Annotated in this window: 192 protein-coding genes, 4 tRNA genes and 1 pseudogene; 109 read left to right on the top strand and 88 right to left on the bottom strand. The window is 64.8% G+C overall.

Going from position 1 to position 208,273, the window contains the following annotated elements:
- The first annotated feature begins 379 nt into the window (after positions 1 to 379).
- The 5 genes from coxB to GGR39_RS08280 are packed head-to-tail and all read left to right on the top strand — an operon-like array spanning position 380 to position 5,838.
- Positions 380 to 1,312 carry a cytochrome c oxidase subunit II gene (gene coxB, locus GGR39_RS08260; protein WP_246388498.1) on the top strand — a complete coding sequence of 311 codons (933 nt, stop codon included), beginning with the start codon at positions 380 to 382 and terminating at the stop codon, positions 1,310 to 1,312.
- Complete coding sequence (locus tag GGR39_RS08265; protein ID WP_183616692.1) at positions 1,309 to 3,825, top strand: cbb3-type cytochrome c oxidase subunit I; 2,517 nt, start codon at positions 1,309 to 1,311, stop codon at positions 3,823 to 3,825. The genes coxB and GGR39_RS08265 overlap by 4 nt, the downstream gene beginning before the upstream one ends.
- A complete protein-coding gene (locus GGR39_RS08270) occupies positions 3,822 to 4,202 on the top strand; it encodes a hypothetical protein (protein ID WP_183616693.1) in 381 nt (126 codons plus the stop codon). Before GGR39_RS08265 ends, GGR39_RS08270 begins: the two co-directional genes overlap by 4 nt.
- A complete protein-coding gene (locus tag GGR39_RS08275; protein ID WP_343055829.1) occupies positions 4,199 to 4,795 on the top strand; it encodes a cytochrome c oxidase assembly protein in 597 nt (198 codons plus the stop codon). The genes GGR39_RS08270 and GGR39_RS08275 overlap by 4 nt, the downstream gene beginning before the upstream one ends.
- Entirely contained in the window at positions 4,789 to 5,838 is a 1,050-nt protein-coding gene (locus tag GGR39_RS08280; RefSeq protein ID WP_183616694.1) for a c-type cytochrome, read from the top strand. The genes GGR39_RS08275 and GGR39_RS08280 overlap by 7 nt, the downstream gene beginning before the upstream one ends.
- A gap of 86 nt (positions 5,839 to 5,924) precedes the next feature.
- Here GGR39_RS08280 and GGR39_RS08285 read toward each other — a convergent pair whose 3' ends face one another.
- Both GGR39_RS08285 and GGR39_RS08290 read right to left on the bottom strand, forming a co-directional pair.
- Positions 5,925 to 6,686 (bottom strand): helix-turn-helix transcriptional regulator, encoded by a 762-nt coding sequence (locus tag GGR39_RS08285; RefSeq protein ID WP_058736103.1) that lies wholly within the window; start codon positions 6,684 to 6,686, stop codon positions 5,925 to 5,927.
- Positions 6,687 to 6,937: 251 nt separating this feature from the next.
- Positions 6,938 to 7,014, bottom strand: a tRNA-Arg gene (locus GGR39_RS08290).
- A 119-nt stretch (positions 7,015 to 7,133) separates the two neighbouring features.
- Between GGR39_RS08290 and GGR39_RS08295 the strand changes: the two genes are divergently transcribed.
- Complete coding sequence (locus tag GGR39_RS08295) at positions 7,134 to 7,922, top strand: queuosine precursor transporter (protein ID WP_058736133.1); 789 nt, start codon at positions 7,134 to 7,136, stop codon at positions 7,920 to 7,922.
- A 35-nt stretch (positions 7,923 to 7,957) separates the two neighbouring features.
- On the top strand, positions 7,958 to 9,046 hold the full coding sequence (recF, locus tag GGR39_RS08300) for a DNA replication/repair protein RecF (protein WP_183616695.1): 1,089 nt from the start codon (positions 7,958 to 7,960) through the stop codon (positions 9,044 to 9,046).
- Positions 9,047 to 9,086: 40 nt separating this feature from the next.
- Here recF and GGR39_RS08305 read toward each other — a convergent pair whose 3' ends face one another.
- Both GGR39_RS08305 and GGR39_RS08310 read right to left on the bottom strand, forming a co-directional pair.
- The gene (locus tag GGR39_RS08305; protein WP_343055831.1) at positions 9,087 to 9,686 is read right to left on the bottom strand and encodes an arylesterase; all 600 of its coding nucleotides are present in this window, start codon (positions 9,684 to 9,686) and stop codon (positions 9,087 to 9,089) included.
- Between the two features lie 107 nt (positions 9,687 to 9,793).
- Positions 9,794 to 10,255 carry a DUF805 domain-containing protein gene (locus GGR39_RS08310; protein ID WP_058736100.1) on the bottom strand — a complete coding sequence of 154 codons (462 nt, stop codon included), beginning with the start codon at positions 10,253 to 10,255 and terminating at the stop codon, positions 9,794 to 9,796.
- Between the two features lie 197 nt (positions 10,256 to 10,452).
- Here GGR39_RS08310 and typA point away from each other — a divergent pair, with 197 nt between their 5' ends.
- Both typA and GGR39_RS08320 read left to right on the top strand, forming a co-directional pair.
- Entirely contained in the window at positions 10,453 to 12,285 is a 1,833-nt protein-coding gene (typA, locus tag GGR39_RS08315; RefSeq protein ID WP_058736099.1) for a translational GTPase TypA, read from the top strand.
- Positions 12,286 to 12,583: 298 nt separating this feature from the next.
- Positions 12,584 to 12,955 (top strand): hypothetical protein, encoded by a 372-nt coding sequence (locus GGR39_RS08320; protein WP_183616697.1) that lies wholly within the window; start codon positions 12,584 to 12,586, stop codon positions 12,953 to 12,955.
- A gap of 100 nt (positions 12,956 to 13,055) precedes the next feature.
- Here GGR39_RS08320 and GGR39_RS08325 read toward each other — a convergent pair whose 3' ends face one another.
- Positions 13,056 to 13,910, bottom strand: a complete 855-nt coding sequence (locus GGR39_RS08325; protein ID WP_183616698.1) for an outer membrane protein — start codon at positions 13,908 to 13,910, stop codon at positions 13,056 to 13,058.
- Positions 13,911 to 14,158: 248 nt separating this feature from the next.
- On the opposite strand from GGR39_RS08325, the gene GGR39_RS08330 reads away from it, so the two are divergent.
- Positions 14,159 to 14,692, top strand: coding sequence for a hypothetical protein (locus GGR39_RS08330; RefSeq protein WP_246388500.1), 534 nt, complete (start codon positions 14,159 to 14,161; stop codon positions 14,690 to 14,692).
- A gap of 127 nt (positions 14,693 to 14,819) precedes the next feature.
- Positions 14,820 to 15,971: a glycosyltransferase family 4 protein gene (locus tag GGR39_RS08335; RefSeq protein WP_183616700.1), complete on the top strand. Its 1,152-nt coding sequence runs from the start codon at positions 14,820 to 14,822 to the stop codon at positions 15,969 to 15,971.
- 47 nt (positions 15,972 to 16,018) lie between these two features.
- Here GGR39_RS08335 and GGR39_RS08340 read toward each other — a convergent pair whose 3' ends face one another.
- Positions 16,019 to 16,480 (bottom strand): hypothetical protein, encoded by a 462-nt coding sequence (locus GGR39_RS08340; RefSeq protein WP_343055833.1) that lies wholly within the window; start codon positions 16,478 to 16,480, stop codon positions 16,019 to 16,021.
- A 66-nt stretch (positions 16,481 to 16,546) separates the two neighbouring features.
- On the opposite strand from GGR39_RS08340, the gene GGR39_RS08345 reads away from it, so the two are divergent.
- The 7 genes from GGR39_RS08345 to GGR39_RS08370 all read left to right on the top strand — a co-directional run bounded on the left by GGR39_RS08345 (position 16,547) and on the right by GGR39_RS08370 (position 22,673).
- Positions 16,547 to 17,866: a replication-associated recombination protein A gene (locus GGR39_RS08345; RefSeq protein ID WP_183616701.1), complete on the top strand. Its 1,320-nt coding sequence runs from the start codon at positions 16,547 to 16,549 to the stop codon at positions 17,864 to 17,866.
- Positions 17,867 to 17,977: 111 nt separating this feature from the next.
- A complete protein-coding gene (locus GGR39_RS08350) occupies positions 17,978 to 18,874 on the top strand; it encodes a hypothetical protein (RefSeq protein ID WP_183616702.1) in 897 nt (298 codons plus the stop codon).
- Positions 18,875 to 18,960: 86 nt separating this feature from the next.
- Complete coding sequence (locus GGR39_RS08355) at positions 18,961 to 20,691, top strand: DUF885 domain-containing protein (RefSeq protein WP_246388502.1); 1,731 nt, start codon at positions 18,961 to 18,963, stop codon at positions 20,689 to 20,691.
- Between the two features lie 71 nt (positions 20,692 to 20,762).
- Positions 20,763 to 20,838, top strand: a tRNA-Thr gene (locus GGR39_RS08360).
- Positions 20,839 to 21,031: 193 nt separating this feature from the next.
- Positions 21,032 to 21,481, top strand: a complete 450-nt coding sequence (locus GGR39_RS17210; RefSeq protein WP_246388582.1) for a hypothetical protein — start codon at positions 21,032 to 21,034, stop codon at positions 21,479 to 21,481.
- Positions 21,475 to 22,092, top strand: coding sequence for a hypothetical protein (locus GGR39_RS17215; protein ID WP_246388584.1), 618 nt, complete (start codon positions 21,475 to 21,477; stop codon positions 22,090 to 22,092). Before GGR39_RS17210 ends, GGR39_RS17215 begins: the two co-directional genes overlap by 7 nt.
- Positions 22,093 to 22,103: 11 nt before the next feature.
- The gene (locus GGR39_RS08370; RefSeq protein ID WP_183616705.1) at positions 22,104 to 22,673 is read left to right on the top strand and encodes a fasciclin domain-containing protein; all 570 of its coding nucleotides are present in this window, start codon (positions 22,104 to 22,106) and stop codon (positions 22,671 to 22,673) included.
- Between the two features lie 42 nt (positions 22,674 to 22,715).
- Here GGR39_RS08370 and GGR39_RS08375 read toward each other — a convergent pair whose 3' ends face one another.
- Both GGR39_RS08375 and GGR39_RS08380 read right to left on the bottom strand, forming a co-directional pair.
- Positions 22,716 to 24,233: a phospholipase D family protein gene (locus GGR39_RS08375; RefSeq protein ID WP_183616706.1), complete on the bottom strand. Its 1,518-nt coding sequence runs from the start codon at positions 24,231 to 24,233 to the stop codon at positions 22,716 to 22,718.
- 52 nt (positions 24,234 to 24,285) lie between these two features.
- A complete protein-coding gene (locus tag GGR39_RS08380) occupies positions 24,286 to 24,915 on the bottom strand; it encodes a molybdenum ABC transporter ATP-binding protein (protein WP_183616707.1) in 630 nt (209 codons plus the stop codon).
- A gap of 117 nt (positions 24,916 to 25,032) precedes the next feature.
- Here GGR39_RS08380 and GGR39_RS08385 point away from each other — a divergent pair, with 117 nt between their 5' ends.
- Positions 25,033 to 26,337, top strand: coding sequence for a sugar MFS transporter (locus GGR39_RS08385; RefSeq protein ID WP_183616708.1), 1,305 nt, complete (start codon positions 25,033 to 25,035; stop codon positions 26,335 to 26,337).
- A 19-nt stretch (positions 26,338 to 26,356) separates the two neighbouring features.
- Here GGR39_RS08385 and GGR39_RS08390 read toward each other — a convergent pair whose 3' ends face one another.
- The gene (locus GGR39_RS08390) at positions 26,357 to 27,667 is read right to left on the bottom strand and encodes a glycoside hydrolase family 130 protein (protein ID WP_246388503.1); all 1,311 of its coding nucleotides are present in this window, start codon (positions 27,665 to 27,667) and stop codon (positions 26,357 to 26,359) included.
- A 10-nt stretch (positions 27,668 to 27,677) separates the two neighbouring features.
- Positions 27,678 to 29,972, bottom strand: coding sequence for a glycosyltransferase family 4 protein (locus GGR39_RS08395; RefSeq protein WP_183616709.1), 2,295 nt, complete (start codon positions 29,970 to 29,972; stop codon positions 27,678 to 27,680).
- A 233-nt stretch (positions 29,973 to 30,205) separates the two neighbouring features.
- Between GGR39_RS08395 and GGR39_RS08400 the strand changes: the two genes are divergently transcribed.
- From GGR39_RS08400 to GGR39_RS08425, 6 genes are all read left to right on the top strand, one after another.
- A complete protein-coding gene (locus GGR39_RS08400) occupies positions 30,206 to 31,204 on the top strand; it encodes a 2-oxoadipate dioxygenase/decarboxylase family protein (protein ID WP_343055842.1) in 999 nt (332 codons plus the stop codon).
- Positions 31,201 to 32,619 carry a succinylglutamate-semialdehyde dehydrogenase gene (astD, locus tag GGR39_RS08405; protein WP_183616710.1) on the top strand — a complete coding sequence of 473 codons (1,419 nt, stop codon included), beginning with the start codon at positions 31,201 to 31,203 and terminating at the stop codon, positions 32,617 to 32,619. The genes GGR39_RS08400 and astD overlap by 4 nt, the downstream gene beginning before the upstream one ends.
- The gene (locus GGR39_RS08410; RefSeq protein ID WP_183616711.1) at positions 32,616 to 33,815 is read left to right on the top strand and encodes a hydrolase; all 1,200 of its coding nucleotides are present in this window, start codon (positions 32,616 to 32,618) and stop codon (positions 33,813 to 33,815) included. Before astD ends, GGR39_RS08410 begins: the two co-directional genes overlap by 4 nt.
- Entirely contained in the window at positions 33,812 to 34,828 is a 1,017-nt protein-coding gene (locus tag GGR39_RS08415; RefSeq protein WP_183616712.1) for an arginine N-succinyltransferase, read from the top strand. The genes GGR39_RS08410 and GGR39_RS08415 overlap by 4 nt, the downstream gene beginning before the upstream one ends.
- A gap of 39 nt (positions 34,829 to 34,867) precedes the next feature.
- Positions 34,868 to 36,130 carry an N-succinylarginine dihydrolase gene (locus GGR39_RS08420; protein WP_183616713.1) on the top strand — a complete coding sequence of 421 codons (1,263 nt, stop codon included), beginning with the start codon at positions 34,868 to 34,870 and terminating at the stop codon, positions 36,128 to 36,130.
- Between the two features lie 116 nt (positions 36,131 to 36,246).
- Positions 36,247 to 36,516, top strand: coding sequence for a hypothetical protein (locus GGR39_RS08425; protein ID WP_183616714.1), 270 nt, complete (start codon positions 36,247 to 36,249; stop codon positions 36,514 to 36,516).
- Positions 36,517 to 36,519: 3 nt separating this feature from the next.
- On the opposite strand, the gene queF is transcribed toward GGR39_RS08425, so the two are convergent.
- On the bottom strand, positions 36,520 to 36,981 hold the full coding sequence (queF, locus tag GGR39_RS08430) for a preQ(1) synthase (protein ID WP_183616715.1): 462 nt from the start codon (positions 36,979 to 36,981) through the stop codon (positions 36,520 to 36,522).
- 137 nt (positions 36,982 to 37,118) lie between these two features.
- Between queF and GGR39_RS08435 the strand changes: the two genes are divergently transcribed.
- Both GGR39_RS08435 and metC read left to right on the top strand, forming a co-directional pair.
- On the top strand, positions 37,119 to 38,429 hold the full coding sequence (locus GGR39_RS08435) for a hypothetical protein (protein ID WP_183616716.1): 1,311 nt from the start codon (positions 37,119 to 37,121) through the stop codon (positions 38,427 to 38,429).
- A gap of 64 nt (positions 38,430 to 38,493) precedes the next feature.
- Positions 38,494 to 39,678 (top strand): cystathionine beta-lyase, encoded by a 1,185-nt coding sequence (metC, locus tag GGR39_RS08440; RefSeq protein ID WP_183616863.1) that lies wholly within the window; start codon positions 38,494 to 38,496, stop codon positions 39,676 to 39,678.
- A 23-nt stretch (positions 39,679 to 39,701) separates the two neighbouring features.
- Here the strand turns inward: metC and GGR39_RS08445 are convergent, their stop codons facing one another.
- The 14 genes from GGR39_RS08445 to hisB form a co-directional block, all read right to left on the bottom strand.
- Entirely contained in the window at positions 39,702 to 40,235 is a 534-nt protein-coding gene (locus GGR39_RS08445; RefSeq protein ID WP_183616717.1) for a J domain-containing protein, read from the bottom strand.
- A gap of 101 nt (positions 40,236 to 40,336) precedes the next feature.
- Entirely contained in the window at positions 40,337 to 40,882 is a 546-nt protein-coding gene (gene pal / locus GGR39_RS08450; RefSeq protein WP_246388505.1) for a peptidoglycan-associated lipoprotein Pal, read from the bottom strand.
- 111 nt (positions 40,883 to 40,993) lie between these two features.
- Positions 40,994 to 42,394: a Tol-Pal system beta propeller repeat protein TolB gene (gene tolB / locus GGR39_RS08455; RefSeq protein WP_183616718.1), complete on the bottom strand. Its 1,401-nt coding sequence runs from the start codon at positions 42,392 to 42,394 to the stop codon at positions 40,994 to 40,996.
- Positions 42,391 to 43,512 carry a hypothetical protein gene (locus tag GGR39_RS08460; RefSeq protein ID WP_183616719.1) on the bottom strand — a complete coding sequence of 374 codons (1,122 nt, stop codon included), beginning with the start codon at positions 43,510 to 43,512 and terminating at the stop codon, positions 42,391 to 42,393. The genes tolB and GGR39_RS08460 overlap by 4 nt, the downstream gene beginning before the upstream one ends.
- 17 nt (positions 43,513 to 43,529) lie before the next feature.
- On the bottom strand, positions 43,530 to 43,994 hold the full coding sequence (locus GGR39_RS08465; RefSeq protein ID WP_183616720.1) for an ExbD/TolR family protein: 465 nt from the start codon (positions 43,992 to 43,994) through the stop codon (positions 43,530 to 43,532).
- Between the two features lies 1 nt (position 43,995).
- Positions 43,996 to 44,709, bottom strand: a complete 714-nt coding sequence (gene tolQ / locus GGR39_RS08470; protein WP_058736074.1) for a protein TolQ — start codon at positions 44,707 to 44,709, stop codon at positions 43,996 to 43,998.
- Positions 44,706 to 45,182 carry a YbgC/FadM family acyl-CoA thioesterase gene (locus GGR39_RS08475; RefSeq protein ID WP_183616721.1) on the bottom strand — a complete coding sequence of 159 codons (477 nt, stop codon included), beginning with the start codon at positions 45,180 to 45,182 and terminating at the stop codon, positions 44,706 to 44,708. The genes tolQ and GGR39_RS08475 overlap by 4 nt, the downstream gene beginning before the upstream one ends.
- A gap of 136 nt (positions 45,183 to 45,318) precedes the next feature.
- Complete coding sequence (locus GGR39_RS08480) at positions 45,319 to 45,696, bottom strand: histidine triad nucleotide-binding protein (protein WP_183616722.1); 378 nt, start codon at positions 45,694 to 45,696, stop codon at positions 45,319 to 45,321.
- 10 nt (positions 45,697 to 45,706) lie between these two features.
- Positions 45,707 to 46,030, bottom strand: a complete 324-nt coding sequence (locus tag GGR39_RS08485; protein ID WP_183616723.1) for a phosphoribosyl-ATP diphosphatase — start codon at positions 46,028 to 46,030, stop codon at positions 45,707 to 45,709.
- A 58-nt stretch (positions 46,031 to 46,088) separates the two neighbouring features.
- Positions 46,089 to 46,274: a PEP-CTERM sorting domain-containing protein gene (locus GGR39_RS08490; RefSeq protein ID WP_242867082.1), complete on the bottom strand. Its 186-nt coding sequence runs from the start codon at positions 46,272 to 46,274 to the stop codon at positions 46,089 to 46,091.
- Between the two features lie 136 nt (positions 46,275 to 46,410).
- Positions 46,411 to 47,172, bottom strand: coding sequence for an imidazole glycerol phosphate synthase subunit HisF (gene hisF / locus GGR39_RS08495; protein WP_183616724.1), 762 nt, complete (start codon positions 47,170 to 47,172; stop codon positions 46,411 to 46,413).
- A 1-nt stretch (position 47,173) separates the two neighbouring features.
- Positions 47,174 to 47,902: a 1-(5-phosphoribosyl)-5-[(5-phosphoribosylamino)methylideneamino]imidazole-4-carboxamide isomerase gene (hisA, locus tag GGR39_RS08500; protein WP_183616725.1), complete on the bottom strand. Its 729-nt coding sequence runs from the start codon at positions 47,900 to 47,902 to the stop codon at positions 47,174 to 47,176.
- Entirely contained in the window at positions 47,899 to 48,528 is a 630-nt protein-coding gene (hisH, locus tag GGR39_RS08505; RefSeq protein ID WP_183616726.1) for an imidazole glycerol phosphate synthase subunit HisH, read from the bottom strand. Before hisH ends, hisA begins: the two co-directional genes overlap by 4 nt.
- Positions 48,529 to 48,536: 8 nt before the next feature.
- On the bottom strand, positions 48,537 to 49,130 hold the full coding sequence (hisB, locus tag GGR39_RS08510; RefSeq protein ID WP_058736068.1) for an imidazoleglycerol-phosphate dehydratase HisB: 594 nt from the start codon (positions 49,128 to 49,130) through the stop codon (positions 48,537 to 48,539).
- A gap of 168 nt (positions 49,131 to 49,298) precedes the next feature.
- Here hisB and GGR39_RS08515 point away from each other — a divergent pair, with 168 nt between their 5' ends.
- The 5 genes from GGR39_RS08515 to GGR39_RS08535 all read left to right on the top strand — a co-directional run bounded on the left by GGR39_RS08515 (position 49,299) and on the right by GGR39_RS08535 (position 52,367).
- Positions 49,299 to 49,799, top strand: coding sequence for an SspB family protein (locus GGR39_RS08515; protein ID WP_058736067.1), 501 nt, complete (start codon positions 49,299 to 49,301; stop codon positions 49,797 to 49,799).
- 30 nt (positions 49,800 to 49,829) lie between these two features.
- Positions 49,830 to 50,279: a hypothetical protein gene (locus tag GGR39_RS08520; protein WP_183616727.1), complete on the top strand. Its 450-nt coding sequence runs from the start codon at positions 49,830 to 49,832 to the stop codon at positions 50,277 to 50,279.
- 86 nt (positions 50,280 to 50,365) lie between these two features.
- Complete coding sequence (gmk, locus tag GGR39_RS08525; RefSeq protein WP_058736065.1) at positions 50,366 to 51,037, top strand: guanylate kinase; 672 nt, start codon at positions 50,366 to 50,368, stop codon at positions 51,035 to 51,037.
- 148 nt (positions 51,038 to 51,185) lie between these two features.
- Complete coding sequence (gene dapD / locus GGR39_RS08530; RefSeq protein ID WP_183616728.1) at positions 51,186 to 52,022, top strand: 2,3,4,5-tetrahydropyridine-2,6-dicarboxylate N-succinyltransferase; 837 nt, start codon at positions 51,186 to 51,188, stop codon at positions 52,020 to 52,022.
- Between the two features lie 126 nt (positions 52,023 to 52,148).
- Entirely contained in the window at positions 52,149 to 52,367 is a 219-nt protein-coding gene (locus GGR39_RS08535) for a hypothetical protein (protein WP_183616729.1), read from the top strand.
- A gap of 16 nt (positions 52,368 to 52,383) precedes the next feature.
- On the opposite strand, the gene GGR39_RS08540 is transcribed toward GGR39_RS08535, so the two are convergent.
- From GGR39_RS08540 to GGR39_RS08550, 3 genes are read right to left on the bottom strand one after another with little or no spacing between them, the layout of a single operon-like run.
- On the bottom strand, positions 52,384 to 52,779 hold the full coding sequence (locus GGR39_RS08540; protein WP_183616730.1) for a response regulator: 396 nt from the start codon (positions 52,777 to 52,779) through the stop codon (positions 52,384 to 52,386).
- Positions 52,776 to 54,941: an ATP-binding protein gene (locus GGR39_RS08545; RefSeq protein WP_183616731.1), complete on the bottom strand. Its 2,166-nt coding sequence runs from the start codon at positions 54,939 to 54,941 to the stop codon at positions 52,776 to 52,778. Before GGR39_RS08545 ends, GGR39_RS08540 begins: the two co-directional genes overlap by 4 nt.
- Positions 54,938 to 55,600, bottom strand: coding sequence for a response regulator transcription factor (locus tag GGR39_RS08550; protein ID WP_183616732.1), 663 nt, complete (start codon positions 55,598 to 55,600; stop codon positions 54,938 to 54,940). The genes GGR39_RS08545 and GGR39_RS08550 overlap by 4 nt, the downstream gene beginning before the upstream one ends.
- Before the next feature lie 278 nt (positions 55,601 to 55,878).
- Between GGR39_RS08550 and GGR39_RS08555 the strand changes: the two genes are divergently transcribed.
- The 7 genes from GGR39_RS08555 (at position 55,879) to GGR39_RS08585 (ending at position 63,197) form a co-directional block, all read left to right on the top strand.
- Positions 55,879 to 56,400 carry a hypothetical protein gene (locus GGR39_RS08555; RefSeq protein WP_183616733.1) on the top strand — a complete coding sequence of 174 codons (522 nt, stop codon included), beginning with the start codon at positions 55,879 to 55,881 and terminating at the stop codon, positions 56,398 to 56,400.
- Positions 56,401 to 56,530: 130 nt separating this feature from the next.
- Positions 56,531 to 57,082, top strand: a complete 552-nt coding sequence (locus tag GGR39_RS08560; RefSeq protein ID WP_183616734.1) for a Csu type fimbrial protein — start codon at positions 56,531 to 56,533, stop codon at positions 57,080 to 57,082.
- Between the two features lie 21 nt (positions 57,083 to 57,103).
- Positions 57,104 to 57,622, top strand: coding sequence for a Csu type fimbrial protein (locus tag GGR39_RS08565; RefSeq protein ID WP_183616735.1), 519 nt, complete (start codon positions 57,104 to 57,106; stop codon positions 57,620 to 57,622).
- A 27-nt stretch (positions 57,623 to 57,649) separates the two neighbouring features.
- Positions 57,650 to 58,369, top strand: coding sequence for a fimbrial biogenesis chaperone (locus tag GGR39_RS08570; RefSeq protein ID WP_183616736.1), 720 nt, complete (start codon positions 57,650 to 57,652; stop codon positions 58,367 to 58,369).
- Between the two features lie 21 nt (positions 58,370 to 58,390).
- A complete protein-coding gene (locus tag GGR39_RS08575; RefSeq protein WP_183616737.1) occupies positions 58,391 to 60,736 on the top strand; it encodes a fimbria/pilus outer membrane usher protein in 2,346 nt (781 codons plus the stop codon).
- Positions 60,733 to 61,692, top strand: a complete 960-nt coding sequence (locus GGR39_RS08580) for a Csu type fimbrial protein (RefSeq protein WP_183616738.1) — start codon at positions 60,733 to 60,735, stop codon at positions 61,690 to 61,692. Before GGR39_RS08575 ends, GGR39_RS08580 begins: the two co-directional genes overlap by 4 nt.
- A gap of 194 nt (positions 61,693 to 61,886) precedes the next feature.
- Positions 61,887 to 63,197 carry a putative bifunctional diguanylate cyclase/phosphodiesterase gene (locus tag GGR39_RS08585; RefSeq protein ID WP_183616739.1) on the top strand — a complete coding sequence of 437 codons (1,311 nt, stop codon included), beginning with the start codon at positions 61,887 to 61,889 and terminating at the stop codon, positions 63,195 to 63,197.
- Between the two features lie 649 nt (positions 63,198 to 63,846).
- On the opposite strand, the gene GGR39_RS08590 is transcribed toward GGR39_RS08585, so the two are convergent.
- Positions 63,847 to 65,220 carry a class II 3-deoxy-7-phosphoheptulonate synthase gene (locus tag GGR39_RS08590; protein WP_183616740.1) on the bottom strand — a complete coding sequence of 458 codons (1,374 nt, stop codon included), beginning with the start codon at positions 65,218 to 65,220 and terminating at the stop codon, positions 63,847 to 63,849.
- Positions 65,221 to 65,568: 348 nt separating this feature from the next.
- Here GGR39_RS08590 and GGR39_RS08595 point away from each other — a divergent pair, with 348 nt between their 5' ends.
- Positions 65,569 to 65,775, top strand: coding sequence for a hypothetical protein (locus GGR39_RS08595; RefSeq protein WP_183616741.1), 207 nt, complete (start codon positions 65,569 to 65,571; stop codon positions 65,773 to 65,775).
- 26 nt (positions 65,776 to 65,801) lie between these two features.
- On the opposite strand, the gene GGR39_RS08600 is transcribed toward GGR39_RS08595, so the two are convergent.
- On the bottom strand, positions 65,802 to 68,774 hold the full coding sequence (locus tag GGR39_RS08600) for a M16 family metallopeptidase (protein WP_183616742.1): 2,973 nt from the start codon (positions 68,772 to 68,774) through the stop codon (positions 65,802 to 65,804).
- Positions 68,775 to 68,932: 158 nt separating this feature from the next.
- Between GGR39_RS08600 and GGR39_RS08605 the strand changes: the two genes are divergently transcribed.
- From GGR39_RS08605 to GGR39_RS17075, 7 genes are all read left to right on the top strand, one after another.
- Positions 68,933 to 69,520: a NifU family protein gene (locus GGR39_RS08605; protein ID WP_183616743.1), complete on the top strand. Its 588-nt coding sequence runs from the start codon at positions 68,933 to 68,935 to the stop codon at positions 69,518 to 69,520.
- A gap of 15 nt (positions 69,521 to 69,535) precedes the next feature.
- A complete protein-coding gene (tsaB, locus tag GGR39_RS08610) occupies positions 69,536 to 70,165 on the top strand; it encodes a tRNA (adenosine(37)-N6)-threonylcarbamoyltransferase complex dimerization subunit type 1 TsaB (RefSeq protein ID WP_183616744.1) in 630 nt (209 codons plus the stop codon).
- A gap of 43 nt (positions 70,166 to 70,208) precedes the next feature.
- Positions 70,209 to 70,634 carry a GNAT family N-acetyltransferase gene (locus GGR39_RS08615; protein WP_242867080.1) on the top strand — a complete coding sequence of 142 codons (426 nt, stop codon included), beginning with the start codon at positions 70,209 to 70,211 and terminating at the stop codon, positions 70,632 to 70,634.
- Positions 70,635 to 70,803: 169 nt separating this feature from the next.
- Positions 70,804 to 71,256 (top strand): Ros/MucR family transcriptional regulator, encoded by a 453-nt coding sequence (locus GGR39_RS08620; RefSeq protein ID WP_183616745.1) that lies wholly within the window; start codon positions 70,804 to 70,806, stop codon positions 71,254 to 71,256.
- A gap of 88 nt (positions 71,257 to 71,344) precedes the next feature.
- Entirely contained in the window at positions 71,345 to 71,776 is a 432-nt protein-coding gene (locus GGR39_RS08625; protein ID WP_058736045.1) for a Fur family transcriptional regulator, read from the top strand.
- Entirely contained in the window at positions 71,777 to 72,544 is a 768-nt protein-coding gene (locus GGR39_RS08630; protein WP_183616746.1) for a lysophospholipid acyltransferase family protein, read from the top strand.
- A gap of 253 nt (positions 72,545 to 72,797) precedes the next feature.
- Positions 72,798 to 72,959 carry a hypothetical protein gene (locus tag GGR39_RS17075; RefSeq protein WP_221226024.1) on the top strand — a complete coding sequence of 54 codons (162 nt, stop codon included), beginning with the start codon at positions 72,798 to 72,800 and terminating at the stop codon, positions 72,957 to 72,959.
- Between the two features lie 201 nt (positions 72,960 to 73,160).
- Here the strand turns inward: GGR39_RS17075 and GGR39_RS08635 are convergent, their stop codons facing one another.
- A complete protein-coding gene (locus GGR39_RS08635) occupies positions 73,161 to 73,883 on the bottom strand; it encodes a hypothetical protein (protein WP_183616747.1) in 723 nt (240 codons plus the stop codon).
- 95 nt (positions 73,884 to 73,978) lie between these two features.
- On the opposite strand from GGR39_RS08635, the gene ispH reads away from it, so the two are divergent.
- From ispH to rnhA, 3 genes are read left to right on the top strand one after another with little or no spacing between them, the layout of a single operon-like run.
- Positions 73,979 to 74,953, top strand: coding sequence for a 4-hydroxy-3-methylbut-2-enyl diphosphate reductase (gene ispH, locus GGR39_RS08640; RefSeq protein WP_183616748.1), 975 nt, complete (start codon positions 73,979 to 73,981; stop codon positions 74,951 to 74,953).
- 9 nt (positions 74,954 to 74,962) lie between these two features.
- Entirely contained in the window at positions 74,963 to 75,943 is a 981-nt protein-coding gene (gene thrB / locus GGR39_RS08645) for a homoserine kinase (RefSeq protein ID WP_183616749.1), read from the top strand.
- Positions 75,944 to 75,957: 14 nt separating this feature from the next.
- Positions 75,958 to 76,398, top strand: coding sequence for a ribonuclease HI (gene rnhA / locus GGR39_RS08650; protein WP_058736040.1), 441 nt, complete (start codon positions 75,958 to 75,960; stop codon positions 76,396 to 76,398).
- A 166-nt stretch (positions 76,399 to 76,564) separates the two neighbouring features.
- On the opposite strand, the gene GGR39_RS08655 is transcribed toward rnhA, so the two are convergent.
- Together GGR39_RS08655 and GGR39_RS08660 are read right to left on the bottom strand one after the other, a co-directional pair.
- Positions 76,565 to 77,650, bottom strand: coding sequence for an NAD(P)/FAD-dependent oxidoreductase (locus tag GGR39_RS08655; protein WP_183616866.1), 1,086 nt, complete (start codon positions 77,648 to 77,650; stop codon positions 76,565 to 76,567).
- Positions 77,651 to 77,658: 8 nt separating this feature from the next.
- On the bottom strand, positions 77,659 to 78,666 hold the full coding sequence (locus tag GGR39_RS08660) for an alpha/beta hydrolase (RefSeq protein ID WP_343055834.1): 1,008 nt from the start codon (positions 78,664 to 78,666) through the stop codon (positions 77,659 to 77,661).
- A gap of 70 nt (positions 78,667 to 78,736) precedes the next feature.
- Between GGR39_RS08660 and GGR39_RS08665 the strand changes: the two genes are divergently transcribed.
- The 8 genes from GGR39_RS08665 (at position 78,737) to GGR39_RS08700 (ending at position 89,514) form a co-directional block, all read left to right on the top strand.
- Positions 78,737 to 79,465, top strand: a complete 729-nt coding sequence (locus GGR39_RS08665) for an A24 family peptidase (RefSeq protein WP_246388514.1) — start codon at positions 78,737 to 78,739, stop codon at positions 79,463 to 79,465.
- Positions 79,466 to 79,546: 81 nt separating this feature from the next.
- On the top strand, positions 79,547 to 80,569 hold the full coding sequence (gene cpaB, locus GGR39_RS08670) for a Flp pilus assembly protein CpaB (RefSeq protein ID WP_183616751.1): 1,023 nt from the start codon (positions 79,547 to 79,549) through the stop codon (positions 80,567 to 80,569).
- A gap of 67 nt (positions 80,570 to 80,636) precedes the next feature.
- Entirely contained in the window at positions 80,637 to 82,259 is a 1,623-nt protein-coding gene (locus GGR39_RS08675; protein WP_183616752.1) for a type II and III secretion system protein family protein, read from the top strand.
- An 11-nt stretch (positions 82,260 to 82,270) separates the two neighbouring features.
- The gene (locus GGR39_RS08680; protein ID WP_183616753.1) at positions 82,271 to 82,903 is read left to right on the top strand and encodes a CpaD family pilus assembly protein; all 633 of its coding nucleotides are present in this window, start codon (positions 82,271 to 82,273) and stop codon (positions 82,901 to 82,903) included.
- Between the two features lie 3 nt (positions 82,904 to 82,906).
- The gene (locus tag GGR39_RS08685; protein ID WP_183616754.1) at positions 82,907 to 84,226 is read left to right on the top strand and encodes a pilus assembly protein CpaE; all 1,320 of its coding nucleotides are present in this window, start codon (positions 82,907 to 82,909) and stop codon (positions 84,224 to 84,226) included.
- Positions 84,227 to 84,275: 49 nt separating this feature from the next.
- Positions 84,276 to 85,247: a type II secretion system F family protein gene (locus tag GGR39_RS08690; RefSeq protein WP_183616755.1), complete on the top strand. Its 972-nt coding sequence runs from the start codon at positions 84,276 to 84,278 to the stop codon at positions 85,245 to 85,247.
- 16 nt (positions 85,248 to 85,263) lie between these two features.
- Positions 85,264 to 86,274 carry a type II secretion system F family protein gene (locus GGR39_RS08695; RefSeq protein ID WP_183616756.1) on the top strand — a complete coding sequence of 337 codons (1,011 nt, stop codon included), beginning with the start codon at positions 85,264 to 85,266 and terminating at the stop codon, positions 86,272 to 86,274.
- Between the two features lie 375 nt (positions 86,275 to 86,649).
- Positions 86,650 to 89,514, top strand: a complete 2,865-nt coding sequence (locus tag GGR39_RS08700; protein ID WP_183616757.1) for a TonB-dependent receptor domain-containing protein — start codon at positions 86,650 to 86,652, stop codon at positions 89,512 to 89,514.
- 67 nt (positions 89,515 to 89,581) lie between these two features.
- Here GGR39_RS08700 and GGR39_RS08705 read toward each other — a convergent pair whose 3' ends face one another.
- Together GGR39_RS08705 and GGR39_RS08710 are read right to left on the bottom strand one after the other, a co-directional pair.
- A complete protein-coding gene (locus GGR39_RS08705) occupies positions 89,582 to 91,270 on the bottom strand; it encodes a tetratricopeptide repeat protein (RefSeq protein ID WP_183616758.1) in 1,689 nt (562 codons plus the stop codon).
- Positions 91,267 to 91,995 carry a 2OG-Fe(II) oxygenase family protein gene (locus GGR39_RS08710; protein ID WP_183616759.1) on the bottom strand — a complete coding sequence of 243 codons (729 nt, stop codon included), beginning with the start codon at positions 91,993 to 91,995 and terminating at the stop codon, positions 91,267 to 91,269. The genes GGR39_RS08705 and GGR39_RS08710 overlap by 4 nt, the downstream gene beginning before the upstream one ends.
- 89 nt (positions 91,996 to 92,084) lie before the next feature.
- On the opposite strand from GGR39_RS08710, the gene GGR39_RS08715 reads away from it, so the two are divergent.
- The 5 genes from GGR39_RS08715 to GGR39_RS08735 all read left to right on the top strand — a co-directional run bounded on the left by GGR39_RS08715 (position 92,085) and on the right by GGR39_RS08735 (position 99,038).
- On the top strand, positions 92,085 to 92,801 hold the full coding sequence (locus tag GGR39_RS08715) for a 2OG-Fe(II) oxygenase (RefSeq protein WP_183616760.1): 717 nt from the start codon (positions 92,085 to 92,087) through the stop codon (positions 92,799 to 92,801).
- The gene (locus GGR39_RS08720) at positions 92,798 to 93,802 is read left to right on the top strand and encodes a hypothetical protein (RefSeq protein WP_183616761.1); all 1,005 of its coding nucleotides are present in this window, start codon (positions 92,798 to 92,800) and stop codon (positions 93,800 to 93,802) included. Before GGR39_RS08715 ends, GGR39_RS08720 begins: the two co-directional genes overlap by 4 nt.
- Before the next feature lie 81 nt (positions 93,803 to 93,883).
- Complete coding sequence (locus tag GGR39_RS08725; protein WP_183616762.1) at positions 93,884 to 94,438, top strand: hypothetical protein; 555 nt, start codon at positions 93,884 to 93,886, stop codon at positions 94,436 to 94,438.
- A gap of 245 nt (positions 94,439 to 94,683) precedes the next feature.
- Entirely contained in the window at positions 94,684 to 97,977 is a 3,294-nt protein-coding gene (locus GGR39_RS08730) for a TonB-dependent receptor domain-containing protein (protein ID WP_242867076.1), read from the top strand.
- A gap of 158 nt (positions 97,978 to 98,135) precedes the next feature.
- Positions 98,136 to 99,038, top strand: a complete 903-nt coding sequence (locus GGR39_RS08735; RefSeq protein WP_343055835.1) for a 2OG-Fe(II) oxygenase — start codon at positions 98,136 to 98,138, stop codon at positions 99,036 to 99,038.
- 5 nt (positions 99,039 to 99,043) lie between these two features.
- Here GGR39_RS08735 and clpB read toward each other — a convergent pair whose 3' ends face one another.
- On the bottom strand, positions 99,044 to 101,623 hold the full coding sequence (clpB, locus tag GGR39_RS08740; RefSeq protein WP_183616764.1) for an ATP-dependent chaperone ClpB: 2,580 nt from the start codon (positions 101,621 to 101,623) through the stop codon (positions 99,044 to 99,046).
- Positions 101,624 to 101,841: 218 nt separating this feature from the next.
- On the opposite strand from clpB, the gene GGR39_RS08745 reads away from it, so the two are divergent.
- From GGR39_RS08745 to GGR39_RS08780, 8 genes are all read left to right on the top strand, one after another.
- Positions 101,842 to 102,594, top strand: a complete 753-nt coding sequence (locus GGR39_RS08745; protein WP_246388522.1) for an ATP-binding cassette domain-containing protein — start codon at positions 101,842 to 101,844, stop codon at positions 102,592 to 102,594.
- Positions 102,595 to 102,680: 86 nt separating this feature from the next.
- Positions 102,681 to 104,141, top strand: a complete 1,461-nt coding sequence (locus GGR39_RS08750) for a glycine betaine ABC transporter substrate-binding protein (protein ID WP_183616766.1) — start codon at positions 102,681 to 102,683, stop codon at positions 104,139 to 104,141.
- A 140-nt stretch (positions 104,142 to 104,281) separates the two neighbouring features.
- Positions 104,282 to 107,164, top strand: a complete 2,883-nt coding sequence (locus tag GGR39_RS08755) for a M16 family metallopeptidase (RefSeq protein WP_183616767.1) — start codon at positions 104,282 to 104,284, stop codon at positions 107,162 to 107,164.
- 2 nt (positions 107,165 to 107,166) lie between these two features.
- Positions 107,167 to 107,466 (top strand): hypothetical protein, encoded by a 300-nt coding sequence (locus tag GGR39_RS08760; RefSeq protein WP_058736021.1) that lies wholly within the window; start codon positions 107,167 to 107,169, stop codon positions 107,464 to 107,466.
- 88 nt (positions 107,467 to 107,554) lie between these two features.
- Positions 107,555 to 108,388, top strand: a complete 834-nt coding sequence (gene dapF, locus GGR39_RS08765) for a diaminopimelate epimerase (RefSeq protein WP_058736020.1) — start codon at positions 107,555 to 107,557, stop codon at positions 108,386 to 108,388.
- An 11-nt stretch (positions 108,389 to 108,399) separates the two neighbouring features.
- On the top strand, positions 108,400 to 109,575 hold the full coding sequence (locus GGR39_RS08770) for a radical SAM protein (protein WP_183616768.1): 1,176 nt from the start codon (positions 108,400 to 108,402) through the stop codon (positions 109,573 to 109,575).
- Complete coding sequence (gene ftsY, locus GGR39_RS08775) at positions 109,572 to 110,522, top strand: signal recognition particle-docking protein FtsY (protein ID WP_183616769.1); 951 nt, start codon at positions 109,572 to 109,574, stop codon at positions 110,520 to 110,522. The genes GGR39_RS08770 and ftsY overlap by 4 nt, the downstream gene beginning before the upstream one ends.
- 1 nt (position 110,523) lies before the next feature.
- The gene (locus GGR39_RS08780) at positions 110,524 to 111,174 is read left to right on the top strand and encodes an inner membrane-spanning protein YciB (RefSeq protein ID WP_183616770.1); all 651 of its coding nucleotides are present in this window, start codon (positions 110,524 to 110,526) and stop codon (positions 111,172 to 111,174) included.
- Between the two features lie 146 nt (positions 111,175 to 111,320).
- Here GGR39_RS08780 and GGR39_RS08785 read toward each other — a convergent pair whose 3' ends face one another.
- From GGR39_RS08785 to GGR39_RS08835, 11 genes are all read right to left on the bottom strand, one after another.
- On the bottom strand, positions 111,321 to 112,280 hold the full coding sequence (locus tag GGR39_RS08785; protein WP_183616771.1) for a TIGR03557 family F420-dependent LLM class oxidoreductase: 960 nt from the start codon (positions 112,278 to 112,280) through the stop codon (positions 111,321 to 111,323).
- 116 nt (positions 112,281 to 112,396) lie between these two features.
- Positions 112,397 to 114,376, bottom strand: coding sequence for a potassium transporter Kup (locus GGR39_RS08790; protein WP_183616772.1), 1,980 nt, complete (start codon positions 114,374 to 114,376; stop codon positions 112,397 to 112,399).
- Between the two features lie 90 nt (positions 114,377 to 114,466).
- On the bottom strand, positions 114,467 to 115,114 hold the full coding sequence (locus GGR39_RS08795; RefSeq protein WP_058736014.1) for a tetratricopeptide repeat protein: 648 nt from the start codon (positions 115,112 to 115,114) through the stop codon (positions 114,467 to 114,469).
- Positions 115,111 to 115,509 carry a cytochrome c-type biogenesis protein gene (locus GGR39_RS08800; protein WP_183616868.1) on the bottom strand — a complete coding sequence of 133 codons (399 nt, stop codon included), beginning with the start codon at positions 115,507 to 115,509 and terminating at the stop codon, positions 115,111 to 115,113. The genes GGR39_RS08795 and GGR39_RS08800 overlap by 4 nt, the downstream gene beginning before the upstream one ends.
- A gap of 32 nt (positions 115,510 to 115,541) precedes the next feature.
- On the bottom strand, positions 115,542 to 116,102 hold the full coding sequence (locus GGR39_RS08805; RefSeq protein ID WP_183616773.1) for a DsbE family thiol:disulfide interchange protein: 561 nt from the start codon (positions 116,100 to 116,102) through the stop codon (positions 115,542 to 115,544).
- Positions 116,099 to 118,045, bottom strand: coding sequence for a heme lyase CcmF/NrfE family subunit (locus tag GGR39_RS08810; RefSeq protein WP_183616774.1), 1,947 nt, complete (start codon positions 118,043 to 118,045; stop codon positions 116,099 to 116,101). Before GGR39_RS08810 ends, GGR39_RS08805 begins: the two co-directional genes overlap by 4 nt.
- A 13-nt stretch (positions 118,046 to 118,058) precedes the next feature.
- Positions 118,059 to 118,529, bottom strand: coding sequence for a cytochrome c maturation protein CcmE (gene ccmE, locus GGR39_RS08815; RefSeq protein WP_183616775.1), 471 nt, complete (start codon positions 118,527 to 118,529; stop codon positions 118,059 to 118,061).
- Positions 118,529 to 118,669, bottom strand: a complete 141-nt coding sequence (locus GGR39_RS08820; protein ID WP_183616776.1) for a hypothetical protein — start codon at positions 118,667 to 118,669, stop codon at positions 118,529 to 118,531. The genes ccmE and GGR39_RS08820 overlap by 1 nt, the downstream gene beginning before the upstream one ends.
- 1 nt (position 118,670) lies before the next feature.
- A complete protein-coding gene (gene ccmC, locus GGR39_RS08825; RefSeq protein ID WP_183616777.1) occupies positions 118,671 to 119,423 on the bottom strand; it encodes a heme ABC transporter permease CcmC in 753 nt (250 codons plus the stop codon).
- 65 nt (positions 119,424 to 119,488) lie between these two features.
- Positions 119,489 to 120,553 carry a Leu/Phe/Val dehydrogenase gene (locus GGR39_RS08830; protein ID WP_183616778.1) on the bottom strand — a complete coding sequence of 355 codons (1,065 nt, stop codon included), beginning with the start codon at positions 120,551 to 120,553 and terminating at the stop codon, positions 119,489 to 119,491.
- Between the two features lie 47 nt (positions 120,554 to 120,600).
- Positions 120,601 to 120,677, bottom strand: a tRNA-His gene (locus tag GGR39_RS08835).
- 262 nt (positions 120,678 to 120,939) lie between these two features.
- On the opposite strand from GGR39_RS08835, the gene GGR39_RS08840 reads away from it, so the two are divergent.
- Entirely contained in the window at positions 120,940 to 121,569 is a 630-nt protein-coding gene (locus GGR39_RS08840; protein WP_183616869.1) for a 2OG-Fe(II) oxygenase, read from the top strand.
- 50 nt (positions 121,570 to 121,619) lie between these two features.
- Here GGR39_RS08840 and GGR39_RS08845 read toward each other — a convergent pair whose 3' ends face one another.
- Both GGR39_RS08845 and GGR39_RS08850 read right to left on the bottom strand, forming a co-directional pair.
- Positions 121,620 to 122,219: a superoxide dismutase family protein gene (locus tag GGR39_RS08845; RefSeq protein ID WP_246388524.1), complete on the bottom strand. Its 600-nt coding sequence runs from the start codon at positions 122,217 to 122,219 to the stop codon at positions 121,620 to 121,622.
- An 84-nt stretch (positions 122,220 to 122,303) separates the two neighbouring features.
- On the bottom strand, positions 122,304 to 123,770 hold the full coding sequence (locus GGR39_RS08850; protein ID WP_183616779.1) for an MFS transporter: 1,467 nt from the start codon (positions 123,768 to 123,770) through the stop codon (positions 122,304 to 122,306).
- Between the two features lie 116 nt (positions 123,771 to 123,886).
- Here GGR39_RS08850 and GGR39_RS08855 point away from each other — a divergent pair, with 116 nt between their 5' ends.
- A complete protein-coding gene (locus GGR39_RS08855) occupies positions 123,887 to 124,204 on the top strand; it encodes a PilZ domain-containing protein (RefSeq protein WP_183616780.1) in 318 nt (105 codons plus the stop codon).
- Positions 124,205 to 124,283: 79 nt separating this feature from the next.
- Here GGR39_RS08855 and rpmE read toward each other — a convergent pair whose 3' ends face one another.
- The 10 genes from rpmE to pyrH all read right to left on the bottom strand — a co-directional run bounded on the left by rpmE (position 124,284) and on the right by pyrH (position 133,813).
- Positions 124,284 to 124,511, bottom strand: coding sequence for a 50S ribosomal protein L31 (rpmE, locus tag GGR39_RS08860; RefSeq protein WP_058736005.1), 228 nt, complete (start codon positions 124,509 to 124,511; stop codon positions 124,284 to 124,286).
- A 134-nt stretch (positions 124,512 to 124,645) separates the two neighbouring features.
- On the bottom strand, positions 124,646 to 125,095 hold the full coding sequence (gene fabZ / locus GGR39_RS08865; protein WP_183616781.1) for a 3-hydroxyacyl-ACP dehydratase FabZ: 450 nt from the start codon (positions 125,093 to 125,095) through the stop codon (positions 124,646 to 124,648).
- 19 nt (positions 125,096 to 125,114) lie between these two features.
- Positions 125,115 to 125,804 carry an OmpH family outer membrane protein gene (locus GGR39_RS08870; RefSeq protein ID WP_183616782.1) on the bottom strand — a complete coding sequence of 230 codons (690 nt, stop codon included), beginning with the start codon at positions 125,802 to 125,804 and terminating at the stop codon, positions 125,115 to 125,117.
- On the bottom strand, positions 125,804 to 128,626 hold the full coding sequence (bamA, locus tag GGR39_RS08875) for an outer membrane protein assembly factor BamA (RefSeq protein WP_246388576.1): 2,823 nt from the start codon (positions 128,624 to 128,626) through the stop codon (positions 125,804 to 125,806). Before bamA ends, GGR39_RS08870 begins: the two co-directional genes overlap by 1 nt.
- 177 nt (positions 128,627 to 128,803) lie before the next feature.
- On the bottom strand, positions 128,804 to 129,919 hold the full coding sequence (rseP, locus tag GGR39_RS08880; protein ID WP_183616783.1) for an RIP metalloprotease RseP: 1,116 nt from the start codon (positions 129,917 to 129,919) through the stop codon (positions 128,804 to 128,806).
- Entirely contained in the window at positions 129,916 to 131,073 is a 1,158-nt protein-coding gene (locus GGR39_RS08885; RefSeq protein WP_058736000.1) for a 1-deoxy-D-xylulose-5-phosphate reductoisomerase, read from the bottom strand. Before GGR39_RS08885 ends, rseP begins: the two co-directional genes overlap by 4 nt.
- A complete protein-coding gene (locus GGR39_RS08890) occupies positions 131,070 to 131,837 on the bottom strand; it encodes a phosphatidate cytidylyltransferase (RefSeq protein WP_183616784.1) in 768 nt (255 codons plus the stop codon). The genes GGR39_RS08885 and GGR39_RS08890 overlap by 4 nt, the downstream gene beginning before the upstream one ends.
- Positions 131,824 to 132,468, bottom strand: a complete 645-nt coding sequence (gene uppS / locus GGR39_RS08895; RefSeq protein ID WP_221226051.1) for a polyprenyl diphosphate synthase — start codon at positions 132,466 to 132,468, stop codon at positions 131,824 to 131,826. Before uppS ends, GGR39_RS08890 begins: the two co-directional genes overlap by 14 nt.
- A gap of 64 nt (positions 132,469 to 132,532) precedes the next feature.
- Positions 132,533 to 133,090: a ribosome recycling factor gene (gene frr, locus GGR39_RS08900; RefSeq protein ID WP_058735997.1), complete on the bottom strand. Its 558-nt coding sequence runs from the start codon at positions 133,088 to 133,090 to the stop codon at positions 132,533 to 132,535.
- 3 nt (positions 133,091 to 133,093) lie between these two features.
- Positions 133,094 to 133,813, bottom strand: coding sequence for a UMP kinase (pyrH, locus tag GGR39_RS08905; RefSeq protein WP_058735996.1), 720 nt, complete (start codon positions 133,811 to 133,813; stop codon positions 133,094 to 133,096).
- Positions 133,814 to 134,069: 256 nt separating this feature from the next.
- Between pyrH and GGR39_RS08910 the strand changes: the two genes are divergently transcribed.
- The 4 genes from GGR39_RS08910 to GGR39_RS08925 all read left to right on the top strand — a co-directional run bounded on the left by GGR39_RS08910 (position 134,070) and on the right by GGR39_RS08925 (position 137,712).
- On the top strand, positions 134,070 to 134,594 hold the full coding sequence (locus GGR39_RS08910; RefSeq protein WP_183616786.1) for a hypothetical protein: 525 nt from the start codon (positions 134,070 to 134,072) through the stop codon (positions 134,592 to 134,594).
- Positions 134,595 to 134,917: 323 nt separating this feature from the next.
- A complete protein-coding gene (gene rplO / locus GGR39_RS08915) occupies positions 134,918 to 135,457 on the top strand; it encodes a 50S ribosomal protein L15 (RefSeq protein WP_183616787.1) in 540 nt (179 codons plus the stop codon).
- 192 nt (positions 135,458 to 135,649) lie between these two features.
- Positions 135,650 to 137,017: a preprotein translocase subunit SecY gene (gene secY, locus GGR39_RS08920; RefSeq protein ID WP_183616788.1), complete on the top strand. Its 1,368-nt coding sequence runs from the start codon at positions 135,650 to 135,652 to the stop codon at positions 137,015 to 137,017.
- A 47-nt stretch (positions 137,018 to 137,064) separates the two neighbouring features.
- On the top strand, positions 137,065 to 137,712 hold the full coding sequence (locus GGR39_RS08925) for an adenylate kinase (RefSeq protein ID WP_183616789.1): 648 nt from the start codon (positions 137,065 to 137,067) through the stop codon (positions 137,710 to 137,712).
- A gap of 375 nt (positions 137,713 to 138,087) precedes the next feature.
- Here the strand turns inward: GGR39_RS08925 and GGR39_RS08930 are convergent, their stop codons facing one another.
- The 3 genes from GGR39_RS08930 to GGR39_RS08940 form a co-directional block, all read right to left on the bottom strand.
- Positions 138,088 to 140,619: a penicillin-binding protein 1A gene (locus GGR39_RS08930; protein WP_183616790.1), complete on the bottom strand. Its 2,532-nt coding sequence runs from the start codon at positions 140,617 to 140,619 to the stop codon at positions 138,088 to 138,090.
- A gap of 49 nt (positions 140,620 to 140,668) precedes the next feature.
- Positions 140,669 to 141,502: an N-acetylmuramoyl-L-alanine amidase family protein gene (locus GGR39_RS08935; protein WP_183616791.1), complete on the bottom strand. Its 834-nt coding sequence runs from the start codon at positions 141,500 to 141,502 to the stop codon at positions 140,669 to 140,671.
- A 266-nt stretch (positions 141,503 to 141,768) separates the two neighbouring features.
- Positions 141,769 to 142,014 (bottom strand): hypothetical protein, encoded by a 246-nt coding sequence (locus tag GGR39_RS08940; protein ID WP_183616792.1) that lies wholly within the window; start codon positions 142,012 to 142,014, stop codon positions 141,769 to 141,771.
- 110 nt (positions 142,015 to 142,124) lie between these two features.
- Between GGR39_RS08940 and GGR39_RS08945 the strand changes: the two genes are divergently transcribed.
- Entirely contained in the window at positions 142,125 to 144,887 is a 2,763-nt protein-coding gene (locus GGR39_RS08945; protein WP_183616793.1) for an Rne/Rng family ribonuclease, read from the top strand.
- 59 nt (positions 144,888 to 144,946) lie between these two features.
- Here GGR39_RS08945 and GGR39_RS08950 read toward each other — a convergent pair whose 3' ends face one another.
- Entirely contained in the window at positions 144,947 to 146,095 is a 1,149-nt protein-coding gene (locus GGR39_RS08950; RefSeq protein ID WP_183616794.1) for an acyltransferase family protein, read from the bottom strand.
- 89 nt (positions 146,096 to 146,184) lie between these two features.
- Positions 146,185 to 146,904, bottom strand: coding sequence for an SDR family NAD(P)-dependent oxidoreductase (locus tag GGR39_RS08955; RefSeq protein ID WP_183616795.1), 720 nt, complete (start codon positions 146,902 to 146,904; stop codon positions 146,185 to 146,187).
- Positions 146,905 to 147,097: 193 nt separating this feature from the next.
- On the opposite strand from GGR39_RS08955, the gene GGR39_RS08960 reads away from it, so the two are divergent.
- Genes GGR39_RS08960 through zapE form a run of 3 tightly spaced genes read left to right on the top strand, consistent with a single transcriptional unit; the run spans position 147,098 to position 149,497 of the window.
- A complete protein-coding gene (locus GGR39_RS08960; RefSeq protein ID WP_058735987.1) occupies positions 147,098 to 147,880 on the top strand; it encodes a succinate dehydrogenase iron-sulfur subunit in 783 nt (260 codons plus the stop codon).
- Between the two features lie 46 nt (positions 147,881 to 147,926).
- Positions 147,927 to 148,385, top strand: coding sequence for a PaaI family thioesterase (locus GGR39_RS08965; RefSeq protein ID WP_058735986.1), 459 nt, complete (start codon positions 147,927 to 147,929; stop codon positions 148,383 to 148,385).
- Complete coding sequence (gene zapE, locus GGR39_RS08970) at positions 148,382 to 149,497, top strand: cell division protein ZapE (protein ID WP_183616796.1); 1,116 nt, start codon at positions 148,382 to 148,384, stop codon at positions 149,495 to 149,497. Before GGR39_RS08965 ends, zapE begins: the two co-directional genes overlap by 4 nt.
- A 350-nt stretch (positions 149,498 to 149,847) precedes the next feature.
- Here zapE and GGR39_RS08975 read toward each other — a convergent pair whose 3' ends face one another.
- The 13 genes from GGR39_RS08975 to GGR39_RS09035 all read right to left on the bottom strand — a co-directional run bounded on the left by GGR39_RS08975 (position 149,848) and on the right by GGR39_RS09035 (position 168,945).
- Positions 149,848 to 152,145, bottom strand: a complete 2,298-nt coding sequence (locus tag GGR39_RS08975) for an EAL domain-containing protein (protein WP_183616797.1) — start codon at positions 152,143 to 152,145, stop codon at positions 149,848 to 149,850.
- A 234-nt stretch (positions 152,146 to 152,379) separates the two neighbouring features.
- Positions 152,380 to 154,290 (bottom strand): XrtA/PEP-CTERM system amidotransferase, encoded by a 1,911-nt coding sequence (locus GGR39_RS08980; RefSeq protein WP_183616798.1) that lies wholly within the window; start codon positions 154,288 to 154,290, stop codon positions 152,380 to 152,382.
- Positions 154,291 to 154,295: 5 nt separating this feature from the next.
- A complete protein-coding gene (gene xrtA, locus GGR39_RS08985; RefSeq protein WP_183616799.1) occupies positions 154,296 to 155,855 on the bottom strand; it encodes an exosortase A in 1,560 nt (519 codons plus the stop codon).
- The gene (locus tag GGR39_RS08990) at positions 155,845 to 157,086 is read right to left on the bottom strand and encodes a TIGR03087 family PEP-CTERM/XrtA system glycosyltransferase (protein ID WP_183616800.1); all 1,242 of its coding nucleotides are present in this window, start codon (positions 157,084 to 157,086) and stop codon (positions 155,845 to 155,847) included. Before GGR39_RS08990 ends, xrtA begins: the two co-directional genes overlap by 11 nt.
- A complete protein-coding gene (locus tag GGR39_RS08995; protein WP_183616801.1) occupies positions 157,087 to 158,166 on the bottom strand; it encodes a FemAB family XrtA/PEP-CTERM system-associated protein in 1,080 nt (359 codons plus the stop codon).
- The gene (locus GGR39_RS09000) at positions 158,163 to 159,059 is read right to left on the bottom strand and encodes an XrtA system polysaccharide deacetylase (RefSeq protein WP_183616802.1); all 897 of its coding nucleotides are present in this window, start codon (positions 159,057 to 159,059) and stop codon (positions 158,163 to 158,165) included. The genes GGR39_RS08995 and GGR39_RS09000 overlap by 4 nt, the downstream gene beginning before the upstream one ends.
- 19 nt (positions 159,060 to 159,078) lie before the next feature.
- Positions 159,079 to 160,266 (bottom strand): XrtA/PEP-CTERM system-associated ATPase, encoded by a 1,188-nt coding sequence (locus tag GGR39_RS09005; RefSeq protein ID WP_183616803.1) that lies wholly within the window; start codon positions 160,264 to 160,266, stop codon positions 159,079 to 159,081.
- 21 nt (positions 160,267 to 160,287) lie between these two features.
- Positions 160,288 to 162,006, bottom strand: a complete 1,719-nt coding sequence (locus GGR39_RS09010; RefSeq protein ID WP_246388526.1) for a preprotein translocase subunit YajC — start codon at positions 162,004 to 162,006, stop codon at positions 160,288 to 160,290.
- A gap of 5 nt (positions 162,007 to 162,011) precedes the next feature.
- Positions 162,012 to 163,139 (bottom strand): P-loop NTPase family protein, encoded by a 1,128-nt coding sequence (locus GGR39_RS09015; protein WP_183616805.1) that lies wholly within the window; start codon positions 163,137 to 163,139, stop codon positions 162,012 to 162,014.
- An 11-nt stretch (positions 163,140 to 163,150) separates the two neighbouring features.
- Positions 163,151 to 164,668 (bottom strand): XrtA system polysaccharide chain length determinant, encoded by a 1,518-nt coding sequence (locus tag GGR39_RS09020; protein WP_183616806.1) that lies wholly within the window; start codon positions 164,666 to 164,668, stop codon positions 163,151 to 163,153.
- A gap of 22 nt (positions 164,669 to 164,690) precedes the next feature.
- Positions 164,691 to 165,332 (bottom strand): XrtA/PEP-CTERM system exopolysaccharide export protein, encoded by a 642-nt coding sequence (locus tag GGR39_RS09025; RefSeq protein WP_058735976.1) that lies wholly within the window; start codon positions 165,330 to 165,332, stop codon positions 164,691 to 164,693.
- Between the two features lie 878 nt (positions 165,333 to 166,210).
- Entirely contained in the window at positions 166,211 to 167,437 is a 1,227-nt protein-coding gene (locus tag GGR39_RS09030; RefSeq protein ID WP_183616807.1) for a pyridoxal-dependent decarboxylase, exosortase A system-associated, read from the bottom strand.
- A complete protein-coding gene (locus tag GGR39_RS09035) occupies positions 167,434 to 168,945 on the bottom strand; it encodes an acyl-CoA ligase (AMP-forming), exosortase A system-associated (RefSeq protein WP_183616808.1) in 1,512 nt (503 codons plus the stop codon). The genes GGR39_RS09030 and GGR39_RS09035 overlap by 4 nt, the downstream gene beginning before the upstream one ends.
- A 28-nt stretch (positions 168,946 to 168,973) precedes the next feature.
- Between GGR39_RS09035 and GGR39_RS09040 the strand changes: the two genes are divergently transcribed.
- From GGR39_RS09040 to GGR39_RS09055, 4 genes are all read left to right on the top strand, one after another.
- A complete protein-coding gene (locus tag GGR39_RS09040; RefSeq protein ID WP_183616809.1) occupies positions 168,974 to 169,987 on the top strand; it encodes a GNAT family N-acetyltransferase in 1,014 nt (337 codons plus the stop codon).
- A gap of 33 nt (positions 169,988 to 170,020) precedes the next feature.
- A complete protein-coding gene (locus tag GGR39_RS09045) occupies positions 170,021 to 170,284 on the top strand; it encodes a phosphopantetheine-binding protein (protein ID WP_183616810.1) in 264 nt (87 codons plus the stop codon).
- A gap of 69 nt (positions 170,285 to 170,353) precedes the next feature.
- A complete protein-coding gene (locus GGR39_RS09050) occupies positions 170,354 to 171,025 on the top strand; it encodes a hypothetical protein (protein WP_183616811.1) in 672 nt (223 codons plus the stop codon).
- A 121-nt stretch (positions 171,026 to 171,146) separates the two neighbouring features.
- On the top strand, positions 171,147 to 171,926 hold the full coding sequence (locus GGR39_RS09055) for a hydrolase 1, exosortase A system-associated (protein ID WP_183616812.1): 780 nt from the start codon (positions 171,147 to 171,149) through the stop codon (positions 171,924 to 171,926).
- A gap of 188 nt (positions 171,927 to 172,114) precedes the next feature.
- Here the strand turns inward: GGR39_RS09055 and GGR39_RS09060 are convergent, their stop codons facing one another.
- The 5 genes from GGR39_RS09060 to trxB form a co-directional block, all read right to left on the bottom strand.
- Positions 172,115 to 172,507: a PIN-like domain-containing protein gene (locus tag GGR39_RS09060; RefSeq protein ID WP_183616813.1), complete on the bottom strand. Its 393-nt coding sequence runs from the start codon at positions 172,505 to 172,507 to the stop codon at positions 172,115 to 172,117.
- On the bottom strand, positions 172,504 to 173,187 hold the full coding sequence (locus tag GGR39_RS09065) for a MerR family transcriptional regulator (RefSeq protein WP_183616814.1): 684 nt from the start codon (positions 173,185 to 173,187) through the stop codon (positions 172,504 to 172,506). Before GGR39_RS09065 ends, GGR39_RS09060 begins: the two co-directional genes overlap by 4 nt.
- 290 nt (positions 173,188 to 173,477) lie before the next feature.
- The gene (chrA, locus tag GGR39_RS09070) at positions 173,478 to 174,806 is read right to left on the bottom strand and encodes a chromate efflux transporter (RefSeq protein WP_183616815.1); all 1,329 of its coding nucleotides are present in this window, start codon (positions 174,804 to 174,806) and stop codon (positions 173,478 to 173,480) included.
- 140 nt (positions 174,807 to 174,946) lie between these two features.
- Entirely contained in the window at positions 174,947 to 175,354 is a 408-nt protein-coding gene (locus tag GGR39_RS09075) for a VOC family protein (protein ID WP_183616816.1), read from the bottom strand.
- A 13-nt stretch (positions 175,355 to 175,367) separates the two neighbouring features.
- A complete protein-coding gene (trxB, locus tag GGR39_RS09080; protein WP_058736113.1) occupies positions 175,368 to 176,351 on the bottom strand; it encodes a thioredoxin-disulfide reductase in 984 nt (327 codons plus the stop codon).
- A gap of 138 nt (positions 176,352 to 176,489) precedes the next feature.
- On the opposite strand from trxB, the gene GGR39_RS09085 reads away from it, so the two are divergent.
- A complete protein-coding gene (locus GGR39_RS09085; protein WP_183616872.1) occupies positions 176,490 to 177,347 on the top strand; it encodes an alpha/beta fold hydrolase in 858 nt (285 codons plus the stop codon).
- 29 nt (positions 177,348 to 177,376) lie between these two features.
- Here the strand turns inward: GGR39_RS09085 and GGR39_RS09090 are convergent, their stop codons facing one another.
- Positions 177,377 to 177,562, bottom strand: coding sequence for a hypothetical protein (locus tag GGR39_RS09090; RefSeq protein WP_183616817.1), 186 nt, complete (start codon positions 177,560 to 177,562; stop codon positions 177,377 to 177,379).
- Between the two features lie 259 nt (positions 177,563 to 177,821).
- Between GGR39_RS09090 and GGR39_RS09095 the strand changes: the two genes are divergently transcribed.
- The 6 genes from GGR39_RS09095 to GGR39_RS09120 all read left to right on the top strand — a co-directional run bounded on the left by GGR39_RS09095 (position 177,822) and on the right by GGR39_RS09120 (position 183,063).
- Positions 177,822 to 178,205, top strand: a complete 384-nt coding sequence (locus GGR39_RS09095) for a winged helix-turn-helix domain-containing protein (RefSeq protein WP_183616873.1) — start codon at positions 177,822 to 177,824, stop codon at positions 178,203 to 178,205.
- Between the two features lie 187 nt (positions 178,206 to 178,392).
- Entirely contained in the window at positions 178,393 to 180,090 is a 1,698-nt protein-coding gene (locus GGR39_RS09100) for an EAL domain-containing protein (RefSeq protein ID WP_221226027.1), read from the top strand.
- A 62-nt stretch (positions 180,091 to 180,152) separates the two neighbouring features.
- On the top strand, positions 180,153 to 180,308 hold the full coding sequence (locus tag GGR39_RS09105) for a DUF2256 domain-containing protein (RefSeq protein WP_183616819.1): 156 nt from the start codon (positions 180,153 to 180,155) through the stop codon (positions 180,306 to 180,308).
- Positions 180,309 to 180,387: 79 nt separating this feature from the next.
- The gene (locus tag GGR39_RS09110; RefSeq protein WP_183616820.1) at positions 180,388 to 181,140 is read left to right on the top strand and encodes a hypothetical protein; all 753 of its coding nucleotides are present in this window, start codon (positions 180,388 to 180,390) and stop codon (positions 181,138 to 181,140) included.
- A gap of 221 nt (positions 181,141 to 181,361) precedes the next feature.
- Positions 181,362 to 182,444 (top strand): ParA family protein, encoded by a 1,083-nt coding sequence (locus GGR39_RS09115; RefSeq protein ID WP_183616821.1) that lies wholly within the window; start codon positions 181,362 to 181,364, stop codon positions 182,442 to 182,444.
- Positions 182,437 to 183,063, top strand: a complete 627-nt coding sequence (locus GGR39_RS09120; protein ID WP_183616822.1) for a hypothetical protein — start codon at positions 182,437 to 182,439, stop codon at positions 183,061 to 183,063. The genes GGR39_RS09115 and GGR39_RS09120 overlap by 8 nt, the downstream gene beginning before the upstream one ends.
- 255 nt (positions 183,064 to 183,318) lie before the next feature.
- On the opposite strand, the gene lepA is transcribed toward GGR39_RS09120, so the two are convergent.
- Positions 183,319 to 185,121 carry a translation elongation factor 4 gene (lepA, locus tag GGR39_RS09125; RefSeq protein ID WP_058735967.1) on the bottom strand — a complete coding sequence of 601 codons (1,803 nt, stop codon included), beginning with the start codon at positions 185,119 to 185,121 and terminating at the stop codon, positions 183,319 to 183,321.
- Positions 185,122 to 185,152: 31 nt separating this feature from the next.
- Positions 185,153 to 187,858: an EAL domain-containing protein gene (locus GGR39_RS09130; protein ID WP_246388535.1), complete on the bottom strand. Its 2,706-nt coding sequence runs from the start codon at positions 187,856 to 187,858 to the stop codon at positions 185,153 to 185,155.
- A 220-nt stretch (positions 187,859 to 188,078) separates the two neighbouring features.
- Between GGR39_RS09130 and GGR39_RS09135 the strand changes: the two genes are divergently transcribed.
- Positions 188,079 to 189,386 (top strand): FAD-dependent oxidoreductase, encoded by a 1,308-nt coding sequence (locus GGR39_RS09135; RefSeq protein WP_183616875.1) that lies wholly within the window; start codon positions 188,079 to 188,081, stop codon positions 189,384 to 189,386.
- Positions 189,387 to 189,473: 87 nt separating this feature from the next.
- On the opposite strand, the gene uvrC is transcribed toward GGR39_RS09135, so the two are convergent.
- Both uvrC and GGR39_RS09145 read right to left on the bottom strand, forming a co-directional pair.
- Entirely contained in the window at positions 189,474 to 191,417 is a 1,944-nt protein-coding gene (uvrC, locus tag GGR39_RS09140; protein WP_183616823.1) for an excinuclease ABC subunit UvrC, read from the bottom strand.
- A gap of 75 nt (positions 191,418 to 191,492) precedes the next feature.
- Positions 191,493 to 194,150, bottom strand: coding sequence for a TonB-dependent receptor (locus GGR39_RS09145; RefSeq protein ID WP_246388544.1), 2,658 nt, complete (start codon positions 194,148 to 194,150; stop codon positions 191,493 to 191,495).
- A gap of 208 nt (positions 194,151 to 194,358) precedes the next feature.
- Between GGR39_RS09145 and infA the strand changes: the two genes are divergently transcribed.
- The 7 genes and pseudogenes from infA to GGR39_RS17220 all read left to right on the top strand — a co-directional run.
- Positions 194,359 to 194,604 (top strand): translation initiation factor IF-1, encoded by a 246-nt coding sequence (infA, locus tag GGR39_RS09150; RefSeq protein ID WP_058735963.1) that lies wholly within the window; start codon positions 194,359 to 194,361, stop codon positions 194,602 to 194,604.
- Between the two features lie 19 nt (positions 194,605 to 194,623).
- Entirely contained in the window at positions 194,624 to 195,247 is a 624-nt protein-coding gene (locus GGR39_RS09155) for a Maf family protein (protein ID WP_183616824.1), read from the top strand.
- A complete protein-coding gene (locus tag GGR39_RS09160; RefSeq protein WP_183616825.1) occupies positions 195,240 to 196,214 on the top strand; it encodes an Rne/Rng family ribonuclease in 975 nt (324 codons plus the stop codon). Before GGR39_RS09155 ends, GGR39_RS09160 begins: the two co-directional genes overlap by 8 nt.
- Positions 196,211 to 196,378, top strand: a complete 168-nt coding sequence (yacG, locus tag GGR39_RS09165; RefSeq protein WP_082667903.1) for a DNA gyrase inhibitor YacG — start codon at positions 196,211 to 196,213, stop codon at positions 196,376 to 196,378. Before GGR39_RS09160 ends, yacG begins: the two co-directional genes overlap by 4 nt.
- 95 nt (positions 196,379 to 196,473) lie before the next feature.
- A tRNA-Phe gene (locus tag GGR39_RS09170) sits at positions 196,474 to 196,549 on the top strand.
- Positions 196,550 to 196,772: 223 nt separating this feature from the next.
- Entirely contained in the window at positions 196,773 to 196,910 is a 138-nt protein-coding gene (locus GGR39_RS09175) for an Arm DNA-binding domain-containing protein (protein WP_343055843.1), read from the top strand.
- Positions 196,864 to 197,223: pseudogene (locus GGR39_RS17220) on the top strand (tyrosine-type recombinase/integrase); the annotation flags it as partial. The gene GGR39_RS09175 and the pseudogene GGR39_RS17220, both read left to right, overlap by 47 nt.
- Before the next feature lie 484 nt (positions 197,224 to 197,707).
- Here the strand turns inward: GGR39_RS17220 and GGR39_RS09180 are convergent.
- Positions 197,708 to 198,466 (bottom strand): Crp/Fnr family transcriptional regulator, encoded by a 759-nt coding sequence (locus GGR39_RS09180; RefSeq protein ID WP_183616827.1) that lies wholly within the window; start codon positions 198,464 to 198,466, stop codon positions 197,708 to 197,710.
- Positions 198,467 to 198,588: 122 nt separating this feature from the next.
- Here GGR39_RS09180 and GGR39_RS09185 point away from each other — a divergent pair, with 122 nt between their 5' ends.
- From GGR39_RS09185 to GGR39_RS09225, 9 genes are all read left to right on the top strand, one after another.
- A complete protein-coding gene (locus GGR39_RS09185; protein WP_246388546.1) occupies positions 198,589 to 199,713 on the top strand; it encodes an alpha/beta hydrolase in 1,125 nt (374 codons plus the stop codon).
- A 57-nt stretch (positions 199,714 to 199,770) separates the two neighbouring features.
- Complete coding sequence (locus GGR39_RS09190; protein ID WP_183616829.1) at positions 199,771 to 200,853, top strand: catalase family protein; 1,083 nt, start codon at positions 199,771 to 199,773, stop codon at positions 200,851 to 200,853.
- Positions 200,854 to 201,116: 263 nt separating this feature from the next.
- On the top strand, positions 201,117 to 201,482 hold the full coding sequence (locus GGR39_RS09195) for a hypothetical protein (RefSeq protein ID WP_058735296.1): 366 nt from the start codon (positions 201,117 to 201,119) through the stop codon (positions 201,480 to 201,482).
- A 93-nt stretch (positions 201,483 to 201,575) separates the two neighbouring features.
- Positions 201,576 to 202,679, top strand: a complete 1,104-nt coding sequence (locus GGR39_RS09200; RefSeq protein ID WP_183616830.1) for an L-dopachrome tautomerase-related protein — start codon at positions 201,576 to 201,578, stop codon at positions 202,677 to 202,679.
- 29 nt (positions 202,680 to 202,708) lie between these two features.
- Positions 202,709 to 203,791: a catalase family protein gene (locus GGR39_RS09205; protein ID WP_183616831.1), complete on the top strand. Its 1,083-nt coding sequence runs from the start codon at positions 202,709 to 202,711 to the stop codon at positions 203,789 to 203,791.
- On the top strand, positions 203,788 to 204,321 hold the full coding sequence (locus GGR39_RS09210) for a (2Fe-2S)-binding protein (RefSeq protein WP_058735299.1): 534 nt from the start codon (positions 203,788 to 203,790) through the stop codon (positions 204,319 to 204,321). The genes GGR39_RS09205 and GGR39_RS09210 overlap by 4 nt, the downstream gene beginning before the upstream one ends.
- Positions 204,318 to 205,334, top strand: coding sequence for an FAD binding domain-containing protein (locus tag GGR39_RS09215; protein WP_183616832.1), 1,017 nt, complete (start codon positions 204,318 to 204,320; stop codon positions 205,332 to 205,334). The genes GGR39_RS09210 and GGR39_RS09215 overlap by 4 nt, the downstream gene beginning before the upstream one ends.
- Positions 205,335 to 205,345: 11 nt before the next feature.
- Complete coding sequence (locus tag GGR39_RS09220) at positions 205,346 to 207,598, top strand: xanthine dehydrogenase family protein molybdopterin-binding subunit (RefSeq protein ID WP_183616833.1); 2,253 nt, start codon at positions 205,346 to 205,348, stop codon at positions 207,596 to 207,598.
- 491 nt (positions 207,599 to 208,089) lie between these two features.
- Positions 208,090 to 208,273 (top strand): transposase (locus tag GGR39_RS09225; RefSeq protein ID WP_484549387.1); only part of this gene is annotated, 184 nt, incomplete at its 3' end.

Consider the following 208,273-nt stretch of genomic DNA (forward strand, 5'->3'; position numbering starts at 1 on the left):
GGTCACCGCCAAGGCGGCAAGGTCTGCGGCGAGAAGGGAGTGTGGGGGGACTCGCGCGTCCTATCCGGGAACCGGGGCGCTGTGGCGAACATTTCGTAAGCCATGCAGTCCCGGTCTTACGGGGCACATCCGCTCCTATGCCACCCATACCTCCGTCACGGCAAATCCGCCCGACGCCAAGTACTGGAAAAAACGATATTTCTTATCAATGCGACAGGGGTGGGATGAGGCGGTGGCATGTTCTCTTGCGCGGTATCCATCGATCGGCTTTGTCCGGGCGGCCGTCCGGTCAGGCTGGTTTCGCGCGGGATCGATCCCTGTGATGGGATCGCGAAACACTTTGTCACACTTGGCGAAGCCGATTGTTTCGGGGGCTGGCTTGGCTTTGCTGAGTGGCTGCAATCGCCATCAATCAGCCCTCGCCCCTTTCGGCGAGGATGCCGCCGCGATCGAACATCTCACCATCGTGATGGTGGTGGGTGCTGTCGTCATCGCGATCGCACTGGCTCTGTTGATGCGCTGGGCGGTCAAATCACCAGAGGGTTCGCTCACGCTGATCAGCGGAGAGCGCCTGATCGTCATTCTGGGAGCGATCCTGCCTGCGGTCCTGCTGCTCGGCCTGCTCGTCTACAGCCTGCCGCAGATGCGCCCCCACCCGGTCGAAGCGGCGGACCTCAAGATCGACGTGACCGGCGAACAGTTCTGGTGGCGCGTCCGCTACGCCCCGCCTGGAGGCGAGCCGGTGATTTCGGCCAATGCGATCCGCATCCCGGTTGGCCGCACCGTGCTGTTCCGCCTGACCGCCTCGGACGTGGTGCACAGCTTCTGGATACCGGGCCTGGCCGGCAAGATGGATATGATCCCTGGCCGCGTGAACGAGTTGCCCGTCAAGGCCACCAAGCCCGGGGTCTATCGCGGACAATGTACGGAGTTCTGCGGCCTTTCCCATGCCTGGATGGCCTTTGAAGTCGTCGCCATGGAGCCTGCCGCCTTTGACCGATGGCTGGCGGCGGAGCGCAGACCCGCAAAACCGATTGATGGACGCGGGCGGGCCCTTTTCGCCAGCTATGGCTGCGGCGGTTGCCATGCCATCGGCGGGACCGATCAGTCCGGCACGGTCGGCCCGGACCTGACGCATATCGCCGCGCGACGTAGCATCGGCGCGGGCGCGCTGCCCGTCACGCAGGATGCGCTGGTGCGCTTCATCCGCGCCTCGTCCGAGGTAAAGCCCGGCTCGCGCATGCCGGCCTTCCCACAGATGTCCGAGGGGGACGCCCGTGACATCGCCCGTTATCTGGGAGAGCTGCGTTGAGCCTGCACGATCAAGACGATCTGGCGCTGCGCCATGCCCAGGAGGAACGGCTGCGCGCCGCGTGGGAACCGCCCCGGGGTCTCTTTCTGCGTTGGACGGACACCAACAACAACCGGGTCGGCGTGTGGTACACGTTGACCGCGTTTGGCTTCATGCTGTTCGCAGGCGTGCTGGCGCTGATCATGCGCACGCAGTTGGCGGTGCCGGACAACGACCTGGTCTCCCCGGCGACCTTCAACCAGTTGTTCACGCTGCACGGTTCGGCGATGATGTTCCTGTTCGCGGTGCCGATGTTCGAGGCGGTATCGATCATCCTGCTTCCGCAACTTCTGGGCGCGCGCGACTTGCCCTTCCCGCGCCTTTCGGCGTTCGGGTACTGGAGCTTCCTGCTGGGCGGCGTGTTCGTGCTCGGCTCGATATTCTTCAACGTCGCGCCGGACGGTGGCTGGTTCATGTACCCGCCCTTCACCACGCGAACCGACTTGTCCGGCCTGGGCGCGGACATCTGGATGCTGGGCTTGTCCTTCATCGAAGTGTCGTCCGTGGCGGCGGCCGTCGAACTGATCGTCGGCATCCTCAAGTTTCGCCCGCCCGGGATGCGGCTGAACCTGATGCCGCTCTACGCCTGGTACATCCTGGTCGTGGCGGTGATGATCCTCTTCGCCTTTCCGCCATTGATCGCGGGTGACTTACTGTTCGAGATGGAGCGCCTGCTGGGGTGGCCGTTCTTCGATGCCAGCAAGGGCGGCGATCCGCTTCTGTGGCAGCACCTGTTCTGGATTTTCGGACACCCCGAAGTCTACATCATCTTCCTGCCCTCGATCGCGCTGTTCGCGATGCTGGTGCCCACTTTCTCGCAGCGCCACCTGTTGGGCTATCCCTACATCGTGCTGGCGGCCGTCGGCACCGCGTTCCTCAGCTTCGGCTTGTGGGTCCACCACATGTTCGCCACCGGACTGCCGAAGATCAGCCTGGCGTTCTTTTCCGCTGCCAGCCAAGCAGTGGTTATCCCGACCGGCGTGCAGATCTTCGCACTGATCGCCACCATCGCCGCAGGCCGCGTGATCTTTTCCACGCCGATGCTCTACGCAACCGGCAGCCTGGCCATCTTCGTGATCGGCGGCCTGACCGGGGTGATGGTGGCAATCGTGCCGTTCGACTGGCAGGCACATGATACGTACTTCGTGGTCGCCCACCTGCACTATGTTCTGATAGGTGGCACGCTGCTGCCGCTGATCGCCGGGCTCTATTACTATTGGCCGCTGATCACGGGGAAGAAGCTGAGCGACAAGCTGGGCCGCACCGCCTTTTGGATCATGTTCGCCGGCGCGAACCTGACGTTCTTCCCGATGCATTTCTCCGGCCTTCTGGGCATGCCGCGCCGCGTGGTGACGTATTCGGCGGAGCTGGGGATCGGTTGGCTCAACATGCTTTCCACGGCGGGCTCGTATGTTTTTGCCGCCGGTATGCTGGTGGTCGTCGTCGATCTGTGCCTCTCTCCACGCCGCGCCAAGGCCGCGCGCAATCCGTGGAACGCCGGCACGCTGGAGTGGCTGGCACTGCCCGAGGACGAGAACTGGGGCATCCGCTCCGTGCCGCTGATCGAGACGCGCTATCCGATCTGGGACCAGCCAGACTTCATGCGCAAGGTGGACGAAGGCCGCTTCTTCCTGCCTGATGCAGAGGAAGGGCGGCGCGAGACGATCAGCACAACGGTGCTCGATGCGCGCCCGCTTGCGGTGGTTCGCCTGGGCGGCCCATCATGGTTGCCGATGATGACCGCTTTCGCGCTGGGCGGTGTGTTCATCTTCACCACCTACCACCTTTACTGGGCAGCGCTTGCCTCCGGTTTCCTGACGCTGGCGGTAACGCTGCGGTGGTTGTGGACGACGGCGGAGATCCCCGAAAAACCGCTGAAACCCATCGGCCACGGGCTGGAACTGCCGCTTTACATTTCCGGCCCGCAAGCACCAGGCTGGTGGGCAATGTTCATCACCATGATCGCGGATGCCACCGCGTTCTCCGGGCTGGTCTTCGGCTATTACTTCTTTTGGACGATCCATCCCGAGTTCCCTCCGCCATGGGCCGATGGACCGGGCCTTGGCTGGCCGATGATCGCTTTGGCCATCACGCTCGCCGGCTGGGTGGCGACGATAATGGCGCGAACGATGAACAAGCGCGACGCGGCCCTGCCGACACGCCTTTTGCTGGGCGCGGCCGGGCTCTTGTCAGTTCTCGCAATCCCGGCGGGCTTGGCGGGACCATGGCTCAGCGGCCTCGACCCCACGGCGCATAGCTATCCGGCAATCGTCTGGACTCTGGCGATCTGGACCGTGGCGCATTCGGGCGTAGGTGCGATCGCGCAGTTCTATGCGCTGGCCCGCAGTCTCGCCGGCCGCATGACCGCGCAGTACGACGCCGATATCCGCAACGTCACCTTGTATCATCATTTCATGGTTTTCACCGCGATCGTGACCTGGTGCACGCTCGGCCTGTTCCCGGAGGTCGCATGATCCGGAAGCTGCATAGCCACATCGGTTCGCTCCAGGCGACTTTGTGGACGCTCATCGTCGCGCCGACGACCTGGGCGGTCCACTTCCTGTTTTCCTACCTCTGGGCTGCCGTCTATTGCGCGAAGACGGGCCAATTCGCCGAGGAACCGCTGGTCTATTGGGTGGGGACGGGGCTGGCTCTGCTCGTGATCGCGATCTCCGGTTATATCGCCGTGATCCAGTCCCGCGTACCGGGCGATCCGGCACCGCACGAACACAGCACAGAGAGCGATCGGCTACGCTTTATCGCCTACTCCACCATGCTGTTGGCGGGCCTCAGCTTCATCGGCGTCATCTTCACCGCCGCGCCGGTCTTGATCCTGGAAGACTGCCGGTGAACCCGGTGCCCCTCGTCGCCGCCGGTGCACTCATGGTGGGCAGCATCGCCGTATCTCACCTCGGCATGACTGGGCACATGATCGGCCACATGACTGCCGTCGCCATCGCGGCTCCGCTCTTGGCCATGGGCACGCGCGGCACCCGCTATGATCCGGCGCAACGCTGGCCACGGCTCGTCACGCCCTTCGTCATGAGCCTGGTTGAACTGGCGATCGTCTGGTCGTGGCATTTGCCCGCGGTTCGAGCGATAGCCGCGCATTCGGCGGCGGCAATGCTGGTGGAGCAGGCTTGCTTCCTGGGCGCCGGGTTCCTGCTGTGGTCGGCGGTGATCTCCCGCCCGGCCGACGCGCGGGCCAGCGGCGTGGGTGCGTTGCTGTTGACCTCGATGCATATGACCTTGCTGGGCGCGCTGATCGCTCTGGCCCCGCGCACGCTGTACGGCATGACTCATGGCGTACCGGAAGGCCTGACATCGCTGCAGGATCAGCAATTGTCCGGCGTGGTGATGCTGATGATCGGTGGAGTGGCCTACCTGCTGGGTGCCCTTGCCGTGCTTGGGGGGCTGCTGCGGCAGGAGAGCGTGAAATGCTGATCACCTGGAAACGCGCGATCCTAGGCCTACTTGCCGCTGCTTTCCTGGGACTTGCCGTCGCGTGGTCCGGGCTGATCAACGTCTCGGCGTCCAGCGGGCACTGGGCCATCAGCGACTGGTTCCTGCACTGGGTGATGCGCAATTCCGTGGAGACGCGCAGCGCCCTTGGCAGCCCGCGCGACGCCTCCGATCCTTCCGGCCTCGTCAGCGCAGCCGGACATTTCGCGGCCTCGTGCGCATCGTGCCACGGTGCCCCGGGGGTGAAGCCCTCCCCGGTGTTCCAGGCCGCCACGCCACCCGCGCCAAACCTGATGGAGACCGCGCCGGAGTGGTCGGACCGGCAGCTGTTCTGGATCCTCGACCACGGCGTCAAGTTCACCGGCATGCCCGCCTGGCCTGCGCGAGAGCGGCATGACGAGGTGCGCCGTATGGTGGCCTTTGTCCGCCTGCTGCCGACCATGACGCCGCGCCGCTATGAAGAACTGACTGGCGGCGTTGCCCGCCTCGCCGGTTCCAATACCTTCGAGTCCTGCGCCGGGTGCCACGGCTCCGACGGTCGCGGGCGCGGCGCGCCGGACATTCCCTATCTGGGTGGCCAGAAAGCCGAAGTGCTGATGGCAGCTTTGCGCGACTATCAAAGCGGCACCCGGCAAAGTGCCGTGATGGGTCACGCCGCAGCACGCTTGTCCGCTGACGACATGCGTGACCTGTCGACGCGGTTCGCCGCGATGCCCGGCCTGAAGGCCACAGCCGCCGCCAACGATGCACAAGCCAGGCAGATCGTCGAGATGGGCTTGCCCGCAAAGCAATTGCCCGCCTGCGCCAGCTGCCACGTCCCCGGCAAGCCGTACCCGGTGATCGCCGGTCAGAAAGCCAGCTACATCGCCGCACGCCTGCGCCAGATGCGGGGCGACGACAAGGAGATCGACGCCCGCCAGACGCAGGCGACCATGCCCGTAATCGCCCGCCGCATCCCCAGGGACATGATCGACCGCGTTGCCCGCTATCTCGCGGGTGAGGCGGTCGGCCCTACCCGCGACTGACGACTATCAAGCTTTCCGGCTTCGCGCCTTGGATCGGCAGCCAAGGCACCAGCGGTAGCCTGCTCGCAAATCGGAGTGTTATCGCGTCACTCAGCCACGCCTTCTTCCGCGGGTTTCTGCTCAGGCGTAGGGCGGAACGGGCCGGTATAGAGGTGGCCGGCCAGCACCGAGTGCAGCACGGCGGATGTGCGATCCGAAACCCCCAGCTTGCGAAAGGCGCGGCGCACGTAACTGTCGACGGTCTCGGCCGAGATGCCGAGAATCTCAGCGATGACCGAATTGCTCTTGCCCATCGCGATCCAGTACACGACGTCCAGTTCCCGCTCGGACAAGCGCACGTCGAGAGGGTCTTGCGTGTCGATCAGCTCGCAATAGCGCAGGAATGACATTTGCGCGATCGCATGCGCGGCGGCGGCGGTTTCCTCATCGGTCTGGCTATCGGGCCCGGCGGGCAATCCGACGAAGCCGGTGCGCGCCCCTGGACCATACGTGGGCAAGGCCAAGCCCTCTTCGAAACCCAGGTCGGCAAGGAAAGCATAGAAAGCCGTTTCGCCCCGCCCGGGCGGCTCGATCGCGCGCGCCTCGCTCCAACGGATCGGACCGGCTTGACGCAACGCCAGATCGGGCAACGGGTCCTCATAGCGCAAGCGCTCCGGGTAAGCGGTCGACCATTCCGGCGCCATGTTGTTGGCGCTATGGACCCGCCCGAACCGCTTGTCCGACGTGACTGGCGTTACAAAATACGCCTGCGGAAACCCGATCGCGGCGAAGGCCTGCATCGTCGCTTCACGCAGTGCAAGAACCGATTTGACGGCGCGCAGTCCTGCCAGACCCGTGCGTAGCTGCATTCAACCCTCCAGCAGCGCTCTGTTCTAGCCACTCCGCGACAAGGAAGTGGATACGCTGTGGTGCCATTCATGCAGCCCGGGTGCGGGACTTGTCATCAGCAAAATCGCAGCACGCATGCACTCCGATCCGCCAAGCGCGATTTGGGCAATTTTGCGATGACGATCGCGCCCATTACGCACGGAAATGGCGCGCCCGTTCGAACACAATTCAAACTAGTCTTTAAACTCAGGGCGACCAATTTCTCTGAAATTGGCGCGCCCGACAGGGTTCGAACCTGTGACCCCAAGCTTAGAAGGCTCGTGCTCTATCCAGCTGAGCTACGGGCGCGCGCGGTGCCGCCATAGCGCGGATCGCTCGTCACGCAAACGGCGCGTGGGTCCAAATCGTGGAGCCGGCCATTGCAAATGCCCTTTGCCGGCGCCCTATCCCGCGTTACGCACAAGGGCATGAACGAACCCACGCTCTCCCGCCTGGATGGCACGACCGGTGCGCGCCGGCATTTTCGCTATTTCGATTATGTGATGGCCGCTTTCGTCGCGATCCTGCTGCTGTCCAATCTGATCGGCGCGGCCAAGCTGGCGACCTGGCAGGGATTCACGTTCGGCGCGGGCATCCTGTTCTTCCCGGTCAGCTATGTCATCGGGGACGTGCTGACGGAGGTCTATGGCTATGCCAACGCGCGTCGCTGCGTATGGATGGGCTTTTTCGCGCTGATCTTCATGGCCTTCATGAGCTTTGTCGTAGTCGCCATGCCGCCCGCCGCAGACTGGGGCTGCGCCGCCAGCGCCGATCCGCTCTACGCCGGAATCATTGCTAAGACGAGCGCAGGCCAAGTCTGTCAGACGACATATGTATCGGTATTCGGCAGCACGTGGCGGATCGTCCTTGCCTCCTTGATGGCGTTCTGGGCGGGCGAATTCGTCAATTCGTTTGTCCTTGCGCGCATGAAGGTGTGGACGGGCGGCAGGCATTTGTGGGCCCGCACCATCGGCTCCACCGTGTTCGGCCAGGCCGTGGACAGCGCGATCTTCTATCCGGTGGCTTTTCTGGGCACCTGGACGACGCATTCCGTTCTGGTGGTGATGGTTACCAATTGGGCAATGAAAGTCCTGTGGGAAGCGGTGCTGACCCCGGTGACCTATGCCGTAGTCGGCATGCTAAAGCGCCGCGAAGGCGTGGATGTGTTCGATGAGGGCACGGATTTCTCCCCCTTCGCAAAGGCGCGCGTGGTTTGACGCGAAGCCCCGCGCACGGCTAGGCCCGCGCCACGATGGCGCTTGACCGCATCCTGCTTTCCAATTTTCGCAATCACCGCGACACGCAGGTCGAGGGGACCGCTCGCTTCAATTTGCTGGTCGGTGAAAACGGTGCCGGCAAGACCAACGTGCTGGAAGCGATCTCGCTGTTCGCCCCGGGCCGGGGAATGCGCCGCGCCGCCCTTGGCGACATGCCCCGCCATGGCGGCGGCGGCGGCTTCGCGGTCAGCGCCGACCTTGGCGGGCTCGGCGAGCCGGTGCGTCTGGGGACGGGTATCGCGCAAGACCGGCCCGGACGGCGCGTGGTTCAGATCAATGGCGCGGAGGCCCCGGCCGTGCGCTTGGGGGAATGGCTCTCCATCGGATGGCTCACCCCCGCGATGGACCGTCTCTTTTCCGAAAGCGCGGGCGGACGGCGACGGTTCCTGGACAGGCTGGTGCTGGCGCTGCGGCCCGGCCATGCCACCAATGCTAGCCGGTTGGAAAACGCGCTTCGCGAACGCAACAGCATGCTCACGGACGAGCGAGCACCCGATCCGCGATGGCTCGACGCAATCGAAGCGCAAATCGCGGAGGTAGGCGCGCAAGTAGCGCAGGCCCGGTTGGAGACGGTGGAAGGGCTGGACGCCGCCCTCGCCAGTTTGCCGGACTCGCCTTTCGCACGGCCGCAATTGCAGTACCGCGCGGGCGGCCCCCTGCCCCGCGATGCGCTGGCGGCCGCCCTGCGAGACGGTCGATCGCGCGATCGCGCGGCGCAACGCACGCTGACCGGGCCGCACCGTGACGAATTGGAGGTCGTGCTGGCGGCCAAGAACCAACCGGCGGCGGATTGCTCTACCGGCGAGCAGAAGGCCATGCTGATCGCGATCGTTATGGCTCACTCGGCGCTGCTGGAGAGTGTCGGCGAGCGTCGGCCCCGGCTGCTGCTGCTGGACGAAGTCGCGGCGCATCTCGATCCGATCCGCCGGGAAGCCTTGTTCGAGCGATTGCGAGCCGGCGCGGCGCAAGTATGGCTAACCGGCACCGAGGCGGCGCCCTTCTCGGCCATCCTGCGCGAAGCGTCCGTGTGGAGCGTAGAAGGCGGCATGGTTTCGCGCCGCTGACGACGTAGTCTTCCGCTCGATCATCGCGGAGAAGAACACTTCAACCTTTCGGCAGCGCCTCCGCCACGTCGTCAACCGTCGCCGCCACCATTTCTTCCACGCCCAGCGCAGTTGGATGAACGCGGTCAGGCTGAACCAGATCGGGCTTGTCCATCAACGGCTGCAGGAAGAACGGGACCAGCACCGCACCATATTTGTGGGCCAAAGACGGATAGATCGGATTGAAATCCCGCGCATAATCCTGGCTCAACATCGGCGCCGCCATCATCCCCAGCACCATGATCCGGATACCGCGCTGGTTCAGCACCGCCAGTATCCGGTCCAGGTTGGCACGGGTCTCCGCCGGAGGTTTGCCCTGCAGCATATCGTTGCCGCCCAGGCTAATTATCACCAAGTCGGGCTTCGCCGTCTGCGCATCCAGAACGGAGGCCAGCCGTTGCAGCCCCTGCGCCGTGGTCTCCCCCGATATTCCCGCGTTGACGACCCGGGCGTTCACACCCCGAGAACGCAGCGCGCTCTCCAGCTTCGCCGGGTAGCTGTCTCCTTGGTCCAGCCCATATCCCGCAAGCAGCGAATCTCCGAAAGCCAGGATCGGCCGGTCAGGGCCCATCACCGGGATTGCCGGCGGCGCGTCGGCCAAGTCTTCGCTAGGTTTCGGGTCTGGTGGCGCGGCGCCGTTACAGCTGGCCAATGCCGCCATCCCTATCAAGACAAAGCAAAGTGCCGGACGACGCGCCACGCCAAGGCTCAGGCGAACACCTCGGCGCTGGATGGGTCTTTCGGATCGGGGCCGAAGCGGTTTGGCCCGCGCGTACCGGGAAGCAGCGTGATCACCAGGAAGGCGATGCTGACGAGAAAGCCGACCAGCGGGATCATCGAAAGAACCACGAAGCCCAGATACCACCAGCCGCTCATGTCGCGATCGTGTAGGCGGCGCACGGTGACGGCTATGGTTGGGATGATCGTGGCCAGCCAGTATATCAGGAACAGAATGCCCATCCCGCCGAACAGGACGGTCATGGCCGCGCTGTAGCTGTCCGTTCCCACGTCGCGGAAGGATTGCCAGGACCCGGTCGTACCCAGGATCAGCGCGGTCAAAACGGCATAGACGATGACGTTGAACAGAGCGAAGGCCCAGAACTCCAGCCGGCGGGAACGGCCCCTGAAATCCGCGTAACGCCGGAACGGCAGGATCATGTATTCGAACATGGATTGGCCCCTGTTTTTATTGCACCCATCCCGATGATACCGGTAAAAACCGGGTGCGAAAGTCGAAATGATGGAACGCGAAACATGCTCGCTGGTTCTGGCAAGCTTGCCCAACGGGGCGATTTCGATTAAGGGCGCCCGGATTGTGCGGTGCAGCGAAGCATCGCGGTACCACTCCTCGAACTTACAGGCCTATCATGTCAGCCCCGCTTCCGCTGCGCAATATCGCGATCATCGCGCACGTCGACCATGGCAAGACCACGCTCGTCGATCAACTTTTCCGCCAGTCCGGCACCTTCCGCGACAACCAGCGCGTGGAAGAGCGCGCGATGGACTCCAACGATCTTGAAAAGGAGCGCGGGATCACGATTCTCGCGAAGCCGACTTCGGTGGAGTGGAACGGTTACCGCATCAACATCGTCGACACCCCCGGCCACGCCGATTTCGGCGCCGAGGTGGAGCGCATCCTCTCGATGGTGGACGGCGTGATCCTGCTGGTCGACAGCTCGGAAGGCGCGATGCCGCAGACCAAGTTCGTGACTGGCAAGGCGCTGGGCCTTGGCCTCAAGCCGATCGTGGTGGTCAACAAGATCGACCGTCCCGATGGCCGCCATGCCGAAGTGCTGGACGAGGTGTTCGACTTGTTCGTCAGCCTCGACGCGAATGACGAGCAGTTGGACTTCCCGACCCTCTACGCGTCGGGCCGCAACGGCTACGCCAGCGAGGATCCCGATGCGCGTGAAGGCACGCTGACCCCGCTGTTCGAAAAGATCGTGGAGCATGTCCCGGCGCCTGCCGCCGATGTCGATGGCCCGTTCAAGTTCCTCGTCACCCTGCTCGATCGTGACAACTTCCTGGGCCGTATCCTCACCGGCAAGGTTCAGTCCGGCACCGTGAAGGTCAACGATCCGATCCGCGCGTTGGATAACGACGGCAACATCGTTGAAGTGGGCCGCGCTTCCAAGCTGCTCGCTTTCCATGGCCTCGATCGCGTTCCGGTCGAGGAAGCCAAGGCGGGTGATATCATCTCGATCGCCGGCCTGACCACCGCGACCGTCTCGAACACGATCGCCGACATGTCGGTGACCGAACCGCTGCACGCGCAGCCGATCGATCCGCCGACACTGTCAATGCGCTTCGCCGTCAACGATTCGCCGATGGCTGGTCGTGAAGGCAGCAAGGTGACCAGCCGCATGATCCGTGACCGCCTGGCGCGCGAAGCGGAATCGAATGTCGCCATCCGCGTGACCGAGAGCGCCGACAAGGACAGCTTTGAAGTGGCCGGCCGTGGCGAACTTCAGCTGGGCGTCGTCATCGAGACGATGCGCCGCGAAGGGTTCGAACTGGGTATCAGCCGCCCGCGCGTGCTGTTCGGCACCGACGAGCAAGGCAAGCCGACCGAGCCTTACGAAACCGTCGTGATCGACGTCGACGATGAGTTCTCCGGCACGGTCGTCGAGAAGATGGCTGTCCGCAAGGGCGAGATGACCGACATGCGCCCGTCGGGCGGCGGCAAGACCCGCATCACGTTCTCCGCCCCGTCGCGTGGCCTGATCGGTTATCATGGCGAGTTCCTTTCGGACACGCGCGGCACCGGCATCATGAACCGCCTGTTCGAGAAGTATGGCCCACACCGCGGCCCGATCGCCGGTCGCAAGAACGGCGTGTTGATCTCGAACGGCGCCGGTGAAGCCGTTGCCTATGCGCTTGGCCCGCTTGAAGAGCGCGGCGTCCTGTTCGTCGGTGTCGGCGAGCCGCTGTACGAGGGCATGATCATCGGCGAAAACGCCAAGCCGGACGATCTTGAAGTGAACCCGATGAAGTCCAAGCAGCTGACGAACTTCCGTTCGACCGGCAAGGACGACGCCATCCGCCTCACGCCGCCGCGCGTGATGACGCTGGAACAGGCGATCGCGTACATCGATGACGATGAGATGGTGGAAGTGACCCCCAAGTCGATCCGCTTGCGCAAGGCTCTCCTGGATCCGAACGAGCGCAAGAAGGCCAGCCGCAAGAAGAACGCTGCCTGAGAATAATTAGGGTCGGCATCCGCTGACCCGGCAAACCACATTACGGGCGGGGCGATCGAAATCGCCTCGCCCGTTTTTGCATCTTCTGAGTTCGCGCAAATACGCGCGCGCCTCATCGATAAAATCTCGAAAAGGGCACCCGCCACACCGACCGTTCATAACGGCGTTCGGTTTCCTGAACAATAGCTGCAATAGCTGTCCGCGATTGGTTCAGCCAAGCACCGCTATACGAGTCTCAACACTTGATGCGCGAACAGCCAGGCAGTGGCGACGCCTCCGTCAAGCAAGGAGACCGATCATGGACTTCGTCAAGAAAACAGTTCTAGCTACCACGCTCGCCGCCAGCGCACTGGCGACCGCGTCACCCGCCACGGCGCGTGACTATTATCGCGATTATAATCGCCGGGGTAATGACACGGCTGCCATAGCTGTCGGTGCTGGTATCGTGGGACTGGCGATCGGCGCGATTGCTGCGTCCAATTCGAACCGCCACTACCGCGATCGGTACTATTACGACCGTCGCTATTATCGTGATGGTGGGGATTATTATCGTAACCAGTATTACTACCGCCAGAACCCGTACTACAACCAGTATCGCGGGCGGGACTATTGGGGGTACGACTACGGCCGTGGCTACGACAATGGGTATTGGGGCCGCCGCGGTTACTGATTTTGCTTAGCCTGACAGCGGCTCCCCTTGCACGCTGTCCAGGCAAACTGGCGCCCGGCTCGCAAGAGCCGGGCGCCTTTTTACATCGTGATCAATCGGCTCAGAAGTGGAAGCCGACGGTCGCACGCAGCGAATGGAAGTTGAAATCGCTGTTCGTCAGCTTGATGTTCGAACCATTGCCGCCACCCGTCAGGAAGGGATTCGTGACAGGCGCAGTTCCGCGATCAACGGCTACGTTGTACTTGTTGTCCTTGTAGCGATTGTAGAGGTACTCAACGCCCAGGCTGACGTTGTTCGTCACCATGATCTCGGCGCCGCCGCCGGCCTGCCAGCCCCACACCATCTTGCCGTCACGATTTTCCGAGAAGGAATTCGCGGCGTTGGTGGTGAAGAAAGAATGGTTGATCTTGGCCATGCCGCCACCGCCCGTGACATAGAACAGCGCACCGCCGCCCGGCGTGTAACCTGCACGCAGACGACCCGACACGTTGTACCTCAGCTCACGCTCGAACGTATAGCTGGCGGGGGTGGTGCTGAAACCGGTGGTCCGGTCAACAGCTTCGTTCTTGCTGGCTTCGACGAGGCCACCGAAAACGAAGTTGTTCATGCGGTAATCGTAACCGATACGGCCACCGTACTCGATCCCGTCCTTGTCACCACGGCAACCGCTAGCGCGGGTCGCGCCCTGAGCAGCACCGTCACAGAAGCCTGGTGCGAATGCGTTGCCGCCGTTGGCGAGCGTTACAACATCATTATAGCGACCGTCACGATTAGTGTCGAAACGCAGCGAGTCGCCAGTATCCTTGCCGCGTGAGGCAGAGCCGAAGAACCCCTGGATGTATGGGCCGCTGAAGTGGCCATCGCGATCCGGTCCGGCATCCTGCGCGAAAGCCGGCATTGCGACCGCAGCGGCTAGGCCGAGAGCGATTGCGGTCATGGTGGAACGTATCTGCATGTAAGCTTCCTGATAAATTGGCTGAACTACCCTGCCCTTGGCTGCACTAAGTCTTGCGGGGCTGAAGGGTTTCCGCACGATATTCGCTTACCGGGAACCTGTGACATCGCTGCAACATTTATCAAGCGGACGCCCGGACCTGCGGGTTAAGACCCGGTTCAGCGCCTTTTTGGTCAACCCAAAGTGCTCGACCATTCGAGCCGCCCGCCGATCCGCCGTACTTGGCTGGCACGGAAGGGAGAATGAGAATGAAGACGTTTTTCAAGACTGTAAGCGCGGTGGCGACCCTGGCGGTGGCGTCCCTGGGCCTTGTGCAAACCGCCGAAGCACGCCCTTATTGGGACCGTCGTGGTGATGACACCGCCATCGCGATCGGTGCCGGCCTGGTAGGCCTGGCGGTAGGCGCGGTGCTGGCCGATCGCGGCGATGGCCGCTACTACGACAACCGCTATTACCAAAGCCGCCGTTACGTGCGCGTCGCTGGTTACCCCGACTACTACTATTATTATGACGGTGCGCCGGGCCGCTACTACCGCGATCGGTATTTCGGACAATCTGGATACTATGGATATGGCTGGAACCGGGGTTACGGCGGTGATCGCTGGGGCCGTGGTTACGATCGGTGGGACCGCCGCGACTGGGATCGCCGGGGATGGTACGGTCGAGATTGGAATCGGCGTGACTGGGACCGGCGCGACCGGGCCTGGGATCGCGGTGACTGGCGCCGTGATCGCCGAAACTGGGAGCGACGCGATTGGGATCGCCGCGGCGGTCGCTGGTAAGCGCTTCATATAAATGCCGAAACGTGGAGAGCCCGGCCGTGCGTCGGGCTCTTTTCTCATGCGCCGTCTTGCGATTGAACGCTCGGCGCTCGCCAAGTGCGATACGCACCGCTAAGGCGCAGCCACCATGGACATCGCGGACCTGCGCATCGCCCTCTTCTCGGGCAATTATAACTATGTCAGGGACGGAGCCAATCAGGCGCTGAACCGCTTGGCCGGATATATGCTGGATCAGGGCGCGTCGGTGCGTGTCTATTCACCCACGGTACCCGAACCCGCCTTCGAGGCGACGGGCGATCTGGTGGGTGTGAGGGCGCTGCCGATCCCGGGCCGAGGCGAATATCGCTTTCCCCTGTGGTTGCCCCTCAACGTGCGCCGAGACCTGAAGCGGTTTGCGCCCAACGTGATCCACGTCTCGTCGCCCGATCTGGTGAGTCATCAAGCGGTATCCTGGGCCCGCAACCGGCAGCTTCCCGTCCTGGCGTCGGTCCATACCCGGTTCGAAACGTACTTCCGGTATTACAACATGGCTTGGGCCGAGCCGGTGATGGAGGCGATCCTGCGCCGCTTCTACCGCCGCTGCGATGCGCTTGTCGCCCCGTCGGAGAGCATGGCGCAAGTGCTGCGCGAGCAGCGCATGAACTACGATATCTCGATCTGGTCACGCGGCGTGGATCGCGACATCTTTTATCCCGGCGCGCGTTCCGACGCGTGGCGGCGCTCCTGCGGCATCGGTGATGACGAGATCGTGATCGGCTTTCTGGGCAGGCTGGTGATGGAAAAGGGGCTGGACGTCTTTTCCGATTCGATCGACGCATTGCGGCGGCGGGGCGTGCCGCACAAGGTGATGGTCATCGGCGAAGGCCCCGCGCGCGAGTGGTTCGAGAGCCGCCTGCCCGGTGCCGCCTTCGTCGGCTTTCAGGCCGGGGCGGACCTGGGCCGCGCGGTCGCCAGCATGGACTTGCTGTTCAACCCATCCGTCACCGAAACATTCGGCAATGTGACCCTGGAGGCAATGGCCTGTGGCCTGCCGGTCGTGGCGGCGGCAGCCACCGGCAGCGAGAGTCTGGTTGAGGATCAGGTCTCTGGTAGGCTGGTTCGGCCAGGCGCGGTGCATCAATTTGCCGAGGCCCTACGTGCCTATTGCGAAAGCCCGGACCTGCGGGCGCGCCATGGTCAGGCCGGCGAACGACGAGCGGCAGACTTCAGCTGGGATCGGATCAACCAGGCCGTCGCCGACACGTACCTGCGCCTCGTTCGCACCAAGTCCGGCGGCTAAGGCCCCTCGATCTCGGCACGTGAGGCTCTTGCCGAAAAATGCTCCATTCAAGTCAGGACGCGGCGGGTCCGCATGCGAATGGCATAGAGCAGCAGGCCTACCGCCACGATCCAGATCAGGCCCGTCATCCCCCAGTTGGCGGCGGTCTTCATGCTGGGCGGGGTCGGGGTGGCGAAGTCATAGACCTGCGTGGTTGCCAGACCCAGCAGCGAGAAGGCAAAGGCATACGCCGCCCACAGCGACCGGCCCAGCAGCAACAGCGCCCCGATCAGGCTGAAGCCAACGCCAGCGGCCCATCCCAGCACCACCCAGGCCGGATAGGCATCGAGGTAATCGATCATATCCGGCGGCAGCGGCGCAAGGTAACCCGCGTCACGAACGTTGGTCATCACGAAATCGTAGCAGCCATACCCGCTCCACAGGAGGCTAAGGATGCCGACGACCCAAAGGTGCAGCGGGGCTTTCACCTCCGGGTCGATCTGTTTCGCGGTGTCGGGTTCGATGGTCACGGTGGTGCATCGTAGGCGCACCGGTTTGCCGATGCAATCCGACCGGGCAATCGCTAGATGCCGGATATGGCCGACCTATTCGCCGATGACCTGCCCGCCCAGCCGCCCGAGCCGACGCGCGCCGACGCCCCCCTGGCCGACCGCCTCCGCCCCAAGGAACTGGGCGAGGTCGTGGGGCAGGAACATGTGACGGGGCCGGAAGGCGCGATCGGCCGGATGGTGGCGGCAGGACGTTTGTCATCGCTGATCCTCTGGGGGCCTCCCGGAACCGGCAAGACCAGCATCGCGCGATTGCTGGCGGATGCGGTGGGGATGCGCTTTGCCGCGGTGAGCGCGGTGTTCTCCGGCGTGGCGGACCTCAAGAAGGTGTTCGCGGAGGCTGATATCGCGACGAAGGCCGGGCAGCGCACGCTGCTTTTCGTGGATGAAATCCATCGCTTCAACCGGGCGCAGCAGGACGGCTTCCTTCCTTACGTCGAACGCGGCACCGTTACGCTTGTCGGTGCGACGACGGAGAACCCCAGCTTCGAATTGAACGCGGCTTTGCTCAGCCGTGCCCAGGTCCTGATCCTGCACAGGCTGGATGCGGCAGCGCTTGGCTCCCTGCTCGCGCGGGGAGAGGAACTGGAAGGCCCCCTGCCCCTGACGCCCGCAGCGCGGGAGGCGCTAGTGGCATCCGCAGATGGCGATGGGCGGTTCCTGTTGAACCAGGCAGAGACGCTCTATGCCGCGAAGCTGGTCGCCCCGCTCGACCCGGCGGCACTGGGCAGCTTCCTGCAACGTCGCGTGGCGGTGTACGACAAGGATCGGGAGGGGCACTACAACCTCATCTCTGCCCTGCACAAATCGCTGCGCGGATCGGACCCGCAAGCGGCGCTCTACTACATGTCGCGTATGCTGACGGCGGGAGAGGAACCGCTCTATGTCTTGCGCCGCCTGACGCGCTTCGCCAGCGAGGATATCGGCCTGGCAGACCCGCAGGCACTGATCCAGTGCCTGGCGGCGAAGGACGCTTACGACTTCCTGGGCTCGCCGGAAGGCGAACTCGCCATCGTGCAGGCGTGCCTCTATTGCGCCACCGCGCCCAAATCGAATGCTGCCTATGCGGCGCAGAAAGCGGCGTTCAAGTCGGCACGGCAGACTGGATCGCTGATGCCGCCGGCCAGCATTCTCAACGCGCCAACCAAGCTGATGAAGGACATCGGCTACGGCAAGGATTACGCGTACGATCACGACGCCGCCGATGGATTCTCAGGCGCGGACTATTGGCCCGAAGAGATGGAACCTCAGACGTACTACAAGCCGGTGCCGCGCGGTTTCGAGCGACAGGTGATTGAACGGATGGAGTGGTGGGAGAAGAAGCGCCGTGAGCGGCGCGAGGAATGACGCGTTTGTGCGCCTGAATATGCGTCAGACGATCCCACAGCATTCAGGCCTATCTCTCTGGGATGTCTCGACTTCGCTCGACGCGAACGGGACGCGGATGCTGCCCGGCCAATGACTCCACGTTTCGCGAACTTCCTGGCCATCGACTGGTCGGGCGCAGTCGGCCCGCGCCAGCCGGGTATCGCACTGGCGCAATGTACGATCGAGGAAGACGCCCCCCGCCTGCTCACGCCGCCGGATCATCGCCATTGGTCGCGCGAGATGGTTCTGCGCCATCTGCGGCACGACCTGTCTGCCGATACGCTGGTCGGCATGGACCTGGGCATATCTCTGCCCTTCGCAGACGGCGGGGCTTTCTTCCCCGGGTGGGAGCGGTCTCCCGCCGATGCCCCGGCCTTGTGGGCGTTGATCGACACGATCTGCTCCGACGATCCGAACCTGGGCGCCGGAAGCTTCGTCGATCATCCCGATCTCAGTCCTTATTTCCGGCGGCACGGTGGGCGCGAAGGGGATCGCTTTCATCTATCGGCCACCGCCCATCGGCGCGGCCGCTTCCGCGTGACCGAAACCGCGCAGGAGCGCGCCGGGTGCAAGCCGTATAGCAACTTCAACCTGGTAGGCGCGGCGCAAGTCGGAAAATCCAGCCTGACCGGGATGCGGTTGCTTCATCAACTGCGGAGCCAGGTTTTCGTTTGGCCGGTGGATGGGCGGGACATTCCCGCAAACGGCTCGGTGGTCGTGGAAATCTATACCGCCATCGCCGCGCTGGCCGCCAGCCGCCGCGCCGGCCGTTCGAAGATTCGAGACGGCGCGGACCTGGATGCAGCGCTGGTACAGCTGGGCTCCCCGCCCACCGGCTTGTCCGGCCCGCTGGATGATCACAGCACCGACGCCTTGCTGACCGCCGCGTGGCTACGCCGCCATGCCGACGACAAGGCGCTTTGGCATCCGCCCGAACTGACCGAGAAAATAGCGCTTACAGAGGGGTGGACGTTCGGCGCGGCTTAGATCAGACTTCGCGCCGGGAGGGGGTGGTCGTCAATGGCGGGCACCCCTTCGCGCGTTCATCATAGGGGCCGCCAATGAAAACAAGAATGACATTGCTGACCGGGATCGCCTGCCTGGCGCTCAGCGCATGCACAACCGCTACCGCGCCGCCGGTTGCCGAAAATTCGCCGCCACCCACCCAGCCCGCTTCCCAAGCCGCCTGGAAGGACTTCGTGCAGGCCACCATCCAGCAGTGGTTCACGCTCGATCCTTCGACCGCGGTCTATCAGGGCGATCACCGGTTCGATGGCAAATTGCCGGACTGGAGCGAGGCCGGCTTGGCCACTCGTATCGCCTTCCTGCGCTCCGTGGTGAGCGACGCTGGCGCTTACACCAACCTTTCGCCGCAGGATGCCATGGAGCGCGATAACCTCGTCTCCTACGCCCGGCGGGAATTGTTCTGGATCGTCGACGCGGATCGCCCGCACAACAACCCTGATTGGTACATCACCGGCGGGCTCGATCCCAACGTCTACGTCAGCCGCGAATATGCCGACAAGCCGACGCGGATGCGGGCGATGATCAACTTCTTCAACGCGGTCCCCACGGCCGCCGCCAACATCCGCGCCAACCTGAAGACGCCGCTTCCGGCCAGTTTCGTGAAGTACGGCGTGGCGGGCTTCGGAGGTTTCGCCGAATATTACCGCGGCGACGCGCGTACCGCTTTCGCCGATGTGGCAGACCCGGCGCTCCAGGCCGAGTTCAAGGCATCGTCCGAAAAGGCGGGCCAGGCCATGGCGGACCTCACCGCGTGGCTGAAGACGCAGCAGGCCAGCGCGACGCAGAACTTCCCAATGGGCGCGGATCGTTTCTCGAAGATGCTGAAGGAGACCGAAATGGTCGACCTTCCGCTGGATCAGATCGAGGCGATCGGTCGTGCCGATCTCAAGCGCAACCAGGAAGCGCTGAAGCTCGCCTGCGCCCGATACACGCCCGGCAAATCGATCGCGCAGTGCTTTGACAAGCTCAACGCCGATAAGCCGAAGGAAGGCCCCGTGGCCGCGGCGGCCGCGCAGATCCCGGAGCTGACCGCGTTCGTGCGCGAAAAGGATCTCGCCACCATCCCCGGCACCGAGCAGGCTCTGGTCCGCGAGAGCCCGCCCTATAACAGACAGAACAGCGCTTACATCGACCCGCCGGGACCGTTCGAAAAGGGTATCCCGTCGATCTACTACATCTCGCCACCCGATCCGGCTTGGTCGAAGCAGAAGCAGCAGGACTATATCCCCGGCAAGAACGACCTGCTGTTCACCAGCGTGCACGAAGTCATGCCGGGGCACTTCCTGCAGTTCCTGCATTCGAATCGCGCGCCTTCGTGGATCGCACGCATCTTCGTACCTTACGCCTATGCCGAAGGTTGGGCGCACTACACTGAAGAGATGATGTGGGAAGCGGGCCTCGGCAATGGCGACGCCGGGGTGCACGTCGGCCAGATCTCGAACGCCTTGCTGCGGGATTGCCGCTTCCTCTCCGCCGTGGGCATGCATGCGCGCGGCATGACGCAGGCGCAGTCGCAAGAGATGTTCGAGAAGGAGTGCTACCAGACCGAAGGCACCGCAGAGCAGCAAGCCGCGCGCGGCACTTACGATCCGGCCTACCTCAATTACACCCTAGGCAAGCTGATGATCCGTAAGCTGCGTGACGATTGGACCGCCACACGTGGCGGCAAGGCGGCGTGGAAATCGTTCCACGACACCTTCCTCGGGTTTGGCGGCGCGCCAATCCCGCTGATCCGCCAGCAGATGATGAACGAACCGGAGCCGCGCGCCGTCTTCTGACGTATGCTGCAAAGCCACTGGACCGGCGCCCCCTCCTCGCGGTATGGGGCGCCGCAACCGCTTCATCGCGGGCCGGCTTAGCTCAGTTGGTAGAGCACCTGATTTGTAATCAGGGGGCCACGGGTTCGAATCCTGTAGCCGGCACCATTTCCGCGCCACCCGATCGCTCAAAGCGTGTGGCTGGCGGGAACGACCTAGCAAAAGTTACGTTTTGAACGCGCAAGGAGATTAACCATGCGCGTTCGCCTTTTGACGACTTCCGCTGCCGCCCTGGCTTTGCTTGCCGGCGCGGCGATCGCTGATCCCGGCGGCGGTAAAGGCGGCCCCGGCGGCCCTCCCGGTGGCGGCGGCCCTGGTGCCGAAGGTCGAGGCCCGGGTGGACCCGGCGGTGGACCGGGCGGTGGTCGCGGTGGTGAAGGCCCTCGCGGTGGACCAGGGCGGGATGCTGGTGGCCCCGGACGTGATCGTGGCGGCCCGCCGCAGGCCGAGCGGGGCGGCCCCGAGCGCGGTGGTCCTGAGCGAAGAGCGGAACGCGGAGGCCCAGACCGGGATGGACCACGCGGCGGCCCCGGTCGTGCGCCCGATGATCGTCCCGGTCGCGGGCCTGATCGCGGTCCTGAGTGGGCCGATCGCGATGGGCCGGGACGGGGCCGCGGCCCAGAGCGCGGGCCGGAATTTCGGGGAGACCCTGATGGCCGAGCGCCAGGGCCTGACACATGGCGCGGCGGCCCGGGGCCCGACGGCCCTCGACGTTTCGCCGTGCCGGAAGACCGGCGCACGCGCGTGGTGACACGCGTTGGCGACTATAGCTGGGGTTCGTTCGCTCCGCCCCGCCAAGCCGACGTTTTCCGTGGCTGCCCGCCGGGGCTGGCGCGCAAATACAACGGCTGCAATCCGCCCGGTCTGTTGCGCCCGCGTGAGGAAGCCTGGTATCGCCCGGATTGGTACGGTTCCGATTGGGGCAATGACTACCGCTATTCGGACGGATACCTGCTGCGCACTAGTGGGAGCTCGGTGCTCAGCTACATCCCGCTGCTGGGCGGTGCGTTGTCGCTGGGCCAGGTATGGCCTTCCGCCTATGAGCCGGTCGCGCTGCCGCAGTACTATAACGACTATTACGATCTCGGACCGTCAAATTCGTATCGGTACTATGATGATACGATCTACGGCGTAGATCCCGGCAATTCGCAGATCAGCAACGTCATAGCATTGCTGACAGGCAGCGACATCGCGATCGGCCAAGCCATGCCGGAAGGGTATGACGCGTACAACGTGCCCTACGATTACCGCGATCGTTACTATGACACGGACGAGGCGAATTATCGTTACAGCGACGGGACGATCTATCAGATCGATCCCACGACCCAGTTGGTGCAGGCCGCCATCCAATTGCTGACGTAAGAGGAACTGCGATGCAAAAGCGTATGATCGCCCTGCAGGCGATGGTTGCCGGCACCGTGCTTCTCGCCGGTTGCTCCAAGAAAGAACCGGAGGCCGCTCCCACCGCGACCGCATCTGCGGCGGTGAAGCCATCCGACAAGTCGGTGGCCGCACTGCTGGAGGACACCGACCAGCAGCAGAACACTGCGGAGGCCCTGAAAGTCACCGGATTAAGCGGCATCTTCGCCAGCAAGGGCAGCTACACTTTGCTGGCCCCCACCGACGACGCTTTCGGTAAATTGGGCCATGCGGGCAAGCAGTTGATCGGCGCGGAAAACACGGCGGCTTTGGCGGCCTTGCTCAAAGGGCATATCCTGCCGGGCTATCTGACGCCGACCGACATCGCCAAGGCCATCGAGAAGAACAAGAGCGGGACGATCAAGATGCAGTCCATGGCGGGGCAGGAACTGACGTTCGCCAAAGATGGCAACGCGCTGACTGTCACGACGGCAGGAGGCGCCACGGCCAGACTAGGCGGTGATCCGATTGCCGGGAAAGGCAGCATCGCCCTGCCCATCGATACCGTGCTGAAAAAGATCTGATCACGTGCGGCGGGGACAGCGCCGTGCGCACTCCCCCGCCCCTTACAGATAGCTTTCCAGTGGCAGCTTTGAGAGCGCGGCGACGATTACGCGGCTGATGATCGAAGTTCCCGGCTCCGTCGTCTCACACTCCGTATCGTCGTCACGATCGTCGAACCAGCAGGTCATTCCGCTCTCCGTGAGCGAAAGCCGATAGACGTTGCCTTCGATATCCTGGTCGAATGAATGAGTCATTGCCTTTGCCAGCGGGGGCGATTCGATCAGGAATCCCATTTCGGTATTCAGGCGCACCGATCGCGGGTCGAAGTTGGCAGAGCCGATATAGACCTGCCGCCCATCCACCACGATCGCTTTGGCATGCAGGCTGCGGCCGTCCGCTCGGAACGACCGCGCCCTGGCAGAGCGTGTCCGCACGAATTTGCGCGCGGTCTTGGGCTTGTCGTCCGGCGCGGGCATTTCGAACAGGCGCACACCCCCGCGCAGCAGTGCCCGCCGCCTTGGCGCGTAGCCGGTATGGACGAAGCCTACGTCCGTTGCCGCGAACGAATTGGTCAGGACGCGGATCGCCACGCCCCCCTGCCCCAGCGTGGCCAGTTCGTGCGTGCCCTGCGCCGTCGGCACGAAATAGCCTGAGATCACATCCAGCTGTCTCTCCGGCAGATCGAGGCAGGCCGGCATGAGCGCGCGCAAATCGATCGGGCCGGTGCGCGATCCGGAGTGAATATAATCGTGATTCACGAGCTTCACGCAAGCCCACGTCATGGTGACGGTGCCGTCGATCAGCTCGCCAAACAGTTTGCGCGACTGGACCGCCTCGCGATATCGCTCGGCCCGCTCGCTGCCGGCGAGATTTGCCGCCGCCGCCTTCACCTTCTGGACGCGCGAGGGCTTGGGGTGGCGCACGATGTCGCCGACGGGCCGCACGTCCGGCCCGTTCCAGTAGCCGTCAAACGCTTTGGAGACATCGGGCACGATCGCTCCCACGGCCAGCACGTCCAGGTCGGCGAACAGACCCTTGGTGCGCGCCGCGAAGTATTCATCACCGATGTTTCGGCCGCCCAGGATGGTCGCTTGGCTGTCAACGGTGAAACTCTTGGCGTGCATCCGGCGATTCAGCCGCCGAAAGGCGAAGAGGTAATTGACCGACTTGGGCCAACGGATGGCGCAGGGATTGTAGATCCGAACCTCGATATTGGCATGGGTCGCCAGGCACGCCAGCCGATCGTCCAGCCGTGCCGTGCCGACATCATCCACGATCAATCGCACACGCACGCCGCGATCGGCCGCCGCCTCCAGTTCGTCCAGCATCAGAGAGCCGGAAAGATCATCGTGCCAGATGTAGTATTGCACATCCAAGGTGACTTCGGCGGAGCGAGCCAGCAGGACGCGCGCGGCAAAAGCGTCCTTCCCTTCGCGCAACAACTTCAGCCCGGACAGGTCATCGTCATCCGGGCTGCGCCGTTCCACCTCCTGGCCGAGGGTGGTATGGCCGGTATCGAAATCGGCGTGTGTCGCCGGAGCCGCGCGATGCGGCGGCAGCTTGAACGGCAGGCGCTTCATGATGCGATAATCCCCACGCCCGAACAATGCGGCAGCGCCCCGCTGGTTGCCGCTACCACCCAGGCATCTCGATCACCCGATCGGCCAAGCGGTTCACCTCCGCACGATCGTGGCTGACATAGAGGATAGGCAGGCGAAGATCGTCGCGCACTTGTTCGATCACGCGCATGATCTCCTCGCGCCGCGCTGCGTCCAGTGATGCCAGGGGCTCATCCATCAGCAAAGCCCGCGGCCCGGCCAGCAAAGCCCTGCCAATGGCGACCCGCTGCGCCTCCCCGCCGGACAAGTTGCGCGGCATCCGGTCCAGCAGATGGGCGATCCCCAGAAACGCGATCGCCCGCTCGGGCTGTAACCAGCGCCGATCCTCTGCCACCAAATTGAATCCGTAGAGCAGGTTCTGAGCCACCGTCCTGTGCGGAAACAGGCGGCTATCCTGAAAAACGTACCCGCAGGCGCGCCGCTCCGGCGGCAGATCGATTCCCCGATCCGTGTCGAACAAGATTTCCCCTGACACCACGATCGTTCCGCGCTCCGGCCTGATCAGCCCGGCCACCGCGTCCAGCACGCTGGTCTTGCCCGCGCCCGACGCGCCGAACAAAGCCGTCAGGCCTGAGGCGGCGTGAACGGACGTGGTGATCGTGCGATCGCCGCGCTTGAGGATAATATCAATATCGAAACTCATCATGCCCGCCATAGCAGCACCGCAATGCCCGCCAAGCACCGCCTGCCGAGCAGATGAGGGAAGCCAACCCACATTTCGCCTGCTAGTCCTGCCGATCCGAGAGGATGAGGGCCAAAGATGACGATAGCGTCCACCGTAAACAGCAGCACGGATCCCGAGGTCGAAACCGGCCAGGGGTCGAACATCGATGCGCCGGAGCTGCGCGTATTCGTGATGGCATTATTCTTCATCTTTGGCGGGATCACCTCGCTGAACGACATCATCATCCCCAAGCTCAAGGACCTGTTCACCCTCAGCTACGGGCAGGCAATGCTGGTGCAGTCAGCCTTTTTCGCGGCCTACTTCCTGATCTCGATCCCGGGCGCCATCTTGGTGAAGAAGGTGGGCTACATGCGCGGGGCGGCATTCGGCTTGTTGACGATGATGGCCGGGTGCCTGCTGTTCATCCCGGCGTCCGCCAGCGCCACCTTCAGCGTGTTTCTGATCGCGCTGTTCGTGCTCGCGGCCGGAATCACCGTGGTGCAAGTCGTCGCCAACCCGCTCATCTCTCTGCTGGGACCGGCGCAGACGACCGGTTCACGCCTGACTTTCGCACAGGCTTTCAATTCCTTGGGAACGACGGTCTTTCCCTACGTCGGTTCACTGCTGATCCTGGGCAGCCTGGCGCAAGTTGATCCCGCCACGCTGAAAGGCGCGGCGCTGGCCGCCCATCGCGTGGCCGAGACGCGCGTGGTGGTCCACACCTACATCGGCCTAGCGATCGCGCTGCTAGTCGTTGCGGGCGTGGTCTGGTGGCAGCGCAACCGTTTGAAGGGGGAGCATCACGATAACGGGTCGGCGCTTGCCGGGTTCACGTTGCTGCGCCGCCCGCGTTTTGCGCTCGGTACGATTACCCTGTTCCTCTATGTCGGTGCCGAAGTGGCGATTGGTTCGCTGATCGTGAATTATCTGGAGCAGCAACATGTTCTGAGCATGTCAGAACAGGCGGCGGGCAAGCTGATCCCGCTGTACTGGGGCGGTGCGTTGATCGGCCGCTTCATCGGATCGGCCGTGCTGCGCCTGACGTCGCCAGGTAAAGTGCTGGCCTGCAACGCGCTTGGCGCGATCGTCTTGCTGATGATTTCCGCCAACAGCACCGACGCTTTGGCCGCCTACAGCCTGCTTGCAGTCGGCCTGATGAACTCCATCATGTTTCCCACGATCTTCAGCCTGGCTTGCGAAGGCCTGGGGGACAAGGCGGCGGACGGCTCTGGCGTGATCTGCATGGCGATCGTGGGCGGCGCGATCATTCCACCGATCACGGGGCACCTGGCCGATGCCACCGCCAGCTTGTCCATCGCGCTAGGCCTGCCGGCGCTGTGCTATGCCGTGATCCTGGCCTACGGACTTTACGCCAGGCGGCCTGTGATCCAGGCCGCCTGACCTTCCGCCCCACGCAAGCTCAATCGAGCAAGGCGAGCATATCGTCGATAGTGCTGCTGGCGAAGCCGACGGCACTATCGGAGATGCCGTAGGGGATCAGCAACCGTTCACCCACGCGCAGCGCGCCGCAGGTGTAGACCACGTTCGGCACATAGCCGGACCGGTCGGCATTCTCGGCCGTCAGCACCGGCTCGCGCGATCGGGCGATCACCTTGGACGGGTCGTTCCGATCGAGCAAAGCCGCGCCCAGTGCGTACTTGCGCATCGCGCCCACGCCGTGGGTCAGCAGCAGCCAACCCTGATCGGTGAGGATGGGGCTGCCGCAATTGCCGATCTGGATGAACTCCCACGGATAGGCAGGCTCCATCAGCAGCACGCCCTCGTCATCCCACTGGTCCACCGCGTCGGATGTCAGCAGGAACAGGTTCTTGCCGTCCTGCCGCCCGACCATCATGAACTTGCCGCCGATCTTTTCGGGGAACAGCGCCATGCCCTTGTTGCGACCGGCGTTGCCCCGGATCGGCTCAAGCCCGAAGCTGCGGAAATCCCGCGTGCGCAACAATTCCGAGCGGATCGAGCTGCCCGAATACGCGGTATAGGTACCGATCCATTCGAAATCGCCGCCGCCGTGATCGAAGCGGACGAGGCGCAGGTCCTCCAATCCGCCGCGCTGCTGTTCGGTGATCGGGAAGATGACCGTGTTGGACAAGCTGGAATCGGGATTGCGCCGAACGGTGACGGGACAGTCCGCGCAAGCCAAGCCCTCATCGTCCAGCTCCACCGAGGTGGCGAAGCTGGCCTGGTGCCATAGATCGAAATTTCCGTCCGATTCGGCGATCCCCTCACGGAAAGCAACCGAGCTGATGTGCCCTTCGCCGACCGCGCGAAGAGACATCACGAACCGCACCGCGCCATCCTGCATACCCGATTGGTCGGGATGCGGCACGATCGAGGGGTTCATCAGCGCTGCCGCGGCGAAGGTATATTCATGGCAGAAATAACTGCCGATCAGCCGCTGCTTCGTTTCCGAAAACAGAGCGTCATCCAGGTGAAGATTGGCCGCCACCTCATCGAAACGAGCGGCGAAGATGCGCTCCGTCTGCCAGTGGCGCTCCTCGAAATCGCGCAGGACGCGGCTGTATTCCAGCTCCGCCCGTTCCTCACTCAGTTTTGAGATATCGCGAACTAGGCGCTGCGCGCGCCCGTCAGGATCGTTTTTACCCTGCCAACCCAAGTGAAACGGGCGCAGAACGACCCGCGAAGGGTCGGCATGTAGGCGGGTCTCGAAGATGTGCAGAGCTTCGGGACGCGATTTCTCGATCAAGTTCAAACTAGCTTCCTTAACGGGATTCGGCCGTCATCCGGTAAAGCGCTAGCATGGCATAGTGGGAAAGTTGGAACGCGAGAATACTCTCTGCACCGCAATTTCTGTTGGCACCGCGTGGCGTCACCCCGTCGCGGCAGCGGCCCGTGGCCATATCCGCCAGTTGCACACCGCGATCGTTGCCGCCGAAGAACCACGACCAAGCGGCGGACGCGTGCTCATACCAGAAGGCGGCTTCGCTTGCGTTGTGCGCCGTCAGGGCCGCCTCGATCGCCGCTTGCGCTTCCAGAGGCTGCTGGTCGAACGGAAGGAAAGTGTGTTCCTTCCCAAAGCTTTCGGAACCGATCGGGCGGAACTGACCGGTGCTGGATTGCTGGCTGCGGCAGATCCATTCCAGCGTTTCCAGCCCGGATGCCGTCCAGTCGTCACGGCCTAGAGCAAGGCCCGCTTCGATCATTGCCTGGGGGAGGCGTGGATTGTCGTATCCCAGGACAGCTTCAAACCAGGCCCAGTCCGGCCGACGCCCACCGCCCAACAGGCGTTCCAGAAGATCACCGCCACGAGCGATAACTTCCAGCGACATGGCATGTCCAGGAGCCGAGCGGAGCATCGCGGCTGCGCCCAATACCTCGAACGCCACCGCGCGGGGCGACCCGATGCCGCTCATCTGAGGCAGAACATGCTCGTAAAGATTGCGCGCCCATTCGCGCATGTTCTCATCAGGGGCGCAGAGCGCCGTCTGTCCCAGTGCCCAGATCGCACGACCATTCGAATCGTCCGATCCGATATCCTCGCACCAAGACCGATCGAAGCGCATGAAGTTGCGAAACCGCTGTGCTTCCGGGTTCCAGGCGTCTTGAATGAAGGACGCGTAAATCATGCTCCAGCGCATGCGCTCGGTGGGATGCAGGCCTTCCGCCACGTTCATCAGCATCAGCGCGCGAACGTTGTCGTCAAGGCAATAGCCGTGGCGGCGATCAGGCACGATACCGATCGCATGCTGCAGCATCCCGGTAGAATCGCACATCGCAAGGACGCCCGAAAGACCAGGCGTGGCGGTGAGAGACGCTCGGCGCGGCGCGGGTGCGACGGCGGCGGCAGCCAACTTGGCAGTGGCCTCTGCAAAGCGCGGCCAAATCGTTTCGCGGCCCCGGTCATAAGCGCGGCGCTGCATGGCCGAGAGATCGGCGGGGTTATCGAGCAGATTGCTGACCGAGCGGGCAATCTCTTCGTAAGATCCCGGCTCGATCAGGCACCCCACGTTATCGCCCAGAAGCTCGCAGGCGTGGAGATACCGCGTGGAAATCACGGCCTTACCCAGCGCCACGGCATAGCTCAGCGTGCCCGATGTGGATTGCTGTAGGTTGGGATAAGGCGTGATGTAGATATCGCACGCTTCCAGCTGATCCAGCAGTTCGTCGGTATCGAGGAAGCGGTTGTCCCACTCGATATGATCCGACACGCCTAGCCGCTCGGCCAAGTCCATCAGCCCTTCGCGATAAGCTTCACCCTGGCTGGCAACGAGGTTCGGGTGCGTCGCGCCGACGATGCGATAGATCGCCTCGGGATGATTCTTGACGATCGCGGGCAGCGCCTCGATCGCGCGCTCAAGCCCCTTGCCCGGACCCAGCAGGCCGAACGTCATCAGAACCTTACGATCGGTCAGTCCGAAGCGGCTCTTGAACTCTGTCTGTCGGCCAAATGGGCGATCCGGCGCACCGTGCTCGATCACTTCGAGGATTTCGGGGTTTGCGCCGTATTCGCGGGAAAGCAGATCGCGCGAGTGACGGGACATCACCATGATCCGCGATGCGCGCGTCACCAGATGGCGCAGGATCGCACGTTGGCGGTCCGATGGCTCGGCCAGAACGGTGTGACAGGTAAGGATCAGAGGCGCGGCAAGCCGGTCCACGAAGTCGCAAACCGCGATGCCATCGTCATCACCATAGATACCGTATTCATGCTGGAGCCAGACGGCATCCACAGCCGACTCGTTGATCGCGCGAGCGGCACGGGAGAATGTTTCCTGATCGCTGCCCAGGATCGTATCCGTGACGCCTTCGTAAGTCAGCGGCGCATCGGCGTCATCCAGCGCGTAGACCTCGACGTCCACATCGGCGCGAAACTCGCGCAGCTTTTCCGCGATATCGGTCGTGAATGTCGCAATGCCGCATTTGCGCGGCGTATATGTCCCGATCAGCGCGACTCGGATGGGGCGAAGCGGAGCGGCTGCCCGCTCATCAAAGATAGCTCTAATTTCTGTGGCTTGGGCCGGACGAGAAGCAAGCAGATCACGAGAAACATGGGTCATGCAGCATCCGTTCAGACATTCGGGGAACTAACCAACCAAATGCCGGGGAAGGCAATGCGGTTCCATGTTGCATTGCAAAAAGATGACGAAACGGTCGGTCTTTGCGCTGCTTGACCTGAAGAGCCCGCTTCTTATCGCACCATCACTGGATCGACTGACGTGGACAAGCATTGGCCCCATCAGTATGTTGCGTAACTACGAAATAATAAAACAAGAGGATCGCGGTGGCACAAGTGGCTGAAACAAGTCTGGCGCGGGTTCTGGCGCTTGCAGGCGCCCCACACGGAGTGGAGCAGGCGCTCGGCACCTTGCACATCGAACCAAGCCTGTTTGATGGTGACGCAGATGTGGTGACCCAGGCCCAGATGGCAATGGCCCTGAACGTCTGGCTGTTCGCGGATCTGCTATCCCGCGTGCCCACCGCTGCAAGAATTGCCGATGACACGACGAGTGCGATCGTATTCGATCATGGCGCTTTGCGGACGGTCGATGGCCCAACCGGGGTTTTGCCGTCCGGCCACCATGCCTTCGCCCGTCTGCTGGAGCCGCTGGGCTATGTAATGGGCGGAGTCTATCCCCTTCCCCGCCTGCGGATGACCGGGCGGGCCTATGTTCACGCAGCGATGCCGGAAGATATCCCGCAGTTCTTCGTCAGCGAGCTGCATATCGATCAGCTTGAGCCTGATGCGCAGTCTGCCGCGGAACGTGTCTTTGGCGCATCGTCCGATCCCCTGCCGGCAACGGACGCAGAACGCCTCGCCCGGCTGTCTGAACTGGGGTATCTGCCGATGGACGAGGCGGCGGCGCTGTTGCGCACGCTGGTGAGCGCATTCGATCGCCATCACGCCGAGCCGTCGCTCACCGATTACGAGATGCTGTTGACGCATTCCGGCGAGGCAGCCTGGATCGCGACTGAGGGCAACGCTTTCAACCACGCCACCACGCGGGTGCGCGATGTCGAAACCCTCGCCACCGAGCTGAAGGCGAAGGGCTACCCGTTGAAAGCCACCGTAGAGATCTCCGCCAATGGCCGAGTGCGGCAGACGGCGATCCTGGCGGACAAGGTTTCGCGGTCCTTCGCCGGGGCTGACGGTGGCACGATCGCCCGCGACGTGCCCGGATCGTTCTACGAGTTCATCACCCGGGACATCGATCCGGACACCGGCACGCTAGACCTGACTTTCGACACCGGCAACGCGACAGGCATCTTCGCCGTGACGAGAAGCGCATGACCATGCTGCGATCTATCGATCCCGCCACCGAAGAATGCGTCTGGGAAGGCCCGCAGGCCGATGCCGCCGCAGTCCACGAGGCCGTCGCCAGGGCACGGCGCGCCTTTCCGGGATGGGCGAGCCTTTCGCTAAAGAGCCGTGTTGAGCATGTGCAGGCGTTCAAGGCCGCGCTTCAGGACCGGCGCGATGCACTGGCCGTGACGATCTCCCGCGAAACCGGCAAGCCCTTGTGGGAAACGCGGGCCGAGGTGGCATCGATGATCGCCAAGGTCGATGTCTCGATCACCGCCCAGGCCGAGCGGGCGGGTGAGCGGCGCAGCGCCATGCCGTTTGGCGAAGCGGTCCTGCGCCATCGGCCCCACGGCGTCATGGCGGTGTTGGGGCCATTCAACTTTCCGGGTCATCTGCCCAATGGCCACATCGTACCGGCGCTGCTCGCTGGTAATACGGTGGTGTTCAAGCCTTCCGAACTGACCCCTGCCACGGGCGAGGCGATGGCCGAGTGCTGGGCGGAGGCCGGGTTACCCGCCGGGGTGTTCCAGATCGTCCAAGGCGGTCGGTCGACGGGCGAGGCTCTTGTGGCGGACGAGATCGACGGGCTGCTCTTTACCGGATCTGCCGGGGCGGGCGCGCATTTCCGGCGCATCTTCGCCGACCGGCCGCACGTGATCCTGGCTCTTGAGCTGGGGGGCAACAATCCGCTCATGGTCTGGGATGGCGATGTCGAAGAAGCCGCCTCGATCGTCGTCCAGTCCAGTTTCGTCACGACCGGCCAACGCTGTTCCTGCGCGCGCCGCGTGATCGTCCCCGATACGGCGTTCGGACGCCAGTTGATCGAAGCCGTCGAGGCCCTGTCCCGCCGCGTCACCATCGGCCGGTGGAACGATCCGGTCGAGCCGTACATCGGACCATTGATTTCGGCGCAGGCGGCGCAGGCCGCACAGGCCGGTGTCGATCGACTGGTCTCGCTGGGCGCTTCGGAAGTCCGCAGCTTCAAGGTGCTGGATTGCATGGGCCCGGCCTTCGTGCGTCCGGCTGTGCTGGATGTGACCGGCGTGGCTGCGCCCGATGAGGAAATCTTTGCGCCGATCGTTCAAGTGACTCGCGCCGCCAACTTCGATGAGGCGATCGCCGCCGCCAATGCGACGCGCTTCGGGTTGTCCGCCGGGCTGGTGAGCGAGGATGATGCCCTGTGGCAGCGCTTCGTGCTGGAAAGCCGCGCCGGGGTGGTCAATCGCAATCGCCCGACGACCGGGGCGGCGGGATCGATGCCATTCGGCGGACTGGGCGACAGCGGGAATCACCGGCCCAGCGCGTACTACGCCGCGGATTACTGCGCCTACCCGATGGCCAGTTTCGAAGCCGCCAGCCCTTCTGGCAACGCCGCCGCGATCACCGGGATGCTGAAGCCATGATCGGGGTGGAGGAAAGCGCGTTCCTGGAAACGGTCGAACGCCAGCCTATCCTCGATCGCACCCTGGAGTGGGCGGCCATTAACAGCGGCACCACCAATCTGAGCGGGTTGCGCACGATGGCCGAGAGGCTCGCCGATACGTTTGCGGGCCTCCCCGGAGAGATCACATTGGTCGATCCCGCTCCGGTGGAAAAGGTTGGCGCTGATGGCAAGGCGCATGCGATCGAGAGCGGCCGTCACTTCGTCTTGAGCGTCCGCCCCCAGGCCGAGCGGCGCGTGCTGCTGACCGGACATATGGACACCGTCTATGCCGCCGATCATGCGTTTCAGGCCTGCGACTGGCTGGACGATGATACGCTGCATGGCCCCGGCACCGCTGACATGAAAGGTGGCCTTTCGCTGATGCTGGCAGGCCTTGAGGCTTACGAACGCAGCGGCCCCACCTTGGGCTATGACGTGATGATCAATTCGGATGAGGAAACCGGATCACTGTCCTCCGCGCCGTTGATCGCTCGCCTGGCGCAGGGCAAGCTGGCGGCGTTAACTTACGAGCCGGCGCTGCCCGGTGGGATCATGGCGCGGGCACGGCCCGGCTCGGGCAATTTCGCCGCGATCGTCACCGGTCGCTCGGCCCATGCGGGTCGCAATCCGGAGGATGGGCGTAATGCCCTCGTCGCTGCCGCGGACCTTGCGCAGCGGCTTCATGCCGCCCGGCGCGACGGGCTGACCGTCAACCCCGCCCGGATCGAAGGCGGCGCGCCCAACAACACAGTGCCCGACCTGGCCGTGCTGCATTTCAACATGCGGCCGCGCGGGCCGGACGATCTGGCAGCGGCGCGGGTAATCCTGGACGATGCCATCGCGCAGGTCGCCGCGGCGCACGATGTCGCGATCCACCTGCACGGCGGCTTCGCCCGCCCGCCCAAGCCGATCGGCAGCGAGACACAGCGGCTGTTTGGCCTCGTCTCCCAAGCCGCCGAAGACCTGGGTTCACCGGTGAACTGGAAGGATACCGGCGGCGTATGTGACGGCAACAATATCGCGGCCTGCGGCGTGCCTGTGATCGATACGATGGGTGCCTGTGGCGGCGCGATCCACTCTCCGGACGAATTCCTGATCGCCTCCTCGCTGGACATGCGCGCCAAGCTGACCGCGCTGGTCATGCATCGCCTCGATCGCGAAGGGCTGCCCGCATGACGTTCCTGGTCCGCACCGCGCATGAGGATGATCTGGCCGCGCTGTATCGAATGGCCAAGGGCACCGGCGGCGGCTTCACCAATCTGCCCCCGGACAAGCCGACGCTGGAAGCCAAGCTGAAGCGGACGGCGGAAAGCTTCAGCCGGGACGACGATGCCCTGGCGGATGACCTATTCGTGTTCATTCTGGAGGACACTGCCAGCGGCAAGACACGCGGCACGTGCCAGATCATGTCGCAAACCGGCACGCAGCTTCCGTTCTACTCCTACCGCATCGGCCGCATCACCCAGCACTCCAAGGAGCTGGACCGCACCTTCCGCGCCGAAATGCTGACTCTTTGCACCGATCTTGATGGGTCGAGCGAAGTGGGCGGCCTCTACCTCGATCCTACCGAGCGGTCGGCCGGCGTAGGCAAGCTGCTCGCCCGCAGCCGCTATCTGTTCATCCGGGCGCACCGCCAGCGCTTTGCCGACCGGACCTTGGCCGAACTGCGCGGCGCGATCGACGATGCCGGCAACTCGCCGTTCTGGGACGGTCTTGCCGGACGCTTCTTCGACATGAGCTTTCGCGATGCCGACGAATTCAACGCGCGCAAGGGCAACCAGTTCATCGCCGATCTCATGCCCAAGCACCCGATCTACACCGCGCTGCTGCCCGAAAGCGCGCGGCAAGTGATGGGCCAGCCACACTACTCGGGCCGCCCCGCCATGCGCATGCTGGAGAACGAGGGCTTCTCTTACCAGAACTATGTCGACATCTTCGATGGCGGCCCTTCGATGATCGCGCAAACGGATCGCATCCGCACGATCGTCGAAGCAAGAGATGCGCAGATCGTCGCCATCGGCGAGGGCGAGGTGGGCGACGAACAACTTATTTCGTGCGGCCGCCTGGTACAATTCCGGGCCTGCCTGGGCCATGTCTCGCGTGTCGACGCCGGCGTCATCATCGATGGTGAAGCCGCCGACTTGCTGAGAGTCCAGGTTGGCGACACCATCAGCCACGCCCCGGCCTGACCAGCCGGCAGTTCGCTCAACGCCTTTGGATCACACCTCATGCTGACCGAAATCAACTTCGACGGGATCGTCGGCCCCAGCCACAACTATGCCGGGCTCAGCCTGGGCAACTTGGCGTCCGCGCGTAACTCGGGCCGGGTATCGCGCCCACGTGACGCCGCGCTGCAAGGGCTGGCCAAGATGCGGCTGAATTTGTCCATGGGGCTGACGCAAGGGTGGTTCATGCCTCATGATCGACCGGACGAGGCCTGGCTGTCGCGCCTGGGCTTCGGTCAGGATCGGGGCATGGAACAAGCCGATGCCGGGCTGCGATATGCCGCGATGTCGGCGTCGGCGATGTGGGCCGCGAACGCCGCAACGGTCAGCCCCGCGCCCGATACCCGGGACGGCCGTTGCCACCTGACCGCCGCCAATCTCGTCACGATGCCGCACCGCAGCCATGAGTGGCCCGGCACCCTGGCGCAGTTGCGGTTGGCCTTTGCCGACACCGCGCACTTTGCCGTGCATGAGCCGGTGCCGCCGCCTTTCGGTGACGAGGGCGCGGCCAACCACATGCGGCTTTGCGCCAGTCACGGTTCGGCAGGCATCGAGGTGTTCGTCTATGGCCGATCGGGCGGCCCCTTCCCCGCCCGCCAGCATCGCGAAGCCAGCGCGGCCGTTGCTCGGCTCCACGGTCTGGACCCGAAGCGGACGATTCTTGCAGAGCAATCCGAAGAAGCGATCGCGGCGGGCGCCTTTCACAACGATGTCGTGGCCGTCGCCAACGAGACGGTGCTGTTCACGCATGAACAGGCCTTCGCCGATCCCACCGCCCTCTATGCCCGGCTGCGTGAGAAAGTTCCGGAACTGGTCGTCGTCGAAGTGCCCGCCGCCGCTGTCAGTCTGGAACAGGCGATCGCGTCCTATCTGTTCAACGCGCAACTGGTGACGCTGCCCGACGGCGGCATGGCGCTGATCCTGCCCGGAGAAGCGCGGGAGAACGGCGCGGTGTGGGCGTGGCTGCAACAACTTATTGCCGGGAACGGACGGATCCGCACGCTACACGTGGCGGATTTGCGCGAATCCATGGCGAACGGCGGCGGCCCGGCGTGCCTCCGCCTGCGCGTCGTGGCCGATCCGGCCACCGTCGACCCGCGCTTTCTCGCCTCCGCCGATCGCATCGCCCAGGTAGAGCGCGTCGTTACACGCCATTGGCCGGAGGAAATAGCGCCCGACGATCTTGCCCGCCCTTCCCTCTGGCGGGCGGTCAAAGCCGCGCGCCTGTCCCTGCTGTCGGAACTCGATCTATCCACTCTCGCCTGAGGACGACAACGATGGGTCGCGTTAACCAAGCCCTTGTTTGTATAACTTTTTAAGCTGTGGATAACTCGGGATACTAATCGGGTCGAGCGCGTTGAGCTTATCGAAAGGGATCTTCGATGAGCGGAATGCTGTTTGCACTCGCCTTGTTTGGCTGCACCGACGATGGCTCCGCATGCCAGCGTCTGGGCTCGACAGAGCAAACTTACGAGAGCCGCGTCGAATGTCTGGCCGCCCAGCGCACGGCGCTTGATAGCGAAGCGGCGATGGAAGCCGATTACCCCAGCGTTCTGGTCCAGTGCATGACGCGTTCGCAACTGGCTCGGATCGGCCATGGTCCCGTCAACATCCGCAAAGCCGGCTTCGCCATGGCGGACGCCGCCGAGTAAGCCTCAGCCGCGTCCGCGATAGGATTGCACGCCCTGCTCCGGCACCCAAAGGCCGTGTGGCGCAGCGCTTGACTGCCAGAAAACGTCGATCGGGATACCGCCACGCGGATACCAATATCCGCCGATGCGCAGCCACACGGGCTTCATCTCGTCGAACAGCCGCTGGCCGATACCGACCGTCACATCCTCGTGAAAGCCGCTGTGATTGCGGAACGATCCCAGGAATAGCTTGAGGCTCTTGGATTCGACGATCGTCTCCCCCGGCGCATAATCGATCACCAGATGCGCGAAATCGGGTTGGCCCGTCACCGGGCACAGCGATGTGAATTCCGGCGCAGCAAACCGCACCAGATACAGCGAGCCGACACGCGGATTGGGCACATAGTCCAGCCGGGCGTCTTCAGGCGAGGACGGAAGGGCGCTTTGTTGGCCCAGATGAATGGGGGAGACTGACAGTTCACTCATCTGTATGCCAATGCCGCCAACCCGGCGTGGTGGCAACCTGCCGTGCGTGCCGGGCAAATTAAGTCGATGTTCAGTCGCCCCCATGCAGCCGCGTCGACGCGCATGGTGGGCAGCGATTTGGGATGGAGTGGATGTGCATGCGGGCCGCGATCGGCAGACCTTCGCTGAAGACGGCGCTGACGACGACGGCGCTAAAGGGATTGGCGGCGATCGCGTTCGCCTGCATCGTCGCGTTGCCTGCGATGGCGCAGGACAGCGGCGCCGTAACCTCCTACCGCCTGCCTGAAGCGGGACAGACCAGTACCCCCCGCGCCCAGGGGCCGGTCGATCCGGACAACCCTTACGCGCCGCCGTCCAACAGTTCCCCGGTGCGGCCGGTCACCCCCACGCCCTCGGCACCCCAGATCAACCTGCCGCCCGTCACGGCGAGCCCGGCCCCGTCCCGTCAGCCTGCGCGAACCGAGGATGCGCCCCGCTCGCCGCGCCAGCAGGCCAGCCCGACTCCGGAAGCTCGGCAGAGTGAGGCGGCGCCGGCAACCGGATCGGTGCTACCATCGGATACCCCTGATGCCGCCCCAGCGCCCACGATCGCCACCCCGCCGCCGGTCTTGCCAAGCAGCAATGCCGACGAAGCGCCGCTGGTCCAGGCTCCGGCGAAAAGCGACAGCGGCGGTGCGTTCCCATGGTGGGTCGCGGGCCTGGCTGGTGTCGCCGCGCTGGCCGGCGGCGCGTTCTGGATGCGGCGGCGTCGCCAACCGAACTTGGTTGAAGAGCCTTTTGCAGAGCCGATGCCGGTGCCGACGGTCGTCCCGCCCCGCCAGCCCAGGCCGGTCGTGAACCAGCCCGCAGCAGCGCCCACGCCTGCAGCCGCCCCACCCCCGGCGCCACCGCGCGCGCCCGTTGCCCAGCCGGTCACAGCTGGTGTAAACGAGGCGCTGCCACTTTCCGTGGCCTTCACACCGATCGCGGTGCGCCTCTCGCTGGTCTATGCCACGCTGCAGTATGAGGTCACGCTGACCAACACGGGCGCTGCGCCTATAACCGACGTGGACATCCGCGCCGACCTGTCATCGGCGCACGCTTCGATCCCGGTACAACAGCAGCTCGCCCCCGCGCCGGACCAGCTCGACGTGCGGCACACCATCGCGACCCTCGCTGCCGGGGAAACCCTGACGCTTGAGGGGGAGTTGCGCGTTCCGCTGCCGCAGATCCGCCCTCTGGTGAAGGGCAACGCGCAATTCTTCGTGCCGCTAGTCCGGCTCTGCCTGACCACGGCGGACGGCCACGGCATTCGCCGCGTATTCACCGCCGGGCCGCTCGATCCCGGCACCGGCGCGCTGGCGTCGATCCGGCTCGACGCCGGCCCGCGTAATTTGCGCGAACTTGCCGCGCGTGAGATCGAAGCGGCGCGCGCCTTCCCGCTCGACCGGATCAGCCTCGCCAGCTAGACGGGCCGCTCCTGCCGGGGAGCCTGCCGTGAAGAACTCTTTCGATCCCGATAACGCCGATACCATGGCGACTGCCACGCGCCTGGTGAACGCCGGTCGCCGCGCGGAATGGACCGGGCCGGTCGTCAATCCGCCGGTCTGGCGCGCCAGCACGCATCTCTATGAAAACATGGCGGCCTTGGCCCAAGGGCCTCGTTCCAACGAAGACGGCAGGTTTTTCTACGGCCGACGTGGCGCGCCCACGCAATGGGCGCTCGCCGAAGCGCTGACCCAGATGGAGCCAGGCGCGGCGGGCACAGTGCTCTACCCCTCCGGCGTCGCTGCGATCGCGGGTGTGTTGCTGACGGTGCTGCGCCCCGGCGATGTGCTGCTGATGAGCGACAACGCCTACGATCCCAGCCGATCGATGGGTACCGGGATGCTGGCGGATTTCGGCGTGGAAACGCGCTTTTTCGACCCGCGTGACCTGGACCGCTTTGTTGCCTCGTTCTGCCCCCGCACGCGCGCGGTGATGCTGGAAGCGCCCGGCAGCCTGACGATGGAGATGTGCGACATCCCGGCGCTCGCCCGCATCGCTCGCGAGCATGGCGCGGTCAGCGTGCTGGACAACACCTGGGCAGGCCCGACCGGGTTTGCCGCGCTGCCCCACGGCGTCGATGTCGTGCTGATGGCGCTGACCAAGCATGTCGGCGGCCACTCAGACTTGATGATGGGCAGCGCCAGCGCCGGGCCCGAATTGTACCAGCGCCTCCGCCTGCGTGCGCAGAACCTGGGCCACGTCGTCTCTCCGGATGACGCCGCCCTCGCCCTGCGCGGCTTGCGCACCTTGTCCCTGCGCCTGAAACAGGAAAGCGACAGCGCACTTAAGATCGCCGCCTGGCTCGCCCGGCAACCGCAAGTGGCGCAAGTGCTCTGCCCGATGCTGCCGGGAGCGCCGGGGCACGACTTGTGGCAGCGGGACTTCACCGGCGGCTGCGGCTTATTCAGCTTCGTCCTGCGCGGCGGGGACATGGCCCGCCGCAACCGCTTCATCGATGCCTTGTCCCTGTTCGGGATCGGCTACTCGTGGGGCGGGTTCGAGAGCCTGGCGGTGCCGGTCGACCCATCACCTGTGCGCGATGTGATGACTTGGCCGCCTTCAGGCTGCGAGGCGGGCGATCGCTATGGCGTGCGCCTCTCGATCGGACTGGAAGATGCAGACGATCTGATCGCGGACCTGGAACGCGCGTTTGCCGCTATCGGGGGGTAAGCAGCCCTTCCAGACCGAGAGCCTTAGCCGCGCCATTCCCGGCGTTCTTCCGCCTGCCGCAGCACTTCATAGGCCAATTGGAACGACTGGAACGCCTTCGCCGCTTCGGGATCGTTCGGGCGCACGTCGGGATGGACTTCTTTCGCCTTGGACCGCCAGGCCTTCTTCACCGCCTCGATATCGGCATCGGGATCAAGGCCCAGCACTTCAAGCGCCCGCATCTCGTCCCGGCTGCGCGTACCGTCGCCAGAGCCACCCCAGCCGTAGTGGGCTGCTTCCTTGTAGCCCGAATTGTCCGCGTTCTCCTGGCTTTCCCGCTGGGCTGCTTCTTCGGCATCCAGCCCGGCGAAGTAATCCCACCCGGCATTGTATTCCCCCGCGTGCTTCTGGCAGAAATACCACCGCTCAGGGCTGTTGGGAGATTTTGGCGCGGGACAATCACCGGCGTCGGAGCAGCCATGCCGATCGCACAACCGAACCTGTGTGGCTTCCCGGCCGGAGCCGTAGCCCCGCCATCGGGGGAAGCCCCAGTCATTGGATCGCCGCGCTTTGCTCATTCTCATCGCGATACGCCGCGACTCGTTTGCGAGGCAAGTCCTTGTTGGGGCAATGCCCGGTTGGGCCGCAGCTCCGGCCACGATGGACCGGAGCTTGAGGATCAATCAATGGTGACGGTTACCGCGCGGCGGTTCTGCGCCCAGGCCTGTTCGTCCGATCCCAGGGCGACCGGGCGCTCCTTGCCATAGCTCAGGGTGGAAAGACGGCTTGCATCCACGCCCAGGCTGACAAGGTAGTTGCGCGCCGCGCTGGCCCGGCGTTCGCCCAGGGCGATGTTATATTCACGCGTACCGCGCTCGTCCGCATGGCCTTCCACTGTGGCGCGCTTGTTGGGATAGCGCGCCAGCCATTGTGCTTGCTTGGCCAAGGCCGCCTGATCGGCGGAGTCGATGTCCGATCGGTCCGTGTCGAAGTAGATCGTGTCGGCCCCCTGCATGATCTGCACGAAATCCGCCTGGCTGCCCGGCGTGGCCACACCGTTGCCGTACTGGCCGTTGTCGGTGGACGTCGCCGCGCCGGGTTCGGGCGGCAATTCCTTGGGCGGCTTGCTCTTGCATCCAGAGATGGCGAGGGCCCCGGACAGGAGAAGCATGGTCCCCATTTTGATCCCCAACTTCACCGGTGCGGGGTGGGCGATGTCAGACATGGCGATCTCCTGTTCAGCGCCATCGAAATGGCTGTGGCTGCGCGATTGTTCCGTTCACTTGGATACAGAGACAAGCGGCGGTTTATCTCACCTTAACGATCCAAGCCAGCCTCAGGGCCGTACCGGGCCCCATGCCGGGTCGGACGCACCCACCGGCGTGGGCAAGCGACGCTCATTGCGGCCGGTCAGATCGACTTGCCAGATCGAGGCCTGGCCCGATCCCTTGGCGGTGCGGAAGAATTGCACGATGCGCCCGTTGGGGGACCAAGTCGGCGCTTCGTCCTGCCAGGAATTGGTCAGGTGACGCATCCCGCCGCCGCTGGGCGTCATCACCGCCACGCGCAAGTCACCCGCGATGTGGGTGAAGGCGATCTGATCGCCGCGCGGGCTCCACTCCGGAGTGGCGGCGCGGCCGCCGAAAAAGCTGATACGCTTCTGATTGGAGCCGTCCGCGTTCATGACATAGACCTGCTGGCTGCCCGAACGATCGCTTTCGAACACGATCTGGCTGCCATCAGGGGAATAGCTGCCGCCGATGTTGATGCCGGGCCCATTCGTCAACTGCTGCGGCGTGCCGCCCCCGGCGGACGAGATACGATAGATGTCGGTCGTGCCGCCCTTCGCCATCGAATAAAGCACCCATTTCCCATCGGGCGACCAGCGCGGTGCCAGCGTGGGATTGCCGGTACGCGCGATCAGGGTCTGCCGATCGGTGGCGAGATCATAGGAATAGATGCTGGGCTGTCCGTTCAGGTAGGACAGGTACAGGATCTTGGAATAGTCCGGCGAATAACGCGGCGTCAGCGCCATCGATTGCCCGCTGGTGAGGTAGCGATGGTTCGCGCCATCGGAATCCATGATCGCCAGACGCTTCATCCGGCGGCCTTTCGGCCCCGTCTCGGCGATGTAGGCGATCTTGGAATCGAAGAACGGGCTTTCGCCGGACAGGCGCGAATAGACAAGGTCGGAACACTTGTGCGCCGCGCGCCGCCAGTCCGTCGCCGCGAACTGCCAGCCTGCCTTCACCAGCTGACGAGTGAGCGAAATATCGTAGAGGTAGCAGCCGACCGTCAGCTGGCCATCCGCGCTGGCCTTCACGTAACCCTGCACCAGCATGTCCGCACCGCGCCCGGACCAGGTGGCGTAGCTGGGAGTCTGCACTTCGGGCAGCGTGGGTTGCGGCAGGCCATCCGGGCCGGTCGGCTTGAACAGGCCGTTGTTCTTCAGGTCCGATGCGATCACTTGCGAGATCGCCTGGCCCAGCTGCGCAGTTGAACCGGCGTTGGTCTGCGTCGGCACGTCGCGGTCGGTGGCGAAGGTGGTGATGGCGATGCCAATGTTCTGCCACTCGTTCTCGTCAGAGACGCTGCCGGTCAGGCCGCCGTCATCCGCTTCGTTCGTCGGCTGCTCCGCAACTGGCGGCGCGGGAGCGTCCTGGGCAAAAGCGGGAGCGGCGGTGAGGCCGGTCGCGGTGGCCAGCAGGAAGGCCAGGGTCGAAAAACGCAGCGTCATTGCGAGAGCCTCCTGTCAAAACGGAATTGAGAGACGCGCTTCCACGCATCGTAGTATTGGTCCGGCAGGTCGAACGGAGCGGCCAGGCGCACCGCCTTGATCGCCTGCTCGGCATGCCGCGCCGCCTGATTGCGGTTGATATCGGTGATGCCCAACTGTTTCACGACGGTGGGCGTTCCCGCCAGCGAGCCGTCGCGGTTGAGATTGAACGACAGGATCGTGACCAGATCATCCGCGTCGGGGCCCTGCGGTGCCTGCCACTTGGGCTTGAGCTGGCGCGAGATCGCGCTGGCGAGCGAGGAGCGCACCGCCGGGCCGATGCTGGGCGCGGCGGGAGCGGCGGCAGGTGTGCGATTGGGCGAGGTCGCCCCTGTTACGCCCGCCAGGAAGTCCGAGCCGATGCGGCTGCCGCCTGCCGGGGCGTTGGACTTGGAGGGCGTTTTGGACGGAGGGGATTTGGCCGCCCCCTTGGTGGCCGATCCGGTCTGCCCGGACGATGGCCGCGCGGGTGCCTTGGCGGGAGGTACCTTCGCCGCGGGGGCTTTAGGCGCAGGCGTGCGTGGCGCGGCGGCCTTTGGCGGCGGGGCTTTCGGCGCAGGTTTTGGGGCCGCAGGTTTTAGGGGTTCAGGACGGGGCGATGCCGGGCGCGGCTTCGGCGCCGGCTTCGCGACCGGCTTGGGCGCAGGCGGTTTCGGAGCCGGACGCGGAACCGGCTTGGCCACGGGCTTGGGCGAAGGCTGCGGCTTGGGTTCCGCCCTGGGTTCACGCGGGGTCGGCTTGGGCGGGGTCGGTTTAGCCGTGGGCTGCGGCGGCGCAGGTTCGGGCGACGCGGGTTCCGGCTCTGGCTGCGCCTCGGGCTCGCTCTTTGCCGGGGCAGCCTCTTCCTCGGGCTTGGGCTCACCCAGGGTGGGTGCCACCGGCGCGGCGGCCTGGCTGTTGGGTTCGGGCGAGGTGCTGGTCAGGCTCACCTGATCGCTGATCGTCACCTCGATCCGCTCAGGCGGCTTGACGACAGGGGCGGAGTGCGGACGCAGCAGCAGGATCGCCACCAGCGCAGCATGCGCGGCAATCGCGATCCCAAGGCCCAGGCCTTCATCCTTGCGCAGCGCCAAAGCCATTGTCCGTTCGGCTACCCTTACTGCCCTGAACCGGGACTGATGCCGCCACCGGTGCCGGTGACCAGCGAGATGGCGTTGAAACCGGCCCGGTTCAGCTCACCCATCACGTCCATCACCCGGCCATAGTCGAGCGCCTTGTCCGCGCGCAGCGTGACCAGCGGCTTCTTGCCGTCAGGACCATCGGGGATCGCAGCCAGGCGATCGGCCAGTTCGCCGGGCGCCAGCGCATCTTCCTCAAGATAGACGGTGCCGTCGGTCTGGATCGTGATCGTCACCTGGTTGGCTTCCTCCGCCATCGCCTTGGCGCGGCTGTCAGGCAGCTCCACCGGCACCGCCGCCTTCAGCAGCGGCGCGGTGACCATAAAGATGATCAGCAGCACCAGCATCACGTCCACCAGCGGCGTGACGTTGATTTCCGACATCGGCGCACCGGCCCGCCCGCGACCGCGCCGACGGCCGCCTCCAGACAGTCCCATCGCCATCTCAGCGCTGCTCCAGCTGCAGCGTCAGCGCGGCGTGCAGCTTGTCCGCAAAGCGCTGCAGCCGCGCCTCGAAGCCGTTCACCCGGTGTGAGAAGCGGTTGTAGGCGATGACCGCCGGGATCGCCGCGAACAGGCCGATCGCGGTGGCGAACAGCGCCTCGGAAATGCCCGGCGCCACCACCGCGAGCGAGGAATTCTGCTGCTGGCCGATCTGGAAGAAGCTGTTCATGATGCCCCACACCGTGCCGAACAGGCCGACGAACGGAGCGACCGAGCCTACCGTCGCCAGGAAGTTCAACCGGTCAGACAGCTTGTCCGCCTCTTCGCCCACCGCCGAATTCATGGCCAGGCCCACGCGCTGGCGTGCGCCTTCAGGGTCGACGCCGGCGCCCGCCGCATTGCGCTTGTATTCCGCCAGGCCCGCGCCCGCCACTTTGCCGATCGGCACTTCGGCGCGGCGGCGTTCGCGTTGGAAAGCATCGAAATTCTCCGCGTCCCAGAATTCCTTCTCGTAGGAATTGCAACGCCGCGCGATGCTGCCCATACGCAGCAGGAACGATACGATGATGGTCCACGTCCACACGCTGGCGAGGATCAGGCCGACCATCACCACCTGCACCACGATGTCGGCGTCCAGGAACAGCTTGACCGGATTGAGCCGGGTGGGCGCACCAGCCGCCGCGTCAGTCGCGGCCATGAGCAGATCGAACGTCATTCTTGTCCTTCCGGAGGTGAAGCGGGCGAGGCGTCGGTAAAAGCGGTGAAGGCCCGTTGCCAGGCTTCGGGCTGGCGGCGCGGTCGACCATCGGGGCCGACGAAGCCGACGCGCACGGTGGCTTCCGCCAGTTTCGTATCACCGCGCCATGCAATTTGCCGCATGGTACAGCTGGCGCGGCCGATCGCCTCGGCGCGCGTTTCAAGGTTCACGGTATCGCCCAGGCGCGCCGGGACCAGATAGCGTAGCGAAACCTCCGCCACCGTATAGGCCCCCTCACCCGCGATCAGCGCCGCCGCCTGGTCGATGTCGAGCAGATCCAGCAAATCGGACCGGGCCCGCTCAAACCAGCGCAAGTAATTGGCATGATAGACGATCCCGCCCGCATCCGTGTCCTCGTAATAGACGCGCAGGGCATAGCGATGGATCGTTCCGTCAAGCACGCCGCTGGCAGGAAGGGGAATGGCCGTCATTTGCACGGACCCTTAACGAGGCCCTGCCGCAGTGCAAAGTCGTGGTGCGCAGTTCATGGGGAAGAAGCGCTAATTTGCCCCGCATGAACGATGGTTAAACGGCTTGCGCGTTCAGGGCCGTGCCAGCCCCGAGGATTCACTCGCAGATCATGTGATAGAACTGACGCCCGCCGAAGATATGCACATGCAGGTGCGGCACTTCCTGATGGCCGTGACCGCCCATGTTCACCATCAGGCGATAGCCCGGCTCATCCAGCTCCAGCTGCCGCGTCACCGCGCCGACGGCACGAGTGAATCCGGCGATCTGCGCGTCGTCCGCCTTTTGCGTGAAGTCATCCCAGGATACGAAAGGCGCCTTAGGGATCACCAGCACATGCACCGGCGCTTGCGGGCGGATATCGTGAAAAGCCAGCGCGTAATCGTCTTCATAGACCTTGTTGCACGGGATTTCGCAGCGCAGGATCTTTGCGAAGATATTCTCATTGTCGTAAGGAAGCTTGGGGTCGATCGGCATCATGGCTCCTTCAGGACGGGCGTGCGGCCTTTTCGGCGAGACCCGAAACACCCTCACGGCGATCAAGTTCGGCCATGACATCGGCCAGCGGGATATCCTTGGCCGCGAGCAGCACGACGAGGTGGAAGATCAGGTCCGCCGCTTCGCCGACCAGCGCCTGGCGATCTTCGACAAGCGCGGCGATCACCGTCTCGGTCGCTTCCTCGCCCAGCTTCTGCGCGATCTTGTTCAAACCCCGCGCGTTGAGCTTGGCAACATAGCTGCTGCCCGGATCGGCCTGGCGGCGGGACTGGATGGTGGCTTCGAGCCGGGAAAGAGTTTCGGAATGGGCCATTCGCGCCATTCCATGCGGGGCCGCGAACGCCGGGTCAAGCGTCCGCGAGCATCCGATTTCAGTCGCGCGGACGCTTCGAGGAGAAACGCCGGCCGATCGCCACGCCCGAGACACCCAGCCCCAGCAACAGGAGCGCGCTCGGCTCAGGCAATGCGACCGAACCGCCCGATGCATAGGCAGGCGCGGCGCTCACCACGCAGGATACAGCGGCAATGAGGATCGTCGGCAGAGAAATGTGACGCACAACGACAGGACCTTTGAAAAGCAAGCATCAAAGTAAACGCAATATACGTGCCATTCCGAAGGACTTCAGTAAGACTGCGGATCTAGCTGGTTAACGCCACTGATGCTGCCTTGCCATTTGTAAACGGGGCCGACACTTAGCCCCGCGCGCAGAGGCCTGCCGCGCGCAGTGCGCCGTGCGCCTCGGCGATCGAATGCTTGCCGAAGTGGAAGATCGAGGCCGCCAGCACGGCGCTGGCGTGGCCTTCCACGACGCCGGCGACAAGATGTTCCAATGCCCCCACGCCGCCGCTGGCGATTACCGGGATGCCCACGGCGTCCGCGATCGTGCGAGTCAGCGCAAGGTCGTAGCCCTTCTGCGTGCCATCGCCGTCCATCGACGTGACGAGCAGCTCGCCTGCGCCCAGGCCAGCAAGTTTCACCGCGTGCTCCACCGCATCGATCCCGGTGGCGCGACGGCCGCCGTGGGTGAAGATTTCCCACCGCCCCGGCTCCACCTGCCGCGCATCCACCGACGCGACGATGCACTGGCTGCCGAACCGCTCGGCGATGTCGGACACCACCTCGGGCCGCGTCACCGCTGCAGAGTTCACCGCCACCTTGTCCGCACCCGCGAGCAGCAAGGCCCGCGCATCCTCGGCGGTGCGCACGCCGCCGCCCACGGTGAGCGGCATGAAGCAGACTTCGGCGGTGCGGCGCACGATATCCAGCAAGGTGCCGCGGCCTTCGTGGCTGGCCGAAATGTCAAGGAAGCACAGCTCGTCGGCGCCCGCCTGATCATAGGCGCGGGCCTGCTCAACCGGATCGCCCGCATCGCGCAGCTCGACGAAGTTCACGCCCTTCACCACGCGACCATCGGCCACGTCGAGACAAGGGATGACGCGGACGCGGACGGTCACGCTATTCGCGCTCCGCCATGGCGATCGCGGCGGCGAGATCCAGCCGCCCGTCGTAAAGCGCGCGGCCGGTGATCACGCCTTCGATGCCGCCCTTGGCATGCACGGTCAGCATGCGGATATCGTCCAGGCCCTTCACGCCGCCGCTGGCGATCACCGGCAAGTCGGTGCGACGCGCCAGGTCCACCGTTGCCTCGATGTTGCAGCCCTTCAGCAGGCCATCGCGGCCGATGTCTGTGAACAGCAGGCTGGCGACGCCTGCATCCTCGAACCGGCGCGCCATATCGACGATAGAGACATCGGACACTTCCGCCCAGCCTTCGGTCGCCACCATGCCGTCGCGCGCGTCCACCGCCACGACGATGCCGCCGGGATATTCGCGCGCCATGTCCTTGACGAACTGCGGGTCTTTCAACGCCGCCGTGCCCATCACCACGCGACTGACGCCCAGATCGAACCAGCCCGCCACCGCCTCTGGCGTACGAATGCCACCGCCCAGTTGGACATGGCCGGGGAACGCCGACAAGATGCCCTCCACCGCCTCGCGGTTCTGTGCGGAACCGGCGAATGAGCCATCGAGATCGACGACGTGGAGGTACTGCGAACCCGCCTCGGCAAACAGCATGGCCTGGGCGGCGGGGTCATCACCATAGACGGTGGCCCGGGCCATATCGCCCTCGGCCAGGCGAACCACTTGTCCCTGCTTCAGGTCGATGGCGGGAAATACGATCATGGCTTCCACTCCAAAAACCGCTCCAGCAGGGCCAGGCCATAGCTCTGGCTCTTCTCCGGATGGAACTGCACGCCGGCGATATTGTCCCGCGCCACAGCGGCGACCAGGCCGCCGCCGTGATCGGTCATCGCCGCAACATCGGCACCGTCATCGGGCACGAAATGATATGAGTGGAGGAAGTACGCTTCCCCCGCTTTGATCAGGCCGCTCGCCGGGTCTTTCAGCCCTAACGCAACGTCGTTCCACCCCATGTGCGGCACCTTGATAGCCGGATCGGTGCGTTCCATCAGGCGCACTTCGCCGCCGATCCAGTCTAGCCCTGGAGTCACGCCATGCTCCAGCCCGCGTGAGGCGAGAAGTTGCATCCCCACGCAAATGCCCAGGAACGGCGCGCCGCCGATGCGCACCCGCTCGGTCATGGCTTCCACCAAGTGCGGAATGGCCCGCAGCCCTTCGGCGCACGCCTTGAACGAGCCGACGCCGGGCAGCACGATCCGGTCCGCCGCGCGCACCACGTCAGGGTTGGCGGTTATCTCCACCCGCTCCGCCCCGGCAGCCTTCAGCGCGTTCGCCACGGAGTGCAGGTTGCCCGCGCCATAGTCGATCAAGGCCAGCACTTCAGACATGGCGTGTCTCAGCCACCCAGCTGGCCCTTGGTGGACGGCACCGCATCGCCCTTGCGCGCGTCCAGTTCCACCGCAGAGCGCATCGCGCGGGCGAACCCCTTGAAGATCGCTTCGCAGATGTGGTGGTTGTTGGTGCCGTAAAGCAGCTCGATATGCAGCGTGATGCCCACGGCCTGCCCGATCGAGTGGAACCAGTGCTCGACCAGCTCTGTGTCCAGCTCACCCAGCTTGGCCTGCGTGAACGCTGCCTTCCACACGAAGTAGGGCCGCCCGGAGATGTCTAGCGCCACGCGGGCCAGCGTCTCGTCCATCGGCGAATAGGCCGAACCGTAGCGCCCGATCCCCCGCTTGTCGCCCAACGCCTGCGCGATAGCCTGCCCGATCGCGATCGCGCTGTCCTCGCACGTGTGGTGCTGGTCCACGTGCAGGTCCCCCACCACGCGGCAGCTGATGTCGATCAGCGAGTGGCGGCTGAACTGCTCCACCATATGGTCCAGAAAGCCGATCCCGGTCGAGACGTCGTAGGCCCCGGTGCCATCGAGGTTCACCTCGACCGCGATGTCGGTTTCGTGCGTTTTTCGGGCTATCCGTGCGGTGCGCATAGCCGCGCCTATACGCGGTGATGGAACAGAATCAATCGCCGCTCGTCTTGCGTTTATGCTGCACCGCACCGCAAATAGCTCCTCATGGCGTCGAAAAGCGTCTTCGATTGTTGAAAAGACCTGTTCTGCCGGGTTGACCGGCTGCGACTCGATGCGCAGTGAGAACCCATGAACGACACCCCGCCCGATAGCCTCATTCCCTACGACGAAATCGTACAGGAAGCCCTGCGTGCCGTGGTCGGCCGTGTGCTGGGGCAAGTCGTCGCCGGTGGTGGTGTGCTTCCTGGCAACCATCACTTCTACGTCACTTTCAAGACAGGCGCGCCCGGCGTCTCCGTGCCGCCCGAGTTGCGCGCACGCTTCCCTGACGAGATGACGATCGTGCTGCAGAACAAGTTCTGGGATCTTGTCGTCACCGACGATTCCTTCGGCGTCGGCCTCAGCTTCAACCAGATGCCGGCCAAGCTGCACGTGCCGTTTTCCGCCATCACCGCCTTCGTCGATCCGGCGGTGGATTTCGGCCTGCAGTTCCAGGCGATGGGCGCGGATGAGCATGAGGATGAACACGATCCGGACAATGACGGTTCGGAACGGGACGATGCGCCGCGCATTACTCCGGCTGAAGATGGCTCGAACGTCGTCTCGGTGGATTTCGGCAAGAAGAAGTAACGCGGGCCCCGGCCCGGGATGGGTTTGGACATGGGCAAGATCAAACTGGGCGGCAAAGCTCCGAAGCTATCCTCGAAGGGCGAGGACGCAGCGGTTGCGGCCAAGCAGAAGCTGAAGCAGGCGTTGCCTCGCGATCCGCTGGAATTGAACGGGCCCAGCCCCAATCCCGCCACCAATCTGCTAATCGCCGATCTCGCCCTGCGCTCAACCACAATGCTGGCCAGCCGCGCGGTGCAGCGTCGTCTGCTCGGCACCAAGTACCCCACGCGCAAGGCAGCGGCGATCCTTCGAGGGCGCACTTTGCGCGAATCGATGTTCCATACCCTTGTGGCGCGGGTTGCCACGCGCTCCGTCCCCGGTGCGATCATCGTGGGCGGTGGCTTGCTGGCCAAAACGCTGTTCGATCGCGCCAAGGGCCGCCAGGCGAAGCATGAGGGTGACGAGAAGTTGCAGGAAATGGCGCGCGACGGCGAAGAGTGATCCGCTGCATGATCGTGCTCGCGACGACATCTTTTCGGAAGCAACCCCGGTCTTGATTTGATCGGCCGCCCTCGCCATCAGCGGGCATGACCACCGCCCAGCCCACCATCGCCGTTCCCGATTCCGACGCCCTGCATCGCCGTGGGCTGATGTTTATCCTCTCCTCGCCATCGGGCGCGGGGAAGACCACGGTATCCCGCATGCTGCTGGAGCGTGACGCGCGGCTTCGGATGTCCGTCTCGGTCACGACGCGGCCGCCCCGCCCCGGCGAAATCGATGGGCGCGATTATATCTTCACGAGCCAACCCGGCTTCGATCACATGGTCGAGGAAGGTGAATTCCTGGAATGGGCCCAGGTGTTCGACAACAGCTACGGCACGCCAAAGGCCGAAGTGAAAGCCGGGTTGAAGGACGGGAAGGACTATCTCTTCGACATCGACTGGCAGGGCACGCAGCAGCTCTATCAAAAGATGCAGGCGGACGTGGTGCGCGTGTTCCTGCTGCCGCCCAGCATCGACGAACTGCGCCGCCGCCTGACCTCCCGCGGCACGGACAGCGCCGAAGTCATCGCCGCCCGCATGGAGCGCGCCAAGGCCGAAATCAGCCACTGGGACGGCTATGACTACGTGATCGTCAACGACGATATCGACGTCTGCTTCGCGAAGGTGACGCAGATCCTGGCCGCCGAGCGCATGCGCCGCGCCCGCCAGACCGGCCTCATCCCCTTCGTCCGCGAACTCACCGCGCCCGACGCTTGAGAGCGCGAGCGGAGCAGCCCTGCCTCGCCAGCCCGCCACTCGCCAGCCCTCCTCGCCACCCCCTTCGCCCGCGCGCACTTGTCCTCAGGCGATGCAGCGGATAGGCGCTGGCCCGCCTGTTTCAGATAGCCAGAGAAGAGCGTCAACCATGTCCGAACTCCAGTCCGCCATCGAAGCCGCATGGGACGCGCGCGATACCGTCTCCCCCACCAGCGCCGACGTGCGCCAGGATGTGGAGCAGGTGCTCGCCATGCTGGACGCCGGTACCGCGCGCGTCGCCGAGCCGGATGGACAAGGCGGTTGGCTGGTCAACCAATGGCTCAAGAAGGCAGTACTGCTGTCGTTCCGTCTCAATGAGAACGCGCCGATGGAATATGGCGCGGGCGGCGCGCCTGCGTTCGACAAGGTGCCGCTAAAGTTCCAGGGCTGGGATGGTGACGCCTTCCGCGAAGCCGGGTTCCGCGCGGTGCCGGGCGCGATCGCGCGCCGGGGTGCGTTTATCGGCAAGGGCGTGGTGCTGATGCCAAGCTTCGTCAACATCGGCGCTTATGTGGGCGAAGGCACGATGGTCGACACTTGGGCCACTGTCGGTTCGTGCGCGCAGATCGGGCGCAATGTCCACATCTCGGGCGGCGCGGGCATCGGCGGCGTCCTGGAGCCATTGCAGGCCGGACCGGTGGTGATCGAGGATAACTGTTTTATCGGCGCGCGTTCCGAAGTGGCCGAAGGCGTGATCGTGGGCAAAGGCGCGGTACTGTCGATGGGCGTGTTCATCGGCGCATCGACCAAGATCGTCGACCGCGCCACGGGCGAGATCCACATCGGCCGCGTGCCGCCCTATTCGGTGGTCGTGCCAGGCTCGCTGCCGGGCAAGCCTCTAGCCGATGGCACTGCCGGGCCGTCGCTTTACTGCGCCGTGATCGTAAAGACGGTGGACGCGCAGACCCGTTCGAAGACCGGCATCAACGAACTGCTGCGGGACTGATCGCCCTGCCCCTAAGACCGTCTCGCGGAACGGCGGGCGGTCTTGGGCGTTGCTCTCCTAGTAATTCCTGCTGCCGGGTTCGGGCATTTCGTACCCGGCACAAGACATTGGTTGAGGAGAAGCGTCATGCAAGTCCGCAATGGTGAGGTCCACGTCGACGCAACGGAAGCCCGCGCCGGAAGCACGAACAACACGGTGCGCTATGTTCTGCTGATCAGCATCGTCTTGGCGATCCTGGCCATGACGATCATCTGGGTCACGGGCGCGCTGAACTCCGACCAGGGCAACAATGCCCAGGCGAACTCCCAGCGGGCGGTGGCGGAGGAGCAAGCCACGAAACCGTGATAAGCTTGATTTGATTTCAGTCGAGGCGCGGGCGGTTTGCGATCGCCCGCACTTCGCTTGCCAGCTTTAGCGGGTCGAACGGCTTCAAGATGACGCCGTGTGCCCCATTGGCGACGTACTCTTCGAACCCAGAGCGTGATGCTCTGGCCGTCATGAAAATTCGCGTGGTCTGCCCCAGTCCCTCTCGCGACCGAAGCGCATCGTGCAACGCGAAGCCGTTCATGCCGGGCATCATCACATCCATCAGAATAACATCAGGTCGCCACGCGTCCTGATCCAGGGCTGCCAGCGCCGCTTGCCCTGAAGACACGGCGCGCACCTCCAACCCCGGGTCCAGTTGCAGCGCCATTGTCGCCACGATGCGGATATCGTCATCGTCATCGACATAGAGAATGCGCAGATCATGCGTCATCGTGGCTCCCCTCGGCTCAGGATTTCGCGAATGCAGTCGCGCAGCATCGGCAAAGAACTGCGCGATTTTACCAGCACTGCCTTCACCGGCCCGCTGATCTCCACGCCACTGTCCTGGGCGGAAAAGATGATCGTGGGCACCGGCTGACCATCGCGACCGACCAGTGATGGCAGCAAGGTGGTGCCGGCGCCGTCAGGCAAGCCGATATCCAGCAGCACCAGCGCCGGGGCCTCCCATTCCAGCACCGCCTGGGCGGACGCGATCCCGTTCGCCCTGACCACGCGCGCCTCTCCGGCCAACGAGGCGGCGACAACCTTGAACAGGTCCTCGTCATCGTCGATCATCAGGATCGTGGGGCACGCGGAATGCTCGCACAACGGCAGGGGAGGCGTTGGTGAACCCCGAACCAGCTGGGATGTCGCGTCACTGAGTGTCGCATCGTCGTCATGACAGGCCAGCGTGAAGGCGAAGCACGCCCCGCCTCCAGGGGCGGCCTCCACCCAGATCGCCCCGCCATGCCGCAGCACGATCTCGCGCGCGATGGCGAGGCCGAGCCCGGTGCCACCGGCCTGCCCGTCCGCCGGAGCCTGCACGAAGCGATCGAAGATATGCGCGCGATAAGCTTCAGGCACGCCCGGCCCTTCGTCGCTGATACGAACCGTCGACACGCCTGTCTCGACCGTCAGCCCGATCGTGACGGTTGAGCCCTTGGGCGAATGACGCACGGCGTTAGAGAGCAGATTGGCCGCCACCTGGAGCAGTCGCTGCCGGTCGGCCAGGATCGCGCAACTCTCCTGCGCGATCTGCAGCGACAGCCGAATTCCCTTGGCGTGCGCCGGCACTTCACTTTCCAGCGCGGCTTGGCGCAAAATGCCGACCAGATCGGTGGGAGCCAGGTCGATCGCCAGTTGGCCGCTGCCAAACTTCTCCAGGTCGAGGATGTCGTTGGTCAGGCGGATCAGTCGGCGGGCGTTGTTCTCCGCGATATCGACCAGCTGGTTCGCCGTTTGCGGCAGTTCCCCGGCCGCCCCGCCGCGCAGCAGACCCAGCGAACCCACCACCGAGGTCAGCGGCGTGCGCAGTTCGTGGCTGACAGTGGCGATGAAATCGTCCTTGATCCGCTCAATCTCACGCCGGTGTGAAATGTCCCGGATGGAAGCGACGACATGGATCCCGTCCGGCACTTCCATCAGACCCAGCGCCACATCCACCGGGATCATCCGCCCGTCCTTGGTGCGGGCACTGCGATCGAGAAACAGCGTCGTCTGCAACCGCCCTTCGGACAAGCCGATGCGATTGTGGAAGCACCCGTCTCCCTCCGCGATATCCAGCACGACAGAAATATCCCGCCGGCTCAATTCCTCCGGCTCGTATCCCAACACCCGCCGCGCGGCGGCGTTGACGCTTTCGATGGTGCCGCTGGGGTTGAGGATGACGATCGCATCGCTGGTGCTGTCCAGCGTGGCCTGGTTGCGGGCCGAGGCATCCGCCTCCGCCACCATCACGCGCCACCGTTCGCGCCGCGTTATCCAGATCGCCACCGTGCCCGCCAGAGACAGACCGCCGATCAGAGTGACAAGCAGCCAGACGACCCTTCGCGAACGCTCGGTTCGGCTCCAGAACGCCTCCGTCCCGCGCGCCACCCGCGCCGCATCGGCAACGATGATTGCCTGCATCTCCGCCTCGATCCGGTCCATCAGGCGCTGCCCTTCACCGTCCGTCACCCGGGCGATTGCCGCCGCCTGGCCTTGCAGCCGCAGGCGGCGCATCGCCTCGTCCATCTCGGAAAACTTGGCCATCACCAGCTTGTCCAGCAGACGGAGATGGCCATCACGCCCCGCGCCGGACCGCGCCAGGGCAACCAGATCCTGCTCGATCTCGCGGCGGGAGGGATCGTAGCTTTTGAGAAAGCCCGCATCGCGCGTGATGATGAAGCCGCGTTGCGCAGTCTCTGCCTTGCGCAGGCTGGCCAGCAGATCCAGCGCGTGCGCTCGGCGGACGGTGATCTGTTCCACCAGCGAGCCGGTCTGCCGCATCCGGTCGTATTCCCCATCCAGCCAGCGACCCAGCGCGATCAGCACCACCGGGATGAGCAGGCCCAGCAGAAGATAACGCGCCAGGGAGGGCGGACGCGGTGCGCGAAAACCGGCAGCTACGCTCATGCCGTCACGCTGCCGAGCAGCGGCTGCAACAGGAGCATCGCCTGCATCCGGTTGGAGACCCCGATATGGCGGAATATCGCTGTGAGATGGGCTTTCACGGTGGCTTCGGTGATCGCCAGATCGTGGGCGATCTGCTTGTTCGCGCGCCCATCCGTCAGCGCGAACAGGACCCGGCGTTGCGCGGAAGACAGGGCCTTTAGTCGCTGATGCAGCGCCGCCGCGTTGTCGGCACGGGCGCGGGCAGTGGCTTCGATCGCGGGGAACACTCGCTCCCCCGCCGCGATCCGGCGCAGAGCGTGGGCGATCGCGTCAAGCGGCTCGGACTTCAGCAGGAAGCCCGCCGCCCCCATGCTGCGCGCCAAGGCGATCGTGGCGACATCATGATGCGCGGTGATCAGGACGATCGGGACTTCGGGCAGGCGGAACTGCAGGCGCAGAAAACCGGAAAAGCCCCGGACATCCGGCAGCATCAGATCTAGCAGGACGAGTTGGAAGGCCCCGCCGATCGCAGCCGGTGGTTCCGCCGCCTCGCGCTCCGCCTCGGCGATGCTGCCCGCGCAAGCGATGACGGCGTCTGGCAGGGCATGGCGTAGCGCCAGCACTATTCCTTCGCGCGCCAGCGGATGGTCATCCGCCACCAAGACGCGCCGCGCCTTCATCCACCCTGACCCGATCGGCGCCGCTGTTCTCGCTTCATAGATGCACGGTTTCGGTTTTAACGTGCGCCTGTAAACCGTTATTGCTTCCAGAGGCGTGCAGTTCCTGTTCACGATCCTGGGTTCGCGAAAAAATGAAAACGATAGATTCACCGAGTCGTGAAGCCCCCATCGCCCTGTTGGTGGGGTTGGGTGAAACCGCCGCCAAAACCTGGGGGGAGGCCCTTGAAACAACGGGTTGGGCGATCAGGCGAGCGGCGGATACGCCGGAATGTTGCACCATGGCCGATCAGGAGCCGATAGCGCTGTTGCTGCTGCAGAAGTGCGCGCAGGTAGAGGCTGCTGCCGGGCTGGTTACCGCAGTTCGAGCGCTCCATGGCCCCAGCAGGACGGCTCCCATCGTGTTATTGACCGAAGCGGAGGCAAAGACTGATCCGAAATCGAGCAGTGTCGACGCGGCCATCCCTATTCACTGCCCCGCTGACCATGCCGCGCGAGAGCTGGAGCGGTGGCGGCCTGTTTCGCTGGAGCCGACTCGCCGAATCGCCGGGATCCTGGGGCCCGGCCCCATCGCCGGGATGATCGAGCGGCTGGGCGTTCGGCTGGAGGCGGCGATGGGTATGCTGGCGCAGGAACGGATCGACCAGGGGGAGGCGCATCGCCTGGCCGGGCTATGCGGCACACTGGGCTTCGCGCAGGCGCACGCCGCGTGGCTGGACCTGTCCCTTGGCGAAGCGACGTCGCTAGCCGAAGCGCGGCGCACGACGCGGTTGACGCTGGCCGCGATTGCCCGCGGTCTGTGACCCGGCGGCGTACAAAAATCGTTTCGTTCTTATACTTTGGTCTAAATCGGGGGCATGGTTAAGTAGAGTTGTAGGAAGTCCTTAATCGGCTTGGTCGCTTCTCGTGGCGATCTTGCAGAAGGACTTTCCCATGCTCATCCCTTCGATCTGCCGCAGGCGTCAGGCGGCCTTGCCGCTGGCGGTGCTGGCCATGATGGCCGCCTCGGCCCCGGCGCGCGCCGGGCAGTCGACCGGGACCATCGATCTTGAACTGAACGTGCTGAACGCCTGCACCGTCAACGGCGCGGCCACGGTGCAGGCCGATGTCGGCTCCACCGGCAAGATCCTGTTCACCGATCAGCCCGGCACTTTCACTTCTACCGACGCGCTGCTGGCGGGCACGGCGGGCAACTTGTCGATCCTGTGCTCACCCGGCGCCAGCCCGGTGCTGACGGTGGGTGCGGGCGCCCATGACAATGCCGGATCGCGATACCTCCTCTCCGGCTCGACCACGGTGGCCTATCGCCTGTTCAGCGATTCCGCGCGCACCAACGAGATCACGATCGGCAAGCAGATCGCGCTGGGCACCGCCTCCGCCGCCGCGATCTCCGTGCCGATCTATGCGCGGGCTACGAACAGCAGCGGCGGCATCCTGCCGGCTGGCAAGTACACCGATACCGTCCAAATCGTCCTCAGCTGGTAACCGGGGAGCGGGAGAGCAGCCTTGCACTTTTCCGTAAACCTGGCCGCCGTCACGGTGGTGGTGTGGGTCGCCACCGCCGCCGTGACGTGCCAGGCCGCCACCAGCAAGGCCTTCGATGTCACCGCCACCATCGTGAACGGTTGCGCCGTGGCGCAGGCAGGCGGATCGTGGGGACAGATTAGCCTGGGCACCGTGTCCGGCCTGGCGACGGGAACGGTGGAGGCCAACCTGATCGCCTCTGGCGTGAGCGGCGTGGTGATCGAATGCACCCCGGGCACGTCCGCCTCGCTCAGCGCTGACAACGGCAACAACGCAGCGTCGGGCCAGCGCCGCCTGATGCAGGCGGGCGTGGCCACGATGGTGCCCTACGCCTTGTTCGCCAACGGCTCGACCACGGCGTGGACCACGCAATCGCTGGCGCTGTCGTTCGCGGCCGGGGCCAGCAAGCAGACCATCCCGGTCAAGGCCAGCCTCACTCTGCCCGGAGCGCTGCAGGCGGGCAAATATACCGACACCTTGCGCCTTACCCTCAGTTGGTAGCGCCCGTGGACTTGGGGAGTTCGTGACATGATCCGTCGTGCGATGCTGCTGGCGTTGGGCCTGGGAATGGGAGTGGCGATGGCGACGATGCCTCGCCCTGCCGTGGCGCAATCCTCCGTGGTGCTGTGGCCGGTCGACCCGCGTATCGCGCCCGGAGAACAGGCCAGCGCGCTGTGGTTGGAGAACCGGGGGAAGACGCCGGTGACCTTGCAGGTGCGCGCCTTCGCCTGGCGGCAACCGGCGGGTGAGGACGATTATCAGCGGCAGGACGCCGTGGTCGCCAGCCCGCCCATCGCCGAAGTGGGGCCGGGCCAGCGCCAGCTGATCCGCGTGATCCGCCGCACCGCCGATGCTGCGGGCGAACATGCCTATCGCCTGCTGATCGACGAACTGCCGCCCCCCGCTCCGCCTGCCGAGGCCGGGGTGAGCGCGCAGCTATCGGTGCAGATGCGCTATTCGATTCCGCTGTTTACCTACGGCAGCCCCCAGGCGACGGCGCGCCCCGCGCTCACCTCGCGGATCGAGATGGCGGACGGCAAGCCGTGGCTGGCGATCACCAACACCGGCACCGGCCATGCCCGGCTGACGGACCTGAAGCAGGGCGGTGCCGTGGTGCGCGGCGGCCTTGTCGGCTATGTGCTGCCCGGGGCGACGATGCGGTGGGAACTGCCGGAGCAGGCGCGGCTGAGCGCCCCGCTCATCATCACCGTCAACGGCAGCGAGCAGACCCTCGCCCGGTCCAGCTGACGGTGGACCGGCGCGCCGATCGTGCCATCTGCCCGGCCCCTACCGCGCGCCCTGCCCGTCACGCTGGCAATCGCGATGCTTTCCGCCCCGGCCGCACAAGCGCGTGACCTGCCACCGCCCGACCTTGCCACGGAGCCGGCGGCGCAAGTCTACGTGCAACTGGTGGTGAACGGCCGCGAAGGCGAAGGGCTGGTGCCTGCGCAAGTGCAAGGCGCACATATCCGCATCGCTGCCAGCGACCTGGCCGCAGCGGGGCTGACGCTGGGGACCACGGCGGATGATGCCGCGCTGATCGACGTGTCCGCCCGTACCGATATCGTCACGCGTTATGATCCCCTGCTCCAGCGCCTGTCGCTGACGGTGCCGCTGGATATGCTGCCCGGCCAGACCATCGCCCCACCGCCGCGTGAGCGAGTGCGCGCCACCGCCAGCACCGGGGCGGCCCTGAACTATAACCTCTACGTCCAGCGATCGGGCGATACCGCGATCGCCAGCTTGTTCACCGAGCAGCGGCTGTTCGGCAGCTTCGGCGCGCTCTCCAACACCGGCGTTCTGCGAGTTCGGCTGGCGGGCGACGCGCCCCGCTCCGGCTACTTGCGCTACGACACGCGCTTTCGCCATGTCGATCAGGACAGCGCGATGGCGGTGACCGTGGGGGACGTGGTGACGGCGGCACTGCCGTGGTCCGGCTCGGTGCGGCTGGGCGGCGTGCAAGTGGGCCGCAGCTTCGCCGCCCGGCCGGATCTTGTCACCACGCCGCTGCCGCGCTTCGCCGGGGAGGCCGCCGTGCCCAGCGCCGTCGACGTCTTCATCGACGGGTATCGCCAGAGCAGCAGCACGGTGCAGCCGGGCCGCTTCGTGCTGGACGGCGTGCCGGTGGTGAACGGCGCCGGGCAAGCCACGCTCGTCACCACCGATGCGGTGGGCCGCCAAGTGGCCACGACGATCCCGTTCTACGTTTCGGCCACGCTGCTGCGCGCGGGGCTGACCGACTTTTCCGCCGAGGCCGGGCTGCTACGGCGCGGCTATGGCTTGCGCAGTTTCGGCTATGGCCCCGCCGCCGCCAGCTTCGTTGTGCGTCACGGTTTGAACCGACAGCTTACCGTGTCCGGCCATGGCGAAGGGGCAAAAGGGCTGGCGCTGGGCGGGGTGGGTGCGGACTGGGCTCCCGGATTGTGGGGCACCGCCCACCTCGCCCTCTCGGCCAGCCAGAGCGATGCGGGCAGCGGCACGGCGCTGACGCTGGGCTATGACTATTCCGGCCGCCGCTTTACGTTCGCCGCAGAGCACCGCCGGGTGAGCGGCGCGTTCCGCGACCTCGGCACTTTTGACCTTGCCGCCTTCAACCGTGTCCCATTGCGCGCATCCAGCAGCAGCCGGGTGGTGCTGGGCGTGCAGGCGGGCCGCTGGGGCAGCCTGGGCTTCAGCTTCATCGATGCCCGTGCCCGTGAAGGAAGCCGGGTGCGGTTGCTCTCCGCCTCGTGGTCCTTGCCGGTTTCGGAGCGGATCTTCGCGTTCGCCAACGCCGACTATGACGTGCGCCGCCATGCCGCCAGCGGGCAAGTCCGCCTGGTGGTGCCGTTGGGCCGCGCCAGCGTGAGCGGCGGCTTGAGCGCGCAGGCGGGCGGCGCGCTTCGGGCGGACGCTAGCGTGGACCTGGCGGTGCCGACCGACGGCGGCTGGGGCGGATCGGGCGCGCTGGCGGTGGACCAGCGCGGCAGCGCCTATGCGCAGGCGACGGGCCTCTATCGCAGCCAGACTTCACAGTGGGAGGCCACCGCCGCCCTCGCCGCCGGGCGCAGCGCAGTAGGCGGCGGGGTCAGCGGCGCGGTGCTGGCAATGGACGGGGGTCTGTTCGCCGCGAACGAAGCGCCGTCCTCGTTCCTCGTCGTCGATACCGGAGAGGCCGCGGGCGTGCCGGTGACGTATGAGAACCAGATCATGGGCCGCACCGATGCCAAGGGCCGCCTGTTCGTGCGCGACGTTACGGCGTGGCATCCCAGCCGGATCGCGATAGACCCGATCTCGCTGGACGCAGGATACGTCGCCAGCCGAGTGGAGACGCGCGTGGCCGTGGCCGAAGGCGCGGGCGCCGTGCTTCGCATGGCGGTGCGCCGAACGCGGGGCGGCACCGCGCGGCTGGTGGATGCGCAAGGCCAGCCGATCGCGCCGGGCAGCACTGCCACCCTGCCCAATGGCCGGAGCCTGCCTGTGGGCTGGGACGGCATGCTGTTCCTCTCGGACATCTCGGGAGAGGCCCTGGCCGTCACGGTGCGCCAGCGCGGCGGCGGCACCTGCACCGCCCGGATCGCCGCGCCGACCACGCGCCCGGCGATGGCGGACCTGGGCGAAGTGCCGTGCCGATGAGCCGCCGCCTTGTCCTGACACTGGCCCTGATCGGCTGGGCCGCCCTGCTCCTCGCCCCCGCGCCCGCTCGCGCCGCCTGCCAGACCGCCAACAGCAGCGCCAGCTTCGCCGACAGCAGCTCGTACACGGTGCAGGCGAACGGGGTTGCGCAAGTCTCCACCAGCGCGGGCTTCTCCTGCTCCGGCTCGGTCATCACGCTGGGCGGCACCAGCTCCGCCAGGGCAACGATCACCAGCGCCAACGGCTGGAAGCTGGCCGCCGGGGCCGACCGCATTCCCTACGCGGTCAGCGCCGATCCCAACGGCACCTACAGCTTCGCGCAGTACGGCACGATCAACTACTTCGATCCCACCATGCTCTCGCTGCTGACGATCCTGACCGGCGGGTCGTTCACCCCGCGCATCTACCTGACAGTGAACGGCAATGCGAACGTGGCCGCCGGGACCTACACCGATACCCTGACCGTGCAGTGGACCTGGACGATCTGCCACGCGGTGAACCTGAGCAACGCCTGCATCCTCAGCGAATCCGGCACCGGCACTTCCACGATCCCGGTGACGATAAACGTGGGCAAGGACTGCCAGATTTCCGCTCCGCCCGTTGCATTCGGTTCGGCTTCTTTGCTTAGCCAGTTCGCCGAGGTGACGCAGTCGGTCCTGGTCGATTGCAGCAAGGGCACCAGTTTCAACGTGGCGTTCACCAGTGGCTCCGCCCCCAGCGCGCGGCCGTGGCGCACCATGAAGGACGGTGCGGGCCGGGTGCTGCAGTACAACCTCTATCGCAGCGACGGCGCGACCATCTGGGATGAGAGCAATCCGCAAGCCGCCGCCACGCCCGGCACCGGCGCGGTCAGCCCCGCCCAGCCGTTTACCTACAAGGCCCGGATCAACCCGGCCCAGGCGGCGCCGGTGGCCGGCACTTACAGCGATACCGTCAGTGTGGTGGTGACGTTCTGACGCTATTGAGGGCAATTCGTGATGGTTAACATCGAATTAGTGTGCGGACTTAGCATTGTCTTAACCCGAAATGATACCTCTTGGTACCAAGGCGGGGATATGAGGATGGCGTTATGTTCGCACGGTTCGTGTCCCGCACAGCCAGAGCCGCAGTTTGCGGCGGCGGCGGGTGAAAGAGGATGGGCGGCTTGGAAATGAGATGGTCTCCGGCTGATCCGGCGGCAGTGCCGTTCACCGCCGGGGCTGCCGAGTGGCTGGGCCCGCGCGAGTGTGAGGAACTGGTCGACGAAGCGCTGACGCGGTTGCGCGGCGATGAGCGGCTGGGCCTGCTGTTCCTGAAAGTGCGCGGCCTGAGCGAGCAGCTGGACGCCCTGGTCAGTGACTGGAACAGCCATGCCACGCAGGAAGCGCTGATCTCGTTGCAGGCCAGCCTGCCGCCCGGCACCCGCATGGCGCGGCTGGGGCGGGAGACGCTGGCGCTCGTCTTTCCGCGCTTGCCGGGTCTGGCGCGGGCGGAGGAACTGGCCGCTTTCGTCACCGCGGAACCAATGCTGATCCGCGCCGGGCCGGGGATCCCGGTGCCGCTGGATATCCGCGCCGGGCTGGCTGTCGCCCCCGATCACGGCACCAGCTACGAAACCTTGCTGGCCCGCGCCGAGATGGCCGTGATCGAATTGCGCCAGAGCGCGGCGAGCTTCGCGGTCTTCCAGTCCGACTTTCAGACCCGCGCGATCCTGCGTTCCCGGCTGCGGCAGGAACTGGAACGGGCCGAGCAGAAGGGCCAGTTCGAGCTGCACTACCAGCCGCAAGTCGATCTGGCGACCGGGCGGGTCATCGGGGCCGAAGCGCTGATGCGCTGGAACCACCCGCGCCACGGCTTGCTGCCGCCGTCGGAATTCCTGGCGGGGCTGGAGCGCATGCCGCAGGCGCGCCGGGTGGACATCTGGGTGCTGGAAACCGCCGCGATCCAGGCCGCCGCCTGGAACGGGCAGAAACCCGGGCTTCGCGTTGCCGTCAACATCATGCCCAAGCGCTTGGGACCGGAACTCGTCGCCGATGTGGAGCGGGTGCTGGGCGATCACGGCCTGGCGCCAGAGGCACTGGAGATCGAGATCCCCGAACGCCATGCGCTGGACGATCTGGAAGGCGCGGCGCGCACGGTCCACGCCTTGCGGCGGCTGGGCGTGTCCGTGGCGCTGGACGATTTCGGCACCGGCTTCGCCTCGTTCTCCGCGATCAACACGCTGGAAGTGAATCGGCTGAAGATCGATCGCAGCTTCGTCACCGGGATGCTGTCCAACGGCAAGAGCGTGGCCATCGTCTCGACCCTGGTGGACCTGGGGCGGCGCATCGACATGGCGATCCTGGCCGAAGGCATCGAGACAACCGAGCAACGCGACGTGCTGCGGGCGTTCGGTTGCACCGAAGGCCAGGGCTATCTGTTCGGCAAGGCGATGGAGGCGGACCAGCTGTGGCCTTGCCCGCCGCTGGGAGTGATGGGTTAAGGGCAAGCGCCGTCGCCCGCTGGCGAGCGCGGGATAACGCCGGGAAGAGTTCAACGGTAGGCGTTGCGACCGGCGCTGGCCTGGCGCGACAGGCTTGGCTCAGCATTCCATTGTGCGACCGGCGAGTGGGGGAACGCGAAAGCAGGACCACACGCTCGGCTTTGAAGTGCAAGACAACCGGCGGGAAAAGCTCGCAAAAGCCCGTCGGCCCCATCTCCGGCGTTAGTGCCGGCGGGTTGAAGTCCTGCATCGCGGTGCAGGCGCCCGTCTTGAGCACCGGCCGCCTGGTGCAGAACGTCTGACGCCAGCTACGCGCCATCCGCACCCGCCATGTCGGATTTCTCCGACGGATGCAGCATATAACCGATATGGTTCGAAATGTCAAGGGGGAGCCGACCCTCTCCCCTCGCTCTCAAACTCGCATGCCGACGCAGGCGGGAGTGGCGAAGCTTTCGGGGCAGACGGAATTTCGAGACACCTGGGCAGTGAAGCCACCACGCTCCGTTCGTGTCGAGCGTAGTCGAGACACGGCAGCGCTGAAGCCGGGCGTCTCGACGCCGCTCGACGCGAATAGCGATGGGCACCGTCAGGTCCCGCTAAACAGAAAACCCCGCCCCTCTCGCGCTAAGCGAGAAGGACTGAGAAACCGTCAGGCCGCCTGCTTCTGCCGCTCGCCCGCTTCCAGGTTGAGCATGTCCGCCATCATGAACGCCAGTTCGATCGACTGGGCACCGTTCAGGCGGGGATCGCAATGCGTGTGATAGCGATCGGCCAGCGTATCGTCAGTGATGGCGATGGCGCCGCCGGTGCATTCGGTCACATCCTGGCCGGTCATCTCGATATGGATGCCGCCGGCATGCGTGCCCTCGGCACGGTGGACGGCGAAGAAGCCGCGCACTTCAGCCAGAATACGCTCGAACGGGCGAGTCTTGAAGCCGCTGTCGGACTTGATGACATTGCCGTGCATCGGATCGCACGACCACACCACCGGATGCCCTTCCGCCTTTACCGCGCGCAGCAGCTTGGGCAGACCGGCTTCCACCTTGTCATGCCCGAAGCGGGTGATCAGCGTCATCCGCCCGGCTTCGCGCGACGGGTTCAGGATATCGAGCATGCGCAACAACGCGTCGGGCTCCAGGCTGGGGCCGCACTTCATGCCGATCGGGTTGTCCACGCCGCGCAGGAATTCGACATGGGCCGAATTCTCGAACCGCGTGCGATCGCCGATCCACAGCATGTGCGCCGAGCAATCGTACCAATCCCCGGTCAGCGAATCGCGCCGGGTCAGCGCCTGCTCGTACTGCAGCAGCAGCGCTTCGTGGCTGGTGTAAAAGCTGGTGCCCTGTAACTGCGGCACGGTCTTGGGATCGACCCCGCACGCCGCCATGAAGTCCAGCGCCTCGCTGATGCGATCGGCCATCTCGCTGAAACGCTGGCCCCAAGGGCTGCGGCCGATGTGCTCCATCGTCCACTGGTGGACTTGGCGCAGATTGGCATAGCCACCGCTGGCAAACGCGCGGATCAGGTTGAGCGTCGCGGCCGATTGCGTGAACGCGCGCACCATCCGCTCGGGATCGTTCTCACGCGTGCCCGGCTCGAACTCGATGCCGTTGATGATATCGCCCAGGTAGCTCGGCAGCTCGACGCCGCCGATCGTCTCGGTCGGGGCCGAGCGCGGCTTGGCGAACTGGCCCGCCATGCGGCCCACCTTCACCACCGGCTGCTTGCTGGCGAAGGTCAAGACAACCGCCATCTGCAGCAGCACGCGGAACGTGTCGCGGATATTGTCCGGATGAAACTCGGCGAAGCTTTCGGCGCAATCCCCGCCCTGCAGCAGGAAACCGCGACCGGCGGCCACTTCGGCCAGATCGTTCTTCAGTTCGCGCGCCTCACCGGCGAAGACCAGCGGCGGGAACCTGGAGAGCGTGGCCTCAACCCCGCTCAGCTTCTCCGCGTCGCCATAGGATGGCAGGTGCCGCGCCTCGTGCGACTTCCAGCTATCCACTGTCCAATTGCTCGCCACGTACCATACTCCCGGTGCCGGCTGTGCCCGGCGCAATCAAGGGAGCGCGACATAGCGACTGAACGTAAGAAATGCAAAACAGGCGTTGCCGATCAGCGCGATCGTCAGCCCCACGGCTGTGCGGGATGCGCTTTCAGTCATGCCTCCACGCTGATGGGCAAGTTCCCGTCCCCGCGGTGAACGGCAACGCCAGCAGGCCGAAGCACCAGCGATCGGCGCTGCATGGGACCTTCTGGCGATGTAATTGTATCTCAAAGAAAAAAAGGATCGGGATAATCCATGTTTATCGCATCCCCCGGCAAATTGCTGTATGCTTCGCCTTGTCAACGACTCCAAAAGGAGATCACTGTGGACAATGACACCCGCTATTGCGCGACCCAGCTTTGCGAAGAGCGACGGCTGGCACGCACGGCGCCTTCCCCGGAAGCGGCGGAGCTGCACATCCAGCTGGCATCGCTCTACAAGGCGGAATTCGAAACGCGGCGCGCTACGGCCAAGCGTCGCCGCGCCGGATCTGGCGGCCGCAGAGCCGGTCAGCCCCACCGGCTTCAATAACGCCAGCCGGCGGGCTCGATCCCCGCTTATTGCGCCTTGGCGAGCTTGCCGGCATCCTTCTGCGGCACGACCTCAAGCCGCCACGACGCACCCTTGCCCAGATACTTCGCGGCCAGCGCCTGCATCTTGGCGGGCGTGGTTTCTGTGTAATCGGTCATGATCGTGCGCAGCGAATTGATGCGCGAGGCATCGGTGGTCGCGCCTTCCAGCTGCTGCATGAAGAACTGGGTGCTGGACGCCGCGCGGGTGATCTGCTGGCGCAGCGGTTCGATCACGCGGGCCAGTTCGTCAGCCGATGGCGGATTGGTGATCAGGTCTTGCGCGATCTGATCCGCCGTCTGGAAGAACACCGGCACCTTGCCCGGCTCGATCTGCGCGATCGCGGTGATAGAGCCGCCCGCCTTCAGGTCCACCGGCCAGGTCGAATAGACGTAGGGCGCATAGGACGCACCCAGCTTTTCGCGCATCGCGTCCAGCAGGCGGTTGGTGAAAAGCTGCGTCAGGATTTCCAGTTGGCGCGATTCCGGCAAGCCGATCGAGCCGCCGCTGGTCGGCCAGGAGATCACCGCCGCCGCCTGGTCCGGATCGCCGTGATGCGCCAGGATGATCGGCCTGGTGGACGGCTTGGGAACGGTGATGTCAGCGGTTGCGGCGGCCACCGGCGCGGGATCGCGCGGCTTCAGGGCGCCGAACGTGCGCTGCAAGGCGGCCAGCGTGGTGGCGGGATCGAAGTCACCATAGATCTGCACTTCGACCGGCCCGCTGGCGAGCGCCTTTTCCCACACCTTGCGGAAACCGTCGGCCGTGGTCTTGTCGATCTCGGCCGGGGTCGCGGTTTCAAAGCGCGGATCCTGCCCGCGCTGATAGAACTGCAGATCGCGGTTGAGCACGCCCTGGGGCGAGGTGGCGAACTGCGCGTACTGAATCTTGGCCGCCGCCTTCGCCCGCTCGAACGGCTGCTTGTCCCAGCGCGGCATGTCGAGCTTGGCGGCGAACAGATAGAGCTGGTCCGCAAGATCAGCAGGCCGCGTTTCCGCAGTCATCTCGAACGCGGCATCGTCCACCTTGAAGTCAAAGCCCATCTTGCGGCCGGTGGAGATGCGATCGAGATCGTCCTGACCAAGCGTGGCAAGGCCGGAGCTGACCAGCGCCATCTGGCCCAGCCCGATGTAGGGCGCGTCCTTGGGAGACATCTCGCGATAGCCGCCGCCGAAGCGCGCCTTCACGGTGACGCGGCCCGGCTCTTCCTGAACCGGCCAAAGCAGCGCCTTCACGCCATTGGCGAAGACCACTTGCTGAATGCCCAGCAGCCCGGTGCTTTGCGACTGGGTGATCTGCCCCGGCTGACCGATCGGCGGCAGCTTGTCGAACGAAACCGGCGGGCCGGACGCCTGGCGGACCTGTTCGTCCGGCTTGACCGGCGCGGCCAGCGCCTGGCGCAAGGCGGCGTCGGTGGCATTGCCCGCCTTCTGAGTGATGAACAGGCCGCGCGTCACCGTGCCGCTGAACAGCTGTTGGGTGTGCTGCTGCACGGCGGCGGGCGTGAACAGCGGCTTTGATTCCCGGAAGATGCGCAGCACCGCCTCGGGCGAGGCCACCGTCTCGCGGATATCCAGCGCGTTGACCAGATCGTCCGCCAGCTTGCTGCCCGGCAGCAGGCGGCGCTGCTCCACCGGCACCTGGAAGGCGACGTCAAGCTCGGCCAGTTCGCGATCGATCTCCGCCTGCGTCGGCGGACGGGTCATGGCATCGGTGATGACGGCGCGCACATCGCGCACGGCGGCTTTCCAGTCATCGCCCAGCGGCGTGATCGACACGAACGTGGCGTCGGCGGAGCGCGACACGTCCTGCTGGTTGACTTGCGCGGTCAGGAAGCTGCCGCCCAGCCGCGCCTTGGATTCCAGCCGGCGGTTGATGATTGCCTGCGCCAGCGAGTCCGTCATCAGGCCCTGGTTATAGACGATGGTATCGTTCACCTGCCGCCAGGGGCGCAGCGTGGCATAGCTGATCGCGGGCGGCAGATCGGGCTCCACCAGAACCTTGGTATCGCCGATCGGCGTCTCCCCCTTGGGCGCATCCGCCGGGGCTACGGGATCGCCGAAGCTGGGCGCGGGGACCGCCTGACCGGTCGGCTTCCAGTCCGCGAACCATTTCTTTACGTAGCTTTCCAGCTGCGCGGGCTCGGCATCGCCCGCCACGATCACCACCACGTTCTGCGGGCGGTACCAGCGCTTATAGAATGCACGCACCGAATCCTGCGTGGCGGTCTGCAGCGATTTCACCGTGCCGATCGGCGAACGCTCCGCCAGCGGCTGCCCTTTGTAGAACACGTCCTGCATGGTGTCCTGCACCCGCTTGGCCGCGCCGCCGCGCTCGCGCATTTCGGCCATCACGATCGGCACGTCGAGCTTCAGGTTGTCCGCGCTCAGCGTGGGCGCGGTGACCATGCCGGACAGCAGCTTGAACGTCTCGTCCAGCGAAACGGGCGTGGCGTTGGGCAGGTCCAGCTTGAACACCGTCTGCGTCGGGCTGGTCTCGGCATTGGTGTCGGTGCCGAACGAAGCGCCCAGCCGCTGGAACGTGGCGATCGCGGTGCCTTCTGCCAGATACTTGGACTGGCGGAACACCATATGCTCCAGCAGGTGGGCATAGCCACGCTCGCTATCGGTTTCATAAAGCGATCCCGCGTCCACGCGAATGCGGATCGAAACCTGGCCCGGCGGCACGCCGTTCTTGCGCACGGCATAGCGCAGGCCGTTCGAAAGCTCGCCAAAGTTCCACTCAAGGTCTGGCGGCACATCGCTGCCCTTGTAGAGCCACGGCACCTTGCTGGCGCTGCCGGGTGCGACGGTGCCCTGGATCGGCTTGGTCGACGGCGGGTTCGCGGTCGCCGGCTTCTCCTGCACCGGGCCGGGCTGCGCCAGGACCGGAGACAACGTGGAAGTGGACAGGAGGAGCAGGCAGGCGAAAGAGCGAACGGCGCGCGAGGAAATGTGCATGGCACAAGGTATAGGGAGCGCGGCGCTTAAGGACCAGTGAATAGCCGAAGTTTACTTGCGGCACCCTCGGGTAAGGCGAACAGGCCATGGGGAAAGACACGCCGTTGCCCCGCTGTGCCCTTGACCACCCCCGCGCTTTGCCTACATCGCCAGTCATCATGTACATTGAAACCGAAGCCACGCCCAACCCCTCCACCCTGAAGTTCCTGCCGGGACGACAAGTGATGACCGCGGGCACGCGCGAATTCACCTCCCCCGAAGCGGCGGAAGCGTCTCCGTTGGCGCAGATGCTGTTCGATCTGGGTGACGTGACCGGCGTATTCTTCGGCGCTGACTTCGTTTCCGTCACTGCCGCGCCGGGCGTGGAATGGGCCTCGCTCAAGCCACAGGTCGTGGCGGTGCTGCTGGATCACTTCATTTCCGAAGCGCCGCTGTTCAACGGCGGAGATGCCACCGGCTTTTCGGTGCCGGGCGACGTGGATGATCTGCTCGATGGCCAGGCGGACGATCCCGCCCATGCCGATGTCGTCGCCCAGATCCGGGACCTGATCGACACCCGCGTGCGTCCCGCCGTAGCCAACGATGGCGGCGACATCATCTATCGCGGCTTCCGCGAAGGCGTGGTCTATCTGACCATGCAGGGCGCGTGCTCGGGCTGCCCCTCCTCTTCCGCCACGCTCAAGCACGGCATCGAAGGGTTGCTGAAGCATTACGTCCCCGAAGTCACCGAAGTGCGCGCAGCCTGATCGCCTGCTGATCCTGTGGGGTCCAGCCCGCGAACCCTGGTAATCGACACCGCGACCGAGGCTTGCTCCGTCGCGGTGATCCAGGACGACGCGTGCCTCGCCGGGGACTGGCGGATGCTGGGCCGGGGGCACGCGGAAAACCTCGTCCCGATGATCGCCGCCTTGCCCGAGCGTGGCCGGGCGGATCTGATTGCCGTGTCGCTCGGTCCCGGCAGCTTTACCGGCGTGCGCGTGGGTCTGGCAGCGGCGCGGGCGCTGGGGCTGGCCTGGGGCGTGCCCGTGGTCGGCTATCCCACGCTGGCGCTGGTCGCCGCGATGGCGCGCGATCAAGCCGGTGCGCAGGCAGTATCCGTGGCGATGACCGGCGGACATGGCGAGTGGTTCGTCGCCCGCTATGCCGACGATGGCAGCATTTTGGAAGAAACCCGCTCGCTGCGCCCCGAGGCCGCCGTGGCAGACACGCGGGGCCTCGTCGCCGGTAGCCAGGCCGCCGCGCTGGTGGGCGCCGCAGGCACCGGCCACGCGCTGGACCTGTGGCCCGATGCCCGGGCGTTCCCGGCCCTTCCCGCTTTCGAACTGCGGAGCGATATCACGCCGATCTATGGCCGCGCGCCCGATGCCAAAGTCTCGGCGTCAAAGGTCTGACATGGTGGATCGCGCCGACGATATCGATCGCCTGATGCACGTAATGGCCGGCGCGTTCGATCCGACTTACGGAGAAGCATGGTCGCGCCGCCAAGTGGAAGACGCGCTGCTGCTGGGCAATTGCCACGCCCACCTCGCCACCGCCCAGGGCCGACGCGCCGAAGATGGCGATGAGGCGGTGGGCTTTTCCCTTTCCCGCACCGGCTATCGCGAGGAAGAACTGCTGCTGTTCGGCGTGTTGCCCGAATATCGCTGTCGCGGTATCGGCCGCGCTATTCTTGATTCTCTTGTTGTGGCTGCCAAATCACGCGGGGCGGAGCGGCTTCTGTTAGAAATGCGCAAGGGCAACCCGGCAGAAAGCCTCTATCGATTGTTCGGCTTCACCGTGATTGGCGAAAGAAAAGAATACTATCGGCCAAAAATCGGCCCGCGGATCGATGCAGTCACATTCGCTTACGAAATTCCCTGAAATATGTCGCAGGCGGTATTACCTCTAACCGCCTGATCCGCATGACGGCACGTATTGCCCAAATAATCTTGTCATGCGTTTCGGATTGTATAAAGGCTTTGGGTAACAAGCATAGGCTTGCCTGAATAACCCGTATCCATTGCAGACGCGGTCGCCAAAGAGGAAAGAAATGGAAAATATTCAAACCGATATGAACGAGACGCTGATCACGCTCACCTCGGATATCGTCGCCGCTCACGTCAGCAACAACAACGTTCCGCTGGACGATCTGCCCTCGCTGATCACCAATGTCTACGGCGCTCTCGCCGGGCTTGGCGGCGTGGAGCCGGTGCAGGAAGAAAAGCCTGAGCCCGCCGTTTCGGTGCGCGCTTCGGTGAAGCCTGAATACATCGTCTGCCTGGAAGACGGCAAGAAGCTCAAGATGCTCAAGCGCCACTTGATGACGCACTATAACATGACTCCCGAAGAGTATCGCCAGCGCTGGAACTTGCCGGCGGACTATCCGATGGTCGCCCCCAACTATGCGGAAAAGCGCCGCGAACTGGCCAAGAAGATCGGCCTGGGCCGCAAGCCCAACGCGCGCCGTGGCCGTCGCCCCAAGGCTGCGCCCGTCACCGCCTGATCGGCACCCTTTTCCCTTTCAAAGAGTTGTGATTGTGGCGGCGTCGTCCTAGATGGGATGACGCCGCCGCATCGCGTTTGGAGACGACGTGCACCAGCCTATCGACATTGAAGCTCTCTGCGCCCAGCGCGGTCTTCGTATTACCGAGCAACGCCGCGTGATCGCGCGCGTCCTGTCCGAAAGCACCGACCACCCGGACGTGGAAAAGCTGCACGAGCGCGCCGCCGTGATCGATCCGGGCATCTCGATCGCCACCGTCTACCGCACCGTGCGCTTGTTCGAGGAAGCGGGCATTCTTGACCGGCATGACTTTGGCGACGGCCGCGCCCGCTACGAAGCCGCGCCCGAGGCGCACCACGATCACATGATCGACGTGGAAACGGGCAACGTGATCGAATTTGTTGATCCCGAACTGGAATCGTTGCAGCGCCAGATCGCCGAGCGGCTGGGCTTCCGCCTGGTCGACCACCGCATGGAACTGTTCGGGGTCAAGCTGGAGCGTGACGGCGGCGATCGCTGAATGACCGCGCCTGCCGCCCCTGCGCAGGTGGGCGTGGCGGGTCGGCTGCGCATCGGCCTGCGGCTGGCCACGTTGCTGGGCTGGCTGCTTACGTGCCTGCTGCTTTACGGCCTGCGCGCGCTGCTGCCCGGTCGCAACCGGGTGGCGCCGCTATTCCTGCGCGGCACGCTGCGGATCGTCGGCGGGCGGCTGCACGTTCGCGGCACCCGCGCGTCGACGCCCTGCTTCCTCATCGCCAACCATCTGAGCTGGCTGGACATTCTGGCGCTGGCCGGAGCGACCGGCACCGCCTTCGTCGCGCATGACGGGCTGGCCGGCAACGCGGGCCTGCGCTTCCTGTGCCGCCTCAACCGCACGGTCTTCATCGCCCGCAGCGAACGCGGCACCGTGGGCGAACAAGTCGGGCAATTGCAGCAGGGCCTGCACGAAAGCGGCGTCCTCACGCTGTTCCCTGAAGGCACCACCAACGATGGCCAGACGCTGCGGCCGTTCAAGTCCTCGCTGCTGGCAGCAGTGGACGGCGGCGACGATACCGTGGCGATCCAACCCGTCTGGCTGGACTACGGCCCTGACGCCCCGGACATCGCCTGGTTCGGCGCAGAAACCGGCCTCGCCAACGCACTACGCCTGATGGCACGCGCAAAGCCGGTGCCGGTGACCGTGCATTTGCTGCCCCCGCTGGCGGGCCAGGAACGAAACACCCGCAAAACCATCGCAGCCGCCGCGCGGGAAGCGATCGAGGCGGTGTCGACCGGTGCCGAAAGCTGACAACCACCTTCACTACTTCGTAGAAATTGAGCGAGATAAAAGAGTTAAGTTGCTTCTTGAACCGGGATTGGTTGTCATGGCAGATCGCTCAGCTTTGCTCACGGTAACCATGGCATTTGGGGTTGGGTTGAGTTCAGCTTCACCGCTGACCGCACAATCCCCCGAAAGTTCCGTTCGGGCGATCGCTGCGCCTGATGGAACGCGTGTCTATGCCGTTCCGGCGACGCCGGGAAAGGCTCCCCAAGCATGAACGGTGATCCTGCCGGATAATCGCATCGTCATTGTCGTGGATCAGCGACCAAAAGACGCGCGAACACCACGTGAGCGATGCGTTGACGACGAGATCGCTGCCCTTGGGGGCGCGCCATCGGCGCTGGCGATGGGGACGATCGACCTGAAATGCAGTCAGCGCTAATGAATAAGAGGGGCGTACTTGCAATAGTCGATCAAGTGCGAAACCCGACCGCGCTTCCTCACGCCATCCCGGGCTTGACCTGGGAGCCCGCTTTTCCGGGAATGTCTGAAAGGTCGCGCCCCCCGGATCAAGTCCGGGGCGACGGGTATCTCTTACGTCGGTTCAGCCTCGACGGAACCCGGCCAGTCGCGCAGCCCCACCTCACCGCGTGGCGTTGTAGGCCACCTGGTCCGCGTTCAGCTGGAAGCCGACCAGCAGTTCGAACGAGGCGCGATCCACGGCGGCGCGAACTTTGGGGTCGGAGAGCGGGTCCACGGCGGCGTCGGTGTCACCGGCCTTGCGCTTGCGGGTGATGCGTTCGCGCACGTCTTCGGGCAGGGTCGCGGCGGCGCGATCGATGTAGGCGGCGCCGGTGCCCTGGGCCTGGGCGCGCTCCTGGCCCGGCGCGAAGTTCACGGTGATGGAGCCCACGCGCTTGCTGGCCACGGTGGAGGTGCCCTGCAGCACCGAGACGAAGTAGGGGATTGTCACCTGGCGCGCGCCGGCAGTGTCGCTGCGGCGGGCCTGCACGTCGAAGGTGACGGTGGCATAGACCTTGTCCGCGCTGCCCGCTGGGGCGCCGGGCTGCTGCGCGCCGTCTTCGGCACATTGGGTGCGCACGTTGGTCATCGTGGCGACCACGTCGACGTTGCCCGCGGTCTTGTCCCCCGGGTTGCGGAACAAGGTGACATCGCCGGTATAGTCCGGAATGCCGACCGAGGGGCAGCGTGAGCGGATGGCGGTGATGCCCACGCCTTCGTCCACCACGATATCGCCCTTCTTGGCGCAGCCTCCCAGAGCCCCGGCGGACAGCGCCAGCACGGAGGCGGCGCAAAGAACGGGAACGGAGCCACGAATGGAAGGAGAAAGGCGGCGTGCGATCATCGAAGCATCCTTGGTCGGCCATGACAGGCCCCCATCGGACGCCTGTATTGCGCTTGCCCTAGCGAGACGCGCGGCAAAGCGCTAGAGGCCGCAGGATGAACGCGCCCTTTCCCGATACGCGCCCCGGTGGCGCAACCGAGCCGCTCCACTTGCTGATCGCCGCGCCGCGCGGCTTCTGTGCCGGAGTCGACCGCGCGATCGAGATCGTGGAGCGGGCGATCGAGCGCTATGGCGCGCCGGTCTATGTCCGTCACGAAATCGTGCATAACAAGTTCGTGGTCGATAGCCTGAAGGCCAAGGGCGCGGTCTTCGTCGAGGAACTGGACGAAGTGCCAGACGGTGTGCCGGTGATCTTCAGCGCGCATGGCGTGCCCAAGGCCGTGCCCGCCGCCGCCACCGCGCGCGGGCTGGACTGGCTGGACGCCACCTGCCCGCTGGTGAGCAAGGTACACCGCCAGGCCGAGCGCCAGATCGAGGCAGGCCGGCACATCCTGTTCATCGGCCACGCCGGTCACCCGGAAGTCATCGGCACGTTCGGGCAAGTGCCGGACGGCGCGATGACGCTGATCGAAACGGTGGACGATGTCGCCACCTTGTCGTTCGCGGCCGATGCCCCGCTGTCTTACCTGTCGCAGACGACGCTGTCGGTGGACGATACCGCCGCGATCATCGCCGCCCTGGAAGCGCGCTTTCCCCAGGTGGTCGCGCCCAAGGCGGAGGATATCTGCTATGCCACGTCCAACCGGCAGGCCGCCGTCAAGGAAATCGCGCCCAAGTGCGACATGGTGATCGTGATCGGCGCGCCCAACAGCTCGAACTCGCTGCGGCTGGTCGAAGTGGCGGAGCGGTGCGGATCGAAATCCCACATGATCCAGCGCGCGACGGAGATCGATCCGGCGTGGCTGGATGGCGTGAAGACGCTGGGCATCACCGCCGGAGCCTCCGCCCCCGAAGCGCTGGTGGACGAAGTGCTGGCGCGGCTGCGCGAACTGCGCACCGTGACGGCGGAGGAAATCGTGACCGCGCGTGAGCGGATCACGTTCAAGCTGCCTCGCCAGCTCGCCGACTGAGCGCACCGCATGGCAGTCTATACGCGCCTGGGCGCCGAGGAGATGGCACGGATCATCGCCGCGTTCGACGTGGGCACGCTGGTTTCGGCCAAGGGCATCGCCGAGGGCGTCTCGAACAGCAACTGGCTGGTGGAGACGCAATGCTTCGACGCCACGCGGCGTTTTATCCTGACGATGTACGAAAACCGCGTGGAGATCGGCGACCTGCCGTTCTTCCTCGACCTGCTGGACCATCTGGCCGCGCGGGACTGCCCGGTGCCGCGCACCATCCATGACCGCGACGGTGCCAGCTACCGCCTGTACGAGGGCAAGGCGCTGGCCCTGATCGAATTCCTGCCCGGCGTCTCCGTCAGCGAGCCGACCCCGGGGCAGGCGCGCGCGGTGGGTGCCGCGCTGGCGCAAGTGCATCTGGCCGGTCGGGACTTTGCGGGGCAGCGGGAAAACGGCATGGGCTGCGCGGCCTGGGCGGAGCTGCTTGGCTCTTGCGGCACGGACGGGCTTTCGGCGATCGACCCGCAGCTGGCGGCGCTGGTGGCGCGCGAGTTGCCGCTGGTTTCGGGCCGATGGCCCACCGACCTGCCTCGCTCCGTGATCCATGCCGACTTGTTTCCCGACAACGTGCTGATGCTGGACGAGCGCGTCACCGGCCTGATCGACTTCTACTTCGCCTGCGTGGATATCACTGCCTACGACGTTGCGGTGACGCATGCGGCCTGGTGCTTTTCGGCCGACGGGCGCACCTTCATGCCGGAACTGTCCGCCGCGCTGCTGGCGGGATATGACGCCGTGCGCCCCCTCTCCGATGCCGAGCGGGCCGCCCTCCCGCTGCTGGCGCGCGGCGCGTCTCTGCGGTTTCTGGCGACGCGCGCGTACGATTGGGCGAACACGCCCGCCGATGCGCTGGTTACGCCCAAGGACCCGATGGCCTTTGCCCGCAGGCTTGAATTCTACAGCCAAGACGGCCATGCCGGGATTTTCCAGCCAGCCTGACCGGTCTATTAACCTTGAAGACGATCGAGATTTTCACCGACGGCGCCTGCAAAGGCAATCCCGGCCCCGGCGGCTGGGGCGCGATCCTGCGGATGGGCCAGCACGAAAAGGAAATGTCGGGCTCTGACCCCGCCACCACCAACAACCGCATGGAAATGACGGCGGTGATCCGTGGCCTCAACGCGCTGACAGAGCCGTGCGAAGTCACCGTCTGCACTGACAGCCGCTACGTGATCGACGGCATGACCAAGTGGGTCCACGGCTGGCAGAAGAAGGGCTGGGTCAACGCCAGCAAGCAGCCGGTGCGCAATGCCGACTTGTGGCACGATCTGATCGAGGCCTGCCATCGCCACAAGATCAGCTGGAAATGGGTGCGCGGACACGACGGCCACATCGAGAACGAGCGCGCCGACAAACTGGCGAGCGACGCGGCGCTGGCGGTGAGCAAGCGATAGCGCTTTCGCGCGGTTGGCTTTCGCGTGTCTCGACTTCGCTCGACACGAACGGTGTGTGCGGTGAGGTTTATGTCCACCCCCTGGCAGGAGAGGCAAAGGACTCGAACCTGAGCACTCAACAAAAGCCCCGTCCGTTCGTGTCGAGCGAAGTCGAGACATGGCAGCGCTACCTTATGAAGCGGCCCGGCGAATAAGGCTCCGGATCGACTTCCCCCCAGCGTTCGCCCAGCACCAGGCCCGCCGCCAGCTTGGCCGCCGCGGGGGCGGTCTGGATGCCGAAGCCGCCTTGGCCGGCAAACCAGAAGAAGCCGGGAACTTGCACGTCGAAGCCATAGACCGGCAGTCGGTCTGGCGCGAAGCTGCGCAGGCCGGCCCAGCGATGTTCGACATGCGCGACCGTCCAGTCCACCACCGCGCCCAGGCGCTCCAGCGCGACGGCGATGTCGATCTCCTCAGGCGCGGCGTCGCACGGCGGGCTTGGCGTTTCGTCATGTGGGCTGAGCCAAAGCCGGCCTGACTCGGGCTTGAAGTAGAACTGCTCAGCCACATCCAGCACCAGCGGCAGGTCAGCGGGGACCGCGGGGTCGACCCGGCATTGCGCGATCGTGCGGCGATAGGGCATGATGCCCAGCGCGGCCGCACCGGCGATATCGGCCACGCCATCCGCCCAGGCCCCGGCGGCATCGACCAGCACGTCGCACCGTGCCTGCCGTCCGTCCGACAAGGTGAGCAACCAACCGCCGCCATCTCGCGCCGCCGCGATCAACCGTGCGCGACACCAAAGCTGTGCGCACCCTGCCCGCAGCTGCGCCAGGTAGTGCTGATGAAGCGCCGCCACGTCGATGTCACAGCAACTGGGCTCCAGCGCGCCGTGGGTCCAGGCTGAACGCAAGCCGGGGATGCGCGCCGCCAGCGCCGCGCGGTCCAGCCGTTGCACCTCGATGCCCAGCGCTTCGTAAGTGCGAGCGAACGCCTCCACCTCTGCGGCCTGCTGCGTGGTGCCGATCGTGAGCGCCTCACGCCGGTTCAACACGCCCAGCGCCTGGAGCAACGGCCCCGACGCACTGGTGAGCGGCTGCACGCCGGGTCCGCCATAGCTCTCGGTCCAGAACGCGGCGGAGCGGCCCGTGGTGTGATAGCCCGGCTGGTCCTCTCCCTCCAGCACAAGCACCTGCGCCCGTCCCGCCAGTTCGGCCGCAAGGGACGCGCCCGCCATTCCTGCGCCGACCACGGCGATATCGAACCGCGCCATGCTCATGCTCAGTCCCCAGCCTGCGCCTGAGCCTGAGAATGATTTTGAGGCGGGACCGCGCGATCCAGGAAGCGGGCCACGGCATCCAGCGCGCGCTGGCGCACCGTGGCCGATTCGCGCAGGATTTCATGGCGAGCCTCGGAGCCGAACGTCACCAGTTCGGCTTTCGGAATCCGAGCCGCCGCGCGCCGGATTGCGCGCCAGGACACCAGGCGATCGGCCGTGGTGCCCAGCAGCAGCACCGGCACATCCACCGACTCCAGCGCGCCGCGCCGATCAAGCCCCCGGATCGAAGCCAGCGCCGCGGCGATCCAGCCCCAGCTTGGCGGGCCCAGCGCAAGATCGGGCCGCTGTTCGTACCACCAGTCCTCATCGGCGAAGCGCACATCGTCATGCGTCAGCAATTGCATCCGCATGTTGGACAGCGGCACCAGCCCGCGCTCCCACTTCCACGCAGGCTGATGGCGTTGGCGCAGGCGCGCCACCAAGTTGCCGAGCGGATGCAGGACGGTGGACGGAACCCAGCCGGGATTGAGGCCCAGCATCGGCGCGACCAGCACCAGCGCATCCGGGCGGACCTGCCGCTCCACCACCGCGCGAAGGGCCAGGTGTCCACCCATCGAGTGCCCGACCAGCACATGCGGGCCGGGCGCATCGGCTTCCCAGCTGCGCCAGAACGCGGCCAGGTCAGCCACCCAAGGCGCGAAATCGTCGGCATGGCCGGTCGTCGCATCCAGGCCCAATCGCCCCGACATCGCCTGCCCGCGCCAATCGATCGAGCTGACATGCCAGCCCGCCGCGTGCCATTCGTACAGGACGGACAAATGCTTCTCGTAGAAGTCCGCCCGGCCCGGCGCGAACAGCAGCGCGCCACGGGCCTTGCCCGGCTGCGGCCAGTCCAGTCGCCGGATCAACTGCCCATCCGCCGCACGCCACGTGGTTTCCTGCGCACCCGGCGGGATCGAGCGGCCATCGTAGGCAGCGGCCGCCCGCGTCAGGACATCCGGATCGCTCACCGCACCCGGCCTCGCTGCAATGGCGTGGTTACTATTCGGTAAGTCATGTTCGTTAAATCGACCTCCCGACATGGGAGACCTTTCCGAGATGCTGGGCGGCTTGATTTCGTACGCATTGCTGGCGGCCTTGGCAACCGCGCTGCTGGTGGCGGCCGTGACCGACTTGCGCCGGCGTGAGATAGACAACTGGCTGAACGCCGGGATCGCTCTGGCCGCGCCGCTGTACTGGCTGGCGGCGGGGCTCGATTGGGTGGCGGTACTGTTCCAGCTGGGGTTGATGCTGATCACGTTCCTGCTCGCCTTCGCGCTCTATGCGGCCCGGCAGATGGGCGGCGGTGACGTAAAGCTGCTGACGGCGCTGGCGCTGTGGTTCCCGCCGGGCAGCTTCGTGCAACTGATCGTGATCATGGGCGTGGTGGGCGGTGCGGCCTCGGTAGCGATGGGCGTGTTCAACATGCGCCGATCGCCGCAGGAAGCGCTGCGCAACGGTTTGGCGACTTTCGCCGCGTCGGTTTGGGTGATGGGCACGTGCGCGGTGGGCTTTGCCGCCGCCACGGGACGCCCGCTGATCACCCCGGATGCGACGGCGACGATGGCGGCGGTGCTGCCGGGCGGAATGATGCTGGCGGTCCTGGCAGCGATGCTGGCTGGGGCGCTGATGGTGGGCATGGGCCACATCTTCCGCCGCCAGCGCGGGGCTATCCCGATACCGTACGGAGTCGCGATTTCCACCGCCGCCTTGTGGGTGCTGCTGCAAAACCAGGTATTTCCGGCACTTAGCGGCGCGGTCCTTGGATAAGAACCGCAGTGAACCCGATGTTTACCATTTCGCCCGTAATTGAACGGATCAATTCGGGGTTCTTGAGGGGGCTGGCAAGCCATGGATAAGAAGAAGCTGCTGCTACTGTCGGCGGCTCTACTGATAGCGGTGACCACGGCCTTTGCGGCGCGTACGGTTTTCTCCGGAGGCGCTGCCGCGCCGATGGCTGCCGCCGTCCCGGTCAAGCCCGTCGGGCCCAAGGTGCTGGTGGCCAAGCAAGCGCTGCCCACCGGCACGATCATCACCGCCGATTCCGTGTCGTTCCAGGACTGGCCTGCCGAACTGGTGCAGGACGCCTACTTCATCGACGGCCAGGCCGACATGAGCAAGCTGCTGGGCACGGTGGTGCGCTATCCGGTCACCGCCGGCCAGCCGCTGACGCAAGGCGCGCTGGTGTCTCCGGGCGATCGCGGCTTCCTGGCCGCCGCCCTGGGGCCGGGCATGCGAGCGATCACGATCCCGGTGTCCGACACCTCCGGCGTGGGCGGGTTCGTCTTCCCGGGTGACCGCGTGGATCTGGTTTTGACGCAGTCGGTAAAGACCGGCGACGGCAGCCAGGACCTGAAGGCCGCCGAGACGTTCCTGCGCAACTTGCGCGTTCTGGCCACGGACCAGGCCACGTCCAGCGAAGTGGTCGAGGGCAAGAGCGTGGTGAAATCCTCACGCACCGTCACTCTCGAAGTGACGCCGCGCATCGCCGAGAAGATCTCGGTCGCCGAATCGGTCGGCCAGCTCAGCCTCAGCCTGCGTCCGCTGGCGGACAACCAGGCGGACTTCGAGCGTGTGCTGGCCAGCGGCGAACTGAAAGTGCCCGAAGGCGCTTCGAAGGAGCAGGAAGACATGCTGCTGCGCCAGGCGATGAGCCATCCGATCGAGGGCGCCACCACGTTCGCCACCGGCGGCGATGTCTCGCGCTTCCAGCCTTCGCGCTACGTGCCGCCTTCGGCTACGCCTGCACCTGGCCCGATGATGGCCCCGCCTTCCGGCCCCGGCGCGCCGCCGGTCGCCGCTTCCGCGCCGCGTGGTCCGATCGTTCGGGTGACGCGCGGCAAGGTCACCACCGATGAAGCGGCGGGCAAGTAAGATGGCCCGCGCCCTCACCACTCGTCACCCGGCGGACCGCCGCCACCACGCCCAGAAGGGTACGCCCATGACTTTCCGTCTATTCCGGACCGCGCTGTTCGCCGCGTGCGCCGCCGCGCCCCTGGCGCTGCTGCCCGCCACGCACGCCGCCGCGCAAGCGATGATCCGCCCCGCGCAGGACATCCAGCTCTCGATCGGCGCCGGACAACTGATCAGCCTGCCCGGCACCATGGCGGACGTGTTCGTCGCGAACGAGGCCGTAGCGGACGTTCAGGTGAAATCGCAGCGCCAGCTCTACGTCTTCGGCAAGAGCGGCGGCACCACCACGGTCTATGCCAGCAACGGCAAGGGCGATGTGGTGTGGTCCGCCAACGTGCGGGTCGGCTCGAACCTGGACAGCGTGGACTCCATGCTGCGCCTCGCCATGCCGGACGCCAAGGTTGGTGTGTCGACGATGGGTACCAACACCTTCCTGCTGACCGGCACGGTCAAGGCCCCGGAAGACGCGGCCGAAGCAGAACGCCTGGTGCAGGCCTACGTCGGCAAGGAAGCCAACGTGATCAGCCGCGTACGCACCGCGACGCCGTTGCAGGTGAACTTGCAGGTGCGCTTTGCAGAAGTCAGTCGCTCGCTGGTGAAGCAGCTGAGTTCGAATCTAACTACGATCGACGGAACAGGTGGTTTCAAGTTCGGGCTTGGGCAGGGTCGCCAACCTGGTGACTATGTGACAACCGATCGTGCCCTTCCTCTAGGCGTCGGTTCAAAGGTCCAAGGCTACACAATCGATCCAACCGCCATAAAAATTCTTCCTAACGGACAAGTTGATCCAACATCGATCAAGCTGGTCCAGCAGCCAGGGACTAACATCAGCCGAATTGAGGGTCTGACCACCTTGGCGGGCATGGGAAAGCTGTTCGGCATGAACGTCTTGGGCGCGCTGGACGCAGGCGAGAACGTCGGCCTTGTCACCACGCTGGCGCAGCCTAACCTCACCGCGCTTTCGGGTGAGACGGCAGACTTCCTGGCGGGCGGCGAATATCCGATCCCAATCTCTCAGGGCCTGGGCGCGACCTCGATCGAGTTCAAGAAATACGGCGTCAGCCTCAGTTATACGCCCACGGTCCTGTCCAACGGCCGCATCTCGCTGCGCGTCCGCCCCGAAGTGTCGGAACTGACCACGCAAGGCTCGCTGGTGCTGAACGGCTACTCCGTGCCCGGCATCACCGTGCGCCGCACCGAAACGACCGTGGAACTGGGCTCGGGCCAGAGCTTCATGATCGCCGGGCTGCTCAGCAACAACTCGCAGAACACGATCCAGAAGCTGCCTGGCGCGGGTGACCTGCCGATCCTGGGATCGCTTTTCCGCTCCACCAGTTACCGCAAGGGTGAGACCGAACTGGTCATCGTGGTGACGCCGTACCTGGTGAACCCGGTGGACGGCAACCAGATCGCCCTGCCGACCGACGGCTTCAGCGCGCCGGACGATCTCCAGCGCATCCTGGGCAACATGGAAACCAACAGCCACTCCGGCAGTGGCGCGCCTGTGCCCAAGCCCTCGGTCGCGCCCAGCCCGATCCAGGCGCCCGGCCTTGGCGCGGCATCGCCCATGGGCCGCCAGCCATCCGGGAAAGCTGCCAAGCGCAGTGCGAACGCTGGCAGCGTCGCGCCCGGCTTCGCCACCAAGTTCTGAAGGGATCGACGATGACGCACCGCCTTCTTTCCATCGCTGCCCTGGCCCTTGGCATCTCGCTCGCCGGGTGCGCGGGGATGCCCACCAACCGCACGATGTATTCGCAGCATCAGCCGGTGGTGGAGCATGTGAACTACACGCTCGATTTGGCCACCGGCAACGGCGGCCTGCCTTACCCCGAACAGCAGCGGCTGGCGGGCTGGATGGAGGCGCTGACGCCTCGCTATGGTGACAAGATCAGCATCGAAGATCCGATGCAGAGCCCCGAGACCCGCGCGATGGTGGAAGCGCTGGCCGCGCGATACAGCCTGGTGCTGGACGATGCCGTGCCCGCCAGCACCGGCGTGGTGGAAGCGGGCACCACTCGCATTGTCCTCACCCGCAGCAAGGCGGTGGTTCATGGCTGCCCGGACTGGTCAGCCCACTCCGACGCGAACTTCCGCAACGGCCTTTCGCCCAACTACGGTTGCTCGGTGAACACCAACTTGGCCGCGATGGTCGCCAACCCGGAACATCTGGTGAAGGGTGACGGGTCTGACAGCGACACCACGATCATGAGCTCGAACAAGGCGATCAACACCTATCGTACCAAGATCCCTTCCGGCCAGGGCGACCTGAAGGCCACCACCAGCAAGGGGAACTGAGCCATGAACGCACCCTGGAAAGCCGGCGGCGCGAACGGACGCGAGCCCTTTGCCGCATACATGTGCGACGATGCCTCGCTCGATGTGCTGCGCCCGGTGGCCAACGAGCTTGGCTGGCAGACCGAACGCTGCATCCGCGGCGGATTGCGCAGCGCGGTGCAGTCCCTGTCGATCGCGGCCAGCCCCAATATCCTGATGGTCGACTTGTCCGAAAGCGGAGACCCGCTGAACGATATCAACGCGCTGGCCGAAGTGTGCGAGCCAGGTACCGTCGTCCTCGCGGTGGGCCAGGTGAACGACGTTCGCCTCTATCGCGATCTGTTGGCAAGCGGCATCCACGATTATCTGCTGAAGCCGCTTTCGCCCGCGACGCTGCGCGATGCGCTGTCGCAGGCGCAGACCGCTTTCTCGACCCCCAAGGTCGTGGATGCGACCGATGAGAAGCGGCATATCTCCACCGCCGTCATCGGCACGCGTGGCGGCGTCGGCGCCTCCACGCTCGCCACCTCGCTGGCGTGGATGTTCAGCGCGGAGGACAAGCTTTCCACCGCGCTGCTCGATCTCGACATCCATTTCGGCACCGGCGCGCTGACGCTGGACCTTGAGCCGGGCCGCGGCCTGACCGACGCGATCGACAACCCCAGCCGCATCGACGGCCTGTTCATCGAGCGCGCCATGATCCGCGCGAACGATAACCTGGCGATCCTTTCGGCCGAAGCATCGATGAACGCCCCGCTGCTGACCGACGGCGGCGCTTTCGTGCAGTTGCAGGAAGAGTTCCGCCAGGCCTTCGAGATGACCGTGATCGACATGCCGCGCAGCATGCTGGTGAACTTCCCGCAGTTGCTGGCAGAGGTGAACGTGGTGGTGCTGGTGACGGAGATGTCGCTCGCGTCGGCACGGGATTGCATCCGCCTGCTCTCGTGGGTGAAGTCCAACGCACCGCATGCGCAAGTCATCGTGGCGGCGAACAAGGTTCAGGCCCAGTTCGCGGAAATCACCAAGGCCGATTTCGAAGCCTCTATCGAGCGCAAGCTCACCCTGCTGGTGCCCTACGACATCAAGGGTTCCAGCAACGCCGCCAAGCTGGGCCAGACGTTCGCGCACTCCAATCGCGCCAGCAAGGCCGGGGCCGCGATCCGCGAACTGGCGCATCTGGTGATCGGCAGCGCCGATGCGGCAGAGGTCGGCACCGCCACGAAGAAAACCCTGCTGGGCAAGTTCGACTTCAAGGCGATGCTGCCCAAGCGGGACAAGTCCTCCGCACCGGCCAAGGCAAAGGTGAAGGGCAAGGTCAGCGCCGGGGGCAAGACCGGCCGTTGAGGCCCGTCTGCCCACGATCGCGTGACCCTTTGAAAGCGAGATTACCGCTATGAACATGCTCCACCTCCTGCTCGTTTCCGGCGGCCTGTTCGCCGCGCTGGCGATGGTGTGGCTGGCGTTCGCGGGCCCCTCGCCGCAAAAGGAATCGGCCCGGCGTCTGGGCCAGGTGCGCTATCGCCATTCGGAAAGCGCCGTCGATCGCGTGGAAGCGCAGATGCGCAAGGCTGTGGCGGCACGACGGCCCAAGATGCACCAGATCGCCGGCTCCAGCTCGCGCGTAGAAGCATTGGCGCTGCGGCTGCACCGCACCGGCAAGGACTGGACGCTGCAGCAGTACCTGATGGTCTCTGGTGGTCTGTTTGTGGTCGTGGCGGGGCTGGTGTTCCTCAAATCCGGCGCGCCGATCCTGGCGCTGGTGATCGGCCTGTTCGTTGGTGCCGGCGTACCCCATGTCGTGGTCGGCCATCTGGTGAAGAAGCGCACGACGCAATTCATCGTGAAGTTTCCGGATGCGATCGAACTGCTGGTGCGCGGTTTGCGCTCTGGCCTTCCCGTGTCCGAAACGCTCAGCATCGTGGCCACCGAAGTTCCCGGCCCTGTGGGCGAGGAGTTCAAGCTGATCACCGAACGTATCAAGATCGGCAAGACCATGGAGGACGCGCTCCAGGACACGGCGAACCGGCTCGATATGGCGGAGTTCAGCTTCTTTTGCATCACGCTGGCCATCCAGCGCGAGACCGGCGGCAACTTGGCCGAAACGTTGGCCAACTTGTCCGACGTGCTGCGCAAGCGCGCGCAGATGAAGCTGAAGATCAGGGCGATGAGCTCGGAATCGAAGGCATCGGCCTATATCGTCGGCTCGCTGCCGTTCATCGTCTTCGGCCTGATCTATTGGGTCAATCCGCTTTATCTGGGCAAGTTCTTCATCGACGAGCGGCTGATGGTGACGGGCTTTGGCGGCATGGTTTGGATGAGCATGGGCGCCTTCATCATGGCCAAGATGGTCAGCTTCGAAATCTGACCGGGGACTTACGCACATGCTCACCCAACCCGCCGGTCCGACCATCCTGGGCTTCGATGTCGTCTTTATCGGCACGCTGCTGATCGCCGTCGCCGCTGCCGCCGTGATCTTCGCGATCTACACCGCGATCACCGTGCGCGATCCGATGGCCAAGCGCGTTAAGGCGCTGGGCGAGCGGCGCGAACAGTTGAAGGCCGGTATCGCCGTCGCCCCGCGCAAACGCCAGAGCGTGGTGCGCCGCACCGAGGCGACCGACAAGCTGACGAACGTGCTCGGCTCGTTCAAGATGCTGCAGGACAGCCAGATCAAGGCCGTCCAGCAGAAGCTGTTCCAGGCGGGTATCCGCAAGAAGGAATATGCCGTCGCCGTCATCTTCGCGCGCCTTGTCGCGCCGATCGTGCTGGGAACGGTCGTGGGCCTGCTCGTCTATTGGGTAGAGTATTGGCCGGAGTGGAGCAGCTTCAAGCGGTTCATGGCCTTCGCCTTCGCCGTTGGCGCCGGCTACAAAGGCCCGGACATCTTCCTGCAGAACAAGATCACCAAGCGCACCGATGCCATCCGCAAGGGTCTGCCCGACGCGCTCGACCTGCTGGTGATCTGTGCCGAAGCCGGCCTCACCGTGGATGCCGCGTTTGACCGCGTGGCGCGTGAACTGGGCCGCGCCTATCCCGAGCTGGGCGATGAATTCGCGCTCACCTCGATCGAGCTGGCGTTCCTGACCGACCGCCGCATGGCATTCGAAAACCTGTCTTACCGCGTGAACCTTGATTCCGTGCGCGGCGTCGTCACCACGATGATCCAGACCGAGCGCTACGGCACGCCGCTCGCTTCGGCGCTACGCGTGCTTTCGGCCGAGTTCCGCAACGAGCGCATGATGCGCGCAGAGGAAAAAGCCGCGCGCCTGCCCGCGATCATGACGATACCGCTGATCCTATTCATCCTGCCGGTGCTGTTCATCGTGATCCTGGGGCCGGCGGCATGCTCCATCGCAGACGCATTCTCGGGCGGTGGCCCCGGCGCGAAGTAGCGCCGGGCCATCACAGGCGTTCGCCGACGAATATCGCCGCCCGCCCGTTACATCCGCCGATGCAGGCGCTGCCACGCATTTGAACGGTCAGGATTAGAACACGACCAATATGCAACAGTCCGTATACCGGCAGAAGTCACCGCGTTGTGCGCCCTTTAGCCCTTGTCCCGCGATTGCGGGACAAGCACTGTGGCGTTAAAAACACAGTTCCCGATCGATCTGTTTAGCTCCCCTAAATCTAGTTGAACGCCGGCAATGCTCAGGCAACAACTCGAATATGGCAGTTCAGCGTCACAGCGGGGCAAGCCGGCATCCGAGTAGTTCAGCGGGTCAAATCAAGCCTGGGCGCTCGAAAGCAACAAGGGACACAACACAGTGACAACCTCCTTCAAGAAGGCCGCGCTCCTCAGCGCAACCTGCCTCGGAGCCTTCGCCGGACTGGCCTCATCGCCGGTTCAAGCACAGGACGCCCCGACCAGCACGCCCGCCGGCACAGCAGCCGACGCCGCCCCGGCCGACGCCATCGTCGTCACCGGCTCGCGCATCGCCCGTCGTAATCTTGAGACCGCTGCACCTGTCGCCGTGGTTTCCAGCGAAGAATTCAAGCTTTCGGGCGCAGTCAACGTCGAGCAGGTGATCAACACTTTGCCGCAGGTAATTCCTGGCGTGAACTCGTTCTCGAACAATCCTGGCGGTGGCGTTTCCACGCTGAACCTGCGCGGCCTGGGCGACAAGCGCACGCTGGTCCTTGTAAACAGCCGTCGCTGGATGTTCTACGATACCTCGCAAGTCGTTGACGTGAACACGATCCCGTCGTTCCTGATCGACAACGTCGAAATCGTCACCGGTGGCGCTTCGGCAGTCTACGGTTCGGATGCTGTCTCGGGCGTCGTCAACTTCCGTCTGAAGAACGTGCAAGGCGTCGAAGCCGGCGCGCAGTACAACCTGACCCAGCGCGGCGATGGCCGGCGTTACGAAGCCTACGTCGCACTTGGTTCCGAATTCGCGGAAGGCCGCGGCCACGCCACTGTTTTCGCCGAGTACTACAAGCGTGCCTCGATCGGCCAGGGCGCGCGCAAGTTCTCGCGCAACATCCTGACGGACGATGGCGCGGGTGGCTATGAGTTCGGTGGTTCCTCCACCACTCCGAACGGCCGCTTCACCTCGACATACGCAGCAGCGGATTGCCCCACCGGCAACATCTTCTGCGGCGGCGGCGCATACTTCACCGCCCCCGGCGTTTCCCGTCCGCGTACCGGCGCGGATGTTTATAACTACGCCCCTGACAACTACTTGATGGTGCCGCAGGAGCGCTATCTGCTGGGTGGCTACGGTGACTATGAAATCGGCAACGGCCACACTGCTTATGTAGAGGCGACTTTCACCAATAACCGCGTGAAGAACCTGCTGGCTTCCACGCCAGTGACGGGCACGTTCCAGGTCGATATCAACAGCGTCTCGCCGTTCATCTCGGCAGCGAACGCGGCATCTCTTCGTCAGTTGGACGCGATCGCCGGCAATGGTAACCGTGTGGTGGGTGACGGCATCGTGCCGATCGCCGTGCAGCGTCGCATCAACGAAAGCGGCGGCCGCCTTCAGGAAGACGAGCGCAACTCGTTCCGCGCCCTCATCGGCATGAAGGGTCCGATCACTGACCGCTTCAATTACGACGTGTACTACATGTATGCGCGTACCCGGAACTCGCAGGTGCAGGATGGCAACATCTCGCGCTCCGCGTTCCAGGCGGGCCTGAACGGTGTCGGCACGCCGATCAACATCTTCGGCCCCGGCACGCTCTCGCCAGCGGCGCTGAATGCCATCACGATCCGCTCGCAGAACGGTGACGTTTCCGCCCTTCAAGTCGCCAGCGCATCGGTCAGCGGTTCGCTGTTCAACCTGGGCTGGGGTGGTGATGATGTCGGCATCGCGATCGGCGGTGAATACCGCAAGGTCTCCTCGCGCTTCATCCCGGACACCGCGCTTTCGTCAGGTGACGTGATCGGCTTCAACGCCGGTCAGCCGACCGACGGCAGCTACAACGTGAAGGAAGCTTTCGCCGAACTTCGCGTGCCGATTGCCGCGGACCGTCCTGGCATTTCCCGTCTCGAAGTGACCGGCGCCGTTCGTTACTCCGACTATTCGCTGGATGCTGTAGGCGGTGTGTGGACGTATTCGGGTGCGGCAGAGTACGCCCCGGTTCGGGACATCACGTTCCGTGGTCAATATCAGCGTGCCATCCGCGCGCCCAACGTGGCTGAATTGTTCGGCGGTCAGTTCGTCAACTTCCCAACCGCGGTTGATCCTTGCGCTGTTGCCAGCGCTGCCGGTAACGCCACTGTTCGTAACTTGTGTATCGCTACCGGCGTACCAGCGGCGGCTGTGGGAACTGCAGGCCTCCAGATCAACACGCAGATCCAGGGGAACTTCGGTGGCAACCCGAACTTGCAGCAGGAAACCTCGGATTCCTATACTGCTGGCGTGGTAGTGCGACCGTCCTTCATCCCGGGCCTGTCGTTCACGGCGGACTGGTTCAAGATCAAGATCGACGGTGCGATCGACGCTCTCGGCGGTGGTCTCGCAAACTCGCTATCACTGTGCTATAACGTTATCCAGAACATCAACAGCCCGTATTGCCAGGCCTTTGTCGGCACTCGCAACGCCCTGGGCCAGTTCGATGGTGAGGTGAACCCACAAGTCCTCAACGCCAATACCGGTGGCCTCAAGTCAGAGGGTGTTGACTTCGAGCTGAACTACGTTCGCCCTCTGAACTTCGGTCTGGCTGGTGAATCGTCGAAGATCTCGTTCAACACCGTCGCGACTTACACTTACAAGCAGATCATAACCCCGGTTCAGGATCTCTCAGACCAGTTCACCAATTGCGCAGGCAAGTTCGGTGCCCTCGTTTGCGGCAATCCGATCCCCAAGTGGAAGTGGACGAGCCGTCTTTCCTGGATCGATGGCCCCGTCACCACCAGCTTCCGGTGGCGTCACCTGTCTTCGGTGCGCGATGACGATCCTTCGACGGACTACACCGCCGAACGTCTCAAGGCCTACAACGTGTTTGACTTGTCGTTTAGCGTAGATGCCACGGAGAGCTTCAATCTCTCATTCGGTGTCAACAACCTGCTGGACAAGAAGCCGCTGCTGTCGGGCGATAACCAGGAGCAGGCGAATACCTATCCTGGCACCTACGATGTGCTTGGCCGCGACTTCTTCATCTCGGGTCGAGTGAAGTTCTAAGGCTGAATAACGTAGTCTAAAACGTGGGCGGGGAGCGTAAGCTCTCCGCCCTTTTTTGTTGGTTGGTTCAGGCGGGAGCGGCGTCGAAGGCGACGGTCAGGCGGTGGCCGCCGGTGAACGGGCGAGTGCCGTGATAAAGCGTGCTGGGGAACAGGGCGAGCGTGCCTTCGCGGGGCTCGAACAGGGTCGTGGGTGCAAGGTCCAGGCCCAGGTCCGGTGGCGCGCCGCCGATTTCCAGCCAGCCGTCTTTATTCACCGCGTCGATTGTCTCGGGCAACCGCATGTAGAGCGCGGAAGACAGCATTCCCTGCGGATGGATATGCACCTCATGCTGCCCGTTCGCCGCCAGGCGGACGGACCAGGAACCAGCGATCCGCCACGGCGCATCGCGATGACGCAGCAGCGGATGATGTTCGTCCGCGGGCGGCAATTGGGCGCGGTGCCTTTCCAGCGCGGCCTGGATCGCGCGTTGCAGTTGCCGCAGTTCCGGTTCGAGACGCGCGAACAACGCGCCGCGTGTCTGCGTGCCGCCGCGCACGGATTGGCCGATCGGCTGGGCCGAAGCATCGTGCAGCCGATCCAGCACGGCTACCGCACCGGCAAAGTCCGCCGCTTCCTCTTCCAGCGGCACGCGATCGATCAGGCCCGGCTGGCCGTGCAACCACGCTTCGCGCTCATCACCAACCTTGCGCCAGGCGAGGCTGCGCAGGGCCCAGCCTTCGATACTTTCCGGCTGGTCTTGCAGATGGCGCCCCAGCAGCGCCTCGGCGCGATCGGGCTCTCCCAGACGCAGGCGATGGCGCGCGGCGACGAGGCGTGCGGCGGGTGTATCCTCGCCCAGGCGCGCGATAAGGCCGCTCGCCCGATCGCAATCACCCACCCGACTGGCAGTCGCGGCGGCGAGGAGCAGGATGCGCGGATCGTTAGGGTGCGCCTGCGCGGCACGGATCGCGACTTGCGCCGCCAGATCGTGGCGAGCGACACCGGCCAGCGCCTCGCTCCAGCTAAGGTACAAGTCCGCGGCTTGGGTCGGAGCCTTGGCGATGGCAACTGCGTAATGCGCGGCAAACTCCGTCTCCGATGCGCCCGCAGCGTACGCCAGTTGCGCGCGCAGCTTTTGCGCTTCGGGCCAGCCCGGCAAGGCATCGGCCACTTGCTGGGCGATCGCGCGCGCGTCAGCCGCGGCGCCACCTGCGTCAAGCGCCATGGCGCGGCCCAGCCATAGCTCTGGGTTGCCGCTGTCGACGCCAAGCGCCTGCTCATAGCGGCCGGGCGCATCATCCTCGCCCCGTTCCAGCGCGATACGGGCGCGGCCGTGGAGCGACAGGCCATGCTGAGGCGAGAGCGCCAGGGCACGGTCATAGCTGTGCGCTGCGGCATCCAGATCGGCGGCCTGCCGCTCCAGCCCGGCCCGGACCGACCAGTACCGCACTTCGCGCGCCGCCAGGGTCTGCACTTTAGCCAGCCGGTCGAGCGCGGTCGAAACCTCACCCGCTTCTCCCAAGGCGATGGCGTGATTGATCACGAACTCGGCAGAGCGCGGGTTCAGCTTCGTGGCGCGTTCATAGAGGGCCAGAGCCCTTGCGGTCTGTCCCAGTCGCAAAGCGGAGCCCGCCGCGCTGTTGGCCAGGGCCGCGTCACCGGGCGCCGCCGCCATCGCCTGATCGAACAACGGCGCCGCACCCGCGCCGTCTCCCCGCTTCTCAGCGGCCAAGGCCTGTTCACGCAGCAGAGCTGGCGATGCGACCCGGCTCACCGATCGCGCACCCAGCCCGTGATCGCGAACCGCCCGACCGGGGCGAACGGCGGCACATAGCCGACATTGTGCGGCTGCGGCACCGCGAACAAGTTGAGTGCGTTGAAACGAGGACGCCACCCCTCGATGATGTCGCCCTGATCGTCGAAGAAGTTCAGATAGCCGCCCCAGTCCGGCTTCCACTCCCGCGCGAAGTTCAGGACATAGGCGACGCGCCAGCCATCGGCGACTTGGCTGTCGTTATGCAGGCCCAGAAAGTCTCCACCCGCGTATAACGTCGCCTGTGCATCGGCCTTGAGGAGCGTGGGGATGCCGGTCACTTCGCGAACAAGGTCGAGAAACGGCTGATCGTTCAAGTGCTCCACCAGCAGGTCCATCGGCGATCCGGGGTTCGCCTGCGCCAGATAGGCTTCCACCATGGCGAAACTGTTGAAGCGGAAGGCGTAGTCGCCCTTGCCCGCGGCCTGTTGCAGCACCTGGGCAATCTCCTGCCGCCGCGTAATCGGCATCGCAGCGAGTTGCTCCGATGTCATGCGTTGCGGAGCATGGTCGCTCGCCTGCCAGGCAAAACCCCATGGCACCTGACTTTCCAGGATATCGCGAATGACGTTGGCCGTGCGCTCGGTCAGCACATCGCGCACTTGCACCCGGCCATGTTCGCGATATCGGCGCTGCAGGTCCGCGCGATCAAGATCGGGATTGATCTCGAAAAGGGGAATGGTCACGCAGGTGGCCTCTCTTGAACAGGCGTGGCGATATACAGGCACGGCGCACGCTTTGAGAACGGCGCGGTTTGGTGCATGTCGTCGCGGCTATGAGCGTGACCTTTACCCTCAACCCCGCGATCGACGCAACGGCTCTTGCCCGCACGTATCGCGAGCAGGGCCGCGTGCGGATCGGCAATTTCCTGGCGGGAGGTGGTGCGCAGCAATTGCGCGATGCCCTCGCCGCGCGGCAGGACTGGAAGCAGGTGATGAACAGTGGCGAGCGCGTGGTGGAGCTTGATCGCCCCACGCGCGCGCAGTTGACGCCCGAGCAACTTAGCCAGCTGGACGATGCGGTCCATGCCGGTGCGCGGTCCGGCTTCCAGTATCGCTACGAGGCGGTGCGGGTGCCCGATAACGATGCGCAACGCGCCGCCAGCGACGATATCGTGGCCGCCTTTGCCCGCTTCCTTTCGGAGGGGCCAGCGCGGGAATTGCTGCGCAGCATCGTGGGCGATGAAGCGATCGCCTTCGCCGATGCCCAGGCCACCGCCTATGCTCCAGGAGACTTCCTTACGGGCCATGACGACAAGGTGGCGGGCAAGAAGCGCTTTGCCGCTTATGTTCTGGGCCTCAATCCGGTCTGGCGGATCGAGTGGGGCGGGCTGTTGCTGATGCACAAGAGCAACCATGACGTGGCGGGCGTGTCACCTGGGTTCAACACGCTCGACCTGTTTGGCATAGGCCAGATGCACAGCGTCAGCCAGGTCACGCGGGCCGCGGCTTGGCGGCGTTACGCAATCACCGGCTGGCTGCGCGCGCGATGACGAAGGCGCAAGCCGTGTGGCAGGACCCGGCCCTGCTGCCCCACGCGCTGGACGCGCAAGGCCGGATCGGCTTTGTTCACGCCGATCTCGACGCGGCGCGACGCCTCGCCTTTCTGGATGGCCGCGCGCAATTCTGGACTGCCGACGGCCCACTACTCCCGGCGCGGGACTTTGCTGCGCTTGCCGCAGATGCGCCGCCGCGCCGTGCGCTCCTTCACATGGCATTCGGGGGATCGACCTTGGCGGCGCGCCTTCTCGATGTTCCGGGCATTACCAGAGTTTGGCGAGAGCCGGCGATCGAGATCGCTTTAGCCGATGCCATCGTGCAAGGGGAAGTCAGCCCAACCACACCCCGCGTGATCGACGCCCTGCTGGCGCGGCCAGTGGCGGGCGAGACCGCGCTGAGCAAGCCGAGCAACTGGGCCAATGTGCTGACACCGCACTGGGCCGCCACCGGAGCCCAATTGGCGCTGATGACCATGGCGCCACGCCCCTACCTTGTCGCGGTGTTTCGCGGAGGGCGCGAGCGGATCAGCTACGTGTTGCGCAGCGCCGCCCACTTCGCGCGGATGGTGCGTGGTGGAGACGCCCTGCTTGCCGCCGCCGCGCAGACATCGCCGCAAGAGCCGCCGTCGCTGCTCCCCGCCGCTCGCCTCGCGCTCGTCAGCCTGGACCTACAATATCGCCTCTTCGCCGGCGCTGGCCCGCGCCCAAGCCTGGACGCCGCCATCTTCAAGCGCGATCCCGTGGCAGGCGCGATGCTGTTGGCGCAGGCGCTGGAGTTGCCTTTGAAGGAGCCGCAAGTGGCAAAGCGCTTCACCGCCCTCGCCGATCGCCATGCCAAGGGAGGCGCCCCGTTCGATCCGGCACAGGAAAGCGCTCTGGACGATGAGGTAGAGCGCCACCACGGGTCCGTCTTCGCCCACGCCTTGGACTGGGCGGCCGAAGCAGGTCTGCGGTTCAGCTTGTCCCAACCGACGCCGCCCGATCGCGAGACTTGACCTGCACGGCGGATCGGCAACACTCGCGAACCGGATCGCGCATCATCAACACAGCGCCTCGTCAATACAGGGGGATACTCCATGCACGCACGCCACGGCCTCGGCCTTGCCGCCATCATCCTCTCGCTTGCACCCATAGCGGCGGGCACTGCCGCGGCGGCTGACAAGCAGAGCCGCGCCCGCGCCGCCGCGATCGACAAGCTCGCAACCTGCAAGGCGATCCGCGAAGATGCCGCACGCCTCGCCTGCTATGATCGGGAAGCATCCTCACTCGTCGCCGCGGCCGACAAGGGGGAGATCAGCGTCGTCGATCGTGAACAGGCCAAGTCCATGCGGCGATCCCTGTTCGGCTTCAGCTTGCCCAAGCTTGGCCTGTTCGGTGGCGGAGACAATGACGTCAGCGACCAGGACGTGGCGAAACTGGACAGCACGATCACCACGCTCACCGCACTGCCGCGCGGTCGCTGGCAATTCAGCATCGCGGAAGGCGGCGCACGATGGCAAACTCTAGAAGCGCCGACGCGACTCATCGATCCGCGCGTAGGTCAAAAAGTGCAGATCGAGCGCGCCGCGCTCGGTTCCTACTGGGTACGGTTCAACGGCCAAAATGGTGTAAAAGGGCAACGGATGAACTGATCGCAACCATTTGTAGATGAACGCGTTATAGGCACCCAAAACGGGGTACCGCGTTTACGTGACACCAGTGTGTCCTTTGCGCCACATCCGCACAATCTCTTGCCGGCGATAACGGCAAACCCGTTGTATCAAAGCAATTTTGCCGCAACACCTTGAACATGGACGCGAGATGAACACTCGCGCCGGAGAGTGGACGAACAGGGTGAGGCGAACGCCTTGTGCGTCCGGGGCAAAGGACACACGACGTGAAATCATCGATAGCCAAGGCCGCCCTGCGCGGCGCCACCTGCCTGACCGTGATTGCGGCCATTGGCTCCACTGCTGCCTTCGCGCAGGATAACCAGACCACCCGCGAAGACGGCACCCCGCTTCCCACAGCCGAAACTTCCGCGGCCGATACCGGCTCGATCGTCGTGACCGGATCGCGTATCCGCTCGGCCAACCTGGAATCGACCAACCCTGTCACTGTGGTGTCGGGCGAACAGTTCTTCCAGACCGGTCAGGTCTCGGTAGGTGACGTGCTCAACGAACTGCCGCAGCTGCGCAATACCTTCAGCCAGCAGAATTCGACCCGTTTCTTGGGAACGCGCGGTCTGAACCTGGTCGACCTTCGCGGCTTGGGCAGTGTTCGCACGCTGGTTCTGGTCAATGGCCGCCGTCACGTTGCGGGTGATATCCTTTCAACGGGCGTTTCGGTCGATACTAACACCATCCCGACCGACCTGATCGAAAACGTCGAAGTTCTCACCGGTGGCGCATCCTCGATCTACGGTTCGGACGCGATCGCCGGTGTCGTCAACTTCAAGCTGAAGACCGACTATGAAGGTCTGCAGCTGCGTGGCAATGCAGGCATCTCAAAGTACAAGGACGCTGGTAACCAGTACATTTCGCTTCTTGCAGGCAAGAACTTTGCCGAAGGCCGCGGTAACATCGCGATCAACCTGGAATACGCCCACCAGTCACAATACGATGCCACAGGTCGTCCGCTTGCGCGCAACGATGGTTTCGTCACCGTCGATACCGATCCGGCCTCCGCACCCAGCGACGGCAATCCTGACCGTACATTCTTCCGCGACATCCGCTCTGGAACGATCTCGCTCGGCGGCCTGACCGCGTTCCGCTACGCTGGTGCAAACGGTCCCTGCGGTGGCTTCGGCGGCTCGGCCTATACCTGCACCTACTTGTTCCAGCCGGACGGTACGCTCGCGCGCCAGACCGGTGATCGGGTCGGCGTTGGCCCGAACGGCGCTTACATCGGCGGCAACGGCTACGTCGGTCGCGAAGGCCAACTCTTGACCTTTACGCCAGACCTGAAGCGCTACTCCGTCAACATGCTCGGACACTTCGAAGTGAGCCCGGCATTTGTACCGTTCTTCGAGGCAAAGTATGTCCGTACCGAGGCACGCGGATCGCAAAGCGGCCCGTTCTTCTCGCAAGGGACCACGCTGGGCGATGCGACCGAGATCGCCGGGTTCCAGGATCGTTCGTTTGCCAATTCCGGTGCGGCGATCAATTTCGTCAATCGTGAAGGTATCCGGCTCGACAACCCATACCTGAACGCTGGTGCCCGCGCGACGATCACCAATCAGATCGTGGCTGCGCTGAATTCAGGCCAGTACGGCGTCAACCCGAACACTGGCGCCTCGTTTAAGACTGCGACCAACACCGACGCGCAGGCTGCTGCCGCCCGCGCTGCTGCCCTCGCCCAAGTTGCGGACGGCACCTATCGTTTTGGACTTCGCCGGAACTGGCTGGACCTTGGCATTCGTGACGAGCGGATTAAGCGTGAGACTTACCGCGCGGTCCTCGGCGTCCGTGGTGACTTCAACGATGGCTGGAACTACGAAATCTCCGCCAACTATGGAGAGTTCAAGGAACGCAACCTGATCCAGGGCAACGTCAACACGCAGCGCTTTCTGCTGGCTCAGGACACGGTACGTGATGCCAACGGCGTGATCCGCTGTCGCGCGCAGGTCGATCCGCGCTATGCCGGTGCCGACGCTGGTGGCAATCCCGCCCAGTTGGCCGCGGACGTTGCCGCTTGCGTTCCGCTCAATCCGTTTGGTCAGGGCTCGGCCAGCCAGGCCGCGCGCGACTATTTGATCGTGCCATCGGTTGCGACCGGCAAGATCACGCAGTTCGTGGCCTCGGCGTTCGTGGCCGGCGACACCAGCAAGTGGTTCAGCCTGCCCGGTGGCGCCATCGGCTTCTCGGTGGGTGCAGAGTATCGCCGCGAAACCAACCGTTACGACCTGGATGACTTCACGCAGGCCGGTTATGCTTTCTACAACGCCATTCCGTCGCTGACCGCGCCCGCCTTCGAAGTTAAGGAAGTCTACGGCGAAGTGAACGTACCGATCCTGAAGGACGTGCCGTTCTTCCGGGAGCTGACGATCAAGGGTTCGGGCCGTATCGCCGATTACAAGGGCGCGACCGGTACCGTTTACACCTATGCGGGTGGTGTCGACTGGCGTCCAATCCAGGATGTTCGCTTGCGTGGTACGTACTCGCGATCGGTTCGTGCGCCGAACCTTTCGGAGCTTTACGCCGCTCAGGGCCAGAACTTCGCGCCGAACTTCGTTGATCCTTGTTCGGCACGTAACATCGGCACCGGTTCGGCCAATCGTGCCGCGAACTGCGCTGCCGCCGGTATCCCGACCAGCTACGACTTCGTTTATTCGCAGTCGTTGGAAACGCTGTCTGGCGGCAACCCCAACCTGCGTGAAGAAAAGTCCGATTCGTACACCGGCGGCGTAGTGTTCACGCCTTCGTTCCTGCCCGGGTTCTCGATCTCGGCCGATTACTATGACATCACCGTCAACAATGTGATCGCGTCGATCAATGCCCAGCAGGTCGCCAACCTGTGCTATGACTCCGCAAACCTGTCGAACCAGTTCTGCAGCCTCTTCCAGCGCGCTGGCGCCGGCGGCGGTGCGGCTGGCGAGCAGCCTTTCCAGATCCTGGAAGGCTCGCTGCTGGAAGCTTCGGCAAACTTCGCAAAGCTGAAAGCGCGCGGTGTCGATACGACGATCGACTACCGTCACTCGTTCGACTGGGGCACGCTGAACCTGCGCGCGATCTGGACCCGCGTCCTGCAGCGCGACGATTTCACCAACCCGGACGATCCCAGCTTCCGCGATCGCATTCTGGGCGAACTGGGTGACCCGAAGAACGAAGTTAACGTGAATGCTAGCGTGAAGTTGGGCCGCGTTACTCTGGGTTACCAGCTGCGTTGGATCGATAAGATGTACCTCAACACGTATGAGGACTATAATTCGCTCAATGGTCTGCCGCCGCAGAACACGGACTTTGCCGACGTGAAGTACTATCCGGACACGTTCTACCACGACGCCCGGGTCGATATCGATGTCTCCAGCCAGTTCAACCTGACGCTGGGTGTCGACAACATCGGCAACAAGCTGCCGCCGTTCGGCCTGACCGGCGTAGGCAACGGTCTGAACACTGCCGCAAACGGTGGTGCCGGCATCTACGATGTGCGCGGTCGCAACTTCTACGCGGGCTTCCGCGCCAAATTCTGATCTAGCGCGGATCGCATAAGGTTAGGGGCCGGCGGAGTGATCCGCCGGCCCTTTTCTTTTGCCGTCATCAGGTCAATGGTTTCCGTATGACTGACGATCCTCTCGACAAGGCTGATCAATTATTGGCCGCAGGGCACATCGGCGCAGCAGTGGATATCGTGGAACATGCCGCCCTATCCAGTGCTGCGGCAATGTTCCGGTTGGCGACGTGGCACCTGGTTGGCGACCCGCTTCCACGCGATCTGCCGCGCGCCCGCTTGCTGCTCAGGCAGTCGACCGATGCCGGAAATGCGGACGCGGCGATGATGGAGGTGGCGCTTACGGCCAATGGCACCGGCGCGCCGCCGGACTGGGCATCCGCGCGCCGTCTCCTTGAAGAGGCTGCTGCGCGTGACATCGAGATAGCGCAAAAGCATGTGAATTTGCTTTCGGGAATGGACATCGACGCCCAAGGCTATCCGCGGCGGCTTCCACCCCCGGAAAAGTTGAGCGATACGCCGCTGGTCCACAGCTGGCGAAATGTTTTGACTGCCGATGAGTGCGCTCATCTCGCGACCAGCGTTCTCGATCTGCTTGGCCCTTCCATGGTCGTCGATCCGCGGACCGGCCAGCAAATTGCCCACCCCGTGCGCAAGTCATCTGCGGCGGTCATCGGTCCGACGCGGGAGACGTTGCCAATCCAGGCGATCCAGCGGCGATTGTCAGCGATGACCGGCACCAGTGTGAGCGCGGGCGAGCCTCTGGCCATCCTGCACTACGCGCCGGGCCAAGAGTACTTGCCGCACGTGGATACCCTACCCCACGAGCCAAATCAGCGCGTCATGACGGCGCTGATCTACCTCAACAAAGGATACCTGGGCGGCGAAACGCACTTCCCCGGAATCGGCCTGACAATGGCCGGCAAAGCGGGAGATGTGCTCGTTTTCACCAATACGCAAGAAGACGGCTCACCTGACGCGCGAAGTCGCCATGCTGGACTTCCCGTTCGTAACGGTACTAAGTGGCTGGCCACCCGCTGGATCAGGAACCAGCCCCTCGACATCTGGGCGTCGAGGGGCTGAACCCATCACTCCACGTTGATCGCCAAGGCGCCGTCGCCTTCGTCGATGTGGACGGTGGTGCCGTCGGGGATGTCTCCGGCCAGCAGCTTTTCGGCCAGCGGGTCTTGCAGATAGCGCTGAACGGCGCGCTTTAGCGGGCGGGCGCCGTAGACCGGGTCGTAGCCGACACGGCCCAGCCAGCGCTTGGCGGCGTCGGTCAGGTCCAGCGTGATCTTGCGGTCCTTCAGCAGGTTCTGCACGCGGCCGACCTGGATTTCCACGATCGGCCCCATCTCGCCTTGGCCCAGGCGGTGGAACAGGATCACCTCGTCCAGCCGGTTGAGGAACTCAGGGCGGAAGTGCCCGCGCACGATCTCCATGACTTGCGGTTCAACGGTCGAGACTTCCTGGCCCTCGTCCAGATTGGCCAGATACTGGCTGCCCAGGTTGCTGGTCAGGATGATCAGCGTGTTGGTGAAATCCACCACGCGGCCCTGCCCGTCGGTCAGGCGGCCGTCGTCCAGCACTTGCAGCAGCACGTTGAAGACATCGGGGTGCGCCTTTTCCACCTCGTCGAACAGCACGACCTGATAGGGCCGGCGCCGCACCGCTTCGGTCAGCACGCCGCCTTCGTCATAGCCGACATAGCCCGGAGGCGCGCCGATCAGGCGGCTGACGGCGTGCTTCTCCATGAACTCGCTCATGTCGATGCGCACCATCGCGTTGTCATCGTCGAACAGGAAGCTCGCGAGCGCTTTGGTCAACTCGGTCTTGCCGACACCGGTGGGACCAAGGAACAGGAACGAGCCCATCGGGCGGTTGGGGTCCTGCAGACCGGCGCGGGCACGCCGCACCGCCTTGGACACCGCCGTGACCGCAGCGGCCTGACCGATCACGCGCGTGCCGATCGCCGCTTCCATGTTGAGCAACTTTTCGCGCTCGCCCTGAAGCATCCGGTCGACAGGCACGCCGGTCCAGCGGCTGACCACGCCGGCAATATCGTCCGCCGTCACTTCCTCGCGCAGCATGGCGTTACCGGCCTGCGCTTCGGCTTCCGCCAGCTGCTTTTCCAGCGCGGGGATCGTGCCATAGGACAGTTCGCCGGCACGACCAAGATCGCCCTGCCGCTGTGCCTGCTCCAGTTCCAGGCGCGCCGCATCCAGCTGCTCCTTCAGCTTGCCCTCGGCGGCGATCTTGTCACGCTCGTTCTGCCAGCGGGTGGTCAGTTCGCTCGACTGCTGCTCGAGATTGCCGAGCTCTGCGCGCAAGTTCGCCAGGCGATCCTTGGAGGCGGTGTCGCTCTCCTTGGATAGCGCCATCTCCTCGATCTTGAGCTGGATTATGCGGCGGTCGAGCTTCTCGATCTCCTCGGGCTTGCTCTCCACTTCCATGCGGATGCGGCTGGCGGCCTCGTCCATCAGGTCGATCGCCTTGTCCGGCAGGAAGCGGTTGGTGATATAGCGGTTCGACAGGGTCGCCGCCGCCACGATCGCGCCGTCGGTGATGCGCACGCCGTGGTGCAGCTCGTACTTCTCCTTGAGCCCGCGCAGGATCGAGATCGTGTCCTCGACCGTCGGTTCGTCAACGAAGACGGGCTGGAAGCGGCGCTGCAAGGCGGCATCCTTCTCGACGTACTTCTGGTATTCGTCGAGCGTGGTCGCGCCGATGCAGTGCAGTTCGCCGCGTGCGAGCGCGGGCTTGAGCAAGTTGCCCGCATCCATCGAACCTTCGGACGCGCCCGCGCCGATCAAGGTATGCATCTCATCAATGAACAGGATGATCTGCCCCTCGGCGCCCTTCACCTCGTCGAGCACGGCCTTCAGCCGCTCCTCGAACTCGCCGCGATATTTGGCGCCGGCGATCAGGCTGCCCATGTCGAGCGACATCAAGGTGCGATCGCGCAAGCTATCAGGCACGTCGCCGTTGGCGATGCGCAGGGCAAGGCCCTCGGCGATAGCGGTCTTGCCGACGCCGGGATCGCCGATGAGGACGGGATTGTTCTTGGTACGGCGCGCCAGGATCTGCACGGTGCGCCGGATTTCCTCGTCTCGGCCGATCACCGGATCAAGCTTGCCGTTGCGCGCCGCTTCGGTGAGATCGCGGGCGTATTTCTTCATCGCGTCGTAGGCGTTCTCCGCCCCGGCACTGTCGGCCGTGCGACCGCCGCGCAAGTCCGTGATCGCCTTTTCCAACGCGGGCGCGGTGAGATTGGCCGCGGCCAGCGCCTTGCCGGCCGCCGTGGTCGTGGCGAGGGTGAAGGCTAGCAACAGCCGCTCCACGGTAACGTAGGCATCGTTGGACTTGGCCGCCAATTGCTCCGCCTGATCGAGCACGCGCACGGCATCGTTATCCAGCCCCGGCGTGGTCTGGGCGCCCGAACCGCTGACGGCCGGAATCTTCTCCAGCGCGGCATTGACGCCGTCCAGCGCGAACTTGGGATTGCCGCCCGCGCGCTGGATCAGGCCAGCGGCCATGCCCTCGCCATCGTCGAGCAAGGCCTTGAGGATATGCTCGGGCGTGATGCGCTGGTGGTTGAGCCGGATCGCGGTGGTCTGCGCGGCCTGCAGGAAACCCTTGGCGCGGTCAGTGAACTTTTCGAGATTCATGGTGGGACGTATCCTCCTGTCTCCGGCGATGTGGTGTGACTTATTGGTCACACAAGATGGGGCGGCGGAATTTTCGTTGGCAACGCGGCATCCTCAATCCGCCGCCTACTGCTCCGTCGCCCCGGACTTGATCCGGAGCCCCAGGTCAGGCCCCGGAAGACCGAGGCTGACGGGGGGCCGACGGGTTGGGCGATTGAACCGCCTCCCATCAGTTCGCCATGTACTCACGCCCTGGCTTTGCTACGCTGCCGGCGATGTACGAACTTGACGCGGTGCGCGTATCTTATGGCGGCGTGGACGCCTTGGCCCCTACCACTCTCAGCATCGCGCAGGGGGAAACGGTGGTGCTGCTCGGCCCTTCCGGTTCCGGCAAGTCGACATTGCTGCGATGTCTGATCGGCTTATCTCCCTATGACGGCACGCTGCGGTTCGACGGGGCTGAGGTCAAGGATTGGCGACCGGTGCGGCGGCGTCTGGGCTATGTGATTCAGGAGGGCGGACTGTTCCCGCACCTGACCGCGCGCGGCAACGTGACGCTGGCCGCGCGCGAGTTCGGCTGGGACAAGGCGCGGATCGACGCGCGGGTGAGGGAACTGGCCGAATTGGTGGCGCTGGACGCGGCGCAGCTCGATCGCTTCCCCGCCGGGCTGTCGGGCGGCCAGCGCCAGCGCGTGGCGATGATGCGGGCGCTGATGCTGGGCCCGGACGTGCTGCTGCTGGACGAGCCGCTCTCCGCGCTCGACCCGGTGACGCGGCTGCGGCTGGCAGGCGAACTGCGCGACATCTTCGCGCGGCTGGGCATGACCGTGGTGATGGTGACGCATTCGCTGCGGGAGGCGCGGTTCTTCGGTGGCCGCGCCATTCTGATGCGCGATGGCCGGATCGTGCAGCAAGGAGACATCGCCGATTTGCAGACGCAGCCGGCGGATGATTTCGTGGCCGAGTTTCTGGCGGCGGAGGAGGCGTTGTGATGGCCTTGTCTTCGCCACGCTGGCTCCCCCAAGCCTTGTCCTTCCAGCGCAGAACGGGCGGTAGAAGGCGTGCGCGAGGTTGGCTGGTGCTGGCGGCCGTCATCCTCGCCCTGCTCATCCCCACGCTTGCGCAAGCCAAGCCCGTCACCGTCGGCTCGAAGAAATTCACCGAAAGCGTCATCCTTGCCGAAATGGCCCGCATCGCGCTGGAGCAGGCGGGCGTGCCCGCCACGCACCGCCGGGAACTGGGCGGCAGCCGCATCCTGTTCGATGCGGTGGCGGCGGGCGATATCGATTTCTACCCCGAATACACCGGCACCCTGCGCTTCGAGACGTTCGCCGATCGCAAGCTGAAGGACGACGCCGCGCTCGCCCCCATCCTTGCCCAACGGGGCCTGGCCCTGTCGAAGCCGCTGGGTTTCAGCGACGGTTACGCCCTGGCCATCCGGGTCGACACGGCGAAGCGCTATGGCGTGGCCACCCTGTCAGACCTGGCGCGCCACCCGCAGCTGAATGTCGCGGTATCCAACGAATTCGTCGACCGCGCCGATGGCTGGCGCGCGCTCTCCGCCGCTTACGGCTATGGCGCCATCAAAGTGCGCGGGATCGACCATGACCTGGCCTATCGCGCGCTGGCGGGCGGGCAGATCGACGTGACCGACGTCTACACCACCGACGCCGAGATCGCCGCCTACAACCTCGTCGTACTGAAGGACGATCGCGCGTTCTTTCCGCGTTACGACGGCGCCTTCCTCTACCGGCGAAGCCTGCCTGCCAAGGCCGTCGCCGCGCTCGATGCCTTGGCCGGTCGTCTCGACGAGGCGAAGATGCGCGAACTCAATCGCAAGGTTCGCATCGATGGCATGAGCGAAACCGATGTCGCGCGGGAGGCTCTGGGCCTGAAGGCCGATACCACCGCGCAGGACACGCTCTGGTCCCGCCTGCTGGCCCGCACGCGTGAGCATTTCGCGCTGGTGGCGGTGGCGCTGGGGTTGGCGCTGGTGATCGCCCTGCCGCTGGGCATCGCCGCCGCCCGTCTGCCGCGCCTGGGCACGCTGGTTCTGCCGCTGACCGGGGTGCTGCAGACGATCCCCAGCCTGGCGCTGTTCGTCATGCTGATCCCGCTGCTGGGCATCGGCGCGGCTCCCACGATCGCGGCGCTGTTCCTCTATTCGCTGCTGCCGATCGTGCGCAACACGCATGCCGGGCTGACCGGCATCTCGCCCACCTTGCTGGACAGCGCCGAAGCGCTGGGCCTTTCCCGCAAGACGCGGCTGCTGCGGATCGAGCTGCCGCTGGCACTGCCGACGATCCTGGCGGGCGTGCGCACCGCCGCCGTGATCGCGGTAGGCCTGGCGACGCTGGGGGCGATCATCGGCGCGGGCGGCTATGGCCAGCCGATCCTAACCGGCATCCGCCTGGCCAACAACGGCCTGATCCTGGAGGGCGCGGTGCCCGCCGCCGTGTTCGCGCTGGTGATCGAAGGCGCGTTCCACCTGCTGGAGCGCGCGATCACGCCACGGGGCTTGCTCAAATCCACCCAATAAGTCCCGTTCGTGTCGAGCGAAGTCGAGACACGACAACGCTTGGTCAGCCTGTCTCGACTTCGCTCGACACAAACGGAAGGACGTTGAGTAGCCCGCTTCCCCCCTAGCCCTCCCCCGCCAAGCTGCTACATCTTCGCCCCATGCGTCACTTCCAGACTGCGGCCCTGTCCGCTCTTGCCGCCGCCCTCGCCTTCAGCGCCAGCGCGCCCGCCGTTTCCAAGGGAACCGCCGCCCCGCCCGCCGCGCAGGCTCCGGTTTCCCCGGCCGAACTGGTCGGGAAGGTGGATATCCCGTTCGAGAAGTTCATGTTGGCCAACGGCCTCACCGTGATCGTCCACACCGATCGCAAGGCTCCGGTGGTCGGCGTCACTACTTATTATCGCATCGGCTCCAAGTACGAACCGCGCGGCAAGACCGGGTTCGCGCATCTTTACGAGCATCTGTTCTTCGGCGGATCGGCCAACGTTCCCAACTTCGATATTCCGCTGGAAGCGGCCGGCTCCACCCCCACCAACGGCTCCACCTGGTATGATCGCACCAACTACGTCGAGACGGTGCCCACCGGTGCGCTGGACCTGGCGTTGTTCATGGAAGCGGACCGGATGGGCCACATCCTGCCCGCCGTCACGCAGGACAAGCTCGATAAGCAGCGCGGCGTCGTCCAGAACGAGAAGCGGCAGGGCGATAACGAGCCTTACGGCCTGATGGACTATGCCATCGGCGAGGGTCTATTCCCCGTCGGCCACCCCTATCGCCACGCCACCATCGGCTCGATGGCGGACCTAGACGCGGCCACCGTGGGTGACGTGCGGCAGTGGTTCACCGATCACTACGGCCCCAACAACGTGGTCCTGGCGCTCAGCGGCGACATCGATGCCAAGACCGCGCGACCGCTGGTGGAAAAATGGTTCGGCAATATCCCGCGCGGTCCCGAAGTGCGCGCCGTGAATGCCACCCCCGTCACGCTTTCGGCACCGCAGACCCGGCAGATGACCGATCGCGTGCCCGTGATCCGCCTCACCCGCAACTGGAGCGGCCCGGGCCTCAACGATCCGGACTCCGCCGCGCTTCGGGTCGGCATGTTCATCCTGGGCGGCCTTGCCAGCTCGCGGCTCGACAATGCGCTGGTGCGTGGGCAGGAGCTCGCCGTCTCGGTCACCGCCGGGGCCCAGCAATTCGAGCAGGTGAGCTTCCTGCAAACCAGCATGGACATCAAGCCCGGCGTCGACCGCAAGGCGGCCGAGGCCGCGTTCGACAAGGTGACGGCGGACTTCGTCGCCCAGGGCCCCACCGCCGACGAAGTGCGCCGTGCGGTGACGAGCACGCTCAGCGCCGAGATCGGGGGTCTGGAAGTGGTCGGCGGCATGTCGGGCAAGGGCGCGACACTGGCCGAGGGTGAGCTGTATTCGCGCGATCCGGCCAAGTACAAGGAAGACCTGGCGCGCATGGCCGCGCTCACTCCGGCGGATGTCCGCAAGGCGCTGGCCAAGTGGCTCAACCGCCCGGCCTTCGCGCTGGATGTCGTCCCCGGAGAGCGCACCGAATCCGGAGAGAGCATGGGCGGCTGGGGCGATGAGGCTGCCAAAGCAGCAACGCCGGACCCGAAGACGGCACCGCCCCCCCTGCCCGCCGCGCCGAAGCTGACTGCGCCGCCGGTCACCCCCATTGCCGATCTGGTGTTTCCCACGGTGGAACATGCCACCTTGTCCAACGGCATCCCGGTCGCCCTGGCGCGGCGCACCGCCATCCCCAAGGTGTCACTCTCGATCAGCTTCGACGCGGGCTATGCCGCCGATTCGCTGGACAAGCCGGGCACGCAGTTCCTGATGCTCTCCTCGCTGGAGGAAGGCACCACGACGCGCAACGCCACCGCCATCGCCGAGGAGCAGGAACGGCTGGGCGCGTCGATCGGCGCGGGCGGCACGGTCGATCGCAGCAGCATCGGGCTGACCGCGCTCACCGCCAACCTCGCCCCGTCGCTCGCGCTGCTGGCGGACGTGGTGCGCAATCCCGCGTTCCGGGCGGAGGATGTCACGCGCGTGCGCAGCCAGGCGCTTGCCGGATTGCAGCAGGTCGAAGCCTCGCCCCAGGCACTGGCGCAACGCACGCTGGACGGACTGCTCTTCGGCCAGCACCCTTATGCGCTGCCGTCCGACGGCCTTGGCAATGCCACCTCGCTCGCCAGCCTGACTCCGGTGGACTTGCGCAATGCCCACGCCAAGTGGCTGCGCCCCGATCTGGCGCGCATCACCGTGGTGGGTGACATCACCATGGCGCAGCTGAAGCCGCTGCTGGAAACCGCGTTCGGCCAGTGGGTGCCACCGGCAAGCGCAGCACCGAAGAAGGCTCTGGACGCCCCCGTCCCGACCGCCCAGGCGCGGATCGTCGTGCTGGATCGTCCCGCTTCGCCGCAATCGTATATCGCCGTGGGCCGCGCCCTGCCGATCCAGGGCACGACGCAAGGCACCGAGGCGCTCAACCTCGCCAATGACGTTCTGGGCGGTGGCTTCCTCTCGCGCCTGAACGGCGATCTGCGCGAGGACAAGGGTTGGAGCTACGGCGTGTTCTCCGCCGTCACGCGCCCGGTCGGCCCGCGCACGCTGATGGTGGCGGCTCCCGTGCAGACCGATAAGACCGGCCCGTCCGTCCAGGCCATCCTGGCTGACATGAAGGCTTTCCCCGGCAAGGCCCCGGTCACCCCGGTAGAGTTGCAGCGCGTGACCGAGGGCGCGATCCGCGCGATGCCGAACCAGTTTCAGACCAACGGCAGTGTCCTCCAGGCGATCGAAACGAACGCGCGCCTGGGCCGTCCGGACAACTACTATCAGACGCTCGCCAGCACCTATCGCGCCATCCCTTCGCCCAAGATCGAGGAGGCGGCGCGCCAGTACTTGCAGCCTGATGGCATGACGATCGTTATCGTCGGAGACCGCAAGCAGATCGAGCCGCAGTTGAAGGCCGTCGGCCTGCCGGTCGAATATCGCGCCGCACCCGCCGTGGGCGCGGCCACCAAAGGAAATTGATCATGAGCGCCGCCGGAACCTGGGATATCCGCATCAAGACCCCTATCGGCGATCAGACCGCGCGCCTGGAAATCGTGCCCGATCACGCGGGCGGCTTTACCGGCACCGTCAGCGGCGATCCCGGATCGATGCCAATCTCGGGCACGATCGCCGGGGACAACGTGCGGTGGAGCATGAAGACGACCAAGCCCATGCCGCTGGACCTGGATTGCGATGCCACGATCTCCGGCGATACCTTGAGCGGCGGCGTGAAGGCCGGGATGTTCGGCACCATGGCGCTCAGCGGCACGCGCGTCGGCTGACGCGCGCGACGATAACGCACTATACGGGGACCCATCGTTCGCCACGCACTTTACGGCGGCCTCGGCAAAGCCTAGATCGCCCGGCACTATGCGGATCGAGTTCACCAAGATGCACGGCCTGGGCAACGACTTCGTCGTGCTCGACGCGCGTGAGCGGGCGATACCCGAGATTGACGCGGAATCGGCGGCCGCCATCGCCGATCGCCATACCGGGATCGGATGCGACCAGCTCGTCGTGCTCGAACCGTCCAGCCAGGCCGATTTCCGCATGCGCATCTTCAACGCCGATGGCAGCGAGGTTGAAGCCTGCGGCAACGCCACCCGCGCGATCGGGCTGCTTCATGGCGAGGCCGCGCGGATCGAGACACTGGGCGGCATAGTCTCTGCCCAGCCCTCGAAAGACGGCGTGGCGGTCGAGATGGGCAAGCCGCGCTTCGGCTGGAACGAGATTCCGCTGGCCTATGCGATGGATACCCATTCCCTGCCGGTCGGCTGGGAGGAACTGACGGACCCTATCGCGGTGAACGTCGGCAATCCGCATGTGATCTTCTTCGTGCCCGATACCGGCGCGGTGGACCTGGCGCGGCTCGGCCCGGAAATCGAGCATGATCAACTGTTTCCAGAGCGGATCAATGTCAACGTCGCCACGATCACGTCACGCGGCTCCATACGCCTGCGGGTGTGGGAGCGTGGCGCCGGGCTGACCCGCGCTTGCGGCACCGGGGCCTGCGCCACCGCGATCGGCGCGATGCGGCGCGGGTTGGTCGATCGCAAGGTGATCGTGAAGCTGCCGGGCGGTCCACTCGCGATCGAATGGCGCGAGGATGGCGAGATCATCATGACCGGCCCTGCCGCCGAAAGTTTTCGCGGTGAGTTCGATGCGACCGCCTATGGCCTGTTCGCCTTTGGCACCGCCGGTTGAGACGCAGCTGAGTGAGCCTTGAAGTCCACTCCCTAGGCTGTCGGCTGAACCTTGCGGAAAGCGAGCAGTTGCGCGCCTTGCTGGCCAGCGCGGACGATCTGGTCGTGGTGAATTCCTGCGCGGTCACGGCGGAGGCGGTGCGGCAAACGCGCCAGACCATCCGCCGCGCCCGCCGGGCCCGGCCCGATGCACGGCTGCTCGTCACCGGTTGCGCGGCGGAAGTGGAACGCGATGCCCTGTCCGCGATGCCGGAGGTCGATGGGCTGATCGCCAACACCGCGAAGCTCGATCCGCGCGCCTGGAACGTGCCCGCGCCCGCCGCTCCGCTGCGCCCCATCGGCTATACGCGCGGCTTCGTGCAAGTGCAGAACGGGTGCGACCATGCCTGCACCTTCTGTGTGATCCCCCAAGGCCGAGGAGTCAGCCGCTCGCGCCCCGTGGCGGACGTTCTTGCCGAAGTGGCGCTGCATCTGGACGCCGGAGTGCGCGAGATCGTGCTGACCGGCGTCGATCTCACGTCCTGGGGCAGCGATCTGCCCGGCACGCCCCGCCTCGGCCAGCTATGCGAGGCGATCCTGGCGCGCTTTGCTGCCTTGCCCCGCCTGCGCCTGTCGTCGGTCGATGGTGCGGAAGTGGACGACACGCTGTTCGATCTGCTCGCCGCCGAAACGCGGATGATGCCGCACCTCCACTTGTCGCTGCAATCGGGCGACGACATGATCCTGAAGCGGATGAAGCGCCGCCACAGCCGCGCCGATGCGATCGCTTTGGTCGAGCGGCTGCGCGCGCGGCGGCCCGACCTCAGCATCGGTGCCGACCTGATCGCCGGTTTCCCGACCGAGAGCGAAGCGATGCATGGCCAGAGCCTCTCGATCATTCAGACGCTGGATGTGGTGCATGGCCACGTCTTTGCCTACTCGCCGCGCCCCGCCACGCCAGCAGCGCGCATGCCGCAAGTGCCCATCGCCACGATCCGGGCGCGTGCAGCTGAGTTGCGCCGCGCCGTCGCCCACCAACGCGCCGCGTGGCTCGGCCGCTTGATCGGCACGCCCCTGGCCGTGCTGGCCGAGCGCGGGGGAACCGGCCACTCCGCCCAGTTCGCGCCGGTTGTGCTCCCCGAAAACACCGCGCCGGGCGCCTTGTTCAGCCTGACCCCGTCGCGGGTCGTGGAAGGAATGCTGCAATGAACACCCAAGTGCCGCCAGACAACACGGCGGGCGATGGCTGGTCTGAGCGGTTGTTCGGCGGCTTTCGCAAGACCTCTGAGCGCTTGTCCGGCAACTTGTCCGGCATCGTCGGCAAGACCCGGCTGGACGACGAACAGCTCGATCATCTCGAAGACGCGCTGATCATGTCGGACCTGGGCCCTCGCGCCGCGGCCCGCATCCGTGCGCGCCTAGCGGACGAGCGGTTCGAACGCGATGCTGACGAACGGGCGATCATGGAAGTGGTCGCGCGCGAGATCGCCGAAATCCTGCGCCCCGTGGCCAAGCCGCTGGACATCATCGCCTTCCCGCGCCCGCAAGTGATCCTGGTGATCGGCGTCAACGGATCGGGCAAGACCACCACGATCGCCAAGCTGGCGCATCTGTTCCAGGAACAGGACTATTCGGTGATGCTGGCGGCGGGCGATACGTTCCGCGCCGCCGCGATCGGGCAGCTGGGTGTCTGGGCCGAACGCGTCGGCGTGCCGATCGTGCGTGGCCCTGAAGGCGGCGACCCGGCCAGCATCGTGTTCGACGCAGTGAAAGCCGCGACCGATCAGGGCATCGACGCCCTGATCGTCGACACCGCCGGGCGGCTGCAGAACAAGCGCGAGCTGATGGACGAGCTGGCGAAGATCCGGCGTGTTCTGGGTCGGCTCAATCCCGCCGCCCCGCATGACGTGGTGCTGGTGCTGGATGCCACCAACGGCCAGAACGCGTTGTCGCAGATAGAAGTCTTCAAGGAAGTGGCCGGCGTGTCCGGATTGATCATGACCAAGCTGGACGGCACCGCGCGCGGCGGCGTCCTGGTGGCGGCAGCCGAGCAATACGGCCTGCCGATCCACGCGATCGGCGTGGGGGAGAGGATCGACGACTTGCGCCCCTTCAACCCCGACCTGCTCGCCCGCGTGATCGCCGGGATCGCCTGACATGACCACCGCCGCCAAGCCGAAAGAGAAATCCTCCTGGGTCAACCTGCTGGTCGACTTCGGGCCGCTGCTCGTCTTCTTTCTGACCTATCGCCACTTCTCCCCCGCCGATGACGAGAATGGCGCGGGGATCGTGCTGGCCGTCACCAAGAGCACGATCGCCTTCATGTTCGCCACGCTGGTGGCGCTGGTCGTGTCGAAGTGGCGGCTGGGCCGCGTTTCGCCGATGGTGTGGCTGTCATCGGCGCTGATCCTGGGCTTCGGCGCGCTGACCGTATTCTTCAACGATCCCTTCTGGATCCAGATCAAGCCCACCGCCGTATACGTGCTGTTCGCCGCCGTGCTGTTCGGCGGGCTGATCAAGGGCAAGGCGATGCTGCGCTACCTGTTGCAGTCCGCCTTCGAGGGACTGGACGACGCCGGGTGGCTGAAGCTGTCGCGCAACTGGGCGATCTTCTTCGTGTTCCTCGCCGGACTGAACGAGGTACTGCGCCATGTGCTGACCTTCGGCGGATGGCTGCAGGCCAAGCTGTGGCTGTTCACCGGGCTCTCGTTCCTTTTCACCTTCTCGCAGATCCCGATGGTGATGCGCCACGGGATGGGCGAGGAGGCGAAGGAGGAGTTCGTCGAGAATCCGCCGGTGGATCAATAGCCCCTTCACCTGGCACAACTGAGCCGTCTCCCTGGGCTCGACCCGGGATCCCGCTTACTTCCGCTCAATCGCGGAAACAAAGTGGGCCCCCGGATCAACTCCGGGGCGACAAGCATCATCCCTTCCCGTATTCAGCATAGCGGCGCTTACCGCAGCGCCGGCAGCAGCTCCGCTTCGACAAACCGAATGAAGCCTTCCTGGTCATCGCCCGGGCATGCCAGCACCAGGTGATCGAACCCCGCGTCCAGGTACTTGCGAATGGCCGCCAGATGCACTTGGGCGTCCGGTCCGGCGGGGATCGTGTCCTTCAGGTCCTCGGGGCGAACGTACTTGGTCGCTGCTTCGAAGCCCGCAACGTCGCGCAGCTCTGAATTTACCGACCAGTCGAAGGCGCTGAAGCGGAAGCGTTCGTGCGCAGTCTTTCGGCCCTGCTCTTCGGTTGGTGCCCACGCCAGCATGACCTCGCCGTAGATCGGACCGCCCGAACCACCAGCCGCGTCCTTGTAACTCTGCACGATTTCGGAATCGGGAGACGTCGCCATGATTCCGTCCGCCTTTTCGGCGGCAAGCGCGATGGACTTGGGACCGCTGACGCCCAGCGTCAGCACGATCGGCTTATCCGGCACGTCATAAAGCTGCGCATGGTCGACATCGAAGAACTGGCCTTCGAAGCTATGAACCTTGCCATCCCACAGCAGCCGAAGGATATCGACCGCTTCGCCCAGCATCTCGTGCCGGATCGGGGTGGACGGCCATAGCGCGCCGGTGACGTGTTCGTTTAATCGCTCCCCAGCGCCCACTGCCAGGCTGAACCGGTCATCGCTCATCACGGCGATCGTGGCGGCGGCCTGCGCGATGATGGCCGGATGATAGCGGATGATCGGGCAGGTCAGCCCGGTGGTGATACCGATCCGATCGGTAGCATGGGCGATCGCGCCCAGCACGCTCCAGGCGAAGGAGGCATGGCCTTGTGCTTCCAGCCAGGGATGGAAATGGTCTGAGATCGAAACGAAATCGAACCCCGCCGCCTCTGCCCGCACCGTGTTGGTGACGAGCGCCTTGGGCCCGTGTTCCTCGGTCATCAGCTTGTATCCGAACTTGGTCATCGCGCGCACTCCTGCAAGGTCATGCGTCAGCAATGCGCGGATCGGCGAATGGTTCTGGGATGGCGCGACGAGACTGGCAGGAGGCGGCAAGGAGACCCGTGCCGCTTGTCCCGCGCCTAGATCTCGACCTGGCTTCCCAATTCCACCACGCGGTTGGTGGGCAGGCGGAAGAACTCCATCGCGCTGGCGGCGTTGCGCATCATCCAGGCGAACAGCTTTTCACGCCAGATCGCCATGCCCGGCTTGGCCGAGGGCAGCAGCGTCTGGCGGGAGAGGAAGAAGCTGGTCTTCATCATCTCGAACGGGCCGCCGCAGATCTCGGTATGCGCCAGCGCGGCGGGCACATCGGTTTCCTCCATGAAGCCATAGCGCAGCGTCAGCCGGTAGAAGCCCTCGCCCAGGTTCTGGACGGAGAAGCGCTGATCGGGCTCGACCCAGGGCTCGTCCTGCACCTCTACTGTCAGCACGATCACGCGTTCGTGCAGCACCTTGTTGTGCTTGATGTTGTGCAGCAGCGCCGATGGAACGCCGACATTGGTGGAGGCCATGAAGATCGCCGTGCCCGGCACTCGCGCCGCACTGCCGTGCGCGCTCTTGGCGAAGACGTTGAGCGGCAGCGCCGCCTCGGTCATGCGATCGCGCATCAGGCGGCGGCCACGGTTCCACGTGGTCAGCAGGGTGAAGGCGATGAAGCCGATCAGCAGCGGGAACCAGCCACCATCCGTGATCTTGGCCGCGTTCGCCGCGAAGTAGGTGCCATCGACGATGAAGAACAGCAGCGCCACCGGCACCGTCAGCCACTTGGGCCATTGCCACAGCACCACGAACAGCACCGTCATCAGGCAAGTGTCGATCAGCATCGCCCCCGTCACCGCGATGCCATAGGCCGACGCCAGGTTGGACGAGTTGCGGAAGATCAGCACCAGCACGATCACCCCCCACATCAGCGCGAAATTGACGAAGGGGATGTAGATCTGCCCCACTTCATGCTCACTGGTGTGGCGGGTGGAGAGGCGCGGGATGAAGCCCAGCTGCATCGCCTGGTGCGTGATCGAGAATGCGCCCGATATCACCGCCTGGCTGGCGATGAAGGTGGCGCAGGTCGCCAGGATCACCAGCGGCAGGCGCAGCGATTCGGGCGCGAGGTGGAAGAACGGGTTCTCCATCGCCTGCGCGGCGGAGGCATCATCCATGCCCAGGATCAGCGCGGCCTGGCCGAAGTAGTTGAGCAGCAGGCACGGCATGACGAAGCCGAACCAGGAAATGCGCATCGGCCCACGCCCGAAATGCCCCATGTCGGAATAGAGCGCTTCCGAGCCGGTCACCGCCAGCACCACCGAGCCCAGCGCCAGGAAGGCCAGCATTTTGTCGGTCAGGAAGAACTGGATCGCATACCACGGGTTGAGCGCCAGCAGCACGTGGGGCAGCTGGACCAGGTGCCAGATGCCCAGCACCGCCAGCACCACGAAATAGATCACCATCACCGGGGCGAACAGCGCGCCCACCTTGGCAGTGCCGCTCTTCTGGATCAGGAAAAGCGCGATCAGCAACACCAACGCGATCGGCAGCACCAGCGGGCCGAGTCGGCTTTCGACGACCGTCAGCCCCTCCACCGCCGAGAGAACCGAAACCGCCGGCGTGATCATGCTGTCGCCGTAGAACAAGGCGGTGGCGAACACACCCAGCAGCACGACCAGGCCGGACTTGCGCGATTGACTCAGTTTGCCGGAGATCAGCGCCACCAGCGCCAGGCTGCCGCCCTGCCCCTTGTTATCGGCGCGCATCAGTATGCCGACGTACTGGATCGAGACGACCAGCGTCATCGACCAGAAGATCAGGCTGACGACGCCCAGAATGTGCAGTTCGTCGATCGCCAGAGGGTGTGGGCCCACGAACGTCTCGCGAAAGGCGTAAAGCGGACTGGTGCCGATATCGCCGAACACCACGCCGATCGCCCCGAAGGCGAGCTTGCCCAGGCTGTTGACGTCCTTGTGGGATTTGGGCGGAACCGCCTCCACCTGCGCCGTCGCCGGGTCGACGACAGCGCCATCGGCAGACGCGTTGGAATCAGCGGAATCCCGCGATGCATCACTCATGCGTGCGCCCCCGTGATCACGCTCAAGCACCGTCCTGCATCTGCGGCATCGGCGCGCGTTAGCAGCATGCCATCAGCCTAGCAACGCGTCTCAACGCGGGCGCTGGCCGCTTTGTTGCGCGGCGATCAGAACATCGATGCGCATCAGCTTGTCTTCCAGCTCGGCCCGCCACTTCGCATCGGGCGGTGTCGCCTTCAGCAGCCGCTGCCAAAGTTCGCGCGCTTCCTGGAATCGCCCGGATTGGGCGAGCGCCAGACCCAGGAAAAACGGCGGCCCCGGCTGCTCCGGCCCGGCCTGCGCGGCGCGGCGGTAGGCGTAGAATGCGGCCGGGGTCAGCTGGCCCTCCGCATGGGCGACCAGCGCGTTCGCCATCGCCAGCCAAGCCTCGGCGTTCTTCGGATCGTCGGCGGTGGCGGCGCGGAGCATCGCGGCGGCATCGGCGAACTGGCCGTTTCGAGCCAGGGCATCCGCCACGATCACCCAGCGGTCGGTGGGCGGTATCCCGCTTTTCGTCACGCGGCCACGCGCCCGGACGAGCGCGGCCGGATCGCCGGACACGGTTTCCTGCGCGGTCTTGGGCGCGGCGGGCATATCGGGACGGCCCTGCCAGGCATAGCCGGCAACACCCAGCAACAGGGCCGCGCCCAGCGCTTCCCAGCCTCGTCGCGGTGCCCGCAGGACGAATGCGGCAACCAGGAACGCAGCCGCCGCCAAGGCGATCACGAGAACCCAAGTCATGCGCGTCTTCCGAAAACGAAGCGGTTGCGCAGCAGGAACGCCGCCAGCGCGATCAGGGCGATGGGCAACACGAACAGCGGCCATGTCAGCGTGGAGACGCGCGGCGCATAGCTGACGTAATCGCCATAGCGCTCGATCAGCCACGACCGAATCGCCTCGGGTTGCTCACCCGCAGCGATGCGCTCCCGCACCAGCGACCGCATCGAGCCTGCAATCGGCGCATCCGAATCGGCGATCGACTGGCCTTGGCATTGCAGGCAGCGCAGCGTTTCCATCAACTTCTGCGCCTTGGCCTCCTGGCTGGCATCGTCCAGCTGGCGGTAAGCGTAGGGCGCGGTCGATTCCATTTCCTGCGCGATGACGGCTGGCGAGAGCATCGCGGCGATGGCCAGCATCAGCACCAGACCGAGTCGGAAGAGCGCGCGGCTCACTTCGCGGCTTCCAGCTTGCCCAGCAGCAACGCCACATGCTCGGGCCGGATCTCACCGATGTGCTGATAGCGGACGCGACCCTTGCCATCGATCACGTAGGTTTCGGGAACACCGGAGGAACCCAGCGCCAGCTGCACCGAGCCCGCATTGTCCGCGCCGATCCGGCTGTAGGGATTGCCGTTCTCCGCCAGAAAGGCCTGCAAGGCGTCGGGGCGATCGCGCACCGAGATGCCGTCGATCGTCACGCCGGCCTTCGCCAGCTGCGCCAGCTGCGGCGCCTCCACCCGGCACGGCACGCACCAGCTGGCAAAGATGTTGAGCAACCGCGGGCGACCGCCCGAAAGATCGGCACTTTTCAAACCGGCCCCGCCGGGCAGCGGCGACGGCAGGTTGAACGAGGGCAGCGGGCGGTCGATGAGGGTGCTGGCGACATTGCGGTCAGCCGGGCGTAGCAGGCCCACCGTCACCAGCACGACGAACACCACGAACAGTGCCAGCGGCAGCCAGATCGCCCAGGCCGAACCCTTGCGCACGGAGGAAGGCGGCGCACCGCTCATCGGCCCTGGCTTTCGCGACGGTCGGCGATGCGGGAACGGGCCACGATACGGCGCCAATCACTCAGGACATGGCCGATCACCGCCAGCACGCCGCCCAGCGCGATCAACATGCCGCCCAGCCAGATCAGCGTGACGAACGGCTTCCACCACAGCCTGACTTGCCAGCGGTTGTCGGACGCTTCCTCCCCCAGCACGGAATAAAGCTGGCCGTTCCAGCGGGTCAGCAGGGAGGACTCGCTGGTCTGCTGCGCCGGTGCCCAGAAATTTCGCGCTTGCGGGCGCGCGACTTCGACCGCGCCCCCGGCGTAACGCACCTCCAGCTTGCCCTCCAGCGCGGTCCAGTTCGGGCCGGCGACGGGATCGACACTGGCCAGGCGCACGCTCCACGGGCCGACGGCGGTGCTTTCACCCACGCGCAGCGCCACCAGCCGCTCCACCGAGTACGCGCTTTCGCTGGCCATGCCGAGCAAGGCTACGGCCACGCCGAAGTGCGCGATCACCATGCCCCAGATCGGCAGCGGGGTGCGGCGCAGGTTCCGATCCCGCAAGGGCAGGAAGCTGGCGACGGCAAGCCCGGCACCCAGCGCCAGCCCCAGGTACGGCAGCAGACCCGCGCCGCCGATCATCAGCACCGCCAGCAGCGCGACGACCACCATCGCGGCGGGCAACGCCAGGCCCTTGCCGATGCGATCCAGCTTGTCCTGACGCCAGCGCAGCAGCGGGCCGACCGCCAGCACCACCAGCATCGGCACGAAGAACAGCGCGCTCACCGGGTTGAAGTAAGGCGGGCCGACCGAGACTTTCGCGCCCATCGCCTCTGCCGCCAGAGGATAAAGCGTGCCGAACAGGACGATGCCCAGGATCGCGGACAACAGCACGTTGTTCATCACCAGCGCGCCCTCGCGGCTGACCACGGCGAAGCGCTCACCCTCGGTCACAGTCCCGGCACGCAAGCCGAACAGCGTCAGCGCACCGCCGATGTTGATCGCCAGCAGCGCCAGGATGAACGTGCCGCGCTGCGGGTCCACCGCGAAGGCGTGAACGCTGGTCAGGATGCCCGATCGCACCAAGAATGTGCCCACCATCGACATGGAGAAGGCGACCACGCCCAGCATGATCGTCCAGGCGCGCAAGGCGTTGCGCGCCGCCAGCACGCCGCACGAATGCAGCAGCGCCGTCGCCGCCAGCCAGGGCATCAGCGAAGCGTTTTCCACCGGGTCCCAGAACCACCAGCCGCCCCAGCCCAGCTCGTAATAGGCCCAGTAGGAGCCGGCGGTGATGCCCAGCGTCAGGAATATCCACGCCCCCAGCACCCAGGGCCGCATCGCACGGGCAAAGGCGGGGCCGACTTCGCGGGTCACCAGCGCGCCGATGGCAAAGCTGAACGCCACCGACAGGCCGACGTAGCCGAGGTAAAGCGTAGGCGGATGGAAGGCGAGGCCCAGATCCTGCAACAGCGGGTTCAAGCCGTTGCCCTCCGCCGGGGGCGTTGCCAGCCGCTCGAACGGGTTGGAGGCGATCAGCAGGAAGGCGTAGAAACCCAGGCTGACGAACGCCTGCCCTGCCAGCGTTGCCAGCATCGTGCGTTCCGGCAGCCGCCGCTCCACCAATGCGACGAAGCCGCCTGCCAAGCCCATCACCGTGACCCACAGCAGCATCGAGCCTTCGTGATTGCCCCAGGCGGCGGCGATCTTGAAGACCAGCGGCTTCATCGAATGCGAGTTCAGCGCCACCAGCCTCACCGACAGGTCGGTGACGGCGAATACGCGGATCAGCGCGGCGAAGGCAACAAGCGCCAGCAGCCCCTGCACCACCGCCACCGGGCGCACGAGATCGCCCAGCGCACTGCCTCTCGCGGTGAGCGCCAGCGCGCCGCCGACCAGTTGCAGCACGGCCAGGGCGGCGGCCAGCCAGAGCGCGGCAAGGCCCAGCTCGGCGATCATGATCGGCACCGCGTCATTGGGTTTCGGCCACGACTTTCCGGGCTTGCGCCTGCGTCATGTTCTGCATCTCGCGCGGCACGTAATTCTCGTCATGCTTGGCCAGCAGGTTGTCGGCCTTGAAGGTACCGCCCGGCTGCATCCTCCCTTCGGCGACCACGCCCGACCCCTCGACGAACAACGAGGGCACGATGCCCGAGAAAGAGACCGGCACGCGCGATTTCCCATCACCGACAACGAAACGGATCGTCACGCCATCCGGTGCGGTCTTGAGCGAGCCCTTTTCCACCATGCCGCCCAACCGCACGAAGCGGTCCGCCTCCGGGGGCTTGGCCACGATCTCGCTCGGCACGTAGAAATAGCTCGCCTGACTGCGCAGGGCCCATGCGGCCAGCAGCCCGGCCAGAAGCACCACCGCCAGCGCGATCACCAGCAGGACCAGGCGCTGGTGCTTGGCCTTGATCCGGGGAGAATGCACCGTCGCCATCAGCGTTTCCGGCTCTCATCACGCCGTTGCTCTGCCCGGCGCATGGTGAGCCAGGCCCAGGCGATCATCAGCGCCGTGCCGATCACGCCCACCGCATAAGCCGCGATCACGAAATTCCACTGGTCGAACGCTTCGCGCATCTCAGGCGAAGCCCCCGAACGCTTCGGCGGCTTCGTCTGCCGCGAAGGCCTTGCGGCGCAGGCGTGCTTCGGCCTGCGCTTCGGCCAAGATCGCGCGCATCCGCATCAGCACCACGCCCGCGAAGATCAGGGTAAAGCCAAAGGCGGCGGCCAGCAGCGGCCAGAGGAACGCGGCATCAATCGCGGACTTGCCCATGGTGATGCTAGGCGGCTGATGGAGCGAGTTCCACCACACCACCGAACGGTTGATGATGGGCACGTTGATCGCGCCGACAATGCCGAAAATCGCCGCGACCCGACCGTTTCCGCCGTCCCGCCGCGCGACGTCCGACAACGCGATATAACCGAAATAGAGGAACAGCAGCACCAGCATGGACGTCAGCCGGCCATCCCACACCCACCAGGTGCCCCAGGTCGGGCGGCCCCAGATCGAGCCGGTGGCAAGACACAGCGCGGTGAACACCGCCCCGGGTACGGCAGCGGCGCGCGCGGCGATGGCGGCCAGCGGGTGGCGCCACACCAGTTCGGTCACGCTGGCACCGGCGATCGTCATCCAGCCGGCCATGCCCAGCCAGGCCGCGGGCACATGCAGGAACAGGATGCGCACGGTATCGCCCATCAGCCGGTCTGCCGGGGCCCAGATCAGCCCATAGGCCAGCGCCACCGCCGCGATGGCGATGCCGGGCAACAGGCAGAGCGGCGTCAGCCAGCGCGCGAGTCGCAGAAATCGGGCCGGATTGGCGAAGCCGTGCATGACAGGCGCGCTTCTACTCGCCGCTGCCCGCCCCGCAAGGATAACTTGGTGACGGGCGCGCGATTTCAGCGGCCGATCAGGCGCTGGGCCATGGCATCGGCCACTACGTCCGGTGTGCGGCCGCTGTGCTCGGCCTCGGTCCAGATCGTCTGGAGTCGGCCGGGAATGGCCTCCACTGCGCTATGGACTTGCGCGATGTCACAGGCATGACCATCGCGGCGCGCCAGGTATTCCATCGTCACGGCGATGATGCCGCCGCCGTTGATCACATAGTCCGGCGTGTAGAGAATGCCCCGCTCAGCCAGCATCGCACCATGTTCCGGGCGCGCCAGCTGGTTGTTCGCGCCGCCCGCCACGATCGGGGCGCGCAGCCGGGCGATGCCGGTATCGTCCAGGATCGCACCGAGGGCGTTCGGGCTGAACACGTCGCATTCGACATCCATGATCGCCTCTGCCGGCACGGCCTGCCCGCCCAGTTCCTGCGCCAGAGCGGAGGCACGCGCCGTATCGACATCGGCCAGCGTCAACCGCGCGCCGTCCGCCGCGAGCAACCGCGACGCGCCGCCGCCCACGCTGCCGGTGCCCTGCACCGCGATATGCACGCCTTCCAGATCGTCGCGACCCAGCTTGTGCGCCACTGCCGCCTTGATGCCCAGGAACACACCCTTGGCGGTGAACGGGCCGGGATCGCCGCCCGCCGCAGCGCTGTCCTGCGTCGGAAGACCAGTAACGTAGGGCGTGCGGCGGGCGATGGCCACCATGTCCGCCTCACCCATGCCCACGTCTTCGGCCGTGATATAGCGCCCACCCAGCGAATCGATCGCGTCTCCGAAAGCCGCCAGCAGTTCGGGCGATTTGCGACGATCCGGTCCCGCCAGGATCACGGCCTTGCCGCCACCCATCGGCAGACCGGCCATCGCGTTCTTGTAGCTCATCCCGCGTGAGAGGCGCAGCGCATCGCGCAAGGCGGCCGCAGGGTCGGAATAGTGCCAGAAGCGGGTGCCGCCCGCGCCCGGTCCGAGATGCGTGGAATGCAGCGCGATGATCGCGGTCAGCCCGCTATGGCGATCGTGCACGAAATGCACGCCCTCATGATCATCGAAATCGGCTTCGGTCCAGAAAGCGGTCAAGGCATCGGCTCCAAGATACGGCCAGATGCGCTGGAAAACGGGAATAGTGGGGCGACTGATGGGGTTCGAACCCACGACCTCCGGTACCACAAACCGGCGCTCTAACCAACTGAGCTACAGTCGCCACAATCCCGGCGCGCATGCCGAAGCCGGCGCTTAGGATAACCCTGTCCATCGCGGCAAGCGCGATCGAAGCGGGAGCGCGCCTTCGCACAAGGCATGGCATCTTGCAAAGCAAAAGTTGGACGAGGCCGACGGTTTGCGAAACAAAATTACAAAGGCCGTCCGGTCGGTCTGGTGAGCATTCGAATCAAAGGTGAATTTTTTGCCATGCTCCATACATCGCGGCCTTATTGCTCCCCCAAACGAAACGGATAAGGACGCCGATCATGGGCCCCGGCGAATCATCGAGTGACATCCTGCTGCGCGCAGGGCTGCAGCGCGTGCCGTCTCAGCGGCTCGAACTGTTCATCAAGCGGGACTTCCTCGATCCCCTGCATTGCGAGACGCTGATCGACCTGATCGAAGCGGAGCGGCGCCCCTCCACCATCGCCAACCACAACGGCGACGACAATTTCCGCACCAGCGAAACGTGTGATCTCCACCATGATCATCCCGCCGTTGCGGAGCTGGATCGCAAGCTTGCCGAAATTTCCGGCATCGATCCGGTCTATGGTGAACGCCTGCAGGGCCAGCGGTACGAAGTGGGCCAGGAGTTCAAGGCCCACACTGATTATTTCGAGCCCGATCACGCGGACTACCAGACCTATTGCAGCGTTTCAGGCCAGCGCACCTGGACCTTCATGATCTACCTGAACACGGTGGAGGCCGGGGGCGCCACGCGCTTCAAGGTGATCGACAAGATCATCCAGCCAGAGGTCGGCAAATTGCTCGCCTGGAACAATCGCCGGCCCGATGGCTCGCTCAACGCCGCCACGCTGCACCACGCGATGAAAGTGCGCAAAGGGCTGAAATACGTGATCACTCGCTGGTATCGCGAGCGCCCCTGGGGCTGACAACGCAAAGGGAGCGCCAGGCGCTTACGGCCAGGCGCTCACCTTCGGGCTTACTTCTTGGGCGCGGCCACGACCGCGCAGGCGATCCGATCGCCCGCATCGCCCGAAGGCTGGGTCTTGTAGTCGTCAGGCTTGGCGTGGATCACCAGGGCCGACCCGTCCGCATCGGCGAGCGACTTCGGCCCCGCCGCCAGCGTGACGCCGGTGTTCAGCAGTTCAGCCTTCAGCATGCCGTCCGCGCCGACGAAGGCGTTGGGCATGTCGCCACCGTGGGGACCACCCGCGACCATCAGACCGTGCTGCATCTTCCCGGCCGCGAAATGGGCACCTGCCGTCGTGAATTTCTGCGCGGCGTCGCACATGCCTTTCTCGTGGAAATGGAAGCCATGCTCTCCGGCAGGCAAGCCCTTGAGGTCGGTCTTCACCAGCACGCCCGTGGGGGTATCCTGCAGCATCACCATGCCCATGCTCTTGCCGTCCGCGCCGATCACGTCCGCATGAACCATCGCGCCTTGCGCCATCGGCGCGCCGGGCTTGGCCATCTCATGCTTCATTGCCGAACCGTGCTTCATCGGCTTGGCCTGATCGGCCAGCGCGGGAACGGCCATGACGGCGGCGGCGGAACTTATCATCACAACGAAGCGGTTCATCGAAACATCTCCCACTAAGGCCCGGGTAAGGCAGCACTGAGCGCACAACGATGCGCCGGGCGAAGAGTTGCGCCCATTAGCCGCTCAGTTCCAGGAAAGCGGCCTCGCCACTTCCTCCAGCGGCTTGCCCTCGTTGTCGAGCCCGATCACCCATGCCACGATCGCCGCCCCGATCATCAGCGCCGCGCCGAAAGCATAGCCCAGCATCACCTGATCGCGCGATCCGCTTTCGATCAGCAGGCCGAAGAACCACGGCGCCGCCACGCCGCCTATTCCGGTACCCAGCGCGTAAAAGATCGCGATCGCCAGCGCGCGGATTTCCAAGGGAAAGCTTTCGGCCACGGTGAGGTAGGAGGCGGATGCAGCGGCCGAGGCAAAGAAGAACGTGACGCTCCAGCACAGCGTCTGCGTGGTCGCATCCAGCAGCCCTGCGTGAAACGCGAACCCCGTCAGCAACAGCAGCACGCCTGACGCTGCATAGGTCAGCACGATCATCGGCCGCCGCCCGACGGTATCGAAGAAACGGCCCAGCATCAGCGGTCCCAGCACGTTCCCGGCAGCGAACGGCAGGATATACCAACCGACCGCTGCCGAAGGCACGGCGTAGAAATCCGTCAGCATCATCGCGTAGGTAAAGAAGATCGCGTTATAGAAGAACGCCTGCGCGATCATCAGGCTCAGCCCGTAGATGGTGCGCTGCGGGTAGGTCTTCACCAAGGCCCGGAACACCTCCGACAGCGGCGTGGCGTGGCGGGTGGTCACGACAACGCGCGTATCGGGCACGGGCGTAAGCGCAAGACCCTCGGCGATGATGCGCTGCTCGAACCCGGAGACCACCTCGTCCGCCTCCGCCACGCGTCCGTGGATCGCCAACCAGCGCGGACTTTCGGGAATGAAGCGGCGCAACCAGATGATTACGCAGCCGATCACCGCGCCGGCGAAAAACGTAAGCCGCCATCCCAGGTCGACACCGAAATGGCCCGTGTCCAGCAGCACCAGTGACAATCCTGCCGCCATCGCCGCGCCCACCCAATAGCTGCCGTTGATGGCCAGGTCCGTCCAACCGCGCCGCCGCGCCGGGATCAGTTCCTGGATCGCCGAGTTGATCGCGCTGTATTCGCCGCCGATACCCGCCCCGGTCAGGAACCGCAGCACCGCGAAGCTGGGCAGGTCCCAGGCGAAGGCGCTGCCCGCCGTGGCGACAAGGTAAAGCCCCAGCGTGACGCTGAACATGCGCTTTCGCCCCATGCGGTCGGTCAACCAACCGAACACCAATGCGCCCAGCACCGCGCCCGCCAGATAAGCGGAATTCGCCAGCCCCACTTGCGAGGCACTCAGCCCCAGGCTCTGCTCGCTGCGCAAAGCCCCCGCGATCGAGCCCGCCAGCGTCACCTCAAGGCCATCGAGAATCCAGGTAATGCCCAGCGCCACCACCACGAGCCAGTGGAAGCGGCTCCACGGCAACCGGTCCAACCGCGCCGGCAGTTGCGCTGCCAGACGATCGCTACGGACATCGGGCGATGACGAGTTCGGGGTAGCCGGTCCTTCCATCACGCCAGCCTAACCGCTTACCCCCTCGGTGCAACCCTGAGGGGGAATACGGGGGCTATCGGTCACCCGCCGTTATGCACATGGTGAGACACTGCGCATGTCGAAGGGACATTGCCATGATCGCGCCACAACTCGCCGCCCAACCGCCCCGCCCTGCATTGGCCGCCCCCAAGGCGACGGCTCCGATCCGTGTTCGCGTGGAACTGGGCGGCGTCGCCCCTTCGAACCAGGCCGTGGCGGACGTGTCGCTACAGGGGTGCAGCCTGGCGGTGAGCAACGACCTGCTGCGGCCAGGCAGCTTCGTCACCGTCTCGCTTCCGGGGGGCAAGCCGTTGGGTGCGCTGGTTCGCTGGTCTCATAACCATCGCGCCGGCCTGGAATTCCTGCGTGGGCTCACACCGGACGAGCCGGAGTGGCTGGCGTTGATCGCCTGACCGGCGCGAGAAATGACCACAACGAAAAAGGGCGGCATCCTTGCGGAGCCGCCCTTTTTGTAGATCGGATCGGGGCCGATCAGTTCTTCTTGAGGCTGAGCCCACCGAAGCGCTTGTTGAACTGCGCCACGCGGCCACCGTCCTGCAACTGCGCCTTGCCGCCGGTCCATGCCGGGTGCGAGGTAGGATCGATGTCCAATACCAGTGTATCACCCTCTGCGCCCCAGGTGGAGCGGGTCTGGAAGGTGGAGCCATCGGTCATCTGAACCGTGATGGTGTGATAGTCGGGGTGGGTATCGGCCTTCATCGTGGTGAACTCTCTTCGCTGGGCCGGTTCCGACCGGCCTGAATTCGGAAAGGCGCGCCTCTAACGGCGAACCGCTGAAATTGCAAGAACAGGTTGGCATGGCGGACCGGATCGGCCCACGATGTATTGGCCGTTCAACTGTCGGCGATCATCGCGGTGAAGTTGACCTCGCAGGTCACCTTGTCCTCGATGGAGGCCTTGCCCCAGAACTTGCACACCCGTGAACGCTTCTGCACGAAGCCGGCGCGCAGGATGAGCAACACGCCAGGCTCCACCGGCGCGCGGAACTTCGCCTCCTCAATCGCCATGAAGTACACCAGCTTGCCGGTGCCGGCGAGGCCGAGGTTCTCCACCGCCAGGATACCGGCCGCCTGTGCCAGCGCCTCGATCTGGAGGACACCGGGCATGATCGGGCGGCCGGGAAAGTGGCCCTGGAAGAAGTTCTCGTTGAAGCTCACCGCCTTGACTGCGTGGATTTCCTCCTCCGTCACCGACACCACGCGATCGACGAGCAGCATCGGATAACGGTGCGGCAACGCCGACAGGATCTTGGCGTGATCGTACGTGGTTTCGGTGTCGGCCATGGCTTGCAACGCTACCCTATCAACGGCCGGAAGGCTGGCTGGCCGCGGGAGCCGGAGCGGCTGCGGCCGGAGCAGCGGCCTGCCCCTGGGCTTGGCGTTGTTCACGCACTTCGCGCGGCAACCAACCGGCCGGCGGCACCAGCTGCGCCGAAGGCAGCGCCGTGTTCAGCTCGGCCAGGATATCCTGGCTGAGGTTGTAGGCGTTGTTGTTGACCGCCAGGATCGCATCGGGGTTGAGGACGATCGAGATCTTCTTCTTGGCCATCGCGCTCTTTACGGCCTGGTCCAGCCGATCCTGGATCTGCTCTTGCACATAAGCGCGCGACAGGGCGACGGGCTGGAGGATACGCTGGATTTCGGCCTGGCCGTTCTCCTGCACCTGCTGGATCGAAGCCGCCTGCTGCTCCAGCACGGCCTGGCCGACCTTGCCGCCTTGGCGATCGGCGTTGAACTTGTCGGCCAGCGGCTTCAGCTGCGCGTTGATCGCGGTGCTGCGCGCGTTGGCCTGATCAAGCTGCGCCTTGTAGGTCGTCTGGCGCTGGGTCTCGGCGGCCTTGAATGCGTTCGAGTTGGCGATCACGGCGTCCAGGTTGGCGATGGCCAGGCCCGGGACGAGCGTACCGGCAGCCTGAGCCAGCGCAGGCTGAGCGATGCCGGCGGTCCCCAGCAACAGGCTCGCGATCACGGCGGACTTGAGAATGGTCTTCATCAGAATTGCGTTCCCACGTTGAAGTTGAAGGGTTTTGTATCGTCGCCGTCCTGCTTCACCAGAACCTTGGAGAAGTTGATGCGGAAGGGACCGAAAGGAGAATTCCAGTTCACGCCGATACCGACAGAAACACGCGGCTTCCAGGTATCGCCCAGGAAGACCTCGCGGAATGGGTTGATGGTTTGCCCAATGGGGGTCGATGAAACCGTGCAACCAGCCGCAGGTGCGGGAGCAGTCGTTCCAGTTCCGCTCACTACCGTAGAACCGGTAGGACACGTCTGCGTGAACTGCTGGTTCCCATTTTGATCGAGCGTGGGAATAGGAATTACCGAAGTGAAATCCGTGCGCTGACCTTCCAGGGGATTTCGAATACCCCATACCGAACCGGCATTGACAAAGATGGACGGCCGCAATCCCAGCTCGCGCGCGCCCGATCCCAACGGGATTTCGACCTCCGCCTTGAACAGATAATAGTACCGTCCACCAAGCGCGTCATCCGTCCATTCCCGGCGGCGTGCGGAAAGCGTGTCACCAGCCGCAAGATTGACATTGCGGGTCAGCAGGTTGCCGTCCTTGTCGACATACGGCTTGCGCAGCACACGAGGACCGACGCCGCGGATGTCGAAGCCGCCAATCTGCGGCTCGCCGAGGTAGAAGCGATCGACAAGACGAATCTGGTCGTTGTTCAAAGACTTGATCGCGCCGCCCTCACCAGAGAGCGAGAAGATGAAGCCCTTGCCCAGGTTCTGGAAGCGAGAGGCATTCGCGCGGAGGCGGACGTACTTCACGTCGCCACCCAAACCAGCGACGTCGCCATTGATGGCTGCGGTGATACCACGCGTTGGCCGGACGCGGTTGTCCAGCGTGTCGTAGATCAGCGACAAGCCGGCGATCGAACTCAGGCGCTTGCCGATCGCGTCGCACAAGTAACGTCCCGCCAGCAACGGATCGCAGGAGCGGGTCGGCGGTGTCAGGCGGTCCGAATAGAACTGGTTCTGGTCCAGCGACACGTCATCGTAGTTCAGCGTATAGCTGGCGACGGCGGTCAGATATTCGGTCAGCGGCACGCCCGCGCGGACCTGGAAGCCGGTGGTGGCCTGCTTGTAGGTCGTGTTGCGGTTGGAGTTCAAATAGTTGAAGCTGTTCAGGTCGCGGCGGTAGACGTTGACGCCCAGCGACACATTCTTGTCGAACACGTAAGGCTCGGTGAAGCTGGCTTCCACGCTCTTGGAGAAGCGCGAATAGCTGCCCGACAGGCCGACCGTCTGGCCACGTCCGCGGAAGTTGCGCTGGCGGATCGAGGCCTGGAAGATGAAGCTTTCAAGCGACGAGAAACCAGCCGAAAGCTGCAGTTCGCCGGTCGGCTTTTCCTCGACGTTGGCTTCCAGGATGATGCGATCGTCCGTGGCGCCGGGCTTCTGCTCGACCTCGAACTTTTCCTGGAAGTAGCCCAAGGATTTGATGCGGTTGGTGGAGCGCTTGACCTGCAGCGAGTTGAACGCGTCGCCTTCGGCCAGGCGGAACTCGCGGCGCACCACCTTGTCCTGCGTCAGCGTGTTGCCGTTGACATCGATCCGCTCGACATAGACGCGCGGCGCCTCGGCGATCACGAAAGTCAGACCCATGGTGAGGTCTTCCTTATTGCGATCGTACTGCGGCCGCACGTCGGCGAAGGCGTAGCCGAAGGCACCGGCGGTGTCGTTCAGCTGCTCGATCGTATCTTCGACCTGCTTCGCGTTGTACCAGTCGCCCTTCTTCATCGGCAGGCGCGCCGCCAGCTTCTCGCTGTCAAAATCGCGCAACTGGCTGTCGACCTTCACGTCGCCGAACTTGTAGCGCTGGCCTTCCTCCACCACGTAAGTGATGATGAAGTCCTTCTTGTCCGGCGTCAGCTCGGCCACGGCGGAGACGACGCGGAAATCGGCATAGCCCTGTGTCAGGTAGAACTGGCGCAGCTTCTGCTGGTCGAACGCCATGCGATCGGGGTCGTAGCTGGTGGTGGAGCTGAAGACCTTGGTGATGCCGCCGCTGGTCTTGGTCACCATCTCGCCGCGAAGCTCCTTGTCGGAGAACTTCTCGTTGCCGATGATGTTGATCTGGCGGACCTTGGACTTGTCGCCCTCGGTGATCTCGAACACGATGTCGACGCGGTTCTGGTCGAGCATGACCATCTTGGGCTCGACCGTGGCGGCGTAGCGGCCCTGGCGCTTGTAAAGCTCAATGATGCGGGCGACGTCGGCGCGCACCTTCGATCGCGTGAAGATCTGGCGCGGGGCGACCTTGATCTCCGGCAGGATCTTCTCGTCCTTGATGCGCTTGTTGCCTTCAAGGATGATACGGTTGACGACCGGGTTTTCCTTCACCTGGATCGTCACGATGCCGTTGTCCTGCGTCACCTGGACGTCGGAGAACAGCTCGGTTTCATAGAGGTCCTTGAGAGCCTGGTCCGCCGCGGCGGGCGTATAGGGCTGGCCGGCGCGCAGCTTGACGTAGGACAGAACCGTCACCGGCTCCAGGCGCTCGGCCCCCAGGACGCGGATGGTCTGGATTGCCGGGCCCTGCTCTGCGGGTGCCGCCGCTGGCGCAGCGGGCTGTGCCGCAGGGCGTGCCGCAGCACGTGAACCCGCGGGGGCGCGGCGCGGCGTGCGGGCCGGAGCAGGTGCTGGCGTCGATGCCGCGGCGGGCGCTTCAGACGCTGCCGGTGTCGCGTCCTGCGCAAAGGCATCGGTTGTCACGCCGGTCAGGCCGGTGGTTCCCAGCAATGCGACCGCCAGACGCGAGGCGCGGCGAACCTTGTCGCTGCGAACCATTTCCCATCCCATCATCAACGCAAATCCCGCAAAGCGCCCGCGCGCAAAAGGTCGATATTCAAATCCAGGCCGAGTTCCGCGCATAGGAGCGGAAACGTACCATACACATTCGCCGCCTCTGCCCGATGGACGAATGTCGATCAAGCAGCCATTCCGGCGAGAAATCCCTATCGATGGAAAAAGCCGGTCCTATCCCCGGAAAATCGGCAACGAGATGACATCATTGAAAGTGACGATCAGCATCAGCGTCAGCACCAGCGCAATACCGGTGCGCACCGCCCATTCCTGACTCCGCAAATCCAGCGGTTTGCGACGAACCGCTTCCGCCGCGTAGAAGGCCAGATGGCCCCCGTCGAGGCCCGGAATTGGCAGGATGTTGATGAATGCCAAGTTAATCGAAATCAGCGCCGCGAAGTACACGAAGGGCAGCCAGCCCAGGCTCAATTGCTCGCCCGAATACTTCGCGATCTTGATCGGGCCGCCGAGCTCCTTGACCGAGCGTTCGCCCGTAAAGATCTGGCCGATCCCTGTCACCATCATGCGCACGATGCCGTAGCTTTGCTCGAAGCCCAGCTTCACGGCCTCGATCGGGCCAACGGACACCAGCTTGCCAGCGCCGCCGGCAATGCCGATCCGGCCGACCCGCGCCTCGTTGCCGAAGCGGTCTTTCTCCACGGTGCTGCCAATCGGAACCGACAGGATCAACGTCTGCTCTCCACGCTTCACCGCGATCGGCACAATGCGGCCCGGATAGGGAACGACGTATTGCGGGATCTCGTTGAAGCTGCTGATCTTTTCGCCGCCGATGGCAACGATCCGATCGCCCACCTGCATACCGGCGGCCTGCGCCACCGAGCCGGGCGCAAAATCCTGTACCACGGGCGTGGCCTCGATCCGACCATAGGCCAGGTTGAAGGCGGCAAAGATCGCGACCGCGCAGATGAGGTTGGTCAGCGGTCCGGCCAGCACCACGAGCGCCCGCTGCCACAATGGCTTGGCGTGGAAGGTCTGGGCGCGCTCCTGCGGGGTCAGCCCGTCCTGCTCCGGCGCGGGCGCGCTGGCGGGGTTCATGTCCCCCGCGAACTGGACGTAGCCGCCCAGGGGCAGCGCCGACAGCTTCCAGCGAGTGCCGCGCTTGTCGGTGAAACCGGCCAGCTCCTTGCCGAACCCGACCGAGAACGCCTCCGCCTTGATCCCGAAGAACCGGCCGACGAGGTAGTGGCCCAGTTCATGGATCACCACGAGCGGACCCAGGACCAAGACGAAGCCTAGGACCATCGTTAGCAAAGAGGGTGACCCGATCATGCCAGGGCCTCTGTCAACTCTCGCGCGCGCAGACGCGCCTCGGTGTCGATCGCGAGGACATCCGAAAGGGATGCCGGCGCGGGCGCGGCATAAGTATCGAGAACATTGGCAACTTCTGCCGCAATCCGGGTGAACCCAATCTGACCGGCGAGGAAGGCGGCCACTGCCACCTCGTTCGCCGCGTTGAGCACAGCCGGGGCCGCGCCGCCCGCCTCCGCCGCTTCGCGCGCCAGTCTGGTCGCGGGGAAGCGCTGCTCATCAGGCGCGCGGAAGGTCAATTCGCCGATCGCCGCCAGATCCAGCGGCGGCATCGGCGTGTCCATCCGGCGTGGCCAAGCCAATGCCGAAGCGATCGGCACGCGCATGTCCGAAGGCCCTAGCTGCGCCAGCGTCGATCCATCGCGGTATTCCACCATGGAGTGGACCACCGATTGCGGGTGGACGATGATCCGCAGCTTGTCGAGGCCGACGGGAAACAGGTGATAGGCCTCGATCAGTTCGAGGCCCTTGTTGAACATCGTGGCCGAATCGACGCTGATCTTCGCACCCATCGACCAATTGGGATGCTTGACCGCTTCCGCCGGCGTGGCCGCAGCCAGGCGATCTGCCGACCAGTCGCGGAACGGGCCGCCGCTCGCCGTCAGCGTGATGGAGCGTACGTCGGCCAGGTCGTTGCCAGCCAGGCACTGAAATATCGCGTTATGCTCGGAATCGACGGGCAGCAGCACCGTGCCGCAGCGGCGGACCGCCGCCGTCATCACGGCTCCGGCAGAAACCAGCGCTTCCTTGTTGGCCAGCGCGACCACCCTGCCCTGCTCGATCGCGGCCATGGTGGGCGCAAGGCCCGCACAGCCAACGATGGCTGCCACCACGATATCGGCGGGACGAGACGCCGCCTCCACCAGGGCCTGCGCCCCGGCGGCTGCCTCGATCCCGGAGCCGGCCAGAGCGGCGCGCAGATCGGCCAGGCACGTCTCGTCCGCCACGACCGCCAGCTTCGCGCCGAACTCGCGCGCCAGCTTCGCCAGTTCGGCGGCCTGGCAATTCGCCGTCAGCGCCACGACGTCCCAGGCGGAAGGATCGCGGCGCACCAGATCGAGAGTGGATGCGCCGATCGAGCCGGTTGCGCCCAGAAGTGTGATCGTTCGAGTCATGTAAGCGTGGATAACCGCACAAGGATAAAGATCGTACCGAATACCACCGTTACCGCCAGCAAGCCATCGACCCTGTCGAACAGGCCGCCATGGCCGGGCAGCAGCTTTCCGGAGTCCTTCACGCCGGCCGCCCGCTTCATCCAGCTTTCGAAGAAATCGCCCGCCTGCGCCACGATCGCTACGGCCATGCCCATGCCCAGGATCGCCATCGGGCTGGCCGCGGTTTCCACCGCCGTGATCTGCGCACTTGGCGCGGCGGCCAGGATGCGGCCGGCATTGGCCAGCACCGCCCAGATCAACAGGCTGGCGCCGATCACGCCGCCCAGCAAGCCCGCCCAGGTCTTGGACGGGCTGATCTTCGGCGCGATCTTCGGTCCGCCCAGAGCCCGACCCAGAAAATACGCGCCCACGTCCGTACCGATCACGGCGCCCACGATCAGCATCACCAAGGCAGCGCCCGCCGCCTGTTCCCGCACCTGGATCAGGATCGCGCTGCCCATCCCGCAATAGATCGCCCCGGCGCAGCGCCAGGCATTACGCGATCGGCCCGGCGTGCGGAATTGCAGCACCAGCGTGCTCCATTCGAACCACACGCCGATGCCTATGATCAGCACGAAGACCGTCCAGGCCATGCCGCCCAGCCACAACGCCGTGCCCGACACGACCAGCATCACCAGAGCGGTGACGAGCCGCTTGGGCAAATCAGCATTGCGCAACCAGAACGGTACCGGCTCCGACGGGCCCAGTTCGTCAACGCCCGCCATAACGACGCTCCCGCTTTTCGAACGTATCTATCGCGGCCCGCAAATGCTCGGCGGTGAAGTCCGGCCAGAGCACATCGGTGAAATAGAATTCGGCATAGGCCACCTGCCACAGCAGAAAGTTGGACAGCCGCTCCTCGCCGGACGTGCGGATCAGCAGGTCGAGTGGGGGCAGGTCTGCCGTGTCCAGCTCCGCCGCGATCGTTGCGGGCGTGATCGGGCCCTTGGCGGCGGCAGCCGTCGCCGCGCGGGCGATCTCGTCGTGCGACCCGTAGTTCAGCGCCACGGCCAGCGTGGTGCCGGTATTGCCCGCCGTGCGAGACAGCGCGCCCTCGATCAGTTCGACAACATCGGGCTTGAAGGCCTTGTAATCGCCGATAATCCTCAGCTTGACGTTGGCCTGGGCGATCTCCGCCAAGTCGGACAGGATGAAGCGCTTCATCAGCGTCATCAGGTCGGACACCTCGTCCTCGGGCCGGCGCCAGTTCTCGGTGGAGAAGGCGTAGATCGTCAGCGCCTCCAGCCCGAATTCACGCGCGCCTTTGACCACGCGGCGCACCGCCTCCACCCCGCGTTGGTGCCCCATGGCGCGGGGGAGGAATCGCTTCTTCGCCCAGCGCCCGTTGCCATCCATGATGATGGCGACGTGACGGGCCTTGGGTTCGGCCTTGCTCACAACAGCCCCGCGCTGATGTGCCTCACTTGCCCAGGATATCCTTCTCCTTGCGGACGAATTCTTCCTCGACGGCCTTGATTTGCTCGTCGGTCAGCTTCTGCAGTTCACCTTCCAGGCGCTTGCGGTCGTCCTCGGAGATTTCCTTCTTGTTCTCGTCGGCCTTGAGGTTATCCATCCCGTCGCGGCGGACGTTGCGCACGGCCACGCGCGCCTTTTCGGCATATTGCCCGGCGAGCTTGGCCAGTTCCTTGCGGCGTTCCTCGGTCAGGTCGGGGATAGGCAGGCGCAACGTGGTGCCGTCGTTGATCGGGTTGAGGCCTAGCCCCGCCGAGCGGATCGCCTTTTCCACCGGGCCGACGTTCGACTTGTCCCACACCTGCACCGAGATCATGCGCGGCTCGGGCACCGACACCGAGGCCACTTGGTTCAGCGGCATCTGGCTGCCATAGACGGTGACCATAACCGGATCGAGCAGGTTGGCGCTGGCACGGCCGGTGCGCAGGCCCGCCAGGTCTCCAGCGAGCGCGTCGACGGCCCCCTTCATGCGGCGTTCGAGATCGGCCTTATCGTACTTGGCCATGGTTCAGGCTCCTTTCTGGACGATCGTCCTGGTACCCTGCCCGGCAAGCACGCGGGCCAGATTGCCCTGCTCACGGATCGAGAACACCACGATCGGAATAGCGTTGTCGCGGCAAAGCGCCACGGCGGAGGCGTCCATCACCTTCAGATTCTGGGCCAGGACGGTATCGTAATCCACAGCATCGTAACGCTGCGCATGGGGATTGGTTTTCGGGTCGCTGTCGTAGACGCCATCCACACTGGTACCTTTGAGCAGCGCATCGCACTGCATCTCGGCCGCGCGCAGCGCCGCGCCGGAGTCGGTGGTGAAATACGGCGCGCCGACACCGGCGGCGAAGATCACCACGCGGCCCTTCTCCAGATGCCGTTCTGCCCGGCGACGGATCACCGGCTCGCATACTTGGTCCATCTGTACGGCGGACTGCACCCGCGTCTCGATGCCCAGCTGCTCCAGCGCGTTCTGCATCGCCAGCGCGTTCATCACCGTGGCCAGCATGCCCATGTAATCGGCCTGCGCACGGTCCATGCCTTTGGCCGCGCCCGCCATGCCGCGAAAGATATTGCCGCCGCCGATGACCAGGCAGATCTCAAGGCCAGTTTCCTTGGCGGCCTTCACTTCCTTCGCCATCTCGGAGACGAACTCGGGGTCGATCCCGAACTGCTGGCTGCCCATGAGCACTTCGCCCGAGAGTTTCAGGAGGACGCGCTTGTAGGGAGATGCCATGGGGCCGGGGTTCTCACGTGGCTGGAGGTCGGCAGCGGCTTTAGGCAGACACGCGCGGATTGCCAAGGGGCGAGGTTACGAAGGAACAGGAGCCCCGCCTGACTGCTGGATTCAATCGTAAGCGAAAACGCCTGTCATCTCAAAGCTAATCGCCTCACTTCCGCCGCAGCGCGATTCAGGCCATGCTAGAAGCCGAGATTCCTGGGCGGCTAAGTACAATATGAAACTAGTGCGCAGAGTACTCCGGGTTTTGGGCGTGACCTATGTTGTTTGCTTCCTATTTAGCGCAGTCAACTTCCCGCAGACATTCAGTTCCGGGCTTTCGCACTTTAGCCCTGGGGTGTTGCTAATGCCAATGGCGACAATCGGCACCGGCAGAGCGTACGGGCAGTTCCTACAAAATGCTACTTGGCCGTTCGGAAATCGCAAGGACATTGTGATCTTAGACGAACTGATTGATGCTCAAGGACAAAGCTTCATTGCGTCCTTGAAGGGTGTCACCTTTGACTCTTTCCCGCAAGCTGGCCGGTACGGGAACCAGTTTGACATTACCCTTGGTAAAGAGGTCTACGGTCAAGGCGCTACGCTTGGCTTCGTGTTAAGAGTTGGCCGTTTCTTCTGCCTGATGGACACGAGCAGTAATATGGCCAAAAAACTTTTAGGCCCGTCTAGGTGCTACGAGATACTTTTACGACCCCCGCGTCACTATTACTGGCGCGCTCTCGGAGAGGATCGCGAGCAGCCGGTTCGTATTATTAGCCATAAGATCTGGTGGTACTAATCAAGGCCAATTTCAGACTCAAGTAATCAGCTGCTTTGACTGCTTACCGGTGCGGCCACGCCCTTCACTCAGGATGAGTCGCCACCCCAACTCCGACGAACGTGAACTATCGCACAATCCAGACTTTCTCGTCGCCCCGGACTTGATCCGGGGCCCCGCTGCCTTGGCGATGCTCGCAGAAAAGAGCGTCATCCCGGGTCAAGCCCGGGATGACGAGTGTAAATGTCAAACACTCAGGTTATTAGAGGGATGACATCCCCCTCGCTTTCCCCTAAGGGCCGCCGCTTCCATCAGCGCGACAAAAGCGAAAGCGAGTGCACACTATGAATCTGAACGACATTCGGGATAACGCCGGCGCCCGTCATCGCCGCATCCGCGTGGGCCGTGGTATCGGCTCGGGCAAGGGCAAGACCTCTGGCCGCGGCCAGAAGGGTGCCAAGGCGCGTTCGGGCGTTTCGGTCAACGGCTTCGAGGGCGGCCAGATGCCGCTCCACATGCGTATTCCTAAGCGCGGCTTCAGCAACAAGGCGTTCGCCAAGGATTATGCCGAGGTCAACCTCGGCCTCGTCCAGAAGGCGATCGACGCGGGCAAGCTCGACATCTCGGGCACCGTCGATCACGCCGCGCTCAAGGCCGCTGGCCTGGCTCGTGGCGGCACCGATGGCGTGCGCCTTCTCGGCAAGGGTGAGCTGACCGCCAAGGTCGCGTTCTCGGTCGCCGGCGTCAGCGCCGGTGCGCGCGAGGCGATCGAAAAGGCAGGCGGCTCGATCGCCCTGCCCGAACCCAAGGTCGTGACCGGCAAGTATGCCGACAAGCCGCGCGGCAAGAACGCCGCCAAGGCTGCCAAGGCAGCCAAGGCCTAAGATCATACCATGATCGGTGCGGTGCTTTCCGTGGGAAGGCGCCGCACCGGGATTGTCGCGGCCGGCGAGACGACTATATGCGCCGTCTCAGACCCGCTGGGTTCGACAAGCGCGCCGGCCCACGATATGGATGCCCGGCAGCCGCCTGAAGAACCTTGGGCGACCCGCATAGTTTAAGGCTCCCCCTTTCCGATGGCATCACGCGCCGACAATATCGCCAGCACGCTCAGCCTGGCCAACTTCTCCAAGGCCACCGAGCTCAAGAAGCGCATCTGGTTCACCGTCGGTGCCCTGATCATCTTCCGCTTCCTCAGCTTCGTGCCGCTTCCTGGCGTCAACCCGCTGGTCCTGCAGTCGCTCTACGAGCAGACGCGCGGCGGCATTCTCGACATGTTCAACGCCTTTTCCGGCGGCGGGCTTGAGCGCATGAGCCTGATTGCGCTTGGCGTGATGCCCTACATCACCGCGTCCATCGTGGTGCAGCTGGCCGCTTCGCTTCACCCGGCGCTGATGGCGCTGAAGAAGGAAGGCGAAGCCGGCCGCAAGAAGCTGAACCAGTATACTCGCTATGGCGCGGTACTGCTGTGCGGCATCCAGGGTTATTTCGTGGCCCAGGGGCTTGAGGCCTACGGCGCCTCCAGCGGCCTGCAGGCCGTGGTCGATCCCGGCCTCATGTTTCGCATGGGCGCGGTGATCAGCCTGATCGGCGGCACCATGTTCCTGCTGTGGCTAGGCGAACAGATCACGTCGCGCGGCATCGGAAACGGCGTTTCGCTGATCATCATGTCGGGCATCGTCGCCCAGATGCCCACGTTCGCCAGCAACGTGATGAACCAGTATTCGGCCGGAGACACCGGATCGATCACGATCATCCTGCTGGTGGTGCTGGTGGTGGCGATGATCCTGTTCATCTGCTTCATGGAGCGCGCCCAGCGCCGGCTGCTGATCCAGTATCCCAAGCGTGCCACGCAGCGCGGCATGATGCAGGCGGATCGCAGCCACCTGCCGCTGAAGATCAACACCGCTGGTGTGATCCCGCCGATCTTTGCCAGCTCGCTGCTGCTGCTGCCGCTGACGATCACCCAGTTCGCCGGCAAGTCGCTTTCACCCGAATCGACCGCGGGCCAGCTGGTCGTTTCGCTCAACCAGTATCTCGGCCACGGCAAGCCGCTCTACATGGCGCTGTATGCGGCGGGCATCATTTTCTTCTGCTTCTTCTACACCGCAGTCGTCTTCAATCCTGAGGAAACCTCTGAAAACCTGAAGAAGAACGGCGGCTTCATCCCCGGCATCCGCCCGGGCAAGAACACCGCGACCTACCTGGACTACGTGCTGACGCGCATCACCGTGATCGGTGCCGGGTACCTAACTATCGTTTGTGTGTTGCCTGAGTACTTCCTGTCGCAAACCGGCTTGCCTTTGCTGTTCATGGGCGGCACCAGCCTGCTGATCGTCGTCAACGTCACCGTCGATACGATTACGCAGATCCAGTCGCACCTGCTGGCGCACCAGTATGGCGATCTGATCAAGAAGGCGAAGCTGAAGGGCCGGTTGCGCTAAGCGCGCCGCCCGGGCCTCGCCCGTGAAGAGTTGCAAAGGGGGGATACGTGAACATCATCCTGTTGGGGCCTCCGGGCGCAGGCAAAGGTACACAAGCGCAGCGCCTGGTTGAAAGCCGGGGCATGCGCCAGCTCTCCACCGGAGACATGCTGCGCGCCGCGGTGAAGGCCGGCACGCCGATCGGCTTGCAAGCCAAGGCGGTGATGGATCGCGGTGAATTGGTCTCGGACGAAATCGTATCGGGCCTCATCGGCGAAGAGCTGGATGCGATGGGCCCGCAGACCGGCGCGATCTTCGATGGCTACCCGCGCACCGCAGCCCAGGCCGAATCGCTGGACGGCATTCTGGCGCAGCGCGGCCGCAAGCTGGATCACGTCATCGAACTGGGCGTCGACGAGGAAGCGCTGGTAGAGCGCATCACCGGGCGCTTTACCTGCGCCTCGTGCGGCAAGGGCTACCACGACAGCTTCGAGAAGCCCAAGACCGAGGGCACGTGCGACAAGTGCGGCGGCCATGAATTCAAGCGCCGTCCGGACGACAACGCCGAGACCGTGCGCACCCGCCTCGCCGAATATCGCGCCAAGACCGCGCCGATCCTGCCGATCTACGAGCAACGCGGCATCGTGACCCGCGTAGACGGCATGGCCGAGATGGATGACGTGACTGCAGCCATCGAGACGGCACTGAACGGTTGAGTGATACCGCGAATGGCTGGGCTAGGTTAAGGCTCCCAGCTGTTCGCAATCGATCATTACAAATCGATTGAACGTGAAAAGAAAAGGCCTCGTGCGGGATCGCACTGGGGCCTTTTCTTTTGCCCGGCAGCCCTTCGCTAAGACCTTGCTGTGGCACCCTGGCGCAAGTGCGCCCCTGAGCCACCCTGCGTTCGTGTCGAGCGTAGTCGAGACACCGCCGCGCTGCGTGAGAGGTGTCTCGACTTCGCTCGACACGAACGGAGGTGGGATAGACAATAACGGGGACGATAGACCGAGCGTACGCCGCCGCCTCAGCCAGGCGAATGCAACGTGCAGTACGAGTGCGCCGACCGCCCCGCGTCCCGGCTTGCGGGCTTAGTAAAGCCCGCCCTGCTCCTGCACGAAGTCTGCCGGCGCGCTGCCGGTGTCCGCGCGGGGCGGGGCGATGCGATCGGCGCGGGCCGCCCGGATCTCCGCCACCAGGGCGTCACGCTTGCGGGTGAATTCGTCCTGCGCGGTGTAGCGCTTGGGCTCGGTGTCGGGCTTGAACGCCTCCCAGATGATCGCGGCCTTGGGATCGTCCGACGGCTCCGCGCCCATCACCTGCTTGCCGCTGACGCGGTCGATCCGGACCATGCGGATGCCGGCGGGGGCGACGAACGGCTGGCGGCTCCAGCGATCCTTGGTGGCGGTCACCACCTGCTTGAAGATCGGCGCGGCGATGCGGCCGCCCTGGGCATAGCCGCCCAACGAGCGCGGGTTGTCGTACCCCAGGTAAACGCCCGCCACATATTGCTGCGATCCGCCCACGAACCACACGTCCGTCGGGCCGCTGGTGGTGCCGGTCTTGCCGAACAGTGGCAAGCCCAGGTCTCGCAGCGTCACGGCGGTGCCGCGCGTGACCACGCCTTCCAGCATGTGGACGGTCTGGTACGCAGTGTCCGGGTCCAGCACCTGCTTGCCGCGCCGCGGGATGCGCGGCATCGGCTTTCCGTCCCACTCGGCCATGTTGCAGCTCATGCAGCGGCGATCGTCGCCACGCCACACCACCTTGCCGTTGCGGTCCTGCACGTAGTCGATGACCGAGGCGGGGAACTGCACGCCGTTGTTTGCCAGGGCCGAATAGGCATTGACCATGCGGTTGACCGTGGTCTCGCCCGCGCCCAGCGCGAAGGAGAGGTAGGGCTTGTAATCACCGATGCCGACGTTGTGGAACGTCTTGACCACGCGGCTCATGCCGGTGTCATTGGCGATGCGCACGGTCATCAGGTTGCGCGATTGCTCCAGGCCCCAGCGCATGGTGTGAGTGCCGCCGCCGCCGCCGCCGAAGTTGCGGAAGCATTTGTTGCCCAGCGCCGCGCCTTGATAGACGCAGAACGTACCGTCCAGCACCTGCGTGGCCGGGGTCATCCCGTACATCAGGCCGGTGGCGTAGACGAAGGGCTTGATGGTGGAGCCCGGCTGGCGCTCTGCCTGGGTGGCGCGGTTGAAGGAGCCCAGGCCACTGTCGAACCCGCCCTGCATCGCCAGGATGCGCCCGGTAGAAGGCTCCTCGATCATCATGCCGCCCGAGACTTCGGGGATGGAGCGGACGGCGTACGTGCCGGACCGCACCGGCGCCGCGGCCAGCACGTCACCCACGCGCGCCTTGTCCGGAATGCCGGTCAGTTCCGCCACGCTGCCATCGCTGAAGCCGATCTGGCCGCTGCTGCCGCTGCGCGAGATGATGACGCCGATCCGCCAGTCGTTATAGTCGATGGACAGGTTGGCGACGATCAACTGCGTCTGCCAGGTGTCCATGTCGTCGAAATGGGCGAGCGGCCCCACCCAGCCGCGATTGCCGTGATAGCGCAGCAAACCGGCGCGCAACGCGTCACGCACCGGCCCCTGCAGCCCCGTGTCGAGCGAGGTTCGCACCCACAGACCACCGGAATAGACGCTTAGCGGGCCATCCTCGGCATTCTCGCCGAAGCGGCCGATCAGGCGGCGGCGCGTTTCCTCGATGAAGTAGCCGATCGAGGGATCGTAGCGCTCGGCACGGCGGGGCTTCAATCCCAGCGGCATCGCCTTGGCTTCCGCGGCGGCGGCGGGCGTGGCCCAGCCGTTGGCGACCATCTGATCCAGCACGTAGTTGCGGCGGGCGATCGCCATGTCCAGGAACTTGGCGCGCCCATAGCGCTCGGGCGCCTTGGGCAGGATCGCCAGGAACGCCGCCTCATGCAGGTCCAGCTGGTCCACGTCCTTGTCGAAATAGGCACGGGCCGCCGCCTGCACGCCGAAGCTCTGCCGGCCTAGCGGGATCTCGTTGAGGTAAAGCTCTAGGATCTGCTGCTTGGTCAGCACCGATTCGATACGGCGGGCGACGATCATTTCCTTCAGCTTGCGCGTGACGGAATATTCGTCGCCGATGAGGATGTTCTTGGCGACCTGCTGCGTGATCGTAGAGCCGCCCCTGGCGCGGGAGCCGGACCCGAACTTGCTGGCATAGTCCACCACCGCACCGGCCAAGCCCGTGTAGTCGACGCCGCCGTGCGTCCAGAAGGTCTTGTCCTCCGCCGCCAGATAAGCGTCGATCAGGGGGCGCGGAAAGTCCACGAAGCGCAGCTGCACCCGGCGTTCGCGGGCGTAGCTATAGACGATCTGGCCATCGATGCCGCGCACCATGGTGGGCAATGGCGGCTGGTAATCGGCCAACTTGTCCGTGGAAGGCAGGTCCTTGGTCAGGATCACCCAGAACACGCCCAGCCCCAGCAAGCCCGCCAGGCAGACATAGGCGAAGCGCCGCAGCCAGGGCCGCCGCTTCCACGCCGCGACGGCGGAACGGAACACGCCGCCGCCTTCACGGCGGATACGATAGGTGACATCCCCAGCGTCTGGGTCAGCTCCGGGTTCGACCTGATCACTCATTGCGCGGGTCCTCTAGCACGGGGCTTTCCCGCAAGGCCAGCGGTCACGATCAGGTCCCGGCCTGGCGAGCGAAATAGGTGCGGATGGCCTGGGCCGCGGCATCGGCGATCACGCGCCGCCCTTCGGCGGATTCGAGGTAGCCGGTATCCTCTGCGTTGCTGATGTAGCCGGTCTCGAACAGGAGCGAGGGCACGTCCGGCGCCTTGAGAACGGCCAGCGCGGCGGATTCGACGGTATCGTAGTGCAAGGGCACCTTGCCTTGTATCTCACGCAAGAACAGCTGCGCCGCGCCCACCGATCCCGCCTGGGCCTCGCGCTGCGACAGGTCGAGAAGGATCGCGCCCACCGCGTCGCTGGTCTGCGAAAGCGGGACGCCGTTGATCGTGTCGGCGCGGTTTTCCCGCGCGGCGAAACGGGCGGCAGCTTCGGTCGAGCCGCGATCGGAAAGGATATAGACGCTTGCCCCCCGCGCCCCGTCGGACTGCGCGCTGTCGGCATGGATGGACACGAACAGGTCCGCGCCCAGATCTCGGGCGATCGCCGGGCGGTCGGCCAAGGGAATGAAACGGTCGTCCTCGCGCGTCATCGCCACGCGGATGCCGCCGCCTTCCAGCAGGCGGTTGCGGATTTCCAGGGCGATCGCCAGGGCCACCGCCTTTTCCTTCACCGCACCCGCCCCGGCCCCGGGATCGAAGCCGCCATGCCCGGGATCGAGCACCACCAGTGGCCGGCTGGCATCTTGCGGGCCGGCTATGGTCGGCAGATCGCGCGGCTGGTTCACCGGCGGCAGCGCGATCCGGACGACGTAATCCCGCCCGCCGCGCGCCAGCAGCGGGCCGAAGACGATGGCCGCCAGTGTCGCCGAGGGCAACAGGAGGAGCATTGCGATCAGAAGCCGGCGGAACGTCACCGGGCGATGACTAGGTGCCCCGCCCCGCCCCGGCAATGCCCCCTAAGGAAGCCGGCAAGATTTTGATAACCATAGCGGCGCTAAGCTTCACCTCGGCTTTCGTCCGGACCTTGCCCCCCAAGGGCACAGATGCTAGGCCAGACCCATCCGGGGCTCTGACGGCTTCGAACCTCGCATTATCGGGAAGGAAGCCCTAGATGGCTCCCGAAGATGCGCCGGCTCTTGTCAGAACCCGGTCGTCACCACCGGAGAATTCGTTTCCGGTGTCCGCACAGGTTGACGCGAACAATGAGAATGCAACTGCCGTCCTGCCAGCCGATGCCCGAACGGGCATGGGCGGAACGGACGCCGCTTGCAGCGCCGCCAATCGCGCCGCGCATTCTCGGGTTTGCAGACACGATATCCGCATACGGAGCGTTCTGCTCCGGGATTACCCACCTTGCCGCGCCACAGCGCCACAGCCGCACCGTCGGCTGGCGCGCCATGTCCGGGCCTTTCGCCCGACGCCGCGGCACCTTCGAACAAAATCGCGCCCCCGCACACTCTGGAGCCCTTGGCCTCAGAGCATCGCCGCGGCGTGTCTGGAGAATACATAATGGCAACGCGCATGCTGATCGATGCGCGCCACCCGGAAGAAACACGGGTGGCGGTCCTCACGGGCAACAGGATTGAAGAGTTCGACTTCGAGTCGGCCGACCGGAAGCAGATAAAGGGCAATATCTATCTTGCGAAAGTCACGCGGGTAGAACCGTCGCTGCAGGCGGCGTTCGTCGATTTCGGCGGCAATCGCCATGGCTTCCTGGCCTTCAGCGAAATCCATCCCGATTATTACCAGATCCCCAAGGAAGACCGTGAGGCGCTGCTGGCCGAAGAAGCCGCGCACGCCGAGGAAGAAGCCGCGCTGCGCGCCAGCGAGTCCGACGATGAGGACGATCACGGCTCCGACGATCATGACGAGTTCGGCGATGGCGGTGTGACCGAGGTCGACACGTCCGAGAAGGACGAAGTCGCCACGATCGAGGACGGCGAGGAAGACGGCGGCGACGAGGACGATTCGGACCACGATACGGCTGAGGAAGGCTCGTCTGACGAGCGCTCGCACCGTCGCGGCCGGGGCCGTCGCCAGGGCCAGGGCCGCAACGGCGGCGGTGGCCGCTCCAAGGAAGCGGACGAGCTGCGCGCCAAGCGCATGGCGCTGCGCCGCCGCTACAAGATCCAGGACGTGATCCAGCGCCGCCAGGTGCTGTTGGTGCAGGTCGTCAAGGAAGAGCGCGGCAACAAGGGCGCGGCGCTGACCACCTACCTCAGCCTGGCCGGTCGCTACTGCGTGCTGATGCCCAATTCCAGCCACGGCGGCGGTATCAGCCGCAAGATCAGCTCGTCCAGCGATCGCAAGCGCCTGAAGTCGATCATCGCCGAGTTGGACCTGCCCCGCTCCATGGGCTGCATCGTGCGCACCGCCGGCCTGCAGCGCACCAAGACCGAGATCAAGCGTGACTTCGATTACCTCGCCCGCTTGTGGGACGAGCTTCGCGAAACGACGATGCGGTCCAGCGCCCCGGCGCTGATCCATTCGGACAGCGATCTGATCAAGCGCGCCATCCGCGACATCTACAACCGCGATATCGAAGAGATCGTGGTCGAGGGTGAGGACGGCTATCGCGCCGCCAAGGACTTCATGAAGCTGCTGATGCCCACGCACGGGCGCAAGGTGAAGCCTTACTCCGACCCGGTTCCCTTGTTCCAACGCTATGGTGCCGAGGATCAGCTGACCGCGATGTACGATCCGGTCGTACAGCTGCGCTCGGGTGGCTACATTGTCATCAACCCGACCGAGGCGCTGGTTTCGATCGACATCAACTCGGGCCGCTCCACCAAGGAGTACGGCATCGAGGCGACGGCGGTGAACACCAACCTCGAAGCCGCGCATGAGATCGCCCGCCAGTTGCGCTTGCGCGACATGGCCGGCCTGGTCGTGATCGACTTCATCGACATGGAGTATGGCTCCAACGTCCGTAAGGTCGAAAAGGCGATGAAGGACGCGCTGCGCAACGATCGCGCGCGCATTCAGGTGGGCCGCATCTCCAGCTTCGGCTTGATGGAAATGAGCCGCCAGCGCCTGCGCACCGGCGTTCTGGAAGCTACCACGCGCGGCTGCCCGCACTGCGACGGCACCGGCCTGGTCCGCACCGCCAGCTCCGCCGGTCTCTCGGCATTGCGCCTGATCGAGGACGAAGCGGCGAAGGGCCGCGGCATCGTGATCTCGCTGTTCGCCAGCAGCGAGGCGGCGATCTACCTCCTCAACGCCAAGCGCGCCGATCTGGGCGACATTGAGCATCGCTATGGCGTGTCTGTCGAAGTGATCCCCGAAGGCGAGAACGAAGGCGCGAAAATGCGCGTGATCTCGTCTGGCCCGCGCAACGAGTTTGTGCCGCGCTTCGATCCGATCGCCGAGGATGTCGAGGACGACTATCCGATCGAGGAGGAGGAAGAGGAAGAAGCCGCCGAGGAGCAGGAACGCGAGCCGCGCGGCGAAGGTGACGATGGTGGCCGCCGCAAGCGCCGCAAGCGTCGCCGTGGCCGCAATCGTGACCGGGGTGACGAAAGCGCCGAGGGTGAAGCCGAAGCCGGTTCGGATGATGCGGACGCCGAGGAAGGCGAAAGCACCGAAGCGAGCGAAAGCGCCGAAGCTGCGGATGCCGCCGTCGCCGCGACCGATGCCGAAGCGTCCGAGGACGGTGATGGTCCGCGCAAGCGCCGCCGCCGTGGTGGTCGTCGCCGTCGTGGCGGTCGCGATCGCGCCGGTGACGAAGGCGAGACGCAAGAAGCCGCCAATGGCGAGGCTTCGGCCGAGCCGGAAGCTGCCGAGGCTCCTGCCGCTGTCGAGGAAGCGCCGGTAGCGGTGGAAGCGCCTGTGGAGGCCGAGGCGGAAGCTCCCCCGGCCAAGCCCAAGCGCACCCGTCGCAAGAAGGCCGACATCGAGGCTGAGGCCGCTGCTGCGCAAGCTGCGAAGGAAGCTCCGGCCGCGCCTGCCGAGGCCGAGGCCGAAGCGCCTGCCAAGCCCAAGCGCACGCGTCGCAAGAAGGCTGACATCGAAGCTGAAGCCGCTGCTGCGCAAGCCGCGAAGGACGCCCCGGCTGCCGAAGCCGAGGTTGAAGCTCCGGCCAAGCCCAAGCGCACGCGCCGCACCAAGGCTGCTGTCGCTGCCGCCGCACCGGTGGAGGTCGCCGCCGAGGCTGCCTCGCCCAAGCCCGCCGAGCCTCAGCAGGCCGACGCCGACGACGCGGCTTCGGGTGATATCGACGGTCCGGACGGCAAGCCACGCCGCGGGTGGTGGCAGCGCACGTTCGGCGCCTGACACCGCCTTGAGCACTACGGACTGAACGCACCCCCTGGCTCACGCCGGGGGGTGTTTTTTTATGCGGGCTGCGGCTGGCCGGGCTTGAGCACGATACCGTCAAACAAAAGCGCCATGGAACGCACGCGGGCAGTGGCGAACCATACCCCATAAGACAGCCCGAACGACATCGCCGTGATTCCCAGCGCCTTCAGCAGCGCCGGCACCGGCAGCGGCTGCGCCAGCCACACCAGCACCGCGATCAGCGGCAAGTGAAACAGGTAGATCACGAAAGACGCGTCGGTCAGCCGCCTAACCGCGGGCATCGGCCGATTGAGCAGCGTCGATGCCACCGCGATCAGCGCCTGCGTGATCGCCAGCGCCGCCATCGTGCCGATGAACCGTTCGGTCATGGGCATGACGTCCTTATGGACCATCAGCCAAAGCGTCGTCGTCCCAAGCCCAGTTAGGGCGATCGGCCACGAGAACCGCTGCATTCGCTCCCGCATCATCGGCGCGCGGACTAGCAGGCACCCCAGCAAGAACCACGGCGCGAACATGATCACCTCGTCCAGCCGCAGGATCTGCTGGGGCAGCATCGTCGCCAGGCCCGCCTTGTAGAACGCCTCCACCGCCAGCGCTTCCCAGGCGCCGACCAGCACGCCCAGCAGCGTCAATGTCAGCAGGAATCGCCGAGCGCAGGCCGCGTCCCAGCGGGGTGGGACCAGGCCGTGGCGCACCCAGGGGAAGCGTCGTGCCAGCAGAGCGCTGGCGGTCGAAAAGTAGAGCAGGATCACGATGAACCACAAGTGCCGCACCCAATACCCGCCCGAGGTCAGCGAGTTTTCCCGCCATGAGCGCAGCGCCTCCGGCCACGGCAGGTTCGAAAGCTCGCACGCCAGATTCATCAGCGGAATCAGCGTGACCAGGCAGGTCAGGAACGGCACTCCGAGCCTGATATAGCGGCCCTTCAGCCATGCCGTCGGCTCTCGCCGCGCCAGCAGCAGCAAGGCGAAGTAGCCCGCGATCACGAAGAAAGCCGGCATCCGGAACAAGTGGATCACCTCGGCAAATTCGGGAAATCCGGCCACACCCTCGCCCGAGTGCACGATGAAGTCCTGACCCGGCTGGTAGGACAGCGCCACGTGATAAGGGATACCTAGCAGCATCAGGAACGCGCGCAGGCCGTCCCAGAAATGCTCACGCTGGTGGTCGTTCTGCGGTGCCATTCGCCTCCTCGTACACGGCATGGCCGGTGTATCGGTGTGCGAATGTGAACTCAGGATAGACGATCCGGCTCCCACCGGCGGCATCAGCGTCAGAAAGGAATCGGCTCACCATCCCAGGCGAACACGTCGCCGCTCTGCGCCGCCGTCAGGCCGTCGATCACCGACAGCAGGTTGGTGGCCGCCTGTTGCGGCGTGGTCAGTTGTCCCTCTGGCACGTTGCGCTGAAAAGGATGCGAGAGCGCGGTGTCCACGGTGCCGGGGTGCAGGCCGACCACGATCGCCTCCTTGTGCGTGCGCCGCAGCTCTATGGCGAAATTTCGCAGCAGCATGTTGAGCGCCGCCTTCGATGCCCGGTAGCTGTGCCACCCGCCCAGGCGGTTGTCGCCGATCGATCCGACGCGCGCCGACAGCGCCGCGAACACACCCCGGTGATCGCGCGGCAGCAACGGCAGCATGTGCTTGGCGATCACTGCGGGACCAATGGTGTTGACCGCCAACATCTGCGCCATGGCCGCAGGATCGATCGCTTTCAGGGACTTTTCCGGCCCTGCCCCGCCCTCGAACGCCAGGACGCCGGTGGCCACGATCACCAGGTCCGGCGGGTTGTCCGCCATGCCCTGCGCCGCGTCCTGTATAGAGGCCTCGTCCAGCAAGTCGAAGCGGAACGGTCGCACCTTCGCGCCGCCATCCACCTGCCGGCGCGCGCCAGCGTGGACGATCGCGATATCGTCTCGCGCCGCAAGTTGCGCCACCAGCGCCGCGCCGATCCCACCGCTGGCTCCGAACACACAGGCCGTCTTCTTGGTCATATGGATGCGCTAACCGAGCCCGCTTCGGCAGAGAAGTGCCCGTAAGCTCATGCCGGGCGGGTATCCATTACCGACGCGATGCAATTGCCCTTGCAGAACATGCACCATCTCTACCCTTGCCCCCGCCCGAACTTTCGCTAGATGGAGGGACAATCGCGGTGAATGCCGCATTGCAAGATCACAGGAAACGTCGATGGCGCAGTTCACCCTCCCGGCCAACAGCAAGATCAAGAAGCGTGGCAACGTCCACAAGGCTGAGGGTGCGACGAAGGTCAAGAAATTCACCGTCTATCGCTATGATCCCGATAGCGGCGAAAACCCCCGGTACGATACGTTCGAGATCGACCTCGATAACTGCGGCCCGATGGTTCTGGACGCGCTCATCAAGATGAAGAGCGAGCAGGACCCAACGCTCACTTTCCGTCGTTCTTGCCGTGAAGGTATCTGCGGTTCGTGCGCGATGAACATGAACGGCCGCAATGGCCTGGCCTGCACCACCGCGATCGAAGACCTCAAGGGTGAAGTGCGCATCACGCCGCTGCCGCACATGGAAGTCATCAAGGACCTTGTTCCTGATTTCACGCACTTCTACGCGCAGTACGCCTCGATCCGTCCCTGGCTGCAGACCGTTTCCACCACGCCTTCGGGCAAGGAGCGGCTGCAGAGCCCGGAACAGCGTGAGAAGCTGGACGGCCTCTATGAGTGCATCCTGTGTGCCTGCTGCTCCACATCATGCCCCAGCTACTGGTGGAATTCGGACAAGTTCCTCGGCCCGGCGATCCTGTTGCAGGCCTATCGCTGGCTGGCCGACAGCCGCGATGAAATGACGGGTGAGCGTCTGGACGAGCTGGAAGATCCCTTCCGCCTCTATCGCTGCCACACGATCATGAATTGCGCCAACGTGTGCCCCAAGGGTCTCAGCCCTGCGCGCGCCATCGCCGAGATCAAAAAGATGCAGGCGGAACGCCAGGTCTGATCTTGAGCCCGGTTCGCGACCGGCCAAGGCGAAAGACCAACGGACGATGAGCGATTACCAGGGCTTCATTTGCGATCCCGTGCCGGATCATCCAGGCTGGCTGACCTGGTCGATCACCGACCCGGAGCTATTCAACGGGGCCGTCATGGGTCAGTTGATCGCCCGGACGGAAAGCGATCGGACGGTACGCGTCCGTATGCTGGAGACGGCGCGGCATCACGGAAACGCTCATGGCAATCTCCATGGCGGGGTCACGCTCTCACTGATCGACATCAGCTTTTTCGCCGCTGTTCATTTCCTCCTGAATGCCGATGCGGCCAGTGCAGTCACCCTTGATGTGAACACGCAATTCATCGGCGCCGCGCGGATAGGCATGCCGGTCGATGCCGTGTGCGAGGTGATGAAGGAGACCGGCCGGCTGGTGTTCCTGCGTGGCACCGTGGAACAGGACGGCGCCACGACCGCCAGCTTCATGGGCACCGTGCGCAAGCTGCCTCGGAAATGACCGGGGTCCTCGATCGATACGAGGCGCTGGTCGCGACGGGTGAACTGCGGGTGGACCCGGACCAGGCCGCCGCCGCCGAGCGCCTGGAACAATTGCAGCGCGAACTGGAAAAAGGCGATGCCGCGATCGGGTTGATCGGGCGGCTGATGCGGCGCAAGGCGCACTCGCCGCGCGGCGTGTACATGTGGGGCGGCGTCGGCCGGGGCAAGTCGATGCTGATGGACTTGTTCCACCAGACGCTGGCCATCACCGAAAAACGCCGCGTCCACTTCCATGCCTTCATGCTGGAAGTACACGCGCTGCTGCGCGAAGAGCGCAAGAAGGAAGCGGGCGACCCCATCCTCCCCGTCGCCGCTACGATCGGCCGCAACCTGCGCTGCCTCGCCTTTGACGAGATGGTGGTGAACAACTCCGCCGATGCGATGATCATGAGCAGGCTGTTCACCGCCCTGATCCGCGACGAGCAGGTGACGATCGTCACCACCTCGAACCGCGCGCCATCGCAGCTCTATAAAGACGGGCTCAATCGCGAGCACTTCCTGCCGTTCATAGCGCTGATCGAGGGCGATCTCGATGTCATGACGCTGGATGGGCCGACCGACTATCGGCTGCAGCGATTGGGCGGCATGGACACCTGGCACACCCCCCTTGGCGATCCGGCGACCGAACAGACGCGCGAAGCGTTCTATCGCCTGACCGACTACCCGCCCGAAGATGCCGACCATGTGCCGTCCACCGATCTCGATCTGGGCGGTGGACGAAAGCTGCACGTTCCCAAAAGTTTGAAGGGCGTGGGCGTTTTCAGCTTCAAGCGCCTATGTGGTGAACCGCGCGGGGCCGCCGACTACCTGGCGATTGCCCGCACGTACCACACGGTGATCATCGTCGGCATTCCCAAGATGGGCCCCGACATGCGCAACGAGGCCGCGCGCTTCGTGACGCTGATCGACGCTTTGTACGAAAATAAGGTGAAGCTGATCGCCGCCGCCGATGCCGAGCCGGAAGACCTTTACCAGGCGGGCAACGGCCGCTTCGAATTTGAGCGAACGGTAAGCCGGCTTAATGAAATGCAGAGTGCCGAGTATCTGGCGCTCGGCCACGGCGAAGACTGATTCGCACCATTTGATCCACATAGCTGAGACAAATCGTGGGTAGAACCACGATGAGCTGCGTATGCCGACTATTGCGCTATCCAAAAACATTGAAGGCGCCTCGAGCTTACGCCCGCGACGCCCACCCGACACAGTTAAGTGTCAGAAATAGCTACGATCCTTTAGTTGTTGGGATCGCCGATGTTTTTCCTAGCTCTTCGACGTACAGCGCAACAACTCGCCGATATCGAAGAACTAGATCAGAAGTTCTGCCAGCCCCAGAACATGTTTCAGACCCCATGGTTTGCCACTCGCAGTTTTCTGCGATGGGCATAGGGTTACCAAAACCTTAAAGTGGCAGCAACGTTTAATTAACCAGAAGACCGGGTGCGCGTGTCCTGCAGTTGCGTGACAAAATCTCGAAATGGCACAGGTCTGCCTACGTAGTACCCCTGAACTTGATCGCATTGCAGGCTTTTCAGCACGGCCATGGCCACTGCGGTTTCAACGCCTTCAGCGACAACTTCACGACCAAGCGAGTGCGCCATCTCAATGATCGACTGCACCAGCAAATGATCGCCAGTATTCGTGTCCACATCGCGGATGAACACCTTGTCGATTTTCACCTCCGCTGCGGGCAGGTAGCGCAAGTAATCGATCGTAGCGTTGCCGGTACCAAAGTCGTCAATCGATAAGCGCAGGCCCGCAGCAACCAATTCTTCCATCATCTGCAAGGTTTTAGCCGAGCGATCGAGTCGATCGGTCTCGGTGATCTCCAGCGTCAGATGCCGTGCCGGCAGATCATGAGCGGCCAAGGTCTCGGCGATCATCCTGGGCAGACGCGGGTTACGTAGCAGCTGCGCGGAGATGTTGACCGACACCGAGAAGTCATGACCGTCGCGGACCAGGGTGGCAGCCGCTCGCACAGCCTTGTCGAGCACGAAGCGGGTGATCCGCTCGATCCGGTGATATTCCTCGGCAATGCCGATGAACTTCTCTGGGCTTATCGGTCCCCGCTCTGGATGCGACCAACGCGCCAGCGCCTCGGCTCCGATGATTCGATTCGTCGCCAGATCGAGCTTGGGCTGGAAGGCCACCCAGACCTCGCCATTATCGATTGCGCGGTCGAGCGAGGTGAGGAGGGAGATTTCCCAATGCACTTCGCCACCGGCATCGTCGTGATGGCAGACCAGCTCGTCCGAACGGACCGCTTCTTCCGCTGACTGAATTGCGTTTGCCAGGCGATTGCCCAAGCCATTGCCGCGATTTGAGTCGACGCCGCAGTTGAAGCCGACGTCGACCTCGGTTTCGCCGATGACGATGCCGTTCTGGACGATGCGATGAAGCCCCTCGAGGTTTTCGAACAGTTCGACGATGTCCGTCAGGTTCGAAAGCCAGGCAAACATGCCGCCTTCGTGATAGACGATTACATCGGGCTCACTGATCCGAATGCGGCGCTGGATTTCGCCTGCCAGATCGCCTTCGATCCGCCCCTCGAAGCTACGGACTATCCCGGCATAGTTGCGAATCTTGAGGGCGACCAGCAAGCCTGACGACGTTCCATCCTGACCGCGAAGCGCTTGAAAGCTGGGCAGGCCGGACGCGGCGTTTGTTTCGCTGACATCGCGGAACTTGTCGAGAGTCCGGGCCCGCCAAGTCGCGTAGATTGCCATGATCGCGGCTGGAACGACTTCGAGCTCCACACCGAACCTGTCCAGAACGACGGGCAGGATCAGCAGGACGATACCCAGGCCGGCCAAGCGCAACGGCGCGATCGAACGGCCGCGGCCCACCCCGGTCACGATCAGCAGCGCGACGACCAGGAACGCGGGAAGCCAACCGAGCGGGAGCGCGGCTCCTCGCTGCAACGTATGCGCGGCGATCACGTGGAAGTACACAGCGGGTACAAATCCGCCGAGCGGCAGGGGCTTGTATTCCGTTGTCGAGGCGGTCCAACCCACGACCATCTTGCGGCCGGCGACCTGACGTGGATCGAACTTGCCTTCCAGGACGTCGTAGTAGCTGATCGACGGTATCGTCTTGTAATCGATTGCGAAATCGGGTCGGAAAAAGCCCTCCCTTATCTCACCCAGCCCCGCCATCGCGGCCGCTAGCGAAGGCAATTTGCCGACCACGCTGTCCGACGAATACGGAAAGCTGTATGCCATGTTCAGCGTCTGCGCGAGAACTGCTAGGGATACCAGCCGCGACGATTGCAGGAACGCGCGATCCGGGATCATGTTGAGCGAGCTGCCGCCCTGCGATGACAGCTTCCGCGCTACACCAAAATAAACCCGCTCGGGATAGCGTTTGAGCGTACCGCTCAGGTCGGCGGAGCCACGCGTCTGCGCCGAGAATGGGTATGTCCGGTCGAAGAAGACCTCTTTCGCGCCAGCCTTCATCAGGTTTTCGACGACCTTGGCATCCAGGCCCGGGTTCACGTCGTTGTCGTGAATTTCGCCCAGTGTCTTGTCGTCGATCTTGACGATGACGATTGACCCATCGGCTTTTTCATACCGCAGCTTGGTGCGGGCCACGATGAAGATGTCTTCCAGCGGCAAGGCGCGGCCGATCGTGCCGAAGAAGACGCCCAGCAGCAACGCCGAGAGCGCGATGCGCCAGCGGCGGTTCTGCCAGATTTCCTGCATTTTCACGATGGGAGAGGTCATGCACCCCGCCTGACTGGCTGTGGCCGACAGGTGGCCCGAGTGCACACGTCCGCACCAGGAGCAGAGCTCCGGGGTCCGTTCGTTGTCGGACAAGATGTAAGGCGACCAGTTATCGTCATGACGCTCTGCGCTGAGGCTACCTCAGCCGTCCTAGGGCCAATGTCCTAAGATAGCGTTTAGTTAATGGTGCCGGTCTCAGCCGCCGGAGGTGGCGGCACACGGGCGATGCGAGGGTTAAACCTTCGTTGCCGGCGCCTGCGAAAGACGGCTCAGAGACCGGTCCAGCATCAGCAATTGCCATAATATCCGTGCGTTGTTGGCACGTCCCGCGACATGATCTTGTGCAAGCGCGCGAACCCTTCCGGCATCAAACCAGCCCGTCTGGCCTAGGGTCGTGCTATCGGCGATATCGTGCGCCGCACCCGCGAGCGGCCCGCGAAACCACGATTCGATCGGCGTGACGAAGCCCTGCTTCTGGCGGAACAGGATGTCTTCGGGCAGGTGGCCACGCATCGCGTGCTTCATCAGCCACTTGCCCTGCTGGCCTCGTATGCGCAGGTTTTCCGGCAGGGTCGCGGCGAATTCCAGCAGGCGGTGATCGAGCAGCGGCTCGCGCGCCTCCAGGCCCACGGCCATGCTGGTGCGATCGACCTTGGTCAGGATATCGCCCGGCAGCCATATCTTCAGGTCGGCATATTGCGCCTGATCCAGCCCGGAACGCGCGGGAGCGTTGCGCATCGTCTCCAGCATCAGCCATTCGGCGCGATAATCACCGCGCAACCGCTGGAAGTCGGGCGAGTAGAGCCTGGCGCGGTGCTCGGGCGGCGTCACGCCGATGGCGCGCGCGTAGCCCTCTGCGCTATCCCCCGCCAGCGAGAGCAGCGTCGTCTTGGCCCGTAACGGGCGCGGCGCCCAGTCCGCCTTGGGGTAGATCGCACCCAGGGCGCCGAACACGGGGCCGCGCAAGGCCGCCGGCAAGAACGCGCGCAGGCGGTCCTCGCCATGCTGGAACAAATGGCGGCGATATCCGGCAAACGCCTCGTCCGCGCCATCGCCGGACAGTGCCACAGTCACCGTTTCGCGCGCCAATTGGCACACGCGCCATGTCGGCAAAGCGGAGGCATCGGCGAAAGGTTCGTCGAACATGGCGGCCAGGGCATCGACCGCCTGGAAATCATCGGGCGAAACCAGCCGCGCCCGGTGATCGGTGCGGAATTGTTCGGCGATACGGCGAGCGTAGGCGCTTTCGTCCAGCGCGGCTACGTCGAAGCCGATCGAGCATGTCTTGACCGGCTGGCCGCTCGCCTCGGCCATCAGCGCGACGACGCTGGAGCTGTCCACCCCGCCCGACAGGAATGCGCCCAGCGGCACGTCCGCCACCATGCGCGAAGTCACCGCCTGGCGCAGCAGGTGCAGCAGTTCCGCCTCCAGATCCTGCTCTTTGCCCTTGCGGCGTTCGGCAAAGGAGATATCCCACCACTGGCGCGCGGCGGGCATCGGCTTGCCGCGTTCGACCAGCAGCGAATGCCCGGCGGCCAGCTTGCTCACGCCTTTCAGCATCGAGCGGGTATCGGGCACGTAGCCCCAGGCGAGGTAGTCCTCCACCGCCAGCGGATCGATGGTTCGGTCCAGCAGCGGATGGGCCAGCAGCGCCTTCAGTTCAGAAGCGAACGCCAGCGTGCCATCGCTCAGCGTCGCCAGGAACAAGGGCTTCACGCCCAGCCGATCGCGCGCGAGGAACAGGGTGCGCGCTTCCAGATCGTAGATCGCGAAGGCGAACATGCCGTGCAGCCGCGATAGGCAATCCGGCCCCCACTTCTCCCAGGCGGCCAGGATCACTTCGCTATCGCCGTCGGTGCGGAACCGCGCCCCGGACGCGCGCAGTTCTTCCCGCAGCTCGCGGAAATTGTAGATCTCGCCGTTGAAAACGAGCATCGCTCGGCCATCGGCCGAAGCCATCGGCTGCGGCGACCCTGCGACGTCGATGATCGAGAGGCGGCGATGGCCCAGCGCGACACCCGGCGCGGTCCAGACGCCCTGCCCGTCCGGACCGCGATGGGCGATGGCGTCGCACATCCGCTCCAGCCGCGCCGGGTCCATCGGGCGGGCGTCGTTCAGATGGAAAAGACCGGCAATACCGCACATGGCCGTCAGCGCCCCTGGTTCATGCCGCCGAGCCGATCCATCCATGGACCCAGCGGACCGGCAGCGGATACGAAGGCGCGGATCGCACCGGCGGCAGATTGCGCGGGGCGGTCTTCGGCGGACAGGATCAGCACCATGGTGGGCCGGGCCTGCAGCGTCATGCGATCGCGCATCGTGGCGAGCTTGAGGCGGGCGTTGCTGCCCGACAGCAGATCACCGCTGCGATACCAGGTCTGCGCCTCTCGCGCGACACGGCCCGCGCCCAGCAGACGCTCGCCATGGCCGCCGGCGATGGGCGCGGCGCTGGCCTGCCAGGACCAGTCGCTTTGCGGCATCAGCGCGCCCTGGCCATAGCCGCCCGCTTCCGCCCCGTCGCGCTGGCTGGCGTAAAGCGCGACGAACACGTCGACCCGCCGGCCCGATGCGTCGGCATAAGAGCCGAGGAGGCGGTGATCGGCCCCGCCCGCGCGCGGCTGCCACCAGATGAGGGGCTCATAATCGACCCGGGTCCAGCCCGGAACGGCGGGAAGATCGATGGCGGGCGGCAGCGGCGCGGCCAACCGGTCCGCCGCGTGAGCCCAGCCCTGCACGGCGGCCAGGATCGCCACAGCGAGGACGATCACCCAGGGGCCGGTGCGCAGCGCGCTCAGCCGGGTCAGCCACGGTGTTGCCTCAATCGCGGCGGCGTCGATCATCGGATCGTCGACTGGCCGGTCGAAGAAGCGCCACGAAACCGCAACGATCACGCCGATCACGACCGCGAAGAACACCCAGCCATAGACGATATGGTCGAACCCGGCAGCGGCGGCTGCTCCGACGAACTGGGCGGCGAAGATCGTGCCCCAGGCGCGGATGCCGTTGGCGATAATCGGCACGACCACGCAGGCCACCATCAGCGCCGCGCGCCTCCGATTGCTGACGAAGCAGACGTTCGCCATCAGCGTGCCGAACGCGATCATCGCGATCAGGAACTTCACGCCCGAGCAAGCCTCCGCCACTTCGAACAGTCCGGCAGGCGTGGTGATGAACACGCCGTCAACCTGCGCCGGAATGCCGCTCAGGTGAACCAGTGCGATGGTGATATGCGCGGTTATGGTCTGCAGCAGTGTCACCAGTTCCTCTCCGCACGGGATCAGGAACACCATGTAGAACAAAGGAAACAGCAGCCCGGCGGTGACGCGCGGCCCCATCAGCAGCGGCACCAGCGACGCGCCGAGCGCGACGACGCCCGCTTGGCGCGTCAGGTCTAAGCCGGAGATCGCACCCGACAGCCAGATCAGCGCCGCCCCCGCGAAAGGGATCAGCCCCGGCCACCATAGCGCCGGCTCCAGCTTGGCGATTTCCACACGCCGCTGCCAAACCAGCCAGCCGATGATCGCCGGCACCAGCAGGATGTGGTTGTAAGTGGAGATATCCCACCACTGCCGCACCATCGCCGCGCAATCGGCGGCGAAAAGGATCATCAGGGACAGCGTGGCCAGGGCCAAGCGCAGCACGGCGGTGCGCCACGCGGGAGACAGGGCCTGCCAGGCGCGCGGCGGGGCCGGCAAGGCTTCAGGCCGCATCGCGTGCGTTTCCCGCTGCCACGCCCAGCAACGAATCGAGCGGGGCGAGCGCAGCAGGCCAGCTGGCCTTTTCCACGACGAACCGGCGAGCGGCTTCGCCCATGGCGGCAGCGGCATTGCGGTTTTCCAGCAGCTTCAGGCAAGCCGCGACTAGCGCGTCATCATCTGCGCCTTGCAGCCATTCGGTGCCGTCTTGCGCCGGGATGCCGGTCGCAGCTTCTGGCGAAAGCACCACCGGCAGCGCCATGGCCATCGCCTCCAGCACCTTGTTCTGCACGCCGCGCGCGATCTCCAGCGGCACCAGCGCCAGGTCGCAACCGGCGAGCCACGGGCGGACATCGGGGACGCGGCCCCAGACATGGACGCCGTGCCGACCGGACAAGGCCGTCAGCGCGGGCGCGGGATTGCGGCCGACGATGTGCAAGCTTGCGTCTGGATGCACCGCCCGGATGCGCGGGAGCAGCCGCTGCGCCGCGCGCAGGCAGGCATCGATGTTGGGCGCATAGTCCATCTGCCCGGTGAAGATCAGGCGCGGGCCGGTGAACCGGGCCAGCTGCGGTTCGGCTTCGACCCGGGCGGGATCGAAAGTATCGCTATCGATGCCGTTGCCCAAGGTGCGCACGTCCACCCCGGCGGCGGGAGGATAAGGCGCAGGCAATCGAGCGCGAAACAGCGCGGCTTCCGCGTCGCTGATCAGCAGGTTGGTGTCAGCCTGGGCGGCAAAACGCCCTTCTTCCGCCTGCAACAGCCGCGCCTCGCGCTGCTGAGCCCAGCCCTTCACCCCGCCATCGCGCGCAGCGTAAGCCTGAAACTTGGCCGAATCCACATCGACGAAATCGGCGATGAGACGGCCCCGGAAATTCTCCGGCACATACTGCCCCATCTGGCCCGAGAAGACGTAGATCGTGGAGATCGGGCGCGTCGCCAATATCTTGCAGACATAACGTGCCAGCGTGCCTGAACGAAACGCCGTCAGGCTGATAGGCTGGCCGGTCACCATCGCCTCGGCGGCGGCCAGCGGCAGCGGCTTAGAGCGGCGCACCAGGCAGTGGCTTGCCGCCATCGCCGCCAGTTCCGGCTCGGCGGCGAAGTCCAGCGCATCATCGGCGAACGTGGCGACGTGGACCGGCGCGCGCGCCGCCAGATGCTTCAAGACGTGGTGCGAGCGGATCTTGTCGCCGCGATCCGGTGGAAACGGGATGCGGTGCGCGATGAACAGGATTTCGGACACTCAGCCCAATCCCCGCGCGATCCATGGCCCCAGCCGGTTGGCGACAGGCAGCGGCAGCTTTTGCCACAGCGCAATCTGTGCCCGGTGCTTGGCGCTGGTGGGATCGGCATCGCGCGTGTCACTGCCGGGCGCGGTCCACACCGCATAGCTCAGCGGCTCGGGCTCGAACCCCCAGTTGCGCTTGAAGTGATAAGCGCCGCTGTTGGTCTTGGAGCGTCCGAAGTCGAACCGGTCGCACCCGCGCCGCCGCGCGTGGAGCATCAGCTCGTAATACATCCGATCGTTGGCGCGCAGGCGTCGCGCGTCCCAGGTGCCGCCGCCCCAATAGGGCATCACCGCGCCGCGCCAGTAAAGCGAGAGCACACTGGCGACGGGCCGCCCTTCATGGCGCACGGTCAGGATGTCCACCGCATCGCCAAAGCCATCCAGCACCGCTTCGAACAGCGCGCGGGGAAACACCGGGGTGCCCAGGTTGCGCACGCTCTCGGCATAGACGGCGTAGTGCGCAGCGCGATCTTCAGGTGCCGTGCCCACTGTCACGGCGAAATCATTGGCAAGGCTCTTGCGCACTTCGGCGCGTTGCTTGCGCGGGATGGCGGTCAACTGCACATCGTCATCGGTGGCAAGCGGGCGGACGAAGCCACAGTGCGATTGCGTGCGCAGCGCCCAGCCCTGCCGCGCATCGCTGACAGGCCCACCGCGCAGCTCGATGGTGGGGCAGGAATGGCTTTGCGCCAGGCTCTCCGCCGCAGCCAGAAGCGCGGTGCCGTCCTCGCCGTCCGAAAGGAGCAGGCCGCCGTCGACGGCAAAACCGGTGGAAGCGAGTAGGCGACCGAAGATCGGCGAGTGAATTTCGTTCAAGGGGAGCAGGCCGATGATCGCGCCTGCACCTCGCTCTGCCAACAGTACCAGCGCCTTGTTGCCGGTGCCCCGCTCCACCGCCGCGATCCAGGCGGGCAGGTGAAACGGCGTGCCTTGCGGATGACCGGCCACATAGCGTTCGATCGCGCCGCGTTCGTCGGGATCGCGCAGGTCCGCCAGCCGCACTGTGGTCCGGACAGGCGCGAAGGGGGCGTTCATGCCGCCAGCGCCACCGCGTGTGACGCCTCGCGCACCGCGATCGCATCCATGCGGCCCCACGCGAAATCGCCGACCAGATGGCGCAGCTTGGCGGCCATGACATCAAGGTTGGTATAATGGCGCAGGCGCGAGCGCATCGGGGCATTCTCAACACGGGGCTGATCGGGATCGATTTCCCAAGGGTGGAAATAGAACACGGCGGGTCGCCCTTCGCCGTTCACTTGCCGGATCGCCCAGCGCGAGAACGCATAGGGCAGCACGCGGAAGAAGCCACCGCCGCCCGCCGCCAGGCGCCGCCCGGCAAGCATGGCGGTCGTCACCGGAATCTCCACGAAATCGTGCCCGGCAACCGGGTGGAAAGCGAAGCGCGGCGCTTCGCGCCAGCCGTAGTGATCGTGCGCGATCGGCGCGACGCTGGAGGAATAGGCATAGCCTTGCGCCGCCAGTTCCTCATGCGCCCAAGGGGTGCGGGCGTCGATCGAGAAGCTGGGCGCGCGATAGCCGGTCACCGCCTCGCCCGCCGCATCCTCGATCGCGCGGCGGCTGACCGCCAAGTCCTGCCCGAACGTGGCGCGGTCCATGCGGAACACGCGCTGGTGATCCCAGCCGTGGCTGGCGATCTCATGACCCTGCGCCACGATGCGGCGGATCAGCGCGGGATGGCGCTGCGCCACCCAGCCCAGCGTGAAGAACGTGCCTTTGACGCCCGCATCGTCGAACAGCGCCAGGATAGCGTCGCAATTGTGCTCGACCCGGCTCTTCAGGCCTTCCCAGTCCTCACGCTTGATCACCGTCTCGAACGCGCCGACCTGAAACCAGTCCTCGACATCGACCGACAGGCCGTTGATGACTGCACCACCCACTGGACCACCCGCTGGGGCACGCGATGACATCGGTCTAGCTCCCGGATGCTCAGGCAGCGGCGCGGCCGGCATCGCCGCTTTCGATCCACTCGATGATCATCGTCAGCGTGTGGCGGATCGTGCGGTCCTGCTCGGACAAGCGGGCGTTGAGCGCCTCGATCTGCTGGTCGATCGCGGTGAGCAGCTCGGCATGGGCGGCCTGGCGGCTTTCCTCGCGCTCCTCGACCGTGTTGGCCAGTTCGACCACGGCGTGCTGCAATTCCTGGATCTGGGCGTCACGCTCGGCAATGGCCGCCTCGAACGCGGCCGTGGCGGCGGCGATGGCGCTTTCATGCTCCTGCGCGGTGGATGCCGGGGCGAAGGCCGTACCCGTAACGCCCGCCGGCTCTATGCGCGCAGGCTGGGGTGAAACCAGCGTGATCGTGCCGTCCTCGTTCAGATCGCCCAGCACCTGGGCCAGCATGGCGACGTCGATGTGCTGGCGCTGTTCCACCGCGCCCAGCAGCAGCAGGCGATTGAGCACCTGGTTTATACGGCGGGGAATGCCGGCGGTGGCGGAATGCAGTTCCACGAACAGGCGCTCATCGAAGCTGGGCTTGCCGGTCCAGCCCGACCGCGTCATGCGATGCTCGATATAAGGCTGAACTTCGTCCGGCTGCATCGCCTCCAGATGGTGAGTGGCGATCACGCGCTGGCGCAACTGCTCCAGCTCGGGGCTGTCCAGCAGCAGGCCGCGAAACTCCGGCTGGCCCAGCAGCAGGGTCTGCAACAGCGGGTGAGAGCCCAGCTGGAAGTTGGAGAGCATCCGCAGCTCTTCCAGCGCGCCGATCTCAAGGTTCTGCGATTCGTCCACGATCAGCAGGCAGCGGCGGCCCGCGCGGGCCTCGTCCTGCAGGAACTGCTCGATCATGCCCAGCGCGCTGGCCTTGTCATGCCCTTCCACTTCCAGCCCGAAGGCGTGGGCGATGACGTGGACGATCTCCTCACCGTCCAGCGCGCTTGTGACGATGTGCGCGGCGGTCAGCCGCTCCGGGTCGATCGTCGCCATCAGGTGCGCCACCAGCGTGGACTTGCCCGCGCCCACTTCGCCGGTGATCACCACGAAGCCCTCACCCTGCGCCAGGCCATAGCCCAAGTAGGACAGCGCCTTGCGATGCGTCAGGCTCTCGAAATAGAACGCCGGATCGGGGGTGAGCTGGAACGGCCTTGAGGTCAGCCCGTAGAAATCATCGAACATCGTCTTTGTCTCCTTGGGCGATCAGAAGCTGTAACGCATGCCGACCAGCGCCGATGCCGTCCAGACATCGTCCAGCGGCGCGGGCTGCAGCGAGCCATCGATGCCCACTGCGGCGGTCGCGCGCAAGCGGGCGGTGAGCAGGCGGTAGTAGCTGGCCGATGCGCCCACGCTGGTGATGTCGGTCAACAACAGGTCATCGCTCTTCAGCCATTGCGCGTAGGCATTGGTGGCCCAGCCGGATTGCGGATCGATCCGCCCGCCAAGATAGGCCGCCAGCCAGTAATTCTCGTCCACCACGCCGTTGGCCTGCGCCAGCACGGTGCCGCGCGCGGCGATGAAGCGGCGGCGATCATACCCGGCGCCAAGGCCGGCGTTCAACGCGCCCAGCTTGATAGAGTAGCTGGCGGCGATCCCGCGTGCCCGGAACGTGGCTGACCGGATCGAACCGAGCGCACCGGCCAGGCAGCTGTTGCCGTTCAAGGAGGATACGCAGCCGCGCAGTTCGCCCGAAACCGGATCGCGCACCGCTTCGAAATCATCGGGCAACTGGTCCAGCAGGCGCGTCACCTGTCCGCCGAAGCCCGCCACGTTGTCATACACCGCCACGCTCAGCGCGCTGCGATCGTTGGGCGCATAGGTCAGCGTGCCGTTGAAGCTGGTAGAGCCATAGCGGCGGCCGATATGCGCGGTCAGCGAGGTGCGGCGGCTGGGGCGCCACATCACGCCCACGTCCCAGATCAGGCCGTCCACGTCGTAGGCGATCTGGCGCGGGGCGCTGTCATCGGTGACGTAGCGGCCATTGCGGATCACCGGGCGGCCCGCAGCATCGCGCACCGCATCCCGGCTGGAGATCTGCACGTTTTCATACCCCAACGCGCCCGTCGCCTGCAGGTTGGGGTTGATCGGCACGGTCACGATGCCGCGCACTTGCGCGTCGCGCACGCGCTGATCGAGGTTGGAGATATCCTCTTGATAAAAGCTGCCCGCCGCACCGATCCCCACCGGCAGCGCGGTGCCCGGCGCCATCATCGCCGAAACGTCGGCGATCTGGACCACGCTCTTGTCGAACACGTCGAACGCGCCCAGCGTGGCGTTGTCGAAATTGCGGTCCTGATCCACCTTGGTGAAGCCCGCGCGATAATTGGCGCTGACGCCGACATCGCCCACCTGCGTGGCGTAGGACGGCCCGGCATAGACCGAGTACAGCTTGGTCGTGCCCTGATCCACGCCGCGTCCGCCAAAGCCCAGCCCGCCGCGATCGCCGCTGGCGCGCGTTGCCAACGCACCGCCCTGCACGGTCAGGCCAGGGGCCAGCGTGGTATAGCCGTTGACGACGCCGCTGATGGTATCGCCATCGCCCGCGCGCTTGCCCCAGCCGAAGTGATGCTCATAGCGGACCGAAGCCGCCACCGCGTTGCGCCGCCCGGCGACGACCGCATCCACGCCGGCCACCACCTGGGTGTAGGTCAGCACGTCACTGCCGGGAGAAATCTCGGCATTCACGATCTGGTTCAGCTCGACATAGGGGATGACGACCACTTGCTTGCCGCCGCCACGCCCGTTGCGCCCGCTGCCGCCACGCGGCGCCTTGGCGGACGAGCCGCTGTCACCGGGCGCATCGGCTCCCGGCCCGTCACCGCCGGTGCCGCTGACATCACCATAGCCGATCGATTGCGCCTGGGCGGCAATCGGCAGCATCAGCGCGGCCATGGCGGCCGAAACCAGAAGGGGGCGGGCCATCGGGGTCATTCCCTGTATCCGTAATAAGTGCCGAAGCTGCGCCCGCTGGGGCTGAACTGCGCGGCGTTGAGCAGAAGCTGGATGTTCGGGCACGAAGAGAGGAGCGAGACGGTATCCTCCAGCGCGCCCTGCCCGGTGCTGTCGGCCCGCACGATCACCACCGCCTGGCCGACGTACTTGGCCAGCTCGGCCGCGGGGGATGCGGCCAGGACCGGGGGCGAATCGAAGATCACCATGCGGCCGGGCGCGCCTTGCGTGAGCCGCTCCAGCACCTTTTCGGTGCGCGCGGACGACAGGAACTCGCTGTCGTTGGTGGTGGTGTCCCCCGCGGGCAGCACCCACAGGCCGGGAATATCGGTGCCCAGCACGAAGTCGGCGACATCGGCCTTGTCATCCATCAGTGCGTCCATCAGGCCGGGGCCGCCGGGCAAGCCCAGCGCCGAAAGCACCGAAGGCTTGGCGAAATCGGCATCGACCAGCAGGACATCGCCCTCCTTCTCCGCCGCGATCGACAGCGCCAGGTTGGTGGCGCAATAGGTCTTGCCCTCGCCCGGATGCGGCGAGCTGATCAGGATACGCTGCGCACGCGATCCGGCCTTCTGACGGCGCAGCTCGCTCGCCTGCACCAGCAGCTGGCGCTTGACGATGCGGAACTCCTCCAGCAGCGCGGTGACCGAGCCTTCCGGCACGATCAGCCCGGTCTCCCGCAAGCGATCGCGGTCGATGGCGTGATGGTCACCGTTGAAAATGGCGGGAGACATCGCCTTCGCGACCGGCTCTCCGCTCTTCATCCCGTCCCCCTCTCCCCCGTTGGTATCGAGAGGAGTGGAGATACGGGGATCTGGCGCTGCCGTGTCTCGACCACGCTCGACACGAACGGGGGTGGGTGCAGGTTCGAAGGCAGTTTCCGGGGTGTTCACAACCGGCGCGTGCGCAGGCTCAACCGGCTTGGGCGCAGCGTTCGCCGCCTTGCGGACCGGCTCGCGCCTGGGCGGCAGGGGCTTGTCCGCGCCCGGCTTGCCGCCGGCGATGTAGCGCGCGAAATCGAACCGTTCCGCCGCGCGCTCGATCAGCGAATCGCTGTGGGGCTTGGGATCGTCGCCATGCGGCAGGGGGATCTTGCTGTGGTCCATCGTCCCGTTCCTCAAGCCACCATGCCGCGCTGGATGAATTCCACCACCAGCAGCATCACGAACAGACCGCCCAGCGCCGCCGTGCCGCCGTACCAGAGCTTCAGGCGCTTGCGGCGCAGGCGGCGGGCGGTATCGGTCAGGTTCTGCGAGATCGCGCCCAGCACCGGCAGGCCGGTCGTCCGTTCCAGCCCGGCGGTGGTCGCGAAGGTGGAGCGCAGCTTGCCCATGCCGAACGCCGCACCCGCGCCGCCGACCAGGCCGACCACCAGCACGCCCAGCAGCAGCACCGGCCGGTTGGGCGCAGTCGGCTTGCGAGGCGTCGTCGGCGGGTCGACCACTTCGAACTTCACCGCCTCGCGCTCGGTCTTGATCTCACCGCGCAGGCGCAGCTCTTCGCGGTCCTGGAGCAGCTTGTCGTACTGATCCTTCAGCACCGAGTAGTCGCGGTTGATCTTCTGCGCTTCGGCCGCGGCTTCGGGATTGTCGAACGCCTGGGCGGTCAGCTGGGAAATCTCGGCCTGCAGCCCGGCGCGGCGGGATGACAGCGCCTGCACCGTCGCCTGGCGATCGGCGCGCATCGATTCGAGCGAGCTGTACGCCGGGTTCGGCACGCCGCCGCCGCTGGCCGCTTCCTGCGCCGCCGGCCCCTTCAGCGCCGCGATCTGGTTGCGCGCCGCGATCACGTCGGGATGACTGTCCGTCAGCCCGCGCGCCCGCATCGATGACAAATCGGCCTCAGCACGCGCCAGCGACGATGCCGCCCCGCCGCCTGCCCCGGCCAGCGTGCGTGGCGTGCCCGCCAGCTGGCCGCTCATCGCCGCCGCCGCGCTCTGTGCCGCGATCAGGTCCGCCTCCACGCCGCGCAACTCGCTGCGCGCGGCATCGAGCCGTGCCGTCCCCGCCGCGCCGCCCGCAATCATCTCGGGGTGCGCCTGCTCGAAGATGCGGCGCTTGGTTTCTGCCGCTTCCAGTTCCTTCTCGCGCTGGGCAAGCTGGCCGTTCACGAAGTCGATCGTCTCGGTCACCTCGCCCCGGTTGCCGTTCAGGTTCTCCTCGCGGAAGATGTCGATCAGCTTCTGCGCCACCGCCTGAGCCACCTTGGCGTTCTCGGCGTCGGACAGGGAACTGTCGTTCGACATCGCGGTGATGTTGAACAAGTTGTCCTGCTCGCTGACGATCTTGATGTTCTCGGCCAGCTTCAGCACCGCCGCTTCCATCGCCTTGGGCGATTCGATGCGGTCGCCCAGCTGCGTGGAGCGGATCACCTTCTCCAGATTGACCGCGCTGGTCAGCGTCTGGCGGATACGCTCGATGTCACGCTTGCGATCGGCCACGCCGATGCCGACCTGCTCGGCCAGCGCGTCATCCAACTGGATGAAGATCCGCGCCTGCGATTCGTAGCTGTTGGGGATCAGCGCGACGACGAGCCAGCCCAGCAGGCAGATCGCCCAGGCCACGCCCAGCGCCAGCCATTTGCGATGCCAGACGGAATGAATTGCCGCCAGCGCCTCTTCGTAGATCGAGCCCATCGTCCCTATTCCCCCGCGCCGCTCAGAACATGCTTTCGGGGATGATGATCACGTCGCCGGGGCTGAGCATGACGTTGGCCTTGCTCTCGCCCTTCTTCAGGAGATCGCCCAGGCGCAGCGCGAATTCGGTCTGCTTGCCGGTGGTCCGGTCAAAGCGGATCAGCCGCGCCTTGTTGCCTGCCGCGTATTCGGACAAGCCGCCCACCGCGATCATGGCGTCCAGCAGCGTCATGTTGGCGCGATAGGGGATGGAGGCGGGCTTCTCGGTCGCGCCGACCACGCGGATCTGCTGGCTGAACGTGCCGGCAAACTTGTCGACGATCACCGAGACCAGCGGCTCCTGGATATACTGCGACAGCTGCAGCCGGACATCCTCGGCCAGCATCGACGGCGTCTTGCCCACGGCGGGCATGTCGGTGATCAGCGGCGTGGTGATGCGCCCGTCGGGACGGACCTGCACCTTGGCGCCCAGCTCAGGGTTGCGCCACACGAAGATCGTCAGCTCGTCCAGCGGGCCGATCACGTATTCCTCGCCCGGCCCCTCCTGCATCGAAACGAAAGCAGCGGGCGGCAATTGCGGCCCGTTCGCCGTCGAACAGCCAGTCAGCGCAAGGCTGGCCATCGCGCTTCCAGCCAGGAGACGGGCGAGGCGTTGGTTCGGCATGGACAAGTCCCGTGTTGCGCCGGCGCGCAGGAATGCCGGCAGAAAGTCACGCTCGGCTATCCGCTGAAAGGGTGAATATTAGGTTAGGGAAACCGCGGAGTTAGGCCCGGTCCCGCGATGGGACGATGCCGGACGCGGGGGTTAACTGCGCATTGGGAGTTAGGTGGGTTGAGGAGGGTTTGGGTGTCTTGGGGCGGGGAGCAGTCGGTCGCTTACCAATGGCCTCGTGCTACCCTCTCGTCCTCACGCCACGTTCCCTCGCGGTAATGGAAGGAATATGCTCCGCGCGTGCCACCCGGCTCACTGAATGTCACGAACGCGAAATTGGCACTATAAGCGGGATGGCCAATGAAGGTACGACAGTTATCGGGCGAACCGCGCCCCAAAAAAGCAGTGTTGCCATCGTTCGCTGTTTGCCATCGTATCGCTATGCGAGCGGCAGCCAACCGTGCCTCTCGGTTATTGAACGACGTCGGAAGCAGTAATGCAGGCGGCCCCGGTTCATCGCTGATTTTGAAGATCTTGGTCTGTCCAACTCGGACGCAGGATGTAAACGGCGCTACCTTTAAGATCACCCGATCGACCAGATCGTCGCCAGTGTGCGGTGCGCATCCGCCAATGACAATGAAAACTGGAAGTAACAAACACCGCATGACCGCGAGACTACACCGAGTATCGATGGCCGCAAGTTGGCGCTACCCCCTCCTTCACGTCATCCCGGGCTTGACCCGGAATCCCAATTCTTCCGTCGTGCTAAAAACGTAGCGGGGCCCCGGATCGAGTCCGGGGCGACGTGTAATTAGCGGCGCGGTTGGCGGGTGGCCATGGCGCGGGCGATTGCCCCCTTCACCAACAGTCCCCCTGCTCCAAAACTCACCTCAAACCAGCATCTCGCATGCCGGGCCCTGGCCCAGGAACGCCGAGGGGCTGGCGCTGGCGCCGTAGGCTCCGGCGCAGAATACGGCGACGAGATCGCCTACGTCGGCGGGGGGGAAGCCGGCCTTGTCGGCCAGGCGGTCCAGCGGGGTGCACAGGCAGCCGACGACGCTGGCCTCTTCCGCTACTTCCGCGCCGAAGCGGTTGGCGATGGCGACGGGGTAGTTGCGGCGCACCACGGTGCCGAAGTTGCCCGAGGCGGCCAGCTGGTGGTGCATGCCGCCGTCGGTGATCAGGAACACCTCGCCATGGCTGACCTTGCGGTCGACGATCCGCGTCAGGTACACGCCGGCTTCGCCCACCAGATAGCGGCCCAGTTCCAGGCAGAATTCGGTGTCGCGCAATTCATCGGGCAGCGCGGCGAACTGCGCGCCCAACCGCTCGCCGACATGCGCGGCATCGACCGGCGTGTCGCCCGGGAAGTAGGGGATGCCCATGCCGCCACCCAGGTTGCAATGCGGCAAGGGCAGGCCCGCCTCGCGCGTCAGTTGCGTGGCCAGTGCGATCGCCTGCGCCTGCGTATCGGCGATGGCGTCAGCGTCCAGCGCCTGGCTGCCCGCGAACAAGTGGAAGCCGCGCCACTCCGCGCCGGCCGCCACGATCTCTCGCGCCAGGGCGGGCACTCGCTCTGCATCCAGGCCGAACGGCTTGGCGCCGCCGCCCATCTTCATCCCCGAGCCCTTGAGATCGAACGACGGGTTTACGCGGATCGCCAGGCGCGGCGTCATGCCCAGAGTGTCGGCGATGGTCAGCGCGCGGTGCGCTTCGGCCTCGCTTTCGAGGTTCAGCGTCACGCCCGCGGCGATGGCGGCTTCCAGTTCTCGATCGCGCTTGCCGGGTCCGGCGAAGCTGATGCGCGCGGACGGCAGGCCCGCCTGCTGCACGATCGCCAGTTCTCCGCCTGAAGCGATATCGAACCCGTCGACCAGACCGGCGAACACCTCCAGCACCGGGCGGAACGGATTGGCCTTCACCGCATAATGCAGCGCCAGCCGCTCAGGCATGGCCGCGCGTAAGTGCGCGACGCGCGCCCGGATCAGGTCTGCGGAATAGAGGAACAGCGGCGTTTGCCCCGCTTCCTCCACCCATTCGGTCACCGGGCGACCGGCCACCGCCAGAACGCCGCCCACGGCTTCGTATCCCGCCGGGATCGGCCCGAGCGCTTTCATGCCGCCAACTCCTGAAACAAGCCGGTGCGATCGATCTTGCCGTTGGGCCCGATCGGCATCGCTTCACGCCAGTGGATCACGCGCGGTTGCATGAAATTGGGCAGGTCCTGCGCCAGGCGCTTGGGCAACGCCTCCTGAGCATCGGCCACGCCGGGAGCAGCGCGCGCCACCAGATGCACCGCGTGCCCCAGCCGCTCGTCCGGCACGCCCAGCGCCACCGCCTCCATCACCAGACCCGTCGCCAATGCGGCCTCCTCGATTTCCTGCGGACTGATGCGGTTGCCCGCGCTCTTGATCATCGCATCGCGCCGCCCGACGAAATAGAGCAACCCGTCGCCATCTCGCCGCACGCGATCGCCCGACCATACCGCCATCCCGCCATACTGCGAGGCCGCCGGGGCAGGCTTGAACCGCTCCGCCGTGCGCTGCGCATCCTGCCAGTAACCTTGCGCCACCAGCGGGCCGCAATGCACCAGTTCGCCTTCCGCGTTGTCCGCCGCCACATGGCCCGCGTCGTCGATCACCAGGATCTCGGCATGGGGAATCGCGCGCCCCATCGATGTGGGATGCGCATCGACCAGCGCCGGATCGAGGTAGGTGGAGCGAAACGCCTCCGTCAGCCCGTACATCGGGAACAGCCGCGCGGCGGGGAACAGCGCCCGCAGGCGGCGCACCAGATCGACGGTCAGCGCGCCGCCGCTGTTGGTCAGGCGGCGCAGGTCGGCGGCGCTTTGGGCGGGCCAGTCCAGCTCGGTGAGTTGCACCCAGAGCGGCGGCACGGCGGCCAGCGTGGTCACGCCGTGTTTTTCCACCGCCTTCATCACGTCACGCGGGACGAGGTAGTCCAGCGGGATCACGCAGCCGCCGGCATACCAGGTGCTGAGCAACTGGCTCTGCCCATAATCGAACGAAAGCGGCAGCACCGCCAGCGTGCGGTCATCCGCCGCCAGACCCAGGTACTGCGCCACGCTTTGCGCCCCCAGCCACATGTTCGCATGGCTGAGCATCACACCCTTGGGCCGCCCGGTGGAGCCGCTGGTGTAAAGGATCGCCGCCAGCGCCTGCGGATCGCCCGAGGACGGCGGCAGGGCCTGGCCCAGCGCTTTCGCTTCGTCCAGCGCGGCGGCTTCCTCCATCACGGCGCAGGCTGTGGGCGCGTCCCCCGGCTCCAGGGTCTTGAGCCGCGCGGACGTGCCGATCAGCAGAGTGGCACCGCTATCGGCCAGGATATGCGCCACTTGCGCGCGCTTGAGCAGCGGGTTCACCGGCACATGCACCAGCCCGGCCCGCGCGGCGGCCAGCGGCATCAGGCACGTCAGCTCGCCTTTCGCGGACCAGGTCGCGATGCGGGCGCCAGGTGCTGCCTGCCGCGCCAGCCAACCGGCCAACACAGCGACACGCGATCTTAAGGTCTCGTGGTTAAGCGTTTCCGCGCGCAGCACGAGTGCGGGCGCTGCGGCCTCTCCTCGCTCGGCGAGATGGTCGAGCGTCTGGCTCTGCGGGGGCATCAGGGAAACTCCGGAGATCGGCAGCAACGTGGTGAACGTCGAATATCACGACGATCTTAAGGAAGTGCAATCCGATGCCGCGCTGGCACGATTGCTCGGTACCGAAACGCAGGCCGCGCCGTTCGATCGGCTGGCGTGGTGGCAGCTGCTGGCCGAGCATTGCGATCTGCGGCCCAAGCTGGCGGTGGCGCGTAATGGCGCGGGGCACGCGGTGCTGGCGCTGGCCGGCTGCGGTGGACACCTGGAGCAGCTATCGAACTGGTACACCTTTCGCTTTCGCCCGATCACCTCGCCCGGCGCTGAGCCGCTGCTGGACGCGCTGGCGCAAGACCTGAAGCGCCGCGCCCGCCGCATCACGCTCACCGGCCTGCCGCAGGACGATGCGCAGGCGCTCTGTGCCGCGTTTCGCGGGGCGGGCTGGCTCACATCGCTGGAGCAGAGCGACGTGAACCACATCCTGAACCTCTCGGGCCGGGACTATGCCGCCTATATCGCCAGCCGCCCCGGCAAGCTACGCACCACGCTGAAGCGCAAGTCCGGCAAGGTCGCCACCCAAGTTTTGACACACTTCGATCCCGCCGTCTGGGCGGCCTACGAAGACATCTATGCGGAAAGCTGGAAGCCGGAGGAAGGCTCACCCGCGTTCCTGCGCGCCTTTGCCGAGGCGGAAGGAGCTGCTGGCCGCCTGCGCCTCGCCGTCGCCCACGCGGCGGACGATCGCCAAGGCCCTGCCCTCGCCGCCCAGATGTGGACGGTGGAGGGCGGCACCGCCTTCATCCACAAACTGGCCCATCGCGAAAGCGCCAGGCCGCTATCCCCCGGCTCGGTGCTGAGCGCGGCGTTGTTTCAGCACGTGATCGATACGGACAAGGTGACCCTGATCGACTTCGGCACCGGGGACGATCCCTACAAGCGTGACTGGATGGAACAGGTGCGCCCGCGATACCGGCTGGATGTGCTGCGCCCCTCCGCACCGGCGAACTGGCCGGTATTGGCGCGAAAAACCCTGCGATCTCTTGCCGCACTTGCGAAGCGCGGCTAGAGCGCGCCCGTTAAAGAATAGAGCGAGAGGCCCATGTCCGACGACACCGATCTGCTGCTCCGCCGCATCCTGACCGATGTGCTGGGGCTGAAGCAGAACCAGGCCTCCGATTTCACCGAGGATACCGGGCTGTTCGGCCATTTGCCCGAACTGGATTCCATGGCGGTGGCGGGTCTGCTGACCGAGCTGGAAGACCGGCTGGACATCGTGATCGACGATGACGAGATCGATGGTGAGATGCTGGAAACGTACGGCGGCCTTCTCGCCTTCGCCAAGGCCAAGCGCAAAACGGCGTGAGCGGCTCCAGCTTCCGCCTGGAAGTCCTGCTGCTTACGTTCGTCGCGTTGGCCTGACCGGCATGACATCATGATCCCCCTCACCTGGTCCTGCCCCTTGCCCGGCGGCGGCCTGGCGCAGGAATATGCGCTGACCTTCGATCACGGCCGCGCCCGGCGCCTGCTGGTGATCCCCGCACTGTTCGACGAGGCCAACCGCCTGCGCCGCTTCACCGTGGAAGTGATGCGCCGGCTGGACCAGGCCGGCATCGATACGCTGCTGCCCGATCTGCCCGGCACGAACGAAAGCCTGCAGCCGCTTCACCTGCTGGAACCGCAGGACTGGGCCGATGCGATGGCCGCTGCCGCGCGGTTGTTCGAGGCCACGCACGTGCTGGCGATCCGGGGCGGTTGCCTGCTGACGCCGCCCGGCGTGCCCGCCCTGCACTATGCCCCGGCGAAGGCCCCGGCGATCCTGCGCCAGATGCTGCGCGCCCGCACGCTCGCCGCGCGGGAAGCCGGGCGAGAGGAAACGCGCGAGGGCTTGATGACTCTGGCCCTCGCCGAAGGGATCGAGCTGGCCGGTTATCGCCTGGGCGCGGAATTCGTCCGCCAGTTCGAAGCGCTCACTGTGGCGAACAAGGCGATCGAAATCGCGCAAGACACGATCGGCGGTTCCGGCCTGTGGCTGCGCGCCGAACCCGGCGATAGCGCGGTGCAGGCCGATGCCCTGGCGGCGGTGGTGATGGTGGCGCTGGCATGACCTTCGTCCCATTGGCCATGAGCCCCTCTCCGGGCGTCATGTCGCCCTCTCCGGTTGCCACGTGCCCGCCTCCGTTCTGTGCGATCAGGGGAGGCTCCCTCAGCCCCCAGGGCAGCCCCGCATGAGGCGGCACTTCCTATTCCCTTGCGGCAGCGCGCAGCTTGTCGGCACGCTGGACTCCGCACCCGGCAAAGTCGGCCTGCTGATCGTCACCGGCGGCAATGAAACCCGATCCGGAGCCTGGGCCGGACAAGCCCAGTTCGCAGCGCAGATCGCGGCGGCGGGCTATCCGGTCCTGCGGTTCGATCGGCGCGGATGCGGCGATAGCGAGGGTGTGAATGAGGAGTTCCGCTCCGCCGCGCCCGATCTTGCCGCCGCGATCGAGGCGTTCCGCGCCGAAGCGCCGCACATCGCGCGCATCGTGGCGCTGGGCAATTGCGATGCCGCCAGCGCGCTGATGCTGTCAGGCGGCGCGGGATGCGACGGCCTTGTCCTAAGCAATCCCTGGACCTTCGAAGGCGATGCGGCGGAAGAAGCCCCGCCCGAAGCGGTGCGCAGCCACTATCGCAATCGCCTGAAAGACTTGGGCGCGATCAAGCGGTTGCTCAGCGGCAAGGTCGCGATCGGTCCGCTGGTAAAAAGCCTGCTCTCCGCCACAAAGCCAGCCCCCGCGCCCAGCACGCTGGCACAGGACATGGCCGCCGGGATCGCCGGTTTTGCCGGCCCGGTCCGCTTCCTGATTGCCGAGCGTGACCGCACCGGCATCGCGTTCCTGTCCGCATGGGACAAAGCCGACGATCGCATCCGCCGCTGCCCCAACGCGACTCACAGCTTCGTCGAGGCCGACGCCCGCACCTGGCTGCTGGACCAGACGCTCGCAGTGCTAGGGCAGACGACCTAAGGCGGCGTGGATGAATTCAAGGCTCGACGATAGTCTGCTATCGGCACGTTCATAGGGTAGACCGAGCGGCCGAAAGTGGTGGTGAGCAGATGTTCCAGCGACCTCCAGACGATTACTGCTTTGCGCCCGTTCTTGCCATTCGTCTGCAATTCCTCTGAGCTTGAAAGCGGAAATGCGAGCGATGAATGTCAGAAACCACGCAATCGTTCGCCCGTCGCGCTGATCTCATAACAGCCTGAACTTACCGATTCGGACAGGTTGACGAGGGACGGCCAAAGCGTCAGGAGTCGTGCTGCGAGGCGCTCCATCGGCCATTTGGCAACCGATGGTGATGGAAAGAAGCCGATCAAGCCACAGGCCAAGAACAACTGCCGAGAAGGACGCTTCTTTGCAATGTTGCGATCTGCGGTTAGCACGCACCAGTGCCCTTCCCGCCCGAGTAGCTTTATCCAATCTTCGTCAGAAAGGTTACCTCGTCCAAACTTCTCCTTGATGTGGATGACGATATGCTCTTCATCGAAAAATGCGCCGAGCCCCCGGGCAAGGCGTGGAGGCAGGTTGTTATCGACGAGAAGCTTCACGCTGCTTTGCGATTGCCGATGCTGACCTCGTAGGCAATGGCGTCACGGATCAAGCGCGGTTTAATCTCATAGATCTTCGCGGCGCGATCCACTGAACCTTCTGCCTCGACAATCTCAATAACTCGGGCAGTGGAGATACCATAGTCAGCCAAGATCGGTTGACCAAATGAGCGGGTAGGATCTGCCACGACAGTCTTCTTGCCATGCAACAACCACCACCGCTCTGCACCAGTCGGACCAAAATCCAAATCTTGCAAGCTAGGCTCGACTACCCTTTTGAAAACACCTTGGCTCTTGCGCAGATCGATGAAAACTGGCTCGTCGAGATTACGGGTAATTTCGAGAAAGATCGTCTTTCCATCGGTCTTGAACTGTTGCGTCGAAAATGGGCGCTCGTCGCCTACAATCTTTCGAGCTCGTTCAATGCACTTTCTGATCGTAGGGAGGCCGATGCGCTTCTCCCGCAGTGCGTTGACTATTCTTGCTTCAATAAGGTCACGAAATCCGAGAAGAATGCCCTCCTCGTGATGCGTGTATTGCGGGTGCCAGAGGGCTTCCTCTGAACGACCATCATGCACGTAACCTACGAGCCACCGGCGCAGCGTAGCAGGGCTCATCCCGACCATCCGGGCAGCCTCCAAGGCGGTGTATGCACCTATGCCAAATTCAGCAATTTCCATGCCCGTTGTATAGCTCCAGCATTTGCCGAGCGCCAAGCGCTTTGGTTGCAACTAGGTGTCACGCAGATTGGCGAACGTGGCACCTCAGATGTTCGCCTCGCGACGTTCGAACGTGCCAGCTATCCGCCTGCATTCGTCGTAACCAGTCATTTCGCTACCGGCCAATGGGACCCTCCGGAAGCGTTCCGTCGTATGTCCGCAACCGGGCGTGTCCGAAAATTCCGGCTTCAGCAAGAAATGGCGGATAGCCAACCATCCGCCACGGTGGAATTTGTCCACCCACCCAGGGTTCAGCCTAAGACGCTCAGGATCAATCCGCCCGCAGCCGAAATCGCCAGGACCGCGATCAGGTTCAGCCGTGCCACGAACAGCAGCGCCGCCGCCAGGATCGCCAGTACGGCGGCTCGCCAGTCCAGCGTGGACCAGACCGGATCGTAGAGCCGCGCCGGTCCCACTCGCACTTCGTTCACGCGCGCGAACAGGACGTGCAGGGTGAACCAGACGCTCAGGTTGGCGATCACGCCGACTACGGCGGACGTCAGCGCGGACAGGCCGCCGCTGAGAGTGCGGGCGTGCTCCAGCCGCTCTATCCACGGGGCGAAGGCGAAGATCCACAGAAAGCACGGCGCAAAGGTGACCCAGGTGGTCAGCCCCGCGCCCAGGATCCCCGCCACCATCGGGGTGAACGGCGCAGGCGCGCGGAATGCGGCGAGATAGCCCACGAACTGCGTCACCATGATCAGCGGGCCGGGCGTGGTTTCCGCCAGGCCCAGCCCGTCCGCCATCTCACCCGCGCTCAGCCAGTGGTGGCTCTGCACCGCCTCCTGCGCCATGTAGGCCAGCACGGAATAGGCCCCGCCGAACGTTACGACCGCCAGCTGGGAAAAGAACACGCCGACGCGCCACAGCACGTGGTCGCTGCCCAACCATACGAACACCAGCGCCAGCGGCAAGGCCCAGATGGCGCCCCAGGCCAGCACCGCTTTCGCGCTGGTGCGCCAAGGTCGGCCCTGGATGGCGGGGGCCGGTCCCTTGTCCTTCAGCGCCAGCCAATCAGGGCGGACGCGCGCCACCGCCATGCCGATCGCCCCTGCCCCCAGCACCACCAGCGGAAACGGCAGGTCGAACACGAACAGCGCCACGAATGCCACTACCGACAGCGCCTTCTTAAAACGGGTGTTCAGCGCCCGCCCGGCGATCCGCAGCAGGGCCTGCACCACCACGGCCAGCACCGCCGCCTTGATCCCCAGGAACAGCGCGGCGAACCAACCCAGCTTCGCCGCGGAGGCATACAGCATCGACAGCGCCAGGATCACCAGCGCGCCGGGCAGCACGAACAGCAGGCCCGCCACCAGCCCACCGCGCACGCCGTGCAGCTTCCAGCCGATCCACGTCGCCAGCTGCTGCGCTTCCGGTCCGGGAAGGAGGTGGCAGAAGTTCAGCGCGTGAAGATACTGCGCCTCGCTCACCCAGCGGCGTTCGTCCACCAGTTCGCGGTGCATCAGGGCGATCTGCCCGGCCGGACCGCCGAAGCTGAGAAACCCGATCCGCGCGCAAACGCGCACCAGTTCGGAAAATGGGGGGTGATAGGGAGTATCGTGTTCCAAGGAACGCCTCATGCCTTGCATCCGCGCAAAGGCGGACGACAGAAGGCAACGCTTGGGTGTTGGGCTGTACCCGCCCGACGCCTGACCGGGAGGTTGCTTGGCCCCGATCCGCTCGGTCTAGCGAGCGGGACCGTGCTTGCCAAGATGGTCGGTCAAATCGACCATGCGGCGTTTTGCAGCACGACCCGGTAGCCATCGGCATCTTCGAAGGTGCGGCCCGCTGCGTCCCAATAGGGATTGAACGCCGGCACAGCGGCAAAACCGGCCTGCTCCATCCGGTCAACCGCCGCGCGCCATGCCTGCTGGTCCGGCAGGTAGAACACCAGGAGATTGTCCTGCGTGGGCGCGCGGCCGGCGGGATGCGCCTCGGTTCGCGTGAATTCCAGATGATAGGGCGCGTCGGGATGCCCCAGCATCACGCCGTCGAAGCCGCCATGCCCATCGAAGCGATAGAGCACCTCCAGCCCCAGGCCGTCGCGATAGAACGGCAGCAGGGCATCGATATCGTCCGTCGGCCTGGCGACTCTCAACTTGGGGGGCGGCAGCTTGGGGGCCGGCATGCTCGCCCCGCCCCTACTCCGCCGCTTCCTTGGCCATTTCGTCGAACTCCTTGGCTTGCAGATAGCGCTCGGCGTCGAGGGCGGCCATGCAGCCGGTGCCGGCGGCGGTGACGGCCTGGCGATAGGTGTGGTCCATCACGTCCCCGCAGGCGAATACGCCGGGGATGCGGGTTTTCGGCGTGCCGGGGGTGACCACCAGATAGCCGCTATCGTCGGTATCGAGCTGCCCTTCGAACAGCGACGTGGCCGGGGCGTGGCCGATCGCGACAAAGGCGCCGTCGGTGGCGATCTCGCTCTTTTCGCCCGTGACGGTATCGGTGACCGCCACGGCCATCAGCTGTCCGTTCTCGGCATGGCCGACGAAGTGATCGACCGCCTTGTTCCACACCACCTTCACGTTGGGATGCGCAAACAGGCGGTCCTGCAGGATACGCTCCGCCCGCAGCGAATCGCGGCGATGGATCAGGGTGACGTCCTGCGAGTGGTTGGTGAGGTACAGCGCTTCCTCCACCGCGGTGTTGCCGCCGCCGATCACCACCACTTTCTTGCCGCGATAGAAGAACCCGTCGCACGTGGCGCAGGCGGAAACGCCCTTGCCCGAAAGCTCCATCTCTCCTGGAACGCCCAGCCATTTGGCCTGCGCGCCGGTGGCGATCACCAGCGTTTCGCCTTCGTAGATGTCACCGCCATCGCCCACGGCGCGGAACACGCCGCCGTTGGCATCGGCATCCAGATCGACCGAGACGATCGTATCCCAAAGCATCCGTGTGCCGACATGGACGGCCTGCGCCTCCATCTCCTGCATCAGCCACGGGCCCTGGATCACGTCACGAAAGCCGGGATAGTTCTCAACATCTGTGGTGATCGTCAGCTGCCCGCCGGGCTGCAGGCCCTGCACCACGATCGGCTTCATCCCCGCGCGCGCGCCATAGATCGCGGCGGACAGGCCGGCCGGGCCGGAACCGATGATGAGCATGCGGGTGGTGTGCGTCGTCATGAAATACCTCCGGCGACCCAGATAGCGATTGCCGCGCCAGATAGCGAGATCACCGCCTGGTTGCAAAGGTGGGCCATGCCTGTTCCGATGGATACCTCTCTGGTTGACCTGACGCGCCATCGCCGCCAATCGATCCGAATGGAAAATCTGTCCGGCCCCACATCGAACGCTTTCATTTCACAGCGCCTGCGGATGAATTACGTGGATTGGGGCAATCCCGATGCGCCGCCGCTGATCCTGCAGCACGGCGGGCGCGATCACTGCCGCAGCTGGGACTGGGTGGCAGAAGCGCTGCGGCACGATTGGCATGTTATCGCCCCGGACTTGCGTGGCCATGGCGATAGCCAGTGGTCCCCGGAAGGCAACTACGCGATGGACGCCTTCGTCTATGACTTCGCGCAACTGGTGGACACGCTGGGCTACGATCAGGTCACGATCGTGGGCCATTCGCTGGGCGGCAATATCTCCACGAGGTTTGCCGGGCTCTATCCGGAAAAGGTGCGCAAGCTGGTGAATATCGAAGGGTTGGGGCCGGTATCCACCAACCCCGGGCCGACGATGGAAGACCTGCACGAGTGGATCGAGGCCAAGCGCAAGTCCGCCTCACGCACGCCCAAGCGTTATGCGCGGCCCGAAGACGCCTATCTGCGCATGAAGTCCGAAAATGCGTTCTTGTCAGATAGTCAGGCGCGGCATCTCACCACGCATGGCATTCAACGAAATGAGGACGGCACGTACAGCTGGAAGTTCGACAATTACCTGAACGTCTGGGGCGCGGTGGACATATCGTTCGCGGAGAAGACGCGCCTTTGGGCGTCGGTAACGTGCCCGGTCCTGATGCTATGGGGAAATCGCAGTTTTGCTTCAAACCCTGCCGCAGACGGCCGGCTGGACCACTTCAAGGACGTAAAGCTTATCGAGTATCCGGACGCCGGGCACTGGTTGCATCATGACCAGACCGCGCGTTTCCTAAAAGATGTGTCCGCGTTTCTTTGAGAACAACGGACTGTCAAAAGAGAAGGCGATCAGATCAGAAAGGCTAAAGCCACTCCAACCCAGCAGGCCGCGCTCATCATGATGGCGAGCACGAAGCCGCGGGGATTGTGCAATTCAAGCTGCGGTTCGGCGGCACCGAACGGAGAACGGTGATGGTCACGGGCGACAACTGACTCAGCAGGGGCGGCGAGACCTCTGAATTGGTTGTATTGCATCCTCTTCCTCTTTCACGTCCTAAACGGGTCTGTCCTCTATTTGTCTTAATTCAACGCCAGGTCACTCGGCTTGTTCCACCCACAGTAATCGGAAGAAGTCAAAAATCCTTTAATTACCCGCCCATTAATCGTGGAAATCCGGGAGTTTCCGCGGTTTTCAGTCTCATCGGGTCATTTCCGACAGTCGCGTGACACGCTCGGTTGGCCGCTGGACGCCTCGGATTGTCCTTTTGCGGCCAGAGGAGTTAGAATGCCGATCATGGTTTCTGCGCCAACCCTCAAACTCAAGCTGCAGCTCCTGTGCGGAGAAGAGATCGCGATGGGGCCCGGGAAGGCGGACTTGCTGGATGCGATCGCCGCGCACGGCTCGATCTCGGCCGCCGCGCGTGCCATGGACATGAGCTATCGCCGGGCGTGGCTGCTGGTCGATGCGATGAACCGCTGCTGGGTTTCGCCACTTGTGGAAACCTCCCCCGGCCGCGCCAAGAGCGGCGGCGCGCGTCTGACGCCGGCGGGCGTCCGGGCGCTGGCGGACTATCGCAGCTTGCAAGCCGGCGTTGCCGATGCCGCGGGTGGCCCCCTGCTCGCCGCGTTGCTGGCCAATCTGGCGGACGAACCGCGCCCCCGCGCCGTCCCGGAATGATATCGCGACCGCGCGGGGCGATATGTCGCCCCGCCTGAACAAGACGAACCGATCGATAGTCTTGAGACCTTGTTAACCGCGCCGGTCGTATCGCACAAAAATGCACCGCCCGGATTTTTCCAAGTTGCTGCTATCTGGCAAGGGCGATCGCGCGGACCCCATCGAAGCACGGACGGCGCAGCGCCCCGTGGCCGAAAGATCCGCCCTGCATTTCGGCACCTTGAGCGCGCGGATCGCCACGATCCTGGCCGTGATGTTCGGCCTGCTCGTCTGTACGCTGGTGCTGCTGTTCACGGCCGGAGTGCTGAGGATCGACGCAGAGGTCATCGGCGGCACCGTGGCCGAATTCGGACTGCTGCTTATCGTCATCGGCATCGCCGAACTGGTGCTGGTGCTGGGCCTGGGCGTGGCACTGGCACGCACCATCACGCGCCCGCTGGCGGATCTTGTGCGCGCCACGCGTAACATGGCGCGCGGCCGCAAGACGCGGGTCTCGGTGCAATCGGGTGATGAAGTGGGTCAGCTGGCGCAAAGCTTCAACACGATGGTAGATGCGATCGAGGCGCGGGAGCAGCGCATCGCCCACGCCGCCTTGCACGATGCCCTGACCGGCTTGCCCAATCGCAAGTATTTCGTCGAGCAGCTGGACCAGGCGCTGCAACGCCGGCGCGCCGGTCGCCGCGTGCTGGTGGCCTACATCGATCTCGATGACTTCAAGATGGTCAACGACACGCTGGGCCACGCTGCGGGTGACCGACTGCTCTGCGATGTCGCCGCGCGGCTGCAGGGGGAGATGCCCGACGGCCTGATCGCGCGGCTGAGCGGGGACGAATTCGCCGCGATGATCCCCGGCCTGCCTGACGATGCGGACCTTGCCGCGATCGGCATCCGGCTGCAGAGCTGCTTTGCGCAGGACATCCTGCTGGATGGTCGCAAGGCCGCCACCTCCGCCAGCATCGGTATCGCCGTCGCGCCCGAGGACGGCACCGATGGGCTGACCTTGCTCAAGAACGCGGACCTCGCGCTGTATCGCGCCAAGGAGCAGGGCAAGGCGGGCCACCACTTCTTCGAAACCGCGCTGGACGAGCTGGCCCAGCATCGCCGCCAGTTGGAAACGGACTTGCGCGCCGCGATACGCGATGGTGGCTTCGACCTGCACTTCCAACCGCTCTACAGCCTGACCGAGGAGCGCCTCACCGCGTTCGAGGCGCTGGTGCGCTGGCCGCACCCGACGCTGGGCCTGGTCGCCCCGAATGACTTCATCCCGCTGGCCGAGGAGACCGGCCTGATGACCCAGATCGGCGAATGGGTGATGCGTGAGGCGTGCCGCCAGGCGATGGCGTGGCCCGAGCCGCTGTCGGTCGCGGTGAACTTGTCGTCCAAGCAGTTTCTTACCCCTGCCCTGCCCGCGATGGTGGTGCAGGCGCTCGCCATGTCGGGCCTGCCGCCCCAGCGGCTGGAGGTGGAGATCACAGAAGGCGTGTTCGCCGCCAATGTCGACAAGACGCTGGAGACGTTGCACGCCCTCCAGGGCCTGGGAGTGCGCATCACGCTGGACGATTTCGGCACCGGCTATACCTCGCTGGGCCACTTGCGGCTGTTCCCGTTCAACAAGCTGAAGATCGACCAGAGCTTCGTTCACGACCTGGCCCCCACCGGCAACGCGCACGCGGTGATCCGCGCCATCGTCACCCTGGCCGACGCGCTGGGGATCGAGACGCTGGCCGAAGGGGTGGAGGAGACCGCCCAGCTGGACGTGCTGCGCCAGGAGGGGTGCCAGCAGATCCAGGGCTACCTCCTCAGCCGACCCATCGCGGGGGAGGACGTGGCCACCTTCATCCGCGAACAGCGCGCCCGCGCCCACGTGATCCGCCTCAGGGCCTGAAGCAGGGCCTGAGGGATCGAGAGGCCTGGACCCGAACCGCGCGTCCATGCGTTAGGCGCGGCATGGCGCACAAGAAGCCCAACCTCCCCACCAAGACCTGCCCCGCCTGCCAGCGCCCCTTCGCCTGGCGCAAGAAGTGGGAGCGGGACTGGGACAACGTGAAGTTCTGCTCCGAACGTTGCCGCCGCGCCAAGGCCAGCGCCTCGCCCAGCGTGTAGCGCCGGAACGAAAGCGGAACTGTCCTACAGCCCCCGTGCTGCGTTAGGGTGCCGCCCGTTCGCCCACGGGAGCTCCGCCATGATCGACAAGTCCCACACCCCCGACCGCGCTGCCTCCGCCCGCCCCTCCGCCGGCCGAGGCAAGGCCCGCGCCGCCTTGCACGCTTTCACCCCCGTCCCGCGCCAGACCTCCCGGCACGACGGCTGGACACCCCAGCGCCAGCAAGGCTTCATCGAGGCGCTGGCCGACACCGGCAGCGTCAAGGCCGCCGCCCACGCGGTGAACATGACGCCGGAGGGCGCCTACGTCCTGCGGCGCCACCCCGAGGCGGAGAGCTTTCGCAAGGCCTGGGAGGCCGCCCTCGCGCTCGGCGTGCAGCGGCTAGAGGATGTGGCGTTAGAGCGCGCCCTCCACGGCATCGAGGTGCCGGTCTATTCCTACGGCAAGATCATCGGCACCCGCCGCGTCTATAACGACCGGCTGCTGATGTTCATCCTCAAGAACCGGGCGGGAAAGCGCTTCGGCGGCGGCACCGGCGTGCGCACCGGCAAGGACGCCGCCAGCCGCTCGCAGCAGGAGCGCCTCAAGCGTCAGTGGCGCAAGGAGTGGGAGGCCGAACAGGCCGCCGAGAGCGCCGCCAACGCGGCCGAGGCGATTAAGACCATCAACGCCCGCATCATGGCCCTGGGCGAGCACAAACGTGCCCGCTCAAGCCCCCGAACCCTCCGCCTCCAGGAACTCTTGCGCGCCAGCGAGGCCGCCGACGAAGCCCGGTGGCATGCGCGGGGGTCGGTGCTGCTGGACCAGCGGGAGGAGGATGAGGGGGATTGAGGGACATCGTCAGCCCAACCACTCACTCGATAAACATACCACATTGCCATAAAAAAATACCCAATGCCGATGATGTGTTTGGGCGCCTAGACGTTTGCTAGCTGTGCACTTCTGCGTTGCCGGGAAGACTTGGGCTTGTTCGCCTAGAGCAGTTCCATATGATAGTCGCAGACGCTTGCAACGCAGCATTTGAAATGCACTGCTAAAAATGAGAGATTCTGATGCCCAATCGAATACTGCTTTTCAACCATAAGGGTGGTGTTGGTAAAACAACATCTGCTTACAATCTCGGATGGAAGCTGTGGAAGCGAGGGCATCGGGTTCTTTTGGTGGACGGAGACTCGCAGGTTAATCTCACGTCGCGAGCAATGGGTGCCAACTTTGAAGATTATTATGACGAGGATGGCCCTACTTACCGAAACAATATCTACGACTCTGTACGGCCAGTTTTCGAGGGCAGACCCACACCGATTGAAGCGTTTGACTGCCCCCTAGCTGAAAACTCCGAAGGTCTTTTTATCCTGCCTGGCCACCCTGATCTTTCTTCACTTGAAGGGCAAATCAGCCTTGCTCAGGAGACGCGCGGCACTCTTTCGGTGACGAAAAACTTGCCTGGCGCTCTGCATAAACTTATTTCTCTTGCAGAAGAACGCCACAAAATTGATTTTAGTATCATTGACATCAATCCCGGTCTCGGCGCGTTAAATCAAAACTTTTTCATGATTTCGCATGGGTTTATTGTACCTACGAACCCAGATCCATTTTCCTTAATGTCCCTGAAAACTTTAGGTTTTGAGATCGAGCGCTGGATTAGTTGGAAGCAAACGTTCGGTCCGGCGTTCGCAGATGCGACTTATCCCCTACCCTCAGGTGTCACCAAATTCCTAGGCGCTCTTCACTCACGATTTAATCGACACAAGAGCAAGGCGGCAGGCCGATATAATGAACGAATAGCTCAGATCGATGCACGTATTGAAAATGAGCTCGTGCCTGCACTTAGGATGGCGGGATGTTTGTTTCCCCAAGCGGCTTATGAGGCAGCAGCCAAGGTAGAGTTGCCGGAAGCAGGTCGTGATCCAAGTCAGGAAAGGCTATATGCTCTAGCTAGAATCCCAGATTTCGCCCAGTTAAGCCATATTGCGGCAGAGTTTGGGAAGCCCGTCTTCGACATCAATGATGACGACCTTCGGATAGCAAATTTACGCGGGCACTTGAAAAAAAGTGTTCAGGATAACGTAGCTACGTTTGACGCCATTTTCTCTGCAATTTGCGAGAAGATCGAGATCATTGTTGCCAATGACTGAGGCGAAGGCCCGGTTTGATCAGCACATGGGTGAGGCCCACCTTTGCCTTGCCACCTTCGATGCAACCGAACACGATTTCGCCTTGCGCCATATATGGATTATATGCGTGTCGGCCTTTGATCTGTACATGACTGAACTCGTATCTGAAGCAGGACTTCGGCTTATTGATAGAAATCCACCACTTCTTACAGCGAACCTCCGACAAGTTCAATTCTCACTAGATAGCGTAATCAGTATAAACGACTTATCCCCAACGGAAAGGCTACTGTTTTATAAGGAACGTATCTACGCCGCAGTACAGTATAAATCATTTTATAAACCGGATAAAGTGTCAGAGGCATTAAGCTACATATGGACCTGCCCACCAAAAGAGAAATGGGCGCGAACGCTGACTCACCTTAAAAACACAGGTCGATACGAAGGACGTACTGAAGAAGACATACGAGATGAACTCACACTTATCGGTGACCGTCGAGAGTTAATAGCTCACTCTATGGACACGCCCCCCGGCGTAGAAGGCCCCAACCCCGTCAGGCGTGCAGATGCTTTTCAGGTTATCAGTTTCGTAACTGATTTAACCACGAGCATCGACATTGAGACTGAATCACAGTTGGCCTGAATGACACCGCTCTGTGCCTGAAGAGCATCGCATGTATCAGGCGCATATGTCGACATACCCGGGAGCGCGAGGGCGATGGCCCTCGCATCTTCACCTCCCCAGCTGCTGCGCGCCAGCCTTCCGCCCTCATGGCTGGCGCCATGACGTCGAACCTCGCCGTTCGGCGAGGCCGGCCGGGTCGACCGCTGCGCTTTTGCGCATCGGCTTCTAAGCTACCGTTCCTGCGGAACGTCGCTTAGGCGCCTGCGGTCTCCTCTACTCTTCCCCCATCCTCAGCGCTGCGATGAAAGCTTCCTGCGGGATGGACACGTTGCCGTACTCACGCATCCGCTTCTTGCCTTCCTTCTGCTTGTCGAGCAGCTTCTTCTTGCGGCTGATGTCGCCGCCGTAGCACTTGGCGGTCACGTCCTTGCGCATGGCGCTGATGGTTTCGCGGGCTATCACCTTGGCGCCGATCGCGGCCTGGATGGGCACCTTGAACATGTGCCGGGGGATCAGTTCCTTGAGCCGCTCGACGAGGCCGCGGCCGCGGGCTTCGGCCTGGCTGCGGTGGACGATCATGGAGAGCGCGTCGACCGGCTCGTTGTTGACCAGGATGTTCATCATCACCAGGTCGCCCTCGCGCAGGCCGATCTGCTCGTAATCGAAGCTGGCGTAGCCGCGGCTGATCGATTTGAGGCGATCGTAGAAGTCGAACACCACTTCGTTGAGCGGCAGTTCGTAGGTCACCTGGGCGCGGCCGCCGATGTAGGTGAGGTCGATCTGGATGCCGCGGCGGTCCTGGCACAGCTTGAGGATGGAGCCCAGGTATTCGTCGGGCGTGTAGATCGTGGCCTTGATCCAGGGCTCTTCCATCTCGGCGATCTTGACCGGGTCGGGCATGTCGGCCGGGTTGTGCAGTTCCTTGATCGTGCCGTCGGTCATCGCCAAGCGATAGACCACGCTTGGTGCGGTGGTGATGAGGTCCAGATCGTATTCGCGGCTGAGGCGTTCCTGGATGATCTCCAGATGGAGCAGCCCCAGGAACCCGCAGCGGAAACCGAAGCCAAGCGCGGCGCTCGATTCCATCTCGAAGCTGAACGATGCGTCGTTGAGGCGCAGGCGGCCGATCGATTCGCGCAGCTTGTCAAAGTCGGCGGCGTCGACCGGGAACAGGCCGCAGAACACCACGGGCTGCACTTCCTTGTAGCCGGGCAACGCCTGCGTCGCGCCGCCCTTCACGGTGGTGACGGTGTCGCCGACCTTGGCCTGTTCCACTTCCTTGATCTGCGCGGTGATGAAGCCGATCTCGCCGGGGCCGAGCTCTGGCAGGTCGATGCGCTTGGGGGTGAAGGCGCCGACGCGATCGATCAGGTGCTCGGTGCCGCCTTGCATGAACTTGACCTGCAGGCCCTTGCGAATGACGCCGTCGATCACGCGCACCAGGATGACGACGCCCAGGTACGGGTCGTACCAGCTGTCGACCAGCATGGCGGTGAGGGGCTTGTCACGCTCGCCCTTGGGGGGCGGGATCTTGGTGACGATGGCTTCGAGCACTTCGTCGATGCCGATGCCGGACTTGGCGCTGGCCATGACCGCCTCGGACGCGTCGATGCCGATGATGTCCTCGATCTCGGCGCGGACCTTTTCGGGCTCGGCGGCAGGGAGGTCGATCTTGTTGATGACGGGGACGATCTCGTGGTCGTGCTCGATCGACTGGTAGACGTTGGCGAGCGTCTGCGCCTCGACCCCTTGCGCGGCATCGACGACGAGCAGCGCGCCCTCGCACGCGGCCAGGCTGCGGCTGACCTCGTAGGCGAAGTCTACGTGGCCGGGGGTGTCCATGAGGTTGAGGGCATAAGTTTGCCCGTCCTTGGCGGTGTAGTTCAGGCGCACGGTCTGCGCCTTGATGGTGATGCCGCGCTCTTTCTCAATGTCCATGTTATCAAGGACTTGCGCGCTCATCTCACGGTCGGAGAGGCCGCCGGTGCGCTGGATCAGCCGGTCAGCCAGCGTGGACTTGCCATGGTCGATATGGGCGATGATCGAGAAGTTACGGATAAGGGCCAAGTCAGTCATCCCGGCCCGTTAGCAGGCAGGCTTGCCGATGTCAGCCTGCCTTGCGCAATGTCGCGGTATCACCCTTTTCCCGCACCTGACGCGGCGGCGTGAATTGAACCGCCCCGCTCGCATCCATCGGCAAGGGCTGATCGAATTCCACACCGATGCGATCCTCGCTGCACCACTTGCAGGTAGCGAGACGCCTGAGGCTTTCCGAAAGCTGGATGACGAAGGTGGTGCCGACCGGCACGTTCCACAGCCCCTCCACCATCGCACCGGAGCGAGAGATGTTGCGGATGGTGGCGTCGTACTCCTGCTGGTCATGCTCAAGAACGACCTTACGCAACATCGTCTGGCGCGGCGCACGGGCAGATCGCGGTCCTTTGGCCAGTGCCGTCAGGCTGGTCTTCAGGCGAGCGGCGGCGTCCGCCGGTTTCAGCGCCTTTTCATAGATGTAGCCCTGCACATGGCTGCAACCCAGCAGGCGGATCAGGTCAAGCTCATCAAGGGTTTCCACGCCCTCGGCCGTGGTTTCCATGCCAAGGGCTTCGGCCAGACTGACGATTGAGGCGATCAGCGCGCCGTTGCGGCTGCCTTCCACGGTTGCGCCACGCACGAAGCTCTGGTCGATCTTGATCTTGTCGAACGGCGCGTTCTTGAGATAGCCGAGGGACGAGTACCCGGTGCCGAAATCGTCCAGCGCCAGCCGAACGCCGACACGCTTCAACGCAGCGAACATCGCCTCGGTGGCGCTATCGTCGCCCAGGAATACGCTCTCGGTTATTTCCAGCTCCAGACGCCCAGGTGAGACGCCCGCCCCGGCCAGCGCGCTGGTCACGATCGCAGGCAATGCTGGATTGGCGAACTGCAGCGGAGAGACGTTGACCGCGACGCGCACTTCGGGGGGCCACTTGGCCAGATCGTGACATGCGGTGCGCAGTGCCCACTCGCCGATCTGAGGAATGAGGCCAGCGTCTTCGGCCACCGGCACGAACTTGGCGGGCGAAAGGTAGCCAAGACGGGGATGCTTCCACCGCAGCAGCGCTTCGAAACCGGTGATCTTTTCGGTCGTGACGCGCACCTGCGGCTGATAATGCAGCTCCAGCCCTCCTTGCGCGATCGCATCGCGCAAGTCCTGCTCCATCTGCTGGCGCTCTCTGGCGTCGCTGTGCAGATCGTGGGCGTAAAAATGGTGCCGACCCCGACCGCCGTCCTTGGCCGCATAAAGCGCAAGGTCGGCATTGCGGATCAGCTCGTCCGCCGTCGTGCCGTCGTCCGGTGACAAAGCGATGCCCACCGATGCGCCGATGATGACCCGGCTGCCGTCGATGGAATAAGGCTGCGAAAGGTTCTCGATGATGCGATGCGCGAGATGGGCCAGCTCTTCGCGCGAGACGCGTCCGGGCAGGATGACCTTGAATTCGTCGCCTCCCAGGCGGCCGACCTGCCCACTGTCCCCCACCGTAGTACGCAGGCGATCGGCGACTTGCCTCAGGAGGGCATCGCCCGCGGGATGGCCCATCGTGTCGTTCACTTGCTTGAACCGGTCGAGGTCCAGCAGGAACACGGCGCAGGCCTTGTTCTCTATCCGGGGAGCATCCAGAATCTTGGCGAGCCACTCACTCATCTGGAAGCGGTTTGCCAGCTTCGTCAGGGAGTCAAACCGAGCAAGCTGCACCACGTCACGTTGCGACTTGCGCGTTTCGGTGAGGTCGGTGCCCGAACCACGGAATCCCAGGAAGTTGTCGAACTGGTCAAGGACCGGGCGGCCGCTGATGGACCACCAGCGCTCCTCACGCTCTTTCGTGGCTGCGCGTACCGGCAATTCGTGAAATGACGAGCGAGTGGAGAGGTGGAACACCAAGGTCCGCTCGCTCTCCTGCGGCTCCTGGATGTCCAGGATGAACAGTTCGGTGAAGGGGCGGCCTTCCAGATCGGCCGGGGTTTTGCCCAGCGACTTTGCGATGCGCCGCGAGACATACGTCAGCTGGCCGCGCCGGTCTGTTTCCCAGAACCAGCCTTGTCCGGTTTCCTCATACTCCGCGAGCAATTCCTCGGCCCGGCGCTGCTCATGCTCACGCGCGGTGCGGACTTCCATCTTGCGCAGGACGCGGCCGATTTCGAGGTAGCCGATTGCCACGGATGCGACGATCACCGCGGCAAGAGCTAGTTTACCGAGAAGACCCTCGCTCAGGCTGGCCAGACCGATCCACAAGCACACCAAGGCAGCCATCTTGGCCGGCAACCGCCGGTCCAGCAAAGCGCCAGCGACGAACGAAAGCACGGCAACCCCGGCGACCGCCGCATGCCAGCCATGCCCCTCGGCGCGGATAGCCCAGGTCGCGAGAGCAAAGCTGTAGAGCGCGCATGGTACCCCGACCGCCACCGCCGCGATAGCCGCCCGCGCCAAGCCGGTCATCTCGGCTGCAGCCTGCATCGCGGCAAATCGCGGCGCGCCGGCACAGATGAGAACCGCCAGAAGGGCCAAGGCAGCGCTGACGGCACCCGGCAACGTCCACATGCCCAGCCCGACCACGATTGCCACGATAGCCATGGCGGGAGCCATCAGCCGCCAGTGATCCGGGAACAGGCTTCTAAGCGGATCTTCAACGCCAACGCGAGCAGTGGCATAGCCACGCATCCGTGGCTTGCGGCGACGGTCCTCGTCTGCCCGTTCCACTTGCGGGGGCGAATCGGGCGCAATCGACAAATGTCCCGGGGCGGCGCGCTCTCCATTCGGAAGCGGCTCGTCCATGGCATTGCTAAGGCTCGCGGTTCGCCTGATCTGCATTGCCCTGCCATGCTCCGCCGCCCGTTGCGATTTACTTAATTCAAGCAGCAGCCCGTTGCAGGCGTTGAAAAAAGCTTATGCCTGGCGACAACGAAGGCCCATTCGTTTTGCGCTTGCTATGCCCCTGCCCGTCATGGTTCCTGAGGCAGCAAAGACGACGGTGGCGTGGCAGGAGAGAGAGAACGTGCGGCAGATCGCAATCATCGGCTCCGGTCCGGCGGGCTATTACACGGCTGAGGCGGCGCTGAAACAGTGGGGAGAGGACGTCCGGGTCGATGTCTATGACAGTCAGCCGGTGCCCTTCGGCCTGATCCGCACCGGCGTCGCGCCCGATCACCAGTCGATCAAAGCGGTCTCGCGCCGGTACGAGGCGACGGCACTGACCCAGAACGTTCGCTTCCTAGGCAACGTGATGATCGGCCGGGACATCACCGTTGCCGAGCTGGAGACGCTGTACGACGCGGTGATCCTGGCCACCGGCGCGCCGCTGGATCGCAAACTGGGCTTGCCGGGAGAAGACTTGGCAAACGTCTTCGGCAGCGCGTCCTTCGTGGGGTGGTATAACGGGCACCCGGGATTTGCCGACCTGAACCCGGGCCTGTCTCACCACACCGCCGTCGTGATCGGCAATGGCAACGTCGCGCTGGACGTGGCGCGTATCCTGGCGAAGTCACAGGAAGAGTTTGCGGGTAGCGACATCGTCGGCCATGCTCTCAACGCGCTGGGCGAGGCGACCATCGATCGCATCGTTATCCTGGGACGGCGCGGCCCGCATCAGATTACCATGACGCCGAAGGAACTCGGGGAGTTGGGCCACTTGTCCCGGGCCTGCCCAATCGTCGATCCCGCAGATTTCCCCGACGCCAGCGAGGATGACGCGCTGGAGCCCGGCCAGCGCAAGTCCGTGAATCATTTGCGATCATTCGCTGCGCGCGCGCCGGAGGAATGCTTGGCCAAAGCGATCAAGATGGAGTTCGACTTCTTCGCCGCGCCCAGGGCGATACAAGGCAGCGGCAAGGTTGAATCCGTTCTGGTCGAAAGGACCGAACTGAAGGACGGCCAGTCCGTGGGCACGGGCGAAACATACGAGATCCCGGCCGGTCTGGTGATCGCCTGCATCGGCTACCAGACCTCACGCATCCCGGATGTGCCGTTCGACGAAAAGGCTGGCCGTTTCGCCAACGAGGATGGGCGCATCCGCCCTGCGCTCTACTGCGTTGGCTGGTCCCGGCGTGGTCCGACTGGAACCATCGGCACCAATCGGCCAGACGGTTTCGCGATCATCGAAAAGGTGGCGCAGGACATTGGCGAGGGTTCCGGCAAACCCGGTGGCGAAGGCTTCGATGCCCTGGCCACGGAACGCGGCATCAAGCCCGTACGCTTTCGCGATTGGAAGCGCATCGAGGAGGCCGAGGCTGCCAACGCCCGCGAGGGATCACCGCGTGAGAAGTTCGTTTTGGTGCAGGAGATGATTTTGGCCGCGCAGGGGTGACTAGCGCTGGATTTCGGTCACCGTAAATCCGTTCGTGTCGAGCGGGACTGGGCCGAGTAACGCGAGAGAGCCTGGGTCGGCGGCATCTCACCCACTTGGGTGGTAAAAGTCGTAGATCGTCTGCGCCACGGCTGCGCTGACGCCGGGCGCGCGTTGCAGGTCGCTCAAGCTTGCCGCCCTGACTTTCCCCGCCGTGCCGAAATGCAGCAGCAGCGCCCGCTTTCTGGCTGGGCCGATACCGGGGATCTCGTCCAGCGGCGACGCGGTAATCGCGCGGCTGCGTTTGGCCCGGTGTGCGCCGATGGCGAAACGGTGCACCTCATCGCGCAGACGCTGAAGGTAGAACAATAGCGGCGAATTAACCGGCAGCATCTTTTCCCGTCCATCGGGGAAATGGAACACCTCCCGTCCCTCGCGCCCGTGATGCGGGCCTTTGGCGATGGCGATCAGGGCGATATCCTCGACGCCCAGTTCGTCGATCACGCCCTTCACCGCGCTCATCTGGCCCTTGCCGCCGTCGATCAGTACCAGGTCCGGCCAGGTGCCGCCTTCCCGATCCGGGTCCTCATCCAGCACCCGCCCGAAGCGGCGCGCCATAACTTCGCGCATCATCGCGTAATCATCGTCCGTCTGCGCCGACTTGATGTTGAACTTGCGGTACTGCCCCTTGATAAAGCCCTCAGGCCCCGCCACGACCATCGCGCCGAGCGCCTTGGTGCCGGAAATATGGCTGTTGTCGTAAACCTCGATCCGCCCCGGTATCTCCGGCAGTTCCAGGAACTCGGCCAGTTCGGCCATCACCTTGGCTTGGGTGCCGCGCTCCGCCAGGCGGCGCTCAAGCGCTTCGACCGCGTTGCGGGTCGCCTGCGCCAGCAGATTGCGGCGGTTGCCACGCTGGGGCACCGATATCTCCACCTTGCCGCCGGCTGCCTCGCGAAAGGCTTCGGCCAGCAGGTCGCCCTCGGGCAACTCGCGATCGACCAGGATCGTGCGCGCAGGGGGCACTTCCTCATAGAATTGCGCCAGGAAGGCCGTCATGATCTCGGCCTCGCTCAACCCCTCCGTGTGTGTGGGAAAGAACGCCCGGTGCCCCCAATTCTGCCCGCCGCGGATGAAGAAGGCCTGCACGCCCACATGCCCGCCCTTGCAGGCCATCGCGAAGATATCAGCGTTGTCCATACCCTCGGCGTTGATCGCCTGGCTGCCTTGGATGAAAGTCGCGGCGCGTAAGCGATCGCGCAGCATCGCCGCCCGCTCGAAATCGAGGTTCTGCGCGGCTTCCGCCATCTGGCTCTCGATCTTCTTTTGCACAGCGCCCGAACGCCCGCCCAGGAAGTCCTTCGCCTCACGCACCAGTTCGGAATATCCGGCCTGATCGATCCGGCCAACGCACGGCGCGGAGCAGCGCTTGATTTGATAGAGCAAGCACGGCCGGTCTCGCCGTGAGAAGAAGCTGTCGGTGCAGCTCCGCAGCAGGAACAGCTTTTGCAGCGCATTGATCGTGGTGTTCACCGACCCGGCGCTGGCAAACGGGCCATAGTAATTGCCCTTCGCCTTGCGCGCGCCGCGATGCTTGGTGATGCGCGGAAAGTCATGTTCGGACCGAAGCAGGATGAACGGGAAGGACTTATCATCGCGCAACAGCACGTTGTAGGGCGGACGGAAGCGCTTGATCAGCTGCGCTTCAAGCAGCAGCGCCTCCGCCTCCGAATTGGTCGTGACGATCGTCATCGAGCGCGTCTGGCTGACCATGCGCTGCAGGCGGCCCGGCAGGCGCTCCCACTGCGTGTAGTTGGCGACGCGGTTCTTCAGCGCCCGCGCCTTGCCCACATAGAGCACGTCGCCGCGCGCGTCCTGCATGCGATAGACGCCGGGCTGAGGCTTCAACGTCCGCACGGTATCCCGGATCACTTCGACGCCGGCCTGCAGATCAGGCTGATCCGAGCCGCGCACGGTGTACGTAGCGCGATCCTCGTTGAAACGCTCGGTGGCTTGGGGCTGGTCAGATCGGCCGGCAGGGGTTCGGGGCATACCGGCCGATTTAGGAGCGGAGGGACGAAAAGGGAACTGCCCACCGGGATCACATGATCCCGGCGTATCGCGGCCTTAGAACATCTTGCGGAAGTCCAGCCCAATCACCCGCCCCTGCGGATCGCGGAAGGCGGCCTGATAGGCCAGTGGCACATTTCCGTTCTGATCGGTCACACGCTGGCGCTGATCCAACAGGTTGTCCACCGTGAAGGACAAACGCGCATTCTTGAAGAACGGCACCTTCTCCACCAGCGACTCCTGCTGTCCCAGGTTCACGAACATGCGCAGGTCCAGGTTCAGGACACTGCCGAACCGCAGATCGGAACCACCCGGCAGGCCGGAGCCGACAACCCGTGCGGGCGCGTTCCAATCTCCCTTCAGGCGCAGGCCGTAGCCGTTCTTGAAGACGCCGCCTTCGAACTCTATCGCATGTCGGGGCACGCCGCCCGCAGTGATAGCGTTGCCGTCCAGCTGGTTCAGTTCTGCGGAGCCGGGCGCCACACGCACGGTATCGGTGAAGCGCCAAACATGGAACACGGCCAGGTTCCAACGTCCGCCGCGCCCACCAAAGCCACCTGGCCCGCCGGGACCACCCGGGCCACCCGGACCATCGGGCCCACCACGGGGACCGCCACCTGGCTCACCGCGAGGAGGACCGGCCGGATCGGCACCAGGGCCATTGCGCCCCGCCTCCCCTGCCTTGGCGTTGGCTGGAGGTGGCGGAGGGGGTGGGCCGTCCTTTCCTTCCGGGCCTCGCAGAGCCTGGCCCAACATACCCATCGTGCCGCCGCGACCGCCAGCGCCGCCACGGCGATCTCCACCCTCGCCACGAGCCGCATCGCTGCCGCCCAGCTTGCCGCCGAAAGTGAGGCCCCAGCGCATTCGCGAGCTGGCGATCTGGTCAAACGTCACCGGCCTGCGGTCTATCGAGATCAGCGCGCCGGAGGCATCGCGGATCACTCGACCAGGGAACGCCGCTTCGATTGCCGGAGTCAGTAGCGGGAAGGATTGCGTGACATCGGTGGATCGGTTGCGGAAATACTCGATCACGAAGTTGGACCGCTCCAGGAACGGCAGCTGCCAATTCATGGCCAGCTTCACATCCCGCTGCCGCTCGGCGACGAGATCGCGGTTGCCGCCGGAGATGACCGTCACCAGCGCGTTGTCGCCACGTGCGAAATCGTACACCGGCACGTTCAGCGTCAGCACCTGCGGCGCGCCCAACTGGCTGAGCGAAGGGGCGGCTTCGTTGACGATGTAGCTCGCCTGGAAGTTCAGCTTGCTGGTCGGGCTCCACGTCAGGCCTGCGCTCCAGTCCTTGAGTGTGCCGAAGTCGGACAGGTGATTGACGCCACCACTGAGATTGAGCGTCCAGTCGCCCAGCGCACCCAGCACATTCTCGCGCTTGCTGGTGAGCGGCAGAGCCAAGTTCACGCCGGCGGATGCGTCGCCGCGCGTCAGCTTCACCGAGCCCAGCGCGTTGCGCGTATCCGCGTTGACGCTGCGGCTGTAATCGAAGCCTGCGCGCACCGTCGTGGCGACCTGCCCCGCCGGCATTTTGAAGAGATTGCCGGCAAGCGTGATCAGCGAGGAGGCGGACAGGTCCTTTGACCGAGCGGTGTCGAACCCGGGATCGGCCAGATCGGGCAGAGCTCCGCTCAGCGGCAGGCCGGCAAGTTGCGCTGCCGTCAGGTTTCGACGGCGATCGACCTTCGTCGTCGCCTCGGTGTAGCTGGTGTCCAGCGTGCCGGTCAGGTTCCAACTGCCAAGTGGCTTGTTATAGCCCAGCCCAGCCTGGAACGCGTCCGAAGCTACGCGGGTGCGCAGTGGATCGGGGAAGCTGCGCACCACCGGGCTGCCGTCCGGCGCGGTCAGCGTTGCGATATCCAGTCCTGAAAGCGACTTGGTATCGGTTCGGGTGTACGCGCCGTTTACGGTCAGCGAACCACCGATACCGTCCTTGCCCAACCCCATCGCCGATGTGCCGCCCAGCGTGACGACGCGGCTGGACGCGGCTAGGCTGCGAAAGTCGGCGGGATTGGGATCACCCGCCACAGTCGGCAGGGTGCCGGCCTGCTGGATAACCTTGCGTTCGGCTTCAGTCAGGATCGAGGTGTTGGTCACCTTCGTCTCTATCGTCGTGCGGCGCTGTCCATCCACGCGGAAGGTGCTGGCTTCCAACTCGGCATCCGAATAGCCGCCGCGCGTGGGATAATTGAACTCGCCGGACGCCTGCTTGCTTTGGAACTTGTCCTTGAGAATGATATTCACCACGCGCTGGTTCGGCGGATAACCGAACCGCAGCGCCACTTCCTCTGGCAGCACCTGCAGCCGGCGGATCGCCTCTGGCGGAATGGAGCGCAGTTCTCGGAAGCTGGAGATACGCGCGCCGTTCAGCAGGATCACCGGGCGGCCATCGCCGCGTCCACGGCCGCTGCCGGTCTGCGGGGAAATTGCGTCCAGCAGGTCACTGATCGAGGTCACGCCGTAAGCCGCGATCTCTTCCTCGTCGAAGACGGCGATCGGCTGCTGCGCCACCTGGATCTCGCCCTTGATGCGATTGGCGACGACCACGATGTCGCCCGAGGCATCCACCCCGCTTTGCAGTTGATCCTCGTCATCATCCTCCGTCCCGGATTGGGCGGCGGGGGGCGTAACCTGAACCGCCTCCTGCGCCATGGCGGCGATCGGGCTGCACCCGGCGAGGAGCGAGACAGTAAGAAGCGAACGCAAGTGAGTTCTCCGGATGAATTACGCGATGTGCAGGATCAGCCCTGGCGGTAGGTGCCTCGCTTCGACAAGCCGCGGACTGCACCAAATTGTCGCAGCAGTCAGGAAGTTCCCTATTTTGATAGAGTTCCTCCACAGCGCTTTCCTTTTGCACACTGCGTAGCTATGTCGCGGCCCGATGATGAACATGAAAAACGGAAACTGATCGCCGATGGCGAAAGAAGAACTCCTCGAGATGCGCGGCAAGGTGGTCGAGCTGCTGCCCAACGCGATGTTCCGGGTGGAACTGGAAAACGGCCACGAAATCCTGGGCCACACTGCCGGCAAGATGCGCAAGAACCGTATTCGCGTGCTGGTGGGTGATGAGGTTCTGGTGGAACTGACCCCCTACGATCTGACCAAGGGCCGTATCACCTACCGCTTCATGCCGGGTCGCGGCGGTCCTGGCTCTTACTGATCCGGCCAGCCCTCCTGTCATGACGGCGCTCCCGGTGGATGCTGCATCCAGTATCGCCGATCCGGCCATCCCCGGTCCGCGCCTGATCTTGGGCTCGGCCAGCCCGCGGCGGCGGGAACTGCTCGCCCGGCTTGGGATCACTCCCCACGCCGTCACCGCAGCCGATATCGATGAGACACCGGCCACGCAGGAAGAGCCCCGCGCCTATGCTAGCCGCATGGCGCGCGAGAAAGCCGCCGCCATTCACGCCGACGACGCCCACGTCCTCGCAGGCGACACCGTCGTCGCAGTGGGTCGCCGCATTTTGCCCAAGGCCGAAGACCTTGCCACCGCGCGTGCCTGCATCAAGCTGCTGTCGGGCCGGCGCCACCGCGTGCTCTCCGCCATCGTGCTGAGAAGCCCGGACGGTTCGTTGCATGATCGCTTGTCGGAAACCGTCGTCCGCTTCAAAGCGCTGAGCGCCGAGGAGATCGAAGCCTACCTCGCCAGCGGCGAGTGGGAGGGCAAATCCGGTGGCTATGCCATCCAGGGCGCGGCGGAAGGCCTGATCGCCTGGATTTCCGGCAGCCACTCCGGTGTCGTCGGGCTACCTCTGTTCGAGACGCGCGCCCTGTTGCGCGCAGCCGGGTTCCCGATTGCCTGAGTGGCTGATCGAGCAGGGAATCGGCGAGGATCGCGCCATCCTGGTCGAGCATGGTGAAGTCCTGGCCGCGCGATTGCAGCGGCCCGGGAAGCTGGCGGCCGGACTGATCGAAGACGCACGGCTTATCGCCCGCGCTGCCGGCTCTCGCCGGGGTACAGCCTTGTTCGCCACCGGGGAAGAGGCCTTGGTCGACGGTCTTGCGAAGGACGCGCAGGAGGGTGCGCTGATCCGCTTGCAAGTCACGCGTGCGGCCATGGCCGAGAAAGGCCGCTACAAACGCGCCCAGGCGCGCCCCGCCACGGCCACCCCGCGCCCTGCACCCTCGCTTTCGGACAAATTGCGCGCCGGTGGAAACGCCGTGCGCGTCGTCCGGCGCTTCACTGCAGACCCATGGCCCGAAATCATCGGTGAGGCTGCGGATGGTCTCGCCTCCTTTTCTAGCGGTAGCCTGACGGTCAGCCCCACTCCGGCGATGACGCTTATCGATGTCGACGGAACACTGCCCCCGCCGCAACTGGCCATGGCGGCGATTCCCGCCGTGGCCGCGACGATCCGCCGCCTCGACTTGGCCGGCTCGATCGGAATCGATTTTCCCAGCCTCGATTCGAAAGACGATAGACGCCGCCTGGACGATGCCCTGGCAGGCGCCCTCGCACAGTGGCCGCACCAACGCACCGCGATCAACGGGTTCGGCTTCGTGCAACTTGTCGCACGCTTGGAGCGTCCCTCGATCCTGGCAACGGTTCAGCAAGACCCGGTAACGGCCGCCGCCCTGCTCTTGCTGAGGCGGGTGGAGGACGTTTCAGCACCTGGAGCCATCCTTGCGGTGGCGAATGCGCCGGTCATAGCCGCAGTGACACCATCATGGCGCGAGGAAGCGGCGAGGCGAACCGGCCGTGCCATCACCTGGCAGGCGCAACCAGGACTTGCGCTGCTGGGCGGCTTCGCTCAGGCAATCTCGTCATGACTCGCCCCGAACGCCCCTGTCCGGTCTGCCGCAAACCACGCAGCGCCGAATTCAGCCCTTTCTGTTCCTCACGCTGCCGTGACCGGGATCTGATGCAATGGCTGGAGGAAGGCTATTCCATTCCCGGACGCGCTGCGCCCCCAGCCAATTCGGACGAGGATTGATGCAGACGCAATTGGGGGCTTGCCAAGGTGGATCGCCTTCGCCATAGGCACCGCTCCATCGCTCGCCGGTCCTCACAGGCCGCCGCCGAAGCGACGCCCGGGTAGCTCAGTTGGTAGAGCACATGACTGAAAATCATGGTGTCGGCGGTTCGATTCCGTCCCCGGGCACCATCGCCTCCTCCGCGGTGATTCACAAACGTCCAGAAATGGCTGAATTCTCGCATTTCTGACGGTATAAGATCCACCACGAGCCGCTACGATCCGTTGGCATCTGACGGTATTGACGGTACATTGACGGTATAAGCCACTGCAACGCGGAGCATATACCGTCATGCTCACCGATGCCACGATCCGCAGGATCAAGCCTGAAGCTAAGTCGTACAAGGTTGCCGACATGCACGGGCTCTACCTGCTCGTGCTGCCGAGTGGAGGTCGGTACTGGCGTTTGGACTACCGTCATGAGGGTAAGCGCGGGACCATGGCCCTATTCCAAAGAGGAGGTGACCGGGCATGGCTTCCGCGCAACGGCTAGCAGCTTGCTCAACGAATCGCGCAAGTGGCATCCGGACGCAATCGAGCGGCAGCTTGCACATATGGAAAGCGACGATGTTCGCTGGGCCTACCTTAGAGGCGAACACTGGGCGGAACGCGTGCGCATGATGCAGTTCTGGTCAGATTACCTGGATCGTGTGCGTGACAATGGCAATCGTGTAGTCGAATTGAGGGGGACGCCGCCAAAGCGGCCCAGACAGACCCCGCCCGCGCCAGCAAAAAAAGCCCGGTTTGAGCAGCCGGTCTGTTGGACGAGGGGGATAAGTCCGGGATCAGGTAGGAAGACGCGGTAAGCTGCCGTGCGTCCGGTTTGCGAGCTCTTGCGAGCTCCACTGACCGCAATGAAGCAACACTGTTTGCCGGCGAAACCCTTGCGTAGATATAGGCGCCGGCTGGTTCATCGAGCTCACGTGCTCGTGGCCGTGACCAACCATACGAGGCTGGCGCAAGAGGAGATATTTGGTACTGCTCGAGACTACATCCGGCGATCTTGTCCGCATTCCCGATAATCGTGTCTTCGGCCCGTCTGGCGGTATCTGGTTAATCCATCAAGCGCGCGCGATTTGTCCGCGAACCGACCTAGATTCATTGAAGGCCACTTCACTCTTGACTACACAGTCAGCATCGCCATGCATCAGATTATTGGTCGATTAGCTATCGATGACTCGTCAATATTACGACGTTTTTTATTCGCCATCGTTCGGCCCGTGGCGCTGTGGGATGTAATTTTCGAAAACCTCTGGATTGCTAATTTGACGGCGCTACTTGATTTCAAATTTAATCAGGGCGGTTGATAATAAGGCGGCGATACTCGCTTTCGGCGCTGCCATAGGTTGCCCCGCTCAGTTCCACGAGCTTACTCCGGTCCAGGACGATGATCTTGCCTCGGGTGGTGAGAACGGCCCGCTCGTCCATCAGACGCCGCAGCGCATCCGTGACGCTCGATCTTCGAACGCCCAGCATCAGCCGGAACTCCTCGTGCGTCATGGCGATTTCATCGGTCTGGACGCGATCGTGGTACAGCAGGATCCATCGCGCCATGCGCCGCTCGACGGTGTGGGCCAGCGACGAGATGATCGTGCGGCTCATCTGGATCATGAAAACATTGGTGAAACGCAGCAACGTCGCCTGCAAGCTTGCGCTAGTGCTCACGGCTTGCAGAAGGGCCGGCGCGGGCAAGCGCCACGCCTCGGCCTCTTCCGCCCGCATGACGACATCATGGGGCCACAAGCGGCTGCCCAGGAGCAACGGCCAGCCCACGAAGCCTTCCTGCCCGACCAATCCGATTGCGAAGCGATGCTCTTGATCCAGCGAATCTAGGATACCTGCCACCGCGCCTTCGAAAAAGCAGATGCTTTCGATCGAGTCACCGGTCCGCGCGATGACCTCGCCCACTTCGATCCTGACCGATTCCAGATGAGGCTGCAGCAGCGCAAAATCCTGTGCCGACAAATTTTGTAGCAGGAAGTTGTTCGTCTGACTCACACGGCGATCGGGCCTCTGGGCCGAGGAGAGTGCGAGGACATCGTCATCCATGATGCCAGCCTTTAGTCTTTTCGCCGCCACATTGAGGCAACTGATTCAAATTATGCCCGGTACCGTACCGAAACCGACCGCCGATCCGAATGTTGCTTAGATCAAAGCAACAGGAGTTTCCCTTGACCCGATCCCTCAAGCACGCGCTCTTCGGCGGCGCGACGGCGTTGGCCGTTGCATTGTCAATCGCAAGCACGGCGTCCGCCCAGTCGGCACCCTCGACCAACGCCCCGCCGCCGCCGCCCCCAGCGGTCAACACCCGGCCCCCCAAAGCCGCGCCAGACATGCAGATGGTGCTGGACGCCCTCGCCGGACTGGGCGGCAAGCCGATCGAGACGCTCACCCCGGCCGAAGCGCGGTTGCAGCCGTCCGCAGCAGACGGGGCGAAGGCGGTAATGGCGAAGAAGGGCATGTCGACCGCGCCCGATCCGGCGGTGACAACGCAGGATGTGCCTTACGGCAGCGACCCCAAGCAGTTCGCACGGATCTACAAGCCGGCGGCCGCGCGTGCCGGCGGCGCTCCGATGCCGGTGATCGTGTACTATCATGGCGGTGGCTGGGTGATCGCGGATGTGGATACGTACGACGCCGCCCCTCGCGCAATGTCCAAGGCACTGAACGCGGTCGTCGTCTCGGTCGAATATCGCCACGCGCCCGAGTTCAAGTTCCCCGCGCAGCACGAAGACGCCGCAGCGGCCTATAGCTGGACCCTGCAGAACGCGGCCAGCTGGGGCGGTGACCCTGCCAGAATCGCGCTTGCGGGCGAAAGCGCCGGCGGCAACCTGGCGGTCGCCACCGCGATCTACGCACGCGACAACGGGCTGACCGCGCCCGTCCACGTCGTATCGGTCTACCCCATCGCGAACAGCAGCATGACCCTGCCCTCTCGCAGGGACTCGGCGAACGCCAAGCCGCTGAACGGCGCGATGCTGAACTGGTTCGGCAACTACTACATGAAGACCAAGACGGACGCGCAGGATCCGCGCCTTAACTTGGTAGCCGCCAACCTGCGTGGATTGCCGCCCACTACCATCATCAATGCCCAGATCGATCCCCTGCGGTCCGATGGCGAGACCCTGGCTGCGGCCATGCGCGCGGCCGGCGACAAGGTGGAGCAGCGCACCTTCCCCGGCGTGACGCACGAGTTCTTTGGAATGGCCAAGGTGGTGCGCGGGGCCAAGGACGCGAACGATCTGGCCGTCACCAGGCTTAAGGCCGCCTTTGCCGCGGCGCCCAAAAAGCGCTGATGCCGACGAGTGGGGGGGATCGTTCCTCTCCACCACCACCCATGCCGTGAGGATACCATGCCCCAAGCTCCTGTTATGTACCAACCCGGCGTCGAACAAGTCCAAGCGGGCGAACGCGAGACCATCGGCGAAATCTGCACCGCCTTCGACACGATCCTGGAAACCACCACGCAGGATTATGGCCACGCCGTCCGCTCGGTGCATGCCAAGTCGCACGGCGTGCTGGATGGAGAGCTAACGATCGATAGCGGGCTCCCGCCGGAACTCGCACAGGGGCTCTTTGCGCAGGCCGGCACGCACAAGGTGCTGATCCGCATGTCGACGAACGCTGGCGACATCCTGCCAGATGCCGTCAGCCTGCCACGTGGCCTGGCGATGAAGGTGCTGGCCGTGGTCGGAGAGCGCCTCCCCGGCTCGGACGGGACCGCGCAAGACTTCGTGATGGTGAATGGCACCGTCTTCCAGGCCAAGACCGCGGAGCAATTCCTGGGTAATCTGAAACTGCTCGCCAAGACCACCGACAAGCTGGAAAGCACCAAGAAAGTCGTTTCAGCCGTGCTGCGTGGGGTACGCGGCGCATTGGAGACGGTCGGCATCGAAAGTGCCGCGATCAACTCCATCGGTGGAGCACCGAACGTCGAGCCTTTGGGCGAGACCTATTACAGCGTCACGCCGTTCCGGTTCGGCGAGTACATCGCCAAGTTCAGCCTTGCGCCACTGGCGCCGTCCATGACCGCGCTTACTGGCCGGATCATCGATATCGACGGTCGCGACAACGCGATCCGGGATGAAGTGCGCCGCGAGATGCGCAGCACGGGCGCCGAATGGGAGTTTCGCGTCCAGCTGTGCCGCGATCTGGAACGCCAACCGATCGAGGATCCGACCGTCGAGTGGGATGAAGAGGAAGCACCGTTCCAACGCGTCGGCATCGTGCGTGCAGCGATCCAGGATAGCTGGGATCCGACGCTCGTCCGGCGGATCAACGAAGAGATCCGCTTCAGCGTCTGGACCGGGCTCGCCGCGCATCAGCCGCTCGGCAACATCAACCGGGCCCGAAATGAGCCCTACCGCCACTCCGCGGACTTTCGCGCCCGGGTGAACGGCTGCCCCTATCATGAGCCCACCCAAGCCCAGGGCTGACGGCCTTACCAATGATACGACCATGATCAAAGCCATCGGCCACGCCGCCAAGCCACGTCCCCCGCGCGAAAATCCCCGGGCGCTGCCGACGGTGCTGTCGCAATCGTAGCGGGCCGTTGGAGCGGTTTATGATCGACGAGCACCTTGATACCCCTTCATCGCCGCGAGGATCGTGTTCGGCGTGGTGGTCGGCCTGATCGCGGGCGCGTCCTTCGCGATGGATCGCCTCCAGGCGGCGGTTGCCGCGCTGTCGTCTTCTGACGATGAAGACGAGGATAGCGAACCGGCAACAGAGCAGGGCGGCGACGGGTGCCGAGGTTCCGGACGCCGACAAGCCCCTGGCGGGTCAGGCCGTCCACTATGCCCCCGGGCTTGGACTGGGAGCCGCCTATGCCGTTGCGGCCAAGTTCCGGCCAGCAGTCACGACCGGTTACGGCGGCGCCTTCGGCATCGCTGCGGCGACCCTGCTCGACGAGGCAGCGGTGTCTGCGGTTGGTCTTGGTAAGGCACCATGGAAGGCGGATCTGAAAACCACGATCTACGGCTATGCCTCTCATCTTGTCTTCGGCGGCGCGGCCGGGCTTGTGCGGCGGCAGGCGCGCGCAATTCTTTTTCGCAGGTCAAACTGATCTGCCGACAACTCTTTGCAATCCAAGGAGTTATGCAACCGTCACGACCAGATGCCTCAGACGATCGAACCATTGAACCAAGAGAGGATGCCCATGACCAAGAGCGCCCTGCTGGCCGGTTTCGCCAGCCTCGCCGCGCTTTGCGCCACCGCCGCCTCCGCCCAGCGTGCCGCCTCGCCGCTAACCCAGGTGGCGCAGTTCGAACACCAGGCGACAGGCGTGGCGGTAGCGGCCGACGGTCGCCGCTTCGTCAACTTCCCGCGCTGGACCGACGACGCGCCGATCTCGGTCGCCGAGGTGATGAAGGACGGCTCGTTGCGCCCCTACCCTGACGCCAACTGGAACGCCTGGAGCAACGCCAAGGCGAATGAGCTGCCGGTGGGAAACCACTTCGTGTGCGTCCAGTCGATCGTGCCGGACGGCCAGGGCAACTTGTGGGTCGTCGATCCCGGAGCGCCCGGCAACGAAAAGATCCTACCCGGCGCGCCCAAGCTGGTGAAGATCGACCTCAAGACCAACCAAGTCACCAAGATCATCCCCGTGCCGGAGGATGTCGCGCTGCAAGGGACATACCTCAACGACATCCGCTTCTCGCCCGATGGCAAGATGGGCTACATCACCGACAGCGGGACGCGCGGAGCGATCATAGTCGTCGATCTGGACAGTGGCGAGAGCTGGCGCGCGCTTGACGGGCATTTCTCGACACAAGTCGACAAGACGGTCGCCGTCGCCCTTGACGGCCAGCCGCTGCGCCGGCCCGACGGGCGCCAGCCGATGTTCGCCGCCGACGGCATTGCGATCAGCAAGGACGGGCAGACGCTCTACTATCAAGCGCTGACCGGCAAGACGCTCTACTCCATCGACACCCGGCTGCTGGCCCGCGACGTCGAGGATGCCCAGCGCCGGTCCTCCGTGGCGACGGTCGCGCAGAGCCAGGTCGCCGATGGCTTATGGATGAGCAAGGCGGGCGTGCTCTACGTCACCTCGCCCACCGACTACTCGATCAAGCGGCTACGCGGCAGCTTGCTGGAGACGGTGCTGACCGACCCACGGCTGCGCTGGCCCGATACCTTCGCGGAAGGGCCGGACGGAAAGATCTACGTCACCGCCAGCCACATCCAGGACACCATGTGGTTCAAGCCTGGAGCGCCGCCGTCGATCCGCACGGAACTGTTCTCCTTCGCGGCCGCGCGCTGATCCCTGCACTTACATGCGAGACGCGACCCATGACTTACTTGCACTACAGCCCCGACATCGAACAGCCTGACGAGGACGAGCAGGCGACGATCGACGGCATCATCCAGGGCATGACCCAGCAGTCCGAGATGGTCGAAAAGCGCGAGCACCACGCCGTGCGCGCCAGCCACGCCAAGAGCACCGCTTGTGCCATCGGCACGCTGACGATCCCGGACGACCTTCCGCCCGAACTGGCGCAGGGCCTGTTCGCACGTAGCGGCAGCTACGATGTCGCGGTCCGGTTCGCGCAAGGTCCCGGCGAGACGCTGGGCGACCGCGTCTCGACCCACCGCGGCATGTCGATCAAGGTGTTCGGCGTCGAGGGCGAGAAGCTACCCGGCCATGACGCCGATAAGCAGGACTTCGTGCTGGCGACCGGGCCGACTTTCCCCTCCGGCACCGCCAAGGGGTTCCTGCGCGACGGCACGGTGATCGGCAAGGCGACCGGCTTGCCCGAGACCGCTAAGAGCTCGGTGTCTAGTCTGGCGCGCAACCTCAACAAAGTGCTCGGCACCGTGGCATCGCCGAGCGCGTTGGCGGACTTCTTCGGTCATCCGTTCAGCCATCCGCTGGGCGACAGCTACTTCAGCCAGGCGCCGCTGCGCTGGGGCGACTACGTGGCCAAAGTCGCCGCGTTCCCCGCCTCGACCTACCAGGATGGCCTGCGCAACTGGCAGCTCGATCCCCATCAAGACGAAGACGGGTTCCGCCACGCCGCGGTGGCGTTCTTCGATGAACATGACGTCGTCTTCGAACTGCGCGTGCAACTCTGGGCCAATGCCAAGACCCAGCCGATAGAGGACGCCTCGGTCGAGTGGCCGGCGCAGGACAGCCAGTACCGCACCGTCGCCACCATCCGTCTCCCACGCCAGCAGGCCTACTCGCCAGAGCGGGTGCGCTACTTCGACGAAGTCATGACCTTCCGCCCGGCGCATAGCCTGGCAGCGCATCGCCCGCTTGGATCGGTGATGCGCGCAAGGTTGCAGGTCTACCAGGTACTCAGCACCTTTCGCCACCGAGAGAATGGCGTGGTCGAAGCCAATACTGCTCGCATCGAGGACATTCCTGCATGAACGAAGCCGTCACTCTCGATCGCGCCTCTGGTGCCCGCGTCGCCTCCGAACCCATTGGGAGCATTCCGCTGGCGTTCACGCTGAATGGCGAAGCGCGGCACCTTCATGTCTCGCCGTGGACCACCTTGCTGGACCTGCTGCGCGACACGCTCGACCTCACCGGCAGCAAGAAGGGCTGCGACCACGGCCAGTGCGGCGCCTGCACCGTACTGATCGATGGGAAGCGGATGAACTCGTGCCTGAAGCTTGCGGTCACGCTCGACGGGCACGATGTAACGACGATCGAGGGGCTGGGTCAGCCCGGCGACCTTCACCCGCTGCAAGCCGCCTTCATCGAGCATGACGCATTTCAATGCGGTTATTGCACGCCTGGCCAGATCTGCTCGGCGCAAGGCCTTATCAACGAAGGTCATGCGAAAAACCGCGAGGATGTGCGCGAGCAGATGAGCGGCAACCTTTGCCGCTGCGGCGCTTATCCTAATATTGCCGACGCCGTGCTCGAGGTGCTGGGGACGGAGAAGAGCGAATGATCCGCTTCGATTACGCGCGGCCGACCGCAGTCGCCGAGGCGCTGCAGGCTGGTGCCGGCACGCACACCGCCTATCTCGCCGGCGGCACCAACCTGGTCGACCTGATGAAGGAGAATGTCGCACGGCCCTTGCAGGTGGTCGACATCAACCGCTTGCCCTTGAACCGGATTGAGGAGCTTGACGGCGGCGGGCTGCGGCTGGGCGCGCTCGTCACCAACAACGACACTGCCTATGACAGCCGCGTACAGGAGCGCTATCCGCTGTTGGCCTCCGCGATCCTGGCCGGCGCCTCGCCGCAGTTGCGCAATGCCGCGACCAACGGCGGCAACCTCAACCAGCGCACCCGGTGCTATTACTTCTACGACGTCGACACGCCGTGCAACAAGCGCAACCCCGGCGAGGGTTGCGGCGCAATCGGCGGCGTCAACCGCATCCACGCGATCCTAGGCACCAGCGAGCAGTGCATCGCCACGCACCCCTCCGACATGTGCGTGGCGTTGGCAGCGCTAGACGCGCAAGTGCAGGTGAGCGGGTCGGCAGGCGATCGCACGATCCCCTTCGCCGACTACCACCGCCTGCCCGGCGACGAACCGTCCCGCGACAACACGCTACAACCGGGCGAGCTGGTCACTGCCATCGATCTGCCCGAAGACAGTTTTGCCACCAACTACACGTACCTCAAACTGCGTGATCGGCTGTCCTATGCCTTCGCTCTGGTGTCCGCGGCGGTTGCAATGCGACTGGGAGATGATGGCCGCATCGCCGAGTGCCGCGTCGCACTCGGCGGCGTCGCGCACAAGCCCTGGCGACAGCCCGAAGCCGAACGCCTGCTTATTGGGGAACAGCCGGGCGAGAGCGTGTTCCAGGCCGTCGCCGACGCGGTACTCCGGGGCGCGATCGGCCGGGGCAAGAACGACTTCAAGATCGAACTGGCGCGCCGCGTTGTCGTGCGGGCGCTTGGCCAAGCCGCCGCGCGCACGCCGCAATCGCAGACCGACAAGCGCATCGCCTGAGGAACAGACCCATGAACGCATCCACCAAGATCGGCATCGGCACCCCCCTGTCGCGGGTCGACGGCGTCGACAAGGTCACTGGCGCGGCGCCCTATGCCGCCGAGTACAATGTCGCCAATCTGCTTTATGGCGTCACCGTGTCGAGCCGCATCGCAAAGGGCAAGATCACGGCCATCGACGAAGCGGCCGCGCGCGCGGTTCCCGGAGTGGTCGACATCCTCAGCCACGCCAACCGGCCCAAGCAAGCCTGGCTCGACCGCAGCTGGAAGGACGAGCTGTCGATCCCGGGTGAGCCGTTCAAGGCCTTCCACGATGCCCAGATCCTGTTCGCCGGCCAACCCATCGCGGTTGTGGTCGCCGAGACGTTCGAGGCCGCGCGCTTCGCCGCCAGCCTCCTCGAGGTCACCTACGAGGGAGAGGCGCACAACATCGACTTCGAAGCTTCGCTGGCCGAGAAGTTCCTTCCCAAGCCCGGCAGCCGGCGCAACAACTATCACCCGCCCAAGAGCCGCGGCGATGCGCAGGCCGCCTTCAACGAAGCCGCGGTGAGCCACGAAGCGACCTATCACCTTGCGCCCGAACACCACAACCCGATGGAGATGCACGCCACCACCGTCGAGTGGCACGGCGACGGCAAGGTCACCGTCTACGATAAGAACCAGGGCAGCCAAGGCGTGCAGGCCTATCTCGCCAGCGCGTTCGGCCTGGGCAAAAAGAACGTGCGCGTGGTCAATGCTTATGTCGGCGGTGGATTCGGCTCGGGTCTGCGCCCGCAATGGCAGGTACAGGTCGCGACGATGGCGACGATCCACCTCGAGCGCTCGGTGCGCGTGGTTATGACCCGCGCGCAGATGTTCACGCATGGATATCGTCCAGAGTGCACCTACACCGTCAAGCTGGGCGCAGAGCACACCGGCAAGCTGACGTCGATCATGGGCGATGCCACCACCTCGACCTCACGGTTCGAGAACAACATGGAGGACATCGTCACCTGGGGCATGATGAACTACGCCAGCCCCAACATACATGGCGAGTACGCGATCGCCCCGCGCGACACCTACACCTCGGCGGACATGCGCGCCCCCGGCGCGGCGACCGGGATGACCCTGTTCGAGATTGCGATCGACGAAATGGCCTACAAGGCGAAGGTCGATCCGCTTGAATTCCGGCTGATCAACTACTCCGAAGTGGACGGCATGAACCAGACGCCGTTCACCTCAAAGGCCCTGCGCGAAGCCTATCGTGAGGGCGCGGAACGCTTCGACTGGGACCAGCGCAGCCCCGAACCGCGCTCGATGAAGGAAGGTCGGGAGCTGATCGGCTGGGGCGTGGCAACCGGCATGTGGGATGCGCAGTTCTCCAAGACGTCCGCCTCGGCCAAGTTGAACGCCAACGGTCACCTCGAAGTCGCCTGCGCCACCTCCGACATCGGCACCGGAACCTACACGGTCATGGTCCAGGTCGCCGCCGACACGCTGGGCGTCGCCCCCGAGCAGATCACCGCCAAGCTTGGCGACAGCGACTTGCCGACCGCGCCTGTCGAAGGCGGCTCCTGGGGCGCAGCGTCCACCGGCGCGGCGGTGCAGTTGGCGTGCGAGACCATCGCCAAGAAGCTGTTCAAGGCCGCCGGCAAGATGGATAGCAAACCGCTGGGTGATGCCAAGTTCGAGGATGTCGAGTTTGTCGAAGGCACGATCCGGCGCAAGGATGCGGGCGGCCAGCCGTTGGCGCTGACCGAGGTGATGCGCGCCTCCGAATTCACCGTGATCGAAGCGGAGGAAACCGCCTCTCCGGGCATTGGCGGCATGATCTCGATGGCGCAGAAGTCGCGCAATACCCACAGCGCGATCTTCTGCGAAGTGCGCGTCGACGAGGAGCTGAACCAGGTCCGCGTCACCCGCATCGTCAACGCCGTCGCCGCCGGGCGCATCATCAATCCCAAGACCGCGCGCAGCCAGATCCTGGGTGGGGTGACGATGGGCATCGGCATGGCCCTGCACGAAGAGACCTTCGCCGACGCGCGGCTAGGCCGATGGATGAACCACAGCTTCGCCGAGTATCACATCCCCGCGCAGGCCGACATTCACGACATCGAGGTCATCTTCGTCGACGAGCCCGATGCCGAAGTCACTCCGCTGGGCGTCAAAGGCCTTGGCGAGATCGGTATCGTGGGAACGGCTGCCGCCGTCGCAAACGCCATCTATCACGCAACGGGAACGCGCGTGCGCTCACTTCCCATCACCATCGACAAGCTGATGGGATGAAAGTGTTAGCATACTGACTTTTGTTCTGTAAGTTACGCAATAGCATATTGGCCTCTTCTGAAAGCGATATTCACGAGCGGCCAAGAAATCAAGCGGCAGAAGAGGAATCGACTTTGGCCTTTCTCCCTATGTACAGAAGTGATTTGGATCGGCCTCTGTGCCCCGGTACCCGCGCCGATACCCTCCAACCGTCCGCTGCAAATATTTGAGCCCTCACAGCCCCCCGTATCTCTGAGACGACAAGCGATTCGAATAACAAGTTGCACTAGACGAGAGCTGTTTTACCCCAGCCCGCGCGCCAAGTCGTGATCAGGTTTTTTCATCCGAGCGGACTACCGAAAAAGAGCGTCGAGCGAACCGAAAGCTATGCGTCATCCACGAATCACGTGTGATGTCCTACGACCGGGTGTGGGAGATTGTGTTGAAAAAGTCGGGCTTGCACTTGGGGTAAGGGTCTGATTCAGCATTAGGATGCTGAAGGATGGCAAGCCATGATGGGCGAGCGCCGGGTGGCGCAGGAGGCCCTGTTCTACGAGTTCAGCCTGGATCGGCATGTCCCCGCCGATCATCTGCTGCGGGCGATCGACCGGTTCGTGGACCTGTCGGGCATGCGCGAGCACCTGCGCGGCTTTTACAGCGCGATCGGTCGCCCTTCGATCGACCCCGAGCTGATGC

It is taken from the genome of Novosphingobium fluoreni, from assembly GCF_014196615.1.
GTDB lineage: Bacteria > Pseudomonadota > Alphaproteobacteria > Sphingomonadales > Sphingomonadaceae > Novosphingobium > Novosphingobium fluoreni.

Coding starts and splice junctions, on each gene's coding strand:
- ftsY (WP_183616769.1), top strand. CDS start 109,572: ATGAACACCCAAGTGCCGCCAGACAACACGGCGGGCGATGGCTGGTCT.
- GGR39_RS08555 (WP_183616733.1), top strand. CDS start 55,879: ATGGCCGATCAGGAGCCGATAGCGCTGTTGCTGCTGCAGAAGTGCGCG.
- GGR39_RS09025 (WP_058735976.1), bottom strand. CDS start 165,332: ATGCCGAACCAACGCCTCGCCCGTCTCCTGGCTGGAAGCGCGATGGCC.
- typA (WP_058736099.1), top strand. CDS start 10,453: ATGTCAGCCCCGCTTCCGCTGCGCAATATCGCGATCATCGCGCACGTC.
- GGR39_RS08425 (WP_183616714.1), top strand. CDS start 36,247: ATGAGCGGAATGCTGTTTGCACTCGCCTTGTTTGGCTGCACCGACGAT.
- GGR39_RS08560 (WP_183616734.1), top strand. CDS start 56,531: ATGCTCATCCCTTCGATCTGCCGCAGGCGTCAGGCGGCCTTGCCGCTG.
- GGR39_RS08685 (WP_183616754.1), top strand. CDS start 82,907: ATGAACGCACCCTGGAAAGCCGGCGGCGCGAACGGACGCGAGCCCTTT.
- uppS (WP_221226051.1), bottom strand. CDS start 132,468: ATGGATGGCAACGGGCGCTGGGCGAAGAAGCGATTCCTCCCCCGCGCC.
- GGR39_RS08535 (WP_183616729.1), top strand. CDS start 52,149: ATGCAAGTCCGCAATGGTGAGGTCCACGTCGACGCAACGGAAGCCCGC.
- GGR39_RS08675 (WP_183616752.1), top strand. CDS start 80,637: ATGACTTTCCGTCTATTCCGGACCGCGCTGTTCGCCGCGTGCGCCGCC.
- GGR39_RS09015 (WP_183616805.1), bottom strand. CDS start 163,139: ATGGACCACAGCAAGATCCCCCTGCCGCATGGCGACGATCCCAAGCCC.
- GGR39_RS08800 (WP_183616868.1), bottom strand. CDS start 115,509: ATGCTGGCCATCGCCGCGATGCTCTCGCCAGCCGTCATCGCGCAGGAA.
- GGR39_RS08665 (WP_246388514.1), top strand. CDS start 78,737: ATGGGAGACCTTTCCGAGATGCTGGGCGGCTTGATTTCGTACGCATTG.
- GGR39_RS08295 (WP_058736133.1), top strand. CDS start 7,134: ATGAACGAACCCACGCTCTCCCGCCTGGATGGCACGACCGGTGCGCGC.
- GGR39_RS08810 (WP_183616774.1), bottom strand. CDS start 118,045: ATGATCGCCGAGCTGGGCCTTGCCGCGCTCTGGCTGGCCGCCGCCCTG.
- GGR39_RS09215 (WP_183616832.1), top strand. CDS start 204,318: ATGATCCGCTTCGATTACGCGCGGCCGACCGCAGTCGCCGAGGCGCTG.
- GGR39_RS08620 (WP_183616745.1), top strand. CDS start 70,804: ATGGAAAATATTCAAACCGATATGAACGAGACGCTGATCACGCTCACC.
- tolB (WP_183616718.1), bottom strand. CDS start 42,394: ATGACGCTGCGTTTTTCGACCCTGGCCTTCCTGCTGGCCACCGCGACC.
- GGR39_RS09045 (WP_183616810.1), top strand. CDS start 170,021: ATGTCCGACGACACCGATCTGCTGCTCCGCCGCATCCTGACCGATGTG.
- thrB (WP_183616749.1), top strand. CDS start 74,963: ATGGCAGTCTATACGCGCCTGGGCGCCGAGGAGATGGCACGGATCATC.
- GGR39_RS08385 (WP_183616708.1), top strand. CDS start 25,033: ATGACGATAGCGTCCACCGTAAACAGCAGCACGGATCCCGAGGTCGAA.
- fabZ (WP_183616781.1), bottom strand. CDS start 125,095: ATGGCCGACACCGAAACCACGTACGATCACGCCAAGATCCTGTCGGCG.
- GGR39_RS08785 (WP_183616771.1), bottom strand. CDS start 112,280: ATGACCAAGTTCGGATACAAGCTGATGACCGAGGAACACGGGCCCAAG.
- GGR39_RS08475 (WP_183616721.1), bottom strand. CDS start 45,182: ATGACGGCCATTCCCCTTCCTGCCAGCGGCGTGCTTGACGGAACGATC.
- metC (WP_183616863.1), top strand. CDS start 38,494: ATGGCGACTGCCACGCGCCTGGTGAACGCCGGTCGCCGCGCGGAATGG.
- GGR39_RS09115 (WP_183616821.1), top strand. CDS start 181,362: ATGCCCAATCGAATACTGCTTTTCAACCATAAGGGTGGTGTTGGTAAA.
- GGR39_RS08940 (WP_183616792.1), bottom strand. CDS start 142,014: ATGGCGCGCCAGCCGACGGTGCGGCTGTGGCGCTGTGGCGCGGCAAGG.
- GGR39_RS08995 (WP_183616801.1), bottom strand. CDS start 158,166: ATGAACGCCCCCTTCGCGCCTGTCCGGACCACAGTGCGGCTGGCGGAC.
- dapF (WP_058736020.1), top strand. CDS start 107,555: ATGCGGATCGAGTTCACCAAGATGCACGGCCTGGGCAACGACTTCGTC.
- trxB (WP_058736113.1), bottom strand. CDS start 176,351: ATGACGACGCACACCACCCGCATGCTCATCATCGGTTCCGGCCCGGCC.
- GGR39_RS08780 (WP_183616770.1), top strand. CDS start 110,524: ATGACCACCGCCGCCAAGCCGAAAGAGAAATCCTCCTGGGTCAACCTG.
- zapE (WP_183616796.1), top strand. CDS start 148,382: ATGACCGGGGTCCTCGATCGATACGAGGCGCTGGTCGCGACGGGTGAA.
- GGR39_RS08680 (WP_183616753.1), top strand. CDS start 82,271: ATGACGCACCGCCTTCTTTCCATCGCTGCCCTGGCCCTTGGCATCTCG.
- GGR39_RS08570 (WP_183616736.1), top strand. CDS start 57,650: ATGATCCGTCGTGCGATGCTGCTGGCGTTGGGCCTGGGAATGGGAGTG.
- GGR39_RS08445 (WP_183616717.1), bottom strand. CDS start 40,235: ATGAGCAAAGCGCGGCGATCCAATGACTGGGGCTTCCCCCGATGGCGG.
- GGR39_RS08285 (WP_058736103.1), bottom strand. CDS start 6,686: ATGCAGCTACGCACGGGTCTGGCAGGACTGCGCGCCGTCAAATCGGTT.
- chrA (WP_183616815.1), bottom strand. CDS start 174,806: ATGAGGCGTTCCTTGGAACACGATACTCCCTATCACCCCCCATTTTCC.
- hisB (WP_058736068.1), bottom strand. CDS start 49,130: ATGCGCACCGCACGGATAGCCCGAAAAACGCACGAAACCGACATCGCG.
- cpaB (WP_183616751.1), top strand. CDS start 79,547: ATGGATAAGAAGAAGCTGCTGCTACTGTCGGCGGCTCTACTGATAGCG.
- ccmE (WP_183616775.1), bottom strand. CDS start 118,529: ATGGCGACGGTGCATTCTCCCCGGATCAAGGCCAAGCACCAGCGCCTG.
- GGR39_RS09005 (WP_183616803.1), bottom strand. CDS start 160,266: ATGTTCGATGATTTCTACGGGCTGACCTCAAGGCCGTTCCAGCTCACC.
- ccmC (WP_183616777.1), bottom strand. CDS start 119,423: ATGCACGGCTTCGCCAATCCGGCCCGATTTCTGCGACTCGCGCGCTGG.
- GGR39_RS08720 (WP_183616761.1), top strand. CDS start 92,798: ATGACGAAGGCGCAAGCCGTGTGGCAGGACCCGGCCCTGCTGCCCCAC.
- GGR39_RS08760 (WP_058736021.1), top strand. CDS start 107,167: ATGAGCGCCGCCGGAACCTGGGATATCCGCATCAAGACCCCTATCGGC.
- GGR39_RS08375 (WP_183616706.1), bottom strand. CDS start 24,233: ATGAAGCGCCTGCCGTTCAAGCTGCCGCCGCATCGCGCGGCTCCGGCG.
- frr (WP_058735997.1), bottom strand. CDS start 133,090: ATGGCCAAGTACGATAAGGCCGATCTCGAACGCCGCATGAAGGGGGCC.
- GGR39_RS08885 (WP_058736000.1), bottom strand. CDS start 131,073: ATGACTCGAACGATCACACTTCTGGGCGCAACCGGCTCGATCGGCGCA.
- GGR39_RS09055 (WP_183616812.1), top strand. CDS start 171,147: ATGAGGCGGCACTTCCTATTCCCTTGCGGCAGCGCGCAGCTTGTCGGC.
- GGR39_RS08335 (WP_183616700.1), top strand. CDS start 14,820: ATGGACATCGCGGACCTGCGCATCGCCCTCTTCTCGGGCAATTATAAC.
- GGR39_RS08795 (WP_058736014.1), bottom strand. CDS start 115,114: ATGACTTGGGTTCTCGTGATCGCCTTGGCGGCGGCTGCGTTCCTGGTT.
- GGR39_RS09210 (WP_058735299.1), top strand. CDS start 203,788: ATGAACGAAGCCGTCACTCTCGATCGCGCCTCTGGTGCCCGCGTCGCC.
- GGR39_RS08845 (WP_246388524.1), bottom strand. CDS start 122,219: ATGAACCGCTTCGTTGTGATGATAAGTTCCGCCGCCGCCGTCATGGCC.
- GGR39_RS09105 (WP_183616819.1), top strand. CDS start 180,153: ATGGCGCACAAGAAGCCCAACCTCCCCACCAAGACCTGCCCCGCCTGC.
- bamA (WP_246388576.1), bottom strand. CDS start 128,626: ATGGGATGGGAAATGGTTCGCAGCGACAAGGTTCGCCGCGCCTCGCGT.
- GGR39_RS08585 (WP_183616739.1), top strand. CDS start 61,887: ATGAGATGGTCTCCGGCTGATCCGGCGGCAGTGCCGTTCACCGCCGGG.
- GGR39_RS08485 (WP_183616723.1), bottom strand. CDS start 46,030: ATGGCCCATTCCGAAACTCTTTCCCGGCTCGAAGCCACCATCCAGTCC.
- GGR39_RS09090 (WP_183616817.1), bottom strand. CDS start 177,562: ATGCAATACAACCAATTCAGAGGTCTCGCCGCCCCTGCTGAGTCAGTT.
- GGR39_RS08310 (WP_058736100.1), bottom strand. CDS start 10,255: ATGTTCGAATACATGATCCTGCCGTTCCGGCGTTACGCGGATTTCAGG.
- GGR39_RS09220 (WP_183616833.1), top strand. CDS start 205,346: ATGAACGCATCCACCAAGATCGGCATCGGCACCCCCCTGTCGCGGGTC.
- GGR39_RS09205 (WP_183616831.1), top strand. CDS start 202,709: ATGACTTACTTGCACTACAGCCCCGACATCGAACAGCCTGACGAGGAC.
- recF (WP_183616695.1), top strand. CDS start 7,958: ATGGCGCTTGACCGCATCCTGCTTTCCAATTTTCGCAATCACCGCGAC.
- GGR39_RS09085 (WP_183616872.1), top strand. CDS start 176,490: ATGGAAAATCTGTCCGGCCCCACATCGAACGCTTTCATTTCACAGCGC.
- GGR39_RS08350 (WP_183616702.1), top strand. CDS start 17,978: ATGACTCCACGTTTCGCGAACTTCCTGGCCATCGACTGGTCGGGCGCA.
- GGR39_RS08330 (WP_246388500.1), top strand. CDS start 14,159: ATGAAGACGTTTTTCAAGACTGTAAGCGCGGTGGCGACCCTGGCGGTG.
- GGR39_RS08545 (WP_183616731.1), bottom strand. CDS start 54,941: ATGAGCGTAGCTGCCGGTTTTCGCGCACCGCGTCCGCCCTCCCTGGCG.
- GGR39_RS08955 (WP_183616795.1), bottom strand. CDS start 146,904: ATGACCAAGAAGACGGCCTGTGTGTTCGGAGCCAGCGGTGGGATCGGC.
- GGR39_RS08850 (WP_183616779.1), bottom strand. CDS start 123,770: ATGGAAGGACCGGCTACCCCGAACTCGTCATCGCCCGATGTCCGTAGC.
- astD (WP_183616710.1), top strand. CDS start 31,201: ATGACCATGCTGCGATCTATCGATCCCGCCACCGAAGAATGCGTCTGG.
- GGR39_RS08655 (WP_183616866.1), bottom strand. CDS start 77,650: ATGGCGCGGTTCGATATCGCCGTGGTCGGCGCAGGAATGGCGGGCGCG.
- GGR39_RS08270 (WP_183616693.1), top strand. CDS start 3,822: ATGATCCGGAAGCTGCATAGCCACATCGGTTCGCTCCAGGCGACTTTG.
- GGR39_RS08755 (WP_183616767.1), top strand. CDS start 104,282: ATGCGTCACTTCCAGACTGCGGCCCTGTCCGCTCTTGCCGCCGCCCTC.
- GGR39_RS08600 (WP_183616742.1), bottom strand. CDS start 68,774: ATGCACATTTCCTCGCGCGCCGTTCGCTCTTTCGCCTGCCTGCTCCTC.
- rpmE (WP_058736005.1), bottom strand. CDS start 124,511: ATGAAGGCCGATACCCACCCCGACTATCACACCATCACGGTTCAGATG.
- GGR39_RS08605 (WP_183616743.1), top strand. CDS start 68,933: ATGTACATTGAAACCGAAGCCACGCCCAACCCCTCCACCCTGAAGTTC.
- GGR39_RS08635 (WP_183616747.1), bottom strand. CDS start 73,883: ATGATCGCACGCCGCCTTTCTCCTTCCATTCGTGGCTCCGTTCCCGTT.
- GGR39_RS08805 (WP_183616773.1), bottom strand. CDS start 116,102: ATGAGCGGTGCGCCGCCTTCCTCCGTGCGCAAGGGTTCGGCCTGGGCG.
- GGR39_RS09065 (WP_183616814.1), bottom strand. CDS start 173,187: ATGGAAATTGCTGAATTTGGCATAGGTGCATACACCGCCTTGGAGGCT.
- queF (WP_183616715.1), bottom strand. CDS start 36,981: ATGAGTGAACTGTCAGTCTCCCCCATTCATCTGGGCCAACAAAGCGCC.
- GGR39_RS08345 (WP_183616701.1), top strand. CDS start 16,547: ATGGCCGACCTATTCGCCGATGACCTGCCCGCCCAGCCGCCCGAGCCG.
- GGR39_RS09050 (WP_183616811.1), top strand. CDS start 170,354: ATGATCCCCCTCACCTGGTCCTGCCCCTTGCCCGGCGGCGGCCTGGCG.
- yacG (WP_082667903.1), top strand. CDS start 196,211: ATGACTCGCCCCGAACGCCCCTGTCCGGTCTGCCGCAAACCACGCAGC.
- GGR39_RS09175 (WP_343055843.1), top strand. CDS start 196,773: ATGCACGGGCTCTACCTGCTCGTGCTGCCGAGTGGAGGTCGGTACTGG.
- GGR39_RS09000 (WP_183616802.1), bottom strand. CDS start 159,059: ATGTCATCGCGTGCCCCAGCGGGTGGTCCAGTGGGTGGTGCAGTCATC.
- GGR39_RS09195 (WP_058735296.1), top strand. CDS start 201,117: ATGAAGACGAGGATAGCGAACCGGCAACAGAGCAGGGCGGCGACGGGT.
- GGR39_RS09030 (WP_183616807.1), bottom strand. CDS start 167,437: ATGAAAGCGCTCGGGCCGATCCCGGCGGGATACGAAGCCGTGGGCGGC.
- infA (WP_058735963.1), top strand. CDS start 194,359: ATGGCGAAAGAAGAACTCCTCGAGATGCGCGGCAAGGTGGTCGAGCTG.
- tolQ (WP_058736074.1), bottom strand. CDS start 44,709: ATGACGTTCGATCTGCTCATGGCCGCGACTGACGCGGCGGCTGGTGCG.
- GGR39_RS08410 (WP_183616711.1), top strand. CDS start 32,616: ATGATCGGGGTGGAGGAAAGCGCGTTCCTGGAAACGGTCGAACGCCAG.
- hisA (WP_183616725.1), bottom strand. CDS start 47,902: ATGATCGTATTTCCCGCCATCGACCTGAAGCAGGGACAAGTGGTTCGC.
- GGR39_RS08690 (WP_183616755.1), top strand. CDS start 84,276: ATGAACATGCTCCACCTCCTGCTCGTTTCCGGCGGCCTGTTCGCCGCG.
- GGR39_RS08855 (WP_183616780.1), top strand. CDS start 123,887: ATGATCGCGCCACAACTCGCCGCCCAACCGCCCCGCCCTGCATTGGCC.
- pyrH (WP_058735996.1), bottom strand. CDS start 133,813: ATGGCATCTCCCTACAAGCGCGTCCTCCTGAAACTCTCGGGCGAAGTG.
- uvrC (WP_183616823.1), bottom strand. CDS start 191,417: ATGCCCCGAACCCCTGCCGGCCGATCTGACCAGCCCCAAGCCACCGAG.
- clpB (WP_183616764.1), bottom strand. CDS start 101,623: ATGAATCTCGAAAAGTTCACTGACCGCGCCAAGGGTTTCCTGCAGGCC.
- GGR39_RS08415 (WP_183616712.1), top strand. CDS start 33,812: ATGACGTTCCTGGTCCGCACCGCGCATGAGGATGATCTGGCCGCGCTG.
- GGR39_RS08395 (WP_183616709.1), bottom strand. CDS start 29,972: ATGACCCATGTTTCTCGTGATCTGCTTGCTTCTCGTCCGGCCCAAGCC.
- GGR39_RS09130 (WP_246388535.1), bottom strand. CDS start 187,858: ATGGACGAGCCGCTTCCGAATGGAGAGCGCGCCGCCCCGGGACATTTG.
- GGR39_RS09110 (WP_183616820.1), top strand. CDS start 180,388: ATGATCGACAAGTCCCACACCCCCGACCGCGCTGCCTCCGCCCGCCCC.
- GGR39_RS08950 (WP_183616794.1), bottom strand. CDS start 146,095: ATGGCACCGCAGAACGACCACCAGCGTGAGCATTTCTGGGACGGCCTG.
- GGR39_RS08745 (WP_246388522.1), top strand. CDS start 101,842: ATGTACTCACGCCCTGGCTTTGCTACGCTGCCGGCGATGTACGAACTT.
- GGR39_RS08715 (WP_183616760.1), top strand. CDS start 92,085: ATGAGCGTGACCTTTACCCTCAACCCCGCGATCGACGCAACGGCTCTT.
- GGR39_RS08280 (WP_183616694.1), top strand. CDS start 4,789: ATGCTGATCACCTGGAAACGCGCGATCCTAGGCCTACTTGCCGCTGCT.
- GGR39_RS08935 (WP_183616791.1), bottom strand. CDS start 141,502: ATGCTCCTCCTGTTGCCCTCGGCGACACTGGCGGCCATCGTCTTCGGC.
- GGR39_RS08380 (WP_183616707.1), bottom strand. CDS start 24,915: ATGAGTTTCGATATTGATATTATCCTCAAGCGCGGCGATCGCACGATC.
- GGR39_RS08355 (WP_246388502.1), top strand. CDS start 18,961: ATGACATTGCTGACCGGGATCGCCTGCCTGGCGCTCAGCGCATGCACA.
- GGR39_RS08945 (WP_183616793.1), top strand. CDS start 142,125: ATGGCAACGCGCATGCTGATCGATGCGCGCCACCCGGAAGAAACACGG.
- GGR39_RS09200 (WP_183616830.1), top strand. CDS start 201,576: ATGACCAAGAGCGCCCTGCTGGCCGGTTTCGCCAGCCTCGCCGCGCTT.
- GGR39_RS08520 (WP_183616727.1), top strand. CDS start 49,830: ATGGGCAAGATCAAACTGGGCGGCAAAGCTCCGAAGCTATCCTCGAAG.
- GGR39_RS08540 (WP_183616730.1), bottom strand. CDS start 52,779: ATGACGCATGATCTGCGCATTCTCTATGTCGATGACGATGACGATATC.
- GGR39_RS08480 (WP_183616722.1), bottom strand. CDS start 45,696: ATGCCGATCGACCCCAAGCTTCCTTACGACAATGAGAATATCTTCGCA.
- GGR39_RS08435 (WP_183616716.1), top strand. CDS start 37,119: ATGCGGGCCGCGATCGGCAGACCTTCGCTGAAGACGGCGCTGACGACG.
- GGR39_RS08420 (WP_183616713.1), top strand. CDS start 34,868: ATGCTGACCGAAATCAACTTCGACGGGATCGTCGGCCCCAGCCACAAC.
- GGR39_RS09095 (WP_183616873.1), top strand. CDS start 177,822: ATGGTTTCTGCGCCAACCCTCAAACTCAAGCTGCAGCTCCTGTGCGGA.
- GGR39_RS09190 (WP_183616829.1), top strand. CDS start 199,771: ATGCCCCAAGCTCCTGTTATGTACCAACCCGGCGTCGAACAAGTCCAA.
- GGR39_RS08965 (WP_058735986.1), top strand. CDS start 147,927: ATGAGCGATTACCAGGGCTTCATTTGCGATCCCGTGCCGGATCATCCA.
- GGR39_RS08465 (WP_183616720.1), bottom strand. CDS start 43,994: ATGGCGATGGGACTGTCTGGAGGCGGCCGTCGGCGCGGTCGCGGGCGG.
- GGR39_RS08820 (WP_183616776.1), bottom strand. CDS start 118,669: ATGCGCGAAGCGTTCGACCAGTGGAATTTCGTGATCGCGGCTTATGCG.
- GGR39_RS08320 (WP_183616697.1), top strand. CDS start 12,584: ATGGACTTCGTCAAGAAAACAGTTCTAGCTACCACGCTCGCCGCCAGC.
- GGR39_RS08725 (WP_183616762.1), top strand. CDS start 93,884: ATGCACGCACGCCACGGCCTCGGCCTTGCCGCCATCATCCTCTCGCTT.
- hisH (WP_183616726.1), bottom strand. CDS start 48,528: ATGTCTGAAGTGCTGGCCTTGATCGACTATGGCGCGGGCAACCTGCAC.
- GGR39_RS08695 (WP_183616756.1), top strand. CDS start 85,264: ATGCTCACCCAACCCGCCGGTCCGACCATCCTGGGCTTCGATGTCGTC.
- GGR39_RS08580 (WP_183616738.1), top strand. CDS start 60,733: ATGAGCCGCCGCCTTGTCCTGACACTGGCCCTGATCGGCTGGGCCGCC.
- GGR39_RS08980 (WP_183616798.1), bottom strand. CDS start 154,290: ATGTGCGGTATTGCCGGTCTTTTCCATCTGAACGACGCCCGCCCGATG.
- pal (WP_246388505.1), bottom strand. CDS start 40,882: ATGTCTGACATCGCCCACCCCGCACCGGTGAAGTTGGGGATCAAAATG.
- GGR39_RS09035 (WP_183616808.1), bottom strand. CDS start 168,945: ATGCCCCCGCAGAGCCAGACGCTCGACCATCTCGCCGAGCGAGGAGAG.
- GGR39_RS09075 (WP_183616816.1), bottom strand. CDS start 175,354: ATGCCGGCCCCCAAGCTGCCGCCCCCCAAGTTGAGAGTCGCCAGGCCG.
- lepA (WP_058735967.1), bottom strand. CDS start 185,121: ATGACTGACTTGGCCCTTATCCGTAACTTCTCGATCATCGCCCATATC.
- GGR39_RS09120 (WP_183616822.1), top strand. CDS start 182,437: ATGACTGAGGCGAAGGCCCGGTTTGATCAGCACATGGGTGAGGCCCAC.
- secY (WP_183616788.1), top strand. CDS start 135,650: ATGGCATCACGCGCCGACAATATCGCCAGCACGCTCAGCCTGGCCAAC.
- GGR39_RS09020 (WP_183616806.1), bottom strand. CDS start 164,668: ATGGGCTCGATCTACGAAGAGGCGCTGGCGGCAATTCATTCCGTCTGG.
- GGR39_RS08630 (WP_183616746.1), top strand. CDS start 71,777: ATGACCGCGCCTGCCGCCCCTGCGCAGGTGGGCGTGGCGGGTCGGCTG.
- GGR39_RS08325 (WP_183616698.1), bottom strand. CDS start 13,910: ATGCAGATACGTTCCACCATGACCGCAATCGCTCTCGGCCTAGCCGCT.
- GGR39_RS08550 (WP_183616732.1), bottom strand. CDS start 55,600: ATGAAGGCGCGGCGCGTCTTGGTGGCGGATGACCATCCGCTGGCGCGC.
- GGR39_RS08975 (WP_183616797.1), bottom strand. CDS start 152,145: ATGACCTCTCCCATCGTGAAAATGCAGGAAATCTGGCAGAACCGCCGC.
- GGR39_RS08890 (WP_183616784.1), bottom strand. CDS start 131,837: ATGGCGGGCGTTGACGAACTGGGCCCGTCGGAGCCGGTACCGTTCTGG.
- dapD (WP_183616728.1), top strand. CDS start 51,186: ATGTCCGAACTCCAGTCCGCCATCGAAGCCGCATGGGACGCGCGCGAT.
- ispH (WP_183616748.1), top strand. CDS start 73,979: ATGAACGCGCCCTTTCCCGATACGCGCCCCGGTGGCGCAACCGAGCCG.
- rplO (WP_183616787.1), top strand. CDS start 134,918: ATGAATCTGAACGACATTCGGGATAACGCCGGCGCCCGTCATCGCCGC.
- xrtA (WP_183616799.1), bottom strand. CDS start 155,855: ATGCGGCCTGAAGCCTTGCCGGCCCCGCCGCGCGCCTGGCAGGCCCTG.
- gmk (WP_058736065.1), top strand. CDS start 50,366: ATGACCACCGCCCAGCCCACCATCGCCGTTCCCGATTCCGACGCCCTG.
- GGR39_RS08790 (WP_183616772.1), bottom strand. CDS start 114,376: ATGAGTGATGCATCGCGGGATTCCGCTGATTCCAACGCGTCTGCCGAT.
- GGR39_RS09180 (WP_183616827.1), bottom strand. CDS start 198,466: ATGGATGACGATGTCCTCGCACTCTCCTCGGCCCAGAGGCCCGATCGC.
- GGR39_RS08515 (WP_058736067.1), top strand. CDS start 49,299: ATGAACGACACCCCGCCCGATAGCCTCATTCCCTACGACGAAATCGTA.
- GGR39_RS08960 (WP_058735987.1), top strand. CDS start 147,098: ATGGCGCAGTTCACCCTCCCGGCCAACAGCAAGATCAAGAAGCGTGGC.
- GGR39_RS08870 (WP_183616782.1), bottom strand. CDS start 125,804: ATGAAGACCATTCTCAAGTCCGCCGTGATCGCGAGCCTGTTGCTGGGG.
- GGR39_RS08460 (WP_183616719.1), bottom strand. CDS start 43,512: ATGGCTTTGGCGCTGCGCAAGGATGAAGGCCTGGGCCTTGGGATCGCG.
- GGR39_RS08615 (WP_242867080.1), top strand. CDS start 70,209: ATGGCCGGCGCGTTCGATCCGACTTACGGAGAAGCATGGTCGCGCCGC.
- GGR39_RS08930 (WP_183616790.1), bottom strand. CDS start 140,619: ATGAGTGATCAGGTCGAACCCGGAGCTGACCCAGACGCTGGGGATGTC.
- rseP (WP_183616783.1), bottom strand. CDS start 129,919: ATGATCGGGTCACCCTCTTTGCTAACGATGGTCCTAGGCTTCGTCTTG.
- GGR39_RS09155 (WP_183616824.1), top strand. CDS start 194,624: ATGACGGCGCTCCCGGTGGATGCTGCATCCAGTATCGCCGATCCGGCC.
- GGR39_RS09010 (WP_246388526.1), bottom strand. CDS start 162,006: ATGGCCCGCCCCCTTCTGGTTTCGGCCGCCATGGCCGCGCTGATGCTG.
- GGR39_RS08370 (WP_183616705.1), top strand. CDS start 22,104: ATGCAAAAGCGTATGATCGCCCTGCAGGCGATGGTTGCCGGCACCGTG.